We start from the raw sequence: 168,163 nt of genomic DNA on the forward strand, positions 1-168,163 counted from the left end.
ATTAAAACTGGGCTTTGTTGTTTTATTGAAAAGCTTGTTTAGTCTTAAAGTTCTGGATGTATGTATCAATAACGTTGAACAGGATGCTTTTGGTCTTAGTATCCATTTTCTGGATGTCGTTAATGCGATCTACGATTTCTTTGTCATAAGAAGCGTTTTCCCCTTCTCCAATCAGAAAGTCTGTAGTAACACCAAAGGCTTTGGCCATTTTGGCAACCATTTCAATGGATGGCGGAAGTAATTATTGGTCTGTTTGTATTAACATCACGAAGGGCATATATTTGACATGAGAGTAAATGGTGTTGGGTAACTAGAATAGTCTATGCTCTTGTTTTTTGTACCTGCAAGTTGTGTTTTTGTACGTACATCCCGCCTCCGGCAGGTCTGGCCTACAAAAACTTGCTTGCCTTCGCTTGGGGCGAAGGAAGAAAACCCTGCGCAACTTAGGGTTTTACCACGATGGTCAGCCTTGTTGCCTGTTTTATGCTGAGTGTGCTACTTATTGCCTATAGGAAGCTCGTTCTCCCAACTAAAAATATTCTATTATGATCCTTTATGAACCTGAATATTTTTTGTCGCCTTTTGAGAAGATGCTAATAGCTTTTTTACAATATCGCGCTCCATCTGCGTTTCACATAAGGTCAGTTATACCGAAATCTTGGACTATACCGATCATCTGAAAAGGGAAGCTGGGAGTGTAGGTTATGTGAACCGGAACCTGTTATCTGTTCAATATTACTTTTCTGGCCTTAAATCCAAGGGGCTTACAGTCTTTAATCCTGTAGCAGGAATCCGGTTGAAGGGAATGGTAAGAACCATTCCTTGTCATCTGCTGGAAAGGGCAGAACTGGAAGAGTTACAGGGTAAATATGAGGTCAAAGATGACCGTACTCACCGGAATAAAGTGATGCTTGGCCTGCTGGTCTTTCAGGGGTTGAGCAGGCTGGAGCTGGAAACCTTACGTCCTGAACACTTAAAACTAAGAGAAGGTAAGATCCAGGTGCCGCAGACGGGTAAAAATAATGGAAGAATCCTGGCCCTGCAGCCTGGTCAGATCCTGGACTTACAGGAGTATCTGCTAATCATCAGGCCAAAGTTGCAACGTAGTTCTGAGCGGCTTTTTACCGGAAGGAATGACATAGAAAGCTTAAAGAATAGTCTGTTACACTTGAATTATGCACTTAAAAAGCTTAATCCTAAATATCAAAATGTGATGCAGATCCGTCAGAGCGTGATCACTGAATGGCTAAAGGAAAACGACCTGAGAACGGTTCAATATATGGCAGGCCATAAATATGTAAGCTCAACAGAACGTTACCAGACCACCAATCTGGAAGACCTGAAAGAAGCTTTAAACAAACATCATCCTTTGAATAAATAACCACTTAAACCAATATCTGAATATATTAGTCCTATGAGCCCGTTAAAAAATGTTACTATACCTGATGAAGTGGTCATGAGTAAAATCTATGTGATCCGCGATCAGAAAGTTATGCTGGATGAAGATCTGGCTGAGCTATACGGCGTAGAGACTCGCCGGTTAAATGAGCAGGTGAAACGTAATAAAGACCGTTTCCCGGAAGACTTCATGTTTACTTTGACTGAAGATGAGTTTGTAGACTTGAAGTCGCAAAATGCGACATCAAGTTGGGGAGGGAGAAGAAAGTTGCCTAATGCTTTTACAGAACATGGCGTGCTCATGTTATCCAGTGTGCTGAATAGCCCTCAATCAATCCAGGTTAATATCCAGATCATGCGTATCTATATCCGTATACGTGAAATGTTGCTGGCTCATAAAGATGTATTCATCCGTGTTGAAAAAGTGGAAAAGCACTTGATGAAACATGATCAGAAGATTGAACTTCTGTTTACTTACCTCAGTAAGTTCATTGAAAAAGAAGATCAGCCCAGAACGGAGATCGGCTTTAAACGAAAAGGAGAATAAACCTCCCCACCATCTTCAGGGTATCAAAACTCAGCCAGCTTTCAGCTTCTCTCTGTGTTTTGCTACTCTTCCCCACACTATTTCTTCTGCCGGGAAGACCGGCCCTAAGCTGTATAACATAATACACATTATAAAAGTAGCCCCCGAAGCTATCGCGCGACCAAAACTGTCGTTATAATGGGTTATTATGTTAAATAGCCGCACGTCCCTGGCCCAGCCAGCGCTCTGCCATCTTCCTCCGGGCGGTCAGGGGCAAAGCCTGCGGCAGCATAGTATTGTTAATGGCTGATCGGTAGTGCAAGACTGGTCGGGGGAACAACGAAATCCCTTTGAAAACAAGGATACTGCACCCGTCCAACCTCTCTGGGATAGAAAGATCCGCTCATATCCACCCGTTCGTACCGAAGAACTTTCCATCCCTTTGAGGGATCGCATGATGCTATTAGCCTCCAATCGTCAAAGGTTCAGGTAATTCATCTGTTAAGCCACCCTGAGCCTAAGAAAGGGAAGTTATCAAGGGAACGTGGAATAAATGGCCATTGTGGGTAAAGGCTAAGCGCGTTTATGCCGCGAAAGTCCCTTTACTGCTTTTCTTTCGAGGCTACTTTTGCTGTTACAGATGATCTAACGAACAAGCAGTGGCTTTCATAGTGCCGCTTCCTGTAAAAAAGCAAATCACAAAAACGGCCAGAAAACAAGGTTGGTGGATGCAAATCAAAACTATATCTTTGGTAGAGGAACGTTCTTTATAGCACTGAAAAAGTGTAGCTGGAAAAGTTTGGACAAGGCTAAAAAAATGCGGTAGCCTGTACGATTACGGGGCCAGGTTCTATGATCTGGTGATTGGGCGTTTTACAACAATAGACCCACTTGCAGAGAATTTTCTGTGGATGACATGCTATAAGTATGCATCCAATGATCCTATTAAAAATATAGATTTGGATGGACTTGAAGGGCTTTTCTTTGGACTTAATCCTGCGCTGTTAACATTTGGTAACTCTTCTGTGACTCCAAGAATTGCACCAGTGACAGAGTTGGCACGGTTAGCTCCTGAAAATATAGCAAAGGCTGGGGGTGAATTTAGTGGAAAAACATTGGAGAGCTTTAGACGGGGAAATGCAACTGAGGTTGATCAGTTGGCTAAAAATGGGTTAAAGAAGAATTATAAACCAATAAATGGAACAGATCCCAAAACTGGGCAAGAAGGAAAAACTATTCCTGATGCGTTTAAGAATGATGGTCAATCTACAGTTGAGATAAAGGATGTCAAAAGCTAACCATTTACAAAGCAATTAAAGTTGCAGGAAGAGTTTTCTAATGATAATGGATTTAAGCCTGAGCTAATAATTAATGAAGGAGCAAAAATATCTAAGCCGTTGAAAAATTCATCATTCGACATAAAAACTTATCAAATTGCACCAGCAGTAAAAAGTGATAATACAAAAGTTGTTAACCCTATACTAATACCCCCAGGTCCTAGACCTGTACAACGAGAACGGACAAAAGCAGATTTCTTATGAGAAAATATAGTATTGAAGACCTAATATATTTAATAAAAGAGCAAGTGCAGACATTCCTGTTAGATGGTGGGGAGTTTTATCCATTTGGAGCCTGCATTGATAAAAATGATCAGCTTGTACCTGTGTCTGCCTATTTGGACGGGGAGTTTCCTTCTTCATTGGAGCTAATTTCGATGTTAGAGAAGAGCTTTAGGGAGAAAGTGGGAAAAGGAGAGTACAAAGTAGCTGCAATAATAATTGATGTAACCGTTAAAGAAGATGGCATTGGTTATGATGCGATAGAAATACGTTTTTTTGAGCCTAATAATCAGGAGGATACAGAATACATGAAATACAATAAGCATAGTAATTATATCGAATTCATTTAATGTAATATGGGTTCAATACGGCCATTTTAGAAATAAAACATCAGAGTTCGGGTATTTCCCGGGCTCTTGTTATTTATAAGCCAACACTACAATAAAATCTTAAAATGTTTTGTTGATATGATTTATTAAGTCCCTTTACTGCTTTTCTTTCGAGGCTATCTTTGCTGTTACAGATGATCTAACGAACAAGCACTGCCTTTCATAGTACCGCTCCCTGCAAAAAACAAACCACAAAAACGGCCAAAAAACAAGGTTGATGGATGAAAATCAAATCTATATCTTTGGTAGAGGAACGTTCTTTATAGCACTGAAAAAGTGCAGCTGGCAAACTTCGGAGAAGGCAAAAAAAATGCGGTAGCCTGTACGATTACGGCGCAAGATTCTATGACCCTGTAATCGCTCGCTGGAACGTGGTAGATCCTAAAGCAGAAGAGATGAGAAGGCACTCTCCTTATAATTATGGTTTCAATAATCCAACAAGGTTTGTTGATCCCGATGGTATGAAGCCAGAATGGATTGTAGGGACTGATGGGAAACGTGTTGATATGAAAATTGGGCAGGATGGAAAAGTTAATTGGGGAGCAAATGCATCAGCTGATACAAAAAGGATCGGTAACTCAATGGCACAGACTGATATTGGGCGTCAAAAGCTCAGTGATTTAAATCAAGCTAGTTTTAAAGTCAAATTAGATATAAATGAAACTGATCTCATAGTAGGTAAGGATGGTGCTGTTAAATCTGGATTTGCCCAGCCTAAAGTTGATGGAGAAGGCAATATTAAAGAATACAATGTTACTATTTATGAAAAAGGGATCGATAAAACAATGACAAGTCCAGAAGGTACCCAGCCTATAGTTATGAAAGATGGAGAGATGGTTTACATGACTAATTATAGTAAAGAAGACCATATTGGAGCCGTTGGTACACATGAAGCAACTCATGTTACAGATAAAAGTTCAACAAGTTTCCAGAACCCTGGAACTTCTGAAAAAAAGATTGAAGAAAAGCCCAATAAAAATCAGTTAAAGGATTACCGAGAATTAGATGCTAAACGTAATCAATAGTACCTATGGAAAAACTAATAAAGTATATTTTTGTATTTCTTTTACTTTCTGGCAATCTAGCTTTTGCACAGAAGGGTTATTATGTGGATAAAGATCATCGGATACTTAAATTTCAGAAGGAAATTATAAAATTTTTAATTCAAGAAAAGCAAATCTCTGTTGAAAAACTACCAATTAAAGTAGCAGATTATAGTGGGAAAATATTTATAAATAAATGTGTGGATATTTTTAGGGGTAAGGCAAATAATATTTTATTAATTCAGTTCGGCTCTCTTGCTGATCATACAGATAAATATTGGGGCTTACTAAGTAATAAAAAAGAGTTTTTATTCTATGATATGGCTGATCCTGAATTCTTAAAATTAATTAAAATAAATGATCCGGTAATTGTGGCTACGATTACAGCTTATATAAAAGAAAGTACTTTAGATCAATGATGGTGCTGAAGTCAAAATTTTGTAGCTTACATCCAAACTGCGAGATGAGAGATCGGCGGTCGTTTATGTGTCTAAAAGTTGTGTTTTTGAGTGCCCAAAAACCTGCTTGCCTTCGCTTAGGAGCGAAGGAGAAAGGAAACCTTCGCCACTCTGTTTCTGCTGCAGGGGGTTACTTACTGCCTTTAAGGAGTTCGTTCTTTTCCCTTTCAGCTTGTAACAGACGTTCATAAAGTTCCATTACTTTGTCCAGGGGGGGAAAGGTACACTGGAAGTTAAAAGAACTCTGATCATGGAAGTAGTTGATAATAGCATCCTCACTAAAGTTCTTGATGGCCTGGGGTGTAACCCCTAAAACCTTTGCGATCTTGGCAAGTGTTTCTTCTTTTTCTGTTTCGCTTTGCTGCGAGGTATCCTGTTTAATTCCTCTGATCTCACGGATACGGCTGATCTTTCTGCCGATATGAATTGTTTCTGCCATAATGTTTATTTAAGGCCGCTATAAAGCAGCAGTATTGTTGTTAAAAAATCCTTGAACTACGTAAAGCGGTTGGATCTTGGGTTTTGAATGAATATATTGGAGGTATTCAATATGAGCAAGGAGTATTGAAATACCTTCAGATTTCAGAAGGACGTGTAGTGAGAAATAGTGCTACAGACTACAAGTATGAATATGCTTTAGCAGACCATTTGGGAAATGGTAGATTGTACTTTGATATTAATGGTAACCAGGCAAGAAAGATCCAGGAAACGAATTATTATCCTTTTGGACTGGATATGCAAGTTAGTCTAATTGGAACTGAACACGAATACCAGTATAACGGAAAGGAGAAGCAAGAACAACTGAAGATGTTAGATTACGACACCAGGTTCTATGACCCGGTGATTGGCCGCTGGAATATGGTAGATCCCATGTCAGAATTTGATAGAAAGACAACACCTTATGCTTATGCATTTAATAATCCAATTTTATTTATTGATCCTGATGGTATGTTTGGTGATTTTTATTAACTAAATGGCGAGTATCTTGGTTCTGATGGTAAAAATGATGATAAGGTTTATGTTGCTGCAGATGATGCAGTTTTTAGTTCTAAAACTGCGGAAGGAAAAACCACAAATTACATAGATCATAGTAAGGTTACACAACTTGGAATAGGTCACAAAGAGTTTGTTGAAAAAACAGCAACTATATATGATGAGAGTTCTGCGTATAAATCAGGTATGAGTGGAGAACTAAAAAATGAAATGCATGCAATTGCAATTGTTCATGAAAAGAATGATTTGGCCTATGGAAGTAAAAGTGAACAGGCAACCCTTTTTCGGGATGCATCTCCATCAGAAAGAAATGCTACTAAAAAGCAATTCGCAGTTGCTGCCGAAATAAATGCTCAACTTGGAGGAAAGGATTATAGTAATGGTGCTTCACAATGGGATGGTGCAGAACAGGGATTGTTTCCTGGTATTGATAATAGAAAATCTACGGGGCGTTTTGAATTGCATATGAATACAATGGGCTGGAATATTTCAGATGATCATTATTCAAAATGGAAGGGAGCAATAGGGAAGAATTTTATTGCACCTCAAGTAAAGACGGCTACTCAGGGGCTAAATAAAGGAAACATCCGGCTTACTTCTTCTGCTGTATATATGCAAACCATTTTTTGGATAGTAAATAAATAACATTACGATTATGAGAGTTCAGTTGTTAATATTTTTTTTAGTTTTTTTTACTTCATGTAAATATGATTTTGATGGTTTGCGAATAGATAAGTATTTAAATAAAAAAGGGTTTTATAGTAACGTCCAGCATAATAAGATTATTAAAAGTAATGTTTACGATCAAAAATTGAATCTTATTGTTGAAAATGAATATAGCCGAGTTGGGTGTAATTTAATTGATTCCACCAGATATTTATATAACTTAAAACAACAAATAGTTGAAGAAGAACATTATGTCTCAATAGGGGTTAAAGATGGCTCTACTTGTCAAAGTATTTTCGAGCTTAAGGATCACATAAAATATATTTATGATGTTAAAGATCAATTCTTAAGTAAGAAATGGTTAAAAGGTAGTGATTCCAATGTCAGGGGAAATATCGATAATTCTAATTCTTTTTATGTAAAGGATTCCCTATCTCTATTAAAAGAGTACTTATCGGATCTTGACTTAATAATGTCGAATACTGAACAAAAAAACATTCATAAGAGAAGTTCTGGGGCTGAAAAAATTAACACATATAACTTTGATAATACGCCGTCTATTTTAATGAACTACGGAATTCCTATAAATGAAATGTTAAAATCATTAAATACCTATGTTAAAGATGAATTGATAGTTAAAGATGAGTTTGTGTTTCAAAATTATTACCTTACGAGAACATATGAATATAAGAACAATCTTATTGATAGAGTTACTATAAAGTCTGTGAAAAAAGCAGATAATAGTAAAGCTTTATCTACAGAATATTTTGTTTACGTACCGCTCGCTGAGCAAAAATAGCATTTTGGCAGTATGATTATGGGGCCAGGTTCTATGATCCGGTGATTGGGAGATTCACTACGTAAGATCCGAGTGCTGATGAAGAAGATCAGGAATCGGACACGCCTTATGGGTATGTTGCTAATAACCCAATTTCGAGGACCGATCCTGACGGTAAAATTTGGAACTTTGTTATTGGTGCTGTTATAGGTGCGGGAACAGAATGTGTTATTCAAGTTGCTGGCAACATTATATCAAATGGCGGGCATTTCACAAAAGAAGCATTTACGAAGATAGAAGGTGGAAAAATTGCCTTGGCTGGCGTTGCTGGTGCAGCAGGTGTTGGAATAGGTGCCGGAGCAGCTAAATTAGGCTCAGTAGCATCAAAATTAGTTTCTTCGAAACTTGGAGGAAAAATTGTAACTCAAGCCGCCAATGTTGCTGGTGATTTAGTTTCCAGTGCTGTGGGAAGTAAAATACAAGGTAATGAAATATCTGCAGGAGGCCTTATTACTGATGTGGCCGGTGGGGCTGGTGGAAGAAAAGTAGAGGGAGCGATGAAAGCTGCCGCTGCAAATTCTCCAGCAGGTAAGCTATTGCAAAATCAAGCAGATAGAGCAGCTCGTGTAGCTGTTGTTGGGCGAGCAAGCAGAGTAGCAGCGGTAGCGACTGAAAAAGCAGCAAATCATGGAGCAACTAAAGCTGCCATCGCGGGAGGAGTAGGTTCTGGCTTTGCATCGAAAGTTTTAGGAACTGTGTCGGAATTAAAAGAAAAACCAAAACAATAATAAAAAGAAATCAATGGAAAAATATAATGGTACGATACAATATATTGCAATATTAGTGGCCTTTCTATTGCCTATGGTATTAGTAGCTAAATTATTTTATATCTTAAAAACTAAACAATATTCATTAACAAACCTATTAACATCTGCTGCTTACTTGGTATTGATTACGATTGCATACATAATATTAAATAATGCCCAGCGCATTTACCTGGCTATTTACTTAGGATTGGTAGCTGTTATTCTGATTGTTTTGATTATAGTAAGGCAATTGGTGAAAAAGTGATTGTTGATATTATTTAAAAACAAATTCAGGTTGGCAAAACTATACTAACATCAACGAGGGTGCCTTTATGGATCTAGCTAATAGGCTGCATAAGTGTTAATGCAGCCTATTGTTAAACTGAAACAATTGGTAGCCGATTTAAGTCTGGACAAACATATGCTGCAGGTTATACTCAAAAAAAAAGTTTTAAGGCCAGGCCAGTTGAAGAGGCTGGCAGAAGCTTTAGTGGCTGGTGACAAAGTTTCTGTGAATGGGGCTTGTGCCGTCACCAAATTTTGTCGCTCGATGTGGTAATACAAAAAGATAGGCCGGGATGATCAACTGATCAGAATGCGGATGAAGGAAATTGCAGCAATCTGAGTGAGATATGGCAGCGAAAGAATTTTTAGATTACTTCGCCAGGAAGGATTTAAGGACAGTTACAATAGAGTTTATAGGCTTTATAAGCTTGAAGGGTTGAACCTGTGCAGCAAAAGACCTAGAAGAAACAGAGCCGGTGCCCATCGTTTAGAAAGAGTAGCTCCCTCGCATTTACATGAATGCTGGAGTATGGATTTTGTGTCCGATCAGCTGTTTGACGGGCGGAAATTCAGATCCTTAACTATAGTGGATAACTATACAAGATTTTGCCTTGATATTTACCCCGAGCAAGGTATTAAAGGGGAGTATGTAGTGACCGTATTGGAAAGATTAAAGGAGGAATTCAACACCATTCCTAAAAAATTAACACCTCAACAGATGTGGAAAGAAAGCAAATTAAAGCCCTGATTTTCGAATTTACATTGTCCTAAAGTTTGGGGGAGGTCAAAAGACATATATGTTGAACCTTTGCTGTTACAGATGATCTAACGAACAAGCAAGCCTTTCATAGCAGCGCTCCCTGCAAAAAAACAACAACAAAAACGGCCCAAAAACAAGGTTGGTGGATGAAAATCAAATCTATATCTTTGGTAGAGAAACGTTCTTTATAGCACAGAAAAAGTGCAGCTGGTAAAGTTTGGAAACGGCTAAAAAAAGGCGGTAGCCTGTACGATTACGGGGCAAGGTTCTATGACCCGGTAATCGGGAGGTGGAATGTGATAGACCCTAAAGCAGAGTTAGGCAGAAGGTGGTCACCATATACTTATACTTTTAATAATCCAATTAGGTTTATTGAGCCTGATGGGATGTGGCCGTGGCCATCAATGTCTGATTTAAGGAGAGCATATACTTCTACTATTTCCAAGACCTATGATAGAGGCGTTGCAACTACTAAAAGTGCTTATAATCAAACTGCATCTGCAGTTTTCAAGGCCGGGGTTACCACTCAAAGGTGGACTGCAGAAAATAAGGAAACCCTTTTAAATGTTGCCAAATGTATGCAGGATGTAGGTGACAAGACAGCTGTAGTTGGAGGAATTGCAGCTGTGGTCGGGGCACCCACTGTGATAGGCGACGCACCAGGTGCAGGACTTGCGGCGGCAGGTAGGGCAGTTTCATTGGCTGGGGCGGGTCTAGAAATAGTTGGAGGTAGTGGCAAAAATGCTGCAGTTACTGCAGCAAATGAAGCAACCTATGAGGTTATTGGAAGAATAGGAGATAAAGCGGTAGATCAAATGATACCAGGGCCAACGCCAAGTATTTCGCCACAAATTAAAGAAGGGGTTAAACAGGCGATGGGGCTTATAGAAAGTGGAGTCAAATCACAAACAGATAAAACGGTCGATAAGCTTAGAGACAAACACAAAAATAAATAGTATGGATTTTAAACTTTTTTTTATTGGCGTTGGCTTTTTAATAGCGGCATATCTGATATATCGAAATATTAGATATGAAAAGCCTTCTTCAGAAAAAACAAATTGGGAAGGGCCTACACTTTCTACCTATATTGGTATTTGGGGTAGCGTTATAATGTGTACTATGGTTGGTATAGGATTTATCTTTAAATCGTTGCCAGCTCAAATTTAACTGTAGATTATGGAATTTGAAATGTTCATCAAGTTACTCTCATCATTTTTGTTTTTATCAATTGGCTTAATGGCAAAATTCTCAAATAATGATGGATGGATACAGCCCTTACAATTATGCGCTGAACAACCCGATACGTTTCATAGATGTTGACGGAATGTATGCTGGTGAGGCGGGTTCATACAAACCTGGAGATAAAGATTTCAATGATGTCTTAGCTTATTATGGTATCGGTGGAAATCAGAGTCCTACTGGGGAGACACAGGAAGATCCGCCTAAAAACAAGAAGATAGAGGTCTTTGTATGGGATAAAGAAAGCGGATTAGATGTCGGACATACGGCAATTAGAATTGGAGGTAAGGTTTACGGATATTATCCATCTGATGAAAATGATAACTAAATTTATGATGTTTCGGAATTATTTGGAAGTAAAGGTGATATGCATGTAGATAATTTAAAGGATTTCAATCTTAAATATGCTGGAAACGTAATAACATCATATCAAATAAATCTTACAGAGAAACAATTAAAAGAGATTGAGAAGACACTACAGAAGTATATTAAAGATCCTGAAACCTATAGCTTGTTAGGAAATAATTGTACGACCGTCGCTCTTTCTGCTTTGATTGAAAACAACATTAAAGTTAACGAGAAAACTCCTGCGATAAGTGGATCTAGATTTCCTATGCTAACTATAGGAAATGTTACTAATGCGGGAGGATTTAGTCCCTCTAGACTGTTGGGTGTTCTAGGTTCATCTCTAAATAGTGGTGTAGTTTCAGAGATAAAAAGGTTTAGAATTGCAAGACAATGAAGTACAGTATATTTATAGGATTTTTTATTCTGGTCTCTTGTGCTAGAGTTATTGAGGAAAAAACATTGATAGAAATGTTTAATAGTAAAGATAAAAGACAACTTTTAACAGCGATTGATTATGTCTCTGACCATCATGAAGTTCATATGGTCAAGTATTTATTATCAGATGCTTTAGATCCTAGAATTGTTCATGATATACGCCATAAAGGAATGTCGATATATCAAATTAAAATGGGAGCTATGCAGAAATTGACAGGTGTTAAATCATTTAAAAAAATAACATATAGGCCTGATTCATCTGTTGTTAACTTTTATCTTGAAATCTCTGTGAATAATGGATGGATAAACAGTCCATGACTAGTGCGAACGTGTCCCTCGTACCCCCAACTGGCGCAAGTGTTCAGCGCAGCGTCACTTGTGCCCTCAATAAAGTAATAGCTGGATAAAACACTCTAAAGTGACCCACCTTCGCCAGATGAAACTGCCCCCCTCTGCTAGAGCAAAGTGATCCCCTTCGCCAGGCCCATTGACCCCTTGTAAAGAACATAAAGTAGTTTGCCGATCGATTTACCAGGACGAGGTTTTTGTTTAGATTTTTTGCTGAACAAAAATCCTTGATTACGATGTCCAATAAACCGATCAAAATAAATAAATTACGACAGATTATCCGTCTTTACTGCCAGGGAATCGGCACAAAGGCCATCAACGGGATGGTGGGCACTTCCCGTACCACCATCAAAAAGTATTTACGCATATGGCATGAGCTGGGCATTAGCCACGAAGCATTCAATGCTAAGAGCGATTGTGAACTTTCCGTACTTTTCAATACCCCTGCTGCCAAAACGGTCAACAGCCCCCGGATGCAGGAACTGGAGGTATTGCTTCCGGACTACTGAAAAAGACTTAAAAAGAAAGGGGTAACCCGTGAATCACTTCATCTGGAATACCTGTCCAAACACCCCCAGGGTTATGGACGTTCCCGTTTTAACAATGCCATCCATACATATCTTCAGCTTTCTAAGCAGGTCATGCACCTTGGTCAGAAGGCAGGCGGCAAGATCTATATCGACTTTGCCGGAAGCAAACTTCAGCTTCATCCTGCCTCAGGAGTCCCATTAGCAGGAGGTGTTGGTGGGTGAAAATAAAATCTATCTCTTTGGCAGAGGAACGTTCTTCTTTAAGTGTAGTATCACTAACCGATCTAATCTCACTCCATTCAGGTAGTTTAGCGCCAAATTCCTGTTGATTTTCAGGTTTAGTAACGACATTCTTAAAATATTCGTATAATACCTCAAAGCCTTTTTTTCTCTAGCTTTAAATGTTACAGTTTTTAGGGGGGTACGTTAAGGGATAATAATTTTGGTCTTTAATCTTCTCGTAGAAAGACTTTTTTCCAGGATCTATTCCATAACTACTAAAAAACCTAGTTCTCACCTGGATTAATATGCACTGCTTCTCCATCGAGTATTCGATGGATTCTTCGAGGAGGCATTACAAATACTTTACTTATTTCAATGTCCTTGCCGTTGGGTTCAATAATGAAATAAGAAGTTCGTTGGCTCGTATCTTTCATTTTGCTGAGAACAATAGAGATAAGATCGCTAATAGAGACGGTATTTATTTTTTTTAATTCAGTCGGGCTAATTGGTTTGCTTTTTATCGATTTCGGTCTCTCGAAATCTATATTGCTTCCCCATAAATTACACTTACATCTAAGGCTGTAGATAGTAGTAAAGTCTAGTGAATCCTTAAAAATCATACGGTCTTTTATTGGCACTGCCGCAGTATCAAGATAATAGTAGACCGAATCTTTTTCCTTTGCATTATTCTGGCCTTTACAGATTTGCACGATTAAAAATAACACTCCGAATAAACAAGGTATAATTCTCATAATCATAGGTTTTAATTACAGCCATTCTTTGAAAGCTTTTTAATTGAAATTAGGTTATTTAAATGAAAAATCGAAAATTCAGTATCACTAATTGCATATTTATTCATTATTTTGACAAATGCATCGTTGATGAAATTTTGTGGTGTACCTGGCTCAAATGTTTTTAGGCCAAAAATCATTACCATTGCTAATTCTTTATCAGTGTAGTGTGTTAATTGATCTTGATCCCATGTCAATATGCCCTGTAGTTGTTAGCTTACGTTTTTTGCATGACCTCCCCCGCAAAATTGAAACGATCTAAAGTATAGAAAAAGGGCAATTAATGATAACTTGAAACAAATAATTGCGATGAAAAAGTCAAAGTTTACAGAGGCTCAGATAGCATTCGCATTGAAACAGTCAGAGACAGGTACCCGCTTAGAAGAGATTTGCAGAAAAATGGGGATATCTGGTTCCATCATTTTACTGTGGTGATGGCTCACCTAAAACACATTCCTCTGTTAATAAAGTGATTAACAACAAAGCAGTTAAGCTTTGTATATAAATGTCTATTTTTATTTTTTTTGCACGAAATGGCTAAAATTTTTATCGTCGAAGACGAAGCAGAAATACGGGAAGAACTGATACAATTAGTTAATGCGCGGACTCATGATGGTATCGTAGGGGCCTGCGGTTCGGTAAAAGAAGCATTACTACTCATCCCATCTGTGGCTCCGGATATTATATTGATGGATATAGAACTTTCTGATGGCCAGAGTTTTGAGATATTGGAGCGCCTTCCTTCAACATCTTTTTCAGTAATTTTTATAACTGCCTATGAGCATTATGCGCTACGTGCCATCAAGGCGGGGACATTGGACTATCTATTGAAGCCCTTAAAGGAAAAGGAATTGTATGATGCCCTCGATAAAGCCAGCTTGCGACCTAATATCTTGCATGCGGTACAAAAGGAAATCCTCTTCGATAAGCAATCGACAATGTTGGTGTTGAAAACCCTTAATGAAACGTTTTTTGTGCGCCATTCCGATATTCTATATTGTAAGGGAGAGGGTGGCTATACTACCTTCTTTTTACTTGATGGCAGAGAAATTACAACAAGTACAACACTCAAAGAATATGAAACCTTGTTGCCGGAAGGTTTGTTTCTGAGAATTCATAAATCTTTTCTGATTTGTCTAAACTTTATTATTTCGTACCATCATGATGGCTTTGTTTTTATACAAGGTGGTATACAAGTGCCTGTATCTACCCGCAAAAAAGATTTATTGATGCAAAAAATGACAATTAATAATGCATAATAAACCCTTGAAAATCTCCTGCCTAATCTCTTTATGGCTAATCATTACGCTATTTATCAGCTGTGGGGGGCCTTCCTCTCCGCGAATAAATCAAGGCCAGTTACTGGATAGCTTATCTGAGCAGATAAAACTAAGTAAACAGCCTAAAAAAGCAATATCACAACTACAACAATTAATAAAAGAAAATCAAACGGATAGCTCTATACTTAGTCGGGCTTATTTTTACCTCAGCTATTGCTTACTTAAAAATAAACAAGATTCTGCTTCGTTTGAACTGGCCCAAAAAGCTTTAAATATTTTGCCTTTGTCGGAAAAAAATGGAGCCCAGGCTGCTGCCAATTTCTACTGGATGGGCTATCTTGAGCAAAAAAAAGCGCAATATTATGCGGCAACTTATTACTACACGCAGGCGGCATATCTTATTGATGCAGGCAATTTAAAGCTCAGTTTTCCAAAATCTTCCGGTTTTATTTTATTATGGGCATCACAACTAAACAGTTTCAATAACAGATTGGATTTATCCAATAGATTTGCCAGGAAAGTGCTCTTTCTTTTGAAAAAAGATACGAGTATGTTGGCAAAAGACTTGTCTATATCCGCGAATTTATTGCTTTCACTTGGGCATTTAGATAAGAAAGGACTTGCTAATGACTCCGTTCGATTATATTTAAATCAGGCCACAGAAATAAAAAAGAAAACCAAGTTTACCCGTATAGATTACAATTATTACATATCAAAAGCAAAAATATTTTACGAGGGTAAAGAATTAGACTCTGCCCTTTACTATCAATTAAAAGCCTATAAAGCAGATACCTCCAATGCTTATATGGCCTACAATAATCTATTGGGCATTTATGTGAAAAAGCATCAATTGTCAAAAGCACGTGTGGCAGAGGCTGAAGTTACCAGGCGGTTAAGCCAATTTGATGCAGATGATTACCTGATGTATCTGGAAAATAAGATCGCGTTTGCTATTGTTCGTGGCGATAATAAAAAGGCACAATCGTCATTTGAAGAGTATGTTCAAAAAAAGAAAGAGAGAGAAGAAAATGAAAACCGAAAAGCAGCAAACGAAATATCTTCGCTCTATAAAACAGTGCAAAAAGATCAACAAATTGGTGCATTAAACAAAAACATAGATAAGATAACGGGACAATTGGAGTTGAACAGGCTCTGGTTGGCGGTGATTATCCTTTTTTCAGGATTGCTATTTGCGATCATATTATTACTATTTTTAGACCGAAGGAGAAAAGAACTCATTACCGAAAATAAGCAGGTTTCAGACCTTAATATCAAACTTGAATTGGAACAAAGGTTGTTGCGGAGCCAAATGGACCCTCATTTTATTTTCAATTGCTTAGCGAGTATTCGTGCTTTGGTTCGGCAAGAGAAAACTCAGGAGACACTCACTTATTTGGATCATTTTTCCGTTTTGATGCGAGAGAAACTAACGGCAGGTACACAACGAAATATTGACTTGAAATCTGAAGTGGACTTTCTGGAAAACTATTTAAAGCTGCAACAAGTAAGGATGCCAGGCAAATTCGACTATGTATTTGAACTGGACAAAGAGGTTGCCAATATGTTTGATGAAATAGAGATTCCGGCAATGTTGCTTCAGCCATTTATAGAGAATTCTATTTTACATGGATTTAAAAACATCAGTTATAAAGGTCAAATACACGTATCAATGGCCATTAACAATGAGGTTTTAAAGGTCATCATTAACGACAATGGGGTTGGTTTGGATACCACTGATAAGCCGACTCATACTTCGCGTGCCACCCAAATTGTAACAGAACGAATTCAGTATTTACAAACTGAAGGTTTAGGAGAGGCTAGCCTGTCGATGAATTCCCAGGTGGATGCTCCTGGTACAATTGTCACTTTACGGATTCCGGTTTAAGTGTAGCGCTCGTTAACTGAAAGCCAGCACTTCTTTATCGCCTTATCCACCTTGGATTTTATTTGTTTTATTTGTTTTTTAAGCAATTAATTGGCTTAAAATGATCTGCTGCGCTTATAGATTTCCAGCAATCCTGATGCCATTTGAAACAAAAAATAGAAATGATGAAAACAATTATTTTAACTGCATGTATTGCGTTTGCAAGCCTAAGTTTAGTATCTGCAAAAGCAAAAATCCCTATTTGTCTTCCCTGCGAATCCATCGAAACTGTGCAGGAATTACCTACAGATTCTGAAATTCAAAAATTGGCCGGACAAAAAGTAAACCTATCTTATGCTAATAAAGAATATGGCATTTTTGGGATGTCTATCTGGAACACTAATGGAAGATTTGTATTGAGTGACATTTCTAATAATATGTATTTTGAAATTGATCCTCAAGTAGCTAAAATATTAAAAGAGAAACATGATTTTGATGTGGAAACTGCAGAAAATCCTTTGTCTTTTTGGAAAAAAGTAGGAGGAAAACTTGTTTTCTTAGTTATAATAGCAGTATTAATTTGGGCAAGTATTCCTTCAAAAAACAAAACTAAAGAAGTAGAACCAACTAATATTTAAAATAAGCATCTTTTATGAATCCATTATTCTTAATTCCTGTAATATTAGTGATTGCAGGCGTGTGTTTTATGATCTACATGAACAAAAAACACCAATCAACGAAATCAGAAATAGACTTAGATTTTGAAAGAAATAAATATGATGTTTACAAACAAGAGGTTTTAGCACAAGATTTCCCGCAAATAAAGCAATGGATGAAAGGAAAATCAATAGATGCCTATACCTCCGCATCTGTACCTCAATCTACAGCAAATAAAGTTCAGGATGTGATAAGTGACGGCATAAAAAATGTAGCACTCTCTGCAATTGGTGTAAAACTTAAACGAATAGAAACCGAATGCTTTTGGGTGTTAAGTGGCAGTGATTTGCATTTTTTTAGCACCAATACTGTTGGCGAATTAGATGAACATGTGGTTTTTGACAATTTCAGAATTGAAGAAGCAACGCTTCAGTATGGAGGTATATTAAAATCACAGTTAGGTGTTTACTCAAAGTCTTCGGAAGAGTATCTACCAAAAACACACCTCATCACTTTTAACATCGATGGTACTCCTTTGTCACTTGAAGTTCATGACAGACTAAATTATGTACCAGACCCAACGGATATTTTAAACATGAACAAACAGTTAATGACAAGAGTTAAATATCAAGTAGTGGGTGAAAAATTTGTGAAAATATTGCAAGACAAGTTTCCAAACCTCCAGGTAGCATAATTTCATGAGCATATTTTCGAAATTTATTAACGCCTTTAAGAATTTAAGACTAAACGATAAAAATGCAGTAATTGGCCTGCAATTAGATCATCTACTAATTAGTTCAATGTATGCAGAGCAACAAGCTGCCTATCTTAACTCATATGAAACAGGACTTGATAAAGGCACATTGAAAACAATTCTAGAGGATTATTGGGAGATATTTGACAAAGATGATGCAATTGAAGTTCTTTCAGATCTGCAAAACAGAAATCAAGACGAGTATTTAGACGTTGTGTATAATGCCTTTGAGCATAGGGCGAATTATGTAGCTATTTTAAAATCTAATCTACCGGATGAAGAAGACGTTTTTAAACACTACGTGGAAATATATCGAAAATTAAGCAATGTTGTACCTCAGCTTGTAGAACAGAATGTATTCCAGGATTTCTCAGCTATTAAGAATATTAGAGATACTGCCTGGAATTATGGAAGAGGTGCATTTTTATCACGCTGTTGTTATGAAGCAGGCTATATTTCTGAAGTGGAATTGATTGAATATTTACAGAAATCACATGCAGGGCTAAGAAACTATTGCAGAACCTGGAAAGAATACACAACCAGTTATATTTTCGGAAGAGCAATCTGGGGTGGTTCAAACAACGATGGAATGATACAGATTGCAGACGATCTGCTGAATAGTGAAAAAAGCCCATTGAAAAACAAAATCTATTTGTAAAAATGCCGGTCAGCCTCTACAATTTGGTAATATTGGAGGTGGATCGGCAATAGGCGGCATCATTCATCTGAATCCATCTCCTTTTCGTACTTCGATTGCCGGTTCAGAATGTATGGTTCCCAAACAAATACTTCTTCAATAGAAAAAAAATCACATTTGATCACAATTGGGCTAAAAATGAAATTCAATATGAAATTTACACTTGTAATTTTGTGTTTAGTGATCCTTGGTTGTGAAACAAAAAAAATGGAAACAGTAAATAAAAAGTTTCCTATTGGTAACATCAATAATTACAAAGATAATGACACTGCATTTGTAAATTGGAAACGGAATATAGAAATTGATGAAATTGAATGCGGAGGAAATAATTGTTTGATAAATATTGAATTTACAGAAAATATCCCCAAAATAAGTATTGACCAAAGTTTGGGGATTTTTATTTCTAAAACGGGTGATTTAAATGACGATAAGGCAAATGAAATATTAATTTTTTCCCGAACCAATGAAGGTTACTGGAATAATATTTCAGTCTGGTCGTTTAAAGGCAGAAAGTGGAATGAAATTGCAAAAACCAGAGCATTTATATCAGAAAATCTAGATTTTGAAAATAGGATAACTAAAGAAGACGGCAACTATTATTTAATTGGAGAAAACCAATGGGAGGAAGATGAAAACGGAGATTTTAAAAAAATAAAGGTGAAAATATAAAATCCACATCAACGAAGAGCTTTGTACAAAAGAAGAAGAAATATTGAAAGATTAATAGAACGTCTGAAATAGAAATGAGTAGAAAAAACCAAATTTCAAAACATCTTGGAAAATCAGTTTTAATTGCCTTTGCCCTGACTGCGGTTTATGCCATAATTGCACCTGTTTTAATAACGGGAATGTATGCTGAACTCTTTCATTTTTTTGTTGCAGTTGGTCTATTTATAGGAAGCATTATTTTTTATTTCATTTTTATATTTTTCAGATCTATACAAAGATTACCATGGCTTTTTGGTGGTATTGCTGTTTATATTTCTATGGTAGTTATAGCCAATACTGATGTTGATATTTATTTCAGAAACTTATTTAACAGTAGTCATTTACCTCAGCAATACAGTGAATATCAAGACCTAAAACAGCCTGTATTACAGTTTAAAAACAAGGAAATGAATCTTGTAATTGATGGCAGCACTGATTTGGAACACTATTTAACCACAAAAAATCATTTAATAGTGGTTGAGGTTAAACAGGAAAGAACAGATACTGAAGCTTTACAACAAAAGGAATATTCTAAATTTGATAGTCTAGGCAATTTCATGGCTAAATACAAGCCAACTAATTCCAGCGAAATTTTGTTTGAAGGTTACCTAATCAATGTAGAGGAGAACTACTACAGAACCTGGCCTTTAGATGGTGATACTTCGAAAATAAAGATCGAAACGCAGAACGCAGATTTTAGTTTCGATGCGAACAAACAAGCTGATTTTATTGCAAACTTTGAGGAAAGGGCTACTTTTCTATTTTCAAAACAATGTTGGACAGCTGAGCAGCCATCCAGGAAGTTTATAAAAACAATATTTAGGGAAAACGATAAATGGAAGGCGTTTTATAGCGATACAAAAGCCATTCGGACTATTCAAAGTAGGGGTACAGTTTATAATGATCTATTCAGATATTATTCAAGAGAAGATTATAAATTAGTCCCATATGACAATGAAAACATTCAATACCAATATTTTCAAGAAATAAAGTTGAAGCGCAGTGATTCCGGTAGGGAAAATTGGGATGGTTACTTGTATACCAATGTCATTGTTGACAAAGACACTTTGAAAATCAAGGAAGCTTTAAATTTGGGTGTGGAAGTTGTTGGAGATTCATTCAAAAAAAACCAGGAAGAAAATTCACGTTATTTTTTTTATAGCAATCCCAAACTTCAATATCAATTGTTTACAAATCATCCTGGCAAACTGTATATCATCAAAAATAAATGAAAAACTCACAAAAAAACATAAAACTAATTGCATACTTTTTTTTAGTCATCATCTTTTTAAATTCTTGCTCTTCGAGATACATTAAATTGGTAAGTCCTGATACAAAAACAGAATTTGGAATCACACTAACAACGCCTTCTCAAGGAATATTTTTTGTGGAAAATGAAAAAGTTGGTGCCTCAAAAAATCAAATTAAAATCCATACCAAAACAGCTAACTCAATTTACAACAATTATGGACCAGCAACAGACAAAAGGTTTGTAGGAAGAACAAATGCCAGACAATTAAAATTTAATGTTAAAGACAAAACATACCTAATAGATATTACAAAATTTAAAAAAAGAACTGCTATGGTTTTGTTTAACGGAGAAAGCAAACCCATAATTGAGTATAACGCAAAAAAATACAATGTGGTAGTTGAAGATTATTTTGCTGCACAATCCGATAGGTAATGGTTCCTGGAACACCAAGTTGGATCCACAAACCCTCTTTAAAAACCGCAAAGAGGGTTTTGTTTTTTTGTCATTTATAGGCATTATATTGGTTTAGGTGTGATTTTTGTTGGAGTGCTAAAAGATATTTAATTATATTTCATTATCATTGGCCAGCGATGACTCACTTTAATTAATGCTTATGAAAACAGTCCTCTTTTTACTTTGTTTTTTTATCCTTTCGGGTACTGTTTATTCACAGACAATTAAGCTTGATCTTTCTGGAAACGATCAAAAACATGTTTTTATCATTCAAAAGGAAGGCTTGAATGTACGATTAGATTCAAAAGGTAGGCTACAAAATAAAAATGCTGCCACTTTTGACACCATTGGCGATAAACCAGTGAAATACGACCTGAACGGCCGATTGAGTGATATTGACGGTTTAGTGATTGATTATGATCTCAATGGACGTGTTCGTCAAATTGGGGACAAACGAATAGATTATGATCTTAATAACCAGGTTCGCCAAATAGGAGATGATCGGGTTGAATATGATCTCAATGGACGTGTTCGTCAAATTGGGAACCAACGAATAGATTATGATCTTAATAACCGGGTTCGCCAAATAGGAGATGATCGGGTTGACTATGATCTCAATGGACGTGTTCGTCAAATTGGGAACAAACGAATAGATTATGATCTCAATAACCGGGTTCGCCAAATAGGAGATGATCGGATTGACTATGATCTCAATGGTCGTGTTCGTCAAATTGGGGACAAAAGAATAGATTATGATCTTAATAACCGAATTCGCCAAATAGGAGATAAACGGATTGATTATGACTTGAATGGTAAGATTCGCGAAGCAGGCGATTTAGATGATAACCTCTTGCTTCTTTACAAAAAAATTCAAAGTTTTAACAATAAGAATGCTCATTAGATTTAATATTTGAGCAACTAGTTTCCTTCTTTTGTTGTGCAGCTTAAGACCTTTACTTGTGGTGTCCAGTAATCATTTTCCCATTTATAGAATGCGCTTGAAAATTCCTGATCAGTATTGTTTTTGACGTAAAAATAAAAACTGTCCTGTGGCGCTTTCGATATGATGTCTGCAACAATGAGTGACTATCTTATTAGCGTATTCGCTAATGTCCTGAATATAATTTTTTCCTCCGAAGAAAGCATCTTCCATCACTAATTGAATGTAAAAGAGTGGGATACATTTTATTTTCATCAATCTTATAGAAAACCTCATTCGTCACATCTTTCCCTGATTCTGTCACATTTTAACGAAAGTAAATTCTCATGACCTAACTTTAAATGATGAATGATAAAATAGGCAAAAGCCTACATCAATTTAGGGCTATACACTTACAACAATAGATGGAAATGAAATCAATCATAATGTTTGTATGCATCATCTTCTTTTCAAATACATTAGTCCTTTCACAGAATTTTGAGAGGAAATTTGTCACGATCAATAAGAGACAAATGGCCTATAGAACTTTTGGAATCGAAAACAGAAAAGATAATGAGCCAGTCGTCGTTTTTGAATCAGGACTTGGTTCGGGAGGTGGGAGTTATGGAAGTTTATTCCCATTCATTCAAAAGAGCTTTGCAGGAATAGTTTATGATAGAAACGGGATTGGAGAATCTGAAATAGATACTTCCATAAAAACAGATTCAGACGTTATAAAAAGACTTCAGGACCTATTGATTGCTTTAAACATAAAACCTCCATATCTATTGGCTGGACATTCCATTGGTGGACCGTTTATTCGTTTATATTCCTCGATGTATCCAGACGATGTCTGTGGTTTGTTTTTTATAGACCCAACAGATTTTATGTTGACAGCAGAGGACCCAAAAAGTGTGGCAGAAGCGTTGTTGGACAGTTATAAAAAGTGTCTGGTGTCCATAAATAGCAAATAGAAATTGTTTCTGATTATTGCAGCCCAGGCAGGGCTTGAGCCCTGAATAATTTTGCTCAATATGATTTATCATAGTTCTCCAATAAAGCAGATGAGAAAATAGAAAGGCTCTTCTTAAGCGATAATTTCAAGCTTATATCCTTTTCCCCGTATCACAACAATTTTGATATTCGGATCAAAATCCAATTTTTTTCTAAGTTTTGAGATAAACATATCCAAACTACGCCCCACAATAACACCTTCATCTTCCCAGATCTCTTTTTGCAGCCGGCTTCTTTCTATTGTTTCATTAGGAGATAGCGCAAAAATGTGCAATACACGTGTTTCAGTTCCGGTTAAGTCTGTTGGTTGTCCATTGATGATGAGCTTCCGGTTTTTCACATCGAACAAGGCGCTGCCTAAAGTTAAGGTGTCAGCATTCTTGCTTTCGGCTGCAGTTTTTCGCGGTTTAACAGATCTTATAAATATAAAGCCAATAAATGCTAAAAGTGGTAAACTACCCAGAAGATATCCATTCTTTGAGGTATTCAATCCTGTCGGTTTGAATTTTATATTGATCGTGTAACAGGCTCTCGGTTGAACTCTTCCCAGGCATGCTACAATATCATCTTTTTTATTATTGGAAATGGCGAATCCATAGGCCACACTAGAGTTACCACAGTTTAGAACGTTGACAATATAATCACCTGCGAGAGGGGCATTGGCCAGCAAACGGCGGGTAGTATTCATCAGTGATTCTGGTTGAAAAGCAAGCTCCTGTTCAAAGCTAATTTGGTATTCATTTTCTGTGATCTTTTTTACCGGTAGCACCCTTGATGTACTGTCGCCAGATTGTAGGAGTAGTTCATGTCCGATTTGGCGGAGCAGAACTTCTCTTCTGGCAAAGTCAAAGTTGTCAATGCCCGTTATGCTAAAAGCCACAAAGATCACAGAGATAAACGAGAGGAATATTAATCCGAACAGATACTTGCGTTTTCCGGAGAGGGTTTTTTGGTGATCAGACATACGATTTACGATTTATTTACAAAGGTTACATTTTTATTTACAATCCAAATCCCTAAGGCTCAGTAATATCAAAGTAGTTTCGCTGAACCAATTTTATAAGATATGAAAAATAAAACCATGAATTACGCAGCGATGTATATGGTGCTGTTAGTGTTTGTTTTTTACACCTCGTGTAAAGGACAAGACAAAACAAATGTAACAAAAGATAGTATTTACTCCGATGCCAACAGTTTAATTACTTTCAAATCGCCTAATAGGATGGTTCGTACGGCCAAGCAGGATAGAAATGGGAACATTTGGCTTGCTTCAGCTGGAGGTATTATCCGATATGACGGAAAGTCTTTTACCAATATTACAAATAAAGTGAGTTCGGCTCGTTTCTTTTCTGTTTTAGAGGATAGAAAAGGAAATTTTTGGTTTGCTTCTGTTGGTTCAGGAGTCTATTTCTATGATGGGAAATCTTTTCGAAATTTTACAACTAAGGAAGGGCTTGCCAACGACAGGGTGACCAATATTTATGAAGATAAGTCCGGTAATATTTGGTTCGGCACTGAAGGTGGAGCAAGCCGTTACGATGGGAAATCTTTTCGAAATTTTAAAATGAGTGATGCTTCCCTCAGTAATCGGAATGATTCTACCCATCAATCGGTTGATCAGAATGGCCTTCCTAAAGATCATTGGATGCACAATGATGTAAATGCGATCATTGAGGACAAAACAGGAAAACTTTGGTTTGGGACAAGGGGCAATACCTATATTTATGATGGCAAGACATTTAGCCCTGTAACCAATAAAGAGGGCAAACCTTTTGCAAATGTTCGTTCGATCATCAAAGATAAAAAGGGCAATATTTGGCTAGGTGGCAATGATGGGCTTTGGCGCTATGACGGTAGAACATTTACCAATTTCAACAAGAAGTTTGTAGGCTATATCTATGAAGATAAAAAAGGCAATATATGGACCAGTTCAGAAAGTGCTAAAGACAAAAAATGGGCACTTTCCCGTTATGATGAGAAGTCCTTGTCCAGTAAAAAGCCCATTGTAACTGAAATAAAGTCAAATGATATCATGCTTTTTGGGATTTTAGAAGCTAAAGATGGGAGTATATGGTTTGGCAGTTTGATGGGAGTGTATCGTTATGATGGAAAGACGATCACAGACTTTAAAAGTATAGAGGGGGATAATTGCTGATCTGAAGTTCATCAGGTTTTTACAATGAGCATCCATAACCCAGGTAAAGAGATTTTCTCAAGGCTATGGATGCTTTTAGTATTTAATCAGCGGATAGTGTCACCACTACCTTACCTTTTGTTCTACCAGTCTCTAAGCTCTGATGCGCTTTGTCCATATCCTTAAAGTCAAAGGTTTTCGAAACATGAGATTTCAGGATCCCTTTCTCCAGTAAATCAGCGATGGTTTTCATATCTCTGCCATTTGACTTTACCAATAACTCCGATAAATTGACATTTCTTTCCTGCGCCTTATCCTTATCTGACTGTGGAAAATTGCCTGTAGGAATACTGATGATCATGCCACCAGGTTTTACTGCGTCAATCGAACGCGTTAGGGTTTCACCTTCCATTGTATCTAGTACGAAGTCCGCATCGGTTACCAGTTCTTCAAAACGCTCTGAAGTATAATCGATATGTTCATCAGCCCCCAAACCTAAAACAAAATCCTTGTTGGCAGCTGAAGAAGTACCGATTACAAATGCACCTATATTTTTTGCGAGTTGAACAGCATAATGGCCTACACCACCAGATGCAGCATGAATCAATACCTTCTGTCCCTTACTTACCTTTGCATGGTTGAGGACCTGTAAGGCGGTTAAAGCCGCAAGCGTAGCAGCTGCAGCTTCCTCATGTGAAATGTCAGCTGGTTTTAGGGCTAACTGATTTGCAGGAACTGCAACATATTCAGCATAAGCCTTTCCTTGTCCGAAGAAATTTACCATACCAAATACCTCGTCGCCAATTTTAAAGTCTGATAACTGGCTGCCAGTTTTACTAACTGCTCCGGATATGTCCCAACCCAGGATAACCGGACGTTCTTCATTAAAAATCCAGGTCAGTACACCCTCATTCGCTCTTGCTTTTACATCTATAGGATTGACACTGATGGCCTTCACTTTTACCAATACCTCATTTTCTTTAATTTCTGGTAATGGGAGTTCTGTATGATATAGGTTTGCAGATGAGCCTGCTTCTTTTAAAATAATTGCTTTCATAGAATTTCATTTTTATTGAACTACAAAGTACTGTGATTAGTACCTTTGTGACAAGTATGCACTTTTAGGTATCCTACGCACTAAAAAGATACCAAGCTCATAATCAGCAATAAAAACTTATAAAAATGGCAAGAAAATATGGAACAGATCCAATTTGTTCATTGGATTATGCCTTTCAACGCATAGGTGGCAAATACAAAGGACGCATTTTATGGCATTTGCATATCCGCGATGTTTTGCGTTATGGTGAGCTCCGTAAAATACTAGACGACATTACTCCAAAAATGTTAACCCAGTCGCTACGTGAATTAGAAGAGGATATGCTCATTCATCGGGAAGTCTATCTGGAGGTACCACCGAAGGTAGAATATTCACTAACCAAAGTAGGGAAGGAGCTGGTACCCTTTCTCCATCATTTAAAAGATTGGGGCGCTAAACAAATACGGAAAGAGAAGTTAAAACCAATGAAAGTACAGAGCTAAATACCTTCTATATGATTCGCAGTTTCTTATTTTAAGCGATTAATGAAGGTGTTGACTTCCGACATATATAGATCACTGTCCCTATCTTGAATCCTTTTATAGAAGGATTCAAGCTGGTTACAATCCCAGGTAACCAATCTGAAATTTGGATTTAGCGTTATGAATGCTGAATAATCTGTTAATTAATATAATTGTCGGTTACTTTTGGTTTTTTAAAGCTAATGTTTATTTATAATTATTGCCTGAATAGACATAAAAATGAGCGTCTAGGTTTCTCAACTCTAACAAAAATGGCTGTAATTTGAAAGTCCAGAAAACTCTAATAATTTCCCTTACTTTGTAATTTACCAAATTTCATATGAATAAGGCAGATTCTTACATAGAACAGAATATCAAAGTTACGGTAGACGCTATAGTTTTTGGCTACAATCAGGAGAGTGGGATATCAGTTTTGCTGATCAAGCGAAAAATAGAACCTTACATCAATGATTGGGCTTTACCAGGTGGATTCGTACTCAATAATGAAACACTAGAAGAAGCAGTAGCACGTGAGTTAAAAGAAGAAGCAGGAGTATCTATTAATTATCTGGAGCAGTTATTTACTTTTGGTAAGCCGGATAGGGACCCTAGAAGACGAATTATTTCTATCGCTTATTTTGGCCTTGTAAAGTCTACTGACTTCAGACTCTTTGCTTCATCAGATGCATCTGAAGCTGCATGGTTCAATATATACCAGCTACCCCAGCTGGCTTTTGATCACAATGATATTGTGCAAAAGGCGATCAACCGACTAAGGGCAAAGATTACTTATGAACCTATCGGTTTTGAACTATTGGACAGAAAGTTTCTTTTCTCAGATTTAGAGCAACTCTATATGAAATTACTGGATCAGGAAATAGATCGTCGCAATTTTAAACGTAAAATCATGTCATTGGGATTGGTTGTGGAACTAGATGAGAAGGCTCCGACTAATAGTGTTGGGCGTCCAGGTAAATTATATTCATTTGATAGAGAAAAGTATGAAGAATTAAGGATCAAAGGATTTGATCTATATAAGCTGTTGTAATTCAAGATAAAAATGTATTTGTGTAAATTTTACGCAAATTATTTGGACGCTAAATATTAAGTTCTTTTATTTGTGTCATTATAACACAAATAGGTAAATTTAAATTTTAAGCATATGTTTGGCATCCAACACATCAAATTTGATTCAATGACTTATGTGTTCCATTTTAACAATGGACACATAAAAAAAGAGGGAAGAGGTTTATCATTCTTCTACTTTGCACCAAATAGCTCTATCGTAGCTATTCCTATGGGGAGTAATGACCTTCCGTTTATTTTTAGTGAATCCACTAACGACTACCAAAAGGTTACCATTCAAGGCCAGATCAGCTATAAAATAAGCAAGCCAAAGGAACTCTCAGACATTTTAGATTTTACGGTTACTGACAATGGGGCCTACAAAAAGAATGACATAGAAAAACTAAATCAACGAATTATCAATGAGGCTCAAACAGCAACGTCTGCTTTTATTCATGGGATCAAATTAAAGGATGCGATGCGGTCGGCTAAGGCGATTGAAGATCAAATTTTGGAAGGACTAATGTCTTCAGGTGCAATTCGTATGTTAGGTATAGAAATTCTGGGTGCAAATATCCTGGGCATTTCTGCAACACCTGAAATGGCCAGGGCATTAGAAACCGAAACCAGGGAAAAGCTTCAACAAGAAGCTGATCAGGCGATCTATGAAAGGAGAAATTTTGCTGTTGAACAAGAGCGCATCATTAAAGAAACCGAACTAAATACCGAAATCGCCGTTGAGGAGAAGCAAAAGCAAATTGCCGAAAAGAAAATGGAGTCTATGATTCAAAATTCGGACACTGAAAGGAAGCTCCGGGAAATGCAATTGGAGGCTGACATCTCTGTTGAAAATCATAGAAAACAGTTCATTGAGCAAAAAACTGAAAATGATATGAAAGAGGCCAAAACTCAAGGTTATATGATAGAGGCGACTTTGAAGCCTTACAAAGAAATGGATTGGAAGATTTTAACGGCATTAAATAACAATCCAGATCCAAGGTTCAATATTGCGCTTGCATTTAGGCAACTTGCAGAAAATGCGGAAAAAATAGGCAACCTGAATATTAGTCCAGAACTGTTAGATTCATTACTTAGCGAAAACCCAAATAAAAGATAATGAGTATAGAATATGCAATCATCGTAAAGAACAAAACGAGGTTGGAGTCCTTGATTGAACGGTTCAATACAAGGGCACAAGCTAAATTTTACATTGAAAGTCTGGGTGGAAATTTTACGGATTACGAGATAGAGCATGAAGCATTTTATGTGTCGCTAAATATTTTGCAGGCCATGCTCAGCAAGGTCATCAAATATAAAATTGTAGACAGAGCATTCATACCCTCATTTATTTTTTCAGAAAAGCACATGATCGTGGTAATCGGTCAGGATGGTCTTGTTGCCAATACGGCGAAGTACGCTAAAGGGCTTCCAATTGTGGCAGTTAATCCTGATACAGATCGTTATGATGGGGTCTTATTACCATTTACTACAGCCGATTTTATGGCTGGCGTTGAAGGTGTAATTGCCAATCAATTCCAGTTTAAAAAAAGACGTTTTGCAGAAGCCAAACTTAATGATGGTCAGCGGTTATTGGCTTTTAATGACTTGTTTATAGGTGCTGCTTCACACGTCTCTGCAAGATATCGAATCACATATGGAACGAAGACGGAGGAACATTCTTCCAGTGGATTGATCGTTTCTACCCCAGCAGGTTCAACAGGCTGGCTAAGTTCTATGATAAATATGGCTTTTGAAATCTTAAATACTGCTAACGGAAATCAGAAGCTGAAAAAACCAGTTTTTAAGGAGGATGACCTGATTTTTGCAGTGAGAGAACCATTTAAAAGTATAAGAACCCAAACTGATATTGTCCTAGGATCGATCCATCAGGAGTCGTATTTAAAAATAGAATCTCTGATGCCATCTAAAGGTATTATTTTTAGTGATGGAATTGAAGCTGACTTTTTAAGCTTTAATAGTGGCGCTGTTGCTACGATTGGCATCGCATCAGAAACAGCGATATTGGTTACTTCGAATGATGAATAAGACAATTACTCAAATAAAAATTGGCTTAGGGAGCGGCCAGGTTTGGGCTTATAACAATAAAGCCACCTTCTATTTGAAAACGGTTAGATATTACCTTTTTAGTTACTGGAGTTGCTACATTTGAGTGGACAGCGAGTTAAGTGAATTTGATAACTTAACAGAAACTATGTCACAAGAAAGAAAAACGTATCCAAAAGAGTTCAAGGTAATGAGTGTTGAACTGAGTAGTGGTATTATAAATTATTTCAAGATTGTGAATGGAGACAAAATGGGGAAGTATGTACTTACTGTGAATGATATTAAAAGTGGTAAGCGTATAAATAATAGGTTGGTTCTTTTGGATTATAAATTGAACGATAAATTCAAAGTACTGAAGAATACGTTCATGTAGCCAATTAGTAGGCTAACTAAGGATCATAAATAATGTCCAGCGGGAAACCCGCTGGTATTATAGTTTACTTTACTTTTGAGAGTTCTGTCTTTAGTTGCAGGGAGGTATGATTGTTAGGAGAAGGCTGGAGCAAGAGGATGATGAAAGTTTGAGGTCACAATTTGTGACCTCAAAAGCAAGATTGGCTATCTCCTGTGTTGAGCAAGATAAAAAGCAATTAATGGAAACTAAAAAGATCCTAGGATAGGGCTAATAAATCATTTGTTAAATGCAGGGAAAGCGCATCTAATTGCGATAAATCTACGATACCTAATTCTTTATAATGCGGTCTGATGAACTCATCCAATAGTTTTTTCAATTGATTTAAAACATCCTTCAAATTGATTTGAAGTTTTGTACCGTCAAAGTACCTCGCATCTGTTCCATCTCCCTCAGGTGAACAGTGGTTAACGTTTAGAGAATGACGCCAATATTCTGCATGCTTTCTCCATTCGGTCTGATCTACAATTGAAGGTTCATCAAACCAGATATTTCAGCTCAGAACGTTGGATTTAGCTAGCATATTACCAGAAGCAATATTAAATAATCCTAGAATGATGGTATTGAATTTATTGACTAAAGGATCAGCTGTCTGGGTAATATCATTAATTTGTACATCTAGATGTGCAACTGTAAAAGCCTCTTTTTTATGTTGAGCAAAATCAGGAATTTCGAAGCTTTGGCTTTCAAAACGTACCAAGGGAAAGTATACATCTTTGGGATCGCCAGATTTTGAGGTATTCACCTCTAATGCCGATGCTTTACTGAACGGATATTTCGTTTTGTCTAATACCTCAAATAAAAGTTTAATGATTCGATTAGAATTATAATCTGGTGAAAACCAAATTTTCCCAACTACCCCTAAATCAGCCGCCATTTCTTTACTGGTTTCATTTACCCAGCCTCGTTGTCCCGTTACGGTTACCTCCACATTGAAATTTATTCCAAGTTCTTTAATATAAGCACCTTGCTGCGGGCAGATAAGCGAATATACACGACCTTCATCAGTATAGCCGATTCTTGAAATATCAGGGGCAAACATTTGGTAACACCTGGATTTTTCTACGCCCAATTGGGTCTTCCAGCTAAACTCCGGCCAAATTGCTTTCATTTGGCGCTGTAGTTTGTCAATATTGGCCATATTATCCAATAGTTTAAGAGCACTAAGATCTGGTTTTGGATATTTGAATGCAGGATTCGACTCTTCAAATCCGCCGATCCATTGATTTTTTTGGAGTCCTGATTCCAGACTCGTCTCATGTGAAAAATTGTTGTTCATATCTTATTTATTTTTGGTTTGTATTCTATAATTTTTGTGATTCAAGACTACACGTAAATTCTCTGTCCCTATCAAATATTTTTCATCATGAGACTCATTTGGATCTGTCTGGCAGGCTTATATTATGGCACATAAATCTTAATCGCTATTATTGAAGATGGGATCTCTGCTAAGAAGACTCCTTATCAATTACCCAATACCATTTAGGTCTTAATTGTTGTCTTCTGATAAATAACTCTTTAATGATTGTTTAAAAATGAATAAAATAAATCTGAAGTTAATTTGGTTGTTATAATTAAAAATACGTAAAATGATATTTAGTTTAACAACTATTTGGTGTAAACTTTTGTTGACAAAATGTGGTGTGAAAGATGGTAAACCAGAAAGCTGTCCGTAAATTGCTATAGATTCACAAATTACCACTATTTTTAACTGAGCATAATGAAGATTTAGCGTAATTCCAGGGAGTATTTATCAGAGACATAATTTTTGAAGAACTATGCAAAATACCTTAAAGCACCTTATTACGTTTCTGCTGCTATTTGTAACGGTAAATATTACAAACGCACAATCGGAAAAAATCAGTTTGGAGGAATGCCATCAGCTGGCCAGGACAAATTACCCGGTAATCAAAAAGCTGGGATTAATTGCTCAAACCAGCGGCTATGACATTCAAAACGCCAATAAAAGGTTTCTGCCCCAGGTCAACTTTTCAGGACAAGCTTCCTATCAGTCTGAAACAGTAAGCTTTCCGGATGCTTTAGGGATGGCTGGATTTGCTGGTCTACTCCCTGTGATTAGCAAAGATCAATATAGGATACAGGGCGAAGTGAATCAGCTCATTTATGATGGTGGGAATACAAAAAAACAAAAGGACCTGATAAAGGCAAATTCCGGATTGCAGGAACAAAACCTGGAGGTGAATCTTTACGGCATCAAGCAAAGAATTAACAGCATTTACTTTTCTATTCTTTTAATGGACGCTCAGTTAAATCAAAACGAGCTGAACAAAGCTAACCTCCAAACACAAATGCAAAAAACCGAAGCAGCGCTTAAAAATGGTGTTGCTTTCCGGAGCAATCTGGATGAGTTAAAAGCAGAGGTCCTTAATATGGAGATGACAGGTACAGAATATAAATCGAACCGTAAGGCTTACCTTAGTATGCTTTCTCTTTTTATTGGGAAAGAATTGTCTTCCGCAAGCCAATTGGAAATACCTAAGGCGAATTCTGGTCAGGTTGAAATAAACCGACCAGAACTAAAAGCTTTTGATTTTCAGAAATCCATTTACGATACACAAAGGAAGCAATTGAGTGTTGATTATCTGCCGCAGGTAAATGCATTTTTCCAGGCTGCGTATGGGAGGCCGACATTAAATATTATTGAGAATAAATTTGGACCCTGGTATATCACAGGGATTAAATTTAACTGGTCGCTGGGGAGTCTGTATGCTTTATCGAATAAGCGAAATAACTTATCTATTCAGCAGCAATCGGTAGAGGTAGATCGGGAAACATTTTTACTAAATACCAGAATCGACCTTAGTCAACAGGACGAAAATGTGAAAAAATATTCAGAACTGATTAAGCAGGATGAAGAGGCTATCGCTTTAAGGTCTTCAGTGACAAAATCTGCAGCAGCACAATTGGAAAATGGGGTGATCACTACGCATGAGTATATACAAAAGCTGAATTCAGAAAATCTGGCCAGAGAAAATAAAATAGTCCATGAAATACAGCTGTTACAGGCAATTTACAACCACAAGTTTATTACTGGGAATTAATCCCTCATAACTAAAGGAAAAATGAAAAAGCTTATCCTATTTATTTCCGCTGCATTGCTACTTAATGCCTGTAAACAAAAGGATCAATATGATGCCTCGGGTAATTTTGAGGCTGATGAGGTGATCGTTTCAGCACAGCAAAATGGAATATTGATCTCTTATTCCGTACAAGAGGGGGCAGAATTGAAGGCTGGAGAAAAAGTTGGTCAGATTGATGTTCGTGTTACTGAATTGCAAAAGGAGCAGGTGCAGGCAAGTATGGAAGCCTTATCGAAAAAGACGGTTAATCCTGATGATCAGATTGAACTGGTTAGACGACAATTGGCCGTACAGGAGTCGCAACTGAGTCAGCAGCTCCGTGAGCGCAACCGAACAGAAAATCTGGTTAAAGCAGATGCTGCCACACAAAAGCAACTGGACGATATCAACGCAGCAATAGATCAATTGAAAAAGCAAATTGCAGTTACCAGACAGCAGCTAGCTTTAAATACTTACAATACGAATACCCAAAACCGAAGTATCCTGAGTGAAAAAGCACCATTGGAAAAGTCGATTGCGCAATATCAGGAACAGATTAATAAAGGGCAGGTCATTAACCCGATCAATGGAACTGTATTGGTAAGTTATGCCCTGGAAGGAGAGTTGCAGGTTACCGGTAAACCGATATACAAAATTGCCAATACCAACACCTTAGACCTGAGGGCTTATGTGACGGGTACTCAACTCTCGCAAATTAAAATAGGTCAGGAAGTCAAAGTAAGGATAGATCAGGGGAAAGACGATTTTAAAACGTATCCCGGAACGATCATATGGATTTCCAATAAGTCGGAGTTTTCACCTAAAACCATACAAACCAAAGATGAAAGGGCCAATCTGGTTTATGCGATTAAAGTAAGGGTAAAGAACGATGGTTATTTGAAAATAGGCATGTACGGTGAAGTGATCTGGACGAAATAATAGCGCTATGTACGCAGTAAGTGTAAATCATCTTATCAAGACCTACGGCAATGTAAAAGCAGTGGATGATGTTTCCTTTGATGTCAGGAAGGGGGAGCTTTTTGGCCTTATTGGGCCTGATGGCGCCGGGAAAACTTCCATCTTCCGTGTCCTCACCACACTATTGCTTGCGGATAGTGGAACGGCAACTGTTGAGGGTTTTGATGTGGTCAAAGATTATCAGGAAATCCGGAATCGGGTTGGATATATGCCAGGGCGGTTTTCCTTATATCAGGATTTGACGGTAGAAGAAAACCTGACATTTTTTGCAACGATATTTGGCTCCACTATTTCTGAAAATTATGACTTGATTAAGGACATTTATGAGCAAATAAAACCCTTCAGTAAGCGAAGGGCAGGAAAACTTTCAGGCGGCATGAAACAGAAGCTGGCTTTATGTTGTGCCTTGATTCATAAACCCGATGTATTGTTTTTGGATGAACCAACTACAGGGGTAGATGTCGTTTCAAGAAAGGAATTTTGGGAAATGCTGGCCAGGCTCAAAGAACAGCAGATCACGATCGTAGTTTCTACCCCTTATATGGATGAAGCCAATCTTTGCGATCGAATTGCACTCCTACAAGACGGTAAAGTAATGTCAATTGACCAACCAAAACATATTGTGCAGAGTTTTCCCAAGCCGCTGTTCGCAGCCAAAGCAAAAAATATCTATAAATTATTACAGGATTTGCGTTCGGATGAAGCCATAGAAACTTGCTATGCTTTTGGGGAATACCTGCATTTGACGCTGCATTCTGATGATCGTAATGAACAACAGATCTCAAGAATCGCAGCCAAATACAATCCTGAAGAATTTGAACTAAAAAAAGTGACAGCAACCATTGAAGATAGTTTCATCAGGCTGATGCAGGAACAAAACCGGGGTGTTCAATTAAAGGAAAGTGGCCATGGAAAATAAAGCGATTATCTGTAAAAATCTGACCAAGCAATTTGGTGATTTTAAGGCTGTAGATAACGTTAGTTTTGACGTGGAGAAAGGAGAGATATTTGGATTTCTTGGCGCTAATGGTGCCGGTAAAACAACAGCGATGCGCATTCTTTGTGGCCTGTCTTATCCTACTTCCGGAGAGGCTACTGTTGCAGGTTTTAATGTGTACAAGCAACAGGAAAGTATTAAAAAGAATATTGGTTATATGAGTCAGAAGTTCTCTTTGTACGACAACCTGAGTATTTTGGAAAATATCGAGTTTTATGGCGGTGTATATGGCGTTTCCAGATCTGAAATCAAAGTGCGCAGCCAGGAACTGGTGACTACTTTGGGATTGGAAAAAGAAGCTAAAAAAATGGTTGGAGCACTGCCGCTAGGTTGGAAGCAAAAACTGGCATTTTCGGTGGCAATCTTTCATCGTCCTAAGATTGTGTTTCTCGATGAGCCGACGGGAGGTGTAGACCCTATTGCAAGACGACAGTTCTGGGATATGATTTATGAAGCAGCAGCAAACGACATTACGGTTTTTGTAACTACACACTATATGGATGAGGCTGAGTATTGCAACCGGATCAGTGTAATGGTTGATGGACGTGTAGAAGCAATGGACAGTCCGGGTAATTTGAAAGAAAAGTTTCATACCCATTCGATGGACGAGGTTTTTTATCAATTGGCACGAGGTGCTAAAAGAGCGGCAGATTAATATGAAACAGCTATATGCTTTTGTCAAAAAGGAGTTTTACCATGTGTTCAGGGATCGCAGGACGCTGTTGATCCTTTTTGGGCTCCCGATAGTCCAAATCATCCTTTTCGGCTTTGCATTGAGCAGTGAAGTGAAAAATATTGGTGTGGCTATTCAGGATAATGCCCGGGATGTACATTCAGAACAACTGACTAATCGGATTAAAACAAGCTCCTATTTTCAGGTACAGGCAGCAGTGATAAATTACAAGGATATCGAGGACCGTTTTAAAGAGGGGAGTATTAAATGTGCGATTATCTTTCCTGCAAATTTTGCGGCAGACTTGTACCGTACAGGTGGAGCACAAATACAGATTATAGCAGATGCTTCAGATCCAAATACCGCAACTATTGTTACCAATTATCTAACTGCAATTATTGGGAATTATCAGCAGGAACTCAATCCGAATGCAAAATTATCTTACCAGATAGTGCCGCAATTAAGACAACTTTTCAATGAAAAACAAAATGGCTCGCTCAATTTTATTCCAGGGGTAATTGCGCTTATTTTTATGATCGTGAGTACTGCGCTCACATCTGTAGCCGTGGTACGGGAAAAGGAACTCGGTACGATGGAAATTCTTTTGGTATCGCCCTTTAAACCAATCATGGTACTGATCGCAAAAGCAATCCCTTATCTGGTACTTTCGTTAATCAATTTCATCATTATACTATTGCTTTCTGTTTTTCTGCTTCATATAGAGATAAAAGGTAGTCTGCTGTTGATTTTTGCAGAAAGCATCCTGTTTATCATTACCTGTCTTTCTTTAGGCTTGTTGATTTCCAACGTGACAGACTCACAGCAAACCGCTATGCTGATCTCCATGATGGGAATGATGCTGCCCACTTTGTTACTTACAGGTTTCATGTTTCCTTTGGAAAATATGCCCTGGATATTCAGGGTGATTTCCCACATTATCCCATCAAGATATTATTATGCGATTGTTAAGGCAGTTATGTTGAAGGGGCTTGGTTTTAGCTTTGTATGGAAAGAAACCTTGGTGCTGGCAGCGATGTCTGTAGTGCTGTTAACGATTGCATTGAAACGATTTAAAATCAGGTTGTCGTGAAGGTACTAAGGTTCATATTGCAAAAGGAATTTCGTCAGATATTCAGGGATAAAACGATATTGGCGATGATGTTTGCAATGCCCATTATTCAGTTGATTATACTCCCATTGGCGGCCAATTTTGAAGTGAAGAATGTGAATGTGGCTTATGTAGACAACGATCGGAGTTCTTATTCGCAAAAGCTGATCAACAAAATTGCTTCCTCAGGATATTTCAAAGTAACAGGTACTCCGTTTTCTTATAAAGAGGGTTTAGAGCTGATTGAAGAAGGGGAGGCCGATCTGCTGCTGGAGATTCCGCCGCATTTTGAACGCAATCTGGTGAAAGAAGGACGACAAGAAGTGAATATTGCTGTAGATGCCATTAACGGGACAAAATCTGCTTTGGCTGGGGCATACCTGACTTCAGTTATTGCCGATTTTAATAGTAACCTGGATGTTATTGTGAAATCGCCAATAGCTTCGGTTGACAATGCAGCGGCAGCGATCACGATCGTCAATTCCAATTGGTACAACCCAAGGGCTGAATATAAATACTACATGGTTCCAGGGATTCTGGTATTACTACTCACCATGATTGGCGGATTTATTACTGCACTCAATATTGTGAGGGAAAAGGAGATTGGAACAATAGAGCAAATCAATGTTACCCCCATTAAGAAATGGCAGTTTATTTTAGGGAAGCTCATTCCATTCTGGATTGTGGGGATCACTGTATTTACAATTGGATTAGTGGTGATGTACGTGGTGTACGGCATATTTCCAAAAGGTAACCTCGCCGTACTTTATTTATTTGCCGCGGTGTATCTGGTGGCTTTATTAGGATTAGGCTTATTGATTTCCACCTTTGCCGATACACAATTACAGGCCATGTTCATCGCCTATTTCTTTATGATGGTTTTTATGTTGATGAGTGGTTTTTTTACCAGCACGGATAGTATGCCAAATTGGGCCAGGACGATTTCGGAATTGACGCCGGTAACACATTTTATAAAAGTAGTGAGGCTGATTGTCTTAAAAGGCAGTGGGCTTCAGGAACTGGGGTCGGAATTGTGGTATCTCTGTGGCTTCGCTGTTCTTTTGAATGGTTTGGCGATATTCAATTATCGCAAAACAAATTAATATGATTGAAATTACCGACTTGCTTGTTTTGTTATTTGCAATACTTTAGCAAAAGCTCATTTGCTGTTGGATTACCCAATGCTTGTATTTTAATCCAGTCGGCGCAGGCTCCCTTTAAATTGCCTAATACTTGTCTGCAGATTCCACGACGGTACAGATTTACAATATCATCGTTTTTCAGTTCCAGAGCTTTATCGTAATAATACAATGCAAGTTCATAATCCTTGTCTTTATAAGCTTTATTTGCTTTTTGGGAAAGGAAATAGGTCGGAATACCCTCTTCAGTACTAAGGTATTTGAGCTCTTGACTCATCAGCACCTTAACATTTTCGTTATTTAGTTTGGCCGGTTGCCACTTATTCTTAGAAGAATTAAAGGCTTTAATATACTCGGCATCAAATTTAGGGTTGATCCCCTGGATAATCCTAAGGCTATCAGGATGACCATTTTTATCAATGATAAAAGTGGAGAGCAATTGCCCGTTTCTGATATTCATCTTTTTTTTACCTAGTTGCTCATACATATATTGCTGAAAAGATGGCCCCTGGAATTGAGCATAGATTTTTTGTCCCGATTTATATAGGGTATCAGTCCCTTTGATGCTGAAGATGTCATCTGGTGTGAGTGGCAGTTTACTTTGGAGGAACTGCTCGTTGTAAAGCGTATACTTGATTGCCCAGGGATCTTCCAAGGAGCCATTTGAAGCGCTGCTAACCAGTACCAGTTTGTTAGCCGTGCTTTCCATAATCTTCATCGTATTTATAACTGCTCCCGCCTCGCTTTTTATGATGAGACGATTTCCTTCAATTGCAAAGAGGAAATTGGTGCCAATTTCAGAATATACTCCTGAACTGCTGATTCTGTCTGAATTACTGAAAGTATATTTGGTATAAGTATATTTTAGGATATTGTCTTCTGGGAGTTCATCATCGCTTAAGTAGCTGATTTTTGTAGCTACGTAAGAGCCATACAATTTTGTCTGGGCCTGGACAGTGAATACAGACAATGTTAAAATGATGGAACTAATCAGGTGGAGAATAAGTTTTGTTCTAGTTTTCATGAGCGCAGGTTTACCTCGAAGATAGAAATTTGCAAATAGTAAAATGAATGATTTCTCTTTTTTTAACGTAAAAATTACCTGGTAAAAGAAATGGTCTTAATTTCTGAAAATTTAGCTGTTAAAAAGTTTTTAATATAGCTAGATTTAAAGTTGAACTTTAGTAAAGCGTAATTTTTTTATTCACCATTATTTAATTTGATTTTAGAACTGCAAGCATATGACTAGGTTAGGATATACCTTAATAATCAGGAATATCCTGGTGTTAATTCCTTTATGGTAGTTCTGCGGCATGGCCGGATTTTTGAAAAGTGGAGGCGCCATTGATCTTTCCAGGAGTGTACTGGTGGCATTCCGCTCAATTTGCATTGTGGGATCGGTGGCCTTTGCTGCAAAATAGTTTGAATGCTTATGCTGATAACCTAATCACTTCGCAGGAAAGGGAAAAGTTACAAGGTTATGAAGGTGCAAGGTGGCCTAAATGTACTGGCCCTGACCATCTTTAGTTAATGCATTCTGTGAAATCATTATTTTATCTTTTTAGAGGGAAGTGGTTGTTAGGAATACATTCTACTTTGTGCATTTATTTCATTGAAATTATATACACTTGCAATTAATTGTAGGTAAATTCATTACAAAGGGATACACATGGCTGCTTATAGTACACATTCTGATCAGGAACTTGCTGTTCTGCTCAACGCAGGAAATCATACCGCCTTTGCTGAAATCTATAAGCGCTATTCTTCAGTGTTATTCTTGCATGCCAGACATATGCTGCGGGAAGAGGAAGGAGCTAAAGATGTGATTCAGGAACTCTTTGCTACTGTCTGGAGCAACTATAATCAGATCGATTTGTCAATTAACTTGAGTGCATATCTGTATAAATCGGTAAGAAATATCATCTTGAACATGGTTCGGCATGATAAAGTAAAGGAGGCCTATCTTGCGGATCTTGGTACTTTTGTAGAGCAGGGAACTGTTCAGACAGATGAGTTGGTACGATATAAAGATTTAAAACGTAGGATTGAAGAGGAAATCAGGCAAATGCCGCCCAAAATGAGGGTAATCTTTGAATTGAGTCGCAATGAGAATTTGACGCATGGCGAAATAGCTGCGCGATTGGGCATTTCAACTACGACCGTAAAAAAACAGGTAAGTAATGCGGTAGGGATATTGAGAAAGAAGTTCAAACTACCTATGGCGATTATTTTTATGCTGCTGAAATAAGCGATTTACTGGCTTTCCTCTGCATGCTGCTCCCCAGCAAAAATTATTTTCATTTTCTTCTACTCCCTGCCTTTGAGTTGCGTGTTTCAACAATAGAAGACATCAGATCCTATTGGTAATTTATGAATGAGGAAGAAGTTAAAATACTGTTAGAAAAATATCATAGTGGTACGAGTACCGCAAGAGAAATTGCGATTGTAGAATCCTGGTATAATACTGTGGCGGAAAGAAACGAGCCATTACCAGTGAAAGAAGATCTTGAACTGAGTATGCATCAACTTTGGGATGAGGTATTGGTTTCAGCTCCTGCGCCACAAATCCCTAAAGTTTATCCGCTTTGGAAAAAAGCCGCCGCGGTTGCCGCCATGTTAACTGGTATTACCCTGGCGCTATATTTTCTAGAGACCAATAAGGAATTCCCTCAGTCAAATGATGCATTGACCACTAATGTTATAGACCCAGGGAAAAATAAGGCCATTTTAAGATTGAAAAATGGGAATGTAGTCCAGCTTAGTGAAACTAAAACCGGCCTGGTGGTTGGCGATAGCATGTTGACCTATAATGACGGGACTGTGGTTGCTGAGCCTGTAAATGCCGACCTGAATAAAGCAGAAGAAATGACCGCCATTACCCCCAGAGGCGGAACTTACCAGTTTGTGTTAGTGGATGGGACTAAAGTATGGCTCAACGCCGATAGTCGCCTTAGTTTTCTTTCAGACCTAGGTAAATCTGGTTCCAGGGAGCGAAAAGTGGAATTGCTTGGAGAGGCCTATTTTGAGGTTGCAAAAGACAAGAGGCATCCTTTTATTGTGGAAAGTAAAGGTCAACGCGTAGAGGTCCTGGGTACGCACTTTAATATCAATAGTTATGAGGATGAGAGCAGTACCAGAACCACATTACTGGAAGGAAGTGTGAAGATCAATCAGGCCATATTGAAACCTGGTGAACAGGCGGTATTGACCGGCAAACAGCTTAAAGTTAGCATGGCCGATACTGAAACGGCAATGGCCTGGAAGAATGGTGATTTTATATTCAACGGTGAAGATTTTAAATCAACCATGCGCAAAATTGCCCGCTGGTATGATGTAGATATTGTATATGGTCCTGACCTGAAAGAAAATATAGAGTTGGGTGGATGGGTTTCCAGGAAAAGTAACCTTTCTGAAGTGTTAGGTAGGATTGAATCGGCAGGAAATGTACATTTTAAAGTAGAAGGAAGGAGGGTGTTGGTGACAAATTAACAATCAACAACTTGGGAAAATGGAATTTGAAGTCAGAAGTGTCTTGAAACACCCCTGACTTTAGTCTGGCCTAGAGAATTTAAATATCAACTAAATGCATTATGCCTAAGCTTCGAATCAAAACGCATAATGCTAACCAAAACCTAAACAAATGTATAAAATTTATCCGGAGAAAGGGTCTGTGTACAGACTTGTTCTCCATAAACTCATATTAAGTATGCGATTAACCACCATCATACTTATATCCACATTTATGCAAGTAAGTGCGGCTACCTTTGGTCAGAGGGTCACATTGAATGAGCAAAAATCAAGTATTGAAAGTGTACTTAAAAAAATTAGATCCCAAACAGGTTATGATTTCTTATTTGATCGGAAAATTGTACAGCATGCTCCTGCTGTGGACCTGAAACTTAACAATGTAACCCTGGATGAAGCACTGAAAGCAATTTTTAATAAAGGGCAATTGGGTTACAATATTGCAGGTAAAATTGTCGTGATCGAGCTAAAGCAGAAATCTATTTTGGATAAGGTCCTGGATTTATTCACTGAGATCGATATAAAAGGCCGGGTAGTTGACGAAAATGGCCGTCCCTTAAAAGGAGCAACTGTAAGTGTCGTTATTCAGGAGTCTTCAGAAAACAAAAAAACCGGGGATTTTTCTATGATGGTTAAAGGGCGTAAAACTGCCGCGGTAACTGATGAAAAAGGTGAGTTTTTTCTAAAGAACATAGATGAAAAGGCATTGATTTCAGTTTCCTATACCGGTTATAAATCTGCTACCCGCGAAGCGGCAAAAGAACTTTTTATAAAAATGGCGATGGATGTGAGTGATTTGGATCAGGTCCAGGTGATTGCTTATGGAGCTGTTTCTAAACGCTTAAATACCGCGACTGTAAGTACGGTTAGTGCGGCAACGCTGGCACAACAACCGGTTAACAACGTACTCAATTCCTTAAATGGCAGGATGACCGGTGTGCAGGTCATAAGTGGTGGTGGTGGTTTACCCGGTTCAGGTATTTCCATCAAAGTTAGGGGAGATAACTCTTTTGGTCCATTGGGTTCCAGCTCCTCAGATCCTCTATATGTGATAGATGGTATTCCACAAGCCTCTGGTACCAGGTTTGATAGCCAGAATTTTAACTCCAATATTTCAGGAATGAATGGTTATACCAATATGTTTAATTCCCTGAATAAGGAGGATATAGAACAGATTGATGTACTAAAGGATGCCGATGCAACTTCCATTTATGGGGCCAGAGGCGCGAATGGCGTAGTACTAATCACTACAAAAAAAGGGAAATCTGGAGATTTAAAAATCAATTTAGACCTGGCAGCAGGTGCAGGGAAAGTTGGCCGGTTTATTCCGATGTTAAATACCCAGGAGTACCTAAGGATGAGAAGAGAGGCTTTTAGCAATGAAGGAATTACTCCTGATGCAGATAATGCGCCAGATCTAACAAATTGGGATCAAAATGCGGATACTGATTTTCAGCGCTTGTTGCTTGGCGGAACAGCTTTGCAGCAAACGGCGAACTTAAATGCTTCAGGGGGCAATGATTTTGTGAACTATTATGTCGGGTTAAACTATCGAAAAGAGGGAACTGTGATCGCAAAAGACCAACATGTAAACCGTTTGGGTGGATTACTGAACCTTGGTTTCAGTTCTGCAGATCGTAAATTCAAGGCACAGATCTCGACCAATTATGCTATAGAAAACAGCAGTCTGCTCAAGGATCAGTCCTTTATGGAGTTAATTTATTTGCCTCCTAATTTTAGCTTGTATAATGCGGATGGAAGTTTAAACTGGGATAATAATTTTGATAACCCAATGGCCCGCTTATTCAGTAAATATAAAGCTAAAGGAACCTTTTTATCTGCCAACACGAACCTGAGTTATAAGCCTTTGCCTGGTTTAACTTTAAGGGCAACGATAGGTTATACCTTAAATGGTTTGGAGAATAGTTTCCAGATCCCACGTCGGAGTTTTAACCCTGCGAATCCTTCGAGCAGCTATGCCTGGTTTGCAGATGCCCCAAATAGCAATTATACCATAGAACCTCAGGCGGAATATCAATTTGTAGCCGGCCCTGGTAAACTTATCGCACTTGTTGGAACTACTTTTAGTGAGGCGGTTTCCAAATTCACCAAACTAAAAGGAGATAACTATAGCTATGATTCACAGCTGAATAATATTGGCGCGGCGGGCGTAGTGACCACTGAATTTGATGACCAGCAATACCATTTTGCCTCTTTATTTGCACGTTTGAGCTATGATCTTTACAATAAATATTTGCTCAGCTTAACGTATAGAAATGATGCTTCTTCCAGATTTGGGACCAACAACCGTCTGGCCAATTTTGGCTCTATGGGGGCTGCATGGATCTTCTCAGAAGAAAAATGGATCAGAGATGCGGTTCCTTTTTTGAGTTTTGGTAAGTTGAAAATGAGCTACGGTACCACCGGAAATGACCGCATTAATAATTATGCTTACCTGCTCAATTATGGTCCAGGTTTTTATCCTTATCAGGATACCCGCCCATTAACTCCAGGTCTACCTGCCAATCCGGACTTGAGATGGGAAAGTACCAAAAAGCTGGAACTCAGTTTAAACCTGGGCTTCTTAAGAGATCGCATACTTTTTACAGGAAACCTCTATAGAAACCGCTCCAGTAATATGTTAAATTATACGGCTTTGCCTTCACAAACCGGAGGTACTGCCCTGATCACAAACCTTGATGCTGTGGTGCAAAATAAAGGACTGGAATTGGAACTGAATACTAAAAATATCAATTCCGGGGTGTTTAGCTGGAGTAGCAGTTTCAATATTTCATTCGAACGAAATGTGCTTTTGAGCTTTAAGGATCAAGATAAAGCCAGTTTGTCGACTTATTTTAAAGTTGGGGAAACGGTGGATGCGCTGCTTACAAGATCTAAGTTTAAATTTACTGGAATTGATCCAATCAGCGGAGCGCCAACCTATGCCGATTTAGATGGGCAGGAAGGTCTGAGCCCTGATGATATGTACATTGCCAGTCTTGGTCATCCTTTTTATGGAGGCTTAAACAACAGCTTCAGTTATAAAGATTTTACACTCGATGTGTTCTTTAAGTTTGAGCAGAAAATGGGTAATGTTAATTTATCTCCAAATGGGAATGTACCTGGTATGATGATGAATCAGGATGCTTCAGTGTTGGACAGGTGGCAGAAAGAAGGTGATCAAAATAAAAAATGGCCATTGGCAGTGACTGGATTTGGAGAAAAGAGCGGTAGCTATGCTTATTTGTCTTCTTCGGATTTTACCTGGGGAAACACCAGTTACATCAAATTGAAAAGTGTTAACCTAAGCTACAATTTGCCAAAACGATGGGTACTGAGAGCGAAGTTTCATCAAGTGAAATTGAATGTTCAGGCACTCAATTTATTCAGCCTAACTAAATACAAGTATGTGTTGGACCCGGAATATGGCCAATCTGCTTATCCTGGACTTCGAACCCTCATGTTCGGTATTAATTGTACACTTTAAAATTACGGAGATGAAATCAATATATCATAAATTATGTTTGCTGAGCTTCATACTGCTGGCAAGCTCCTTATATTCCTGTAAGAAATTTGTAGACATTCCGCCTCCTGAAGGCATGCAGGATTGGGCCTCGACATTTAACGATGATGGTACTGCCACTGCTGCGGTGCTTGAAATATATCCAACTTACGATAATGAGGTATTACCCCAATTCAATTACGTGAGCAGTTTAGCAGGAGATGAGCTTTTTTCCGGTTCAGCTGCTTATGCAGAATTTTACAACAATAATATCGCGATAACGAATGCGATAAATGCGAATAACCTTTGGGCACCAGCCTATGTGCTGATCCGTAAATGTAACCTGGCGATAGCAGGCATGAAGTTGTCTAAAGGGCTGAATAGTGCTGTAAAAGACCAGCTCATGGGGGAAGCCATGTTTATGCGGGCGACAGTTTTTTTTAACCTGATGAATTTGTATGGAAGGATCCCTCTGCCTTTATCGGTTTCGGAAACTGAAAATGCGGGTTTGCCACGTGCAGAACTATTCGCAATCTGGACTCAGATTTTTACTGATTTGAATACTGCAAAATCGCTGCTAAAAGCCGAATACCCTTCGGCTGAACGTGCAAGGGCAAATAAATACGCGGTTTCTGCCATGTTGGCGAGAGCTTATCTCTACCATAAAGACTGGGTGAAAGCGGAAGAAGAGGCAACAACGGTTATTGAATCTGACGTTTATGGATTGTCTGCTCCTACAGAAACTTTCAAAAAGACAAGTAATGAAACTATTTTGCAATGTTATTCTTTGTCGGGTAGAAGTCCTTTAAGCACTTATTTTGTTCCTGCAATTCCAAGTGTAACCCCTAGATTTTACCTCAGAGAGGGATTTAACCTGGCCTTTGAAAAAAATAATCTGGAGGAAGATGACCTTAGAAAAGTAAACTGGACGGGCCTGAATAGCGCGAATATTGCTTACGTGAATAAGTATAAAGTACTCTTTGGTGCTGGCGACGAGTATAGTGTTTTGCTGAGGTTGGCAGAACAGTACCTGATTCGTTCTGAAGCCCGTGCGGAACAAAATAAACTGAACGGGTTAAACAGTGCCGAGACTGATCTGAATATAATCCGGGCTCGTGCAGGCCTTGATCCAAAACTGGGGATGAACAAAACAGGATTGCTGGTTGCCATTGAACAGGAGCGGAAGGTAGAGTTATTTGGCGAATATCCACATCGTTGGTTCGACTTGAAGCGGAGTCCTGGATTCTTAAATCCTTTAAAAACCCGGGCTGATGAGGTGTTGGGGCCATTGAAGGGTGCATTTTGGCAGTCCACAGATGTGTTGTTTCCAATTCCGGCAGCTCAGATCAGGATCAATCCTGCACTGGACCAAAATCCCGGTTATACTCAATAAATAAAGACCATTCAGAAGCACAAATCATCCGCATGATCATGCGGTGTCTGGGCATCGCCATGTCATAAAAATTTGCAATAAAACTTAAAATATATATATATGAAAATGAATAAAATAGTGATGGGTCTTATCTGCTGCATGTATGCAAGCATGGCCTTTGGACAAAAAAAAGAAGCAACAATGGTAGTGGATGCTAGACCATTAAAGACCGATTCGATGTTGATCGTAGGAGAGGGTTTGGGCTTTAAGATCGCCCCTAATAAGGAAGGGAAATTTGTATATCGCTTTACTGGAGCGTTCCCTAAGTCAGTTAAGATCATGGTAGATCAACCAATCAAAGGAGAGATGCTATTATTTCTTGAGGCTGGAGATCAGCTCAATATCAACACGGATTTTGCGGATAAGACTACCTTTTCCGGTAAGGGCGCTGAAAATGTTAAAGTACAAAATGAAATCTGGACGAAGTATGTGGAGGATAATAAGCATATAGATGCTAAAGGAATGAGTCTGAAAGAATTTAATGATATGATCGATCACATAGAGCAAACTTCCATCGACATACTCGAAACGAATAAACAAAAGGTAACGCCTGGGTTTTATAAAGACCAGTCTACCACGTTAAAATATCAGAAATTGAGCAGCAAGATCCTAAGCCCATATTTTTACCATATGGGTTTTCAGAAGAAACTATCGGAGTCGCTTCCTGAGGGTTTCTGGAGCTTTACAAAAGATGTTGAAATGAATGACAACCTATTGAGCAATGAATCTTATAATACCTTTATGCGAGGTGCCTATCCTCCATTTTTAGGCTGGGCTGAATTGCTTAAACAAGGGAGATTGGACAGTACTATTGCTTATGACCAAAGCTTAATCATGAGATTAAAGTTAATTGAGCAACGTTATACGGGTAAAGTACGTAATATGGCGATGAACATTACCTTGAATACACTATTGGGTATGTCAAAAGATATGAATGCTATCAAACCTTTGATGGACAATTATATCGCTAAATATGCCAGTGCGGAAGAGAGTAAGGCAATGCAGGCCAGTTATGCGAAGATTTTGAGTTTAGGCGCAGGAAAAACACCTCCATCCTTTGCGCTAAAAGATCTTAATGGAAAGGAAGTGACATTAAAAGATTTTGCTGGTAAGGTAGTTTATATGGACTTCTGGGCGAGTTGGTGTTCCCCATGTCGTTTTGAGATGAAAAATGGCAGTCCAAAGCTCCATGAGAAATTTAAAGACAATAAAGATGTTGTATTTCTTTACATCAGTATAGACGATAAAGCTGAGGCCTGGAAAAAAGCCATTGCAGATGATCAGATCAAAGGGATTCATTTGCTTTCTGCCGGCGGTATGAATAGCCCTGTGGCCAAAGCTTTTAATATCATGGGTGTTCCGAGATATGTGATCATAGGAAAAGATGGGAAAATATTTGATGGAGATGCATCGAGACCGAGTGAAGACAGCACTCCGGCAAGGATTAATGAGGCTTTAAGCGCACAATAATACGGTGTTTCGGGTGGTAAATGTTGTTTATCACCCGATTTTCACTATCTGTATTGATTAGTAACAGTGGACAAACCAAATTATGATGTGGAATCAAGCAAAAGCAACCGGTTATATGCATGCAGATCTTGTGCGAAGAGTAGAGCAACTATGGCAGTTGGTTGGTAATACACCGATGTTGGAATTGCATTATCATTACAAGGGAACTGCGGGTTTTATCTTTGTAAAATGCGAAAATTATAACCTTTCCGGGAGTATTAAAGACCGAACGGCACTGAATATCATTCATGAGGCTTACAAGAATTGTACAATTAAGCCCGGGGATACGATCATTGAAGCTAGTAATGGCAATTCGGGGATTGCATTTGCGGCTATTGGCAGAGCACTTGGACATCCTGTTAAAATTTTGATGCCTGACAGTTTGAGCAGAGAAAAAACGGAGCTGATCAGAAACCTGGGTGCTGAACTGATCCTGGTCAGTAAGGAGCAGGGTGGTTTTTTAGGTTGCATAAAAAAGTCTGAACAATTTGCTTCGAAAAAACATGTTTTTTTACCAAAGCAGTTTGAGAACCCGAACAATACTCAGGTTCATGAAAAAACCACTGGTCCGGAAATATCAAAGCAGTTAAAAGCCAGAGGACTAAAGCCAGATGCATTTGTAGCTGGTGTAGGCACTGGTGGAACCATTATGGGGGTTGGGAAACTTTTAAAAAGTATCTACCCCGACATAAGTATTCATCCATTAGAGCCTTTTGAGCATCCCATGTTGAGGGGTGGTTGTAGTACTGGTCAACATAGAATTCAGGGTATTTCTGAAGGATTTATTCCGAAGCTGTTAAACCTGAGTGAGTTGGGTGAAGTTGTTCAGGTTAATGATGGAGACGCCATCATAATGGCGCAAAAGCTAGCCAATGAACTTGGGCTTGCCGTTGGCATCTCCTCTGGAGCGAACATTGTTGCCGCAATTAAGTTAAAGCAGGCGATGCGACCAGATGCTATAGTGGTTACTTTAATGTGTGATGACAATAAAAAATACTTGAGTACAGACCTACTGAGGCTGGAACCGATTAAAGATTATTATGTTTCTTCTGGTCTGTATTTTACCGGATGTAAGTCCATTAGCCGGTTCCAGGAATGATGAGGGTAATTTAATTTTTAAAGCTATTATAAAATGAAAAATCTATTTTTTTTAATCCTGGGACTTGTCTTTAATCAGCAGCTGAAAGTGCTGAAAGGAAAGGTATAATTATTCAAATCTATCTGGCTTGAACTGGGATGGGTTTTGTGTTGATTTTTGTCGATATGAAGCTGTTTGTCAGTAGAAAAAAGAAAAATAATAAATAGTTAGTTTAGTACAAAAATGGTCGGTGGATGCCGACCAGATTTGTTTTTTTAATGTGATCATATGAAACAATTAATAATCACCGCATTGACGACCATAATGGTCAGTGTGAGTGTCTCTGCTCAGCAGCTGAAATTTACTGAGTATGACCTGAAGAATGGTTTACATGTCATTTTGCATGAAGATAAAAGTGCTCCTATAGTTGCGGTATCTGTCATGTACCATGTTGGTTCTAAAGATGAAGATCCCCGGAGAACCGGCTTCGCCCATTTTTTTGAGCATTTACTATTCGAGGGAACTGAGCACATGAAACGTGGTGAGTTTATGAAAATAGTGAGCAGTAATGGAGGACAAAATAATGCGAATACCAGTCAGGACCGAACTTTCTATTATGAAATCTTTCCTTCAAATCAATTGGAGCTTGGTCTTTGGTTGGAAAGTGAACGCATGCTACACCCTAAAATTGATGAAGTTGGGGTTAAAACTCAAAATGAGGTGGTCAAAGAAGAAAAGAGATTGCGCGTGGATAACAGCCCTTATGGTAAATTTACTGAAAAGATCTTTAGTAATCTGTTCCAGGGACATCCCTATAGCTGGCAGCCAATAGGATCGATGGCGCATCTGGATGAAGCAAAGTTGTCGGAATTTCTAACTTTTTTTAAGAAATACTATATTCCTAACAATGCAGTACTGGTGATTGCAGGAGATATCGATATCCATAAAAGTAAAGCTTTGGTGGAGAAATATTTTAGTGATATCCCAGCAGGTCCAAAAGTCGTAAAACAAGTTTTCGAACTGAAACCGATTAAGGAACAGCTTATAGATACCGTTTATGATGCCAATATTCAGGTTCCGGCGATATTCGCTGCTTACCGTATCCCGAATATGGAAAGTCGGGACAACAAAGTGATGGGAATGATCAGTAGCTTATTGTCAGCTGGAGGGAGTTCAAGGTTAAGTATGAAGTTGGTGGATACTAAGAAAACAGCAGTAAATGTTTCTGCATTTTCGTTCGATATGGAGGATCATAGTGCTTTTATCACCCTGGCTTTACCCAATAAGAATACCCCCTTAAATGATCTTCTAAAGGATATTGATGCTGAGGTGGAATGTTTGAAAATTGAGTTAATTAGTCAGAAAGAACTTAAAAAGTTGCAAAATCAGTTTGAAAATAACTATGTCAGTGTAAACAGTAAAATGATAGGATTGGCCGAGAATCTTGCTAATGGATATACTTTCAAAAATAAGCAAACCAATGCCATAAATGAAGAACTGAAGATCATCCAATCCATCAGCGCTGAAGAGATCAGATCCGTTGCCCAAAAGTACTTAAATCATAATGAGCGGGTAATACTTTATTATTTACCGCAGAAATAGAAAATCAAATAGCATCATAGAAATGAAACAAATCGTCATACTTATTTTTGCATTGCTGTTTGTTCAAACAGCAATGGCTCAAAAGTTGGATAGGAGCCAAAGACCGATGGCGGGTAAAGCTCCGAAGCTCAATTATACTGATCCGGTAATTTATAAATTATCAAATGGAATCACGGTGCTTGTGGTTGAAAACCATAAGTTACCCAGGGTGACAGCGAGCTATTTGATTGATGCAGGTCCTGTATCGGAAGGATCCAAAGCAGGGAAGTTGAGCCTGATGGGACAAATACTGAATGAAGGGACTATTTCCATTAGTAAAGTAGAATTCGATGGAGCCATAGATGAAATGGGTGCTCAAATCAGTCTGTCTTCCTCTAAAGCAGAAGTCATTGCGCTGACCCGTTATTTTAAGCCGGCCTTTATTTTGATGGCTGATGCTTTGCGTAAACCGGCTTTATCACAAGAATCTCTGGATAAATTAAAGTCACAGATGATTACGGGCCTAAAGGCAAATGAACTCAATTCAAAAGTCATTTCAGATAGGGTAACAAATGCTTTGCTATTTGGTAGTGCCCATCCTTTGGGCGAGTTTGAGACCGAACATACCATAAATTCGGTATCACTCGGTGATCTGAAAGATGCTCATGAAAAATACATTACCCCTTCCCGTGGTTATTTGATTTTTGTTGGCAACATCAGGCCAACAGCTGCAAAGGCTTTAGCGGAAAGTGTGTTTGGGGACTGGAAAGGTTCTGTTTTGAAATTTCCGGTATTAGCTCCTGTTGCTCCAACAAGGGGAACAGAGATTGATGTGGTAGATCTGCCAAATGCGGTACAGGCTGAAATTAAAGTGGCTGGATTAGTCAGCCTCCCTTTAGATGATCCAGACTATCACGCGGTATTATTGGCGAATCAAATTTTGGGTGGAGGTGCTGAAGCAAGACTTTTTAGGAACCTAAGAGAGCAACATGGCTTTACTTATGGAGCTTATTCGTCAATAGGTTCAGGTCGTTTTCAGACCACATTCAGTGCATATGCCTCAGTAAGAAATGAAAAGGTGGACAGTGCGGTAACGGAATTTTTAACTGAAATTAAATTGATGTGCAACCAGCCAGTCAGCATTGAAGAATTGCAGAATGCAAAAAATCTTTATAATGGCTCTTTTGCGCTGGGGCTTGAGAATCCAGCACGTATGGCCGGTTTCGCTGCTGATATCCTGATTAATGATTTGCCGCAGGACTTTTACAGAACGTATTTAACGAAGATAAATGCGGTAACTCCTGAGGATATTCTTCATGTAAGTAAGAAGTATTTTAATGCGGATCAGGCCCGAATTGTGATCGTTGGTAAAAAGGCTGAGTTTATGAATGGACTGAAAAAGATGGGGATTCCGGTAAAATTATTGGATAAATTTGCCCTTCCGATGTCTGGGATGTAATGTTATTTTAAAAAGCAGATCCATAGTCAGGGGACATTATTTCCCAGGGCTATGGATGCTTTTAATTTGGAGATTTATTTTGAATGGATCATTTGATAAAGGGATAGAGAAATCATAAATTGCCTATAAAAATAACGACTATGCTGGATCAATTCTATAAATACAACAATTGGGCAAATTCACTTTTACTAGACTGTTTAATGGCCAATTCGAGTTCAGTTCCAGAATCATGCATCTCGCTGTTTAGTCATATTGTTAATGCTCAAACCATATGGGCTTGTAGAATTAATGGGACTACACCAGGTGTGAGTGTTTGGCAAGTACATGATTTAGAGTCTTGTAAAGTGCTGCTGGAGGAAAGTGTAAATAAATTGTCTAAGATGGATTATTTTGAGACTAAAGATGCTCCAATTATAAAGTACACTGTTTCTACAGGAGATTATTATGAAACCTCCGTTGCCGATATTTTGCTGCATGTTTTTAATCATGGTACTTATCATCGGGCACAGATCGCAAAGGAAATGAAGTTGAATCATCTTCAACCTGTAAATACGGACTACATTTGGTTTGTTAGACAGCATTCAAAAGCTGCATTATAGCTCGAAGATCAGTTTATTCAAAAAATTCCTTTGGATAAACTACTTGCCCTTGAATGTCCTTCAAGGCGTTTGTCTGTAACTCGATGGCCATACAATTCTCTTTTGGAACATCAAATGGCAGAGAAATACCAAATTCATCCGCAAGTCGATAGCCAAATCTAGGATAGTAATTTTCGTGTCCTAATAAAATAACGGACTGGTACCCTAAATTTTTAGCTCTTTTATGTGCTGCCTCTATTAGTTTTCCTCCAATTCCTTTACCTTGGAATTCTGGCAAGACTGAAACGGGAGCTAAGGCCAAAGACTTAATTTCATCTTCCGGAGTGCTAATCTTTATTTCCGTTAACAAGATATGACCAACCAGTTTGCCTTCGACTTCGGCCACTAAAGATAATCCCGGTTCAAATGCTTCAGATTTTCTCAATCGCTCCACTAAAAATTGTTCCTGATGATCAGTATATTTTTCGTCTTTAAAAGCTTTTTCAATCAGATTAAAAACCGAAATGTAGTCTTCAGGTCTTTCTTCTCTAATGTTGATATTCATGTTTTTTAATTTTTAGGAGATAAATGTTTAAGGACTTCATTAAAAGTAGATGTTTTGAATTTTAATTTAGGTTTCTATCATTAACCCAATTTGGGTTAATGAGCGGCCATTGAAAATATGACTTAGTGTATATTAGTCAATTTTAATGTCGTCTTTGCACTTTTCGTTAAGTGCGTTTGTATATTCGATCGTAATTGGCTTACCGCCAAGATTCATGCATTCGATATAATATTTTTTAGCCTTTTTGCAGTCATTCTGCAAGAAATAACAAATGGAAAGTTTAAACAAGGTATTCTGGTTTTTGGAATTGAGAACATATGATTCCTCCAATAGTACTATCGCATTATTGAGTTTATAAATATCATTTTTTTCATAATAACCCATCAAATAAAGCGTGGCCTTATCAGTAATTATTTTTGAGTTTTTAGGGTTAATACTTAACCCTTTATCATACTGTTCTGTTGCACTTTTTTCATCACCAAGGTAATGGTATATTGCACCAAAGCCCCAATATATATCTACATTAGTCGAATCCAGTAACCAAGCCTGGTTAAATCGATACATTGCTGTTTTTATCTCTCCCTGATATATATAATTAAATCCCAATTTGATCAATGCTGCGGATGCTTTACTCCTGGACCCTTCCTGCTGTACTAAATTATTGATTAATTTATTGTCAGCATCTTTTTGAGCTTCAGATTTAGGGAGATTCCCATATTTGGGTAAAAGTCCAATGTCCGTTTTTGCTTCCTCTTTCCACTGCTGGGAAGTGAATTTTCCAACAGAAATTATTTGATCAGTTTTCTGAGGAGTTTGTGATTTAACACAGGAGATGAGAAGGGTATTGAACAGAATTGTTATTAAAATAATAACAGATAATTTCATGCCATTTGGCATATTTTGAGGAGTCATAATTTTTGTGTGTAATATAATTATTAATTGAATAAGATACTACTTTATTTAGGGCCAGGAGAATAGTAGTTGACATGGTTTTTAACGATTGAATTAGGGTAAATTAATAGCTCATTTAAAAAATGAAAAGTATATTTAATATTCGATTAATAAGCTTCTGTTTAACCTTATAATACTAATTATATCCTGGTGTGATAAATAACAATTTTGTCTATTGAGACAGTTAATTCATCGTGTTAATTTCTACCAGAAGATAATTCATCAAAATACTTGTTTTGTCCATTTTTGCAGAGGGATTTCCAAATAGCTTTACTGTCGTTAAAATAAGAAACTTGTTGAGGATTTTATTGATACAAGAGGAAAATTAAGTATGAATTTGGATAGGTATATCGCAAAAATACAAATAATAGCACTGTGCATGTGTTTCGGTTATTTAAATTTAAGTGCACAAATAATTGAGGTAACAAAATTTGGTATACAACCTGATAGTTTTGCTGATGCAACAGAAGGGGGTATAAAAGTGATTGAGGCGGGAAAGGCTCAGCTCCAGACGACCATTAATTTTCCAAAGGGGAGATATGACTTTTGGCCGGATCAGGCAACGGAAACCAACTACTATATCACAAATACCTCATCAGAAATAGAGGTTCCTGTAAAGAAGCAGAAGGTTGGCCTGTTGTTAAAGGGCATGAAGAATGTTACGATTGACGGTAATGGTTCTATTTTTGTATTTCATGGTAAGATGATTTCCTGGGTACTGGATGGGAGTGAGGACATCACGATCAGGAACCTGTCGGTAAATTATGAGCGTCCGGGGATGTCTGAAATGACCATAAAGGAAACATCCGAAACTTCTGTGATCGCCAATGTACATCCAGATTCCAGGTTTACCATTGTCAATGGGCGGATGGAATGGTATGACGAAAAATGGGTAACTAAAAATCATCATGCTGTGTTGGTAAGGCCTGATCAGGGAATGTTGCTATATAGTTCCTGGGATCCATTTATAAAAAGCAAAGTAGCAGTACTTGTCCTACTGCAGTTGAAATTTAGTGGAGATTTTTCAAAATTTAAAGCCAAACCTGGAGATGTTTTAACTATTCGGGATCGTTACAGGGATTATGTTGCTGCTTTGAACTATCGATCTAAAAATATCAGGTTACAGAATCTTCATATGAATTCAATGCATGGCCTGGGGATTGTTTCACAGTTTTCGGAGAACCTGAGTTATGACAGCGTCTATGTTGAGCCGGAGAAGGGCAGTGGGAGAGAGATTGCTTCTTCTGGAGATGGAATGCACTTTTCTGGATGTAAGGGACAGATCACGATCAAAAATTGCAGGTTTAATGGCATGCATGATTGCATGATGATCCGGTAAATGTACATGGCACTCATTTGAAGGTGACTGAAATAGGATCAGAAAATACCTTGAAACTCCGGTTTATACACCATCAGAGTTATGGATTTGAGGCTTTTATACCAGGAGATACTGTCGCTTACCTCCATAGTAATACACTTCAGATTTTTGAAAAAGGTGTCATCAAATCAGCAAAGTTAATTTCAGAAAGAGAGATGCTGGTTGAATTGCAGCAGCTTTTTCAGGGGAAGTGAAAGTAGGAGATGCCCTGGAAAATGTAACCTGGACATCTTCAGTAACGATAAAGAATTCACGATTTGAGGGAACGATATCACGCGGGACGTTGATTACCACAAGACGAAAAGTACTCGTTGAAAATAACGTATACTACCGCACTGGAATACATGCTATTTTAATTGAAAACGATGCGGAAGGCTGGTATGAATCCGGACCTGTAACTGATGTTACCATTCGGAATAATCAATTTATAGAATGTGGATTTAACTCTGCTCCGAATAATTATGTGATCAGCATTAATCCACAAAATCATAAAATGGTGCCAAATTATTGGGTGCATAAAAATATCAAAATAGAGCACAATACTTTTAAAGTTTATGACAGTCCAATATTGTCTGCGAGAAGTGTTGTTGGGTTGGTTTTTAAGAATAACAGAGCGGAATTGACGGACTTTTTAACTGCCGCTAAGACAAAGCCTGCATTTGATCTTACTGGTTGCAGGGATGTGAAAATTAATGATAATTGGTTTGATAAAGCTCTGGACGCTGTAATAGGAATTAAAAGTATGACCAAGGCTGATGTCAAATCGGACATTCCCTTTCAAATTAAAACGAAATGAATCAACCTAACACCTAAAGGAGCCTGAACCTCTTTTACAAAAACTTAGTTTCCCGAAGTTTTCTCTTTTCACCTTATAATCTTGCGCAGATACGCCCATGATCTTTGAGAACATCCTTGAAAAGTAGTATTGGTCATCTATTTCCAGGGCTGCTGCAATTTCTTTAATCCGGAGATCTATGAGCTGAAGATACTAACAGGCTTTCTGTATTTTAATATGGTTAAAGTACTTGATCGGTGCAAAACCTGTCTGGTCTTTTAAAAGGACAACGGAAGGTTTAAAGAATAGTTTTTTTTTGAATTCAAAGCATGAGCTGTCAATTGTGATTATATCGTTGTATTTGTTTTAAATTCCATTAAGAAACCAATTTTGCAAATTACTTGTGATAAACTATTTTTTTGCTTTAACATGAGATATTGATTTCTTATTATTAAAAATAAATACTTTGTGGATTTTTTAGATTTTTTATGTTAAATTAAATGGTGTGAATGATAATTTGAATCTTCTAAAATGATGCGTTTACCATGTCAAAGTGCTCATTTACGTAATATGTTTTTATTATTTATCATTCTTATTTATGTTTATGCTAATACTTATATTAATTTAAAAAGTAAACAAATGAAAAGAACGAAAAAAATGTTATTGGTCCCCTGTGTTTTGGTGCTATTGATCTTGGGGTGTAAAAAAAATGAAGTTGTTCATCCTAAAGTAGAAAAGCTTAGTAAAGTTGTAGATACTTCTGTGAATAATATATTAATTATTAATGCAATTGTGGATGAAGATCCTGCAATAACCAAATTTATGGGTGAATATCATAATTCTGCTACCTTACAAAAACAATTTAAAGGAAGGAAAATTGTATTAAATAACTCAATCAGTTCTCAATAGAAATTCATGAAAAACAAAATACTCAATACCTCACTGATCGTATTATTCTTTGTAGTATTTGTAATGTCGTGCAAAAAAACAGCTCAACCAGAAGTAAGTCTTATACCGGAAATTGAAAGTGTAAATCCAATTTATGCAAGAAATGAAGAAGAGGTATCTGTTCAATTCAAAGGGGTTGGTATTAACAATACATCTAAAATTAATATTAAAATTAATAAAGTAGAATTAGCTGCTCAATATAGTGGTTATCATAATGTTGTTAAGTTCAAAATTCCAAAATCCTTTTTTAGTTCGACTACATTAGTGTCTAGTCTTGAAGTTGAAATAAATGGAAAAACATCAAAAAAAGTAGATAATGCTATTTATTCTAATTTCTTTCCAAAATTAGATCGTTTTATCCCAAATATTGCAAGGATTGGAGATGAGGTAACTATTTATGGTTATAATTTTATGCCCGATACAAACAAGACTAGTGTGAGTTTTTTTGGTAATAACAACACTTCATTAAAAGGAAAGGTCACCTACATTGATCCAGAGGTAATCAAAGTGATCGTTCCTGCTAATGCAGAGACCAATACAATTGCGGTTATCACCGGAACAAATGATGTAAATTACAGTGTAGTTCCTTTGTTGTTCACAGAAAATATTAGAATATTAAAATATTAAACTTTTTTTATGAAATTAAATTTAAAAGCCATATTTATTACTTTAACGCTGTTAAGCGTAGTTTCTTTTACAAACGCCCAGATGCAAATCACATTGACGTCAGGGGGAGGATCTGGGGCTACCAATTGCGGAACTAAAACAATTGAAACAAGCGTTACGGGTGGGTCTGGAAATTACATGTACATTTACAGTAGCAATACAGCTTCTGTAGTTTCAGGTAATACACCTAATTATACAGTCAACCCCCAGCCATCTGCATTAACCACTTACAGCGTGACAGTTTTAGATCTTACTACAATGCTTTTTGCAAAAAAAGATATATCGATTAGCCCTTCTTTGATTGGGGATCCCAATGTCTGGATTACTAATATCTTGACACCTAATGGTGATGGGATTAATGATGAATGGGTTGTGGCTGACGGAGGAAAAAACCCTTATGGAGAGCAATATCCAATTAATGTTTATAGAGTTGAACTTTCCATTATTGCTGCCAATAACCGAGTTGTTTTTAAGAATTATGCAACCGCTGGACAAAATGGGCATGCCTTTGGTAATACTGGATTTGTTAGTCGATCAATCTCATGGGATGGGAATGATTATGATGGTGGTGGCTACGGTAATACTATTGTAGCAGCTGCCCCCACAGGGACTTACAGAGTTAATCTTAAGTTGTTTAATTGTTCGAACCCTAACGGTAAGGATTATAGTTTATATATTACTTTGATCAGGTAAAACTTTAATAGATCATGGGTCTATATGAACTCATGATCTATTAAAGTTTTAACTAAAGGATTAAAAACTAGTGCTTTTATTCCTTGTTAACTTGACATAAAGATACAGCGTGACCTCTTTTACAAAAACTTAGTTTCCCGGAGTTTTTCTCTTTTCACTTTGTAATCCTGTGGAGACCCCCCATAATCTTAGAAAACATCCTGGAAAAATAGTATTGATCATCTATTCCTAATGTTGCAGCAATTTCCTTAATGCGTAGGTCTGTGAATTGAAGATACTGACAGGCTTTCTGTATTTTAATATGGTTAAAGTACTTGATGGGTGCAAAACCTGTCTGGTCTTTGAATAGCGTGGAGAAATGAGAAGGGGATAAATTGATGGATTTCGCGATATCTTCCAATGTAAAGGTCGTGTGCAGGTTATTCTGCATGAACTCTATGGAAATATCTATGGGATTCACTATGTCTTTTTTAGCGGAATAGTTGAATTTTTCATCAAAAATAAAGGAGGATAAAAAATGACTGAAACTCATGTTTACATAGACGAGGTTATCATTGCTATAACCTCTTTCCAGGTTTAGATAGATTTCATCAAATAATTTTATTCTGGATTCATTAAACTGCACCAGTCCTTTATAACTTTTCTGCCGTTTGAGTAACAACCTCATGAGGGATTTTACGAGATGGCCCTTGAAGTGTGCCCAGTAAATTGTCCATGGAGTATTCTTGTCAGAAGCATAGGAATGCGATTTGTCGGCAGGAATAACAATAAAATTTCCAGCTTTAAGGCTATAAGTATGCTCTTCAATTTTCACCTCACCTTTTCCATCTGTGCAGTATAAAAGAATGTACTGATCGATGCCCTAGTTACGCTCTCGGTAATGAAATTTTACTTTTGGATAAAATCCGATATCTGTGATATAAATGCCAGCCATGAGAGGACTGGGATACAGGTTTTAACAAGAATCGACCGTGGCAAAACAATTGCCTTTTGTCCATTAAAACCTTCCTCCTTCTTAATTTCAGTTGTTTCGTTTTCCATCAGCATTTCTTCGGGCTGAATTTATATGTAATATTCGTAATATAGTCCATTCCTTTCATAAATATTTCTATTGAACAGTTGCTAAGATTAGTTCAAATTTGGTTTTACTATAAAGTATATTGATGTGACCATCGTTTATTTGGAGATAAATTGTGATTTAAGATAAAAGGTAGGGGTATTATTCTTTTAATAAAAGAGCCCACCCTTGATCATGTGGTTAAAAAGTATCTAATTATTACAAATTTTAAGGCCTATTTTAACCCTGCTTTCTAAACAGAATTGTTAAACGGTTTTAGCCTGGTTCTTTATTTTTTTTACCTGTTTCAAATAGGCCTCTAAAAACCGATCAATTCCGTCTGTTGCATAACCCAATAACCTGGAATTTTCACCAAGTTCTGAAGATACAATCTCCATTTCCTCCCTGATCTGTGTCATACAATAAGTGTTGATGGATTGTTGCATCGGTAAAGTGATGTATTGTTTAGCTTTTGCAATTTTGCCACTGAGCACAATGAGTTCCGGATTAAACAACTGGATGAGGATGGCAATGGCCTTGCCCATATTCGCTCCTATATTTGACAATAACTGAATGGCATATTGATCTCCTCTGTTTGCGGCATTGATAATGGCTTCAGGTTCGATTCTTTCCAGTTCCTCTTCCGATAATTCATTTAACATGGATTTTTTACCCTCTAATAGGTCTGCTTTCGCAGTCTTGGAAAGGGCATTTCCAAAGGCTATCGTTTCTAGGCAACCGTGTTTCCCACAGTAGCAAAGTGCGCCGTTTTCTACGAAAGGCATATGGCCAAATTCTCCTGCAAAACCTGTGGTTCCTCTTTTAAGCTGACTATCCATAATGATTCCCAATCCAACACCCCAATCCATGAGTAAGACCAGTACATCTTTTTTACCTTTGGCAAGACCATGACGATACTCGGCTATTGCCGATCCCGCCATATCATTTTGCACGATCACCGGTAAATTCAGAGCTTCCTCAAAAGCTTTTACCAATGGGCTGTTTTCAATATTATCAATCAGGTAACTGTAGTTTTCTCCTTTCTCAGTATTTACCAGTCCCGGCATTCCCACATAGCAACCCATGATCTTATTTTTGTCAATATTTGCCGATTGTAAAACCGTTTGTATCTGTGGCATCAGATTGGATAGAAAGTCGGTCCTGCTTTTTGAGATGGGTAAGGAAATAGTTTTTATTTCCGACATAAAATTACAGTTATTGTCCAAAATGGCAATTTTTGTGTGAAACAACTCAATGTCTACACAGATGATCAATGCCCGTTCATCTTTTAATGCAAATAGATCGGGTTTGCGTCCGCCAATTGAAATGCCAAGGCCCCTTTTTTCAATCCAGCCAATATCTACAAGATCGTTTAAAAGTTTTAACATACTTGGCGTACTCAAACTTACCGAATCACATAGGGTAGAAATGGAAGATGGACCCTTTAAAAACAGGTGTTTGATGATACAATATTTATAACTGAGGTGTTTGTCATTTTTACTTTCGGATAATATTATGTGATTTAATAGGGAAAGATTCATAGGGTGATTTATTTTTTTAGATAAGGGATGGATGCTTTGATAAAAATTTTATTAAACTAAATTATTTTAATAAAAACATAGGTTTTCTGATAAACTTAAATAAAAAATGTCTTTATATTTCAAATAACGAAGGGCCTTATTTTCAGTTGGTTTCTTGTAATTATCCTCCTTTCGGATTAAAAAACCAAACCATTTTTTCAACCCTAACCCATTGAATTATGTACAAACTTAGACCAACCGCTAAGCCTAAGATTTGCCTTTGTGCAGATTTTAATCCAACACTTCTTTTTTATAATAAAACCTTTTTTGTACTGCTGATTTTATTACTCAGCATCCTAAGTCAGACCTTTGCCCAGCAATCTGCTGGAATAGAGATAAGGGGTAGAGTAGTTGATGAGGGATCTAAACCCATTCCGGCAGTTACAGTCCTTGTGAAGGGGACATCAAATGGAACACAAACGAATACAGATGGCCGATTTGTGTTAAAGAATGTGAAACCAGGCGATTCTATCAGCTTTGCTTACCTGGGGTATGTCACGCAGCTGCTCCCCGCAAAAAGCAATTTAAATGTCGTCTTGAAAGAAGCTAAAAACGACCTGGATGAAGTGGTGGTCTTGGGATACGGCTCACAGAAGAAATCAAATATTACTGGTGCGGTTTCTTCAATCAATATGAGCAAGGTCGATAATGTACCAGTAACTAATCTCTCCAATGCTTTGGCTGGAAGAGCAGCAGGAGTAACTGTAACCAACACTTCTGGTTTAGCAGGTGCTTCATCTTCCATCAGAATCAGGGGATCCTTTGGCTCTCCATTAATTGTAATTGATGGAATTATAAAAACCAAAGCAGATTTCGACGCTCTGGATGCGAATGAAATTGACCAGATGACCGTTTTAAAGGATGCGGCCACTGCTTCAGTGTATGGTTCACAGGCTGGAAATGGGGTAATGGTGGTGACAACAAAAAAGGGATCCAATCAAGCGCCGGTTTTTAGCTTCCAAAGTTCTTTTACCACTGCTCGTCCAACACAAACTTTACTTACCGATCTGACTACGGCCGCGGATGAGTTGATTTATCAGAACAGAGTAGCCGAATTTAATGGGAATTCATTACCCAATGGTCAACGGGAGTTTGACTACTTTAAGGATAAAAACTATAACGTGAACGATTGGATCTGGCAAAATCCAATTACCCAGAAGTACTTGCTCAGTGTAAATGGAGGAAGCGATAAAATCAGTTATTACGCGCAGGCCAGTTATACTGGTGAAGAAGGCGCCTATAAAAATCTGGACTACGGAAAGTTCAATCTTCGTTCCAATGTAACGGCAAAATTAAGTGAAGCCATTTCCTTAAATCTCAACGTCTCGGCAGCACAACAAAATCATGATCGATTCTACTGGCCATTTAGTGGTGATGATGACTATAATGTGGGCGACTTTTATCGGGTTACCTTTAACTGGCCTAAACTTTATCCTTTTTATACGGAAAAAGACGGGACACCTGCAAACCATGTGACAGATTATCCGGTGCAAACTCCAATGGGGAGCTGGCAAGCCTGGAACGTGATTGATCAGGTGATGGGAGATCGCTACATTAAAACCACTAGAAGGCAGGTCAACTCCATCCTGACGATGGACATAAAGCTGGATCAATTTGTGAAAGGACTTTCTGCTAAAATGGTGGGTAACTATGAAGGAAACGACTATCTCCGTAAATGGTACATGACCTTTCAAAAGAACTATGCTTTTATTTCTAAAGATCCGGGTGGAAACCGTTTCATCCCAGGCGCTCCAGATCCAAATAATACCAATATTTTTAACTTTAGTCAGGCCCAGCCTTTCCTGCGGTACCAGACGGAAAATGGCTGGAAGTATCAATTGGACGCTTATCTGAGCTATAAAAGAAATTTTGGTAAGCATGGTATCGACGCTTTAGCTGTTTGGGAACAAACCGGACGTCATGCCTACAATGTGACCGCTAAAGCTTCTGTTCCGCTGACTTCCATTGATCAGATGTTTGTGTATTCAAATGATGAAGCCAATAGAACGGGAACCGGCTATGAAGGTTTGGATGCAAGCAGGGCCTGGGTAGGTAAGCTGAATTATAATTTCGATAACCGATATCTGGTAGATTTTGCATTCCGGTATGATGGTAGTACCCTCTTTTCAAAAGAAAACAGATGGGGATTTTTTCCTTCCGTATCCCTGGCATGGCGAGTTTCCCAGGAAGGATTTTTCAAAAATGCAGTAAGCTGGGTGGATGATCTGAAATTACGCGTTTCTCATGGAACAACAGGTAATCTTCTGGATATCAATAGCGATCCTTTACCAGCATTTACCTATACGGCTACTTATGTGAATTCAGGCAGTTATATGTTTGGAGATAACCTTTATACCACAATCGCACCAGGTTCAACACCCATTCCAAATGTAACCTGGGCCACAATAGAAAACTCGAATATTGGTTTGGATTTCGATATTCTGAATCGCCGATTATCTGGCAGCATTGAGGTGTTTAGGAATAGAATGAAGAATATCCTGGGCAGAAGAACGGTGACTTTACCAGATTCTTACGGTCAGAGTTTAGCAGCCGAAAATTACGCAGAACGTTCTTTCCGTGGATCAGAGCTGACCATCAACTGGAAAAGTATGATTGGTAAAGAGGTCTCATACGGCATTTATGGAAATGTGGGTTATGCAAAAGACCGATGGGATATTTTAGACCAGGGGGCTGATTATTTACCTGGTGGGAATAGGGAGTGGCAATCTGCAATCGGGCAACCAGCCAACAGGTTGTTTGGCTTTAAAGCAAAAGGAATCGTTAGAACACAGGAAGAGCTCGATAAATTAATTGCCAGTGGATATAAAACCTATGGTAGAACGCCATATTTGGGTGCCATCATTTACGAAGATATCAGAGGAGATAATTACAAACCAGGACCAGATGGGAAAATTGATGCCAATGATGTTCAGTTGTTGAGCAACAACAATAAACCAAGGATCAATTTTGGTCTGGGATTTAATGTGAGCTGGAAAGGCCTGACTTTAGATGCCCACTTTCAAGGTGTTGGGGCCTACGACAGGATGATCAGTAACCTGGAAGGTGGAGGGATGCGCCAACATGGTGGTAGTTTCAGAACCTATTACCCGATCTGGGCAGGGGATGTATGGACACCAGAAAATCCGGATGGAAAATATCCACGTGTGACGGGAAATAACTGGGCAGAATCAGGAACAGATAACTCCAGTTTCTGGATCAGAAACGGTGCTTATTTAAGGTTGAGGAATGTGAATCTTGCTTATAATCTGCCACAAAGATGGCTCAGTGCAGTGAAGCTTTCCAGCGCGCAGCTGTTCTTTAATGGTACCAATTTATTCACCATTTCGGATATGAAAGAGTTTCAGGATCCGGAACAGGACAATTATGACTCCTTCCCGGTGATGAAAACTTTTACTCTTGGATTAAACCTCAAATTTTAAACTGATAGACCATGAAAAAATACATTTTATATATACTCATCATATCCTTTACCAGCAGCTGTAAAAAAGTGTTGGATGTCGAAAATATCAATAGCTATAGTCCTGAGAAAGTATGGAACGATCCGAATTTAGCAAATGCCTATATGGCCAATATTTATTCTGTTTTTGGCAACTGGAATGCCGGCGCTGATTTCAGGTCAGATCAGCTGGCAGGTGTGCCCTTTTTTCCTGATGCGGTAAGCATTACGAATGGTGGATTGGGAAACTGGGATTATGGTCGGATTCGTTTAATTAATCAGGCTTTAATTGATGTGGAAGCTGGCTCATTGTTGCCCGCAGATAAAAACAGCATTCTTGGTCAGGCCTATTTTTTAAGAGCCTATATTTATTTTAGTATGGTAAGTACTTATGGAGGTGTTCCTTACATCAAAATTCCTCAGGACCGGTATAAAGATGATCTGGATGTGCCAAGAAACTCCACGAAAGAATGCTTTGATTTTATGATCCAGGATTTGGATCAGGCCATCGCAATTCTGCCAAAAAGGATTACACCATCTTCTGCCAACTGGGGGAAAATTGACGGTAATTTTGCCCTTGCATTTAAAGCTAAAGTATTGTTGTATAAAGCTTCTCCGCAATTTAATCCAACCAATCCCTGGGACAATACCTATTGGGCCGATGCTTATAGCACTACTAAATTAGCTTACAGCACATTAAAAGCGCAAGACTTCAGACTGGTAGATAATTATTCAAATATTGCCCTGATGGAGAAGAACACAGAAGTGGTTTTTTCTGTGATTAATAAGTTCCCAAATAAAACGGCGAACTGGGATAATGGTACACGTCCGGGTTCATTGAGCAGAGGGCCGGCAGGTGCTACACCTACATGGAATTTTATTAAATCTTTTCCAATGAAAGATGGAAAACGCTATAGTGATCCTACAGGTGCTTATTTTAAAACGGAAGATCAGTTCCTGAAAACTTATTGGGAAAACAGAGATCCAAGATTTGATAAATCGATCCTGTGGAATGGAAAACCTTTTCCTGTTGCGGGTAAAGTGGATGGCTACAGGCAATATACCGGACTTGGAGTAGCACCCGCTTTAGATAATTTTGGGGTCAATCCCAATTCAACGGATAAATCAGAAAACGGGAATCGTTATACCGGTCTTTTTATTGCCAAAAGTAACCGCCTGGATTTAAAACAGGAACAGGTAGAGCAATATGATGCGGACTATGTTTTGATGCGTTTTGCTGAAGTGATGTTGAATTATGCGGAGGCTGCAAATGAAACCGGAAACGCTGCTGAAGCTTTGGATATATTAACACAAATTCGTCAGCGTGCAGGCATTACCCCAGGAGCAGATGGTAAATATGGAATTACTGCAAGCAGCAGGGAACAGATTAGAAAAGCCATTATGGACGAACGTAATGTAGAACTCTGCTTTGAGGGGCATCGTTTCAATGACTTACGTCGTTGGAGAATGTTTAGTGTCCTTAATAACGTGCCTAAATATGGAATTGAGGCCATCGCAATTCTTGCTAACGGATCAGAAATGCCGATCAGTCAGGCCGCAGGTCTGGCTACAGCAAATCAATTGACAGAAAGTGATTTTAAATATGTGGTTTTGCAAATTCCAAGGACAGGTGTTTTACTCAATGTTTTGCCGGATAAGTATTATTTTGCTCCGATTTCACAATCTATATTAGGGAAAACAAAAGAGTTGCTACAGAATAAAGATTGGGGTGGGACATTTGATCCGACCTTACATTAATTCCTGCTTTTAAGTGCTATTGTTAAGTTTTAAGTTATGCAGTGTGATGATTACTGCATAACTTCACTTTTTCAGCATTATTAGGTCTTTCTTATTTAAATTAGCAGCATAGGAGATGCCTTAGGTATGGCCACTCAACACACACAAAGAAACCAACCAAAAACTACATGAACGAAGATCTATTGAAGAGCAAACCATTAAAAGAAAACAGAAGAAATTTCCTGAAAGGTGGTCTGGTCCTTGGCGGCCTGGCCTTGTTAAAACCCGAAAGTGCCATTTCCAGTCCGCTAAATGAAAAAGCGGATGAATTTAAGATCCTTACCGGGCCTTATTTGCAAACCAATTTTGGCAATGGCATTTCCATTTTGTGGATCGCCAGTAAGGATAGTTCCAGCTGGGTGGAATATGGCGAGTCGGCTGATTTACTGGACAGAAAAGCTTATGGTAAAAGTGCTTTGGGTTTAAAACCTGCGGATCGCTTAAATTGCGTTAAGCTGGAGAATTTGAAACCTGGAAAAACTTATTACTATAAGATTTTTTCTAAAGAGATTAAAGACTTCCAGCCTTATAAAATGACCTATGGAGAGACGATTTCCAGTGCCGTAGAAAGTTTCGTAAACACTGACATATCTAAAGAAGAGGTTGCTTTTGTGATGTTAAACGACATCCATGACAGACCAAACTCTATTTGTCATTTACTGGATTTAAATAAAGGGAATGCTACTGATTTTGTGTTCTTCAACGGGGATATTTTTGATTACCAGGCGGACGAGCAGCAGATCATCACAAATATGCTGCAGCCCTGTGTCGATAAGTTTGCTAAAAATACGCCTTTTGTATATGTCCGGGGAAATCATGAAACCAGGGGTAAGTTTGCACGTGAATTTCCTGCTTACTTTGATCATGTTGGTAATACTTCATTTACTTTGGGACCTGTACGTTTTGTGATTCTGGATACCGGTGAAGATAAAGAAGATAGTCATCCGGTCTATGCCGGGATTGTAGATTTTGATCAGTACCGGCTTGAACAGGCGGCCTGGCTTGAAAATGAAATTAACCGTAAGGAATTTAAAAATGCAGCTTTCAGGGTGGTATTGATGCATATTCCTCCACGTTATTCAGGGGATGCTCATGGTGCTGTTCATTGTACCGAGTTGTTTGAACCCATCATGAACCGTGGTAAAGTAGACCTGGTATTGAGCGGACATACCCATAAGTATAAAGTTAATCCACCAGCTAAAGGTTTGAATAATTATCCCATTATTATTGGAGGTGGGCCAAAAGATGGGTTCCGTACTTTAACGAAAATCAAAGCGAACAAAAAACAAATACAGGTAAGTATGCTGGATGATTCCGGTAAACAAATAGAAAGTTACGTTTGCCTGAAAAGGTAATCCATTTCAAATGTTGTGTTCGACAGGAACACAACATTTAAATATTTAGGTCACCATCATTCTTTCCTTCTATAACCCAATTCTGCACCACCGCTTATGGCAAGGGTAGTTCCCGTAATGAATCTTGCTTTATCAGAGAGTAGAAAAACACAGGCGTCTGCTATGGCATCTCCCTCCGGACAATAGCCTAAAGGGTGGATGTCATCCAGGTACTTTTCAATAGAATCTGCATTCGGTTGTTCCTGACTCCAACTGCGCAACATGGGAGTCCACACCCCGGCCGGCATCACCGCATTTACCCGAATTGCATGTTTTGCATAGTCCAAAGCCATTGATTTGGTTAAAGCATTCATGCCACCTTTAGTAGCAGTATAGGCTGCATGATTTTCCTGCCCGATTTCCCCAACCAGACTACTGGTATTGAGGATGCAGCCTTTGCTTTTCTGAAGGGCATCAAACCCAAATCTTGTGGTCAATAAAACGCTTTTTAAGTTGACATTCATGAGCCTGTCCCATTCTTCATCACTGGTTTCGTGTAAAGGTTTGGAAGGGGAGGCAATCCCTGCATTATTGTGGATCACATCTATCCGGCCATATTTTTCTAATGTTTGTTGTATCGCGGTTTTTACTTGCTCCGCATCGGAGATGTCGCAAGTAATTCCCAGGTGCCTGGCATTACCTAACAGCTTTATAGCTGTTGTCACAGGGCCTTCAGGATAGGCCACAATCACTACAGAGGCTCCTTCTTTTGCATAAGTTTTTGCGCATTCCAAACCAATTCCCATAGAACCTCCTGTGAGGAAAATAACTTTATCGGATAATAATTCCATATATTTTTTTTGCGCTTAATTTGTGTGGAATACTTCTTCCATATTGGTCCATATTTCGTGTTTTGCTGCAGCTTCAGGTAAGGGCTGCTGACAAGGATCGGTCTCTTTCCACCAACGTTGTGTGTTCGGGTCTTCTGCCATCTTTTTCATATCTACATCAAAATCTTCTCCTGTATATTCGAAATAGCTAAACAGGTAATATTCATTGTTTATTTTCTGTAGGTAGATGGAATAGTTTTGAATGTGACAGTCTTTTATCTTTTTTAATACCTCTGGCCATGCATGGGCATGAAGCGCTTTATAGGTGGCCAGTTTATCCGCCCTCAGACCGGTTACTGAAGCAAAGCGTTTTACTTTAGCAGGAGTTTTTATTTCCTCCTGGCAGCTCGTCAGGAACAGCCCTGATAGTATCAACATGATTAATTTCAATTTCATCTTTTCTATCTGAATAGGTAATATAAAATCCCTGTTACAACCAGTAGGAGCGCGGACAATACTTTGTAATTTCCTATCCCTCTCCATGCCGTACCCTGTAGTGGTTCCCATGGTGTTTTCCAATACAATCTGGAGCTTTCCGGAGAGTGCTGAACCGGATATATATAAGAAAAAGAGACCTGAATCAGCACACAGGTACAGAACAGGTAAAAAGCCATCATCATAAATGGGATATGCCCGATTATAGATTCAGGAAAGATTTTATTGATGGTAAACACGATCACACCTAATGCTGAACCGATCCAAAGGGTTAGTTTTGCTGATTCCGCAGAGGCGCCTTTCCAGAAAACACCCAGTAAAAACACACAGGTTATCGGTGGTGCAATGTGGGCGATAATATCGTTGATTCCACTGAAAATACTCTCATATCTGTTGAGCAAAGGGAGCAGTCCAAGGGAAAATATCAAAGCCATTGCTGCGGCAATTTTTCCAACACGGATCAGCTGTTTATCTGTTGCAGTAGGGCGGGAGCGCTGGTACATATCGTAACTGACCATCGTAGATATGGAATTCAAGGCTCCCGACACCTGACTCATCAATCCGGATAGCAGTGCCGCAACGAGTACGCCCACTAATCCGGAAGGTAATAACTGGGTAATCATCAGGGTGTATATGCCTTTTGAGTTTACGTTTCCTTTATCATCCAGGCCCAGGCTACTGATGTCCAGGTGGCCTGTTTTGGAAAGTGTGTAAGCAAAAAGTCCAGGCAATACAAAGATGAAAACAGGTAATAATTTAATAAAACCACAGAATAATGGCCCAACACGGGCATGATTCTCATCTTTTGCACCTAGTACGCGCTGCACAATTGTTTGATCTGCACACCAATACCAGATGCCCAATATCGGGTAACCTAAAAATATGGTATACCATGACATACCACTTGGGTCTCCATGAGGACGTAACATGGAAAGTTTATCCATTTCCCCCCTGGTCTTTAGTACTTCAGTCATAGGCTCCCAGCCTCCCATCTTTTGAAAAGCCGCATAGCTGATGATGAAAGCACCGGAAAGGAGTACTATGGTTTGAATAGATTCTGTAACAACAACGGCTTTTAACCCGCCAATAATGGTATAAATTGCAGTGACGATACAAATGACGATAATACTCAGGTACATGTTTAATCCGAACAGCGTTTTCAATACAATACCACCTGCAAGCATAGAAAAAGCAATATGGATGATAATTGCGGAAAACACGGAAATGATGGCCAGCCAATCCCGACTGGATCGGTCGTATCTTTTTTCGAGGAAATCCGGAAGTGTGGCAACACCTGATTTGATGTAAAAAGGCACAAAGAATAAAGAAAGCAGGATGAGGGTAAATGCGGCCATCCACTCAAAATTCCCATTCAGTAAACCAGTATCGAAACCACTTTGAGCCAGGCTCACCAGATGTACGGTGGAAATGTTGGTGGCAAAGAGCGCAAGTCCGATGGCAGGCCATTTTAAAGTTTTTCCGGCCAGAAAATACTCGCCGGCGGCATTTGCTTTACTTTTCCGACGGTGACTGATTCCAGCCCAAAGACCTATGGCCAAAATTCCCAGGATGTATACAATGCTAATGCCTAAGTCTAGAGAGTTTAACATGAATTTTCTGGATTAATTCAATGATTTTAAATCACAACTACTTCCCGGTTCCATTGGCGTTTGATAGACACCGCCCTGAATTTTGACTGGCTGGATGAAATGCTGTTGTAGGTGTGGTATATGCTCCAGAAATAAGGCTTCGTGCCCCATCGAAATGTGGTTGAATAGCACAAGATGCTGGTGCAATTGCCCCATATCACCAACATGAGGAACTACAGGGATATTGAATTTACGGCACAATAAACTCACGGTGATAAATTCACTGACACCACCTACGCGTACAGCATCTACCTGCATGAAACCTGCTGATCCGGTTTGCAGATAGTTTTTAAAAATGATGCGATTGGGCACATGTTCTCCCAGTGCTAGTTTTGTAGGAGCAATGGCTTTTGCCAGCGTAGCATGGGCAAGTACATCGTCGGGATGTGTGGGTTCTTCGATCCAGTAAGGATTCATGCTTTGTAATTCTCCTGATATTTTGATGGCTTGTGGTAAGGTCCATTGCTGATTGGCATCCAGCATTACTTTAATGTCTTTACCGGCCACCTCACGGACAATGTGTGCTCTTCGGATATCCCGTTCGGGATCAGCGCTACCTACTTTAAGCTTCATGGCGGTAAAACCATTCGCTACGGCCCTTTTACAGTTCTCCCGAACTTGATCATCAGGATAATTAAACCAGCCAATAGAGGTGTCGTATCCAGGATATCCACGTTCAATTATGCCCAGGCGTTCAGATTTGCTATTGATGTTGTCTTCTAGTAACACCAAGGCTTGTTCTCTCGTTAATTCATCTTCCAGATAGGAAAGATCCAGGGTATTGAGGATTTCCTGGGCATTTAAATCTGTCAGTAGTTTCCATAAAGGTACGCCTCTTTTTTTTGCCCATAAATCATAGCAGGCATTAGTGACAGCGGCCAGTGCGAGATGGACAACACCTTTATGCGGACCTAACCATCGGAACTGTTGTTCATTGGAGAATTGATGAAATACTTTTCCGAAATCAGCCATGAGTTCTTCAATGTCTTTTCCTTTGAGCTGTTCTGCATAGAAGGCTGCAGCTTTACAAACCAGGTCATTCCCTTCGCCCAAAGTAAAGGCAAATCCGGTGCCGACAAGACCTGAGTCGTCAATCAGGTTGGTGACTGCATAAGAATAGATAGGATCCCGGTGGATGGCATCGCTTCCTGTACCATTGCCCAGCGGATATCTCACATCGTTAATTTGTATTCGGGTAATCATGTTTGTCGAGGTAGTTTAAATGGTAACAGGTAAGTTTTCTGCATTGGTGTTTAGCTCCAATACAATCACTGAATCATCCTGGTTTGGCATTTGTTCTGGCAACTGAATGGTGATGGCACCATTGACATCCTGTTCATGCTTAATGGCACCTCCTTTTAATAAATAAGCTTTATCTACTTGAACATCTTTCAGAGTCGGGAGGGTTAATTGTGCAGATTTTCTTTCAAAAATATGGATATAAAGTTTATTACCTTTTCGGGTAGCAGCATAGATTTCATTTGGCTTGAAAGGGCCTCCTTTTGTGCCATAAATACTTTCTCCATAAATCTTCAGCCAATCACCCATTTCTTTCAGTCTATTGATCTGACGTTGTTCGATACGGCCATCCATCATCGGCCCTACATTAAACAATAGGTTTCCATTTCCTCCGGAGGTTTTGGCTAAGGTCTGGATACATTCTTTTAGTGTTTTCAATTTATCATTTGGTTTCCATGCCCATTGGTTACAGATGGTCATACAGGTTTCCCATGGATGGTCCATGTTCAGTTCTCCGATTTTTTGCTCCGGAGTGGCATAATCGCCTATGGTTTGTGGAGTTAAATTAGGATGATCAGCACCTTTTCCAGCACCAAGTCTGTTGTTAATGATGACCTTTGGATCTAATTTTTTTAGAAAGGAATAGATTTCAACACCATATTCGTTTTTCCATGGACTTTCCCAATTGCCATCAAACCATAGCATGTATGGCTGGTATTTCGTTACAATTTCCTCTAACTGATTTTTCATGGTGCCAACAAATTTTGTCATATCTGCATTTGGATTATTGACTTTTCCATCTGGCAGATGCACCGGGTAATTGTTGTCATGCCAATCCAGTACGGTAAAATAAACACAAAACTTGATGTCGTATTTTTTGCAGGCTTTCGCCAGTTCGCCTACAATATCTTTTTTATAGGGTGAATTCATGATATTGTAGTTGGAGAATTTTGTTGGCCATAAACAGAATCCATCATGGTGCTTTGCCGTAATGGTCAGGTATTTCATGCCGGCATTTTTTGCTGTTTTTACCCAGGTATCGGCATTAAATAATTGTGGATTAAATTCTTTATACAAATTGTCATATTCATTTGCTGGCACGTTTGTACCTCTGCTCCAGCCGATTTCAGTACCACGTAAGGCAACAGGTCCCCAGTGAATGAACATTCCAAAACGTTGGTCCATAAAATCGTCTAAAACAACCTTCGGCGTTTTTATGGAAGGATCAATGGTATTGTTTTGTGCTTTGCTTTGATAAAATAAAGAAAGTAATACCAATAGGTGGAATAACGGTTTCATTTGGTTTCGGTTTAGTCTGGTTTAAGAAGGACTAATTTATTGCCTTTGCTGTTAGTTAACAATGAACTATACGAGTTTTTTAATGGATTATGAAGTGATGTAAAGAGGAGGGAGTTTTAAATGGCATTGAATAATCCATCATATATATAGCATTGTCCATTGTTTTGATTAATTATTTATTTTAATATTACTTAAGCTGAACTAACTACTCAGCTGCACAAAAGAAACCAAATATATTTATTGTATGCATCGCAGACTATTTTATATAGTTCTCGCGATTGTGGGTATTGTATATGTGATACAAGCCTGCAATTCGTCGGGTAATCAAGGTATCGAGGCGCAAATGCCAGACACAGTCAGCTATAATTTTCATGTTCGCCCGATTTTATCAGATAAGTGTTTTGCCTGTCATGGGCCAGATGCCAATAAAAGAGAAGCGGGTTTAAGACTCGATATCGCGGAAGCCGCTTATAAAGCATTAAAGGAAAATCCTTCTGCACATGCATTTGTTCCTTTTAAACCAGATGCATCCGAGGTTTTTCTCCGGATTTCAACAAAGGATTCTGCACTGGTCATGCCACCAAAATCTTCCAATTTAAAGCTGACTTCGCATGAAATTGCGGTCATAGAAAAATGGATTAAACAAGGGGCAAAGTATGAACGACACTGGGCGTTTACTCCACCTAAATCACCAAAAATTCCGAAAGTCAATACTGAAGATTGGGCGAGGAATGAGCTGGATTATTTCGTGCTGGAAAAACTGGAACAGAACGGAGTAAAGCCGAATCCGGAAGCTGATAAAGAAAGAATTTTGAAGAGGTTGAGTCTGGATCTGACAGGTTTGCCGCCTGGTATTGAGCTGATGGATAAATTTATGGCCGACGCTAGTCCTAATGCCTATGAAAAAATACTGGGCACTTTGATGAAAAGTCCGGCGTATGGAGAAAAAATGGCGCTCTACTGGATGGATGTTGCCCGTTATGCAGATTCGCATGGTTATCAGGATGATAATTACCGTTCTCAGTGGCCCTGGAGGGATTGGGTAATTCATGCATTTAATAAGAACATGCCTTATGATCAGTTCATCACCTGGCAGCTGGCAGGTGACCTGATGCCGAATGCCACTAAAGAACAATTGCTGGCAACCGGCTTTAATCGCAACCATAAAATTACTGAGGAAGGCGGGGTCATTGACGAAGAGTACCGTGTAGAATATGTGACCGATCGTACCAATGCTTTTGGTAAAGCTTTATTAGGTGTTACACTGGAATGCGCCCATTGCCATGACCATAAATACGATCCCTTCTCTCAAAAGGAATATTATGAGGTCTTTGCCTTCTTTAATAATGTCAAAGAAGTTGGGTTGGAATCCACTGTCGGAGGAGCAGAAACTTATGCGAAAAAGCCATTGATGGAAATCAGCAATGAGGATGTAAAAAAGATACTTTCTTTTGTCAACAAACAAGATACGAATAAGCTCATTGTATCGGTGATGGGCGAAAGAGATACTGTACGCAAAACCTATGTGCTCAACAGAGGGGTATATGATGCGCATGGCGCAGAAGTGTTTGCCGGGACACCCAAATCTATATTGTCTTTTGGAAATCAATATGCTAAAAACAGACTGGGGCTTTCTAAATGGTTATTCGATAAACAGAATCCATTAACCGCAAGGGTTTTTGTTAACCAGGTTTGGCAGAACTTTTTTGGCCGGGGCCTGGTTAAAACTTCCGGCGACTTTGGAATGCAGGGAGAGCTTCCTTCTCATCCGGAATTATTGGATTGGCTGGCTGTTGATTTTATGAATCATGGCTGGAATGTGAAAAGATTGGTACAACAGATCGTGAGCTCGGCTACCTATAGGCAGTCGGCTGTTCTTTCTGCCGGGCAAATAAAAACAGACCCTGAGAATATTTTATTGTCCAGAAGTTCAAGGCATAGAATTCCTGCGGAATCAGTTCGGGATGTGGTGTTGGCCAGTAGCGGACTGTTGGTCAAGACCATTGGTGGTCCAAGTGTAAAACCCTATCAGCCGAAAGGTCTTTGGGAAGCGGCTACCTCTGGACGAGGAATTCTCGCCAAATACGTACAGGATCATGGAAATAGCTTATACAGAAGAGGGATGTATACCTTTATAAAACGTACGGTACCTCCGCCTACAATGAGCATTTTTGATGCAAGTAATCGGGATCAGTGTGAAGTTCAACGTTTAAATACGAATACACCATTGCAGGCTTTAGTGATGATGAATGACCCTACTGTTTTGGAGGCATCACGTGTTTTGGCCGCCAGGTTATTACAGGAAAACACCGATGTGTCAGCCAAATTGATTAAGGCATTTCGATTAATTGTTTGCAGGAAGCCAACAGAAAAAGAAATGAAAGTGCTGACTGCTTATTATGCCGATCAGCAAAAGGTATTTCAACAAAAATCACAGGTAGAAAAAGTGCTGGCAGTTGGGGAATATCCTATCCCTCAGAAAATCAATAAGCAGAATCTAGCCGCAATGATGCAAGTCATGATCACCATTTATAATTTAGAAGAAACCATTACAAAAACTTAAGAATATGGAGAAGGATTTTTTAGAACATGGGCTTAATTTCAACAGGCGTCGTTTTTTATCCAGACTCAGTTTAGGGCTTGGTAGTGTGGCTTTGGGTTCTTTATTGATTCCTGATCTGTTTACTGGGGGAATGGATGAAAGCAGTCTGCCCCCAGGTATTCCTGATTTCGCCCCAAAAGCCAAAAGAGTGATTTACCTATTTCAAAATGGGGCACCTTCACAGCTGGAATCTTTTGATTATAAGCCAAAGCTCAGAGAAATGATGGGACAGGAACTGCCTGCTTCTATTCGTTCCGGACAAAGGTTAACTGGTATGACTGCTAATCAGGCTTCATTCCCCCTGGTAGGATCATACTATGACTTTAAACAATATGGAAATTCGAGAGCATGGATTAGTGATCTGTTTCCGTACACTGCAAAAGTAGTAGATGATATTTGTATCATTAAATCCATGCATACCGAGGCGATCAATCATGATCCGGCATTGACTTTTTTCCAAACTGGTGCCCAGCAAGGCAACAGACCAAGCATGGGGGCCTGGCTGAGTTATGGCCTGGGCAGTGAGAATAAAAACCTGCCTGCTTTTACCGTGTTGCTTTCCAGAGGAAAGGGGAATGGACAGGGGGTATACTCTAAACTCTGGACAAATGGTTTTCTGGATTCCACTCACCAGGGTGTACAATTTAGCAGTGGCGAAGACCCGGTGTTGTATCTTAAAGATCCCAATGGGTTGAACAGATTTGAAAGAAGAAAGATGTTGGATCAGCTGGCAGAACTCAACGAAATCTCCTATAAAGAGTTTGGTGATCCTGAGATCAGTGCGAAAGTACAACAATATGAAATGGCCTACAGGATGCAAACCGCAGTGCCGGAAACGACAGATCTGAGTAAAGAACCTGATGATATCATTAAGCTCTATGGACCAGATTGCCTGGTGCCAGGAACATTCGCGGCCAATTGTTTGCTGGCAAGAAAATTAAGTGAAGATGGGGTTCGTTTTGTACAATTATACCACCAGGGCTGGGATCAACACGGGAATCTCCCATCTGAAATGGCCGGGCAGGCGAAAGATGTGGATCAGGCTTCTGCTGCCTTGATTACAGACTTGAAGCAAAGGGGATTACTGGATGAGACCCTGGTGATTTGGGGTGGTGAGTTTGGTCGGACAAATTATAGTCAGGGAGCCATGACAAAAGAAAATTATGGTAGAGATCATCATCCGCGCTGCTTCAGTATCTGGATGGCCGGTGGTGGTGTAAAACCTGGAATTGTTTATGGAGAATCCGATGAATTCGGTTACAATGTAATTTCAAATCCGGTACATGTGCATGATTTTCAAGCTACTGTACTTCATCAACTCGGACTCAATCATGAGAAGTTGACCTTCAAGCACCTGGGACGCAGGTATAGGCTAACAGACGTTTCGGGAACAGTTGTAAAAGACATTTTAATATAAAATATACATGCAAAGAAGAGCCTTTATCAAAAATACTACCATCATTTCTGCCAGCTTTTTTATTACGAAAGACTTATATGCAAAGCCTACAGGACCTGTTTATGGGCATAATGAGATGCTGTATAGATTAGATACCAGGTGGGGGAAATTGAATCCATTAAAAAATCCGGTGAATGATTGTCATGAGATGGTTCAGGACGGAAAAGGAAGGATTATTTTACTGACCAATGAAACTAAAAACAATATTTTAATCTACAACAAATCAGGGAAATTGCTGGAATCTTGGGGGCATGACTTTCCGGGGGCTCATGGACTAACATTGGCCAAAGAAAATGGTAAAGAGTTTCTTTTTATTACTGATACCGATAGGCATCAGGTGTATAAAACAAGCATGGATGGAAAAATCCTGATGACGATTGATTGTCCGATGGAAACAGGTTTGTATAAGAAGAAGGAGGAATTTGTACCTACGGAAACAGCGGTAGCGGATAATGGAGATTTCTTTGTTGCTGATGGTTATGGGTTGCAGTATATTTTTCATTATAGTCCGGATGGTAAACTGCTCAGTTATTTTGGTGGTAGAGGTTCTGAAACTAAGCACCTGGACAATGCTCATGGCGTTTGTGTAGATCATCGTTATGGTACGCCAACATTACTGGTGACGGACCGGACGCGGAATTGTTTCAAACGTTTCGATATGCAAGGAAATTTAAACGAGATCATCCAGCTTCCTGGAGCATGCGTTTGCAGACCTGTGATCAAAAATGACTACCTCTATGCTGCCGTATTGCGCTCACCAAACCTTGACCAGGCTGGAACTGGTTTTACAACAATTTTAAACAAGAAAAATCAGGTGGTTTCCAATATTGGGGGGAATGCACCGGTTTATAAGGATGGTATTCTTCAAATCATGAGTCAGGGGGAAAAGATCTTATTAAACCCTCATGATGTTTGCGTGGATGACGAGGAGAATTTGTATGTCGCCCAGTGGGCTTCTGGTAAAGTCTATCCCTATAAATTTACAAGAATATAGGTTTTATTGATGTGTGTAACTATTGTTTATGGGTATGACTTTTAAAGGTTTTGCAGCGAATTTGCTGTTTGCAGCCAATATTTTTATTCTCTTCTTACTTGTTTTTAGTGATCAAATGATCATTCCTTCTTGGTTACAGCCCTTGGGAAGAATGCATCCTATGATACTGCATTTTCCAATTGTTTTGCTGATGCTGGCCATGCTAATGGAATTTTTTCGCTTCAAAGAAGCCTATCTTAATGAACCCTTATACCAGAGCTTTACTACTGGTTTACTACTGTCCGGGGCATTGCTTTCATCAATCACTGTCATCATGGGCTTAGTGCTATCAAAAGAGGAAGGCTATTCCGGAACTGTATTGCAATGGCATAAATGGACAGGAGTAGGCCTTGTTTTTATAGCTTCCATTATCTATTGGTCCAGAAATGCATTCTGGTATAAAGCTACTTTCGCTAAAATCGGGGCAATGATTACTGTTCTTTGCTTAATTCTTGCAGGGCATTTTGGCGCCTCTTTGACCCATGGTGATCACTTTGTATTGGAACCAGTTATGGTATCGGAAGAACCAGCAAAAGTTCCCCTGGCTCAGGCTAAAGTATTTGAAGATGTGATTATGCCTATTTTCTCACAGAAATGTTTGAGTTGCCACAATCTGGAAAAGGCGAAAGGAAGTTTGATGATGGATAATGTAGTTTCCTTAATGAAAGGAGGGAAAACCGGGAAGTTATTCATTCCCGGGAAACCAGAAATCAGCTTATTGCTGGAGCGGATACACCTCCCAATGGATGATAAAAAGCACATGCCTCCTAAGGGAAAAAATCAATTGACTGCTGAAGAAATGACGGTGTTGAAACTATGGATTAAAGGGAATGCTGAGTTAAAGAAAAAGGTCATTGACTTGCCTATACAGGATTCTTTAAGGATTTTATCGGCTACTTTTCTGGCGCCTGCCGCAGATTCGGAGCCAACGTACGACTTTGCTGCTGCAGAGGAAGCAACGATTAAAAAATTAAATAATAACTATCGGATTGTGTACACACTGGCTAAGGAGTCTCCTGCATTGGCAGTTAATATATACAATAAAAGTGTTTATAAGCCAGAGGCCTTAAAGGAACTGAAAGAAATTAACAAACAAATAGTTTCTCTGGATTTAAAGGGAATGCCCGTTCGTGATGAAGAATTGAGCACGATTGCAGACTTTACGAATCTGAGCACATTGAACCTGAATTTTACGGGTATTACAGGTGCAGGATTGAAAACATTGCAGGGATTGAAAAATTTACAAAGTTTGTCCTTATCGGGCACTAAACTCACTTTTAGTACAGTAAAACCTATGATGGGGATGAAAAGGCTAAAAAAACTTACTTTGTGGAATACCGGACTCAGTGCCGGGGACTTACAACAATTGCAAAAAGTAAATCAGGATGTGGAAGTAATTGCAGGTTTTAAGGATGATGGTAAGCATCCCATTCGCTTAAATCAACCCAGAATACTTAATGAGGTCGCGGTGTTTAATAAGGATTTGGCAATCAGGATGAAACATCCTATTAATGGGGTTCAGATTCGTTATACCACAGATGGTTCTGAGCCTGATAGCCTGAAATCCAACTTGTTTGACCAGCAGATTTTGCTCAAAGAAAATACCAGCTTAAAAGCTAAAGCTTACAAAGAGGGCTGGTATGGAAGTGAAACCATTACCGCTAACTTTTACAAGAGCGGTTATCAACCGGATACGACCATTTTTCTGCTTCCGGCTGATGACAAGTATAAAGCAGGGGGCGCAAAGGTGTTCTTTGATCACCAGTTTGGTGATTATGAAGTTAATTCGGGTAAATGGATTGGTGTACGACAGAATAACCTGGAAGCCCTGATGGTTTTCAAGCGTCCGGTGAGGATGGAATCTGTCGTATTGAATGTAATGAGATTGATTCCTAGTTATATTTTTCCTCCTGTAGGCATGGAGATTTGGGGAGGTTCCGAGAAGCATAAACTTCGTTTGCTGAGCACTGTAAATCCGGAAAGTACACTTAAGAATGCGGAACGTGCCATGATCAAAGTGGAAGGGAAGTTTAAACCTCAAAACATTAGCTATTTAAAAATTGTAGTCAGGAATCTGAAGAAACTTCCGGATTGGCATCCGGGAAAAGGAGAGCCGGCATGGGTATTTATTGATGAGATTCTGTTGAATTAATTAACAAGGATTTTACTGGGAAAGGAATAATCAATTCGTATCTTGGTATCAATCAACGCTCCCTATAATGTCGCTTTCTCATTTTAATCTTCGATGCGCGCTATGCGTTGATATACTTATCTATTTTATTAACCTCTTAATTCTTAAATTTTATGGAAAATTACCTCCATGGGCTGTTGGATGAAACCAATGACCCCACTATTCAGCAATATTTGAAATATATTGAAGATGGCATTCCGGCTACCGAAAATCCTAAAAAAGTGTTGATTATTGGCGCAGGTATGGCCGGCATGGTAGCTGCAAGCATGCTAAAGCAAGCCGGACATCAGGTGACCATTGTAGAATCCAACACCCGCGTGGGTGGAAGAATCAAAACCTTTAGAAACACAAAGGATAAAAAGTATTTTGAAGACGATTCTGTTTATGGAGAAGCTGGCGCAATGCGGATTCCAACCATCCATTTGATGGTGTTGAAATACATTGAGCAGCTCAAGTTGAAAACTCAACCTTTTTATTATATCTCTGTAGACAAGCAGCAGGCATTTGCACATCAGGCAGATCCTAGGAACCCAATCCCTGATAAAACGAGAAATTCTCTATTATATGTGAACTATCGAAGGGTTGTTCAAAACGTGTATTTTGGTCCTCATGTCAATGTAAATGAATTGTTGAATTATCATTTGGAGAATCAGGAGGAAAACCAACGTGCTGACGTTTTATTGCGCAGTGTCATGCAGCCCTTAAAGGATTTTATTGCCGAGAATCCCGAGAAAAACTGGCCATTACTGATTGAACAATATGGCGAATATTCCATGCGTCGGTTTTTAATAGAGCAGAAGTTGTTTTCTGACAATGCGGTGGAAATGATTGGGGTATTACAGAACCTGGAGTCGAGGATGGCCTATGATTTTATTCAGAGTTTCATTGAAACGAATATCATTAAAGATGATACAAGCTTTGTGGAAATCGTTGGGGGATCGGATCTCTTGCCAAATGCATTTTTTAAAGCACATCAGCTGGAAGACAATACTTATTTTGACTGTAGGGTAGACGAACTGAAGCTGAATCCGAATACCGAAAAAATCAAAGTCGGTGTAAATATTGAAACTAAAAGAGACTTTAAATTTTACCAGGAAGCTGGTTTCAAAGTGTTAAAAACACCTGTGACAGATTTGGAATTTGATGAGGTCATTGTGACGATTCCATTCTCAGCCCTTAGACATGTTTACATTACTCCTGGGTTTACCCAGTTAAAGCGGAAAGCAATTCGGGAGCTTCATTATGATTCGGCCACTAAAATACTGTTGGAATTCCGTGAGAAGTGGTGGCAGGAAGCTCCTTATAATATTGTGGGTGGTGGTAGTATCACTGATTTTTCAAACCGTTTCGTATACTACCCAAGTAATGACCTGGCGAAAGATGGACATGGTTTGATCCTGGCCTCGTACTGCTGGTCTGATGAAGCGAGTAGATGGGATTCTATGGACGATGACGACCGGTATTTTTATGCACTTAGAAATCTGGCCATCATGCATAGCGATGATGAAAACGAACGGAAGCGTATTATGGACCTTGCAGTGATCACGACCAGTACCGATGGTCCTGAAGGCATCGCTAAAAACAGAATAGGTGGCGCTACACAAAGCTGGATGCGTGATCCATATGCCTACGGTGAAGCTGCGATTTTTAACCCGGGTCAGTTGCATTTATTGCAAAAGCACATCATATCAACTGAATGGGATGGAAAAGCGCATTTTGCCGGTGAACATGCTTCTTTAAAACATGCCTGGATTGAAGGCGCGATTGAATCAGGTATTCGTACCGCACTCGAAGTTAATGAAAATGTAGGTAATCTAAATAATCCACGCTAATTATGGGAGATACACGAATTACGGTAGCAAAGTACCTGCAGATCAGATTGGAACAGATGGGTTTAAAACATTTGTTTGGCATCGCGGGCAATTATACAGCACCATTTTTAAACACCATTCTGGAGGATAAACAGGCGAAAATACAAGTCATCAATGATACCAATGAAATTAATGCCGGTCATTGTACAGATGCTTATGCCCGGTTAAATGGTTTTGCTGCGGTAGCGGTTACTTATGGTGTTGGTGCATTTACTTTATTGAATTCTGTGGCAGGCTCTTTTGTAGAGCATTGCCCGGTCTTGGTGATCAACGGGGCACCAACAAGTAGTGATCAGCTGAAAAATATTGCACAAGGACTGCTTTCTTCGCATATGACTGGCGATATGTACAGTAATATCAATGTTTATAGAAACGTCACCGTCGCTGCCGAACAGGTCACAGGTGCAGCTGATGCGCCATATAAAATTGATGCTTTATTGAATGCCTGTATTTTGTATGGAAAGCCGGTTTATCTGGAAGTTTTTGAAGATGTATGGCGGATGAAATGTGAGGCTCCAGTCACTGAGCTGGTCAAAAGATCATTGAAGGGTTGTCAGGAAAACGCTAGAAAAGCAGCTCAAAAGGTAGCTAAACTTGCAGCGGGAAAAGAGATCATCTTTTGGGCTGGTGAGGAAATTCAGCGTTATGGTATTCAGAAGGAATTCTTAGCACTCATTGAAGAAACGGACACTGAATTTGTGACTTCGATTTTAGGGAAATCATTGGTTTCCGAAGATCATCCAAAGTTCAAAGGCGTGTTTAATGGCAATGCCTCTCCAAAAGATGTAAAAGAGAGATTCGAAAAAGCCGGAGTTAAGATTGCCCTTGGTGTATGGACAACAGGGAAAAATCTAGGCGGTTTTGACGTCTGGAATGAAGATACAGTGCTTGCAAGTCATAGTGGTGTGAGAATAGGAGCAGCCTACGAACCAAATGTATCACTTAAAGACTTTATGAATTACCTGGCTGAGGAGCTCCTGAAGGTGAAGTTTGAAGCCTATCAGATGTATGGGGATGCTCCACTCAAAGCTTCATTCTTTGTGGCTGCTGCGAAGGAAAACATGAAAACGGTGATTACCTACGATTCCTTTTTTGCCAGAATAAACAAATTCATCAATAAGGAGCACATTGTGGTGTCTGATGCAGGTTTTCCTTTGTTAGGTTGTCAGGGTATTCGTATAGCAGAAGCAAATGGATTTGTCGCACAGGCTTCCTGGCTTTCTATTGGTTATTCCGTTCCGGCAGCTACAGGCATTAAATGTGCAAGACCAGATAAAAGAGCGGTTGTTTTTGTGGGGGACGGTGCTTTCCAGGAAACTTGTCAGGCAATCTCCACACAGAATAAACTGAAACACAATACCATTGTATTTGTCCTGGACAATGAGATTTATGGAATTGAACAATTGTTAGTGAATCCTAATCCTTTCCGTGGTAAAGATAAGGTAGATTATCCTTTGCCGGATCTGAACGATGTGTATGCCTATAATGAAATGCATGCCTGGAAATATGCTAAACTGGTAGATGTTTTTGGTGGTAAAGGTTTTGAAGTTTCCGATATGGAAGCTTTAGAAGAAGTATTGGTTCAGCTTGATGACATTCAGGAGAATACAATTATACATGTTCATCTTCCTAAAACTTCAATTCCTGAAGCCATTGCCTATAAAAATGCAAAACCTGGGGAAGACGAATTTCTGAATCCGAAATGGGATTTGTGTTAGTCGTTGATACTTATTGATGGCAATAAACTAATTGTAAAGGATTTTAAAAAAGCGCATGATTAAATGCGCTTTTTTTATGGATCTTTTCCATTTGTGTCCATAACGCTATGGTAGTAGGTTTTACTCTTTATTTTGAGAACTCAGCTTCCCGGGTTAGGATCAAATCTGTAACCTATAATAATCGTTTTTCTGTGTCTGTATCTGCCTGGATTTGATGCCTAATTTTGTTGTCAAATCCTATGTTATGAAAGAACAAGAAACTAATTATAGCCAGATCCAATTCCGTAAAGTATACTTGTCTGACCTCAATGCCCTGATCAGACTTTATAAAAATCAAGGCCAAAATCAGCAGCCAACAGTTCATCAGCTGACCGAAAATTTTGGTCTTCCTTTGAGTATCGCTCTAAATGGTGAAGAGATCATCGGCTTTGCTTTCGCTTCCATTAATCAACTGGATGAGCTGATGCTCAGTACACATACCTTATCAGTTGCTGATGCTTTCATTGATCAGAAACTCAAATCACAGGCGGAAGTTACATTACATACCACATTTACAGGTCTAAAACAAGATCATACTCCATTAAAAATAGCGATCGAACAATTGGTCAGCTGGCTAAATACCTGTGCTAATTAATATTAGGATACAGATTTGTTTTAAGTAAATTTACAGGACACAACTGCCGGACATGACTCGAATGAAAAAAGAATCCTTATATGTTAGAATTGCCAGGGTAATGGAGGAACAGATTGAGAGTGAAACGCTAAAATTGGGTGATAAGCTGCCCTCAATCCGTACCATACAAAAACTTTATAATGTAAGCATCAACACGGTTAAACAAGCCTATCTGGAGTTGGAAAGTAAATCCTTAATTGAACCCAGAGCCAAATCAGGTTATTTTGTGAGTAAGGCTTCTATCAGAAAATTTTCATTGCCATCTGTGGGGAAAATGAAAACATCCAGGCAGGAAAAAGAACCCGAGGATCTCATCAGTAAGGTTTTCAATACGCTGAATGATAAAAGCATTACTCAGTTTTCTTTAGGAGTAACCGCCAACAGCATGTTACCAATAGCAAAATTGAATAAGGGAATGATCAATGCCATTCGTCGGTTAGAAGATGGCGGGACGGCTTATGAGCCCGTTGCCGGGAGTACCTATCTGAGGAGAACGCTAGCCAAATGGTCATTTGTATTGGAAGGTAAGCTGACCGAGGATGATCTGGTGACCACATCTGGTGCGATGAATGCGATTTTTAATTGCCTGATGGCAGTGACCAGGCCGGGTGATACGGTAGCGATTGAAAGCCCGGTGTATTTCGGAATTCAGCAAATTATAAAGACGCTGGGACTTAAAGCGATTGAAATTCCTACACACCCGGTTACAGGTGTGGATTTAGATGCGATTAAGAAGGTGTTGCCAAGACTCAAAGCCTGTTGTTTCATTAGTAATTTTAGTAATCCTCTTGGTTGTCTGATGCCAGACGAACATAAGAGGGAATTGGTCAGGATGTTGACCGCATACGATATTCCCTTGATTGAGGATGATCTTTATGGGAATCTTTTTTTCGGAACCGAAAGGCCAAAACCATGCAAGTATTATGATGAAGCAGGAATTGTAATGTGGTGTGGTTCCATATCCAAGACATTGGCACCTGGATACCGGGTTGGCTGGGTAGCCCCGGGAAAATACAAGGAGAAAATCATCAGGCAAAAATTGGTTCAGACCATTTCTACGCCTGCACTGTATCAGGAGGTGATTGCCGATTTTATGGAGAATGGTCGTTATGACCTTCATTTACGTACACTCAGAGCTAAACTTTATAGCAATTGCTTGAAATATCAGGGAGCCATAGAGGCTTATTTTCCTGAGAATACCAAAATATCTCAGCCTCAGGGTGGTTTTATGTTATGGCTGGAATTGGATAAAAGACTGGATACTGCTGAATTATTAGATCAGGCCATCAGGCAAAAAATTAGCTTCGCCCCAGGTAGAATGTTCACGCAGTACAATCAATACAACAATTGCATGCGTTTGAATTTTGCCCTCGACTGGAATGATAAATTGGAAAATGATATCAAACGTCTAGGTCGTCTGGTTAAAGCCAATATTTAGCCTGATGAGGCATCTGCTGAAGGGAAGGATGGCGATTTTATTGTAATAATATCTTGTTTGCCACTGGTCGATTCTGGGCAAATCCACCCAGGGAGAGGCTAGCCATCAAGACTGATAATAGGAGCTTTCTCATAACAAAGGTTATTTTATCTTAAATATAACAAGATCTATTTGCTTTGATTTGTTCTAACAAAAATAAATGCGGCTTTTTCCGTATTATTGAGTTATAACTCATTATTAAATGATTGAATTAAAAAGAATCAGTGTGTTGATTTTGTTTTTTGCGATTACATTTAACGTCTTGTCATTAAATGCTCAATCAAAAGACAGTCTGAATAAGTCTCCTAAAGTTGACAGTTTAAAAATAAATTTTGTAGGCAGAATGCAGGCTTTTGCAAGAATTTCTTCGAAGAAAAGTGCTGCTGAGTTTGATGCGGATAAAGCAAGGATGGCTCAGGTCAAAACCTTCGATGAGATCAAAAAGACCATGCAGAAGGCTAAAGCTTATCTGAATATTAATCTAGATACTCCTGGTACAAAGCTTGAACTTGAAGAGACCGAAAAGGATTTTGCCATTGCCGGTGACGGCGTGTTTACCAATAAGGGAACTGCACAGACCTTTCGGAATTTAACAGCTTCCTCTAAAATATTATCCGAATTGCTCAATAAGGCAAATTCGCGAAAAGTAAAATTAGACCTTCGCCAACAGGACCTGAATAATTTCCGCTATCAACTGGATTCTATGCTCAGCGTTCCAGCTTTATTTAAATTTCCAACAGATTCGGTCAGTTTAATGAAATACCTGCAGAAAATTCAGGTGGTTGCCTATGAAACAGGCCCGATAGATAGCGCACTTAAAGTCGCAACAAACAACATTCAGTCTTTGTTGAATCAGGTCAACATGACAGTTTTTAAACTGCAAAGTAGCCTGGAAGAAATTGAGTCCCACCAGCAGGAAATGGTAGACCATAGTTTTAAGCGGGAGTTTAATAACATCTGGGCACCCGAAGGATTTTATCGTCCATTTGTTGAAATTCTTGATTTTTCGAAAACAAAAGCGTTGTTGAATTTTACCTTTTTTGTAGAGAACAATTCCGGAAAAATTGTCCTGTTGTTTTTACTCCTGATGACCTCTTACATTTATTTGGGATCATTGAGAAGTATCTATGTGAAAGGAGCTCTTCTCAAACCAGATTTTGATGGACAGCTGGTGCTCAGGTATCCATTACTATCTGCAACTTTGATTGTCGTTAGTCTGTTTCAATTCCTTTTCCCATCGCCACCTTTCATCCTGAATGTAGTACTCTGGACAGTCTCATGTATCAGTCTGATGCTGATCTTCAGCGGTTATGTCAGCAAATACTGGTTTAATGTATGGTTATTAATGGTGGCGTTTTTCCTGCTGGCTGCAGGTACGAACCTGATCCTTCAGGCGTCCAGGCTGGAACGTTGGTTTATGCTGTTTACTTCTGTTTTAGGACTCCTGGTTGGTCTGATTACCTTAATGAAAGGGAAACAGGAAGAACTCAAAGAAAAATGGATTACCTGGTCAATTGCGCTGATGGTTTTTCTTGAATTTGCAGCAATCATTACCAATATCTTCGGACGGTATAATTTGGCAAAAACATTATTCATTAGTGGCTTTTTAAATGTGGTGATCGCGATACTTTTCCTTTGGACGGTCAGGCTGATTAATGAAGGTTTATTGATGGCTTTTAACGTATATTCAGGTCAGGATAAGAAATTGTTTTACCTCAATCTTGAAAGGGTTGGAAAAAAAGCACCAGTGCTTTTCTATGTTTTGCTCATGATCGGATGGCTGGTTTTATTTGGACGAAACTTCCCCGCATTCGACTACCTGTCCAAACCACTTTTGAACTTTTTTAGCGAAGATCGTACTCTCGGTAATTATACGTTTAGCATTAACAACATGTTATTGTTTCTGACCATCATGGGCAGTTCTGTATTGATATCAAAGGTCGTTTCTTTTTTCGCCTCCGACAGAAATCTGGCTTCGGACAAAGACAATAAGAACGAGCGTCAGGGGATCGGGAGCTGGTTGTTGCTGGTGCGTATTTCCATCCTATGTTTAGGCTTGTTTTTAGCTGTTGCTGCTGCTGGAATTCCAGTTGATCGAATCACGATTGTTTTAGGCGCTTTAGGTGTAGGCATTGGATTTGGCTTGCAAACTTTGGTCAACAACCTGGTTAGCGGATTGATTATAGCCTTTGAAAAACCAGTCAATGTGGGAGATATTGTGGATATCGATGGACAGGGAGGTACAATGAAATCTATTGGTTTTAGAAGTAGTGTGATTTCCAATTGGGATGGAGCAGATGTAGTAGTCCCTAATGGTGATTTGTTAAATTCACACCTGATCAATTGGTCGCTTGGTGGAAACCGGAAACGAGTATCCGTCGTGATTGGAATCGCTTATGATTCAGACCTTGAAAAAACCAGAAAAATACTCATGGAAATTTTAAACACTGAACAACGGATTATTAAAAATCCAGGTCCTGTAGTTCAGTTTGAACAGTTCAGCGATAGTGCAATCGACCTAAGAATTTATTTCTGGACGAAACATATCGGAGAAGCTTTCGCCACGAGAAGCGATTTAATTATTCGTATTGCAGCTACTTTTAAGGAAAACCATATCAATATACCATTTCCTCAACAGGAAATTTACATTAAAAATTTTGATAATTCTTCATTAAATAAATGATTATTACTAATTGCTTCATGTAGTTTGCTATATTTGATTAATTTATTACATATTTATTTACTACATGAACAAAATTTTATTAACGTCTACAGTTATTTTAGGATTAGCATTTAGTGCTAAGGCGCAAAAAGGAAATAATCAGATACAGATTTCAGCTCAGGCTGCAATTCCGTTGTTTGATCTTTCTGACGTTGCAAACACGGGTTTCGGTATAGCCGGAAAAGGGATGTATGGTTTCGGAGAAGTGAAACAACAAGCTACATTAGAAATTGGATATAATAGATTTGGTTTGAAGGGTGTTCCATCAGAAATGAGTGCGCATTATGCTGCAGTTCCAATTTATGCAGGATACAGATATACACTGGGTAAGTTTAATTTAGAACCACAAGTAGGTTTTTCTGTAAACAAAATTGGTGTATCTGTAGATGGTCAGAGTGTCAGTGTTAGTTCAACTAGCTTTGCATGGGCAGCGGGTGTAAGTTATAACATTAGTAAGCTGGAGCTTGGTCTTAAATATCAAAGCTCAGCGCTTAAAGATGCAGATGCCGATTTAAATTTTGTAGGCATTCGTTTGGGTTACAACTTTAGTCTGTAAGCCTTTACTCTTTAAATAAATCAGCTGTTCAACAATGAAAAGCTGATTTATTTCCGATTATTGTTTTCTGATACGTGTTTTAGAAATATTTATATTTATTGCTTCAGAATAGCTCAGTATCCAGAAGTTGGACTGTTCTCTTTCAGGATTTCCTCTTCTGAACGCGTAACAGCCGGAACTGCCTCAACTGTCAACTTGGGTTAGATGGATAGTTTTTACCATTGAATTTCATCACATGTTGCTTGCCATTACTCATCATGATAAGATGATCCCAACCTGTTTCTCTTTTATCAATTAAAATAGGGTAATCTACTACCGTAAATTTATTGATCAATCACCAATAAGACAAGAATTACAAATTAAAGCTCTATAAAGTTTGAGATATTTTATACAAAAGTTACAGGTTTTTCCTTTTATTGGAGCAAAGAAAGCAATACATTTGACGTGTTGAAGAAGCACCTGACCATATTTATCACTTTAGTCCTCCTCATTTTTTCTACCGGATTGCAGGAACTGATCAAACTGCCTTTACTTTTTCAACATTATTTCGAACATAAGGCTATAAATGAAGAGATTACCTTTTCTGTTTTCTTAATCGATCATTATAATTCCGTTCCGCATACTGACAATGATGAGGATCGTGACAATCAATTGCCTTTTAAGTCGATCGATAAAACCTTAGTTTTAAGTAGTTCAGCCACGCCACCTTTTCATAAATACCTTACTAAGGTATTCAGCGCAGAGCTGCGTACAAAAACGGTTGTTTTTAATGATGACCATGTCCCATCCGCTTACCTCGATACCATCTGGCAACCGCCTAAAGTTTGATTTATGCTACTAATCCAGTGGAATAACTCCCTGGTTTAGCTTTTATTGTTAAAAGAATAAATCATAATACCATCTTTTTATGTTGAATAAAATCATTGGGTTTTCTGTAAAGAATAAACTCATAGTTGCGCTATTTACTATTGCGCTGATCATTTACGGTGTTTTTGAATTGACAAAACTACCGGTAGATGCGGTGCCTGATATTACAAATAATCAGGTGCAAATTATTACTACTGCACCTTCATATGGTGCTACAGATATCGAACGACTAGTTACTTTTCCTGTAGAACAGGCGAGTAGCAATATAGCAGGAATCAAGGAAATCAGAAGCTATAGCCGCTTCGGACTGTCCTTGGTTACCCTGGTTTTTAATGATGATGTTGACGTTTATTGGGCCCGACAACAAGTTTCTGAGCGCTTGCTTACGGTACAGGCAAACATACCTGAGGATATTGGTAAACCCGAAATGGGACCAATTTCTACAGGTCTGGGGGAGATTTATCAATATGTGATCAAAGCTAAAAAAGGCTATGAAAATAAGTTCGACATTACCGAGTTACGAACCCTCCAGGATTGGGTAGTGAGGCGCCAGCTTTTAAGTGTAAAAGGCGTAGCCGAAGTGAGTAGTTTTGGTGGTAAACTCAAACAATATGAGGTGGCCATCAACCCTAACAAATTACAGGCCCATGGAATTACCATTGCTGATGTCTTTAATGCCTTGGAAAGTAACAACCAGAATACCGGAGGTTCTTATATAGAAAAACAGTCCTCCGTAAGTTATATCCGAAGTGAAGGACTGATTGAAAATAAAGACGACATTGAAAATGTAGTCATCAAAAACAAACATAACAACGTGCCTTTGTTGGTTAGGGATGTGGCAGAAGTGAAAATAGGCTCAGCCACAAGATTTGGTGCTTTGATTTACAATGATGAAGGGGAAGTTTCCGGCGGAATTGTGATGATGCTAAAGGGTGCTAACAGTAATGTGGTGATCGAAAGCATCAAATCTAAGATTGCAGAGATTCAGAAAAGCCTGCCTGAAGGTGTTGTGGTTGAGCCATTTCTGGACCGTACAGATATGGTCAGTAATGCAATTGATACTGTTAAAACCAATCTGATGGAAGGGGCATTGATTGTCATCTTCGTTTTGGTTTTGTTTTTAGGAAATGTTCGTGCGGGCTTGCTTGTTGCCTCCGTGATTCCACTTTCCATGCTTTTTGCGATCATCATGATGAACTTATTTGGCGTGAGCGGAAACCTGATGAGTCTTGGAGCATTGGATTTTGGATTGATTGTAGATGGTGCGGTAATTATCGTAGAGGCAGTGATGCACCAGTTAAGCCACAGCAAGAAATTTGCCGGATTGCGGACTTTATCCCAGCAGGAAATGGATAAAGAAGTAAAAAGTGCTTCTTCTAAGATGATGAATAGTGCAGTATTCGGACAGATCATTATTCTGATCGTTTATCTTCCAATTTTTAGCCTTCAGGGAATTGAAGGGAAGATGTTTAAGCCCATGGCACAAACGGTCGCATTTGCACTTTTGGGGGCCTTTATCTTATCCCTGACCTACATTCCAATGATGAGTACTGTCTTTTTAAGTAAAAAGATCAGCGATAAAAAGAATTTCTCTGATCGTTTGATGGAAAAAATTGAAAGCGCTTATAGCAAAATCTTAAAACGTGCATTGGGAATTCCTAAGTTGATTCTAGGTTTGGTGATAACGATGTTCCTGTTTGCGGTGTTTTTATTAACACGTTTAGGGGGTGAATTTATCCCATCTATTGAAGAAGGTGATTTTGCTGTAGAAACCCGGGTCTTGTCTGGGAGTAGTTTAAATACCACCATAGAAAATGTACAGAAAGTAGCCGCAATTTTGAAATCCAGGTTTCCGGAAGTGAAAAATATCGTGACCAAAATAGGTAGTAGTGAAGTGCCAACAGAACCTCTTCCAATGGATATGGGAGATATGATCATCAATCTTAAAAAGAAAAGTGAATGGACTTCCGCCAGTTCCTTTGATGAACTTTCTGAAAAAATGACTGAAGCCGCGGCTGAAGTCCCGGGAATAACGACCAGTTTTCAGTTTCCGGTGCAAATGCGTTTCAATGAACTGATGACAGGAGCCAGGCAGGATGTAGTCTGTAAAATTTATGGGGAAAACCTGGATACATTGAGTGTCTATGCGAAGCAATTGGGCAATATTGTGCGAAGTGTGGAAGGAACAACGGAACATTACGTAGAACAAATCAGTGGTACTCCTCAGATTGTCATTAAGTATAACAGACCCGCTATTGCCCAGTATGGCTTGAATATTTCGGAAGTCAACCGGAACATCAATGCCGCATTCGCTGGTCAGCGTACAGGGATGGTATTTGAAGGTGAAAAGCGCTTTGAATTGGTGCTTAGGCTAGATAATGATAATCGTAAAGACCTGAGCGATGTCCAACATTTGCTGATACCTACACCCGCTGGAAGTCAGATTCCATTAAATCAGGTGGCAACTGTAGCATTTGTAAACAGCCCTAGCCAGATTCAACGTGAAAATACGCAAAGAAGGGTATTGGTAGGTTTTAATGTGAATGGTCGGGACGTAGAAAGTATCGTGAACGAGCTGCAGGAAAAAGTAGAAGAAAAAATCAAACTGCCAGTAGGCTACACTGTGGCTTATGGTGGATCATTTGAAAACCTGAATGAAGCGAAATCACGCCTTTCTGTAGCGGTACCAGTCTCACTGATCCTTATTTTTTTATTGTTATACTTTGCTTTTGATTCTATTAAATATGGACTGCTGATTTATAGTGCAATTCCGTTATCCGCAATTGGTGGTATTTTCCTCCTGGCGATGCGGGGTATGACTTTTAGTATCAGTGCCGGAGTAGGTTTTATCGCATTGTTTGGTATTGCAGTATTGAATGGGATTGTGCTGGTTGCAGAGTTCAACCGCATAAAAAAAACAGGAGAAACAGATATGAAAAATGTGGTCATGCAGGGGACCAATACAAGGTTAAGGCCGGTACTGATGACTGCCTTTGTAGCCTCATTAGGATTTCTTCCAATGGCATTGAGTAATGGTGCAGGTGCTGCAGTACAAAGACCACTGGCTACAGTTGTAATTGGCGGATTGATGATTGCGACCTTGCTAACACTTTTCGTTTTACCAATCTTATATATTGCTGTTGAAAAGGGCTTAAAACCAACTAAGCATGCTAAATCTGCGCTTATGTTGATTTTCCTGCTGGGTACTTTCTTCCCTTTTAATTCAGCGAATGCACAAAGACCAATTGGATTAACTGAAGCACTAGATAGTGCTGCCGCTGGGAATTTGTTGCTGAAAGGCCAAAAGTTGCGGGCAGAACAAGCCAAACAGCTGATCAAAACAGGGATAGATCTTCCCCAGGCAAATTTATCGGCGCAATATGGGAAGTTCAATAGCCCTTTAATTGATAATTCGGTAGGTATTAGTCAAAGTTTTAGCCTGCCAACAGTGTATAGCCGTCAGAAAAAACAATTATCCGAAGAATGGAAATTGAAGTTGCTCGATGTAGATTTAAAGCAGTCGGAAGTTAAAAAAATGACTACCGCCATGTTTTATGAGCTATTGGTGATTGCTCAAAAACAAATTTTGCTGGAGGCTATGGATAGTACCTATAGGGAGTTTTTAAGAATAGCGACTTTGAGGTTTAAAGCAGGAGAGACCAATATGCTGGAAAAGGCAAGTGCGGAAAACCAATTGACACAAATTACCCGTCAAAAGAAAGAGCTGCAAAAGGAGTACAGTTTTATACAACAGCAATTTCTGCTCATGATCAATAGCGAGGAGCTGCGTTTGCCGAAGGCGGGGGATTTTAAGCTTGGCGATGTATTGATAGATCGGGAAATGCTGGAGAACCATCCACTTTTAAAACTCCAGTTACAACAGGAGCAGCTGGCTAAAGTCAGCACCAGTCTGGCGCAATCAAAACTGCTTCCTGAAATTACTCTTGGGTATCAAAATATGAGTCTTCAGGATGGACTTAGGTATGATCTGGGCTCCAGGTTCCATTCCTTTCAGCTGGGAATTGGTATTCCTGTTTTTTCAGGAGCAAAAAAGGCAAGGATTAAATCTGCCAGGACACAGCAAGACCTTGCTGCAAACGAAACTGCATATGCCAGAAAACAATTGCAGGCTGAACTGGAAGACGGCTTTCAGCAGTTGAGTAAGAATAAAGAAATCGTAAAGGATTTTGAAAATAATGCCTTAAAAAATGCCAGAGAAATCACCCGGACACTCAATACGCAATTGCAGAAAGGGGAGATCAATTATCTGGAATGGACGATGCTGAATCAACAAGCTTTAGCATTGCGCATGGATTATTTAAATGCCATCATTAGCCTGAACAACAGTATTATACAATTGAATTACCTTTTATCAAAATAACATGAAATCTATAGTTTTTAAATATTTGCCAGTATTATTGCTTCCTGTACTTATTTATGGTTGTAGCAGTAGCGCCAAAGAAGAGTCAAAAGTTAGGGCTAAAACCGATGAGAGTATTGTACAATTGAGTGCTCAGCAGCTAAAGCAAATCGATTTGCAGGTTCAACCGGTACAGGCCCGGGAAATCAGTACTTTATTGAAGCTAAATGGCCAGATTGAAGTACCCCCACAAAACCTGGTATCAGTGAGTGTTCCTCTGGGTGGATACTTGAAATCGACGCAGATGTTGCCAGGGACTAAGGTGAGGAAAGGACAAGTTTTGGCCATTATTGAAGATCCGCAGTATATACAGTTGCAACAGGATTACCTGAGCACAAAAAATAAATTGGGATTTGCCCTTAAGGAATACAATCGACAAAAAGAACTCCATAGCGCTAAAGCAGGTAGCGATAAGGTTTTTCAACAGGCGGAGAATGATTTCAGGAATTTTAGTATTGAAAGCAAAGCTTTAGCAGAAAAATTAAGATTGATCGGGCTGAATCCAGGCAGACTTACGGAAGATAACATCAGCAGAACGATTGGTGTATATTCACCAATTAATGGTTATGTCAGCAAAGTAAATGTCAATATTGGTAAATATGTTGTCCCATCAGATGTGATTTTTGAGTTAGTGAATCCAGATAACATCCACCTGAATCTTACGGTATTTGAAAAGGACTTGAATAAGATAAAAATTGGGCAACAGGTTCTGGCCTACAGCAATTCGAAACCAGATATAAAACACCCGACAAAAGTGGTCCTGGTGAGCCATGCCTTAAACGAGGAAAGAAGTACGGCAGTCCATTGTGATTTTGATCAATACGATCAAAAACTAGTGCCGGGGATGTATATGAATGCCATAGTGCAGCTGAATAGTGATCAGGTTGATGCACTGCCTGAAGATGCGTTTGTAAATTTCGAGAATAAGGATTATGTTTTTGTAAAGAATGGTATGGATTCCTTTAAGATGACGGAAGTAAAAAAGGGGGAGACAGAACAAGGTTTTACCGCAGTACACTCAGATCTAAAAGGTAAAAATATCGTAGTCAAAGGTGCTTATTCTTTGTTGATGAAACTAAAAAATACCAGCGAGGAATAACATACATTTCTTTTTTGCGCTGAAAAAGATGGAAAACCATCAGTAATTTATAAGGTTGGTCAGAATTCTTATTGATTACTGGTGGTTTTCTGGTAGAAGCTCGCTCTGCTAGGGCTTTGCTAGGCTTCTGCTCCCCAAGAAATAGGGCTTATATGGCAGAGTCCTCCCCATTCATTCCAGGTTAGTTCCTGATCGGATCACTAATTTTAGTCCTGACCATCAGGCTGCTATTGCCTGCCTTCTTTAGGTGTTTCATCTAAGACCCCTTTTTCTGATCCAAACATTTAAGCTGATTGTTAGTTATATTAGACAATGCATTTATGAGTCGGTAAAAGGAGCAAACTATGAAACATTACGATGCAATTATTATTGGAGCAGGACAAGCTGGGATACCACTAGCCAAAAAAATGGCTGAAGCTGGAAAAAAGACAGCGATTATTGAGCAAAGATTGATTGGAGGTACTTGTATCAATGATGGCTGTACTCCTACAAAAACGATGATTGCTTCTGCTCATGTGGCACATCAGGCAAGAATGGCCAATGAACTTGGTATAGGAATCGCCAGAGTTAAAGTTGATTTTGAAAAAATTAAGAAGCGAAAGGATAGTATCCTGAACTCCTTTAGGGCTGCTGCTCAAAAAGGACTGGAACATACAAAGGGATTAACCATCATTCATGGTACTGCTGCTTTTTCAGGTCCAAAAGAATTAACAGTTATCGCAAAAAATGGGGAAAAACAAGTGCTTTCTGCAGATTGGATTTTCATCAACACCGGTGCTACACCTAAAATACCGGAGCTAAAAGGACTAACAAAATCAAATTACCTGACCTCTACTACAATTCTGGATTTAACTGAAATTCCGCAGCATCTGGTGATCCTGGGCGGAAATTACATTGGTCTGGAATTTGGTCAGCTATTCAGACGCTTAGGCAGCAAAGTAACAATTCTTGAAAAATCTGCAGCGATTCTGAGTCGGGAAGATGCCGATGTCTCTGCTGAAATGACAAAGATATTGGAGGCAGAAGGATTGAAAATTCTAACCAATACCAGTATAACAGCTCTAGAGGGCAATCAGCATCAGCTAAAAATTAAGCTAAAATCCCCGGGAGCTGGGAAAACAATCAAAGCCAGCCATCTTTTGATTGCCATTGGCAGAACACCACAAATCCAGACCTTAAATCCTGATGTACCAGGTATAAAAACGAATGATCAGGGATATATTCTGGTAGACGATAAATTAGAAACAAATGTGAAGGGAATTTATGCCCTTGGTGATATCAATGGCGGACCTGCTTTTACCCATATTGCTTACCATGATTATACCATTGTTTACCGAAACTTGATGGAAAAGGGAAAATTTAGTACCAACGACAGACCGGTTCCTTACTGCATGTTTACCTATCCTCAATTGGGACGCATCGGCCTTTCAGAAAATGAAGCGAAAGCAAAAGGACTGGATGTGATGGTAGCAAAATTACCAATGTCCAATGTTGCCAGAGGGATTGAAACCGGTCAGACTAGAGGTTTTATGAAAGCAATTGTAGATCGAAAAAGTAAAAAGATTTTGGGTGCTGCTATACTTGCGGCAGAGGGTGGAGAAATTATGGCGGTGCTCCAAATGGCCATGCAGGGCGGAATCACTTATGAACAGATCCGATACGGTGTTTTTGCCCATCCTACATTTTCGGAATCTCTAAATAACCTGTTTATGACTATCGAATAGGCATTTTTCAACCGATTTATCCAGCTTTATTATGATTGAACTAACAGCTGTCAGTAAGCGTTATGGAAATACACAAGCTGTAAAAGAACTTTCTTTTACAGTGTTTAAAGGAGAAACAATGGTCATTCTCGGTACCAGTGGATCAGGTAAAACCACTACAATTAAAATGATCAACCGGCTGGTTGAACCCGATACCGGTGAGATCAGTATCAATGGCCGGTCTGCTATCCATGAAAAGCCAGAAATGCTGAGGAGAAAAATCGGATATGTAATGCAAAATATTGGCCTTTTCCCGCATTATACCGTCTCCCAAAATATTGCGGTTGTTCCAAAACTATTGAACTGGCCGGAAGAAAAGATACAGGAACGGAGTGTGGAATTACTTAAAAAATTAAGATTATCTCTGGATTGCCTCGCCTTGTTTCCTCATGAACTAAGTGGGGGCCAACAACAGCGGGTTGGGTTGGCAAGGGCATTGGTTGCAGATCCCGAAATCCTATTAATGGATGAGCCTTTTGGAGCGCTGGATAATGTAACCAGGTCTGAGATTCATGTAGAATTTAAAGGATTGGAGGAGTTCAAAAGAAAAACGATAGTCATGGTCACACATGATGTTCAGGAAGCTTTTGAATTGGCAGACAGGATTTGTTTGATGCACAAGGGAGAGGTTGTTCAAATAGGTACTGCCAGGGATTTACTCTATCGGCCAGCTAATGATTTTGTGCGTCAGTTTCTTGATGGAGCACGTTTAACGCTGGAGTTTAAATCCATGAGCATTCAGGATTTATGGGAACTGCTTCCTGCTCATCGCATGGGGCTAAAGGAGCGTACTGACCTGATGGGAAGCAGGAAGCAATTACAACCGGCTACATTAAGTGTATGGCTGGCAATGGAGCTTTTCAATTTTACAGTAGAGGATTATGTCAGCTTTGTTTTGACCGATGATCCTACTCAGATGAAAACCATTAGCTTTTCCGAATTAACACTGGCATTTCAGCAATACCAACAGCAAAACGTCCATGGATGATCGTCAGCAAAGCCTTTGGGCGTTCATGTGGGAGCAAAAAGACAAATTGCTAGCTCAGACGCTACAACACCTTGGACTCACATTTACGGCTTTATTACTCGCCATTGCAATTGGCCTTCCTCTGGGAATGTTTATCGCCAGAAAGCGCAAATGGGCAACTGGTATTTTAGGTTTTGCAGGTGTGCTTCAAACTATTCCCAGTATCGCTTTGCTGGGTTTTATGATCCCCTTATTAGGAATTGGTGCAAGACCTGCAATTGTTGCTTTACTGGTTTATGCACTGCTGCCCATTATCCGCAATACTTTTACTGGATTAACTGGGATTAACCGGGATGTGCTTGAGGCAGCGAAGGCCTTGGGGATGAGTAAAAAACAGATTCTTTTTCAGGTAGAACTGCCTTTGGCAATGCCGGTGATTCTTGCGGGAATCAGAACGGCAGCGGTGATCAATATTGGCGTAGCAACGTTGGCTTCATTTATTGCTGCAGGTGGATTAGGAGAATTTATTTTTGGAGGGATTTCTCTGAATAATACCAATATGATTCTCGCAGGGGCAATTCCTGCAGCTTTATTGGCAGTTGGTTTAGATTTTCTATTGTCGAGGCTACAGCAACTGGATTTTATTAAACTTAAAAAACTAGGTTATGTAGCTGTTATTGTGATGATTTGTTTGGTAGGATATGAATTCTGGCCTGTGTTTGCAGGTATGATGGGAAAGCGGCCAGCAAATTCTGCTGTTGCAATTAAAAGCGGGGATAGAAAGCTGGTTGCAGGATTTACTCCCGAATTTATGGGCAGACAAGACGGAAATCTAGGCTTGGAAACTGTTTATGGATTAAAGATGCCCATACGGGTGATTAGCGACGCCATCATGTATAAAGCTGCCTATGAAAAAGAATTAGATGTGATCAGTGGGTATTCTACTGATGGCAGGTTAAAAGCATTTGATCTGGTGGTGCTGAAAGATGACAAAGGAATATTTCCACCTTATGATGCGGTACCGATTGTGAGGCAGGGGGCCTTGACAAAGTTTCCGGATTTGGAAAGTGTGCTGAATCAATTGGCGGGAAAAATCAACGATTCTACCATGATCGCCCTCAATTACCGGACTGATTACCTCAAGCAAAGCCCGGAGCGGGTGGCTAAGGATTTTTTACAGTCGGCCGGACTATACAAAAGTCCGCGGAAGGGGAAAGGAGAGGTGATACGGATTGGTTCAAAAATATTTGGAGAACAATATATTCTTGCTCAGATCTACCGGATGCTGATAGAAGGAAATACAGATTATCAGGTATCTGCGAAATCTGGATTGGGAGGAACGAAAATCTGTTTTGATGCCTTAGTCAATGATCAGATTGATTTATACCCAGAATATACGGGCACCGGTTTATTGGTTTTATTGCAACCGGATCAGGCAATGTTGAAACAGCTTGGTCAGGATAAAAACAAGGTTTACGAATATGTAAGCAAATATTTTCAGGAGAAATATCAGGTCAAGTGGCTTATTCCCATTGGGTTTAATAATTCCTACGCCTTGATGATGAGGCAAAAACAATCGAAAGCACTGCGTGTTACTACCATAACCGAACTTAAAAATTACCTAGATACGAATTGATGATGTTATCAGAGAAATACCTGCAGATTAGAAAACATTCTGAACAAATTTGCGAACCTTTGGAGCGGGAAGATTATGTCGTACAGCCCATCGTAGATGTGAGTCCGCCGAAATGGCACCTCGGTCATACCACCTGGTTTTTTGAGACTTTTATCCTTGAAGCATTCTTACCGGGTTATCAGGTGTATAATCCTGCTTACAACTATGTTTTTAACAGTTATTATGAAACGATCGGTAATAGGGTGATCCGGACAGATCGGGGTAACCTGAGCAGACCAGGAGTAAAAGAAATTTACCAATATCGTGCTTATGTAGATGCGGCCATGCTGGATTTGCTCAAAGCTCCAATTTCTCCAAAAGCTGAAGAATTGCTGTTGCTTGGTTTCCATCATGAACAGCAACATCAGGAATTACTATTGACCGATATCAAATACATATTAGGGCATAATCCACTTTTCCCTGTTTATAGTACGACTGCTTTTAAACTTCATCATGATCAGACTAAGGAAAGGGAAATGATAAGTATAAAAGCTGGAATTTATGAGATAGGTTATTCCGGAACAGATTTCTGTTTTGATAATGAATTGGGGAGGCATAAGGTTTATTTACCTGAATTTTCCATCAGTTCAAATCTGGTTACTAATGCAGAGTATCTTGAATTCATCAATAGCGGGGGCTATAAGAATTTTACTTATTGGCATGCTGAAGGATGGGATTGGATCAACATCAATCAGATCAGTTCCCCGATGTACTGGCATTTAATAGATGGTGTATGGCATACCTACACACTTGCCGGTTTACAGCCATTGGCAGTTCAGGAAGCCTTAACACATATCAGCTATTATGAAGCTTATGCCTATGCAAGCTGGGCCAAACTACGATTACCTACAGAATTTGAGTGGGAGGTTGCTGCAAAGTCATTTGACTGGGGACAAAGATGGGAATGGACAGAAAGTGCCTACCTGCCTTATCCGGGCTTTAGCAAGGCTGCAGGGGCAATAGGAGAGTATAATGGGAAATTTATGGTCAATCAAAAAGTACTTCGCGGGGCATCTCTTGCCACCCCGGAAATGCATAGCAGGATTACTTATAGAAATTTTTTTCATCCACAATTGAGGTGGCAGTTTACAGGAATCAGACTTGCAAAATAATCCAGCCAATATGAACACAACCAGATCAGAAGCACAAATTATTACAAGAAGCCAGTTCAGAAAAGATATTCTATGCGGACTGCAGGCGAGGCCGAAATATTTGCAGGCTAAATATTTTTACGACCATCAGGGAGATCTGCTTTTCCAACAGATTATGGAAATGCCGGAGTATTACCTGACCAATGCAGAGATGGAAATATTCTCAAAACAAAGCACTGCAATTGCAGACCTGATCAGTAGGGACAAAAGTGCTTTTGATCTGATAGAACTAGGGGCAGGTGATGCCACAAAATCTGTCCATTTGCTGAGAGAACTGATGGCAGGGGAACTGGAGTTTAGCTATTTACCTATCGATATTTCCGCGAATGTGATTTCTAATCTGGAAGACCAGTTACCGAATTTACTCCCGGGATTGGATATCAAAGGTTTAAATGGAGATTATTTTGAAATGTTGGATAAGGGCATTGCACTTTCCAATCGAAGGAAAGTGGTTCTTTTTATGGGAGCCAATATTGGGAATATGGAATTCAAGGAAGCAAAAAGCTTTTGTAGCATGCTCAGTGCTTCTTTATCTAAAGGAGATTTATTGATCATTGGTTTTGATCTGAAGAAAAATCCAAAGCAAATATTAGCAGCCTACAATGATGCTCAGGGGATTACTGCAGCCTTCAATCTCAACCTGCTTCATCGGATCAATAAGGAATTGGATGCAGATTTTAACCTGCAGAATTTTGAACATTACCCATGCTATGATCCGGATTCCGGAGCTTGTAAAAGTTTCCTGATCAGTTTGAAGGAGCAAGTGGTGCATATAGGTGCGCAAAACCAGATTCATTTCGAGGCCAATGAACCTGTTTTTATGGAAATTTCACAAAAGTACTCGCTTCAGGAAATAGAAGCAATGGCAATGGCAACAGGATTTCATTTTGTATCCCAGTTTTTTGATGAAAATAAATATCTCGTAGATGCAGTATGGGTGGTGGACTAATTAAAAACTATAAGTGATGTTAAAAAAATCAAAATCATTCAGTTCATTCTCTGTGAATGATCTGGAAGGCGCCAGGGCGTTTTATGCAGGAGTATTGGGTTTGGTGGTAAAAGATAATCCTATGGGGGTACTGGAACTTCAGGTAGAAGGATCTACGCCAATTGTGATCTATCCAAAGGCCAATCATGAACCTGCAAGCTTTACGGTTTTAAATTTTCCGGTTCAGAACCTGGAAGCAACCCTCGATGAATTAGTAAAAAAAGGAGTGCATTTTGAGCATTATGATCAGGAAGGTTTTAAAACCAACGAAAAAGGAATTCTTATTGGAGAAGGTCCGTTAATCGCCTGGTTTAAAGATCCTGCCGGAAATATACTGTCTATTCTTGAGATGAACTAATTGTGCCTTTTTTAGGTATTTAAAGGCTGTTTTTCTTTTGGATAGCGATTGTTTTTTTATTTGACAACTGCTTATTGGCACGGGCTTTGTAACTGATGTGTTACAATAAAACACATCATATTATGAAAAAAGCAATTAGAATTTTCAGTTTACTTTTAATCGCTACGACGATTATGATCGCCTGTAAGAAAGACACAGATCCAGCCGATAAGGATTTCTTTGTTGGAACTTATAAAGGTTCGGTTTCTTACCTAAAAGATGGCAGCACCATTACAAGTTCGGACGGAAAAGTTACGGTGAGTAAAGTAGGAGAGACCTACAATTTTTACTTTGGTAATAACATTCCTGACATCACCGGTGTGAAATTCGAGAAATCTGGTGATAACAGTTATGTTAGTATTGGAAGTGGTTTAACAGGTATTAGAATCGATGCCAGTAAACTAAACATGTTAGTGACTAAGGATGGTGCAACCTGGACAGCAAATTGTGACAGATAAGCCATTCCCCAATATTTAAAAAGCAAGGCTTTTTTGATCAGCCCGCCATGAGGATCTCATTCTCCTGGCGGGCTTTTTTTATTTGCTTTTTATACCAATTACGGTATTACCTACCAATATTACTTATTGAGGTAGTAGAATGCAGAAAATGGTAGATCATCAATTAACTTTGATTGATATTAAATGGCCTCTTTATGGATAACATCATAAAACTAGAAAGTATAAGTCAATATAATGAGCTCTGCAATCAGGAAACTCTGCATCCTTTGCTGAGTGTAATTGATTTATCAAAATCTTCTCCAAAACAAAACTCCAAAATGTATTTTGGTTTTTATACCGTTTTTTTGAAGGAGATAAAATGTGGTAATTTAAAATATGGCTGTAATTATTATGATTATCAGGAAGGAACACTCGTGTTTCTGGCACCTGGACAGGTGGTAGGTATTGAAGCCAATGGTGAGACTTATCAGCCACAGGGGATGGCATTGGTCTTCCATCCGGATCTGATTCGGGGAACTTCTTTAGGAAAACACATCAATGACTATTCCTTCTTTTCTTATGAGGTACATGAAGCGCTTCATTTATCAGAAACTGAAAGGAAAACCATTTTAGATTGTTTCTCGAAAATCCAGTTGGAACTGACACATTCCATTGATAAACACAGTAAAACATTGATGGTGGCTAACATTGAGCTATTGCTCAATTACTGTGTCCGTTTTTACGATCGGCAATTTATCACCCGTGAGCAGCCTAATAAGGGGATTCTGGAGCGTTTTGAAACCTTACTCCAGGAATATTTTCAATCAGACAGGCCTCAGGTATTGGGTTTGCCTTCCGTTGCTTATTGTGCCGCTGAGTTGAATCTTTCAGCTAACTATTTCGGTGATCTGATCAAAAAGGAAACCGGGAAATCCGCACAGGAATATATCACTTTAAAACTGATGGATCTGGCGAAAGAAAAGATTTTTGACTCCCGTAAATCGGTAAGTGAAATTGCCTATGAATTGGGATTTAAATATCCACAGCACTTTAGCAGGTCATTCAAACAGCATGTGGGTTATTCTCCAAATGAATACAGAGCACTTAATTAATCAAATTACAATAATACTATGGGGATTAGATGTACTGGTTTGCCAATGTTGGCTGAATCGTATTTTAGGGGTAAGGTAAAGATAGAACCCATTGTCCATCGGCTGGCACCAGCACAGCTTTCGATGAAGATGTTGACTTTTGAAGCTGGTGCAGGTACCCATTGGCATAGCCATTCTTTAGGCCAGACTTTAGTGGTGATGGCAGGTACTGGATGGATGCAACCGTATTTCACTTTCTACCAGGAGAACTGCATTGTTATGGTCAACATGCTGCTTCAGTTGCTGCATTGAACAAGGAAACAGATGTGCTGGTCGTATCTACAATTGATGAGGGCCTGCTATCGGAATGGAAAAGCAAAAAGTAGCGCCTTGCTCCATTACAGAATTCACCCAGATCTTTCCTTTATGCTGTTTGATAATTTCTGAGGAAATATATAAGCCCAGACCCAGTCCGGGGAAAGTATGTTCTTTTGTCCCACTTACACGGTAAAACTGTTCAAAAACCCGGTCAAGTTTATCGGTTCCTAAACCAATTCCAAAGTCCTGAACACAGAGTTGAACTTCTGTATCCCGATCTTCCGTGTAAATCATAATCCGATCCGCATCAGGAGAGTACTTAATGGCATTGGTGATCAGATTAATCACCACCTGTGCAATTCTATCGCGATCGCCGGTGACCATTTTCTTAAATGCAAGTTGATGGTGGATTTGATGCTTTGAGGAACTGAGCTGCATATCCTCAATGATTTCGAGCATCATTTGGTTAAAATCAAAGGGGAGATGGTCAACTTCCAACCTGCCGGAATTGATTTTTGTAACATCCAGCAGATCTCCAATTAAACTGCTGAGTCTGTTGATTTGCCCGTCCATCTTTGACATTAACAAAGCATTTTTTGTATCTCCGGCACGCTTTAACATCATTTCCAATACCTGAGCATAGGCTTTAATGCTCGTAACAGGGGTTTTAAGCTCATGACTGGCTACCGCAAGGAAATTATCCTTTTGCTTTTCTAACTCTTTTTGGTCGGTGATGTCGGTATTGGTTCCGTACCATTTAATGATCTTGCCTTTTTTGTCTTTTAGTGCTAAAGCCCTGGCCAGCCACCAGCGGTAATTACCAAACTTGTCCAGCATTCTGAATTCTGTTTGATAAGGATTCCCTGTTTCCAAACTGGCTTTCCAGCACTGCAAGACAGGTTTAACATCATCAGGGTGTAAGAGCTTTGCCCAGGCCCGACCCAGGGAATCTGTGATGCTGATCTTGCTACTTTCATGCCAGCGTTCATTGATATAATCCAGCATACCGTTGGGCTGACTGGTCCAAACCACTGCAGGTACGGTGTTCGCAAGGAACTCCATCTCTTTGATGACTTGTTGTAATTCTTCCGTTTTTTTGTCTACTGCCTTTTTTGCGTTTAATTCTGCCCTTAAATCACGGGCAATCCCTGCAATGGCAATTGGTTCATTGTCAAGTTCCTGTCGAATTATAAACAACTGCTTATGAATAGGAATCACTTCTCCGGTTATTTGGTGTACCAAATCTAATCTTCCAGACCATTTGCCCTTGGCATATAATGTTGGTAGAATGTTCTTCCTGATTTCCTCAGAAGATGTCATACTATGGTACTGATAAAGATTGGCGGCATTGATATGGGCATGATCAATCCCGATTAATTTGCCACCGGCTTCATTGATATAAATGGTATTCCCATCCAGATCACAATAATTACAAAAATCTTCACTAATGTCAACAATTGTAGCCAATCGTTTCAATTCTGCCTTCGCCTTCATTTCCGGACGTAAATCTCTGGCTGTGGCACCTCTTCCAATGATGGAATCGGTAAAAGGATCTTTAATCAATATGTAGTTCACCTCACATGGAATTTCCTGTTTAGTGCTGTAATTTCGCAGATGAATGAGTCCTTGCCAGCCATTTTCTTCAGAGATCTGATGGATAAGGGTCTGCTGAACACGTTTGAGCTCCTCAGGATTATAAAAGTCGGCAGCCGATAAGGAGCTGATCTCTGTATCCTCGGGAACACCGAGCATTTTTCTGCCCGCCTGATTCATGTAAATCAGCCTGCCCTCCATGTCTGCAATAGACATATGGTCGGCATTGTGTTTAATTAAAGAAAGGAGTTGCTGTTCACTCAAGTTAGCCGTAATTTCTTTTGTGATATCCATCGCAGTTCCCGCAAAACGGTAAACTACTCCATTCTTGTTGAAATAAGCTTTTCCTTTACAATGCACCCATTTTAAGGTACCATTTAATTCATTTACGGTACGAAAACGTAAATCATAAGCTTCCGGCTGTTCCTGCCAGATTGCAGCTTCAACTGCAATGGCTACTTTTTGCTGGTCAAGGGGATGAATATGTTTAAAGACTTCCTGATAAAGAATTTCCCGATCCCCATTAAATCCGAATATCTGCTGACACCTTTGGTCCCAAAAGACGGTTTCGTCTAATGGATTCATTTCCCAGGTTCCAATCTCTGCAGATTCCAGTGCGAAGGTTAGACGTTCCTCTGTTTCCTCGTTTTTTTTCCTGGTGAGGACTAATTCAGTCACGTCAATCGCATTGTGAATAATCGCCAGTGTTTTTCCCTGTTCATCCTTAATAGCCTTGTAGGTAAAGTTGAAATAGGATGATTTTAATTGCCCATCTATGACCAGGTCTGCTTGTTCCTGTACTCCCTGATAGGTAATTCCGGTATCATAAACTTGTTGGAGTAAGCCGATAAAAGGTTGTGATTTAAGCTCAGGTATACCTTCTGCCATTTCTTTGCCAACAACCGATTGGTCTTTTCCCCATAATTTCAGCATTTCCTGATTCGCAGCAGTAATGATAATATTCCTGCCATGATAAATGGCTGAGGCAGTAGGATAAGCCTCAATTAATGCGTTAATGTGTTCTAGGTTGTTTTCAGAAGTCATCTGGCTGTTTAAGGTATCTAATATACTTTATTTCAGCATTCATTGCTGCCTGAAGGCATGGATAAATTGAAGAATTACTTAAAAAACTTACCAAATTGATTCGAAAATGGGCCAAAAGGGTCAAAATGATGGCGTTTTAGCATATATTTAGCCTGTGGTATGATCAATGAAGGGCTATTGGGGAAGGTCTGCCAGAACTAGAATGTTTAAATATTGATATGAAAAGAAATTATTTTGCTGTTGCTTTACTATGGCTAAGTATGGGTTATGGTTCAGCAATAGCCCAGCAGAGATCCGAAATATTATTGGAGAAAGATTGGAAATTTACCCGGGCCGATCAGGAAGCGTTTACCAATGCAAAGTACAATGACAGCAAATGGCAAAATGTAACTGTTCCGCATGATTGGGCAATATATGGCCCTTTTAGTGCGAATAATGACAAGCAACATGTAGCGATAGCCCAGGACGGACAAAAGGAGGCTTCTGAACATGCCGGCCGTACTGGCGGTTTACCATTTGTAGGCGTAGGCTGGTATAGGAATAAATTTAAAGTGCCTGCATTTAATAAAGGTAAAAAAGCAACCATCATATTTGATGGTGCCATGAGTAATGCCACTGTGTATATCAATGGTAAGAAAGTAGGATTTTGGCCATACGGTTACAATACCTTTCATTTTGACATCACTGAATTTTTAGAAGCCGGACAGGAGAATACGTTGGCGGTAAGATTGGAAAATTTTCCTGAATCTTCAAGATGGTATCCAGGAGCCGGAATATATAGAAATGTTCATATTGTGGTCACCGAAGCGGCGCATATTCCGGTTTGGGGAACACAGTTAACCACTCCGGTAATTAATCAGGAATTTGCCAGGGTTAACTTAAAAACTAAACTGGCGGCTACAGGTCAGATTGCTGATGGTCAGTTTCAGTTGTCTACCGAAATTAAGGATGCCAGTGGTAAAGTGGTGGCCAGTGCTAAAACACCTTTAAGTAAATATGATCAGGGTACTTTTAATCAGGAAATGATCGTGTTAAAGCCTGAACTATGGGATACTGAAAACCCAACTTTATATACTGCGCTTTCTAAGCTATATGAAGGAAAGGAGCTGAAAGATGAGTATTCCACTACTTTTGGAATCAGATCGATAGAAATCATTCCCAATAAAGGATTTTTCCTGAACGGGAAAAAAACACAGTTTAAAGGGGTTTGTTTACACCATGACCTGGGGCCTTTGGGAACTGCTGTAAATGATGCTGGCATTAGAAGACAGATTCGCATCATGAAAGATATGGGCGTAAATGCCATCAGAACTTCTCATAATATGCCAGCTCCAGAATTTGTCAAAGCTTGTGACGAAATGGGGATGATGCTGATGGCGGAAACTTTTGATGAATGGAAAGAGCCAAAGCAAAAAAACGGGTATCATCAGTATTTCGACCAATGGGCAGAAAAAGATCTGGTTAACCTGATCCACAATTATAGAAATAATCCAAGTGTGGTGATGTGGTGTATTGGAAATGAGGTGCCTGAACAAGGGATAGTAGGCGCAGCTAAAATCGCTAAATTCCTTCAGGACATTTGCTTCCGTGAAGATCCTAGTCGTTTTGTGACCCAGGGAATGGATAATCCAGGAGCTGTGATCAACAATAATTTTGCGGCAACCATGCAGGTAGCAGGTTTTAATTACCGCCCTTTTGCCTACCCTGAAGCTTATAAAAAACTTCCTCAACAAATTATCCTGGGTACAGAGACCGCTTCTACGATTAGTTCAAGAGGAATTTATAAATTCCCGGTGACCAGACGTGCCATGCCAATCTATGAAGACCTGCAGGTTTCTTCTTACGATGTAGAGCACTGTAGCTGGTCTGATTTGCCGGAAGACAATTTTATTCAGCATGATGATTTACCCTATGCCATAGGGGAGTTTGTATGGACTGGTTTTGATTACCTTGGTGAACCAACGCCATACTATACCAATTGGCCAAGTCATAGTTCTCTATTTGGGATTGTGGACCTTGCCGGGATTCCAAAAGACCGCTATTACCTATATAGAAGTCATTGGAATACAAATGCAAATACACTACACATTCTTCCAGCCTGGAACTTTAAAGATAGAGTAGGGCAAACAACACCTGTATTTGTCTATACCAATTATCCATCGGCAGAACTGTTTATCAATGGAAAAAGCCAGGGGAGAAAAACAAAGGATACGAGCTTTACGGTGTACAATACAGGAGATAAGAAATCCCTGGAAGCTTTTGACCGTCAGAAAAGATATCGTCTGATGTGGATGGATACCAAATATGAACCAGGAACAGTTAAAGTAATTGCTTACGATGCGAAAGGTAATGCGGTAGAAGAGAAGGAAATCCGTACCGCCGGAGCGCCGCATCATCTGGAGCTGAAAGCAGACCGTACGAAGTTAACTGCAGATGGTAAAGACCTTTCTTTTGTATTGGTAAGTGTGGTGGATAAAGACGGGAATTTATGTTCGGAAGATACCAGAGAGATTAGTTTTAAAGCCAAAGGAGCAGGAAAATTCCATGCGGTGGCAAACGGAAATAGTGCAAGTCTGGAATCTTTTCAGGCACCGAAAATGAAAGCTTTTAGTGGACAATTAACGGCAATTGTGAAAGCGGATGAGCAAGCTGGTGTAGTCTATTTCGAAGCAAGTGCTAAGGGATTAAAATCCAGTGTTCTGAAAATAGAAGTGACTAAAGCAGGGAAATAAAGCGCCCTCGGGCGGCTTTGTGAATAATAGGGCATGATCCCTTTCCATATAAAAGGTGGTTGGAACAATTCCAGCCACCTTTTTTATTGTTGACTCTTTTTAGATTCAGGTAAATGTTACCATTGCTCGGTATTTTTAATGCCTAATGCTTTTGCATCAAATACCGGATCTTTACCAGCTTTTCGTTGTTCCTGGTAATCTTTAAATGCTTTTAAAGCAGGTTTTCTGAGTAAAAGAATCGCAATAATATTCAGCCATGCCATCACACCTACACCGATATCACCTAGAGTCCAGGCCGCTTCAGCCGTTTTTACAGAACCATAAAATGTAGCCGAAAGAATCAGGATACGTAATATCCACACAGCCCATTTTCTATTCTTTTTGTCGAGGTAACTTAAATTCGTTTCAGCAATATAATAATAAGCCATAATCGTGGTAAAGGCAAAGAACAACAGGGAGACCGCAACGAATCCGGTTCCAAAAGAAGGAAAATGGGAATTTACTGCAAACTGTGTATAGGCTGCGCCAATTTCCGCACCAGGCAAGTGCTCTACAAGAAATCCACCCTCTGGATTAATCACATTATACTTCCCTGTAAAAAGGATCATAAAAGCCGTAGCTGTACATACAAATAAGGTATCTACATATACTGAAAATGCCTGCACAAGGCCTTGTTTTACCGGGTGACTCACTTCGGCGGCGGCAGCCGCGTGCGGCGCGGTTCCCTGACCTGCTTCATTAGAATAAATTCCACGTTTAACTCCCCAGGCCACCGCCATACCAAATACCCCTGCAAAAGCGGGTTCCAGTTTAAAAGCAGATTTTACAATTAACATGATCACTGAGGGAATTTCCTGAATGTGAAGAAACATAATGATGATGGCCATCAGGATATAAGCACCTGCCATAAAAGGGACAATGATTTCAGCAACTTTCCCAATTCGTTTTACGCCTCCAAAGATGATCAATCCAAGTAAAATCGCCACTCCAACACCGGTATAGGCAACTGGAACCTGGAATGCATTGTGCATACTCAAAGCAATGCTATTGCTTTGAACTCCAGGCAAAAACAATGCAGTACTTAGAATGGTGGCAACTGCAAATAATACCGCATACCATTTGATGCCCAGTCCTTTCTCTATGTAATAGGCCGGACCACCCCGGTATTGCCCATTGTTCACCTGTTTATAAATCTGACCTAATGTGGCTTCTATAAATGCGGACGCACTTCCTAAAAAGGCAATCAACCACATCCAGAATACCGCACCTGGACCACCCATCGCAATAGCTGTAGCTACTCCGGCGATATTTCCTGTACCAATACGTCCGGAAATGGCAATAGCAAATGCCTGAAATGAACTCACTCCTTTGTCGGAGCTTTCTCCACCAAACAAAAGCCCAACCATTTCTTTAATATAACGCAACTGTACAAATCGGGTAACAACAGAAAAATAAATGCCTGTACCCATACAAAGTAAGATTAATGCATTGCTCCAAACGAGATCGTTTATCCTGGTAATAATTTCTTCCATAAGGCTGTAAAATAGTAGAAATTATTAAAATTCAGGAAATAAAATTTAGAGAACATTCGGCTACAGTTTTTTACCTATCCGCATAACTGAAGAGCAGGTCATTCTTTTACACAGTTTTTCCATGGAATTTTTCCTATAATTACAGCATAAAAATTAGCTGTATTCCTGTGCCAACCTGCTCAGGACTGCAAATGCTCCATACTGTAACGCCAAATGACGAAAATTTTCCCGATTAGATTCCTCTTTGCCTTGTTCCTACTTTGTACTTCATCATTGATTGCTTCAGGACAGAAATTTGTTACAATTGATGATAAAGTCCCACACCACATTTTCAATTATGGAGAAATAGAATTAATGGATGACGTTTCCGGAACACTATCTATTCAGGATGTTCTGAAAGCAGATCAGGATTTGAAGTTCAGAAAAAGTAAAATCTATACGCCAAAAATTTTCAGCCTCAATTCTACCTACTGGTTTAAGGTAAAACTCAAATTTAATCCAAAATCTCAGGAGAACTGGGTGATTGAGTTTTTTGATCAGACAATTGATGAGATTGATCTCTATGCATTTAACGCCGGCCGACAATACCAGCACTTTAAATTTGGTGCAAAATACAAGTTTGGTCAACGGGAATATGCACATAAAAATTTCCTCATTAATCTGGATAATTCTAAAGAAGGGGAAGATACCTATTACATCAGGGTAAGGTCTTCACAATCCGCAAGTGTGATCATTGTGCTTAGAAATATGCATTGGTTCGTTCATTATGCCACAGAAGAGTATATGTTTTTTGGACTTTTTTATGGGATGATCATTGTTTTTAGTTTTTACAACCTATTAATGTTCATTGCTGTCCGACAAAAACAATATTTATATTATGTGTTGTATAACCTCAGTATTGGATTATACGAAACCTGTGTAGATGGGATTGCATTTCAGTATTTATGGCCAGATCATCCCGTATGGAATCAATATGGCTACGGAGTAGCTTTATATCTGAGCAGTTTGTTCGGTTTACTTTTTACACTGAACTTTCTGTATTTAAAGAGTAAAGCCCCAGTGCTATATCAAACCATCATTGTCATAATTATTGCCAGAACCTTGTTTTTTATAGCTTGTTTATACAACCAGTCATTGTTTACGTATAAATTGGTGGAAGTGCTGCCTTTATTGATGGCTTTAGGCTCTGGGATCTATATCTGGAAGAAGGGCTTTAAACCAGCCAGGTTCTTTGTGATGGGGTACTCATTTTTGTTGCTGGGCTTCATCATTAAAGGATTGGTCCTCCTGAATGTACCCTGGCTTCCCTATGGTCCGATTACACATTACAGTTTGAGTTTTTGTTTTGTCATAGAAATGATTCTGGTATCTTTTGCCATTGGCGATAATATCAGGGGCTTAAGGCAGAAAAAGGACAGAGCTCAAAAGCGGATGATTGAGCAGCTTCAGATCAATGAACAGCTCAAGGAAACTTTAAATAAAGAGCTCAGTTCCCTTGTGGATGAGCGGACTAAGGAAGTGAATCAGAAAGCGGCCACCATTGAAAAACAGAATGAAGAAATCTCTCTGATGAACGCGATGCTGGAAAAGGACAATCAGGAATTACACGAAAACATCAAGAAGGTAAGTCGAGCCAGAGTGATGTCATTAGATGTCGATTTTGAAGAATTCAGTAAAATCTATCCAGACCGGGAAACCTGCTTTAAATACCTTTCAGAACTCAAATGGATCAATGGTTACCAATGTAAAAAATGTATGAATAGCCAGTACCTTGCGGGATTTTTACCTTTTAGTCGCAGGTGTACCAAATGTGGCTATGATGAATCTGTGATTGCAAACACCATTTTTCAGAATAGCAGAATCCCCATCAATAAAGCCTTTTACATGCTTTTCCTGGTTTACTCTACCAAAGGCAAAATCTCTTCCCATAAATTGTCTCAGTTGTTATTGATCAGACAAAGTACTTGTTGGGCCTATAACAGTAAAATGCAAAAACTGCTGGAAGAAAGAAACAAAGAATTGAAAAATGCCGGGGAAGGTGGCTGGAGTAAATTGATTTTTGAATCAGCATCATTTGCCGAAAAACCAACAGTGTAGTCAATTTCCTGTTCAGATGAACTGTCTGATGCAGCTGTTTTTCATGAAAAAAGAGCTTATTTCCGCGCCAGATGAATTTTTTCTGTAATTTTTTTTAATGTTTTTTTAGCGTATCAAGGGCCATTCGGAGAGGTTTCCTAATTAGGTGATAATCAAGGTAAATCTGATTTTATCATTGCGTTTTAAGCGTATCACGTTGTTTTGTAATGAATTGTTTTACAGTTAGTTAGCTTGTTTTTTGTTTGTTGTTTTGCTTTTCTTCCTCTAGTTTTAGCAAACCATTTATAAACCAAACCAAGCTAAAATGAGAAAAAGAATTACACTTCTTATGGTGTGCTTTCTAACCAGCTATGTATTTGCCTATGCACAGGAGCGTACAGTGAAAGGGGTTGTGAAAGACAAACAAGGATCACCAATACCCGGGGTATCCGTAAAACTTAAAAATTCTAAAATTGGGGCCTCTACAGGAACAGAAGGTGAATATGTGATTACTGTTCCCGGTAATGCCAGTCTACATTTTACCGCTATTGGATATACGAGTCTCGATGTCCCGGTAAATAACCGCAGTCAGATTAATGTTACTCTGGAAGAAGAAGCCAGGGGCTTATCTGAAGTGGTGGTGATTGGCTATGGCACCGCCACAAAAAAAGATGCCACAGGCGCAATTTCCAGCATCAAAGCCAGTCAGCTGGAAAATGAAAACCCACAAAGTGTGGCCGATATCCTTAAGGGGAATATTGCCGGACTTTCTGTAGGTTTAAGTACAAGTGCAAAGGGTGGTGGAGATTTATTAGTACGGGGGAAATCCACCTTAACTGCAGGAAGTTCCCCACTGATCGTGTTGGATGGGGTGATCTATAATGGTCAGCTTTCAGACATCAATCCCAATGATATTGAATCGGTGGATGTGTTAAAAGATGCCAGCTCTTTGGCTGTTTATGGAGCAAAGGCCGCTACTGGTGTGGTGGCAATTACCACCAAAAAAGGTCGGGGAGATCAACCTACCATTACTTTAAATACCAATATTGGAATGGCCACACTGGCCCAAAATATGCGCCCTTATACCGGGGAAGGATTCCTGAATTGGCGGGCTGATGTGATGAGAAGTGGTGGAGCTACAGCACCTTACCTGTATAATGATCCAAGAAATCTACCTGCAGGAGTAACTATAGAGCAGTGGTTGAACCTTAAGCCTACAGATCCAGTTCCTACTGATCTTGTAGGCGTATGGTTAGGCAGACTCGGTTTGGTGGCAAATGAAAAGGCCAATTATGCCGCTGGTAAAACAGTAGACTGGTACGACGAAATTTTCCGTACCGGATTGCGTCAGGACCATACTTTGAGTATGAGTGGTAAAAAGGATGAAATCAGCTATTATATGTCTTTAGGTTACCTGAACAATCAAAATCTGATAAAAGGGGGAGGCTTCAGTACCGTAAGGGCACGATTGAATCTGGAAGGTCAGGTGGCGAAATTTATGACGATAGGGATAAATGCACAATATGCGGACCGTGATGAAAGTGCGATAGAGGCAGATTGGAATCAATTAATTAACCTTTCTCCTTATGGTGATATGTACAATCCGGACGGAACTTTAAGACGGATCCCTACAGACGACAATGGATTGAATGCAAGAAATCCCTTCCTGAATATGACTTACAACAGCAGGATGAACAGACAAAATACATTGTTTGCAAGTGTTTACAGTAGGGTAAAACTGCCATTCGGGATTACTTATCAGCTTAATTTTAGTCCCGGTATCGATATGTACCGGACTTTTGACCATGCTTCTTCAAAAAATCCAAACGTAACTACTCCGGGCGGTTCGGTTACGCGAGCCAACGAAACCCGATACAACTGGCAAATCGATCATTTGCTGAAATGGAACAAAACCATTGCTGAGATCCATAATTTCGATGTTACCCTTTTGGCCAATGCGGAAAAATATCAAACCTGGTGGACACAGGCCGGAAATGAAGGCTTTGTTCCAAGCGATGTTTTAGGATACCATAACCTATCTACCGGTATTAAACCTGTGGTGAACGCAGAAGATAAAATTTACACCGGTGATGCTTTAATGGCCAGACTAAATTATAGCCTAATGCAGCGCTATAACCTAACGCTCTCTGTCCGCAGAGACGGATATTCTGTTTTCGGTGTCAATTATAAAAGAGCAACTTTCCCTGCAGCAGCATTTGCCTGGGTATTTACAGAAGAGTCTTTTATGAAGTCGCTAACCTGGTTAAACTTTGGTAAATTCCGTGTTTCTTACGGGATTAACGGGAATAGAGACCTGAGAAACCCAGACAACAATACCGTTGATCCCTATGCCGCATTGGCCATTTTAGGGAGCGATAAATACCAGACAGTAGATGGTAGCGGAACCGCTGCTACTGTAAATACATTGGCAATTACTTCAAAAATGCAAAATGCAAATTTGCAATGGGAACAAACAAAATCATTTAATATCGGTCTGGATTTCTCTGTTTTAAAAGACAGAATTGCCGGTGCAATAGATGTTTATGATAAGAAAACGAGTCATCTGCTCGTAAAACAAAGCTTGCCAAATGTGAGCGGTTATAGTTTTGTGTATTCCAATATTGCAGAAATCAGTAACAAAGGGATGGATTTAAGTTTAACATCCAGGAATATCACAGATGGTAAAGTCAAATGGAATACGAATTTTAACTTCTCCTTTTCAAGGAATAAAATCGTAAGTCTGGCGTTGCCAACTGACGATCCTGGAAATGGCTGGTTTATCGGAAAAGACATTGATATCATTTGGGATTATAAAGTTCTTGGTGTCTGGCAGGAAAATGAAATGGCGGAGGCAGCCAAGTATACCAAAGGAGCGATCAAGCCCGGCGACTTTAAGCTGGAAGATGTGAATGGAGACTATAGCTATAGTGATGCTGATAAACAGTTTTTAGGCTACCGTACTCCCCGTTTTATTTTTGCCCTTAGGAATGAGTTTAATATTTTCGGAAACTTTGATTTTTCCTTCCAATTGTTATCGAACTGGGGACAGAAAAAAGAATACAATTCCGCTAAAAATCAACCAGGAAGTGTTGGATTTGCCCGTCAGAACTCATACGTGCTTCCTTATTGGACACCTGAAAATCCAATAAATGATTATGCAAGACTTAGTTCTGGAACGAGTGGGACTAGCTTTAGCGTTTTCCGCGACAATTCCTTCATCCGTTTAAATTCAGTTGCACTGGCCTATACCATTCCACAAAATTTACTCAGTAAGCTCCGTGTGAAAAATGCAAAGATTTATGCCAATGTAAATAATGCTGCGGTATATACCCGGAATTGGAATTACTGGGATCCTGAAAATAATGGCCCTACACCCAGATATTACACCCTGGGCCTGAATGTTTCCTTATAAGATTTTAACGTTATGAAAAAGATAAACAAAGCAATATTCCTGTGCTGTACTGCAGTTTTGCTAATAACAGATACAGGATGTAAAAAAAATTACCTGGATGCTGAACAGTTGTCCAGCTATTCACCACAAAACCTGGATAATCCCAATGCCATGCGTGCGGCATTAAATGGGGTAGCCCTCATTCTGAGAAGAGAGTATTTTGGCGATTCTGCTCCAATGTTAACTGAATCTCTGTTTTCAGATGTTGCTGTAGATGGAACTACAGATAAAAGTACGCCGGCTCAGGATTTAATTACCAGAATCACTCCGGATGCTAACCTGAATAGTGATGATTTTAATAAAGTAGGTTGGTATTGGGACAATTCCTATACGGCAATTCGTCAGGTAAATACCATCATTACAAGAATTGATGTTCCAAAATATAGCAATGAAGCAGAAAAAAATGCCATTTTGGGAGCTGCTTATTTTTTCCGCGCTTATTACTATTACAGATTAGTGCATCAATTTGGCGATGTGCCTTTGATATTAAGCGATCTCGATGCTCCAAAATCGGACTTCTATTCTACAAAAAGAGAAGTTATCCTCGCGAAAATGAAAACCGACCTGGAGTTTGCACAAACCTGGGTAAGCGATAATGTGAATAAAGGAGAGGTGACTAAAGGTGCAGTAAGTCATTTACTGACCAAGGTTAATCTTGCCCTGGGTAAATTTGATGATGCCATCGCTTCCGCGAACAATGTTATTGGCGGAGGTAAATATGGAATGATGACCAGTAGATTTGGTAGCACAGCTGCCGATGCTAGTAAAAATGTGGTTTGGGATTTACATAGAATGGACAATAAAGCTATCTCCACAAATAAAGAAGCGTTGTTTTTGGTGATCGACAGAGAAGCATTTCAAGGTTTCACACCTAACGGATCACAATTGATGCGCAATACGGTACCGGCATGGCATTTTGCAAATTTGCGTTCTCCATCTGGATCTGGAATACAGGCCATCACGGATGCAGTAGCTGCTGAAATACCATTAACCAGGATGTACGGTCGCGGGATTGGCAGATATCGCGGGACACCATACAGCACAAAATACATCTGGACAGATCAAACCGATTATAGACATGCTAAAGGGATGTGGATGGATATGACTGACCTGGTATATAACAATCCTGCACTAAAGACTTCCAAAAATCAGATGGATAAAGATTTGTTTGGAAAGCCTTTACAGCAATATACCGATGCAAATATTGCAACTGTTTTCCAGAATGGAGCCTTAGATACGATCCGCCATTGGTTTGGATGGCCACATTATAAGGTATTCATCAATTCCACAAATGCCCTGGCCAACGATCCATATTGGTCGCCACCACGCGGTACCAATACAGATTGGTATGTGTTTAGATTAGCGGAGACTTACCTGTTAAGAGCGGAAGCCCATTATTGGAAAGGTGATCTGGGCTTAGCCATGAATGATATCAATGTAGTAAGGGCAAGAGCAAACGCTTCCTTACTTACAGACCTTAGTAAAATTGACATCGGTACCATTCTCGATGAACGTGCCCGGGAATTATTTTGGGAAGAACCAAGGAAAACAGAGTTGACAAGGATTTCTTACCTCTTTGCGATGACTGGGAAACCTGCCTATAATGGAAAAACCTATAACCTGTCTGCATTTTCTGATCAGAATTTCTTTTATGATCGGATTATGGAAAAAAATGATTTCTATAAAAATAATGTGAAGACCCTGCAAGGTGTAAACTACAGAATTGCACCTTACCATGTACTTTGGCCAGTGCCAGCCAGTGCCCAAAGGTTCAATACCGGAGGTCGCATCAATCAAAATAAAGGGTACAGCGGATATGAAGCCAATGTGCCTGCGCTCGATAAATAAAATTTGGTATGATCAGGCTGTAAAATGGCCTGATCATGCTATTTATCCAAAATAAAAAAACAGCATTCATGACTAAACCTTTCTACTTATTATTACTCCTGATTTTTTTTGCTGATCCTTCTTTTTCGAAAGGTATTGATAAAAATGCTGGTCGGCAGTACCTTGGTCTGAATGATCAATGGACCTTCAGTAAAACGGAGCAAAACTGGCAAAATGTGACTTTACCGCATACATGGAATGCGACAGATGTGATGGATGATGAACCTGGTTATTACCGCGGAATAGGATGGTACCAACGGGTTTTGAAAACCAATACTGCCATGAAAAAGCAGCGTTTGTTCCTATGTTTTGATGGTGTCAATCAGGAAGCTGAAGTCTATGTGAACGGTCAGCTTGCCGCCAGGCATGTGGGGGGCTATACCAGGTTTATTGTTCCTATCACCAGATTTTTAAAGTTTGATGGTGATTTCAAAAATGAAATAAGGGTAAAGGTCAACAACCGTTATCAGGAAGACATTGCACCACTCTCTGCAGATTTTACTTTTTTTGGCGGGATCTATAGAAAAGTTGGACTATTAATCACAGATCCCGTTCATTTTTATAATGGTGATTTTGGGGCGGATGGACTTTACATCAGTACTCCAGAGGTCAGTGCAGCACAAGCCAGAGTAAGCGTTAAAGGTGTTTTGGAAAACACGGCTCAGAAAGGACGTAAATTGAAACTGAGGTCGATTCTGTACAATAAGCAGGGGGATTTGGTGGCGCAGAAGACAATTGTTCTACACTTAAAAGCAGGGGAAAAGAAAACAATCCTGATGGACCTTCCAAAGATAGAAAAACCGGAATTATGGTCGCCAGACAACCCCATGTTGTATCGCCTGGTTTCCAGTATTATTGATGCCAGTGATTCCAGCCTGCTGGATGAAATTTCTAACCCGGTTGGATTCAGGTGGTTTAAATTTGATGCTGAAAAGGGCTTTTTCTTAAACGGGAATCCATTAAAGCTGATGGGCGCCAGTCGACACCAGGATTATGAAGGCCTGGGAAATGCTGTTCCGGATGCTTTACAGATTCGCGATATCGAGTTGTTAAAAGCAATGGGAGGCAATTTTTTAAGGGTCGCTCATTATCCGCAAGATCCGGTCATCCTCGAAACCTGCGACCGGCTAGGGATCCTGACATCAGTAGAAATCCCGATTGTAAACGCGATCACCGAAAGCCAGGCCTTTACCGAGAACTGTAAATATATGCAACAGGAAATGATCCGTCAGAATTTTAACCACCCAAGTGTGGTCATGTGGGCCTATATGAATGAAGTATTGCTGCGCCCTAAGTTTGGAGCGGATAAAGCCAGACAAGAATTGTATTTTAAGCATATACAAGAACTTGCGGAAGCTTTAGAAGCATTGACCCGCAAGGAAGACAGCTCCAGATATACCATGATGGCTTTGCATGGAGATTTCGAGCGCTATCATAAAGTTGGCTTAACAAAAATCCCTATGGTTATTGGCTGGAATTTATATCAGGGTTGGTATGGCGGAACACTTGATGGTTTTGCCCAGTTCCTGGACAAACATCATCGGGAATTACCAGATAAACCTTTGCTGATTACTGAATTTGGTGCCGATGCAGATTCGAGAATCAGGTCTTTTAAGCCCGAACGATTCGATAAAAGTGTAGAGTATGCAGTCAAATTTAGTCAGGTGTATTTGAATGAAATGCTGAGCCGTCCTTTTGTAAATGGAGGAATGGTCTGGAACCTCGCTGATTTTAGTTCAGAAAGCAGGGAAGAAACGATGCCACATGTCAATAACAAAGGTTTATTGACCCTCGGACGGCAAGCTAAAGACACATATTACCTCTACCAGGCGTATTTATTAAAACGCCCATTCCTTAAAATTGCTTCAGGAACCTGGAAAGAACGAACAGGTACTGCAGAAGCATATAAATCTTATGCAATCCAGCCAGTTCAGGTGGCTACCAATTTGAAAAATGCAGAGCTATTCCTGAACGGGAAAAGTCTTGGCCTCAAAGAAAGCATAGACCATATTTGTACCTGGGAAGTTCCTTTTGTAGCCGGAACGAATGTACTGAAAGTGATCAATCCGCTAGATCCGGAACTTAACGATCAGGCAATGATAGAATTCAAGCTTTTACCTGATCAGCTTACTGATGATCATGATTTCAGCACCTTGAATGTTTTGTTAGGTGCTCAACGCCATTTCATAGAAGAGGCAAATCATAGATTATGGTTGCCAGATCAACCTTATCGTAAAGGGGCATGGGGCTATATTGGGGGAACGGTTTTTAAAGCTGGAAATAATAGAATTCCTTATGGATCAGATAAAAACATTCGCGGTACTGACCTTGATCCCATTTATCAGACCCAAAGGATGGGGCTCTCAGCCTACAAAATCGATGTTCCTAACGGATTTTATGAATTGAACTTATACTTCTCGGAATTGCTGGGAGGAGAACAAAAGGAGGCATTGGCTTATAACCTGGACAATTATCAGGGGAAGGAGATAGCAGAACAGCGGATTTTTAGTCTGAACCTGAATGGAAAAGTATTTCTGAAAGATTTCAATATTCAGGAAGAATACGGATATGCCAGCGCAGCTCAAAAGTCTATCAGAATCGAGGTAATGGATGGAAAAGGAATTACACTAGATTTCATTCCCTTAAAAGGTCAGGCGGTTTTAAATGCAGTATCACTTAGAAAGCTTTATTGAAACCTATCGTCTTGCACTTAAATTAAGGCTTGTGGATGATTTTTCTTCATGCAGTTCAAATAAAACCATAAATTACCTCGATAATTATTCCCTCATTTGAAATGACCACTTTTAAATTACTCTTCATTTTTCTGTTTTCTTCTTCTTTTCTTTATGCACAGGAAGCTGATCAAACTGCTTCAGGTCTATTTGTTCAGGATGAACTCAAATTGCTGGGCAGTGATTTTAGTTTTACAGAAGGATGCTCCCCAGACAAAGAAGGTAACGTATTTTTTACCGATCAGCCAAATGATAAAATATGGAAGTATGGTGTAGATGGAAAACTGTCGGTATTTCTGAAATCATCAGGCAGAGCCAATGGTACCTATTTCGATTCCAAAGGAAATCTTGTGGTGTGTGCCGATGCAAATGGTGAATTATGGTCGATTAGTACTAAGGGGAAAGTAAAGGTATTACTGGCAGATTTTGAAGGGAAGCAATTTAATGGTCCTAACGACCTTTGGATCAGCAGTAACGGAGCGATTTATTTTACGGATCCATATTATAAGCGCGATTACTGGACCCGAACCGCTAATGATATGGGGAGTAACGATGTATATTATCTTCCTAAAGGAGCAAAGCAGGCAAGACGGGTTGCAGATGGAATGCTCAGACCAAATGGAATTGTTGGTACCGCCGATGGCCGGATTTTATATGTGGCCGATATCGCTGCCAGGAAAACCTACCAGTATTCAATTGAAAAAAACGGAGAGCTGAGCGGAAAGAAATTACTGATGGAATATGGTTCTGATGGAATGACGCTGGACGAAAAAGGAAATATTTATCTGACTTCCGCCTCTGGCATTCTGATCTTTAATCCCCAGGGACAAAATATTGGCCAGATTAAAGTCCCGCATCAACCTACCAATCTTTGTTTCTCAGGAAAAGATAAGAACATCCTTTTTATTACCGCGCGACAGGCAATTTATAAGCTACCAATGAACGTAAAGGGAATAGAATGATAAACAAACGTTTGCGCAATGAAATTAAGTTGCCAATCCTATAATTACTTTAACTTAGGTTGTAGGAAATCAGTTTTATGAATCTATTCAGTCTTTTCAATATTCAAAGTAAATCAATGCTTTTAACCAGCATGTTTTTATTTTCAGTATCCATTACAAATGCTCAAAATTCAAAAATAAATGAAAGAATGCTGGTTAATTCCGCACTTCATTTAGACGGTAATGATAACAATCCGGCGATTGGAATGCCCATTATCTCCAAAAACTGGACTTTAGAAGCCTGGGTTAAGGGGGATGATCTGAATTGGAAACCTATAGAAGCAATCATTAGTGCCGGAGAATACGGACATCTCAGCAATATAGATAGTCTTCCCTTAATGATTAAAGATGGCCGGCTTTTCAACAACATGGCCAATTTAAGTAGTCCAATGAAACTGGATAACCAATGGCATCATATTGCCGCTACTTGCAATGGAAAGCAGACCCGGCTTTTTCTGGACGGGGAAGAGGTAGGCAATGCCGCAGTTGTCAGCTCAATTTTACCTGGAGTAATTGGTACTTCAATGTCGAGTTCCCAGAGCTTTGGAGGTGATATTGATGAAGTCCGAATCTGGGATAAAGCCCTTAGCGGTGCTACAATTAAAGCCTGGATGGGAAAATCCATCGATAGGAAGCATCCTGATTTTAATCGTTTAAAGGCTTATTACACTTTTGATCAAATGCAGCATAACGTAGTGCTCAATCTGGTTGGAAAAGGCCATCTACCTTACCACCTAAGAAATGGTAAGATAAATTATAAAGGAAATATTCCGACTGCAGTTTTAGTAAAAAATACAAATCCAGGATTTCAAGGAGCTGATCATCCGCAACAGGTTTTTAATGCGGTAACCATTCAGAGCGAATGGAATGTAGATCAGGATGCAAAAGACGATCAGGTTTTGAAACTTAGGATCGTGCTGAATGGGAGTAAAAGCCCGCTGAAGTTAACCTCGTTAACACTCGATTTATCCAAAACAACCAGACTAAAAGATATTTCTAACGTACATCTTTACTATACGGGTGCTTCCCCGAGAACTACGGAAAAGAAAGAACTGTTTGGAACAGGAACAATGGCTCAACAAAAAATTCAGTTCAAAGGAGCCCCTGGAAAACTGAGCTCCACTAACAAGCATGGTCATGAAGCACCAGAGTTAAAGGAAGGAGTGAATTATTTTCTATTGACTTTTGATGTGGCCAAAGATGCCATTCCAGGGGATACCTTACATGCAAGTCTCCCGGTTTTTGCTTTAAATGGTAAAAATTACTATCCTGAAATTCAAGAGGATCAGGTGTATAAAACGGTTACTCAAAATTCAGGCAATGATCCTAATGTTTTAAAATTGCTGCAATGGAATATATGGCATGGTGGATTACATACTGATCAGGGAACAGATCGTGTTCAGGAACTGATCAAACAAACCAATGCAGATGTACTGAGCATGCAGGAGGCCTATGGTTCACAGCAGCTGCTCGCTGATGCTTTGGATTTTCATCTGCAAACACCTTCCGCAAATGCGAATCTGGCTTTGTTTAGCCGATACCCAATGATACAACATCCATCTAATGATCATTTTAAATCGAATGTAGCAACGATCGAACTTCCCAATAAAAGGAAGGTCTTACTGGCCGATTGGTGGTTACGCTATGCTTACAAATACGAATATACAGATCATTACGTCAATCCAGGGTTTAATACCAATGATTGGATCGAAGAAGACCTGAGCTTAAATACGGCTGATGCCATCAAGAACATGGATAAGGATATTGATCCGGTGATGGCCAGTGCCAATATGCCAGTCATTGTTGCTGGTGACTTTAATTCTGGAAGCCATCTGGACTGGACCTTAAGGGCAGCTCCACTTCATTATGGCTATGGTCCGGTAGCATTGCCAACTTCGAAATTGATGATGGACAGAGGATATAAAGATAGTTTTCGTGAATTGCAACCCAATGAACTTAGCCACCAGGGTGGGACATTTGCGGTTATTTTCGGACATCTGCAAACTTCCAGAATCGATTTTGTCTATTATAAAGGAGAAGGGATACAAGCCAAATCGTCCAGAATCATTCGGACTGCGCCCGATATAGATGACATCTGGGTTTCGGATCATGCGGCGGTGTTGACCGTGTTTGATACTTCAACCAAAAAATAGCTGCATGCTGTCGCAGCTTTTTCAGGCTACGTTAAAACTGTCCCTATTTTTAATGAATTTAACGATAAAATTGCCCGGTTTTGTATGAGACAACTATAATATCCAGTGATTACTTAAGAAAATTATACCTTTAAAACCTAATATCGATAAATAACCACAAAACGAAACATGAAGAAAACATTCTTGACGCTACTCGTATGTATGGCTTTAGCCGGACACTCAGAGGCCCAGGTAAAAAAAACATCAGCAAAGCATACTTTCGCCATTGCCGATGGAAATTTCCTTTTGGATGGAAAAGCCGTCCAAATCCATAGCGGGGAAATGCATTATGCCCGAATCCCAAAACCTTATTGGCGTCATCGTTTAAAGATGATGAAAGCAATGGGCTTAAATGCCGTAGCTACTTATGTGTTTTGGAATTACCATGAAACTGCTCCGGGAGTATGGGATTTCAAATCCGGAAACAAAGACATTGCAGAATATATTAAAATCGCTCAGGAAGAGGGGCTTTTAGTGATCCTTAGACCAGGTCCATATGTTTGTGCAGAATGGGAATTTGGCGGATACCCATGGTTCCTGGAAAAGACTCCTGGAATGGTGATCCGTGGCAATAACCCGCAATACCTTGCCGCAACAAAAGCTTATTTTACCCAACTTTATGCACAGGTGAAAAATCTGTTGGTCAGCAATGGTGGGCCAATCGTCATGGTTCAGGGAGAAAATGAGTTTGGATCTTATGTAGCACAACGTAAAGACATTGCTTTAGAAGACCATAAAAAGTACAGCTCAGCCGTATTTCAACAATTAAAAGATGTAGGTTTCAACGTGCCTTTCTTTACTTCAGACGGCAGCTGGTTATTTGAAGGTGGTGCATTGCCGGGTGCTTTGCCAACCGCAAATGGGGAAGGTGATGTCACTAAGCTGAAGGATATTGTCAACAAATTTCATGATGGCAAAGGACCTTATATGGTTGCTGAATTTTACCCTGGCTGGTTAGACCACTGGGCAGAGCCATTTCCGAAAGTGAAAACAGAAAGCACTGTAAAACAGACTCAAAAATACCTGGATGGTAATGTTTCCTTTAACTATTATATGGTGCATGGGGGGACAAATTTTGGCTTTACTTCTGGTGCTAACTACGATAATAAACACGACATTCAGCCGGATCTTACCAGCTATGACTACGATGCGCCAATTAGCGAAGCGGGATGGGCTACAGAAAAGTATAATGCATTGCGTGAATTATTGAAAAAACCGGAAACGCCAGCTGTTCCGGCAAAAACACCAGTAATTGCAATTCCTGAAATTATATTGAGTGAAGCAGTAGACCTGGAAGATTTTAAAGATAAAATCAGCCCGGTAAGCGCAGACAATCCATTAACTTTTGAAGAATTAAATCAGGGACATGGTTATGTCTGGTATAGCAGAAAATTCAATCAACCGATCAGTGGCAAACTTGAATTGAAAGGCTTAAGAGATTACGCCCTGATTTATGTAAACGGTGTAAAAGTAGCCGAACTGAATAGCTATTACAAAAAGTACGATTGCGATATCGACATTCCATTCAATGCCACTTTAGACATTGTAGTGGAGAATATGGGGAGAATCAATTACGGTGCTAAAATTGTAAACAGCACAAAAGGCATCATTTCACCACTGCTGATCAATGGCGAGACCATTACAGGGAACTGGGATATGTACAAATTACCGATGGATGTAGCACCTAATTTAGCGGCTGCTAAGAATTCTGCTACTGCCGGAAAGCCTGCCATCTATCAGGGGACGTTCAACCTGACTAAAACGGGAGATACGTTTTTGGATATGCGTGATTTTGGTAAAGGTATTGTATTTGTGAATGGCATCAATATCGGTCGCTACTGGAGTGTTGGCCCACAACAAACCTTGTATTTACCAGGTTGCTGGTTGAAAGCAGGGAAGAATGACATTGTGATCTTTGAACAAAAGAACGAAGTGATGCAGAAAAGCGTTAAATCAATTGAAACGCCAATTCTGGAAGATTTAAAACCAGAAAACGGTCTTCCAAAATAAAAAAGACCTATTAAATTATAAAACCCGGTAGCAGTTTATTGCTCACCGGGTTTTTTTGTATATCATATATTTATTGTAGGCAGATGTAAGCTCAATTACTGTAGGCAGACTTCTCGAACTTTTTTATCATTTTGGTTCCAAGTTTCTGAACAAGTATGTTCAGTTGGTCATGACGGCCAGTAGAAGTGCAGAAATAATAATAAGCAAGAGCGGCATCATCCAATGCACCCTGATGATTTGGTGCTAAGATTTGATCACAGTAGTGTACATATAGTTCGTTAAAAGCATTTTCTAATTTACTCTCAGGGTTTAAAATGAGGTAGCCTCTGGAATCTCTATAATTCATAGCCGCATTCAATTCAGTAATGAATTGATCGTACTTATGCGAAAAATCAAAATCTGTTTGGTTCATGTTTCTAAGGTTAAGGTTTCCATTGATTCCATAAAGCGCTGATTTATTGAGTGGTTTCGCTTTGGAATTACAATACAATATACTGAGATTATTTTATTTTGCCTAATAAATTTCAAATCGTTGTTTTCCTGCATTTACATGTACCTCAGGCTGGATCACCTTGCCAGATTGATAAACTTTTTTATCCTTTGATAAGGGGAAAGTAATGCGCGCACTGGAGTTTGCAGGAATATTTACTTCATAAATTACCTTTTGACCTGTTCTTTTCCAGGAAGATTTGATCTTACCATATGGACCATCATGTTCCGCTTCGAAATGATCCAGATCTGATACAAAGTTTGGGCGGAGCAGGATATGCTTAAAGCCTGGATTTTCTTCATCCAGATGAATCCCTCCAAGTCCTTTAAAGAACCAGGCGCCAATCTCTCCAAACATCATGTGGTTTAAAGAAATGTCTCTTGCCGCATGAATGTCCCAATTTTCATAAAGTGTAGTGGCCCCGTTCACCATCCACCATCCCCAGGATGGGTAGCTGTCCTGAGCCGCCAGTTTATAGGCTGTCTCTGCCTCTCCGTTATCGCTCAACGCATTTAAAATGGCTTTGGCACCAAGAACCCCAACATCTAAATGCATGCCAGCTGCAGCTACCTTTTTAGCCAGGTTTGCCGCCACTTTGGCTTTTAATCCAGCTTCAGGGATTAAATCCCATTGCAAGGCCATACTCAGCTCGGTCTGTGTACCTGTCGCATAAATGCCGGTTTGAGCGTTGAGATATTTATCGTTAATGGCATTTTTAATTTTCTGAGCCAATGCGCTATAATACTTTTCATCCGCTGATTTGCCAAACAAACGGGCTGCTTTGGCCAGAATCACTGCATCTACATAATAGTAAGTAGAAGAGGTGTATTCTAAAGAAGATTCAGATTTAACAGGCACCCAGTCGCCTCTTCCAAAAGTGGTTAATCCGGTCGGACTAATGCTTTCCAGGTGATCCACGTATTTTTTTATACTGGAATAGGATTCGGCAAGTGCCCGGCTATCTCCATAAAACAAATAAAGATTCCAGGGAATAATGGCAATCGTGCTGGTCCAATCCGTTCCGTTGGCAGTCCCATATCCCCAACCGCCGGTTGGAATAATATCGGGAAGTACGCCATTTGGTTGCTGTTCATCCCGGTGATCTGCCAGCCATTTTTCATATACAGTGATCCCATCGAAGTTGAATAAGCCGGTTTCAACAGCAAAATGACCATCGCCTGTCCAGCCATTCTTTTCACGCTGGGGACAATCAGTAGGGTAGCCCATCAGATTAGACAAGTAGGAGTTATTTGTGGCCCACCATAATCTATCAATCAATGGGTTTGAGGATTTGATTTTTCCTGTTGCTTCCACATCGCTGTGCATAAAGTAAGCCTTTATACTTTCTTTACTGAGTTGTATAGCTTTGCTGCTGGTTACTTCGACATATTGAAAGCCTTTGTAATTGAATTTCGCCATAAATTCTAAACTCCCTTTCCCTGATAAAGTGATGATGTCGGTTTGAAAAGGGTCCTTGTCATCTTTTGGACGATAGTAGACATCAATATTTGACAGGTCAACATGGCCGTTCGGATAGAGGCGCTCTCCATGTTTTAAACGGATGACCGTTCCTTCAGGACCATCAACTTTAATTTTTGTAACTCCGGAAATGTTCCTGCCCAAATCAAAAACATAGCTGGTGTCATTAAATTTCCTCATGGACTTCATCGAAATTTCTTCCACATTGCGAATGGGTACCATCGTCTGACTCAGGATCTGACCAGAAGGTGCTTTGCTCAGCCTCACCGCATTCCATTTCTGATCATCAAAATCGCTGGTATTCCAACCTTCTTGTTCCAATCGTGCGTCATAATGTTCCGCAGTATAGATGTTGCTTGATACAATAGGACCGGTGCTGGTTTTCCAGCTCTCATCAGAAGTAATTAATGCGGTCGTCCCATCCTCGTAAGTGATCTTTAAATTCAGACAAAACGCTGGCCTTGCTCTCCATGGCGCTTTGTCAAAGTTCCAGACGGCAAGGGCCTGATGATTATACCAGCCATTGCCAAGTAACACACCAACCGCATTTCCGCCTTTTTTAAGTTGGGCAGTTACATCATAGGAGACATACAGGTTTCTTTTATCAAACCGGGTATACATAGGGTCTAACCTATGATCACCCACTTTCTTACCGTTTAAATAAAGTTCATACAGTCCAGCTGCAGTAATATAAGCTCGCGCTTGTTTTATCGTTTTAGCGGAATTGAAAAAAGCTTTTCTAAAATAGGGTGCTTCTCCCTTATTGATGTCATTATTGTCGCTGATCCAGGCGCCTTTCCAATTCTCCATTTTCATCATCCCCGTTTCAAAATTGGCCACTGGTGTTACTGATGATCGTTTTTTATCCTTATCCCAAAGTTCAATCGTCCAGAAATAGCGGGTAAATGGGGATAGCGCTTTCCCTTTGTAATTGATCAGATTGCTGTCAAGACTTATTTTTCCGGAATCCCAAATGTTACCTTGTTTTTTAGTGATGGCCAAAGAATCAGTGCCCACAATAATCCGGTAAGCAGTTTGCCGGGCATTCTGTCGGGGGTCGTCCATCTTCCAGGAAAGCCTTGGACTTTCTGAATCAATACCAATTGGGTTGACTAAATGCTCACATTTTAAAGAGATGGGTTTAGCCGGACCCATGCTTGAAATTTGTCCAGATACCGGGAGGTTAATCATCAGTAATGCAGAGAAAGGGATCAGGTTTAATAAATAGCGCTTCATATTTATGAAGATATTTATTTTTCCCGATTAATGCGGATAAATACTTCATATCCGGGATTCAGGAAAGCGCAAACCTAAGTTAATTTAAAGTAAAGATGAAATCGGATTCAGCGCTATTGCCTACATAAAATTTCAGTGTGGTTTTGGGCGACTGGATCAACGGGGCAAATGGTCCAATCATGTCCGAAAATTGCATTTTTAAAACATCCATATCTGTGTCTTCAGTGACACGGATCAGCAGGTCACCACCACTGGATCTGATTTTCCATCCTGCAAATGCTTCCTCTTTCTGAAGCAATTTTTTCCATTCTTGCTGGTACTTACTCATGATTTTGTTTCCTCCTTAATTTTCATTCTGTGGTCTAATCCCCATTGGGCAATACTTTCTGTTAAAGGAAGCACACTCTTGCCATATTCGGTAATGGCATAGCTTACCCGGATTGGACGGGTCTCCATGGGCGTTCTGGATACCAGACCATTCAATTCCAGATCCTGCAGTTCTTTGGTTAACATTTTAGCAGAAATGTTTTCAATTTCCCGCTGGATTTTTTTAAAAGTATTCAGCTCATCAATCCTGCCATTTAAATACCGCATAATTCTGAGCCTCCATTTTCCGCCTAATACCTCAAAAGTATCCAATATGGCTAGTCTTTCCTGTTCACATGTGGCCTCGGTGGATATGCCTTTGTCATTTATTACAGCCATCATCTTTTTTTTAGAATTGAAGTATGGTTACCTCGGGTTAACCCATAGCAAAAATAAGCTTTTCAGGAATAGTTTTGTAGGTATTAAATGTATTCATATGAAAGCAATCATCTTAAAAGGATTCGGGGGGACCGAGAACTTTGAATTAAGGGAGCACATGGGACTTCCTGAAATCGGACCCGAAGAAGTTTTGGTAAAAATTATGGCCACAGCATTCAATCCAATTGACTACCAAATGAGGCAGGGAAGGTCTGAAAGTAAGCGATTACATTCTCCTGTTTTAGGGAGGGAGTTTTCTGGAACTGTGGTTCGTGTTGGTACCAAAGTACGATCGTTCCACACAGGAGATGCTGTGTTTTCAGCATCTGGAAGTATGGGGTCTAATGGCACTTATGCCGAATATATCGTAGTACCGGCAGCGATACTGACTATAAAACCAGTTCATCTGAGTTATCAGCAAGCTGCAGCCATTCCGGTTGTTTATTTAACAGCGTTGCAGATCGTCGATCGTTTAGGGATCAAGAGCTCAGACCGCATCCTGCTGACCGGCGCTGCCGGAGGGGTAGGTTTGGCATTAATTAAATTGCTAAATGCAAATGCTGATCACCATATCGTGGCGACTGCCGGAAATGTAAAAAGTAAGGCAGTGCTTCTGGAAGCGGGATTGGCAGACAGGCAAATTGTAGATTACCATCAGCCGGACTTGAAGAACCTGATCTTAGCGGAAAATGAAGGCGAAATGTTCGACTTTTGTATTGATCTGGTAGGAGGGGAAATGTCGGAACTATGTGCAAGCCTGATCCGTGTGAATGGTAGTTATGCAGATGTAACAGCATTGGGAACTTCAAAAGCGCTATCAGATTTTTTTGATAAAGGGGCAACAGTTTACCACATCTCAAATTATGCCTACGCACTTTTTAATCATTACAAATGGTATGGAGATCAGCTAGGCAGGATTGCAGGAATGTTAGAAAATCAGGAGATTACAGCTCCGCCATTATTGGTTTTCGATAGCTTTACCATTCAATCTGTCGCAGAGGCACATCAAATTCTGGAGGAAAACCGGACGAATGGAAAAAAAATAGTCATGAATATTTCAACAGCGTAATTTAATTAAATCTTGGTTTTTAGGAGCCTCAGCAGAATTTTAGCGTGTAATTAAAATCGTAAGACAAACAAACAAGACATAAAGTAAAATAAACTTTACTTTATGTCTTGTTTGTTTGATGTTATTCTCTTATGTTTAGAAAAAAAACGCTGTATGAAAACTTATCTATTGTTGCCCAGTAAATACAAGGTATTTGGCTGGATCCTATTCTCAATCACATTAAGTTTATATGTTTATTGCTTTCTCATTTATCCCAATGTTTATGATAAGTTGAATTTAGAAATCCCGGGATTTACTTCTCCTTACACCGATTATTTCCAATGGGCAAAAAACAACAACCTGACCATTTCTGTCCTGATAGTTGGTATATTAATTGGCTTATTAATGATTTGTTTTTCTAAGGAGAAAAATGAGGACGAATACATCTCTCTGATTAGATTAAGGTCCTGGCAATGGGCAGTGTTGACCTCTTACGGTATTCTAATATTCGCATGTCTGTTGGTTTATGGCCTTGAATTTATGGCTTTTGTACTTTACAATATGTTCACGATATTAATAATATTCATTATTAAGTTCTATTATAGTTTATTTAAGTTAAATAGGGAAAGGGGCTCAGATGAAAAATAACATACGTGTCCTGAGAGCAATCAAGCACATTACTCAGGCAGAACTTAGCGAAATGATCCAGGTATCCAGACAAACCATCAATACCATAGAATCCGGAAAGTATGTGCCTTCAACAGTATTGGCCTTAAAAATGGCCAGGGTATTTGCTGTCCCTGTGGAAGAAATCTTTGAGCTGGATCCGGAGGATTAATATTTAGTTCTTCATTCCCTAATGTAAATTTGGATAAGATCCCGACCTTTAGCAATTATGAAGGATTATATTTTTGAAATTCAGTTGAAAGTAAGAGATTATGAATGTGACCTGCAGGGGGTGGTGAACAATGCGGTGTACCAGAACTACCTGGAACATGCCAGACACGAATACCTGTTGTCTAAAGACAAGTCCTTCAAAGAACTAACTGATCAGGGACTTCTGTTAATGGTTTCCAGAATTGAGATGGATTTTAAAAGGTCACTGAGCAGTAAGGATGTCTTTTCAGTACAGCTTAGAACGGAACGTCAGGGCATAAAATTAGTGTTCTTCCAGGATATTGTCCGCGTTGAAGATCAGGCTTTATGTCTCAGGGCCAAAGTAGAGGTGATTGCAAAAGTAGATGGCAAACTGAGTAGAGGAGAAGTTTTTGATACACTGGGGATATAGAACTGGGTCTGAATTTAGTGATTAATTTTAACTACTTTAGGATTTAGGGAATTGTCCTGGCCACATTTAAAACCTAAATCCCACCAGTGTTTCATTTGTTCCGGGTCAAAGATCAGGGAATTGGAAGTCAGCGCATCCAGGGGATGATAAAAATTGAGTTTTACTTTCTTGTTCAGCCCTTCCAATTTCCCGATAGTCAGGTCATCCAGGCCAATCTGATTGAGCATAAAACCAAAAATCCGGTAAGTTAAGTCGAGCGCATTATGGATGGCCGGTGTTTGTTGGAGACTTCGGTCTGATTTTAAAACGATCACATCAATATCTGTAGCTCCCCTCTGTATCGCTTCATAGATCGGAATCAAGTCGCCCATTCCTCCATCAGCATAATCATCACCATTTTTACTGACCAGACTCATGAATGGAACAAGGGAAGTAGAAGCCCAGATCCAATCACAATAATCCTCGTAGCTACAGTCTTTTGCCAGCTTATATTCGACAGTCATTTTACTCAGATTGGAGACCGTAACAATGACATCCCGATCAGCACTCAGTATCCTTTTATAATCTTCCGCACTGATGGTTTTTTTGATCAGATCCCTGAGGTTTTTACTCTCCCCAAAAGTCATTCTCTTTTTGAGGAACATTTTTAATACCCCAAAATGGTTGATACTGGTCTTAAAGAACCCATCCTTCTTATTGATGATAAAGGGATCTATGTTGAAGATCTGGTCCTGGGTAACTGAGGTAAATACCTTTTTTAGTTTATCGATTTCTCCTATGGAAAGCAAAGGAACGAGTAAACTACCGGTAGAACTACCGATAAAAATCTGATAATCATTTTTACATACTTTAATCAGGTATTCAGCAAGGCCGCCTGCAAAAGCGCCCTTACTGCCACCTCCGGAAATTACCAATGCCTTTACTGCCATATATTCTGAGGGTTAATGTTTTAGCTGAGGCTGGATGATGTGCTGTTTTGATAAGCACATTTACCATGATGATATAATGCTTTAATGGTTGAATTTCTTGCCACTGCCTCTGCCGAACAACTGGCATCTACCAGGTTGAAATCTGCGATGTCGCCCTGTCTTGGCCATTGCTGATCTCCATTTTCATTCAGTGGCAGAATGTTGTTGGTGGCGATTTTTAAACACCTGGAAAGTTCAAGTTCTGTGGAATAACCGTACAATTGTGCCATTAAATTGGCTTTTTGTAGCATACTGCCAGTTCCAAATGGACTCCAATGGTCTACCACACTGTCTGTGCCCGTCATGACATTGACCCCATGTTTATACAAGGTCGGGATGGGCATGATTAAGCCACCAAAAGGGATGGTGGAAATGATGCCAATTTGTGCTGCAGCCAATTGCACAGCGGTTTCTTCCTGTAGTTTAGCTGGTAATTTGCCCAATGCAAAGCAATGGCTAAGGAAGGTTTTTCCTTTCAGCTCTGGGCTTTCATTCACTTTTTTGATCAGGTATTGAATCGTTTTAAAACCACTTTCGCCGGATTCATGCAAATGAATATCAATGCCGCGTTTGTAATCTAAAGCCAGCTGGACAGTGAAATCTATGGACTTTTCTATACTGCCATCAATGCTTTGCGGATCCAGTCCACCGATGAAATCAATATCCATCTGTGCGGCTTCCTTCATTAAGCCTTCAGACTTAGACCTGAACAGTCCATGCTGCGGGAAGGCAACAATTTCTACTCCAAAACTGTCTTTTTTGTTTTCAATAGCCCGGTATAGATTTTTTAAAGAGTTCAATTGAGAAGTTGGTTCAATGTTAACATGGCTTCTGGCAAAGTTGGAACCATTGGATTGCAGTAATTCAATGATGTTCTCTGCACGGGCAGTAGACGTTTTTAAAAGCTCGGGAAGTATCTTTTCCTCCAGGGCAATCATATCCTGTACAGAATGTTGACGCTTTGAACCGGCCTTCCATTTTCCACCATACCAGGTTTTATCCAGGTGGATGTGCATATCTTTCATTGCAGGCAACATTAAGTAGCCTTTTGCATCTATTGCGCCTTTGATGTCCGTGTTGTCTTGTATCGATTTGATTTTTCCATCTTCAATGGTGATGCAAAATAATGCAGTCTTAGTGCCGGTTACTTCAAAATCATCCCTGTGAAAACCAGTTTCCAATCGGACGTTTTTAAAAACAAGTTGCTTTGAAAATTTCGGGGAATCGTTTTTGGTGACAGCATGTGCTGAGTTCGGTATGGCGCTGGATACAATTCCGTATCCGATGACGCCCATAGTCTGTTGAATGAATTTTTTGCGTGTCAGCTCAGTATTGGTCATTTTAATCGAGGTATAGGGTAATCACAAAGTTAAGGGTTCTTCAATAAAAAAACGCCCGTTAGATTTTATCTTAACGGGCGTTTTTTAGCGGTTGTAGTTATTCATGTGCAAAATCAGCAGCACTTACTGTTTTACGTTGGCCATCAGGACCTACATAATCCAATGAAAGTGTATAGCCACCGCCACCTTCGATAAATAGTAATTTAAAAGGATGGTAACCTTTGCCTAAAGCAATTTGCGCAGACTTTTCAATCGCACTGTGTAAACCATCATTGTCAACCAGCAATTTGTTGTCCAGGTATAGGTTACTACCATCATCAGCACGCAGATAAAATGTATATACGCCCTGCTCAGCTGCGTAAAAATAGCCTTCATGTTTAGTCCCAAAAGTAGGAGCCTGCTCTTTTACCGGAATCTCTATTGCAGCAGCAATGGCAGTAGATTTTTTATCTGCTTCATTGATCTGAGTAACCGTTTTATAGGATTTAGGATAGTAAGAGAATTTCAATCCTTTTGCTGCTTGTGCCAAAGTCAGGCCTTTGGAATACGACTGCTGGTCATAATCGATGGTATAAACTTCACCCATTTTTCCATTTGGACGGAATGCGGCAATCTTTACCTGAGTAGGGGTATTGATGAGCAATTGACCATTGTAAACTGTAGAATTTACACCTGGTTTTGTACCATCAGTAGTATAGCGCAATACCGATGTACCTAATGGATTGATGATTTTTAAGACCGTCTGATCTACAAAAACGCTTTTCGGAGAAAAGCCAGTCAGGTCAGGCTGACGATAATTGATGTTCATCGCATCCAAAAATGGATATTGTACATTCATTCTTTTCTCAAAAGCGTTCCAATCTTTAGTGCCATTACTCCAGGCGACTTCAGAAAGCGCCTGCATTCTTGGGAAAACCATGTATTCCAAACGTGCTTCCGAAGGGATGTATTCCGTCCAGATACCGGCCTGAACACCCAGTACCAATTTCTCTTCAGCTTTAGTGAATCCATAATTGTAAGGATCAAAACCATATACTTTTTTCAGAGATCCACCATCTTGTTGTGCATCAAAATAGCAAAACTCTCCAGGCATCATGATCATGTTCAAACCTTTTTCAGCGGCATGTTTTGGTGCTTTAGGCACCCATGCTCTCCAATACATCATGGTTGCAGTAGGAGATACCCCACCTTCCAGAATCTCGTCCCAGCCGATCATTTTCTTACCTTTACTGTTGAAAAAGCGCTCCATACGGTGTACAAAATGACTTTGTAATTCATCTACACTTTTTAAGTTTTCGCGTTTCATCAGTGCTTTACATTCTTCAGACTTTGCCCAGCTGTCTTTTTCCACCTCATCTGCTCCTAAATGAACATATTTGCTTGGGAAAAGTGCAAAAATCTCTGAGAATACATTTTCTGCAAATTCATAAGTGCTTTCTTTACAAGGACAGAGCGGCTCTGAGAAGGTCTTTCCCTGCTGACTGATTCCAGAAGCTGTTAGCCATGGCATTAACTTCGTAGCAGCCATCATATGACCTGGCATGTCTATTTCCGGAATCATTTCCACCCCACGTGCGGATGCATAGCGAATCAGGTCTCGCATTTCATCTTGAGTATAGAAACCACCATACATGCGTTCGCCGTTAATGGTTTTGAAATGTTTCTCAGGTAAATTATAGTCAGGATTGTCTTTAGCAAGTTTTAAACAAACTGAATCCTGTCCGTTCATTTTTCTCCAGGCGCCTTTTGAAGTCAGCTCCGGATATTTTTTAATCTCAATTCTCCAGCCCTGATCATCTGTTAAATGGATGTGGAATTTATTAAACTTATAAAGTACCATACGGTCGATAAAAGTTCTCAAATAAGCCAGATCAAAGAAATGTCTGGATACATCCAGATGGATGCCTCTCCATGCAAACTTTGGTGCATCAGCAATTTTTACCGCAGGAACCACAAAAGAACCAGCACCTGGTTTTAAGGCAGGAGTTCCAATTAGCTGTTTCAGGGTCGCAATTGCCCAGAAAGCACCCGAAGGATTTGCCGTTAGGATCGTGATCTGATTGGGTTCTACCTGTAGTTTATAGCCTTCCTCAGCACTGAGGGAAGGATCTTTTTTAATCAGGATAAAATTAGGTCGCCTGGTGCTGGTTTTTAAACCTGCCGTCAGTTGTTGTAGCTCTTTTGTCGCATCAGCGAAGCCCGTTCCGGCACCATTGCGGATCACCGTGTTTTTGTACCAGTTGAATTGACCAGGCATGCTTTCCAGCTGCGCAGGTTTTGGAATAATCGGATAACTGTTTTCCTGTGACATCACTGTGAAAGCAGTGCCAATCGAAAAGAAAGAAAACAGTAAAAATCGTTTTAGGTTCATTTAAAATAGATTGTGTGTTTTTCAAATTAACTAAAAAATTCTGAGGAAAGTCAAGAAAGTCAGATACTATGTCTTCAGCGTATTTGGCTAATTATTAAATATTATCCTTTTTTTTATAAAATATCCAAGTATTTTTAGAATATGAAACTTACTCAGCCGAAACTCAACCGTTTTCTTTTCAACTCTTTGCTGGTTCTTATCGTTACAACCAGCAGTATTTACGCACAGAAAAAACCAAATATTATTGTGTTCCTGGTAGACGATATGGGCTGGCAAGACACCTCATTGCCATTCTGGACACAAAAAACACCACTGAATGCGCGTTACCATACCCCAAACATGGAGCGACTCGCTAAAGAAGGGATGAAATTTACAAATGCTTATGCCACGCCGGTATGTACCCCAAGCAGGGTAAGCATGATCAGCGGAATGAATGCCGCACACCATAAAGTGACCAACTGGACTTCTCCACAACTCAATGTATCTTCCGATAATCCTGATGAACAGTTCTCGCCTGCAAATTGGAATTATACAGGTTTGAGCCCTAAAGCAGGTATTCCAAATACCATCCATGCCACAGCCTATCCGCAACTGCTAAAAGATGCAGGGTACTTTACCATTCATGTGGGGAAGGCTCATTGGGCTTCCGTAGGTACACCAGGTGCCAGTCCATATAACCTGGGCTTTATAGTAAACATTGCCGGCCATGCCGCCGGTCACCCACAAAGTTATTTTGCTGCAGATTATTATGGCAATAAGCCCGGTAAGAACAGCATGCAGTCAGTGCCGGATCTGGAAGAGTATTATGGATCTGAAACCTTTCTGACAGAAGCATTGACTCAGGAAGCCATGAAAACAATGGAAGGACCGATCAGAAACAAACAGCCCTTTTATTTGAATCTGGCACATTATGCAGTTCATGATCCATTACAGGCAGATCCACGCTTTTATCAGAAATATATCGATAAAGGACTGGACCCTCAGGAAGCCAAATATGCGGCTTTACTGGAAGGAATGGACAAAAGTCTGGGGGATATCATGGATTATCTGAAGGCAAAGCAGGTGGACAAAAATACGATTATTATGTTCATGAGCGACAATGGCGGACTAAGTCTGACACCCCCAAGAGGAGGTGCAATACATACACAAAACCTTCCTTTGAAAGCAGGTAAGGGCTCTATAAACGAAGGCGGTATCCGTGAGCCAATGTTGGTGAAATGGCCTGGTGTAGTGAAAGCGGGTACTACCGCAAATCAATATGTGATCATCGAAGATTTCTTCCCAACCATTCTGGAAATGGCAGGTCTGAAGAATTATAGGACCATTCAGGAATTGGATGGCAAAAGTATGGTGTCTATTTTAAATAATCCAGATGAGCAGGATAACGAGCGTGTGCTAATTTGGCATACGCCTAACAAATGGATTGCGAAAGACGGACCTGGGATCAACTATAAATCGGCGATTAGAAAAGGAGACTGGAAAATGATCTATAACATGAGGGATGGTAGTAAGCAGCTTTATAACCTCAAATCAGATATCGGAGAATTAGAGGATCTCGCTTTATCAAACCCGGAAAGGATAAAGGAATTGTCGGATTTACTCGCTGCAAAATTGAGAAAATGGGAGGCGCCTATGCCGATGCTTAAAAGCACAGGAAAACCGGTAGCAATGCCTTAACCAGCACCAAACAATAGCTAAACACACAAATGAACAAGAAAAAATTACTCATGATGAGCATCGCATTGCTGCTATGCTTACAGCTCAATGCACAACAAAAGTACCATCCTGTATTTGTCTCAGGGAAAGAAGGATATAAGAGCTTTCGGATTCCGGCAATGATTGGCTTAAAGGATGGAACCATACTCGCTTTTTGCGAAGGAAGAGTGAACAATGCAGGAGATTTTGGCGACATAGATATTGTCATGAAAAGTAGTAAGGATCAGGGGAAAACCTGGTCCGATTTACAAGTGGTTGCGGAATTTGGTAACCTTCAACTGGGTAATCCTGCCCCGGTGCTGGACTTAACTGATCCAAGGTTTCCAAAAGGAAGGATTTTCCTTTTTTACAATACCGGAGATCATGGAGAAGCGGAAATCATTAATGGCAAAGGAATAAAAAGATGTAAATATAAAACCTCAACCGACGGGGGCCAGAGCTGGTCAGAAGAAGTAGATATCACCACCCAGGTACACCGCCCTAATCAACCTGCTGTGGATCCACAATACAATTTCAAGGAGGATTGGAGATACTATGCCAATACCCCAGGTCATGCAATGCAGTTTCAATCTGGGAAGTATAAAGGAAGAATGTTCGTTGCAGCCAATCATACTGCCGGAGCTCCGAAAGCCAGAGCAGAACATTATGTGGCACATGGCTATTATACAGATGACCACGGACAAACTTTTAAATTAGGTAATAGTTTGGATCTCCCTGGAAGTAATGAGTCTATGGCTGCGGAACTATCCGGAGGAAGGCTGATGATGAACAGTAGAAATCAGAAAGGTGATCAAAAAGAAAGGATTGTTTCGATCAGTAGTGATGGTGGGGCAAGCTGGGATAACACCTATTTTGACCCGGTGCTGATCGATCCGGTTTGTCAGGGGAGCATCCTCAATATCGCTGAAAAGAAGGGAAAAAATGTATTGGCATTTTGTAATGCTGCAGATACCAGACAGCGTGATCAGTTAACGCTGCGCATCAGTTTTGATGATGGAAAAACCTGGGCAAGAAAGATTCCTGTTTATCAGGGAGCAGGTCAGCCCAATATCGCTTATGCAGCTTATTCGGATCTGTTAAAACTAAGCGAAAAAAAGATAGGGGTGTTATTTGAAAAGGACAACTATTCAGAAATCGCCTTTTCTGCAGTAGACTGGAAATAGGAATTGAGGCTCAAATTGCGTAAGCACAAAACACATGAAAAATTGGATATTGATTGCGGTCAGCTTATTAACCCTTAATCTCGCCAACCAATCTGGTATGGCACAGGAAAATAAAGCATTTAAGTCCTGGAATCCGGCAACAGACAGCCTGAATGTAATTCAAGGCAGAGGATGGGCAAATGGCTATAAAAGTGATTACGACCGTTTACCTGCCTCAGCAGAAACCAGGCTGCGAAAAGCCGTTTGGAATCTGGCAGAAAATAGCGCCGGACTTCAGCTTAGGTTCAAAACCAATGCAGAAGAAATCGTTGTTAAATATACAGTATCGGGGGCTATCCAAATGCCACATATGCCTGCAACAGGTGTAAGTGGTCTGGATCTTTATGTGAAAGATGTCAATGGTAAATGGTTATGGTGTGCTGGTAATTATGCTTTCGGAGATACCATTAAATACCGTTTTTTGAATATATCAGGTAAAGATGGTCATGTTCAGGATCGGGAATACCGTTTATATCTGCCACTTTATAATTCGGTGAAATGGCTGGAAGTGGCAGTTCCAACAGCAGCCAGCTTTAAGCCTGTCCCGGTCTCCATACAAGAAAAACCAATTGTAGTTTATGGCACTTCAATAGCCCAGGGTGCTTGTGCCAGCAGACCTGGGCTGGCCTGGACTTCCATTCTTGGAAGAAAGCTGGACAGGCCCATGCTGAACCTCGGCTTTTCTGGAAATGGTAAACTGGAACCTGAAGTGCTCGACTATATTACTCAGATTGATGCGAAACTTTATGTTTTAGATTGTTTGCCCAATCTGATTTCCAAAGAAATGAGCAATGCAATGCTGAGTAAAAGAATTGTGGATGCAGTTCATCAGATTCAGTCTAAAAGACCGGCTGTGCCTATTTTGCTGACCGAACATGAGGGTTTTACAGAGGCGGAGATGCAACCTATCCGTAAATTAGCTTATGAAACGGTCAACGGTGTACTTCGAAATACGTTCGACTCTTTAAGAAAGGCGAACATTAAAAATTTGTACCTGCTGTCTAAAGAGGAGATTGGCCATGACATTGAAAGCACGGTAGATGGTGTGCATCCGAATGATATTGGAATGATGAATTATGCGAATGCTTACGAGAAAAAGATTAAAAATATATTTAAAGAGCGTAATGGTCGGGTATCTACCACAATTCCTGTTACCCAGCGTAGAGATGCCAATACTTACGATTGGGAAAGCAGACATCAACAAGTTCTAGCCTATGCCGCGGAGCAGCAACCTAAGCTGGTTTTTATAGGAAATTCTATCACGCATTACTGGGGAGGAGCACCTGCTGCTCCAAGAGTCAATGGCAATGATTCCTGGATAAAGTACTTTGGCAAAAGCAATCCAATAAATATGGGCTTTGGTTGGGATCGTATAGAAAATGTTCTATGGCGGGTTCAGCATGGAGAATTGGATGGTTTCAGTGCACAACAAATCCTATTGATGATCGGAACCAATAACCTGGAAATCAATTCCGATGAAGAGATTGTAGCAGGCTTAAAACTATTGGTCGAAACGATCAGGGAAAAGCAACCAAATTCAAAATTAATGCTGCTGGGGATTCTACCCAGAAAAGGCATGGAGGCCAGGATTTCTAAGTTGAACAAGCAAATCGCAAAAATGGCTGCCCTTAAAGATTTAAGATATGTAGATGCATCAGGGATTTTCCTGAATCCTCAGAAACGCATCGACGAATCCCTATTCTCTGATGGTTTGCACCCAAATGCAATGGGTTATGATCAGCTAGGGAGATTTTTGTCCGGCACATTGCAAATGCAGAACTAAGCTGTATCTGGAATCTAGTTTGAAGCGGCCTATTTGTATAGTTTTGCAACTATACATCTAATTGTTGCAAATTATTGCAGAATATTGCTTTACTTTGCATTTATGATAAATGATTTAAAGAAAACACTTAAAGCCGAAAGGGCAACTAAATTTATCTTTCTGGTTTGTGGTTTGGGCATTTCAAGTTGGGCTCCAATGGTACCTTATGCTAAAGAAAGGCTAGGCTTAAATGATGCGAATTTGGGTTTATTGCTGTTGCTCCTGGGTGCAGGAGCCATTTCTATGATGCCTATCAGTGGTTTTCTGTCTCATCGCTTTGGCAGCAGGGTCGTGATCTTATGTGCTGCTTTGCTGATGGCGGTAATGTTGCCCTTGTTAATGCTCAGTAATACCACGCTTCAAATGGGAATTGCGCTATTTATTTTTGGAGCAGCAGTAGGGATCGTAGATGTGGCAATGAACACCCATGGAGTCCAGGTGGAGAATATGTCTGAAAAACCAATCATGTCCTCTTTACATGGTTTATTTAGTGTCGGAGGCTTATTGGGTTCATTAGGTTTGGGATTTCTCATGAGGTTAGGATTGGAACCGGTAGTCGCCGCAATTACGATCGCTATTTTATTGGTGCTCATTGTGTCCTTAAATTTTAACTCATTGTTTGATCAGGCTACCGAGAAATTTGCTGTACAGAAGTTTTCAGTGGCCTCCACAGATAAACCTGCTTCATGGTTTACAGCTTCTGTACTATTCCTGGGTTTAATGTGTTTTGCAGTCTTTTTATCCGAAGGGGCGATGTTGGATTGGAGCGCATTGTTCCTTAGAGAAAGTCGCGGGGTTACGGAAAGCTTTTCTGGAATAGGTTATGCTGCGTTTTCAATAGCCATGGCTTTTATGCGTTTAACCGGCGATAAACTGGTGGCTAAGTTTGATGGGAAAACTGTAGTGGTAGCCGGAAGTTTACTGGCTGCTTTTGGAATTTTACTGGCCGTATTTAGCCCATGGTTAAGTACGACAATCCTTGGTTTTGTTTTATTGGGCTTAGGTGCAGCCAACATTGTCCCGGTGTTTATCAGTGAGGGAGGGAAGTTGAAAGATGTTCCTGCAACAGTAGCGATACCTGTGATCACCACAATTGGTTACGCCGGACAGCTGGCAGGGCCAGCCATCCTTGGCTTCATCGCTTATTCTTTTTCCTTACCTATCGCGTTTGGATTTACTGCAGTGTTGTTGATACTCATGGCCATTTCCTATAGGTTTAGAAATTAAAAAAAACCACTCATTAATAAATACATTGATTTATTAATGAGTGGTTTGTGTATTTTATCTGAATGTCTGGTTTATTTGTTTTTTCGTGTCGCTTTGAAATTTCCATTAGGTTGTATAAACAACACAGATGCTGCGTTTCTAGCACCTTCGACCTCAAATTTAGCAGTATAGCCATCCAGAATTTTTAACTTAAAAGTAGACCTTGGGATAGGAGAACTGGACTTTTTCTTTTGATACCAATCATAAAAAAGGTCAAAAAAAAAGGGTGCCTTCAGGCACCCTTTTTTTTTGAAATGAAATATCTTATTTCACACGCTCCACATATTCACCTGTGCGCGTATCTACTTTTAATTTGTCGCCTTCATTTACGAACAATGGTACTCTTAATTCAATACCATTTTCTGTAGTGACCATTTTCTGAGCACCAGAAGAAGTATCACCTTTAACAGCTGGTTCCGCATAAGTAACCAATAGCTCTACGAAATTCGGAGCCTGAGCCATAATTGGTTCTTCACTTTCAAAAGAAACAATAACGCTCATTCCTTCTTTAATGAATTTTGCAGATTCACCAAATAATTCTTTAGCTACGCTAAACTGCTCAAAAGACTCATTATCCATTACTACAAAATAATCGCCTTCTTCATATAAGTATTGGTAGTCGTTAGTCTCTACACGGCAAATTTCAACTTGCTCATCAGTTCCTAAACGGGCTTCCACAATTTTTCCTGTTTTAATATTGCGAAACTTACCTAAGTAGAATGCTCCACCTTTACCTGGTGTACGATGTAAAATTTCCGTAACTGTTACCAGTTCGCCGTTGAAACGTAAAATATTTCCTACTTTAATTTCAGATGCCTTTGCCATATAAATATAATTGTAAAATTTGTGCTCAAATATATGTGCTTTTTTGGTTATTTATACTTTCAGGAGATAAGAAATTGAGTTTTCTTCTAAACAGATGTAAATAAATAAATCAAGCCTTTTGTAATAAGGGCCGCAGTAGTATAAAGCACAGGGCTTAAATACAGGAATTTGAAGGCATCAATTGTAGGGAAAATGAATAGGGATGAAAGTTGCCTGAATTGAGGTGTTAAAAATTACAGCGGAGCTGTAGGACTGTTATTTAGCTTCCACTAAGGTTGCCGTTATAGGGTTTTGGACGTCTTTCAAAAGCTCCATGCCTATTAACTGTTGACATTCTTCATAGTCTTCAATAGTTACGGCGTTATCCAATGCCATCTGAAGCAGTGATAACCTGATTTGTTGTTGAACTGTATCTTCCATTTTCGGTAGTTGAAAGGTGAGTTGTGAAATTTTGCACTTAAATACTATGGTAATAGAAGGGCTTTAAAAAAAGTGATAGAATGTGATAACACTTTAAATACAAAGTTGTTTTGGTCAATCTGAAATAAATAAATCTTAGTGCATAGTAAGTTGTTTTTCTACAGCTTTTACAATGGTTTTTCTTTATTTTAATCGAAATGGTATGAACTGCTTGAGTTTTGGCAGGATAAATGTTGCCTGCATGCGCATGAAAGCAATTGTAATTACTTCATTTGGTGGACCAGAGGTTTTAAAAACTGAGGAGAGAACAAAGCCGCTAATTAATGAAAATGAGGTGTTGATCCGGGTTAAAGCAGCAGGACTGAATCGGCCCGATGTATTCCAGCGAAAAGGGAGTTATCCGCCGCCCCCAGATGCTCCTCAGGATATTCCAGGTTTAGAAGTGGCAGGTCTGATTGAAGAATTGGGCGCAAATGTAAAACAATGGAAAATGAATGATCGGGTATGCGCACTCGTAGCGGGTGGAGGTTATGCGGAATATGTAAAAGTCGAGGCCGGACATTGCCTCCCTATTCCTGATGGCTTAAGCTTCTTTGAAGCTGCCGCGCTGCCTGAAACAATTTTTACAGTCTGGAACAATGTCTTTCAGCGTGGTCGTTTACAAGCCAATGAAACGTTATTGGTCCATGGGGGCAGTAGTGGGATCGGCAGTACCGCCATTCAATTGGCAAAATATTTTGGAGCAGAAGTTCTGGTTACTGTAGGTTCAGAAGAAAAAGGACAATATTGTCTGGATTTAGGGGCAGATGATTTTATCAATTATAAAACCCATGATTTTGAACAGGAATTAAAGGAAAAACAAGTTGACGTAGTGCTGGACATGATTGGGGGATCCTATTTTCAAAAGAATATAGAGGTTTTAAAACCAGAGGGCAGATTGGTGTACATCAATGCAATGGAAGGAAATATGGTGTCTTTAAACATTATGCAAATGATGCGAAAAAGACTGAGTATTATGGGAAGCACCTTAAGGAATCGGGATGTAGCATTTAAAACAGCCTTGACGAAGGATATTTTGGAAAAGGTCTGGCCTATGTTTTCAAAAGGAAAGTATACTTCCTGTATTTTTAAAGTTTTTCCATTGGAAGAAGCAGGTAAAGCGCATGAGTTGATGGAAAGTAGCCGGCATTTAGGTAAGATCATTTTGGAAATCCCAGAGTAGGCGAATTGTACAGCTGTCCTGATGTTTGGGATAAAGCAAAAAGTCTCATTTATGAGACTTTTTGAATATTTGTGGACCAATATTTTAGCCCTGCTTTCTAAAATATATTATTTCTTCGTTTTGAAATCCTTGTTGTTGCTTTCTTCATTTTTCAATGCGGTAGCTACTCTTTCCTCAAATGGTTTTAAATTAAGATCCATTTGTTTTGTTGAGACAGGGATTATATTGGCTGTTTTCAAAGTAGGAGTATATCCACCGGAAGACATGTAAAACATATCCGGATATTTCTTAGAAACCCCTTGTTCGAAATCAATACGCTGCCCTGGTTTGCCATCTGTATTAGAGAACCTCACTTTATTGAAGTTTACCCACTTTCCAGTCTGGTCTTCCATGCCCCAGGCATTATAGTAGTAGGCTTCTCTTCGAATCTGACCATTGGTATAACCGAAGTTTTCCAGGAAAGAATAGTAACCATCAAACATTCGTTGTTCTTTCGGTGCTCTCCAGGTAGCAACATATTTCCAGTCTTCACCTTCCAGCTTGTACCATGCCGATAAAACCACTGAATTGTTGTCTTGTTTCAAAACATTCATTAAAAACTTAACGGGTTCATTGCTTTTCCAGTTCGCCGTTTTCACATAAGATTGTCCACCAGTCCCCTCACCACCAAAGGTATTCACAGTTGTTGATTTATCCTTGTCTACAAATGAGACATAATCATGCTCAGTAATGGTTTTATCGTTTTCTGCATCTTTGCTGTCCCATACAGAAAAAAGCACCCTGCGTTCTGAATCAGAATTTGTTTGTATACCCATGTAGCCACGGTAGAAACCTAAGCTCATGTAATAGGTTGCCAATGGATCGCCACCTTTTGGAACCATAATTTCCTGGTAGATCCAATTGTAGGATTTGGTCGTAGGCTGTGTACTGCTAAAACTCAAATGGACAGAAGGAGAGGATTGGTAATCTGTCTGATTCACTTGTCCGGCTTCCTTTAGTGATTTAAAAGTTAATGCATTTATTTTTATTGCAGATTGTGGGGCACTAACAGGTTTCAGTTCATATCGGAAATAACCGGTTTTGGGTACCGTGATGTTGGCGGCAAACAGTGAATTTGCTTGTCCGTTTCCAGTAAAAGTTAATTTTTTACGAATGGTTTTAAAATCATTGAGAGTTGTAATAGGCGTAATGATCAATTCGAAACTTAATTTTTTCCCCTGATCAACAGTATGGTCAAAGTAAAAATCATACTGACCAGTTTTCTGATAAAGGTACCAGACCACGCTTTTACTTTTGTCGCTCCACCTGGAAACAATACCCTTGTCTTCCGGATAGCCGACAGGTACGGAAACACCGCGGTCGCCAGGTGTAAATGGTTCAATGTAAGCTTTGTTGGCTGGAACAGTAAAAACCTCTTTGAAGGTTTTACTTTGGGCAAAGCCTGAGAGTCCGGCTGCAATCAATAAGACTGTGGCCAGACTGGTTTTACAATTTGGTTGATTTAATTTCATTGTGTGTTTAGTTGTTTAACCAAATAACTTGATTAAAATGGTGATTCTTGTGGTTGATGTTTACACAAACGTTTGCGGAAATATTAAGGTATAAGAAAAAGCAGAGGCAGCTCCGTCATTCGGAAAGCCTCTGCTATATCATACGCTCATATTAATGAATATTGGAGATCAATTTCATTGATCCCTGCACAGAATCGCGTTTATGCGTTTGTGGTAGAAGGTTTCAAAGGAGCTGCATCAGGAATTCGGGTTTGTCCAAATAAATCCTCTACAACAGGAGGAGCCATCTCTAACCTTGGCTTTTCCTCTTTGATCTTTTCTTCTTTAACTTTTTCTTCTTTGACCTTAACCGCTTTTGGTTTATCTGCTTTGCTCTTGGCTATTTTAGGTTTTTCCTCTGATTTTGCAGGATTTTCCTCAGTTATGGTTTCCATTTGTTCGGCCTGAACTGCTGAAGGTGCAATGGCATCAGCACCCACATTGGCTGCGGTTTTGGCTAAATCTTCAATGATGTGCTTACCCAACATACCTTCTGAACCCTTATTGCTCAGCTGTTCATTGCTATCAGTAATCGCTGGTTTTTTCTCTAGTTCTAATTCTAATTGAGATTTAGCGAGTGCCGCTTTCAAATCTTCAATTTGATTTTGCTGCTCTTTTACGAGGGCTTCCTGTTCTTCAACTAAATGCTGTTGTTGCAATACCAGGTTTTCTTTTTCTAATAAATAAGCTTTTAATCCATGGATAAATTCAGCCATTTCATCCGCACCACCAGCGAGTTTGTTCATTGTTTTTGAAAACTCATTAAGGATCTGTCCATCCATCTGGTATTGATAACGTGCACTATGGTCAATTTCAGCCCATCCTTCTTCAAAAATACTACGTACCTGAACTGCTACTTTGTATTCTTTTTTGCTAGGTGCAGTTTTAATGATATAATCTACAGATCTGTAGCCATCTGCATGTATGATTAAGTTACATCCTTTATCAGTAAACTCTTTGGTTGTACTCGCTGTATCTTCTGCTCTTACATTTGCTGTAACCTTATCCATCAACACAAAATGATCCACAATATTATCATGAATTTTTGACCAGTCAGATTTGAACAATGGGATGATTCTGATACTGATTAAATTTTCAATCAGACTTTCATAATTGTTCAGGTCAATGACCACATCCGGGTTTTGTTGTTTGTAATTGATCAGTTGTTGCATCAATTCTTCCGAATTTTTGATCTCATACTTAATGGCATGCACCGCATCAAATTTGAAAAGAATTTTCACAACTCCACTGCCAATTTCGTCATAAGCAGCTTTTTTTGATTCAAAATCTGCGCTGATGTTTAACAGCTCTACGTAATTAAGGTTTCTTGCTTTAAAATCTGCTGAACTAAGATTATGGGCACTTAGCATATCAGCTTCTTGGATCATACTCATTTATAAATGGTTTTAGTTTTTTAATCATATTTTCTACAATTACATCGAAGAAAATAATCTAGGTTTACGCTTGCTCTAAATATGGTTCTTATGTTTCAAAATTAGTCTTTTTGGGCAAATTTGAAACAGGATGTCTGGTTTTACTGATTGATTTTTAACCGGAATGGCAGTCTGAAATTGAAACCTATTGATACACTGATTGCTGCATTTGTGATTGTAAAGGAAAATTGACAAATGAATAACGAAAGGCTTCGTTTTTGGAATGCAAAACCCCATTCCGGAGAACAGGGATTTGCTGATTTTGTATCAGGTAATATTAACGATTAAAAGGAGCAAAAGAAGCGGATTAGAAATCAAAAAGATCCTCTAAAAAGGATTTCTTCTTTTTAGGGTAGCCTGAATCATGCTGACGTTGGTCTTGTCCACGGTAACCCTCTTGTCTATAACCTTCATGGCGGTAGGATTTCTCCTGATCATCTTGTCGGAAAGCGCGACTATCCTTGTTGGAAGATCCTTTGTCAGCTTCATGAGCTAATAATTTATCCAGTTCACCACGGTCTAACCAAATGCCACGGCATTTTGGGCAATAATCAATTTCTACATTATTTCTTACGGTCATTAATAGGGTTTCCTGGCAATTTGGGCAATTCATAACTCAATTTTTATTTTTTAGTTCTCAATAGATATCACAATAATTTTTCAGCATATGCACATCAGTTTTGATGCCGGTAATCCAAAAGAGGATCCGGTAGTTTTTTATTAAACAATGCATTTAAATCGATTTTGATGAAATCTAAAAGGGAGTTAACCTAAAAAGGAAGGAGTATTCTCCATGGGCAGGCCAGTTCCATGGCGCCACAGCAATTTTTGTTGCGTTTTGAGGCAGGATAGGACTTACAATGGAATGGAGGTTGCCAAGACGAGGCTGAAAGTATTTCATCTTTTTAACCGCCGAAGTGTAGGCCATCTCAGATGGCAGCTCTTCCAATAGCTCTGCCTGAACATAAGTACTGCCAAAGAAAGCGGGAAGCTCATTCCTGAATTCAGCAGCAGAGACATGTTGCATGAGGCATAAGCTCCATACCAATATGACTGTGGCAAATATGCGCTTTCTTATACTCATGTTTATTTTTAATGATATGCTACTCAATTATCCAGTCGCAATTTTATCCCTGCCAATATAGAACAAGAATTTGATTTAACGTAATGTGGAGTAAAATTGCAGGAGTTTCGTCTTTTTTTTGCCATAATATGATTAAGCCTCATTTTTCTGAAACTCTCGGGTCATCTTTGTCGGAATTTATAAGGAACAACTCCTTACCCGGTGAAGATACTGGTACAAAAGAAAAAGAAAAAAACACGAATGATTACAAGGTTAGGCAAGATCCTCTTTTCCACCCGAATGATGGGTGCGATGTTATTGTTATACGCTTTCTCCATGGCCATGGCCACCTTTGTGGAGAACGATTATGGTACGGCTGTCGCCAAAGCATTAATCTATAACTGCTGGTGGTTTGAATTGGTGATGGTGATTTTGGTGCTCAATTTTATTGGAAATATTGGCAGATACCAATTGACCCAACGTAAAAAATGGCCTTTACTGGTGTTTCACCTTGCCTTTGTAGTGATTTTTATTGGTGGCTACATTACCAGATATGTGAGTTTCGAAGGTTCTATGCACATCAGAGAAGGGGAATCCAGCGATGAAATCGTTTCTGATGCGACCTTCTTTAAGATGCAGATCGGAAAAGATGATCAGGCATTGGCCTATGATGATCAACCAGCGATTTTAATCGGAAACCGCATCCCAGGTTATCTAAAGCCTTTCAAAAAGACTTTTAAAGGAGAGTATGACTACCAGGGTCAAAGGGTGAAAGTTAAAGTAATCGACTTTTATGCCAGAGCTCAGGACTCTCTTGTGCGCAATTCAACAGGTAAGCCGACCCTACATATGGTGGTTTTAGAAAATGGAAAGCGTGTAAATAAATATGTGCCTACAGGAAAAGTACAGCTGATAAATAACATGCTGGTCAGCTATAACAAAGAAACTCCTGGTGCCATTAACCTTTCAGATGCCCCGAATGGTGCTTTACAAATTGCCAGCCCTTTTCCTGGTGATTATATGATTATGGCCACTCAGGAGAAGAAACCTGTACTTGCTGATACTCCAGGACAGGCATTTAACCTAAGAAGTTTATACACTTTTGGAAACCTGGCTTTTGTAATTCCTGAACCGGCTATTCCTGGTGATATCATCTATTTTGAAGGCGACAAGACCAAAAATGAACATGATCTTGACCTGGTTAAAGTACAGGTGACTACTGCAAATTCAGTGGATACTGTTTCTTTTTATGGAGGAAAGGGAATCACTAATTTTCAACACCAGAGTGAAATTGGCGGACTTAGAATTTCTATGGCTTACGGTTCTAAAATTTATAAAACCCCATTTTCTATTAAACTGACAGATTTCAAAATGGAGAAATATCCGGGCAGTAATAGCCCTGCATCTTATTCTTCTGATGTGTTAATTCAGGACGGCGGACAAGATACCCCATACAAAATATACATGAATCACGTCCTGGACAAAGCGGGTTATCGTTTGTTCCAGGCTAGCTTTGATGATGACGAAAAAGGAACAGTACTTTCTGTAAATCATGATGAGCTGGGTACTAACGTAACTTATATCGGTTATACTTTATTATTCCTGGGTATGTTTGTAACCTTGTTTTGGAAAGGCACGCATTTCTCTAAGTTAAACGAACAATTGAGGGCCATTTCAAAATCTGCAAAATCAAAATCTCTTTTGATCGCTTTGTTATTCCTTCCTGTAGGAGCAGCATTTAGTCAGAAGATAGACATGCATGGTAAGAACGGTTCTGATGCAATACCTGGGCTTGTTAAACCTCAGGCAACCATGCCAGCAGATGATGGGCACAATCACGCCCCTGGTGACGGACATAACCATGCTCCTGGTGATGGGCACGATCACTCCGCTGATGATGGGCATAACCATGCTCCCGGTGATGGTCATGACCATTCCGTGCCAGCTACTCAGGCACACAACCATGCACAACCAACAAAAGCAGAAATGCAAATGTTACTTTCTGCAAAATCGGTAGATCCTGTACAGTTTGCTTCCACTATAAAAATCGACCTGGCGCATGCCGATAAATTTGGTCATTTGCCTGTACAAAATATTGACGGACGGGTAGAGCCAATCAATACAATGGCCCTGGAAATTCTAAGAAAACTACATCGTAAAGATCGTTTCCACAGCTTAAATGCCAACCAGTTTTTCCTTTCTGTTTCCACAACTCCTTTTCTTTGGGTAAATGTGCCCCTGATAAAAATAGGTGCTAAAGGTGGTCCGGACTTGTTAAAGGCGGTTAAGGCCAATGAAGATGGTTATACTTCTATGATCAACCTGCTAAAGGTAGGGGAAGATGGAACCCTTCAGTTTATCTTAAAAGACGACTACTCAAAGGCTTTCGCTAAAAAACCAGCAGAGCAAAATAATTACGATAAAGAAATCATTGATCTGAATGATAAGTTGCAGGCCATGCAGGCTTTGATTAACGGTCAGTATTTACGCATATTCCCTATTGCAGATGATGCCAATAATACCTGGATTGCTATGCCATCCGCGGTGCCTGGATCTGCGCTGGTAGGAGAATTAAACCCAATTGATCGCTATGCAAAAAGTATTAAAGATGGACAGCAAACTGGAAATTGGGATGCAGCGAATGCAGCTTTAGACAAAATCAAAGATATTCAGTTAAAATTTGGTAAAGACGTGATGCCTTCGGATACAAAGGTGTTCTGGGAAGTGAGCTATAACTCATGGAACATCTTCTTAAACCTGATGATTACTTATGCAATGTTAGGTGCCGTAATCCTTGGATTGGCATTCTTCAAATTGTTTAAGAACTCCAAAATGTTAGATAAACTGGTCACCTTCGTATTGATTTTAATCAGTGTCGCTGCCTTCCTTCAAGGTTTTGGTTTAGCTACAAGATGGTATATCTCTGGGCATGAGCCATGGAGTAATGGTTATGAAGCGGTATTGTTTATCAGCTGGATTGGGGTATTATCGGGGCTTGGAATGTATAGAAACAGTAATGCGTTTATCCCTGCTGCAGGATGTTTGATTGCCGTGATTTTAATGGGATTTGCGCATGGTGGATCACAAATGAATCCGCAAATTACGCCTTTGGTTCCAGTGCTTAAGTCTTATTGGTTGATGATTCACGTTGCTATTATTACTTCAAGTTATGGTTTCTTCGGACTGAGTGCCCTGATGGGAACCGTGGTGTTGGTTTTATACATAATTGACAACAATAAGATTGCTGCAAAAGTGAAATCTTCGATCACAGAATTGACGATTGTGAACGAGATGTCCTTAACTGTAGGACTGTTTTTACTAACCGTTGGTACTTTCCTGGGCGGTATCTGGGCTAATGAGAGCTGGGGACGTTACTGGAGTTGGGATCCTAAAGAAACATGGGCCTTTATCTCTGTCATCGTTTATGCTTTCGTACTCCACGTGCGTTTGATTCCGGGATTAAGAAGTAAATATCTGTTCAATTTATTGTCGCTGTTGAGCTTCTCAACGATTATTATGACGTATTTTGGTGTGAATTATTATTTAACCGGATTACATTCTTATGCACAGGGTGATCCTGTTCCAATCCCATCTTGGGTGTATGTTACCGTAGCCTTGATTTTTGTATTGGCCTTTATCTCATATAAAAGGTACCAGCAGCGTAATCGATAATCAGCATAAAGACAAAGGCTAACCCTAAACCGGTTAGCCTTTTTGCTTTCTATACTTTGGCATGAAGCTCATTTCTGCTTAAATCCAATATTCCCTTTCCCTGAATCCTTAGTCCTTAGAATATGCCTTCCTACTGAGGTTATATTTAAGTGAGTATTACTCGATAGATTATTGGAGGTTGATAGGGCCTAATATAGCTTATAGCCCAATCAGCCTCTTTAATAAACCCATTAGGTGATTGAATCTTCCTTAAAAAAATATAGCCTCTTTTACTGATCACTATAAAGTTTTTTATTATCTTCATACAGTTCATCTCGAACGATAGTTAACTGAACACTAAACCATTAACGACGCTCATATGGCAATAGCTGTAAACGGCCCACATGGCCACTTCAAAGGAAAAGTAGGCAATCTGGTTTATTATATGCTCAATGGGCAACCGGTAGTCCGCTTGATTGGCCATAAAGGCAATCCCAGTTTACTTCAACTGGCCAATTACCAAAAAATGTCTGTCACCATGAAATTGCTGAGCCGTATGACCGGCTTTATCAAATTGGGATTCGGCTTACAGGCCAAAGGGACAGTGCACAATGCACACAACCTGGCCACCTCTTACCTGAAAAAACACGCTTTAAAGGGTGAATATCCCAATATCAGTGTAGATTATACAAAAGTTAAACTGAGCGAAGGCAGCATGCCTGCAACCCGGGATTTAAAAATCGTTAAGGTAGCAGGCGGATTGGAAATCAGCTGGGATCCGACCCATAGCTATGAATTACAACACAATGATAGTGTGATGGTGATGCTTTGTTTTCCGGAAAAAGGAAGAGGCCGGGAATACCTGAATATCGCCAGAAGAGCTGAAGGAAAATGTTTCCTTCCATTGATGGAAGAGCAACTGAAACAGCAGATCGAACCCTATATTGCGTTCCTCTCTGCAGATGGAGAAAGGGTTTCCGACAGTGTCTACCTTGGTAATTTAAACGGTGAGGCTAAAACTGAAAACGAAAAAAATGAGGAAAAGAAGTACCAGCAGGTAAAAGAGCGTTTTGATCAGGTGGAAGCCAGTTATTTGAGCCAGCTTAGAGACGAATATGGCAATAGACCAACGCACAAGGCTTTTAAAATACTGGAAAAAGAATATCAGGTGCTCAAGGAAAAGCTGGAACACCTACCCGGGAAGCCTGGATAAAAAACGTTTTGGACAGGTCTGCCAGTAGGTATAAAACTGCCCCATTAGTGTTTTAAGTAATGGGGACAGTAGGACTTAGATCTTATTCAGTTCAGTTTCGATGAAACTTAACTCTTCTGCATTTAAATCAAAGCTCATCGCTTGTGCGTTGGCAATGGCTTGTGCTGCATTTCTTGCTCCGGCCAACACGATGGTAATGCCTTTCTGTAAAGTAGTCCATCGTAATGCCAATTGCGCCAGACTCGCATTTTTCGCTATTGCAATCGGACGAATGTTGTTCAGGAATGTTTCCACCTTGTTCAGGTCAAACTGTCCAAAGTATCCATTTCTATGGTCGTCACTTTTTAACTTTTCATTCTGGAAATATTTACCTGAAAGCAAACCACGTTCCATAGGACTGTATACAATGATCCCGATGTTGTTTTCCAGGGTATAAGGCACAAGATCCTTTTCGATTCCGCGGTTCAGCATACTATAAGCCACTTGATTTGCTGCCGGTATAAAGGTATTTCCGGCTTCTTTCAATTGGTCCAGACTATAATTTGAGACTGCTGCTGCACGAACCTTACCTTGTTGAATTAAGCGCTCCATAGCCTCCATCGTTTCATCAATTGGGGTAGTTGCATCAGGCCAATGTTGTTGAATTAAATCAATATAATCGGTGTTTAAACGTTTCAGACTTTCTTCTACTTCTTTAATGATATTCGCTTTAGAGGCTAACTTATAAATCGGTACATTCTTTCCATCTACAGGGATTTCGAAAAAGTGTTCTCCTTTACCCTGATTACTACCATCCCAAACTAAACCGAATTTGGTCAATAACTGAACTTTAGTTCTGTCTTTTCCTTTTAAGGCTTGTCCGATCAATTCTTCACTCAATCCGAAGCCATAAAAAGGAGCAGTATCTAAGGAGGTTACCCCATGATCTAAAGAGGCATGGATCGCTTCAATGGACGCTTTTTGTTCATTTCCGCCCCACATCGTACCACCAATTGCAAAAGCACCATAGGTGATTGTCGATAATTCTAATGCAGTATTTCCTAACTTTCTATATTCCATTTTGTTATTAATTATTGAAGGCACAAAATTCTTCAAAAAGCAGTCATGGTCAAAATAAGATAACTGCTAACCTCGTATCATTTAAATGATAGTAGATGAATATGGGGATGAATTCTATTGTGCAGAGTATCAAGAATTAGTCTAAATAATTTGTCTAATTAATGTAATTTTTTTGGATTGAATATTGAATTAACTATGTTCGTGTACACAAAAGAAACCACTATGAGATGCCTAATTGTTGATGATGTAAAGTTTTTTAGACTTGTAATCAAAGAATTTATTGAGCTGGATGATGCACTAACTTTAGTCGCCGAATGTGACAATGCAATAGAGGCGCATAAAAGAATTTTGAATGATCAGGTCGACCTCATTTTTTTAGACATTCAAATGCCAGGGATGAATGGACTGGAGTTGGCGAAGATTTTAAAAAACGGATATCCCCTTGTTATTTTTACCACTTGTAATAGCCAGTATGCGGTTGAAGCATTTGAACTCAATGCAGTAGATTATTTATTGAAACCAGTTTCATTATCCAGATTTATAGGCGCTGTTGATAAAGCAAAAAAACTCCTCAAGCCTAGCATTGAAATTTTGGATCATTGTTCAAATGAATTTGTCTTTATCCGGGATTCAAATGTAGTTAGAAAATTAAGCTTCAGGGACATTTTATATTTTGAATCCACTGGAGATTATGTGAGAATTGCCCTTGGAGAAAAGGAGTATTCCATCCACTCTTCATTAAAGTCAATTTGGCCTAAATTACCAGTAAATACATTTTTACGCGTACATCGCTCATTTATAGTAAACCTGAATAAGATAGATTCCATAGAAGGTAAGACCTTGATCATCAGGAAACATTTGATACCTGTTTCTGGTGCATATCGTCCTGAACTTAACAAGTATATGTCTTTTTTATAGGTTAAAATTAACATGTCTATCGTCAATAGCTATTTGTATTGTTTTATTGTATTCCTCTTCCTGATTTTTCTATTACCTGCCTGTACCTCATCAAATTCCTATGAAAATGTTAGCCTTTCCTCAAAAGCTAACCTGATCTTGATACAGGCGGAAGATTTGAATAAATCATCAGGGAAGGAATATGTCCCGGTTTTTCTTGACTCCGCATTTCAAACTCTTGGAGACCTTAGCTTATTAGATAAATACGGCAAGTATAACTTTTTGGTTAATTTTTATGCAAAAAACTATTCGGATATGCTGAAAGCCAATATATATGCGGATAGTATATTAGCGCTGTTAAAGGGAAATGAAGACCAGCATCCCTTGAAATACGTTACGGCAATGTTCTTAAAAGCAGACTTACTGTTTACAGGAAACAGTCATGAAGAGGCGGCGAAATTTTATTATGAAGGAAGAGAATATGCACAGGAGCACCTGGATAGCTGTGACCTTTATGAGTTCAGATATAGACTTGGAGTGCTAAGATTTAAGCAGGGAAGGTTTTTAGAGGCCTTGCCAAATCTTAAATTGGCATTTTCTCTGAGCCAAAATTGTACAATGAATTTAAACGGGTACCCTGTATTTGTGTCGAGACAGAGTTACCTCAATACTATCGGAGTTTGTTTTGAAAGGGCAAATGAGCTGGATAGTGCAATTTATTACTATGATAAAACCTTAGCGTATGTGGATGAACAATTCCCGCATGATCAGAAGAATTCAGCTTTTGCAAAATCGGTGAAAGGGGTGGTTTATGGTAATTTGGGTGGCGTTTATGCGAAACAGAATAAATTTGAACTGGCTGAAAGTTATCTGAAAAACAGTATCCAGATAAATTATCAGCCCGGTGACCATTTAAATGATGCCAGGACAGCTATGATCAAGCTGGCCAGACTTTACATCCGCTCTAAAAAATATAAACAGGCGAATGAGGTTTTTAAGGAATTACAGCGCTCAATAGATAGCGGCATTCGGAATTTTCCCTCAGTCAGTCAGGTTGACTTTTATGAACTTAAATGGTTGTATTTTTCTAAAACCAGGGATCATGTGCAGGCAGACCGCAATATGCGTCATTATTATCATTTAAGAGATTCTATCGACAGCAATACTCAAAAGATCAACAGGCACAATATCGATGCTGCGATTAAGGCAAATGAACTCGAATTTAAGATTGTGCTACTGGACAAAAATAACCATATAAAGGAAGTCTATCTGATTGCAATTGTCACCATTTCTGTGATCGCTTTATCGGTATTGGTTATGGTATGGAGAAACAGGAGGGAGCTGAAATTGGTAAATGAAAAAATTGTTAGAAAAAATTCCGACTTGCAGATGATGTTAAAAGCCCTTGAACAAAGTCAGAAGGAAACTATGCTGATGATGAAGATTGTGGCCCATGATCTGAGAAATCCAATTGCAGCAGCCATCAATGTCAGTGAAATGCTCAGCACTCAGGACCTGGAACCAAAATACCTTGAAGTACTTGAATTGTTAAAAGATTTAAGTGAGCATTCCATGGAAATGATTGAGAATTTGTTAAATGTGAATCTTGATAGCGAAGATCTGATAAAGGAACCTGTTGAAATGGGCAGGTTTTTAAATCAATGCGTCGGTTTGTTAAAATTTAAGGCTGCTGAAAAAGGACAATTGCTCGAAACTTCGGTGATGGAGATGAAAATGATGGTGAACAAAGAAAAAATGTGGCGTTTATTCAGCAACCTCATCTATAATGCCATAAAATTCAGTCCGTTTGGCGCTAAAATTCGAATAGGAATGTACCTGCAATTTGATATGGTTGTTTTCTTTATCCGGGATGCTGGGATTGGCATACCTTCAGATTTGCAGGATAAAATTTTTGATATGTTTACAGAGGCAAGCAGGGCGGGTACAGGTGGTGAAAACTCACACGGTCTGGGGCTGGCCATATCAAAACAGATCGTTATCGCGCATCAGGGAACAATATGGGTGGAAACCAATGAGGATAAGGGCTGTACCTTCTACGTTAAATTACCGATAGGGAAAATTTAATACCCAATCAACTCACAGTGCTTTTTTGTTTATTCATGGAGTGATCTTTGCATTCTAACGATTATCCATTTTAGATCTAAAACTCTTCCGATAGTTTTGCTATTGATCTAAATTCTCTCCCTATGAAAAAACGCATCAAATCAAATTATTCCAGAGTCATTTTACTACAGACAAATAAATAATGGCTGGTTGTCCAGTTTTTAGGTTTTATTAAAAAGCTGCGTATTGCTATGGTTCCTCAACAAGGTAACTATCATAATTATTGACCTCTGGCAAAGCACTACCGGCTATCCTTACCCTAAAATTATCCCGAATCTTAATAGAATTATATGAAGAAATTCTACCTACTGTGCCTTCTTGCCCTTATTGTTGTGTCTCAGGCTTTTTCAAGCTTTAGATTTAATGCAGTTCAATCAGTCCTTAACGACCTCAAAACATACATTGGAAGTTTCCGATATGGCCCTACCGACGATTTTGATGGTGATGGCGTCATTAATCAGGATGATATTGACGACGATAATGACGGGGTTCCGGATGCAGTAGAAAGTCCAGCCTGTTTTTATACCGCCACGGACTGGAATACGGGAGCTAAACCGGCTTCCGGTCTTACGATATCTTCCGGCCTCAGCACCACCAATGGTAATTTTAACCAGTTACTGGATGGAGTCAGTAATGTGAATGCAGTAACCTTTACCAGCGCACAATCCATCCAAAATGCTAATGTGTACCTGTTTACTTTCGTACATCCCGTAAGGATAGATGCTTTGTATCTGCAGTTTAATACGACTTCTCAATTTGCAAATACGACAAAAATACAGGGTTCAAATACGAATAATGGTTCTGATTGGATGGATTTATCAGCTGCAATCATTCAAACGCCTGCCATCAATACTACCGTTAATGGATTTGTAAGTGTGAGTAGCTCTATTAAATATCCAGTAACCCTCAATACGACCACTGCTTACAAATACATCAGGATAACAGGTGTTGCCGCTTCAAATGTTGCTGCACAAAATGCATCTGAAGTATATTTCGATTTTAATTTAGCGGCTTATGTAGCGTCATCTTATCCTAAAGCAACCTGTGTTGATGCAAATATTGATGGGGATGCTGCGCCTCCACACATGGATCTGGATAGCGATGGAGATGGTTGCAGTGATGCTTATGAATCTGGAGCAACAACGGATAAAACCACTAATTACAGTTTCCCATATATAGATACCAATGGAGACGGACTGGTTAATGCTGTAGATCCTGATGGTAACGGTATTGTAAATTACACATCTACCTATGGTTTTTATGCCTTAGCCTCATACTTTAAGGCTTGTGCAGATACAGATGGAGATGGTGTTTTAGATATCAATGACCTGGATGATGATAATGATGGAATTCCAGATAAGGTAGAATGTCCGGATCTTTTTGTGAATATGGGGGCTAATGGAGGCTTTTCAGGTACAGCCGACGCGTTACCTAACTGGTACGTGGGGGTTACCACTACTGCGCTCCCGATTACAGAATCTTTCACACCGACTGTCATTCCTGTTCCCTACAACAGAGATGTGTACAATTATGGTGTTGGCTCTGGAACTCAGGTTAATTCTCCATTAACTGGCGGGTTATTTGATCTGTACGAAAGTGGAAATCCTGCCACTGGACTTCAATTTGTTTTGCAGGAAGGGGACCCTCAGCATCCCATCGTAAATAAACTGGCTAATCCATTAATTGCAGGAGCTACCTATAACTTTTCTTTTGACCTGGGGAATCGCGCTTCAGGATCCGCCAATAAATACATCGTACTACTGTACAATGCAGATACTAAAATGCCTGAAAAAATATTATTATCAGGTGTTTTAAATACGCTGCCAGCTTACAATAGTATCCCTAGTTACGTAAACTTTACCGGAAGTTTCATTCCATCCTCTTCAGCAAATTATTATTTATTGTTTTATCCCTCAATTTCAGGAGGAGCTGCTGATGATTTTGTAATTGATAGAGTAGCGGTTGGAGCCGCAACTATAAGTGTATGTGATCAGGATGGTGATGGTATTCCAAATTTTTTGGATCTGGATAGTGACGGTGACGGTTGTTCCGATCTTATTGAGGCAGGCGTTAGTCCATCGACGGATGTGTTTACTCCTGGAGCCACTAATAATTTTGGTGGAAGTTATGGAATCAGCAATCCTAGTGGAAGCCAGTTAAATCCTAATGGTACCGACGCAAATAATAACGGTCTCAATGATTCTGTTGAAAATGGATTATCTGGGAATGTGAATTACATTTCGTATTATAACTTTTATGCTTTGACCGCAAGTATAAATCTTTGTTCAGATTTTGATAATGATGGAAAAGCAGATTTTATAGATATTGATGACGATAATGATGGTGTTCCTGATGCGATAGAAAGCCCAGGTTGTTTTTATACTCAGGCAGAGGCAGTAAAAATAACTTCTGTAACCTCCGCACTTACTCAGTATTCTACTAATGTTATTGCCAATTCCTATGATAATAATGTGGTCACAGAATCAGCATTTCTTCCTAATCAGGATTGGATTGGCAAGACAATTTTCAACATTTCAATACCTGCACCCATAGCTATTTCCTCTGTTAATTTTGATATCGGTGACTGGTACCTATCCACTGGAACCGGATCAACTTTTAAGCTACAAGGGGGAGACGGGCAAATCTGGGAAGACTTATCGGTTGCAATGTCCAATACAACAACTGCCGATTTTAGTATTAACAATACCCTACATGTAGGGAAAGCATATTCCAGGTATAGAATTGTAGGAGTTGCGGGTACCAGTTACTATTCAGGAGTGAATGAAATTACACTCACACCTTACCAGTACAATGCTTCTCAACACCCTAAAGCATCATGTACGGGATCAGATATCAATGGAAACGGAAAACCAAATCATCAGGATCTGGATAGTGACGGTGATGGCTGTAGTGATGCTTATGAAGCGGGTGCTACTAGTGTGAAAACTGCGAATTACAAGTTTGCAGCCTCACCAGATGCGAATAATAATGGGCTAAATGATACCGTTGAAAATGGGGCAACTGGTACCATAAACTATACGTACCTTCTTTATGCCTATGATGCAAGTTTGAGCTTATGTGTCGATACAGATGGAGATGGTATTCTGGACCTTGTTGATATAGATGATGATAATGATGGTATCCCTGATATTATGGAGGAGAGCTGTATTGTCAATGTGGCTTCTAAGACGGGGATCGTCGTTAGTAAGCCTTCGACTATTAACTATAATTTCGACGGTACACAAACTCTTGCCAATTTAGTGGATGGAGTAGATGCGAATGATTATATAATTTATAGTCCAAGTGGTACACTTAACAACGCTGAATGGTTTAGGGTCGAATTTACTACACCCAAAGTTTTAACTCAATGGGAAATTGGACAATATAGTGGTCAAACATTGTTTGCTACTACGAGTACTTATAAGGTCCAGGGTAGCAATGATGGAATTAGCTGGACTGATGTCACAGCTACGCTTACCTATTCCAATACTGGTTCAGGTCAAAGCTCCCAGGCAAATTCAAATATTGCAACTTTTGAACAGAATAATAACGCATACAAGTACTACCGTTATTTCGGAATAACCGGGACATCGGGAGGTGGCTGGGCCACAGAGTTCTTCTTTAGAGAGAAGAATTGTACGGAGTTGGATACGGATGGAGATGGTATTCCAAACCGTCTTGATCTTGACAGTGATGGAGATGGTTGTAGTGACAGTTATGAGGCTGGGGCTACAACTGATCTTAGCCCAAATTTTGCCTTTACCAGTGCTGTTGGTGCCAATGGGCTTGCGGATGTAAAAGAAACTGGAGTTGATTCAGGCACTATAAACTATATTTCTACTTATACTCAGTACGCAATTGCCTCTAATCTTGCTCTATGTGCAGACTCAGACGGAGATGGAATTTCGGATATTATTGATATTGATGACGATAATGACGGCATTCTGGATGCTGTTGAAAGTCCTGCCTGTTTTTATACCGGTACTGAGGCAAATACAATTTTAGGAATTACTTCGCCCTTAAATGGCTCGACAGGTAAACCTTTAGCGAATACAGAAATTGCCACTATGCACAATGGAAGTGTTTCAGATGCTACACCATATAGTTTTGCTGCTTCACAAACAGCTGCTGTAGGAGCACCTGTTTTTACCATACAATATCCGACAGCTATTGTGTTAAGTTCAGTCACGGTAACACAGGCAGCAAGTGGAATAACGGCAACAGGATTTGGAAAATTATATGGCTCAAATGACGGGATATCCTACACGTTGCTTACCTCAGGAACCAATGGTATAGCTTTGAATACGGCTTCAGTAATTTTCGCAAATACAAACACAGCAGCGTACAAATATTATCAGATTCGTTCGATAGGTACAGTGCTGGCTGGTAATGCCACAGCCATCACCATAGGAACAGGAAGTATTCAGGAAATCACTTCTGTGATGGCTGTATCGCCTGCCTATAATCCATCTGCTCATCCAAAACCAAATTGCAGCAATGATATTGATGGGGATGGAATACCCAATCACCTGGATCTGGATAGTGACGGAGATGGTTGTAGCGATGCATTAGAGGCTGGGGCGACTACAGATACTACTCCCAATTATGTGTTCACAGGTGCAGTAGGTGCGAATGGATTGATTGATACTAAAGAAACTTCAGCTGAATCAGGTGTTGTAAATTATACTTCCACTTACCATCAATTTGCCATCGCAAAAAACCTGGCTTCCTGTGTCGATACAGATGGAGATGGGCTGAATGATATTGTCGACATTGATGATGACAATGATGGTATCCCAGATGCGATAGAAAGCCCTGGCTGTTTCTTTAGCTACGGTGAAATTTCTGTTCCGGCAAGTGTAACAAGTACAGTGGCTAATACAGGCACAATATCTAATCTCTATGATACGAACAGAGCAACCAGTTTTAATTTTACAGCCTCCGCTGCAATAACAGGTTTAACGTTGCTGGAACTTACACCTCAGTTTCCACTAGAGGCTACCGCATTGCAATTGGAGATGAACACCAGTGCGCAGACTGCTTTCAATGCCAGCTCATTAACTATTGAAGGCTGGAACGGCACGAGCTGGGTCACCTTGATGCCTGCATTTAATCCGCTCGCAGCACCGAATCTGGTATCTTTTAATTTCCACACCTTTACATTCAGTCAAAATCAAAATGCAAAGTATAGTAAGTTCAGAATACAGGGCGTTTCAGGTACTGTAACGGCCAATCTCATCAGAGAAGTAAGACTGATTCCTGCTGCTTTATATGTGCCTTCAGCATATCCTAAACCTAATTGTCTGGATGATAATGATGGGGATGGAATTCCAAATCATCAGGATCTGGATAGTGATGGTGATGGATGTTTTGATAAATTGGAAGCTAAGGTTCCTGGTGCAACACTTAATGGATCATATACTGACGGACTTACCGTACCAGCCAATACCACCGGAAATGTAGGTGTAAATGGCTTAGCCAATACACTCGAAACAGTTGCCGATAATGGAATTTTAAATTATAATCCTGCATATCAAAATGCGATTAATGTGAAGCTTGCTGCTTGTACTGATACGGATGGAGATGGGATTCCTGATTTAATTGATATTGATGATGATAATGATGGCGTACTAGATACAAATGAAGGATATAGTACTAATGAAGTTGCCATAAAACCAACATCTAATGCATTTGCCTTTACTTCATGTGCTGCACCAGCAGGAGTACTGAACAATACGGTCACTTTTACTACAAACGGGGGCACATTAGGTAACGCGACTGTTGCCGATGGTTTCAATTATACAGAGAAGGGAACCAATATTGAAGTAGGTGATAAATATACCCTGACTTTTGCGACCCCTGTGATCCTAAGTAAATTAATGGTCAACTCGGTATTTTCTCCTATTGGTGAATTTACGGTTACATATAACGACAATACGGTAGCTACCAAATTGCCAATTGCGATAGTTCCAGGTGCATCACCGTCAGATTATGGGTATGTTAACGTTTCCGGAAAATTGTACTCCTATAATGATGCCGTTTATGGACCATATATTGCAGATTTAAATTGGGGAGGATCTTCAAATGGTCAGGCAGGAGGAATTCTTAGCTTTCCTACCCTAGATGTAAGTAAAAAGGTAAAATCTATTACGTTTACTATAGTAGGTATACCTGTTGGAGGTACTACACCATTAGCCGCTTTGGTTTCTCCGATTATAAGGGAAGATTGTTATTTAGATACAGATAATGATGGAATTCCAAACCATCTTGATCTGGATAGTGATGGTGATGAATGTACAGACGCTGTAGAAGCTGCAACTTCTGGTCAGACTGGAGTGACGATGCTGACAGGCACTGTGAAAAATGGATCCGGCGGAGCCGTTACTTCTACAAAAAATAATCCGAATGCTGTAGTCGCCGGACCTTATGGCAGCAATGGCTTTGCAGATGTGCTTCAAAATCCATCTAACGCAGATGCCTACAATTACACTTATACCTATTCTAAAGCGCTGGATAACACAATTAAAGATTGTTGCCCTGTAATTGCCAATAACACCATTGCCGGAGATCAGTCAACATGTAATAATATCACGCCAGAGCTGTTGACTGGATCTACGCCGACAGTAGATCCGACAGGAGCAACGGTATTATATAAATGGATGAGTAGCACAACAAGCGCTACTACTGGTTTTAGTGACATTACCTCAGGAGGCACTTCAAAAGACTATTCCTTCTCTGGCCCGCTAAACCAGACTACCTATTTTAAGCGTATGGCTTATTCTTCAGGCTGTCCTGAGGAGAGTTCCAACGTAATTACTATTACCGTTACTCCAGGAGCAATTGCCGGGATATTGAGTGGAAATGACAATATCTGTGTAAACGGGACAACTGCGTTTAGTTCTACCATAAGTGGTGGTACCTGGACTTCAAATCATCCAGAGGTGGCTAGTATTGTAGCATCTACAGGCGTCATTACAGGTTTGGCACCAGGTACAGCGATCATGACTTATACGGTTGCTGGTTCTGGAGGCTGTGGTAATGCAATAGCAACAAGGTTAGTGACTGTAAATGCAGCTCCGGTTACTGGGACATTGAGCGGGACTCAGAATATCTGTGTGCTGGCATCCACTACCTTTAGTTCTACGATATCCGGAGGAAACTGGGCTACTGATAACCCAGGTGTAGCTACAGTTGGTGCATCAACAGGGCTAGTGAATGGAGTATCCGCGGGTACTGCAACAATATCCTATACTGTTACCGGGGCAGGAGACTGTCCTGATGTCATTGCGACCAGGCTTGTAACCGTAGCTTTGGCACCGGTTGCAGGTACATTGTCTGGAAATCAGAATATTTGTGTTGGCGGAGCCAGTACTTTTACCTCAACCTCTACCGGAGGAACATGGTCTTCTAATGCCAGTTCAATAGCTTCAATAGATCCTTTGACAGGAGCAATCAGCGGTTTGGCTGCCGGAACAGCAACCATGACCTACACTGTTGCTGGGTCAGGAGGTTGTGGTAATGCCATAGTGACCAGAGATGTAACCGTTACCGCTGCAGCAGTTGCAGGGACTTTAAGCGGGGTTCAAAACATTTGCGCAGGAGGTACCAGTACTTTTAGCTCAACGATTAACGGAGGAAGCTGGAGCTCAGGTGATTTGGAGGTAGCGACTATCGATCCGACAACAGGGCTAATTAATGGTTTAACTGCAGGAACAGCTACGATGACCTATACTGTGACAGGTACCGGAGGTTGTGGTGATGCAACAGTGAGCAGATCAGTGACCGTTACAGCAGCACCTGTTGCTGGAACTTTGAGTGGTAATCAGAATATCTGTGTGGATGCTACCACCACTTTCAGTTCAACAACAGGTGGAGGAAGCTGGAGTTCAGGTAATCCAGGTGTAGCTACGATCAATGCATCCACAGGAGAGATCCTGGGTCTGACAGCAGGAACGGCTACAATGACTTATACAGTCGCAGGTAGTGGCGGTTGTGCAGATGTTACCGATACCAGAGTGGTGACTGTTACTGCTGCTGCAGTTGCAGGAACATTAAGCGGAATTCAAGGCATTTGCGCTGGAGGTACCACTACTTTCAGTTCAACAATCACCGGAGGAAGCTGGAGTTCAGGAAATACTGCTGTAGCAACCATTGATCCGACAACAGGAGTAATTAATGGTTTAACCGCAGGAACGTCTACGATGACTTATACTGTGGCAGGGGCCGGAGGTTGTGGTAACGCAACAGTGACCAGAATA

General features: G+C 39.6%; 136 protein-coding genes and 4 pseudogenes. 107 read left to right on the forward strand and 33 right to left on the reverse strand.

What is annotated here, in order from left to right; all coding sequences use genetic code 11:
- From R2Q94_RS18865 to R2Q94_RS18895, 8 genes and pseudogenes are all read left to right on the forward strand, one after another.
- A partial coding sequence (locus tag R2Q94_RS18865; RefSeq protein WP_316823037.1) for a hypothetical protein occupies nt 1-241 on the forward strand: 241 nt, incomplete at its 5' end.
- Nucleotides 242-658: 417 nt separating this feature from the next.
- Nucleotides 659-1,381, forward strand: coding sequence for a site-specific integrase (locus tag R2Q94_RS18870; RefSeq protein ID WP_316823038.1), 723 nt, complete (start codon nt 659-661; stop codon nt 1,379-1,381).
- A gap of 33 nt (nt 1,382-1,414) precedes the next feature.
- Entirely contained in the window at nt 1,415-1,945 is a 531-nt protein-coding gene (locus R2Q94_RS18875; RefSeq protein ID WP_316823039.1) for an ORF6N domain-containing protein, read from the forward strand.
- Nucleotides 1,946-2,751: 806 nt separating this feature from the next.
- A pseudogene (locus R2Q94_RS22250) lies at nt 2,752-2,883 on the forward strand (RHS repeat-associated core domain-containing protein); the annotation flags it as partial.
- Nucleotides 2,884-3,222: a hypothetical protein gene (locus R2Q94_RS18880; RefSeq protein WP_316823040.1), complete on the forward strand. Its 339-nt coding sequence runs from the start codon at nt 2,884-2,886 to the stop codon at nt 3,220-3,222.
- 239 nt (nt 3,223-3,461) lie between these two features.
- Entirely contained in the window at nt 3,462-3,833 is a 372-nt protein-coding gene (locus R2Q94_RS18885) for a hypothetical protein (protein ID WP_316823041.1), read from the forward strand.
- A 362-nt stretch (nt 3,834-4,195) separates the two neighbouring features.
- A pseudogene (locus tag R2Q94_RS22255) lies at nt 4,196-4,342 on the forward strand (RHS repeat-associated core domain-containing protein); the annotation flags it as partial.
- 560 nt (nt 4,343-4,902) lie between these two features.
- Entirely contained in the window at nt 4,903-5,334 is a 432-nt protein-coding gene (locus R2Q94_RS18895; RefSeq protein WP_316823042.1) for a hypothetical protein, read from the forward strand.
- A gap of 169 nt (nt 5,335-5,503) precedes the next feature.
- Here the strand turns inward: R2Q94_RS18895 and R2Q94_RS18900 are convergent, their stop codons facing one another.
- Nucleotides 5,504-5,812 (reverse strand): transcriptional regulator, encoded by a 309-nt coding sequence (locus R2Q94_RS18900; protein WP_316823043.1) that lies wholly within the window; start codon nt 5,810-5,812, stop codon nt 5,504-5,506.
- 83 nt (nt 5,813-5,895) lie between these two features.
- Between R2Q94_RS18900 and R2Q94_RS18905 the strand changes: the two genes are divergently transcribed.
- The 14 genes and pseudogenes from R2Q94_RS18905 (at nt 5,896) to R2Q94_RS18965 (ending at nt 12,540) form a co-directional block, all read left to right on the forward strand.
- Nucleotides 5,896-6,342, forward strand: a complete 447-nt coding sequence (locus R2Q94_RS18905) for an RHS repeat-associated core domain-containing protein (RefSeq protein ID WP_316823044.1) — start codon at nt 5,896-5,898, stop codon at nt 6,340-6,342.
- 210 nt (nt 6,343-6,552) lie between these two features.
- A complete protein-coding gene (locus R2Q94_RS18910) occupies nt 6,553-7,011 on the forward strand; it encodes a hypothetical protein (protein ID WP_316823045.1) in 459 nt (152 codons plus the stop codon).
- Nucleotides 7,012-7,021: 10 nt separating this feature from the next.
- Entirely contained in the window at nt 7,022-7,831 is an 810-nt protein-coding gene (locus R2Q94_RS18915) for a hypothetical protein (protein WP_316823046.1), read from the forward strand.
- Between the two features lie 293 nt (nt 7,832-8,124).
- Nucleotides 8,125-8,598: a hypothetical protein gene (locus tag R2Q94_RS18920; RefSeq protein WP_316823047.1), complete on the forward strand. Its 474-nt coding sequence runs from the start codon at nt 8,125-8,127 to the stop codon at nt 8,596-8,598.
- A 13-nt stretch (nt 8,599-8,611) separates the two neighbouring features.
- Nucleotides 8,612-8,881: a hypothetical protein gene (locus R2Q94_RS18925; RefSeq protein ID WP_316823048.1), complete on the forward strand. Its 270-nt coding sequence runs from the start codon at nt 8,612-8,614 to the stop codon at nt 8,879-8,881.
- A gap of 99 nt (nt 8,882-8,980) precedes the next feature.
- The gene (locus R2Q94_RS18930; RefSeq protein ID WP_316823049.1) at nt 8,981-9,175 is read left to right on the forward strand and encodes a hypothetical protein; all 195 of its coding nucleotides are present in this window, start codon (nt 8,981-8,983) and stop codon (nt 9,173-9,175) included.
- A gap of 162 nt (nt 9,176-9,337) precedes the next feature.
- Nucleotides 9,338-9,649 (forward strand): DDE-type integrase/transposase/recombinase, encoded by a 312-nt coding sequence (locus R2Q94_RS18935; RefSeq protein ID WP_316823050.1) that lies wholly within the window; start codon nt 9,338-9,340, stop codon nt 9,647-9,649.
- Between the two features lie 257 nt (nt 9,650-9,906).
- Nucleotides 9,907-10,038 (forward strand): annotated as a pseudogene (locus R2Q94_RS22260) (RHS repeat-associated core domain-containing protein); the annotation flags it as partial.
- Nucleotides 10,039-10,065: 27 nt separating this feature from the next.
- Nucleotides 10,066-10,617, forward strand: coding sequence for a hypothetical protein (locus R2Q94_RS18940; RefSeq protein ID WP_316823172.1), 552 nt, complete (start codon nt 10,066-10,068; stop codon nt 10,615-10,617).
- 1 nt (nt 10,618) lies between these two features.
- On the forward strand, nt 10,619-10,828 hold the full coding sequence (locus R2Q94_RS18945; protein ID WP_316823051.1) for a hypothetical protein: 210 nt from the start codon (nt 10,619-10,621) through the stop codon (nt 10,826-10,828).
- Between the two features lie 88 nt (nt 10,829-10,916).
- Nucleotides 10,917-11,228, forward strand: coding sequence for a hypothetical protein (locus R2Q94_RS18950; RefSeq protein ID WP_316823052.1), 312 nt, complete (start codon nt 10,917-10,919; stop codon nt 11,226-11,228).
- A gap of 39 nt (nt 11,229-11,267) precedes the next feature.
- A complete protein-coding gene (locus tag R2Q94_RS18955) occupies nt 11,268-11,642 on the forward strand; it encodes a DUF4105 domain-containing protein (protein ID WP_316823053.1) in 375 nt (124 codons plus the stop codon).
- Nucleotides 11,639-12,001 carry a hypothetical protein gene (locus R2Q94_RS18960; protein WP_316823054.1) on the forward strand — a complete coding sequence of 121 codons (363 nt, stop codon included), beginning with the start codon at nt 11,639-11,641 and terminating at the stop codon, nt 11,999-12,001. The genes R2Q94_RS18955 and R2Q94_RS18960 overlap by 4 nt, the downstream gene beginning before the upstream one ends.
- A 266-nt stretch (nt 12,002-12,267) precedes the next feature.
- Entirely contained in the window at nt 12,268-12,540 is a 273-nt protein-coding gene (locus R2Q94_RS18965) for a helix-turn-helix domain-containing protein (RefSeq protein WP_316823055.1), read from the forward strand.
- A gap of 527 nt (nt 12,541-13,067) precedes the next feature.
- Here the strand turns inward: R2Q94_RS18965 and R2Q94_RS18970 are convergent.
- Nucleotides 13,068-13,535, reverse strand: coding sequence for a hypothetical protein (locus R2Q94_RS18970; RefSeq protein WP_316823056.1), 468 nt, complete (start codon nt 13,533-13,535; stop codon nt 13,068-13,070).
- Nucleotides 13,536-13,883: 348 nt separating this feature from the next.
- On the opposite strand from R2Q94_RS18970, the pseudogene R2Q94_RS18975 reads away from it, so the two are divergent.
- The 11 genes and pseudogenes from R2Q94_RS18975 to R2Q94_RS19025 all read left to right on the forward strand — a co-directional run.
- Nucleotides 13,884-14,006: pseudogene (locus R2Q94_RS18975) on the forward strand (transposase); the annotation flags it as partial.
- Nucleotides 14,007-14,107: 101 nt separating this feature from the next.
- Nucleotides 14,108-14,833, forward strand: coding sequence for a LytTR family DNA-binding domain-containing protein (locus R2Q94_RS18980; protein WP_316823057.1), 726 nt, complete (start codon nt 14,108-14,110; stop codon nt 14,831-14,833).
- Nucleotides 14,826-16,739 (forward strand): sensor histidine kinase, encoded by a 1,914-nt coding sequence (locus R2Q94_RS18985; protein WP_316823058.1) that lies wholly within the window; start codon nt 14,826-14,828, stop codon nt 16,737-16,739. The genes R2Q94_RS18980 and R2Q94_RS18985 overlap by 8 nt, the downstream gene beginning before the upstream one ends.
- A 164-nt stretch (nt 16,740-16,903) precedes the next feature.
- Nucleotides 16,904-17,356 (forward strand): hypothetical protein, encoded by a 453-nt coding sequence (locus R2Q94_RS18990; RefSeq protein WP_316823059.1) that lies wholly within the window; start codon nt 16,904-16,906, stop codon nt 17,354-17,356.
- Between the two features lie 14 nt (nt 17,357-17,370).
- Nucleotides 17,371-18,069 carry a hypothetical protein gene (locus R2Q94_RS18995; protein ID WP_316823060.1) on the forward strand — a complete coding sequence of 233 codons (699 nt, stop codon included), beginning with the start codon at nt 17,371-17,373 and terminating at the stop codon, nt 18,067-18,069.
- Between the two features lie 4 nt (nt 18,070-18,073).
- Nucleotides 18,074-18,787, forward strand: coding sequence for a DUF1266 domain-containing protein (locus tag R2Q94_RS19000; protein WP_316823061.1), 714 nt, complete (start codon nt 18,074-18,076; stop codon nt 18,785-18,787).
- A gap of 189 nt (nt 18,788-18,976) precedes the next feature.
- Nucleotides 18,977-19,495, forward strand: coding sequence for a hypothetical protein (locus R2Q94_RS19005; RefSeq protein WP_316823062.1), 519 nt, complete (start codon nt 18,977-18,979; stop codon nt 19,493-19,495).
- Nucleotides 19,496-19,569: 74 nt separating this feature from the next.
- A complete protein-coding gene (locus R2Q94_RS19010) occupies nt 19,570-20,766 on the forward strand; it encodes a hypothetical protein (RefSeq protein ID WP_316823063.1) in 1,197 nt (398 codons plus the stop codon).
- Complete coding sequence (locus tag R2Q94_RS19015; RefSeq protein WP_316823064.1) at nt 20,763-21,218, forward strand: hypothetical protein; 456 nt, start codon at nt 20,763-20,765, stop codon at nt 21,216-21,218. Before R2Q94_RS19010 ends, R2Q94_RS19015 begins: the two co-directional genes overlap by 4 nt.
- Nucleotides 21,219-21,399: 181 nt before the next feature.
- Complete coding sequence (locus R2Q94_RS19020; protein ID WP_316823065.1) at nt 21,400-22,140, forward strand: hypothetical protein; 741 nt, start codon at nt 21,400-21,402, stop codon at nt 22,138-22,140.
- Nucleotides 22,141-22,589: 449 nt separating this feature from the next.
- A complete protein-coding gene (locus R2Q94_RS19025) occupies nt 22,590-23,132 on the forward strand; it encodes an alpha/beta hydrolase (RefSeq protein WP_316823066.1) in 543 nt (180 codons plus the stop codon).
- Between the two features lie 113 nt (nt 23,133-23,245).
- Here the strand turns inward: R2Q94_RS19025 and R2Q94_RS19030 are convergent, their stop codons facing one another.
- Nucleotides 23,246-24,136 carry a winged helix-turn-helix domain-containing protein gene (locus R2Q94_RS19030; protein ID WP_316823067.1) on the reverse strand — a complete coding sequence of 297 codons (891 nt, stop codon included), beginning with the start codon at nt 24,134-24,136 and terminating at the stop codon, nt 23,246-23,248.
- 102 nt (nt 24,137-24,238) lie between these two features.
- Here R2Q94_RS19030 and R2Q94_RS19035 point away from each other — a divergent pair, with 102 nt between their 5' ends.
- Complete coding sequence (locus tag R2Q94_RS19035) at nt 24,239-25,327, forward strand: two-component regulator propeller domain-containing protein (RefSeq protein WP_316823068.1); 1,089 nt, start codon at nt 24,239-24,241, stop codon at nt 25,325-25,327.
- A gap of 82 nt (nt 25,328-25,409) precedes the next feature.
- On the opposite strand, the gene R2Q94_RS19040 is transcribed toward R2Q94_RS19035, so the two are convergent.
- Complete coding sequence (locus tag R2Q94_RS19040) at nt 25,410-26,363, reverse strand: NADP-dependent oxidoreductase (RefSeq protein ID WP_316823069.1); 954 nt, start codon at nt 26,361-26,363, stop codon at nt 25,410-25,412.
- A gap of 125 nt (nt 26,364-26,488) precedes the next feature.
- Here R2Q94_RS19040 and R2Q94_RS19045 point away from each other — a divergent pair, with 125 nt between their 5' ends.
- The 5 genes from R2Q94_RS19045 (at nt 26,489) to R2Q94_RS19065 (ending at nt 30,365) form a co-directional block, all read left to right on the forward strand.
- Nucleotides 26,489-26,845 carry a helix-turn-helix domain-containing protein gene (locus tag R2Q94_RS19045; RefSeq protein ID WP_316823070.1) on the forward strand — a complete coding sequence of 119 codons (357 nt, stop codon included), beginning with the start codon at nt 26,489-26,491 and terminating at the stop codon, nt 26,843-26,845.
- A 358-nt stretch (nt 26,846-27,203) separates the two neighbouring features.
- Nucleotides 27,204-27,911 carry an NUDIX hydrolase gene (locus R2Q94_RS19050; protein ID WP_316823071.1) on the forward strand — a complete coding sequence of 236 codons (708 nt, stop codon included), beginning with the start codon at nt 27,204-27,206 and terminating at the stop codon, nt 27,909-27,911.
- Nucleotides 27,912-28,025: 114 nt separating this feature from the next.
- Nucleotides 28,026-29,045, forward strand: coding sequence for an SPFH domain-containing protein (locus R2Q94_RS19055; protein WP_316823072.1), 1,020 nt, complete (start codon nt 28,026-28,028; stop codon nt 29,043-29,045).
- Nucleotides 29,045-29,974, forward strand: a complete 930-nt coding sequence (locus R2Q94_RS19060; protein WP_316823073.1) for a hypothetical protein — start codon at nt 29,045-29,047, stop codon at nt 29,972-29,974. Before R2Q94_RS19055 ends, R2Q94_RS19060 begins: the two co-directional genes overlap by 1 nt.
- Nucleotides 29,975-30,140: 166 nt before the next feature.
- Complete coding sequence (locus R2Q94_RS19065; protein WP_316823074.1) at nt 30,141-30,365, forward strand: hypothetical protein; 225 nt, start codon at nt 30,141-30,143, stop codon at nt 30,363-30,365.
- 238 nt (nt 30,366-30,603) lie between these two features.
- Here the strand turns inward: R2Q94_RS19065 and R2Q94_RS19070 are convergent, their stop codons facing one another.
- Both R2Q94_RS19070 and R2Q94_RS19075 read right to left on the reverse strand, forming a co-directional pair.
- Nucleotides 30,604-30,744, reverse strand: coding sequence for a hypothetical protein (locus R2Q94_RS19070; RefSeq protein WP_316823075.1), 141 nt, complete (start codon nt 30,742-30,744; stop codon nt 30,604-30,606).
- A gap of 153 nt (nt 30,745-30,897) precedes the next feature.
- Nucleotides 30,898-31,683, reverse strand: coding sequence for a hypothetical protein (locus R2Q94_RS19075; protein WP_316823076.1), 786 nt, complete (start codon nt 31,681-31,683; stop codon nt 30,898-30,900).
- Between the two features lie 499 nt (nt 31,684-32,182).
- Here R2Q94_RS19075 and R2Q94_RS19080 point away from each other — a divergent pair, with 499 nt between their 5' ends.
- Genes R2Q94_RS19080 through R2Q94_RS19105 form a run of 6 tightly spaced genes read left to right on the forward strand, consistent with a single transcriptional unit; the run spans nt 32,183 to nt 38,343 of the window.
- Nucleotides 32,183-33,466 carry a TolC family protein gene (locus tag R2Q94_RS19080; protein ID WP_316823077.1) on the forward strand — a complete coding sequence of 428 codons (1,284 nt, stop codon included), beginning with the start codon at nt 32,183-32,185 and terminating at the stop codon, nt 33,464-33,466.
- A 21-nt stretch (nt 33,467-33,487) separates the two neighbouring features.
- On the forward strand, nt 33,488-34,423 hold the full coding sequence (locus R2Q94_RS19085) for an HlyD family secretion protein (protein WP_316823078.1): 936 nt from the start codon (nt 33,488-33,490) through the stop codon (nt 34,421-34,423).
- Nucleotides 34,424-34,430: 7 nt separating this feature from the next.
- Nucleotides 34,431-35,381, forward strand: coding sequence for an ABC transporter ATP-binding protein (locus tag R2Q94_RS19090; RefSeq protein WP_316823079.1), 951 nt, complete (start codon nt 34,431-34,433; stop codon nt 35,379-35,381).
- Nucleotides 35,371-36,114: an ABC transporter ATP-binding protein gene (locus tag R2Q94_RS19095; RefSeq protein ID WP_316823080.1), complete on the forward strand. Its 744-nt coding sequence runs from the start codon at nt 35,371-35,373 to the stop codon at nt 36,112-36,114. Before R2Q94_RS19090 ends, R2Q94_RS19095 begins: the two co-directional genes overlap by 11 nt.
- Before the next feature lies 1 nt (nt 36,115).
- Complete coding sequence (locus tag R2Q94_RS19100; protein ID WP_316823081.1) at nt 36,116-37,222, forward strand: ABC transporter permease; 1,107 nt, start codon at nt 36,116-36,118, stop codon at nt 37,220-37,222.
- Entirely contained in the window at nt 37,219-38,343 is a 1,125-nt protein-coding gene (locus tag R2Q94_RS19105) for an ABC transporter permease (RefSeq protein WP_316823082.1), read from the forward strand. The genes R2Q94_RS19100 and R2Q94_RS19105 overlap by 4 nt, the downstream gene beginning before the upstream one ends.
- 31 nt (nt 38,344-38,374) lie before the next feature.
- Here R2Q94_RS19105 and R2Q94_RS19110 read toward each other — a convergent pair whose 3' ends face one another.
- Nucleotides 38,375-39,403: an energy transducer TonB gene (locus R2Q94_RS19110; protein WP_316823083.1), complete on the reverse strand. Its 1,029-nt coding sequence runs from the start codon at nt 39,401-39,403 to the stop codon at nt 38,375-38,377.
- Between the two features lie 645 nt (nt 39,404-40,048).
- On the opposite strand from R2Q94_RS19110, the gene R2Q94_RS19115 reads away from it, so the two are divergent.
- The 9 genes from R2Q94_RS19115 (at nt 40,049) to R2Q94_RS19155 (ending at nt 53,064) form a co-directional block, all read left to right on the forward strand.
- Nucleotides 40,049-40,627 (forward strand): RNA polymerase sigma-70 factor, encoded by a 579-nt coding sequence (locus R2Q94_RS19115; protein ID WP_316823084.1) that lies wholly within the window; start codon nt 40,049-40,051, stop codon nt 40,625-40,627.
- Nucleotides 40,628-40,749: 122 nt separating this feature from the next.
- The gene (locus R2Q94_RS19120) at nt 40,750-41,868 is read left to right on the forward strand and encodes a FecR family protein (protein ID WP_316823085.1); all 1,119 of its coding nucleotides are present in this window, start codon (nt 40,750-40,752) and stop codon (nt 41,866-41,868) included.
- Nucleotides 41,869-42,019: 151 nt separating this feature from the next.
- Nucleotides 42,020-45,391, forward strand: a complete 3,372-nt coding sequence (locus R2Q94_RS19125) for a SusC/RagA family TonB-linked outer membrane protein (protein ID WP_316823086.1) — start codon at nt 42,020-42,022, stop codon at nt 45,389-45,391.
- A gap of 10 nt (nt 45,392-45,401) precedes the next feature.
- Nucleotides 45,402-46,799: a RagB/SusD family nutrient uptake outer membrane protein gene (locus R2Q94_RS19130; RefSeq protein ID WP_316823087.1), complete on the forward strand. Its 1,398-nt coding sequence runs from the start codon at nt 45,402-45,404 to the stop codon at nt 46,797-46,799.
- 99 nt (nt 46,800-46,898) lie between these two features.
- Entirely contained in the window at nt 46,899-48,308 is a 1,410-nt protein-coding gene (locus tag R2Q94_RS19135; RefSeq protein ID WP_316823088.1) for a TlpA disulfide reductase family protein, read from the forward strand.
- An 82-nt stretch (nt 48,309-48,390) separates the two neighbouring features.
- The gene (locus R2Q94_RS19140; protein ID WP_316823089.1) at nt 48,391-49,446 is read left to right on the forward strand and encodes a PLP-dependent cysteine synthase family protein; all 1,056 of its coding nucleotides are present in this window, start codon (nt 48,391-48,393) and stop codon (nt 49,444-49,446) included.
- Between the two features lie 267 nt (nt 49,447-49,713).
- The gene (locus tag R2Q94_RS19145; protein WP_316823090.1) at nt 49,714-51,027 is read left to right on the forward strand and encodes a pitrilysin family protein; all 1,314 of its coding nucleotides are present in this window, start codon (nt 49,714-49,716) and stop codon (nt 51,025-51,027) included.
- 22 nt (nt 51,028-51,049) lie between these two features.
- Nucleotides 51,050-52,465, forward strand: a complete 1,416-nt coding sequence (locus R2Q94_RS19150; RefSeq protein WP_316823091.1) for a pitrilysin family protein — start codon at nt 51,050-51,052, stop codon at nt 52,463-52,465.
- 140 nt (nt 52,466-52,605) lie between these two features.
- Nucleotides 52,606-53,064, forward strand: a complete 459-nt coding sequence (locus R2Q94_RS19155) for a DinB family protein (protein WP_316823092.1) — start codon at nt 52,606-52,608, stop codon at nt 53,062-53,064.
- Nucleotides 53,065-53,077: 13 nt separating this feature from the next.
- Here R2Q94_RS19155 and R2Q94_RS19160 read toward each other — a convergent pair whose 3' ends face one another.
- Nucleotides 53,078-53,608, reverse strand: coding sequence for an N-acetyltransferase (locus R2Q94_RS19160; protein ID WP_316823093.1), 531 nt, complete (start codon nt 53,606-53,608; stop codon nt 53,078-53,080).
- 132 nt (nt 53,609-53,740) lie between these two features.
- Nucleotides 53,741-54,520: a hypothetical protein gene (locus tag R2Q94_RS19165; protein ID WP_316823094.1), complete on the reverse strand. Its 780-nt coding sequence runs from the start codon at nt 54,518-54,520 to the stop codon at nt 53,741-53,743.
- A 418-nt stretch (nt 54,521-54,938) separates the two neighbouring features.
- Between R2Q94_RS19165 and R2Q94_RS19170 the strand changes: the two genes are divergently transcribed.
- The 3 genes from R2Q94_RS19170 to R2Q94_RS19180 are packed head-to-tail and all read left to right on the forward strand — an operon-like array spanning nt 54,939 to nt 56,733.
- Nucleotides 54,939-55,898: a hypothetical protein gene (locus tag R2Q94_RS19170; RefSeq protein WP_316823095.1), complete on the forward strand. Its 960-nt coding sequence runs from the start codon at nt 54,939-54,941 to the stop codon at nt 55,896-55,898.
- Nucleotides 55,880-56,131, forward strand: coding sequence for a hypothetical protein (locus R2Q94_RS19175; RefSeq protein ID WP_316823096.1), 252 nt, complete (start codon nt 55,880-55,882; stop codon nt 56,129-56,131). The genes R2Q94_RS19170 and R2Q94_RS19175 overlap by 19 nt, the downstream gene beginning before the upstream one ends.
- A complete protein-coding gene (locus R2Q94_RS19180) occupies nt 56,128-56,733 on the forward strand; it encodes a right-handed parallel beta-helix repeat-containing protein (protein WP_316823097.1) in 606 nt (201 codons plus the stop codon). The genes R2Q94_RS19175 and R2Q94_RS19180 overlap by 4 nt, the downstream gene beginning before the upstream one ends.
- A 6-nt stretch (nt 56,734-56,739) precedes the next feature.
- Here R2Q94_RS19180 and R2Q94_RS22265 read toward each other — a convergent pair whose 3' ends face one another.
- Nucleotides 56,740-56,913, reverse strand: coding sequence for an AraC family transcriptional regulator (locus tag R2Q94_RS22265; RefSeq protein WP_410478578.1), 174 nt, complete (start codon nt 56,911-56,913; stop codon nt 56,740-56,742).
- Between the two features lie 438 nt (nt 56,914-57,351).
- On the opposite strand from R2Q94_RS22265, the gene R2Q94_RS19185 reads away from it, so the two are divergent.
- The 3 genes from R2Q94_RS19185 to R2Q94_RS19195 are packed head-to-tail and all read left to right on the forward strand — an operon-like array spanning nt 57,352 to nt 59,019.
- On the forward strand, nt 57,352-57,621 hold the full coding sequence (locus R2Q94_RS19185) for a hypothetical protein (RefSeq protein WP_316823098.1): 270 nt from the start codon (nt 57,352-57,354) through the stop codon (nt 57,619-57,621).
- Between the two features lie 6 nt (nt 57,622-57,627).
- On the forward strand, nt 57,628-58,287 hold the full coding sequence (locus R2Q94_RS19190) for an IPT/TIG domain-containing protein (RefSeq protein WP_316823099.1): 660 nt from the start codon (nt 57,628-57,630) through the stop codon (nt 58,285-58,287).
- 9 nt (nt 58,288-58,296) lie between these two features.
- A complete protein-coding gene (locus R2Q94_RS19195) occupies nt 58,297-59,019 on the forward strand; it encodes a hypothetical protein (RefSeq protein ID WP_316823100.1) in 723 nt (240 codons plus the stop codon).
- A 154-nt stretch (nt 59,020-59,173) separates the two neighbouring features.
- Here R2Q94_RS19195 and R2Q94_RS19200 read toward each other — a convergent pair whose 3' ends face one another.
- The gene (locus R2Q94_RS19200; RefSeq protein ID WP_316823171.1) at nt 59,174-59,878 is read right to left on the reverse strand and encodes an AraC family transcriptional regulator; all 705 of its coding nucleotides are present in this window, start codon (nt 59,876-59,878) and stop codon (nt 59,174-59,176) included.
- Nucleotides 59,879-60,342: 464 nt separating this feature from the next.
- Complete coding sequence (locus R2Q94_RS19205) at nt 60,343-61,617, reverse strand: ROK family protein (protein WP_316823101.1); 1,275 nt, start codon at nt 61,615-61,617, stop codon at nt 60,343-60,345.
- Between the two features lie 218 nt (nt 61,618-61,835).
- Here R2Q94_RS19205 and R2Q94_RS19210 point away from each other — a divergent pair, with 218 nt between their 5' ends.
- From R2Q94_RS19210 to R2Q94_RS19220, 3 genes are all read left to right on the forward strand, one after another.
- Nucleotides 61,836-65,096 carry a TonB-dependent receptor gene (locus tag R2Q94_RS19210; RefSeq protein WP_316823102.1) on the forward strand — a complete coding sequence of 1,087 codons (3,261 nt, stop codon included), beginning with the start codon at nt 61,836-61,838 and terminating at the stop codon, nt 65,094-65,096.
- 11 nt (nt 65,097-65,107) lie between these two features.
- Nucleotides 65,108-66,871 carry a RagB/SusD family nutrient uptake outer membrane protein gene (locus R2Q94_RS19215; RefSeq protein ID WP_316823103.1) on the forward strand — a complete coding sequence of 588 codons (1,764 nt, stop codon included), beginning with the start codon at nt 65,108-65,110 and terminating at the stop codon, nt 66,869-66,871.
- 167 nt (nt 66,872-67,038) lie between these two features.
- Nucleotides 67,039-68,265 carry an FN3 domain-containing metallophosphoesterase family protein gene (locus R2Q94_RS19220; RefSeq protein ID WP_316823104.1) on the forward strand — a complete coding sequence of 409 codons (1,227 nt, stop codon included), beginning with the start codon at nt 67,039-67,041 and terminating at the stop codon, nt 68,263-68,265.
- Between the two features lie 56 nt (nt 68,266-68,321).
- On the opposite strand, the gene R2Q94_RS19225 is transcribed toward R2Q94_RS19220, so the two are convergent.
- From R2Q94_RS19225 to R2Q94_RS19245, 5 genes are read right to left on the reverse strand one after another with little or no spacing between them, the layout of a single operon-like run.
- Nucleotides 68,322-69,095, reverse strand: coding sequence for an SDR family oxidoreductase (locus tag R2Q94_RS19225; RefSeq protein WP_316823105.1), 774 nt, complete (start codon nt 69,093-69,095; stop codon nt 68,322-68,324).
- 15 nt (nt 69,096-69,110) lie between these two features.
- Nucleotides 69,111-69,530: an L-rhamnose mutarotase gene (locus R2Q94_RS19230; RefSeq protein WP_316823106.1), complete on the reverse strand. Its 420-nt coding sequence runs from the start codon at nt 69,528-69,530 to the stop codon at nt 69,111-69,113.
- Nucleotides 69,531-69,535: 5 nt separating this feature from the next.
- Nucleotides 69,536-71,179: a sodium:solute symporter gene (locus R2Q94_RS19235; protein ID WP_316823107.1), complete on the reverse strand. Its 1,644-nt coding sequence runs from the start codon at nt 71,177-71,179 to the stop codon at nt 69,536-69,538.
- Between the two features lie 12 nt (nt 71,180-71,191).
- Nucleotides 71,192-72,421, reverse strand: a complete 1,230-nt coding sequence (locus R2Q94_RS19240; protein WP_316823108.1) for an enolase C-terminal domain-like protein — start codon at nt 72,419-72,421, stop codon at nt 71,192-71,194.
- A gap of 15 nt (nt 72,422-72,436) precedes the next feature.
- Nucleotides 72,437-73,756 carry an alpha-L-fucosidase gene (locus R2Q94_RS19245; RefSeq protein WP_316823109.1) on the reverse strand — a complete coding sequence of 440 codons (1,320 nt, stop codon included), beginning with the start codon at nt 73,754-73,756 and terminating at the stop codon, nt 72,437-72,439.
- Nucleotides 73,757-74,000: 244 nt separating this feature from the next.
- Here R2Q94_RS19245 and R2Q94_RS19250 point away from each other — a divergent pair, with 244 nt between their 5' ends.
- From R2Q94_RS19250 to R2Q94_RS19355, 22 genes are all read left to right on the forward strand, one after another.
- Complete coding sequence (locus R2Q94_RS19250; protein ID WP_316823110.1) at nt 74,001-76,319, forward strand: PSD1 and planctomycete cytochrome C domain-containing protein; 2,319 nt, start codon at nt 74,001-74,003, stop codon at nt 76,317-76,319.
- 4 nt (nt 76,320-76,323) lie between these two features.
- The gene (locus tag R2Q94_RS19255; RefSeq protein ID WP_316823111.1) at nt 76,324-77,775 is read left to right on the forward strand and encodes a DUF1501 domain-containing protein; all 1,452 of its coding nucleotides are present in this window, start codon (nt 76,324-76,326) and stop codon (nt 77,773-77,775) included.
- Nucleotides 77,776-77,782: 7 nt separating this feature from the next.
- On the forward strand, nt 77,783-78,808 hold the full coding sequence (locus R2Q94_RS19260; protein ID WP_316823112.1) for a hypothetical protein: 1,026 nt from the start codon (nt 77,783-77,785) through the stop codon (nt 78,806-78,808).
- Between the two features lie 28 nt (nt 78,809-78,836).
- Nucleotides 78,837-80,999 carry an FN3 associated domain-containing protein gene (locus R2Q94_RS19265; RefSeq protein WP_316823113.1) on the forward strand — a complete coding sequence of 721 codons (2,163 nt, stop codon included), beginning with the start codon at nt 78,837-78,839 and terminating at the stop codon, nt 80,997-80,999.
- A 152-nt stretch (nt 81,000-81,151) separates the two neighbouring features.
- Complete coding sequence (locus R2Q94_RS19270; protein WP_316823114.1) at nt 81,152-82,870, forward strand: flavin monoamine oxidase family protein; 1,719 nt, start codon at nt 81,152-81,154, stop codon at nt 82,868-82,870.
- Nucleotides 82,871-82,872: 2 nt separating this feature from the next.
- Nucleotides 82,873-84,627, forward strand: coding sequence for an alpha-keto acid decarboxylase family protein (locus tag R2Q94_RS19275; RefSeq protein WP_316823115.1), 1,755 nt, complete (start codon nt 82,873-82,875; stop codon nt 84,625-84,627).
- Between the two features lie 244 nt (nt 84,628-84,871).
- A complete protein-coding gene (locus tag R2Q94_RS19280) occupies nt 84,872-85,261 on the forward strand; it encodes a hypothetical protein (protein ID WP_316823116.1) in 390 nt (129 codons plus the stop codon).
- Nucleotides 85,262-85,322: 61 nt separating this feature from the next.
- A complete protein-coding gene (locus R2Q94_RS19285; RefSeq protein ID WP_316823117.1) occupies nt 85,323-86,738 on the forward strand; it encodes a PLP-dependent aminotransferase family protein in 1,416 nt (471 codons plus the stop codon).
- Nucleotides 86,739-86,979: 241 nt separating this feature from the next.
- Nucleotides 86,980-89,460, forward strand: coding sequence for a mechanosensitive ion channel family protein (locus R2Q94_RS19290; RefSeq protein ID WP_316823118.1), 2,481 nt, complete (start codon nt 86,980-86,982; stop codon nt 89,458-89,460).
- Between the two features lie 64 nt (nt 89,461-89,524).
- Complete coding sequence (locus R2Q94_RS19295) at nt 89,525-90,055, forward strand: outer membrane beta-barrel protein (RefSeq protein ID WP_316823119.1); 531 nt, start codon at nt 89,525-89,527, stop codon at nt 90,053-90,055.
- A 447-nt stretch (nt 90,056-90,502) separates the two neighbouring features.
- Complete coding sequence (locus R2Q94_RS19300) at nt 90,503-90,883, forward strand: hypothetical protein (RefSeq protein ID WP_316823120.1); 381 nt, start codon at nt 90,503-90,505, stop codon at nt 90,881-90,883.
- 79 nt (nt 90,884-90,962) lie between these two features.
- Nucleotides 90,963-95,303, forward strand: coding sequence for a CusA/CzcA family heavy metal efflux RND transporter (locus R2Q94_RS19305; RefSeq protein ID WP_316823121.1), 4,341 nt, complete (start codon nt 90,963-90,965; stop codon nt 95,301-95,303).
- A gap of 1 nt (nt 95,304) precedes the next feature.
- Nucleotides 95,305-96,441 carry an efflux RND transporter periplasmic adaptor subunit gene (locus R2Q94_RS19310; protein ID WP_316823122.1) on the forward strand — a complete coding sequence of 379 codons (1,137 nt, stop codon included), beginning with the start codon at nt 95,305-95,307 and terminating at the stop codon, nt 96,439-96,441.
- 344 nt (nt 96,442-96,785) lie between these two features.
- Entirely contained in the window at nt 96,786-98,165 is a 1,380-nt protein-coding gene (locus tag R2Q94_RS19315) for a mercuric reductase (RefSeq protein WP_316823123.1), read from the forward strand.
- Between the two features lie 31 nt (nt 98,166-98,196).
- Entirely contained in the window at nt 98,197-99,192 is a 996-nt protein-coding gene (locus R2Q94_RS19320) for an ABC transporter ATP-binding protein (RefSeq protein ID WP_316823124.1), read from the forward strand.
- Entirely contained in the window at nt 99,185-100,807 is a 1,623-nt protein-coding gene (locus R2Q94_RS19325; RefSeq protein ID WP_316823125.1) for an ABC transporter permease/substrate-binding protein, read from the forward strand. The genes R2Q94_RS19320 and R2Q94_RS19325 overlap by 8 nt, the downstream gene beginning before the upstream one ends.
- Entirely contained in the window at nt 100,807-101,958 is a 1,152-nt protein-coding gene (gene egtB / locus R2Q94_RS19330; protein WP_316823126.1) for an ergothioneine biosynthesis protein EgtB, read from the forward strand. Before R2Q94_RS19325 ends, egtB begins: the two co-directional genes overlap by 1 nt.
- A 10-nt stretch (nt 101,959-101,968) precedes the next feature.
- Nucleotides 101,969-102,946, forward strand: coding sequence for an L-histidine N(alpha)-methyltransferase (locus tag R2Q94_RS19335; protein WP_316823127.1), 978 nt, complete (start codon nt 101,969-101,971; stop codon nt 102,944-102,946).
- A 16-nt stretch (nt 102,947-102,962) separates the two neighbouring features.
- Nucleotides 102,963-103,343, forward strand: a complete 381-nt coding sequence (locus tag R2Q94_RS19340) for a VOC family protein (protein ID WP_316823128.1) — start codon at nt 102,963-102,965, stop codon at nt 103,341-103,343.
- Between the two features lie 122 nt (nt 103,344-103,465).
- A complete protein-coding gene (locus R2Q94_RS19345; RefSeq protein ID WP_316823129.1) occupies nt 103,466-103,840 on the forward strand; it encodes a hypothetical protein in 375 nt (124 codons plus the stop codon).
- Nucleotides 103,841-104,034: 194 nt separating this feature from the next.
- Nucleotides 104,035-104,931 carry a helix-turn-helix transcriptional regulator gene (locus tag R2Q94_RS19350; protein WP_316823130.1) on the forward strand — a complete coding sequence of 299 codons (897 nt, stop codon included), beginning with the start codon at nt 104,035-104,037 and terminating at the stop codon, nt 104,929-104,931.
- Between the two features lie 18 nt (nt 104,932-104,949).
- Nucleotides 104,950-105,222, forward strand: coding sequence for a hypothetical protein (locus R2Q94_RS19355; RefSeq protein ID WP_316823131.1), 273 nt, complete (start codon nt 104,950-104,952; stop codon nt 105,220-105,222).
- Between the two features lie 27 nt (nt 105,223-105,249).
- Here the strand turns inward: R2Q94_RS19355 and R2Q94_RS19360 are convergent, their stop codons facing one another.
- Nucleotides 105,250-107,865 (reverse strand): PAS domain S-box protein, encoded by a 2,616-nt coding sequence (locus R2Q94_RS19360; protein WP_316823132.1) that lies wholly within the window; start codon nt 107,863-107,865, stop codon nt 105,250-105,252.
- A gap of 218 nt (nt 107,866-108,083) precedes the next feature.
- On the opposite strand from R2Q94_RS19360, the gene R2Q94_RS19365 reads away from it, so the two are divergent.
- Nucleotides 108,084-110,597, forward strand: a complete 2,514-nt coding sequence (locus R2Q94_RS19365; protein ID WP_316823133.1) for a DUF4982 domain-containing protein — start codon at nt 108,084-108,086, stop codon at nt 110,595-110,597.
- A gap of 116 nt (nt 110,598-110,713) precedes the next feature.
- Here R2Q94_RS19365 and R2Q94_RS19370 read toward each other — a convergent pair whose 3' ends face one another.
- On the reverse strand, nt 110,714-112,129 hold the full coding sequence (locus tag R2Q94_RS19370) for an alanine/glycine:cation symporter family protein (RefSeq protein WP_316823134.1): 1,416 nt from the start codon (nt 112,127-112,129) through the stop codon (nt 110,714-110,716).
- Between the two features lie 213 nt (nt 112,130-112,342).
- On the opposite strand from R2Q94_RS19370, the gene R2Q94_RS19375 reads away from it, so the two are divergent.
- The 7 genes from R2Q94_RS19375 to R2Q94_RS19405 all read left to right on the forward strand — a co-directional run bounded on the left by R2Q94_RS19375 (nt 112,343) and on the right by R2Q94_RS19405 (nt 127,478).
- Nucleotides 112,343-114,226, forward strand: a complete 1,884-nt coding sequence (locus tag R2Q94_RS19375; RefSeq protein ID WP_316823135.1) for a 7TM diverse intracellular signaling domain-containing protein — start codon at nt 112,343-112,345, stop codon at nt 114,224-114,226.
- 304 nt (nt 114,227-114,530) lie between these two features.
- Entirely contained in the window at nt 114,531-117,617 is a 3,087-nt protein-coding gene (locus R2Q94_RS19380; protein WP_316823136.1) for a SusC/RagA family TonB-linked outer membrane protein, read from the forward strand.
- A gap of 12 nt (nt 117,618-117,629) precedes the next feature.
- Nucleotides 117,630-119,504, forward strand: a complete 1,875-nt coding sequence (locus R2Q94_RS19385) for a RagB/SusD family nutrient uptake outer membrane protein (protein WP_316823137.1) — start codon at nt 117,630-117,632, stop codon at nt 119,502-119,504.
- 35 nt (nt 119,505-119,539) lie between these two features.
- Complete coding sequence (locus tag R2Q94_RS19390) at nt 119,540-122,236, forward strand: glycoside hydrolase family 2 TIM barrel-domain containing protein (protein WP_316823138.1); 2,697 nt, start codon at nt 119,540-119,542, stop codon at nt 122,234-122,236.
- A 101-nt stretch (nt 122,237-122,337) separates the two neighbouring features.
- Nucleotides 122,338-123,237, forward strand: a complete 900-nt coding sequence (locus tag R2Q94_RS19395; protein WP_316823139.1) for an SMP-30/gluconolactonase/LRE family protein — start codon at nt 122,338-122,340, stop codon at nt 123,235-123,237.
- Between the two features lie 188 nt (nt 123,238-123,425).
- The gene (locus R2Q94_RS19400; protein WP_316823140.1) at nt 123,426-125,429 is read left to right on the forward strand and encodes a BNR-repeat neuraminidase N-terminal domain-containing protein; all 2,004 of its coding nucleotides are present in this window, start codon (nt 123,426-123,428) and stop codon (nt 125,427-125,429) included.
- Between the two features lie 168 nt (nt 125,430-125,597).
- A complete protein-coding gene (locus R2Q94_RS19405; protein WP_316823141.1) occupies nt 125,598-127,478 on the forward strand; it encodes a beta-galactosidase in 1,881 nt (626 codons plus the stop codon).
- A 91-nt stretch (nt 127,479-127,569) separates the two neighbouring features.
- Here the strand turns inward: R2Q94_RS19405 and R2Q94_RS19410 are convergent, their stop codons facing one another.
- From R2Q94_RS19410 to R2Q94_RS19425, 4 genes are all read right to left on the reverse strand, one after another.
- Complete coding sequence (locus R2Q94_RS19410; protein WP_316823142.1) at nt 127,570-127,890, reverse strand: hypothetical protein; 321 nt, start codon at nt 127,888-127,890, stop codon at nt 127,570-127,572.
- A 102-nt stretch (nt 127,891-127,992) separates the two neighbouring features.
- On the reverse strand, nt 127,993-130,683 hold the full coding sequence (locus R2Q94_RS19415; protein ID WP_316823143.1) for a glycoside hydrolase family 78 protein: 2,691 nt from the start codon (nt 130,681-130,683) through the stop codon (nt 127,993-127,995).
- A 79-nt stretch (nt 130,684-130,762) separates the two neighbouring features.
- Nucleotides 130,763-131,011: a hypothetical protein gene (locus tag R2Q94_RS19420; protein WP_316823144.1), complete on the reverse strand. Its 249-nt coding sequence runs from the start codon at nt 131,009-131,011 to the stop codon at nt 130,763-130,765.
- Nucleotides 131,008-131,391, reverse strand: coding sequence for a helix-turn-helix domain-containing protein (locus R2Q94_RS19425; protein ID WP_316823145.1), 384 nt, complete (start codon nt 131,389-131,391; stop codon nt 131,008-131,010). Before R2Q94_RS19425 ends, R2Q94_RS19420 begins: the two co-directional genes overlap by 4 nt.
- 94 nt (nt 131,392-131,485) lie before the next feature.
- Between R2Q94_RS19425 and R2Q94_RS19430 the strand changes: the two genes are divergently transcribed.
- The 4 genes from R2Q94_RS19430 to R2Q94_RS19445 all read left to right on the forward strand — a co-directional run bounded on the left by R2Q94_RS19430 (nt 131,486) and on the right by R2Q94_RS19445 (nt 133,763).
- Nucleotides 131,486-132,496, forward strand: coding sequence for an NADP-dependent oxidoreductase (locus R2Q94_RS19430; RefSeq protein ID WP_316823146.1), 1,011 nt, complete (start codon nt 131,486-131,488; stop codon nt 132,494-132,496).
- Nucleotides 132,497-132,649: 153 nt separating this feature from the next.
- Nucleotides 132,650-133,123 carry a hypothetical protein gene (locus tag R2Q94_RS19435; RefSeq protein WP_316823147.1) on the forward strand — a complete coding sequence of 158 codons (474 nt, stop codon included), beginning with the start codon at nt 132,650-132,652 and terminating at the stop codon, nt 133,121-133,123.
- Nucleotides 133,113-133,313: a helix-turn-helix transcriptional regulator gene (locus tag R2Q94_RS19440; protein WP_316823148.1), complete on the forward strand. Its 201-nt coding sequence runs from the start codon at nt 133,113-133,115 to the stop codon at nt 133,311-133,313. The genes R2Q94_RS19435 and R2Q94_RS19440 overlap by 11 nt, the downstream gene beginning before the upstream one ends.
- A 57-nt stretch (nt 133,314-133,370) precedes the next feature.
- Nucleotides 133,371-133,763, forward strand: a complete 393-nt coding sequence (locus R2Q94_RS19445; RefSeq protein WP_316823149.1) for an acyl-CoA thioesterase — start codon at nt 133,371-133,373, stop codon at nt 133,761-133,763.
- A 14-nt stretch (nt 133,764-133,777) separates the two neighbouring features.
- Here the strand turns inward: R2Q94_RS19445 and R2Q94_RS19450 are convergent, their stop codons facing one another.
- The 3 genes from R2Q94_RS19450 to R2Q94_RS19460 form a co-directional block, all read right to left on the reverse strand.
- A complete protein-coding gene (locus R2Q94_RS19450) occupies nt 133,778-134,692 on the reverse strand; it encodes a patatin family protein (RefSeq protein ID WP_316823150.1) in 915 nt (304 codons plus the stop codon).
- A 20-nt stretch (nt 134,693-134,712) separates the two neighbouring features.
- The gene (locus R2Q94_RS19455) at nt 134,713-136,071 is read right to left on the reverse strand and encodes an amidohydrolase (RefSeq protein WP_316823151.1); all 1,359 of its coding nucleotides are present in this window, start codon (nt 136,069-136,071) and stop codon (nt 134,713-134,715) included.
- 97 nt (nt 136,072-136,168) lie between these two features.
- Nucleotides 136,169-138,442, reverse strand: coding sequence for a family 20 glycosylhydrolase (locus R2Q94_RS19460; RefSeq protein WP_316823152.1), 2,274 nt, complete (start codon nt 138,440-138,442; stop codon nt 136,169-136,171).
- 141 nt (nt 138,443-138,583) lie between these two features.
- On the opposite strand from R2Q94_RS19460, the gene R2Q94_RS19465 reads away from it, so the two are divergent.
- The 4 genes from R2Q94_RS19465 (at nt 138,584) to R2Q94_RS19480 (ending at nt 144,409) form a co-directional block, all read left to right on the forward strand.
- The gene (locus R2Q94_RS19465) at nt 138,584-140,119 is read left to right on the forward strand and encodes a sulfatase (protein ID WP_316823153.1); all 1,536 of its coding nucleotides are present in this window, start codon (nt 138,584-138,586) and stop codon (nt 140,117-140,119) included.
- A gap of 29 nt (nt 140,120-140,148) precedes the next feature.
- The gene (locus tag R2Q94_RS19470; RefSeq protein WP_316823154.1) at nt 140,149-141,321 is read left to right on the forward strand and encodes a sialidase family protein; all 1,173 of its coding nucleotides are present in this window, start codon (nt 140,149-140,151) and stop codon (nt 141,319-141,321) included.
- Nucleotides 141,322-141,355: 34 nt separating this feature from the next.
- The gene (locus R2Q94_RS19475; RefSeq protein WP_316823155.1) at nt 141,356-143,143 is read left to right on the forward strand and encodes an SGNH/GDSL hydrolase family protein; all 1,788 of its coding nucleotides are present in this window, start codon (nt 141,356-141,358) and stop codon (nt 143,141-143,143) included.
- Between the two features lie 102 nt (nt 143,144-143,245).
- Nucleotides 143,246-144,409, forward strand: a complete 1,164-nt coding sequence (locus R2Q94_RS19480; RefSeq protein WP_316823156.1) for an MFS transporter — start codon at nt 143,246-143,248, stop codon at nt 144,407-144,409.
- Between the two features lie 303 nt (nt 144,410-144,712).
- On the opposite strand, the gene efp is transcribed toward R2Q94_RS19480, so the two are convergent.
- Together efp and R2Q94_RS19490 are read right to left on the reverse strand one after the other, a co-directional pair.
- Nucleotides 144,713-145,273: an elongation factor P gene (gene efp / locus R2Q94_RS19485; RefSeq protein ID WP_316823157.1), complete on the reverse strand. Its 561-nt coding sequence runs from the start codon at nt 145,271-145,273 to the stop codon at nt 144,713-144,715.
- A 255-nt stretch (nt 145,274-145,528) separates the two neighbouring features.
- Nucleotides 145,529-145,693 carry a hypothetical protein gene (locus R2Q94_RS19490; RefSeq protein ID WP_316823158.1) on the reverse strand — a complete coding sequence of 55 codons (165 nt, stop codon included), beginning with the start codon at nt 145,691-145,693 and terminating at the stop codon, nt 145,529-145,531.
- Between the two features lie 202 nt (nt 145,694-145,895).
- Between R2Q94_RS19490 and R2Q94_RS19495 the strand changes: the two genes are divergently transcribed.
- Nucleotides 145,896-146,915 carry an NAD(P)H-quinone oxidoreductase gene (locus R2Q94_RS19495; RefSeq protein WP_316823159.1) on the forward strand — a complete coding sequence of 340 codons (1,020 nt, stop codon included), beginning with the start codon at nt 145,896-145,898 and terminating at the stop codon, nt 146,913-146,915.
- A gap of 107 nt (nt 146,916-147,022) precedes the next feature.
- Here R2Q94_RS19495 and R2Q94_RS19500 read toward each other — a convergent pair whose 3' ends face one another.
- The 4 genes from R2Q94_RS19500 to R2Q94_RS19515 form a co-directional block, all read right to left on the reverse strand.
- Entirely contained in the window at nt 147,023-148,426 is a 1,404-nt protein-coding gene (locus R2Q94_RS19500) for a DUF3472 domain-containing protein (protein ID WP_316823160.1), read from the reverse strand.
- A gap of 200 nt (nt 148,427-148,626) precedes the next feature.
- Nucleotides 148,627-149,859, reverse strand: coding sequence for a hypothetical protein (locus R2Q94_RS19505; protein WP_316823161.1), 1,233 nt, complete (start codon nt 149,857-149,859; stop codon nt 148,627-148,629).
- 346 nt (nt 149,860-150,205) lie between these two features.
- Entirely contained in the window at nt 150,206-150,511 is a 306-nt protein-coding gene (locus R2Q94_RS19510; protein ID WP_316823162.1) for a zf-TFIIB domain-containing protein, read from the reverse strand.
- 141 nt (nt 150,512-150,652) lie between these two features.
- Complete coding sequence (locus tag R2Q94_RS19515) at nt 150,653-150,982, reverse strand: hypothetical protein (protein WP_316823163.1); 330 nt, start codon at nt 150,980-150,982, stop codon at nt 150,653-150,655.
- 240 nt (nt 150,983-151,222) lie between these two features.
- On the opposite strand from R2Q94_RS19515, the gene ccsA reads away from it, so the two are divergent.
- Both ccsA and R2Q94_RS19525 read left to right on the forward strand, forming a co-directional pair.
- On the forward strand, nt 151,223-154,633 hold the full coding sequence (gene ccsA / locus R2Q94_RS19520; protein WP_316823164.1) for a cytochrome c biogenesis protein CcsA: 3,411 nt from the start codon (nt 151,223-151,225) through the stop codon (nt 154,631-154,633).
- A 358-nt stretch (nt 154,634-154,991) separates the two neighbouring features.
- The gene (locus R2Q94_RS19525; protein WP_316823165.1) at nt 154,992-155,825 is read left to right on the forward strand and encodes a DUF6266 family protein; all 834 of its coding nucleotides are present in this window, start codon (nt 154,992-154,994) and stop codon (nt 155,823-155,825) included.
- A 75-nt stretch (nt 155,826-155,900) separates the two neighbouring features.
- On the opposite strand, the gene R2Q94_RS19530 is transcribed toward R2Q94_RS19525, so the two are convergent.
- Nucleotides 155,901-156,884 carry an aldo/keto reductase gene (locus tag R2Q94_RS19530; protein WP_316823166.1) on the reverse strand — a complete coding sequence of 328 codons (984 nt, stop codon included), beginning with the start codon at nt 156,882-156,884 and terminating at the stop codon, nt 155,901-155,903.
- A 222-nt stretch (nt 156,885-157,106) separates the two neighbouring features.
- On the opposite strand from R2Q94_RS19530, the gene R2Q94_RS19535 reads away from it, so the two are divergent.
- The 3 genes from R2Q94_RS19535 to R2Q94_RS19545 all read left to right on the forward strand — a co-directional run.
- Nucleotides 157,107-157,802 carry a LytTR family DNA-binding domain-containing protein gene (locus R2Q94_RS19535; protein ID WP_316823167.1) on the forward strand — a complete coding sequence of 232 codons (696 nt, stop codon included), beginning with the start codon at nt 157,107-157,109 and terminating at the stop codon, nt 157,800-157,802.
- Between the two features lie 12 nt (nt 157,803-157,814).
- Nucleotides 157,815-159,866, forward strand: a complete 2,052-nt coding sequence (locus tag R2Q94_RS19540; RefSeq protein WP_316823168.1) for a tetratricopeptide repeat-containing sensor histidine kinase — start codon at nt 157,815-157,817, stop codon at nt 159,864-159,866.
- Between the two features lie 329 nt (nt 159,867-160,195).
- On the forward strand, nt 160,196-168,163 hold a 7,968-nt coding region (locus R2Q94_RS19545), incomplete at its 3' end, for an Ig-like domain-containing protein (protein ID WP_316823169.1).

It is taken from the genome of Pedobacter gandavensis (assembly GCF_032678465.1).
GTDB lineage: Bacteria > Bacteroidota > Bacteroidia > Sphingobacteriales > Sphingobacteriaceae > Pedobacter > Pedobacter gandavensis_B.

Bases quoted from the DNA above. Each gene is read 5' to 3' on its own strand.
- R2Q94_RS19325 (WP_316823125.1), top strand. From the start codon at position 99,185: ATGGATGATCGTCAGCAAAGCCTTTGGGCGTTCATGTGGGAGCAAAAA.
- R2Q94_RS19195 (WP_316823100.1), top strand. From the start codon at position 58,297: ATGAAATTAAATTTAAAAGCCATATTTATTACTTTAACGCTGTTAAGC.
- R2Q94_RS19310 (WP_316823122.1), top strand. From the start codon at position 95,305: ATGAAATCTATAGTTTTTAAATATTTGCCAGTATTATTGCTTCCTGTA.
- R2Q94_RS19030 (WP_316823067.1), bottom strand. From the start codon at position 24,136: ATGTCTGATCACCAAAAAACCCTCTCCGGAAAACGCAAGTATCTGTTC.
- R2Q94_RS19390 (WP_316823138.1), top strand. From the start codon at position 119,540: ATGCTATTTATCCAAAATAAAAAAACAGCATTCATGACTAAACCTTTC.
- R2Q94_RS19085 (WP_316823078.1), top strand. From the start codon at position 33,488: ATGAAAAAGCTTATCCTATTTATTTCCGCTGCATTGCTACTTAATGCC.
- R2Q94_RS19095 (WP_316823080.1), top strand. From the start codon at position 35,371: ATGGAAAATAAAGCGATTATCTGTAAAAATCTGACCAAGCAATTTGGT.
- R2Q94_RS19060 (WP_316823073.1), top strand. From the start codon at position 29,045: ATGAGTATAGAATATGCAATCATCGTAAAGAACAAAACGAGGTTGGAG.
- R2Q94_RS19110 (WP_316823083.1), bottom strand. From the start codon at position 39,403: ATGAAAACTAGAACAAAACTTATTCTCCACCTGATTAGTTCCATCATT.
- R2Q94_RS19465 (WP_316823153.1), top strand. From the start codon at position 138,584: ATGAAACTTACTCAGCCGAAACTCAACCGTTTTCTTTTCAACTCTTTG.
- R2Q94_RS19335 (WP_316823127.1), top strand. From the start codon at position 101,969: ATGAACACAACCAGATCAGAAGCACAAATTATTACAAGAAGCCAGTTC.
- R2Q94_RS19215 (WP_316823103.1), top strand. From the start codon at position 65,108: ATGAAAAAATACATTTTATATATACTCATCATATCCTTTACCAGCAGC.
- R2Q94_RS18940 (WP_316823172.1), top strand. From the start codon at position 10,066: ATGTCTGATTTAAGGAGAGCATATACTTCTACTATTTCCAAGACCTAT.
- R2Q94_RS19440 (WP_316823148.1), top strand. From the start codon at position 133,113: ATGAAAAATAACATACGTGTCCTGAGAGCAATCAAGCACATTACTCAG.
- R2Q94_RS19045 (WP_316823070.1), top strand. From the start codon at position 26,489: ATGGCAAGAAAATATGGAACAGATCCAATTTGTTCATTGGATTATGCC.
- R2Q94_RS19355 (WP_316823131.1), top strand. From the start codon at position 104,950: ATGGGGATTAGATGTACTGGTTTGCCAATGTTGGCTGAATCGTATTTT.
- ccsA (WP_316823164.1), top strand. From the start codon at position 151,223: ATGATTACAAGGTTAGGCAAGATCCTCTTTTCCACCCGAATGATGGGT.
- R2Q94_RS19240 (WP_316823108.1), bottom strand. From the start codon at position 72,421: ATGATTACCCGAATACAAATTAACGATGTGAGATATCCGCTGGGCAAT.
- R2Q94_RS19260 (WP_316823112.1), top strand. From the start codon at position 77,783: ATGCAAAGAAGAGCCTTTATCAAAAATACTACCATCATTTCTGCCAGC.
- R2Q94_RS19470 (WP_316823154.1), top strand. From the start codon at position 140,149: ATGAACAAGAAAAAATTACTCATGATGAGCATCGCATTGCTGCTATGC.
- egtB (WP_316823126.1), top strand. From the start codon at position 100,807: ATGATGTTATCAGAGAAATACCTGCAGATTAGAAAACATTCTGAACAA.
- R2Q94_RS19185 (WP_316823098.1), top strand. From the start codon at position 57,352: ATGAAAAGAACGAAAAAAATGTTATTGGTCCCCTGTGTTTTGGTGCTA.
- R2Q94_RS19305 (WP_316823121.1), top strand. From the start codon at position 90,963: ATGTTGAATAAAATCATTGGGTTTTCTGTAAAGAATAAACTCATAGTT.
- R2Q94_RS19015 (WP_316823064.1), top strand. From the start codon at position 20,763: ATGAAAAACTCACAAAAAAACATAAAACTAATTGCATACTTTTTTTTA.
- R2Q94_RS19230 (WP_316823106.1), bottom strand. From the start codon at position 69,530: ATGAAATTGAAATTAATCATGTTGATACTATCAGGGCTGTTCCTGACG.
- R2Q94_RS19255 (WP_316823111.1), top strand. From the start codon at position 76,324: ATGGAGAAGGATTTTTTAGAACATGGGCTTAATTTCAACAGGCGTCGT.
- R2Q94_RS19050 (WP_316823071.1), top strand. From the start codon at position 27,204: ATGAATAAGGCAGATTCTTACATAGAACAGAATATCAAAGTTACGGTA.
- R2Q94_RS18965 (WP_316823055.1), top strand. From the start codon at position 12,268: ATGTCCAATAAACCGATCAAAATAAATAAATTACGACAGATTATCCGT.
- R2Q94_RS19490 (WP_316823158.1), bottom strand. From the start codon at position 145,693: ATGGAAGATACAGTTCAACAACAAATCAGGTTATCACTGCTTCAGATG.
- R2Q94_RS19365 (WP_316823133.1), top strand. From the start codon at position 108,084: ATGAAAAGAAATTATTTTGCTGTTGCTTTACTATGGCTAAGTATGGGT.
- R2Q94_RS19295 (WP_316823119.1), top strand. From the start codon at position 89,525: ATGAACAAAATTTTATTAACGTCTACAGTTATTTTAGGATTAGCATTT.
- R2Q94_RS19400 (WP_316823140.1), top strand. From the start codon at position 123,426: ATGCTGGTTAATTCCGCACTTCATTTAGACGGTAATGATAACAATCCG.
- R2Q94_RS19450 (WP_316823150.1), bottom strand. From the start codon at position 134,692: ATGGCAGTAAAGGCATTGGTAATTTCCGGAGGTGGCAGTAAGGGCGCT.
- R2Q94_RS18930 (WP_316823049.1), top strand. From the start codon at position 8,981: ATGCAGCCTATTGTTAAACTGAAACAATTGGTAGCCGATTTAAGTCTG.
- R2Q94_RS19510 (WP_316823162.1), bottom strand. From the start codon at position 150,511: ATGAATTGCCCAAATTGCCAGGAAACCCTATTAATGACCGTAAGAAAT.
- R2Q94_RS19210 (WP_316823102.1), top strand. From the start codon at position 61,836: ATGTACAAACTTAGACCAACCGCTAAGCCTAAGATTTGCCTTTGTGCA.
- R2Q94_RS19275 (WP_316823115.1), top strand. From the start codon at position 82,873: ATGGGAGATACACGAATTACGGTAGCAAAGTACCTGCAGATCAGATTG.
- R2Q94_RS19190 (WP_316823099.1), top strand. From the start codon at position 57,628: ATGAAAAACAAAATACTCAATACCTCACTGATCGTATTATTCTTTGTA.
- R2Q94_RS19055 (WP_316823072.1), top strand. From the start codon at position 28,026: ATGTTTGGCATCCAACACATCAAATTTGATTCAATGACTTATGTGTTC.
- R2Q94_RS19385 (WP_316823137.1), top strand. From the start codon at position 117,630: ATGAAAAAGATAAACAAAGCAATATTCCTGTGCTGTACTGCAGTTTTG.
- R2Q94_RS18875 (WP_316823039.1), top strand. From the start codon at position 1,415: ATGAGCCCGTTAAAAAATGTTACTATACCTGATGAAGTGGTCATGAGT.
- R2Q94_RS19135 (WP_316823088.1), top strand. From the start codon at position 46,899: ATGAAAATGAATAAAATAGTGATGGGTCTTATCTGCTGCATGTATGCA.
- R2Q94_RS18950 (WP_316823052.1), top strand. From the start codon at position 10,917: ATGATGGATGGATACAGCCCTTACAATTATGCGCTGAACAACCCGATA.
- R2Q94_RS19125 (WP_316823086.1), top strand. From the start codon at position 42,020: ATGTATAAAATTTATCCGGAGAAAGGGTCTGTGTACAGACTTGTTCTC.
- R2Q94_RS19530 (WP_316823166.1), bottom strand. From the start codon at position 156,884: ATGGAATATAGAAAGTTAGGAAATACTGCATTAGAATTATCGACAATC.
- R2Q94_RS19270 (WP_316823114.1), top strand. From the start codon at position 81,152: ATGGAAAATTACCTCCATGGGCTGTTGGATGAAACCAATGACCCCACT.
- R2Q94_RS19540 (WP_316823168.1), top strand. From the start codon at position 157,815: ATGTCTATCGTCAATAGCTATTTGTATTGTTTTATTGTATTCCTCTTC.
- R2Q94_RS19090 (WP_316823079.1), top strand. From the start codon at position 34,431: ATGTACGCAGTAAGTGTAAATCATCTTATCAAGACCTACGGCAATGTA.
- R2Q94_RS19290 (WP_316823118.1), top strand. From the start codon at position 86,980: ATGATTGAATTAAAAAGAATCAGTGTGTTGATTTTGTTTTTTGCGATT.
- R2Q94_RS19525 (WP_316823165.1), top strand. From the start codon at position 154,992: ATGGCAATAGCTGTAAACGGCCCACATGGCCACTTCAAAGGAAAAGTA.
- R2Q94_RS18990 (WP_316823059.1), top strand. From the start codon at position 16,904: ATGAAAACAATTATTTTAACTGCATGTATTGCGTTTGCAAGCCTAAGT.
- R2Q94_RS19075 (WP_316823076.1), bottom strand. From the start codon at position 31,683: ATGAACAACAATTTTTCACATGAGACGAGTCTGGAATCAGGACTCCAA.
- R2Q94_RS19345 (WP_316823129.1), top strand. From the start codon at position 103,466: ATGAAAAAAGCAATTAGAATTTTCAGTTTACTTTTAATCGCTACGACG.
- R2Q94_RS19475 (WP_316823155.1), top strand. From the start codon at position 141,356: ATGAAAAATTGGATATTGATTGCGGTCAGCTTATTAACCCTTAATCTC.
- R2Q94_RS19130 (WP_316823087.1), top strand. From the start codon at position 45,402: ATGAAATCAATATATCATAAATTATGTTTGCTGAGCTTCATACTGCTG.
- R2Q94_RS19430 (WP_316823146.1), top strand. From the start codon at position 131,486: ATGAAAGCAATCATCTTAAAAGGATTCGGGGGGACCGAGAACTTTGAA.
- R2Q94_RS19100 (WP_316823081.1), top strand. From the start codon at position 36,116: ATGAAACAGCTATATGCTTTTGTCAAAAAGGAGTTTTACCATGTGTTC.
- R2Q94_RS19445 (WP_316823149.1), top strand. From the start codon at position 133,371: ATGAAGGATTATATTTTTGAAATTCAGTTGAAAGTAAGAGATTATGAA.
- R2Q94_RS19250 (WP_316823110.1), top strand. From the start codon at position 74,001: ATGCATCGCAGACTATTTTATATAGTTCTCGCGATTGTGGGTATTGTA.
- R2Q94_RS19040 (WP_316823069.1), bottom strand. From the start codon at position 26,363: ATGAAAGCAATTATTTTAAAAGAAGCAGGCTCATCTGCAAACCTATAT.
- R2Q94_RS18995 (WP_316823060.1), top strand. From the start codon at position 17,371: ATGAATCCATTATTCTTAATTCCTGTAATATTAGTGATTGCAGGCGTG.
- R2Q94_RS19220 (WP_316823104.1), top strand. From the start codon at position 67,039: ATGAACGAAGATCTATTGAAGAGCAAACCATTAAAAGAAAACAGAAGA.
- R2Q94_RS19205 (WP_316823101.1), bottom strand. From the start codon at position 61,617: ATGAATCTTTCCCTATTAAATCACATAATATTATCCGAAAGTAAAAAT.
- R2Q94_RS19035 (WP_316823068.1), top strand. From the start codon at position 24,239: ATGAAAAATAAAACCATGAATTACGCAGCGATGTATATGGTGCTGTTA.
- R2Q94_RS19165 (WP_316823094.1), bottom strand. From the start codon at position 54,520: ATGACTCCTCAAAATATGCCAAATGGCATGAAATTATCTGTTATTATT.
- R2Q94_RS19235 (WP_316823107.1), bottom strand. From the start codon at position 71,179: ATGTTAAACTCTCTAGACTTAGGCATTAGCATTGTATACATCCTGGGA.
- R2Q94_RS18960 (WP_316823054.1), top strand. From the start codon at position 11,639: ATGAAGTACAGTATATTTATAGGATTTTTTATTCTGGTCTCTTGTGCT.
- R2Q94_RS18885 (WP_316823041.1), top strand. From the start codon at position 3,462: ATGAGAAAATATAGTATTGAAGACCTAATATATTTAATAAAAGAGCAA.
- R2Q94_RS19150 (WP_316823091.1), top strand. From the start codon at position 51,050: ATGAAACAAATCGTCATACTTATTTTTGCATTGCTGTTTGTTCAAACA.
- R2Q94_RS19120 (WP_316823085.1), top strand. From the start codon at position 40,750: ATGAATGAGGAAGAAGTTAAAATACTGTTAGAAAAATATCATAGTGGT.
- R2Q94_RS19065 (WP_316823074.1), top strand. From the start codon at position 30,141: ATGTCACAAGAAAGAAAAACGTATCCAAAAGAGTTCAAGGTAATGAGT.
- R2Q94_RS19080 (WP_316823077.1), top strand. From the start codon at position 32,183: ATGCAAAATACCTTAAAGCACCTTATTACGTTTCTGCTGCTATTTGTA.
- R2Q94_RS19160 (WP_316823093.1), bottom strand. From the start codon at position 53,608: ATGAATATCAACATTAGAGAAGAAAGACCTGAAGACTACATTTCGGTT.
- R2Q94_RS19140 (WP_316823089.1), top strand. From the start codon at position 48,391: ATGATGTGGAATCAAGCAAAAGCAACCGGTTATATGCATGCAGATCTT.
- R2Q94_RS18910 (WP_316823045.1), top strand. From the start codon at position 6,553: ATGAGTGGAGAACTAAAAAATGAAATGCATGCAATTGCAATTGTTCAT.
- R2Q94_RS19350 (WP_316823130.1), top strand. From the start codon at position 104,035: ATGGATAACATCATAAAACTAGAAAGTATAAGTCAATATAATGAGCTC.
- R2Q94_RS19360 (WP_316823132.1), bottom strand. From the start codon at position 107,865: ATGACTTCTGAAAACAACCTAGAACACATTAACGCATTAATTGAGGCT.
- R2Q94_RS19170 (WP_316823095.1), top strand. From the start codon at position 54,939: ATGTGTTTCGGTTATTTAAATTTAAGTGCACAAATAATTGAGGTAACA.
- R2Q94_RS18915 (WP_316823046.1), top strand. From the start codon at position 7,022: ATGAGAGTTCAGTTGTTAATATTTTTTTTAGTTTTTTTTACTTCATGT.
- R2Q94_RS19495 (WP_316823159.1), top strand. From the start codon at position 145,896: ATGAACTGCTTGAGTTTTGGCAGGATAAATGTTGCCTGCATGCGCATG.
- R2Q94_RS19535 (WP_316823167.1), top strand. From the start codon at position 157,107: ATGAGATGCCTAATTGTTGATGATGTAAAGTTTTTTAGACTTGTAATC.
- R2Q94_RS19375 (WP_316823135.1), top strand. From the start codon at position 112,343: ATGACGAAAATTTTCCCGATTAGATTCCTCTTTGCCTTGTTCCTACTT.
- R2Q94_RS19115 (WP_316823084.1), top strand. From the start codon at position 40,049: ATGGCTGCTTATAGTACACATTCTGATCAGGAACTTGCTGTTCTGCTC.
- R2Q94_RS19505 (WP_316823161.1), bottom strand. From the start codon at position 149,859: ATGAGTATGATCCAAGAAGCTGATATGCTAAGTGCCCATAATCTTAGT.
- R2Q94_RS19020 (WP_316823065.1), top strand. From the start codon at position 21,400: ATGAAAACAGTCCTCTTTTTACTTTGTTTTTTTATCCTTTCGGGTACT.
- R2Q94_RS19425 (WP_316823145.1), bottom strand. From the start codon at position 131,391: ATGATGGCTGTAATAAATGACAAAGGCATATCCACCGAGGCCACATGT.
- R2Q94_RS18900 (WP_316823043.1), bottom strand. From the start codon at position 5,812: ATGGCAGAAACAATTCATATCGGCAGAAAGATCAGCCGTATCCGTGAG.
- R2Q94_RS19340 (WP_316823128.1), top strand. From the start codon at position 102,963: ATGTTAAAAAAATCAAAATCATTCAGTTCATTCTCTGTGAATGATCTG.
- R2Q94_RS19025 (WP_316823066.1), top strand. From the start codon at position 22,590: ATGAAATCAATCATAATGTTTGTATGCATCATCTTCTTTTCAAATACA.
- R2Q94_RS19500 (WP_316823160.1), bottom strand. From the start codon at position 148,426: ATGAAATTAAATCAACCAAATTGTAAAACCAGTCTGGCCACAGTCTTA.
- R2Q94_RS18955 (WP_316823053.1), top strand. From the start codon at position 11,268: ATGCATGTAGATAATTTAAAGGATTTCAATCTTAAATATGCTGGAAAC.
- R2Q94_RS19265 (WP_316823113.1), top strand. From the start codon at position 78,837: ATGGGTATGACTTTTAAAGGTTTTGCAGCGAATTTGCTGTTTGCAGCC.
- R2Q94_RS18970 (WP_316823056.1), bottom strand. From the start codon at position 13,535: ATGAGAATTATACCTTGTTTATTCGGAGTGTTATTTTTAATCGTGCAA.
- R2Q94_RS19395 (WP_316823139.1), top strand. From the start codon at position 122,338: ATGACCACTTTTAAATTACTCTTCATTTTTCTGTTTTCTTCTTCTTTT.
- R2Q94_RS19405 (WP_316823141.1), top strand. From the start codon at position 125,598: ATGAAGAAAACATTCTTGACGCTACTCGTATGTATGGCTTTAGCCGGA.
- efp (WP_316823157.1), bottom strand. From the start codon at position 145,273: ATGGCAAAGGCATCTGAAATTAAAGTAGGAAATATTTTACGTTTCAAC.
- R2Q94_RS19410 (WP_316823142.1), bottom strand. From the start codon at position 127,890: ATGAACCAAACAGATTTTGATTTTTCGCATAAGTACGATCAATTCATT.
- R2Q94_RS19285 (WP_316823117.1), top strand. From the start codon at position 85,323: ATGAAAAAAGAATCCTTATATGTTAGAATTGCCAGGGTAATGGAGGAA.
- R2Q94_RS18985 (WP_316823058.1), top strand. From the start codon at position 14,826: ATGCATAATAAACCCTTGAAAATCTCCTGCCTAATCTCTTTATGGCTA.
- R2Q94_RS19420 (WP_316823144.1), bottom strand. From the start codon at position 131,011: ATGAGTAAGTACCAGCAAGAATGGAAAAAATTGCTTCAGAAAGAGGAA.
- R2Q94_RS19455 (WP_316823151.1), bottom strand. From the start codon at position 136,071: ATGACCAATACTGAGCTGACACGCAAAAAATTCATTCAACAGACTATG.
- R2Q94_RS19380 (WP_316823136.1), top strand. From the start codon at position 114,531: ATGAGAAAAAGAATTACACTTCTTATGGTGTGCTTTCTAACCAGCTAT.
- R2Q94_RS19460 (WP_316823152.1), bottom strand. From the start codon at position 138,442: ATGAACCTAAAACGATTTTTACTGTTTTCTTTCTTTTCGATTGGCACT.
- R2Q94_RS19315 (WP_316823123.1), top strand. From the start codon at position 96,786: ATGAAACATTACGATGCAATTATTATTGGAGCAGGACAAGCTGGGATA.
- R2Q94_RS19155 (WP_316823092.1), top strand. From the start codon at position 52,606: ATGCTGGATCAATTCTATAAATACAACAATTGGGCAAATTCACTTTTA.
- R2Q94_RS19320 (WP_316823124.1), top strand. From the start codon at position 98,197: ATGATTGAACTAACAGCTGTCAGTAAGCGTTATGGAAATACACAAGCT.
- R2Q94_RS19435 (WP_316823147.1), top strand. From the start codon at position 132,650: ATGAAAACTTATCTATTGTTGCCCAGTAAATACAAGGTATTTGGCTGG.
- R2Q94_RS19010 (WP_316823063.1), top strand. From the start codon at position 19,570: ATGAGTAGAAAAAACCAAATTTCAAAACATCTTGGAAAATCAGTTTTA.
- R2Q94_RS18925 (WP_316823048.1), top strand. From the start codon at position 8,612: ATGGAAAAATATAATGGTACGATACAATATATTGCAATATTAGTGGCC.
- R2Q94_RS19280 (WP_316823116.1), top strand. From the start codon at position 84,872: ATGAAAGAACAAGAAACTAATTATAGCCAGATCCAATTCCGTAAAGTA.
- R2Q94_RS19515 (WP_316823163.1), bottom strand. From the start codon at position 150,982: ATGAGTATAAGAAAGCGCATATTTGCCACAGTCATATTGGTATGGAGC.
- R2Q94_RS19225 (WP_316823105.1), bottom strand. From the start codon at position 69,095: ATGGAATTATTATCCGATAAAGTTATTTTCCTCACAGGAGGTTCTATG.
- R2Q94_RS18945 (WP_316823051.1), top strand. From the start codon at position 10,619: ATGGATTTTAAACTTTTTTTTATTGGCGTTGGCTTTTTAATAGCGGCA.
- R2Q94_RS19415 (WP_316823143.1), bottom strand. From the start codon at position 130,683: ATGAAGCGCTATTTATTAAACCTGATCCCTTTCTCTGCATTACTGATG.
- R2Q94_RS18895 (WP_316823042.1), top strand. From the start codon at position 4,903: ATGGAAAAACTAATAAAGTATATTTTTGTATTTCTTTTACTTTCTGGC.
- R2Q94_RS19145 (WP_316823090.1), top strand. From the start codon at position 49,714: ATGAAACAATTAATAATCACCGCATTGACGACCATAATGGTCAGTGTG.
- R2Q94_RS19005 (WP_316823062.1), top strand. From the start codon at position 18,977: ATGAAATTTACACTTGTAATTTTGTGTTTAGTGATCCTTGGTTGTGAA.
- R2Q94_RS19370 (WP_316823134.1), bottom strand. From the start codon at position 112,129: ATGGAAGAAATTATTACCAGGATAAACGATCTCGTTTGGAGCAATGCA.
- R2Q94_RS18980 (WP_316823057.1), top strand. From the start codon at position 14,108: ATGGCTAAAATTTTTATCGTCGAAGACGAAGCAGAAATACGGGAAGAA.
- R2Q94_RS19245 (WP_316823109.1), bottom strand. From the start codon at position 73,756: ATGAAACCGTTATTCCACCTATTGGTATTACTTTCTTTATTTTATCAA.
- R2Q94_RS19000 (WP_316823061.1), top strand. From the start codon at position 18,074: ATGAGCATATTTTCGAAATTTATTAACGCCTTTAAGAATTTAAGACTA.
- R2Q94_RS19480 (WP_316823156.1), top strand. From the start codon at position 143,246: ATGATAAATGATTTAAAGAAAACACTTAAAGCCGAAAGGGCAACTAAA.